Here is a 230,686-nt window from a genome sequence, read left to right as displayed (position 1 = left end):
GACCGCCTTTGATCACTACGATCCTGGGCCCCAGATCATGAATACGCCTCGCCGCTTCGTTGCGATCGTTCATCGTGCGGATACGCATCCCCGCCAATACTTCGGCCTCCGGTATATTGGGGGTGACGATCAACGCCAGCGGCAGCAAATCTTCTCTTAAAGCCTGCACCGCTTCGCTTTGCAGCAGTTCCGCTCCGCCCTTGGCGATCATTACGGGATCGACAACGACCTTCCCCCAGCCGAATGCCCGAATCCGGTCAGCAACCAGCCGAATGATCTCGGCGTTGAACAGCATGCCCGTCTTCAATGCATCTACTCCGAGATCCGAGCCAACCGCTTCAATCTGCTCCGCAGTTGCTTCTGGCGGCAGCGGATATACGCCGTGAACCCCCAAGGTATTCTGCACCGTGATCGCGGTAATCGCCGACATGCCGTACACGCCGAGCTCCTGGAAGGTTTTCAGATCGGCCTGAATGCCGGCGCCGCCGCCGCTGTCAGACCCGGCAATCGTCAGGGCACGGGGCATGCGAACCTCGCTCATCGTGTGCCTCCGGCAGCCGCCGCTCCCGCTTCCAGTACAGCGGCATACCCTTCCAGCGATTCTGGATGAAGCTTCGCCAGCTCGTCCAGGAAAGCGATCTGGAAGCTTCCCGGTCCCAGATCTGCCGTTCGCTCAGCAGCTTTCGCCGCCGCGGCCCCATAGAAGGCCAGACCCGCCGTACCTGCAAGCAGCAGGTTCGCTTCTACCGCGGCAAAGGCACCCAGCACCGAGGTCAGCAGGCAGCCTGCGCCGGTCACCTTCGTAAGCAGCGCATCCCCTCCGGCAATGATGCGCACTTCCGTTCCATCGGTAATCACGTCCTCTTCACCGGTAATGGCCACGATCGTGCCTAACTCGCGCGCAGCCCGCACGGCCAGCTCGGCATGATTGCTGCCTGCGCTATTGCCTGCGTCTACGCCCTTGATCTCGCGGACCTCCCCGATAAGGTGAGCGACTTCAGCCGCATTTCCGCGCACGAGCGAAACCTTCACCTCGCTTAGGATCCGCAGCGCCGACTCCGTCCGAAAACGGGTCGCTCCCGCGCCGACCGGGTCCAGCAGCACCGGCACGCCATGGGCATTCGCCGATTGTCCCGCGATCATCATCGCATCCACCAGCTCGCGGTTCAGCGTGCCGATGTTCAATACGAGCGCGCCCGCGATGGCGGCCATATCCGCCACTTCCTCCGGCGCGTAAGCCATCACCGGCAACGCGCCCAGCGCGTACAAGCCGTTAGCCGTAAAATTCGTAACCACCACGTTCGTCATATTGTGAACGAGGGGGCTCGTCTGCTGTACCTTCATTAAAAGCGCCGAAACCTCTTTTTCCCATGAACGCATTTTATATCAGCCTCTCTTCGCTATAATGGAATTCCATGTGCTTGTGAACATCGCTCTTTACAGCACGGCAGCCTCCAGCTGCACCGGCCACTCCTCCTGCTTATAAGCCATGTCCCAGAACAGATACTCCAGCTGGCAGCTCAGCATGAAATGCTCCCTCATCCGTTCCCGCTCGGCTGCCGTCGCACGCTCCGCCCATGCATCGACACGGTCGCGGAATTTGGCTGTCGCGTCTTCCCCCCGGTTTCCGTAGAAAGAAATCCAGTCGTAAAACGGATGGGCGGCATCCGGCTTCACCTCATTCAGCAGCTTGCGGCCAATCTCCAGGTACGTCCATGGGCACGGCAGCAGCACGGCCATAATCTCGCCCAAACTACCCTCATGCGCCACCGTCAGCATATGACGGATGTAATGATGCGCGGACGGAGCCAGCGGATATCCTTGAAGCTCCTCATAGGTCACACCGGCAGCTGCGCAAAAATTCTGATGCGGGTGCACCTCGCTGTGCAGGATGAATGAAATCTGTTCGTTAAAGGCCGCGATCTCTTCCCGGCTGGTCGATTTGGATATGGCTATTCCGTAAATCCGCATGTAGGCATTCAAATACTCAAAATCCTGCTTCACATAGTGAATCAGCTGTTCCCGCTCCAGATTCCCCTCGGCAATGCCTTTTACGAAGGGATGATCGAAGATTGCTTGAAAAATGCCTCCCGCCTGCTGACGGAGCGCTTGCGTGAAACTCATGTTTGTCCCCACCTCCAACATATTGAAGAGCAGGAAGTCCGCAAGACACGACTTTTCAGACAACGCTAAAAAGCCGCCCCCGAAAACTGGAGCGGCTTCGTCAACAAGCCCGGGTACGCCAAAAAGTGCACCGAGACCTCATATTCGAAGGCTCCACTTTCCTACGCTAGTACGAACTAGATCAGGTTCAAAGGGTCCAAGATACGCTCTTGTCTCAGCCGCCAACGGCTCCCCTAGTGGACTTCCTATTCTTTTGTTTAATACTGTACATAGGTTTGCGGGTGGTGTCAAACGTTAACAGTTTGTGGACGGAACCTCAAGCTCGAAACCTTCCTCCGACCGCGTGATTGTGACGATGTACGGTGGCGGCTGTCTTTTCGCAAGATAAAAACGCAGGCTACCCAAACCCATTCCGGAAACACTGACGCTCGGCTGTCATATATGCCCCCGCATAATGAGTGCATAAACACAATTCAAATAAATGAAATTTAAAGGGGCGAGCGTATTTATGACAAACCAACCGAAAGCGGTTAAACCCATTCCGGATGGCTACACCTCCGTGACGCCGTGGATCATCTCAAGAAACTCCGCAGCGCTGATCGAATTCCTCAAGCAGGCTTTTCGGGCCGAAGAGTTAGCCCGCGTCTATGTTGGCGATGATGTCATCGGCCATGCCGAGGTGCGAATCGGAGATGCCGTCGTCATGATGTTTGACGCGAAACCGGAATGGCCGGATAGTCCGGCATACCTCCGTTTGTATGTTGAGGATTGCGATGATGTGTATCGGCAAGCGCTGGCCGCAGGAGCGGTCTCTGTGACGGAGCCAACGAGCTTGTTCTTCGGCGACCGGGTGGGACGGGTACGGGACCCGTTCGGCAACTTATGGTGGGTACAGACACGAATGGAGGACCTCACTCCGGTCGAAATGGAACAGCGTGCCCAAGACCCGAAATACATCAAAGCGATGACCTATGTTGCAGGGGCGGAGATCGTGGTGAAGATGCCGTAAAAAAGTTGCCGTGAAGCGAGCGTTATTACTGGGAGGACATGGGTGGATTCGGTGTCCCAGGGGTATGCATGGATGGCTGCCGACCAAAACGAATGTAAAACCGCATAACTTAGAGTAGCTTTGGGTTAGAGGTGAAACCTGGGGGACTCAGAGTAGATAGCTGAGAGTAGTGGTGGTCTTGGTGCTACTCCTGGTTTGGTGCTACCGCTCGAGGGCAAGAGGACTGAGGATACGTTATTTAGCTGAATAGGCGTAATTGTTGAGAGCTAACGGACACCAGATACGTTATTCATTGAATATGACGGCAAATAGGCCGATTATTGCGGTAATAGGGGATCCTGTGTCCGGTAGATCTGAGAACCGGGGGTTAATCAGGGTAATAAGGGATCTGGTGTCCGTTAACGAGTATCTTGGTGACTGCTGGTATTAAAATGCTACTACTGATCTTGGTGCTACTACTGGTCTTGGTGCTACTGATCGAGGACAAGCGGACTGAGGATACGTTATTTAGCTGAATAGGCGTAATTTTTGATGGCTAACGGACTCCAGGTACGTTATTTGTAGAATATGATCGCAAATATGCTCCTTATTGAGGTAATAGGCGATCCTGTGTCCGGTAGGTCTGAGAATCGGGGGTTAATCAGGATAATAAGGGATCTGGTGTCCGTTAACGAGTATCTTGGTGACTGCTGGTATAAATGCTACTACTGATCTTTTGATGCGACTACTGGTCTTGGTGCAACCGCTCGAGGGCAAGCGGACTGAGGATACGTTATTTAGCTGAATAGGCGTAATTTTTGATGGCTAACGGACACTAGATACGTTATTCATAGAATCTGATCGCAAATAGGCACCTTTTTGAGGTAATAGGGGATCCTGTGTCCGTTAGATCTGAGAATCGGGGTTAATCAGGATAATAAGGGAACTGGTGTCCGTTAACGAGTATCTTGGTGACTGCTGGTATAAATGCTACTACTGATCTTTTGATGCGACTACTGGTCTTGGTGCTACCTCTGGTCTTGATGCTACTACTGGTCTTGGTGCTACTGATCGAGGACAAGCGGACTGAGGATACGTTATTTAGCTGAAAAGGCGTAATTTTTGATGGATAACGGACTCCAGAGACGTTATTCGTAGAATATGATCGCAAATAGGCTCCTTATTAAGGTAATAGGCGATCCTGTGTCCGGTAGATCTGAGAATCGGGGTTTTCAGGATAATAAGGGAACTGGTGTCCGTTAACGAGTATCTTGGTGACTGCTGGTATTAAAATGCTACTACTGATCTTGATGCTACTACTGATCTTGATGCTACTACTGGTCTTGGTGCTACTTCTGGTCTTGGTGCTACTGCTCCAGGACTAACGGACAGAGGATACGTTATTTAGCCGAATGGGGGCCATTATCGATATTTAACGGACACCAGAGACGTTATTCATTGAATATGACGGCAAATAGGCCGATTATTGCGGTAATAAAGGATCCTGTGTCCGGTAGACTTAAGAATCGGGGGCGATTTAGCAAAATAACGGAACTGGAGTCCGTTAACATGTTGGGGAAGCCGGAATATCCCGCAGAACTAATCTAGCGATTGGGCTGCCTGTATGGCGATGCTTCTGATGCGGCAGAGCTACAGAATTGACCAGAGATGCTGGCGCCGCAATCTAGACGTGAGAGTGTCGGTCGCCTTGTTGCCCTAGTACCTTCATGGACATAAGCTTCCACAAAATATGGAACCAGCAAAGTAAGCAACAGCACCCAAGTATCATTGCAGCAAAAAAAGGAGGCCCCCTCGCAAGATCTCAGATCTTTTTGGGGTGCCTCCTTATCCGCTTGTTCCTAGCATCTTCCGCTATACGATGATACTAGCCTTCAGCATCCGTCTTCATTCCTTACTGAATGCCGTAAAACTCCTGCAGCTGGTCGATCAACAGGTTGGCCGCCAGGATGCCGCCCGCCGTATTCCAGATCGCGTCATCCACTTTGTGGGCTTGACCGTTCTTCACAACGTTCAGGTTCTTCCACAGCGGATCGTTGATCCATTCCTGCTCGGTTTGGTTGGCGCCGCCATCCCCTGTTTCATAAGTGAAGTAGAACAGTCTGTCGGCTTCCACCTCAGGCAGACGTTCCTTCGTGATCTCGTCCACGAAATCGTCCTTTGCGTTCTTAGTCATGTCGTTGCGGGCGATGCCGATTTTATCGAAAATAACGCCCGAGAACGTATTGGTGTGGTACACCCGCGTCTTGCCTGCCATGAAACGAACAACGGAGACAGTTTCGTCAAGCTTGCTGCCAGCCTTCTCTTTAAACTCCTGGATCCGCTTGTCGTAGGCAGCCAAAAGTTCTTCGCCTTCCGACACTTTGTTCAGCGCTTTGGCATACAGCTCAAAATTGTTCTGCCACTCGCCGCGAAGATCCTCGGCAAAAACGGTCGGCGCGATCGCCTTCAATTGCTCGTATACTTTCTCCTGACGCATCTTGTTGCCGATGATCAGGTCAGGCTGCAGACCAGCGATCAGCTCGATGTTCGGCTGGCTCTCTTCCCCGACAACGGTAACGCCTTCCATCTGGTCTTTAATATGCGGATACCAAGGATCGCCCGTCCAGGATCTAACGGCACCTACCGGCTTCACGCCCAAGGCCAGAAGCGCCTCGGTTCCTTCGTTCGTGAGGACGACGACCTTTTGAGGCGTTCCTTTGATCGTTTCCGTCCCCATGGCATGCGTAACTTCATACGATTCGCTGCCAGCAGCTGCGCCGCTGTTGCCCTCTGCGGTATTCGTCGTGTCGCCGCCCGCGTTGCTTGTACCTTCTTGCGCCGGGCTTGCTCCGCACCCCGCAAGAATCACGATCATGATCAGAGCCAGCAAGCTAAACTTGAGGCCTCTTGCCCGTTTCTTTGCCATTCCTGTTCCCATTCCTATCTTAATCCCCCTTGTGTCATATCCCGCTATTTGAAAATCATTATCAATCACTGATTCAAAACTATAAAGGGTTTCGTGAAAAATATCAATATATTTGTGAGAATGATTATCAAGCTCATTGACAGATAACGTCCCTTCACCTAAAATTCATATGAACTTAATTATTCATGGACTTAAGAAAGTGAGTATATATGCGCGTATTCGGACTATTGATATCGCTATTGGCGCTGGCCGCTGCAGTCATGTGCAGCATCGCATTCGGAGTAACGAACATACCTCTTCATCAGGTATGGGAATCGTTCACTCACTTTAACGGAAGCAACGAACATCTGATTATTCTCACGGCAAGGCTTCCACGAGCGCTCATTGCCGTCGCCGTGGGGGCATGCCTTGCCGTTGCGGGTGCGCTTATGCAGGTTATCACGCGCAATCCGATTGCGTCGCCGAGCACGCTTGGCGTGAACTCCGGCGCGGCTTTCTTCATTATTCTGGCATCGGGCTGGCTGGGCATTGGCGGACTCCAGTCCCTTACCTGGGTCGCGTTGATCGGAGCTGCCGTCAGCGGCGGTATCGTATTCTTCCTCGGCAGCATCGGCAGGGACGGCATGACGCCGGTCAAAATCACCTTGGCGGGGGCTTCCATGGCCGCTTTCTTCCACTCCCTGACCCAAGGACTAATGCTCTCCGACGGCAAAATGTTTGATCAGGTGCTGGTATGGCTGGTCGGTTCGGTAGCCGGACGTGATATGAACCAGCTAACCGCCGTATGGCCGTACATGGCTGTTGGCATGCTGGCTGCGCTGCTGCTGGGACGGCATCTGAACGCCCTCTCCATGGGAGACGACATCGCCCAGAGCCTCGGGCAAAAAACCGCACTCATCAAGCTGTTAGCTGCTGCAGCCGTCATCCTGCTGGCCGGCGGCTCCGTAGCGGCGGCGGGACCCATCGCATTCGTAGGGATCATCATCCCTCATATCGTTCGGTATTTAATAGGAAATGATTATCGGTGGATACTACCTTACAGTGCGGTGTTTGGCGCACTCCTGCTGGTGACGGCCGATCTCGGCTCCAGATACATTGCCATGCCGAAGGAAGTCCCTGTCGGCGTGATGACTGCAATCATCGGGGTGCCGTTCTTCGTGTACATAGCCAGGAAAGGAAGGCGAGCACAATGAGTAAACACCGCATATTCCGTTCCCGGAACGCCAAAGTCTCGTTTATGCTGGAGCGAAGAACCCTATGGGTGTGCCTGATCCTATTCGTGCTTTGCATTGCCACCATGATTATCAGCACGGGAACCGGCAGCCAGTTTGTTTCGCCGCTGCATGTCGTCAAAGCGTTACTCGGTGACGCTCCCCCGATGGAGCAGGTCATCGTCATGCAGCTAAGGCTGCCCCGTATTATCATTGCTGTGCTGATCGGCGCGGCTCTCGCGGTGGCGGGGGCGATTCTGCAAGGCGTCATCCGCAACCCGCTTGCTTCTCCGGATGTCATCGGCATTACGGAGGGAGCATCGCTGGGGGCGGTTCTCTTCATTTTCATATTTACGGGAGCCGTATCCATCCATTGGATGCCGCTCTTCGCCATTCTCGGCGCTTTTTTCATTACCGGACTGCTGTATGTGCTTGCCTGGAAAAATGGCGTATCGCCGCTGCGACTCGTCTTGATCGGAATCGGGGTATCGGCCGCGATCAAATCGATCTCCTATATGCTGATCATCTCCGGACCGCTGCAGTTGGCGGACCGTTCGCTTACCTTCATGGCGGGCAGCATTTACGGCATGTCCTGGGATAAGGACGTAATGACCTTGCTTCCTTGGGTCGCCGTTCTTCTTCCGCTAACCTGGCTGCAAGCCAGAAATGTGAATATCCAGGCCCTGGGAGACGACGTGGCCAGCAGCACGGGCGCGCAGGTTCAGAAGCAGAGGCTGATTCTGATCGGACTCAGCGTTGCTCTGGCCGGAGCGGCCATCTCGATCGGCGGCGCCATTGCTTTTATCGGATTAATGGCACCGCATATGGCCCGCAGGCTCGTGGGGCCCAACTTCGGAAGCGTGCTTCCGGTCAGCGCGCTGATCGGTGCGATTCTGCTGCTTGTCGCGGACCTGGTGGCACGGACGGCCTTTCTGCCGCGCGACGTACCGGCAGGCGTATTCACCGCCGCGATCGGCGCGCCGTTCTTCCTCTACTTGCTTTATCGTAACCGCAATCGATTCTAGAACCGAAAGGAGCTAAAGCGTCATGAATACGCTGGAAGCAAAGGGATTGGGTCTGTCCTACGGGGGAGACTTTATATTCGAAAATCTGGATTTAACCGTGCCTATAGGTAAAATCACCGTGTTTATCGGCAGCAACGGCTGCGGCAAATCCACTTTGCTGCGCTCCATGGCCAGGCTGCTGAAGCCGCAGCGCGGCTCGGTTGTACTAAACGGGGCCGACATCGCAAGCTTGTCCACCAAGGACGTGGCCCGGAAGCTGGCCATTTTGCCTCAAGGGCCAACGGCTCCGGAAGGGCTGACGGTCATGCAGCTGGTGAAGCAAGGGCGTTATCCTTACCAGAGCTGGCTGCGCCAATGGTCGCGGGAAGATGAAGAAGCGGTCACAGCGGCTCTTGAATCCACGGGACTGACCGAGCTGGCCGATCGTACAGTTGACTCGCTGTCAGGCGGTCAGCGGCAGCGGGCCTGGATTGCGATGACGCTGGCGCAGGAAACGCCGCTCATTCTGCTGGACGAACCGACAACCTATCTGGATTTGACGCACCAGATCGAAGTGTTGGATTTGCTGTACGACTTAAACGCCAAAGAACAGCGGACCATCGTCATGGTGCTGCATGATATCAATCTGGCCTGCCGTTATGCCGACCATATCGTGGCCATCCGCGACGGGAGCATTAAGGCTGAAGGCAAACCGGGAGATATCATCAATTCCGACTTGATGCAGACCGTGTTCCAGCTCCCATGCGAAATTATTCCGGACCCGCTGTACGGGACTCCGATGTGCGTTCCGCGCGGGAAGGGCAAACGCCGACCTTCGGCTGTCCAGCCGAATGCGGCAGAACCGAATCAACCAACAACAACTCCGGTGCCCGCCCCTGAACTGGCAACGGTCTAGCATATACGAACATAACAGCCGGCTTCGTTTTCGCTTTATGCGGGAAAGCCGGCTTTTTTAATTATTTGGACCTTTGAATCTGTTGTATCTGTTGGGTCTATGTCGAGAAACAAAAGAGACACATCAAGACCTACAGAGACACATCAAGACCTACAGAGACACATCAGGCCCGCAGAGACTCATCAAGGCATGTAGAGACACATCAGGCCCGCAGAGACATATCAAGGCCTACAGAGACATATCAAGGCATGTAGAGGCACAAAGAAGGCCGCCCCAAAACGTCGGGGCAGCCTTTTATATTTGTAATAAACGCTAAATACATAGGTTTCGTCTTCCATTGCACCACTTGTACACATGCTGTTCCGCTAACCATTCGGTTACCGACCGCTTATGACCATTTGCCTGCACGCGGGGCTTTATGCTTCTGTCGAAGCGGAAGTCCTCCGAACAGCTTGGACTTTTCACGCTTCCGTTGTTCCAGCAGTTTCTTTACCCCTCGCATCAACATGCGATACCTCATCTCATCCTCGTGACCGAACTTGCGCATTTCGTCAAAGTACTCGTCTGTCATCCTATCCCCCTGCTGTATAAGTCTATAGAACTAGGATATAAGACCGAACTATACAATTTCTCAACAAGAATTGGTTACACCCTAAGCCTGATAGCTCCTGCATAGCTGAGGCCCGGCAACTCAACGACTTGCTGCCTTCGCCGAAGAAGAGCCTGATTCTCCTCACCTCCGAGGGCTTAGAAAAAACCTGGCAATCAAGATTCACTTTTATCCGCCTGTCATCGTACTCGCTTCATTCGTTCCAATGTTGTACAGCGAGAATGTTCGTTTCGCATCGGAACGACAGGTATTATACAATAAACGAAAAAAGGGGGCGTCGCTCATGCGGAGTACATGGAAGCTGAACGGGCCGGTCTGGGCAGGCATCGCGGCGGGCATTCTTCTCGGGCTGTTCCTCAAGATCATCGAGCACGTCACCTCGCTGGAGGTCTACACGCTGCTCCTGAACGTCGATTACGTGCCTCTCTTGAAGGAACTCAAGCTCTCCGAACTTGTCGAGTTTGCGCTGCATCTCGTCATCTCTGTCCTGCTGAGCATCGCTCTAGCCATCTTTTTGAAGCAGAAGAATTGGTCCCGCGGGCGAAGCTTGTCCTGGGTTTCATTGGCCTGTTTGGCCGTAGGACTTCTCCTATATCCGACCACCGTCTTGTCTGACCGTACCCCGGAATTATCCGACCCTGCTGCCCTTCTATTCTGGCTGGCCGGTCATCTGCTGTACGGCATCGCTTTGGGCTGGCTGCTGACGAAGTCACGCGGAGCCTCTGCCTAGTACGGAAAGCAGTCTTTCGAAAACGCCGGTTTATAGATTAATGCAATTATCCGCTCCTCTTGAATGGAGCGGCTTGAGTGCAAAGTTTTATTTAGTACAATTTTTTAGAATTAATTTTCCAAGGCTTTCAGCTGATTAACGATAGGTAAAACCCAATACGGCAAATTAAATTCCCTATGCTTAATCCCCGAATTCTGCCTCCAGCACAATTTCTCCACTCAGTGCGCTATTATCTATCACAAGTAGATGACCAGGCTCATGTATTGGAGAAGATTTTGCATAGAAGAATGATGCCGGTGCATGATATCTTCGGCAGGGATGTGGTGACCCCCATTACGTACTCTGCCGGCTACTCGTTCGACATTTAGATTTGGATCACCAAGGCCTTCATAAAACATGGTGACCTGGAACCATATAGGCTTAACTTGTATAAACAACTTTGGATTTGATTGGGTCCTTCAACGCAAAATGACCGCCCCCCTTGGGGGAGCGGTCACAGCTATGAAACCGAATGCGCTAATGCTTGTACTATTGCTATGGAGCTTTCACTTTTGGCTCTTTGGCAATTAACGTCCCAAGGACAAGTCCTTATCCTCTTCGCCAGCGGGTTCCTCATCCTCGGCGAACGAGTCGTCTGCGGATGCCGCTACGCCATCCATGAAATCTTGAATTTGGCCGCTGTTGCGAGTCAGCGTGGCTACCGAAACCTCGTGTTTCTTCGCGATATCGGACTTCGTTGTTGGAATGTTAAGCGATGAAGTTACTATATATTCGATCGCACTTGCATATCCACCCTGTTTGCGGTACTTCGGATTGGCTTCTCTGGAGAAGCTGTTCCAGACCATCAGGAGGCTGAACACTTGAAACAGCTGCTGCTCATCCTGCAGTTCGTAATCCCGGCAGATCTGAGGAAACACAGACTCTGCAAGCTCGCGATGCTCATCGGCGATCCAATCCATCCACCCCAGCTTGTCGTTGATCATCTGTCGCAACTGATCGACCTGTAGCTTAGGCTCTGCTGCTTTCGCACCAGGGAACTGGATGACTTTACCGTATACCGTGCGTTCATCTCTTTCAAGACAACATCTTTTGTACTTTTTCCCGCTTCCGCAGTGACATAGATCGTTTCTTCCTAGCTTTTTCATTTCCTAGCTCCTATTTGAATGATTTCTTCTATTATACATGGAAAATATGAAAATGCGCACCTCAAGCCTACAGATCCTTAAGGTATGCCAGCCTTTCGGGTCATATACACTCTCTTACGGGGGGGCTTCCGATAAGAAGGTGCCGAGGCAAGCCAGATAGCAAAAAAGCGCGGGTTCCCTCTATGAAAGCCGCGCCCTTTCATATTATTCTATAATATCGTCATAACGCAAGTAGGATGTAACAAATTTGTTAGAACCTATAATAGACTTGTGCCATTTTTGGTAAAGATTCCATAGATAGAATCTGATCTACAGTAACCTGTTTCCGATAGATGCCCCCTGTTGGCGGTAATGAAATAACCGCCTCCCTATACGTTATAGAGAGGCGGCTGCTTGCCCATACTCGGTGAAATCCGTTTAATTTCCTTGCTCTAATATCGCTTCCAGGCGAGTGAGCAGGACCACTGTCTCGGCCCGAGTTGCCGGATTCCCTGGCCTCAGATTAGACTGGCTGTCGCCTTGGATCAATCCACGGGCAGACAGCTCCATCATGGCTTCCCTTGACCAGGCTTGCACCAGGGCATGGTCGTTGTAAGCAGACAGGCTGCTGTTTCCTTCCACAGGGAGCGGGGCTCCTGCAAGCTTCATGGCACGCTGCAGCATCACGGCAAGCTCTCCTCTGGTAACCGATTGAATCGGACGAATAGTGCCATCCTTATAGCCCTTCAAGATGCCTGCTTGCATAGCATCCGAAATGGCATCCTTAGACCAATCAGGCCAATATTCACTTGTGTCGGATCTGTCGGCCTCGACAGAAGCGAACGGCCCAAACCAACGATTCAGCAGAACGACAAACTCGGCACGCGTAATATAGGCATTGGGCCGGAAGGTTTTATCTGGGTACCCGCTAATCTTAGCTGATTTAACTGCCTTCATGATAGCATCCTCAGCCCAATGTCCTTTCACGTCAGAGAACTCTAAAGTCTCTATTCTTTCTCCGTCATCCCCTCTCCCAGGCACCGGATCCTGATCTTCGATTGCCGGAGGCACCGCTGGTTTGTCCCCTTTCCCTGACTCAGAGTCCGGTTTCTTATCGGTTCCAGGAGTCGGAATGGGATTGGAACCAGAGCCCGAATTTGACCCGGGTTCAGTGACCGTACCCGGATTCGGCTGTGGATTTGGATTTGGATTAGGTTCGGGATTCGGATCAGGACCCGGGTCAACATCCTTATCCGTAACCTTGATTACGGCACTAGTGGAATGCGTGCCATAAACGGCGTTTAGAACGGTCTGTCCTTTCCCTTTTCCTGTAATCAGCCCCTCAGTACTGATTGTCGCAATCGTCTCGTCCTCTATCGTTAACTTGCTATTCGATGTAATGTTTCTCGAATTGCCATGTTCATCCGCTGCGATAAGACTGGCTTGCAGCGAGCTGCCTATCTCCAGTTCGTATTGCTGTTTGTTGAAGGATATGCCTTGGATGAATAGCTCGAACTCAACCGTAATGGGATCCGCGAGCAGCAGACCTTCAAGTGACGATGCACTGATTGTGGCGATCCCCGGCTGATTAGATACCAAGGTGCTCTCATAGACGCCATAGGCCGACTCTGTCACCGTGGTCATCTGCCCCAAAGAAGAAGTTAACTCAATAGGGCCAAGATAATCGTCCAGATCGTTGCCATGGACATCCTTGATGTGAAGCTTGATCTCTGTGGATTGCTTACCATCTGCCACCACAATTTTCGGGTTCGCCGTTAATGTGGAATAAGCTCTGTTGGGAGTCCCGGCTCTAAACGATACTTTGGCCGACACTTCAAAAGGCTTGCCATCCAAAGTCACACCAATATTAGCTATACCTGCTGTATCGGATCGAAGCTCGGCTTCATAAACGCCATAAGAGGTTTCTACCGGTTCACTGACCGTTCCAAGCGAGCTGGTGAATGCCGCCTTACCGCCGCTTCGGTTCAGCTCATTTCCGTCAGAATCCCTTAACTGCAATCTCAATACGATCGGATCAGCACTGCCAACGGCTGACATGGAAGGCGTTGCTGTCAACTCTGAATGGGCAGGGTGAGGCTCTCCGGACAGTACGACAATTTGCGCTGCCGGAACCTCCAGGCCATTGATCCTGGCTGTTACCTGAACAGGCCCTGGAGAATCTGCCAGCATATCAGCCGCATAACGCCCTTCTCCTATGTAACTTACAGGCCCTACTATCATCGCCCCTACAGCTTGCATATCCACGATGTCCGTACCGAAGCTGACCGGCTGTCCTTCATGGCCGGCCAGCTGAAGAGTCAACCGGTATGGCTGCCCCATAACCGGTCCGATGCCTTGTTTAGGCCAGTAAGCTTTGTCATAATGGCTGAGTGACAGTTGGGTAGGCTCTATGGCGCTGTCCATTTTATAGCCGCCTCCGAGCTGTTTTTCTCTATTACTCCCCATGCTCCAGAGTGTGCCGTTATCCAGCATGATTACCGTATGATGACCGCCGGTCTCGGCTTGCAATACTTTAGCATTACCCGGCAGCCTGGTGACTCGCCCTGGCCGCTCCTCCAACCGATCATCTCCACGGCCAAGCTGTCCTGTAATGTCCGCTGAACCCCAAATGGTATTGCCGCCCCAGGTCCACACACTGCCGTCTTCGCGAATCGCTGCGACGTGTGCAATCCCTGCCGATATATCAACAACATGGCCGAAAGCATCTCCAGATGCCTTGTCCAATACAGGCTTGGGATAATTTGAATAAGTCCCCTGGAGTGTGTCAGAGCCTAGCTGCCCATAACCGTTGACCCCCCAGCTTAATAAGGTTCCGTCCTCTTTTAAGGCCAAGGTATAATCATTACCGGTAGATACCTTCTTGATTCCATTCAGAGGATTCTTGTTCTTATCCAGCGCATGGACGGGATACGAGTGACTAACTAATGTGAGGTCCCCCAGCTGATAGGCCCCGTTATACCCCCAGCCCAGCAGCTCCCCGTTCTCCGTTACCGCCATGGTAAACCAATTTCCTGCATGAATTTGCTTAATTCCTGTCAGGAATTCGGAAGCGTTCTTCTTCACCTGGACCGGTCTCTCGACATACTCCATTTGGCGACCGTTCCCTACTGCACCTGATTGATTATCTCCCCAAGCCCACACGGTTCCGTCTTTCGCCAATGCGGCGGCATGCGTAACTCCGGCAGAAATCTGTTCAATCGGAGGCAGGCCTGCAATCGGGATTGCCGTTGGATAATAATAGGTTCCCTCGAACGGCCGCCCCAATTCATTACTTGCATTTAAGCCCCAGCCGTATACAGTTCCGTCAGCGGATAAAGCAAGCGAGTATTGTTGTGATGCCTCGACTGCTACAATGTTCGCGAGAACTTTAAGTTCACCGTTCACATTCTCATAAACTGGCTGCGCAAAGCTGGTGCTGAAATTCGAACCTTGTTTCCCATTCCCCAGCTGTCCCACCATATTCGATCCCCAGGACAAAACCGTTCCATTATCCAGCAAGGCTAACGTATGGTACCCTTTTGAGGATATCGAAACGATGTTAGTCTCTCCGGGTAAGCCTGCCTTTCCCGTATCCGCATGCCCTGTGGTACCCATCTGGCTCGCCAGCAAGAGTACGATGAGACATATGTGCCATATTTTACGTTGCAATGCGTCGACTCCCTTCTATGGATTTCATATGAATGCGACAAAAGTATACAAAACCCCGGGACCATTGCCTATTATCCAAAGTTAACAAAGGGGACAAACGAGAAAAAACCGCGGCTCACCCCCCTGCTCCACGGCTATGGTGCATAAACATAATGAAGTAATACATATGATCGACAGCCATCCACCCATGCCCCGACCCACATATCGTGTACCCAAGGAGAAGTACGTACGATGTACAATAAATGCTCCTCTATTTCGAACGTTCCATTTCAGATCCCGAGAAGGTTTTCAGTACCGCCTGTACTCTTGAGCTGACACCTAACTTACTGTAAATCCGGTTCAAGTACACCTTCACGGTCCCCACCGTGAGTCCTAGTTCATCGGCAATGGACTGGTTGGTATCCCCCCGGCGAAGCAGGGCCAGCACTTGTGTTTCTTGGGGAGTTAGCCCATATGTACCGAAATGGTCCAGAAGATCTAGGCTTGCCAGTTTCTCCTGTCTCATCTCTTCCATCAGTTCAGCCATATAATCTTTCAATGGAGCTGTCTTCATAGCATCACCGTTAGTATTCAGCTCCTGCAGTAGTTGATACACCCAATTCCCTTCATCCATAAATGTGCGTTTATATCGATACGGCATGACAAGCGAGAGCGCCTCTTGAAGAAACAACGTAGCTGCCTTTACGTTTCCGCGAGTGTATTCCGCGTAGGCCTGCAGGACGATGACAGATGCGGTAATATTAATGCTTCCAGCTTCTTCGGCTTGAATCCGGAGGGCCGCAAGCATAGTTTGCGCTTGACTGGCTCTCTGCTGATGAATGAGCAGTCGCGCCCAGGTCATGATTTCCAATGAATACTCAAGGCTTATCCGCTGCATCGACGAAAGGTTTAGCTCCTGAAAGCCAGCCTCTGCCAGGGACAACTCTCCGTCTCTAAGATCGATCTCCACCAAAAAAGCCCGCAAGGCACTGCACCATAATATATCTTCTCTTGCTTCCATGATATTCAACGCATCCTGCACGATCGCCCTTGCCGAATGGTGGTTTCCTTCCTTCCGTTTGAGCCTAGCCATAGTCAGTCGGATCGGAATGAACAAGCCTGGAACGTCTTTGTATCGTCTGCCTTCTAAAAGCCGATCCAGCCAGAATACGCATGCATCCAGCTCATTCTTCTCATAAAAGCCTTCTGCCATGGCTTGCATGACATATTGACACATCAAGGAATCCTCCCAGCCATGGCGTTCCAGAATCGAGACAATTTGTGTGCCTACCTGTGCCGTGGTATTCGTAAGAACGCCTTGAAGCCCGAACGGTGTATTGCGCACAAAAGGTTCCCGGTTATTGTAATTGAAATTAAAGAATATGGGATCCTCCGGCAGTCGATGTTCAATCGTCTGAGCAAACTGGAACCATTCATCAAATTGTCTGGAATTAAAAGCAAGATTGGCTTTTACAAAAAAAAGCCCGCTCAGCCATTCTAGCTGCCGCTCCATGATTGGCAGTCCATACAAACCTGCTTCCAATCGTTCAAGCAAATCCCGTGCTTGGTCACGCTTCCCTAGAAGAGAATATACAAAGATCTTCACAAACAGCAATCTGTCCGGCAAACGGATTCCTTCGGGAAACCTGTTAAGCCACAGCTGAAGAAGGTCGAATTCTCCCTTCTTGATCAGCTCCATCATATGCTGATCCACCAGAGCGGCTGCCATCTCGTATTCCTCCGCCAACAAGGCGTAATCGATCGCTTCCTCATGCCATCCTTCGCGCGCATATACCTGGCTTGCTCTCCGGTTAAGCTCAATCCATCGCTCGGGGTTCTGCTGCTTTAATAAGCTGCTCAGGAAATCGCCAAACACATGATGATAACGATGCCACCGTTCTTGGTGATCCAAGGGAATCAGAAATAGCCCTTTGGCTTTTAGCACCTCCAGCATGCCATCACATTGGGGCAGCTCGGTGACGGCAGCGCATATGTCCGCGTGAAATCGCCTCATAACCGAGGTTTCCAGCAAAAACTGCCGTAAAGGCTTGTCCAGCCCGCGCATGACTTCATGACTCAAGTAATCACTCAACTGCCTGTTACTTTGGATAAAAGCATCAGAGCCCGGTATGCCAGCAGCTTCGTTCTGCCGCTGCGCAATAAGTGCTAATTGGAGTCCGGCTGCCCATCCTTCTGTACGTCGAACCAAGCTATTCAGCTTCTCAGGGGCGAGGGAACGCCCCAGTGTCTGTTGGCACAGAGAGCCCGCATCCTCCTCGTTGAATGCTAGCTCCTGCGCTCCTATCCGCTGCAATCTTCCGCTTAACAGCCATCTCCCCATCCCCTTGAGGGGCAGCTCCGCGCGCGAAGCGATGAACACCCTGACAGAATCGGGCAAATGCTCGATCCAATAATTCAGACTTTCATGAATTTCCTGATGGGTAATCGAATGATAATCGTCCAATACCACGTTTATAGACAGAGAGATGCCATGCATCTCCATAATAAATTGATCCAAGAAAGAATAAATCACTAGACCTGAATAAGGAACCAGCAGGGGCAGCAGGCGATTTTCGATCCCGGAAGGTAAGTAGGGCAAGAGCGAATGGATCATATAGCGCCAAAATCTCCGCAAATCGTTATCCTGCTCATCCAAAGTTAACCAAGATGCCGGTCCGTGCTGCCCTTCATGGTGCATATACTGGACCAATGCGGTGGTCTTTCCGCTGCCGGCAGGGGCTACAATCGTGATGATCCGATACCCGCTGCCCTGATTCTCCCTCTCATCCCATACAGAACGGCTGATCCATGAATCCCGTAATGCTGGCGGCTGCAATTTAGTTCTTAGAATAACAGTCCCTTCTCCCATGTGAGTCACCTCCAAGTCTTACTGTTACTATAAAATACTCTTAAGTATCTTTCCAGGTTAATCCTCAAAGTCCGGCGTTTCCCCGGAAATTAATAGGATTACCCTCTCAAAGGATCTAAACAATGCCTGCTGGCATACATACTGGTGAAGCTGTTGTACAACCGATCAGCATACGCAAAAAGCGGCCTTACTCTGGATCATCCAGAGTAAGGCCGCTTGGAGCTGCATCTCGACATTAACCCGTTGATTCTCGAATTAATAGCCCAGTGCGGTTTTGGCTTCCTTCCACTTCGCGTTCAGCTTGTCGAACGCAGCCTGCAGATCGTCGGCCACGATATATTCCTGGACGTAATCGCCGGTACCGATGCCAATCTGCGCCTTATTCGCGATCTCGTTAAACTTCGGATCGGTCGCTTCGCTCTCGATCAGCGTCGGATTGAACGATTGGAATTCGGCGAGCTGCGAGATGGAGGACTCCGCCGATTTGATGATCGGCATGAAGCCGGAATCTTCCACGTATCCGGATTCCTTCACGAAGAAATCAACCCACGCGGTAGCAAGCTCTTTGTTCTTGCTGTCTTTGCTGACGGCGATGAAGTAATCCGAACCGAGCGGCGCGTTGTACTTGCCGCTATTATCGTACGGGAGCGGGAAGAAGCCGATGTCCTCCGAAGCCGCGCCGGCGCCGATCACCTGCGGAATCACCCAGTTGCCCAGGAAGTACATCGCGGCTTTGCCGGAAGCCATTTCGCCTTTCGAAATCTCCCAGTTGTTTGTGTACAAGTCTTTCTCTACCCATTCCTTTTGCACGAAGGTGCGTCCGATATTCGCAAGGATGCCCCATGCATTATCCACCTGGAACGGCGCTTCCTCGGCGACCTGCTTCGAGGCGAACTGCGGATCCCCGTTCACGTACCATGCGGAGTTATCCGCCCAGTTGCCCATCGTCCATTGGGCTCCGAAGTTCATGTACAGCGGAATGATGTCCGCCGCTTTCAGCTTCTCTGCGGCTGCGTACAGCTCATCCAGCGTGGTCGGCACTTTGTCGACGCCTGCAGCCTGGAACGCCTTCTTGTTGTATACAATGCCTTGCGTATTGACGCCGGTGGAGATTCCATAGCGTTTCCCTTCGAAGAGGGTATTGTCCGCAAAATAAACGTCCTCGAACATCGTATCCGGCAATGGCTCAAAGTACTTGCCGTACTCCGAGGTGGCAAGGCCAGTCGGAATCATCAGCACGTCGCCGGCCTCGCCCGTGGTCAGACGGACCTGAATGTCCGTCGCATAGTTGGTCAAGCCTTCAAATTCAATCTCCGCCTTCGGATATTTTGCTTTGAAGGCTTCCACGTATTTGTCCAGCGTGCCGTCGTTTACCAGGTCGGTGCGGTGCGTCAGCACCTTCAGCTTGCCGCCCAGCTCCGCTTCGCCGGATGCCTCGGTCGGCTCGCTGCCGGCGTTGCCGCTCGGCGGTGCCTCGGTGCCTGCGTTATTCGTTTTATTTCCTCCGCAGGCGGCCAAAATGGATGATACGGTTAAGAGCAGAAGCAATGCCATCGTAAATCTTTTTTTCATTTCGTCTTCCCCCTGTACGTTGAATGTACTTGCGTTTCTTCGCATCTTCATGAAGCGCTTACTGATATCGCTTACATTTCAAATGATAATCGCTAACACGTTCAAAACAAATGAATTGTTTTTGTTTTTATTGTCATAAATTATGCTAACATATCATTTTCTTGTTAGTCTCGATATCACCTGCTTCTCGGCGGCCGACAGCAAAAATCGCACCGTACGTCCTAACGAACGTGCGGTGCGATGTTAACCCTATGTTTATGTTCAGCTACCTTGCGCACCGAGCCGGTACGCCCGTCCGATCCAGCATTAAACCCGGATGCCGGCCGCATAAAATGTCTTCACCGTCTCCTCGGCCAACTTGCCGTACATGCAATAATCATCGTTCAGGGACGCTTCCTCCACGCCATACAGCCGCGCCGGCCAATCCCACAGCATGTACCCCTGCATCCACTCCCGCTTGGCGCAAGCAGCGAACATCGCTTCATAATACTGCCGCTGCTCCTCCTCCGACGGGCCGCCGGGCAGCGACCAATCGTTCGGGCGGACCGCGGAGCCCTCGCGGCTCGGACAGCCGGCTTCCATGAAGAAGAACGGCTTGTTCCATCGGCGGACCGTGCCTTCGATCCGATCCAATTGCTCCTCCCACTGGTCGATCGGATAATAGCCGCTGGAGGAGATGATATCTACCTCATCCCACCAGCCCACGCGCTCCTCCTGATATTTATCGCAATTATACGTCACCAGCCCGCCGTAGACGTTTCGTACATCCGCAATCAGGGCCCGCCACTCCGCGTCCCGCTTATCGGCCTGCACCATCTCGCAGCCCACGCACAGCATCTCGCATCGCTCTTCCTCCGCGATTTCGGCATAATGGCGAATGAACTCCCCATAGGAGCGGAACCATTCCGCCCAGCTCGGCTCACCTGGAACCTCTTCGTCGAAGAAGTTAATATGGGCCCGCCACGTTCCGTTCGCGACGTTCACGACCGGCTTCAAGCACACCTTGAGGCCCAGGCTCTTCGCCTTGCGGATAGCCCATCGCACCTCATCGTCCGTCACCGTCGGTTCTTCCCGGAACGGGATTTCCGTCGACTGCGGCGTTGCCTGCACGGCCGACAGCGCGATGGCCACCCAATTCACGTCCATGTCCGCCATGCGTTCCATGGAGAATTCCGCCTCGGGTCCCGTCCAGGAGCCCCGTACGCCGGTCCACCCCCAGGTCATGCCGCATACTTTTTCCGTCCACTTGTTTGTCGAGTTCATATATCGAGTCTCCTCTTCTTCATCGTCTAGTGTTCGTTATTTAACCGCTCCGTTCGTAACCCCCGCAAAAATGTACCGCTGCATGAACAAGAACAACACGACCGTCGGAATGAAAATAATGAGAATGCCTGCCGAAATCACGTTCAGCTGCGCCGCATTCGGACCGATGAAGGAATAAATCGCGGTGGATACCACCTTCAGGTCTTGGCTCGGCATATACAGGTACGGCGTGTAAAAATCGTTGTAAATCGAAATGCTTTTCAGAATGACCAGGGTCGCCGTAGCCGGCGCAAGCAGCGGGAAGATGATGGAACGGTAGATTTTGAACAGGGACGCCCCTTCCAGCATGGCGCTCTCATCCAGATCCCGCGGGATGCTGTTCACGAATTGCAGATAGATGACGATCTGGAGCACGTCGGCTCCCAAGTACAGCAGAATCGGCGCAAGCATCGTGTTGTAGGCCCCCAGGCTCTGGATGACGCTGAAGGTAGCCACCTGCGTCGTGACCATCGGAATGACCTGAGCGACCAGGTACATGCCCATGATCGCTTTTTTCATCTTGAATTCGAACCTTCCGACGGCATAAGCGACCATGGTACCGAACAGGATGTTGCCGACTACCGAAATGACCAATATGATCAGGATATTGCGAAATCCGAGCCCCAAATCCCCGATGTCGATCACCCGCTTGAAGTTCTCGAAGTTAAAGAAATTGTCAGGCAAGCTGAGGCCGGATTGATAATACTCCACCTGGGTCTTGAACGCCCCCACGAAGATCGAGTAAATCGGGAAGAACACCACGAACAAAGCGACAACCAACGTGAAATAATTGAAAATCCTAAAGCCGATCGAGCCTTCCCTTTTCATGATTGCTTCTCCTCCCTGAACAGCAGCTTCCGTTGGATGACGATGAACAGCAGCACGATGATCAGCAGCACGACCGCCATCGCCGAGGCCAGCCCGAAGTTCTGATACTTGAATGCCGTATCCACCGTTTTGATGACGAAGGTCGACGTATCGTTCGCCCCGAGCAGCATCACAAACGGAATATCGAACGCTTCGAGCGCGCCCGTCAAGGTGAGGATCAGCATCAGCTCCAGCACGCCCCGGATGCTAGGCAAGGTGATGTAACGGAACTTCTGCCAGCCCGATGCCCCGTCGATGGATGCCGCTTCGTACAGGTCGCCCGGTATCGACTGCAGGGCCCCGATAAAGATGACCATGTTCAGCCCCATGTACTTCCACATCGAGATGAAGGCCAGCGCAAAATTCACGATCCCTTTGTCGCCCAGCCAGCTCTGCTGCCAGGATTCGAGTCCAAGCGCGCCGAGCAGCGTATTCAGCGAGCCGTATTCCATGTGGTACACGTTCTTGAACATGATGACCGTAGCCACGCTGTGCAGCACGTACGGCAGGAACAAAGCGACCCGGAAGCCGTTTCTCCCCTTTAGCTTGCCCGTCAGAATAACGGCAAAATAGAGGGCAAAGACGACCTGGATGAGACCCCCGATCAGATAATACAGATTGTTCTTGAGTGAGCTGAACACTTCGGGCTTCGTAAAAATCTCGACGTAATTGTCAAAGCCGATAAAGTTCATATCCCAGCCGAGACCCGACCAGTCCGTCAAGCTGTAATACAACAGCGAGAGCGCCGGATAATAAGAGAAGGTCAGTGACAGGAGCACGGGAATGGCAAGGAAACCGAACAGAATAAGATAGCGCTGCGTTTTATAACTGAAATTGAACACGTTCCCTTCCTCGCTTTCTGGATGAAATGGTACCGTTTTCAATCATTATAAAAGACAGCGCCCCGAAAAATAATAGACTTTGTTTGCTTTTATTGTCCTCAGTTTAGATAACAGTCACCTAACAAAATCGCGGTACTCCTTTGGCGTTTTTCCGGTCATTTTTTTGAATACTTTATTAAAATAAGCCGGGTCCGGGTAGCCCACGCGTTCGCCGACCATATACGTCTTGAGCCCGTGATCCTCCTTCAGCAGCCGCTTGGCATGCTCGATTCGCACGGCGATGCAATAGTCCGTAATCGTCTCGCCCGTTTCGGTCTTGAACAGCTTGCTCAAGTAGCTCGGAGTCAAATAGACCAGGTCGGCGAGGTGCTGAAGCTCCAGCTCCTCGGTGTAATGCTGCTGAATATAGGCTTTGATCGTCTCGACAGCCCTATGCTCGTTCTTCCCTTGATCCAGGAGACCGGCGGCAGCCTCCACAGCGCGCCTCAGCCGGGCCGCGAACGAACGCCAATTCTCGCTGTCCCCCGGCTCCAGGTTCCAATCTGCATCCCCTGCGTCAATGCCGCGCTGCTTCATCTCTTCCGCCATATGCGACTCCAGGGTCAGGCAAGCCTCCCTTAATTCGGCCCAGCCGGGCCGCAGGGAAGCCGTCTCTTCCAGCCAAGTGCCCATCGCCGCCGGCAAACGTGCATACTCGCCTGCACGCAGCGCCGGAAGCAGCTGTTTATCCAAGGAACGGACAAGCCGGTAGCGTTCTTCCCGGTGAACCGCCGGTATGCCTTCGCCTCCGCAGTTGCGCCGTTCATCGCTGTACCAAGCCTGCTCCAGGACGCTCGCGGCTTCCCTATAGGCTTGCGGGAGCCAGCGGCTCCCGCTGAATACGCCGCTGATGCCCAGCTTCGCCGAAGTGCCCGCGGGAAGCTGCTGCAGCAGCATGGCCGCCCATTCTCTCGCCATATCCGCATGGCCCGACTCCGCGATGGACGCCAAGATCGCCTGCCTTCCTCCTTCGCAGCCGATGATTCTCCGCTCCGTCCCCCAGACCAACGTCCACGCCAGCAGCTTCTCTTCCGCGATCTCCGGGAACGTGCGAAGCAGGAGCACCGCGTAATGTCCGTGGAACAGCGCCTGCTGATCCAGCCGGTCGCAGACTTCTTCGAACAGATGCTCTGGCATGGTTCGCTGATCCGTGCCTAACAGGAAGCTGACCAGATCGTCCGACTCCAGCTTGCGCTCGTTCTGCTCGCCCTTCACCAGCTCGTCGACGTTCTCCAGCATGCGAAGCAGCTCTTTCATGTTGACCGGCTTAAGCAAATATTCCAGCGCTCCCTGACGCATGGCGGTGCGGGCGTACTCGAAATCGTTGTAACCGCTGAGCACGGCGAATTTGGTACGGGAGGCCATCTGCTTGATATTCGCCATCAGCTGGAGCCCGTTCATTTGCGGCATTTTGATATCGGTAATGACCAGGTCGGGCTGGAGCTCATGCCATTGATCCAGCAGCTCCTGGCCGCTTGCAAACGTCCCCACGACCCGATATTGCTCGCCTGCGTCCCGTATCAGCTTGCCAAGCCCCAGCCTGATCCGTTCCTCATCGTCCACCACGGCGATGTTAAGCATTTGCAAGTCCTCCTGTTCTCGGTTCTTCTATATGTTCCGCGGGAAAGGTAATCCGAACGGCAGTTCCTCGCCCTTCCTCGCTTTCTACGGCAAGGCCGTAGGGTCTTCCATATCGGAGCTGCAGCCGCTCGTGCACGTTTCGCAGCCCGACTCCCCGGCCGTCCGGTCCTTGGGGCTGCGCCTGATCCAGCATGCTGCGCAGCCTCGCAAGCGCTTCTGCCGACATGCCCAGCCCGTCATCCGTAACGGTAAACACATGATTCATGCCATCCATGGCATAGGTAATGGTCAGATGCAGCAAGGATTTGTTCTCGTCGAAGCCGTGATTGACGGCGTTCTCGATGATCGGCTGAAACAGCAGCTTCATTACCCGAATGGAATCAGCCCCCGGATCATCCGGCAGCGTCAGCACGAACCGCTCGCCGTACCGGTAATTCAGCAGCTCGATGTAGGCTTTGACATGCTCCCACTCGTGCTTCACCTCCACGACCTCGCTGCCGGCATGAATGCTGTAGCGCAGCTGCTGTCCCAGCAGCTGCACCATATCTCCCACCTCTTGGTCGTTATGAAGAACGGCCGTCATCCGGATCGTTTCCAGCGTATTGTAAATAAAATGCGGATTGATCTGGTGTTGAAGCCGCTCCAGCTCCGCCTCCTTTTTCCGCTTCTCGGCGGTGTAGATATCGTCGATGAGCTGTTTGATGCGTGCCATCATCCGGTTGAACGAGACCCCGATCAGCGAGGCTTCGTCCCGCCTTCGGACCGGGAACACCACATCCAGCTTGCCGGTCTGCACCTGCTTCATCAAATGAACGATGGACCGCAGCGGCCTTGTCAGCGCATAGATCAGAATCAATGAAATGATGAGGGCAAAGCTGGTAACGCCGACAGCCGCCGCGATCGTAATCTTCCGGGTCTTCAGCGCATCCTGCATCAGCTGCCGCTCCGGCACCGTAATCAGGATCAGCCAGCCGGTCTGCTCGGATTTCCGGTAAACGACAAGTTGCTCCTCCCCGTCGACCTTATGGCGAAAGCTTCCTTCGTTGCCGGTGGCCTGGGCAAGCGCCGCATTGTCGGTCATGCTGCGGGACAAATATTTCTTCTCGCTGTCATAGATCACGGTCCCGTTGTCATCCAGGATGAAGGTGGTGCCGTGCGTCGTCTCCTCCAGGTCGGTGACGATGTTCTCGATCACGCCGATGTTGGCATCCACCACAATGGTGCCGATGGAATGGTACGATTTATCGATGATGTCGCGAACGACCGTGAACATGTACTGCTTGCTGCCGGCGGACACGGCGATCTCCTGCGTGCTGACCAGTACGGGCCGGCCGCCGGCCTCCGTGGCCAGCTTGCGCCAGTTGTCATAGTACTGCTGCAGATTCGAGCGGTTGCCGCCGCTTTTGACCACGTAATAGGGGTTGCCGAAAAGGTCGAACAGGTACACGTTGCTTGTGCCTTCTTTGATGTTGTTCATGAAATAGATGCTCCGCTCGACCTTGCGCGTAATCTGGAGCTTCAGCTCACTCTCGTTCTGGCTTGCCGATTCCTTCGGCTGCCCTTCCGCCTGGTAATGCCGATTGGACATCTCGAGTCCTGACTGAATTTCATTAAGGTACGAAGGAATGATCGATATTTTCATCATATCGGTCACGTAATCATCCAGCTTGCCCATCATTTTGCTCGACAGCTGGGACACGTAGGCGACCGTATTGTTCTCGATGGTGGCCGTATAACGCTCTGCCGCAAAATACGTGATGAGTCCGATCGGCAGGATGATCAGAAACAGAAAGACCACAAACAGCTTGCGGTCCAAGCGTCCGGCCGGCCGCTCCTTCCATAGACGGGTAATGTAGCCGCGCAGGTTCACGTCAGTCGACCTTCTTGGCATAAGCGGTGGATTCGCGGAGGATGAAGTCGCCGGCCAGCAGTATTTTTTCCAGCGGGCTGTCCGGCTGCTCCACCCGTCTCGCCAGCATCTCCACCGCCCTGCGTCCGAACGCCTCCTTGTTGACGTGGATGGTGCTCAGTGACGGAGCCGCATAAGCGGCATCCTCAATATTGTCAAAGCCGGTAACCGAGCAGTCTGCCGGCACCTTGGCGCCCAGCTTGCCGAGCACCGTCATGATACAGATGGCAATGGAGTCGTTCGCGCACACAAAGGCGGTTGGCAGTTCCTCCATCCGGCTTAGTATCGTCTCGAGCGACTCCGTCATCTCGGAGCGGTTATCTCCTTCGAAGCTGAGGAGCTCCTCGTTCTGATCCAGCAGGATCCCCTGCTCGCCGAGGACGGAACGATAGCCTTGATAACGATCGGCGAAGCTGCGCGAGAACCGGACGTTCCCCACGAACTGAAGCCTTCGATGCCCGCACCCGATCAAATAATTGGTCACCCGTCTCATGCACTCCACATTGTTCATGAACAGGGCATCCGACGGTATCAGCGGATCCTCATGATCGATCAAGACGAAGGGAATATCCAGGCTGCGGATTTCGAGCAGCAGCTGCGAGGAGATAAATCCGACGCCGATGATGCCTCTCACCCCGCTCGGGTTAATCAAATTCGCGAAGCTGTCCTTGAACTGATCGGTCACGATGACCATCCCCGTGTCCCTTGCCTCAAGCTCATTCGTGATGCCGTCGATAATCCGTCCCCAATACAGGGAATCCCGCGTTTGGTAGCGGACATTCGGCACGAGCACGATGACAGTCTCCTTGGCGGCTTGGCTGCCGTCGGCGTTGGCTTCGTTCTTCTTGCCTCCGGCCTTCGGCGACTTGTTGGCAAAATAACCGAGCTGGGTCGCGACGTTCACAATTTTCTCCCGGGTCTCGAGACTGACGCCGGATTTACCTGAAAGCGCTTTAGAAACAGCGAACTTCGAAAGGCCGAGATGATCGGCAATTTGCTGCATCGTGACTTTCCCTGCCATAACCTGTACACATCCTTTAAGGTAATCGATAAGTTATTAGTTAATTGTTATCATAACATTTCATTTATTAGGTAAACAATTAAAACTTTTGAATGCAGCGACGGCGCAGACAAAAGCCCGTTCCAACCAGGAACGGGCCACTTTACGATTTAAGCATATGAACGTTTCATTAAGCCTTTCGTTACTCCATTAGCACGCTAACCGTTCAGCCCCGTTAACGGTCCTATCCCCTTGCTGCTGCAGCGGTTTCGCCAATCACTTGCCTTAGTACAGGCTCAAGCCGGTCCGCCATCAGCTTGAAGCCGAGGTCCGTCGGATGAACCCCGTCAACGGTCGTTTCCCCGGGATCGTCGCCTAACCAATCCGATCCGTCCACAAACGTTAGGTTATGGTCTCCAGCCTCAGTCAGTTCCCGAACGAGCTCCATCTGAAACTTTTTCCGTTCAAGCCGTCCTTCGCGAAACTCCGGCATGAACGACTCGGCTCCATGAGGGATGCGGGATACCAGGATGATGGGAACCTCGGGATGGAACCTCCGGTAGGTCTCGATATACCGCGGCAAGGTCTGACGATAAGCTTCGGTCCCTCCGCAATTCGCCTCATAATCAATCACGAGACAGGCCGGCTCCGAGATTTGGGCGGCCAGTTCGGCAAGCTCCGGCTCTCCCTTGCCGTTCCCCGAGAAGCCCAGGTTGACAAACTCCAGATGGAGCCTGCGGCTTAAGATATTCGTGTACGACATGCCGGGCCGCGACGCGCATCCGCCTTGCGTGATGGAGGTTCCGTATATCACCACTCTCGCGCTGGAATCATAGGGCTCCGGCGCAAGGACCTCGGCTCCCGGCTCCATTCCGATCCATATCTCCTCAACGCCCTGGTATAAAGGCATGTTGAGCAGGAACGAGCGTGCTTTGCGGTCCTCGACAGTGAAAAGGCTGCTCTCATACTCTGCCTGACCTGGCTGGAAACGGGCGGTTCCTGCATGTTTCCACTCGCCCGGGCCGCCGATATACGCATCCACTCCGCACTCCCCGGTGGGGGGCATATGGTACATGCCGGAGCCTGCCGTCAACCGCACGCGGACGGATACGTTCCGCGAATCCGTTCGGAAGCGGATTTGACCGCCCGATGTGCAGTTCGCAAGCGTATCCACCTCCGGTCGGACGGGGACCTCAGGTACGGCTGGCAGCCTGCGATAGATACGTTCGGTGTCGAACCAGGCAAAGCCGGATACTCGGAATGGCTCTTCCAATGGGGAATACCATAACAATTCGTCCGCTTCGGCGTGATCGATCTTCATGTTCTGATCCAATAGAAATGGAGACACCTTCTCAGGTTCAGGGCTATTGTTCTGCACAATGTATCGCCTCCCTATGTAAGCTCGAATTGAAGTACATTGCCTTAGAACGGCTTATCTGTCCCATGCGGTGGCAACCTCTTCCTTCAGTTCCTTCAGCAGCTCTTCCTTGTCATCCCGGTAAAACATGTTATAGGTGTCGAACGGGATCATCCGCCCGTCGGGATGCACGATATGCACGCAGGATTTCTTGACGGACCGGACATCGAAGTTATGGGCATCCAGGAACTGCATGATAATGACCCGGAAGACGTTGTCGTACGTAATCTGCTCCGGCACGGCGGCCAGCGGCAGGCAGCAGAGCAGGCTCTTCAGGGAAATCGCCGAGGATTGCGGCGAGTGGCCCGTCGACAGCAGCTCAAACATTTTTCCCCGGATGACCGGGTCCTGTTCGAATACAATCGTGTTGCTGTCGCCTTCAAGCAGGATTTCCGGGTCGATCATCCGCGTCAGCGGGAGCACTTCCCCGCCCAGCTTCAACGCATAACCCATGGCGAGGCAATCCGGGTGGCAGGGCACCGGCAGAATGTCCGCGTCCGTAAACACTTCGGACTGGTCGATGATCATCCGCCGGACTTCGCTTACGGTCAGCCGATCGGTTGCCGGATCATACCCCTCCAGCCGTCCCGCCGCCTGAATCGGCTGAATGGTGACGCCGCGGACCGCCTTTTGCTGAAGCCCATACTGAATGATGTCGCCGATTTCGCCGTCATTGAGCCCTTTCTTCAGCGTGACGACCAGCGTCGTGGAGATGTTGAATTCATTCAGGTGCTCGATGGCCTGCCGGCGGATGCGCCGCAGGTCCGCCCCTCTCAGCTCCTTCAGCACATGTTCCTCAAAGCTGTCGAACTGCAGGTAAATCTCGAAGCCGGGCATATACTCGGCCAGCCTCCGCGCAAAATCGCGGTCCTGGGCGATGCGGATGCCGTTCGTGTTCACCATGATATGCTTGATGGGACGGCTTTTGCACATATCCAGGATGTCGAAGAAATCCGGGTGCGTCGTCGGCTCGCCGCCGCTGATCTGCACGATGTCGGGCTCCCCCTCGTTCTCCACGATCCGGTCGAGCATGAATTCGATCTGTGCCAGCGACCGGTAGGAGGTGCGGTGCGGCGACGATTCGGCGAAGCAGATCGGGCACTGCAGATTGCAGTGATCCGTAATCTCCAGCAGCGTGAGGCAGCTGTGCTGCTCATGGTCCGGACACAGTCCGCAGTCGTAAGGGCAGCCGTAACGGATCGGCGTATTCCAGACGAGCGGCATTTCGGACGGCTTGATGAACTTTCGCGTCTGATGATAATACTCGGCCTCGGTTGCGATCAGCACTTTTTCCGGACCGTGCACGAGGCATCTTTTGAGCATATACACCATGCCGTTCTCCTCGATGATCTTGGCTTCCACTTTGCGATAACAGGTGGTGCATATGCTGTTCGTCAGTTCATGATACAGATAAGGCCGGTTTTTTGGCATAATCAAAACTCCTTTGGTCAGCTTGGAAGACGGGAACCCGGCGTGAAGCGGCGAATCCGGTTTCTGCCGCCGATCAGCCATGCGTAATAGATGAGGCCCGCGATGCAGGCCAGCTGGATATTGTTCAATCCCAGGTAAGGATGCGGCGTCGGCTTGATCCATTCGATCGCCAGGCGGAACAGCAGATACCCGGCCATGAACCATTGGAACATCCGCCCGGACACATAGCCCTCGCGAGTCGATCTGCCGCGGCTTTGGCGGTATAGCGGCATCAGCAGCAGGGCCAGCACGATCAGGAAGAGGATCTCATACAGCTGAGTCGGGTGGCGATAGATCCCGTCGCCGAAATCCACGCCCGTGAACCAGGTTGTCGGCGTGCCGTAGGTGTGGTCGTCGAGGCCGGTCAGAAAACAGCCGATTCGCCCAAGGCCCAGGCCCAGCATCAGCGGGTACACAAAATCATCGCCCGTGGAATGCTTCCAGCCCACCCAGCGTTTTGTCAGCTCGACGCCGATCAATCCGCCGAGAAGACCGCCGACAATCGTCTTGCCACCCCAGAGGAGATGGAATTGGCGCAGCTGTTCCCAAGTGGCCGCCGGATCTTCAAACCAGTACAGCAGCTTGGCCCCAATGGCAGCCCCGGCGATGATGCCGGCCAGCAGCTGCAGGCTCATCAGCTTTGTCATGCCGCTCGGCCGGCGGGTCCATAAATACACCCGAAAGCCGATAAAGTAGGCCAGCGATTCAAATAACACATGCGGATGAATCCGCCAGGAGCCCAGGTACAAATAAACAGGAAATTCCATCCGCCCACTCCTTGAATGAAAACTTGAGTTGAAAATAAGACCTTGCTCGAGTTCGAAACGCGTTCTTTAATAGGAAAACAGGATCGTTCCGCAAATCGCGAGCAGCAGCAGCGTAAGCCCGCCCAAAATGGCTAGTATGGAGACGATCACGGTCACCCATATGTTCCTGGACCGTCCGGGCATGCCGGGAGCAGGGGGCATTTCGCCGCAGCGGTAGCGGCAGCGGCCCGTCTCCGGATTATGGCATTCGTCGCACACCGGCTTCCCGCAGCGCGTGCACTGCGCGGCGGCTGCCCTTTCGGGATGGTTCATGCAGCGGTAAAATTCCATCGAATCACCTCATTTGGCATTTAACCCTTATATTGCCTATTGTAAACGCTAACGGAGAATTAGACCACCACCTGCAAAACGACAGATTGTCCTGGAGTAAATATTCATTAGACGTCATAAGATGCCGCCGTTTCCAATCGGAATCGCGGAAATAAAAAAAGGCAAGCCCTCTGACTCATTAAAAGCCAGCGCTTGCCTTTCCATTCTTGTGGTTCGATGGGTCAGCTCGTGGGTGCATCCTGCCAAACATTAAACTTGTTGCCGTCGGGATCCTTGAATTTGAACTGCAATCCGCAGGAGCCGTGATCTACCAGCGGCTCGACCTGTGCTCCATTTTCCCGCAGCCGCTTATGCAGCTCCGTGATATTCTCGACTTCAAAGGTTAACGAGAACATTTCATAATTCTCCCCTTCCCATTGGTTGGTTATGAAGTTGGCTGTTCGGTTATCCAGTGTTTCCAGCAGGAATAACCACTGTCCGTCCCCTAAGATCAAGATGGCGCCTGTATCGTCGCATTTTCTCACAGTAAGGCCAAATAGCTCCGAGTACCATTTTACCGACAGCGGAAGATTCCTTACCGGGAGATAATTGCAATGAACCTTCTTTAGCAACGGCTTGTTCAAGGATTGGAGCTTGGGTGCTTCGTTTAATGGGTTGTCTATCGTCATTCGATTCACCTCTTGTTCAATGTGGTTTCAATATATAGACGATGGAACCGGACCGATTCCGTCACGGAGAGCCATTTTATTATCAATTCGGTCCAATTGCATGATACTTATTGCCGTCGGGATCATAGAATACCAGCAATTTGCCGAATAAAGCATCTTCCCGGATCGGCTCCATTCCAATCCCCTGTTGATGCAGCCGCTGCACTAACTCCCCAACGCTCGCTACTTCGAACGTGAGTACAGGCATGCTCGCCGGGGCGTGGCGCTGACACTCGAGCAAATACAATTCCTGTCCGGATTCCAGCACCGGATTGCCGTGCCTGCTGGTTCCCAGATGAAAATGCAGGATAAACCAGGCGGTGGCCTGCCCCTTATCCGTGACTGGAATATAGAAATGACCGGCTCGCTTAAGGACATGTTCCGAGACCTGCTGCTCGAAATCCCTCCCCAAACGGTGAGTAAGGAAATAATGCTCGAAGTCACGGGCAAGATGCTGTTTCAAAACTTCTCTGGCACGTCGTATTCGGCTTTCAACCGCAGATACCGACATGTTAAGGAACTGTCCAATCTCTTTCATGGACCACTCGCTTAAGTAGTGCAGCACGACAACGGATTTACTCTTCTCCTCCAATCCCTGCAAGGCTCCCCAGACGGAATCATGGATCACATATTGTTCCAGCCATGGCGTGATATTGTCCGCTGCTGGAGTCGTTTCGTGCAGGGGGAGAGCCTGCTTGCTTCGTTTGGCAAAATCGAGGCTGGTCCGGCGCGTTATCGCATACAGCCAGCTGCCCAGCTTCGCTGGGTCGTTCAGCGTATGCAGGTTGCGATAGCACTTCAGAAATGCTTCCTGCACCGCATCCTGTGCCTCGTGGAAATCCCCCAGCACGCTGTACGCAACGGATAACAGGGCATTGGAATACTCGTTGACGATCATCCGGTAGGCATCAAAATCCCCCGCTTTGGCATCCTCGATCCGTTGATGGGATAGCGGCAAATGTTCTTTCATTAGGACAGATCCTCCCACTGTGCCCACATCTTCTGCGGATTGAGCTCATACACCCCATTGTCCCGGAACATGAAGTGATGCATGATAAACTCCCTCCGGATCGTCGCAAAGTCTTCATGATATTCCTTGATAAACTCGTTCATTTCCTTCTCGCTGTACTTCCGTCCCTTCTCCAACCGGGATACCATATGCGTAAGCACGATGAGTTTCTTCTTCAGCTGGGCAGGGATGCTCTTCAGCTTCCCGTCGGAGGTGAAGAAGTTCTTGATTACGGAATCCCTCATCCGCTGCTCCTCTTCCTGCAAGCTTTCCGTTACGCCCCCGGGCCGGACTCTTTGGTAAATCAGATTCTCCGTCGCTGTCGCACTGTTCTTAATAAAGTAATCGTTCAGCGAAAAAAAGATCGTGTTCTTGTCCCTGCGTTCGTTGATGAGACTCGCTTCCCGCAGCTTCGCCGCGTGGTGCGTAATCGTAGCCGGCGTGACGCCAATCTTCTCGGCCAGAAGCTGGCCGTTCATTTCGCCTTCCGCAAGCAGGATGAGCATCTTGATTCGGGTCGGGTCTGCGAGCGCCTTGTGATAACTGACCACCTTATCCAATTGCACGGGTTTAGCTCAACTCCTTATATAAATTTAACATCCATCTAATTTATAGTTTGTTAAATCAGATGTTAAACCATCCGGATTACAAAGTAAACCTCCTCATGGAGAATGAAGGCCATGGCACCATAAAAAACCCGCCCTTCTTCATGAAGGAACGGGTTTTCCGGATGTTGCGGCTACACGTACGAAACACGATTGCTCTGTTGCTGTTGACCTAGATATCAGCTAAGCCGCTTCTTACACTACCGCTGCGTCCACTCTGGACTGATCGGCATTCTGGCATCGTTTGCATACCTTCAGTGCCGTGCCGTCCGATTTGTTGGCGACGTAGAGAAGTTTGATGCGCGACGTGCTGCATACCGGGCATGTGCCGCGGCCGCGCGATGGCATGTTCCATAGTGCGCGGCCCCGTTTTGTTTTGGCCATGGTTCATATCCCCTTTATTTCATAATCTCCAATGGTATTTCGAACCCATGCACACCGCTTGCCTCCGCCGCGATTATTCTTTGTTATGCGAAGCTCAATCCTTAGGATGGACAAGCCGAATATCCGTGCAACTCCATTATAGGGGACGGGCCATCGCCAAATATAGGGAATAAATGCTTATGAAGTCTTTTTTACATACGCCTTCTTTCGTGGCTACGAATTCCATATCCGCTGAATCTCCGGTACATCTGAACGGAAGCTGAGCTTATACACGTCGGGATTGGAGAAAGCCTCCCACTCGTTGAAGCCGATCTGATTATCGTAATGCTTCAGCAGAAGCGAGATCAGATTGCCATGGGATACGATAACGGCATTCCGGCTTGAACTCTGCAGGACATCATGAACTACGCTTACCGCACGATGCATGGCTGTACGGCTTGATTCTCCGCCTTCAAAGCACAAGTCCAGATAGGTTCTGCGCAGCATCTCCCGCCATTCAGGAGCATTTTGGCCCGACAGTATTCGCTCGGTCAACCTCTCATCCAGCACAACGGCCACGCCTATGCGATCAGCCAAAGGTGTAATGGTGTCGTGAGCTCTGCGATAAGAACTTGAAACAATACGGTCAATCCCTTTGTCGTGCAGAAATTCAGCAAGTTCAAGCGATTGCTGAACCCCCTGCTCGGTTAACGGAGCATCCGCCGCTTGTCCCTCCGCTTGGCAATGGCGTACGATGTATATTTTTTTCATAGGATCGGCACCTCCCTATAATCCAATATTGCGCTTGAGCCCTTGATAGCTTCCTGACTCCGGAAATCCGCGCTGAGCGATCGTCATAAACTTCTCGGAAAACCCGTGGTTTGCTAAATCTGCGATCGGGACCATGACCACATCGCCGATAGGATTGAGATCGAACTCATTCGTCGGGAGGCGGATTTCCCCCTCCAAGCGTTCCAGCAAAAACGTAATATGCAAGAGGGATGGCGATGAATCCGGCTTATCGCATAAATACAGAAGCTTCGTCACTTTTGTAACAAGCCCGGTCTCCTCTTCCATTTCCCGAATCATGGCTTCCTCCAGCGTTTCCCCTTGCTCTACCCTTCCTCCCGGAAGAGACCAGCCGCGTTCTGACGAAACGCTCTGTTTGACCAGCAGAATCCGTTCGTCTTCGATCAAAATTCCGGTAACTCGAACCTGCAATAGGCTGCTCATACCCTTCCCCCGTTTCTTAGGATTTTTCTTTTCGAAAACCATGCTTATTTGAGCTTCCTTCGCGCCTCCTCCGCCCGCTGCACGCTCTCCATCGTCCACGGCGGTGTCTGGGGATGATCCCTAATTTCCGACAGCGTCATCCACTGCACCGAATCGACCTCGTCCGGGCTTTTGCAATACGGCGTTCCTTGATCATACTCGCACAAGAACACTATATTGATGACGGGACGTCCATCGCCCGTGACAAATGAAGAGCTGTAGACATACGTAACGCTTTCCTTCACCTCGACCCCGACTTCTTCGTAAAGCTCCCGCTTTACCGTGCGCTCCAGAATATCCAGCGTGCTGCCTTCCTTGTCGACCTTGCCTCCCACGAACGAAAGCGTTCCGCCGGCGTTCTCTTCCTTCAAGCTGCGCGTTATCATCAGCCACTGCCCGTCCTTATGCACGGCTCCTTCCACGTTGACGATAAACATGTCCTCCCTCCTCCAACAGCCTATTTTCCGCTTGATACGAGCCTATTGTCGGATGCCAGAATAAATCCTTTATTTCATTTTTGCATCACAGAAACTTCCTGCGGCTATTCGATTATGAATCGTCCCCCAGTTGCACATCGATTCCAGCACGGGCAGCAGCGTGATTCCATATTCGCTCAGAGCATATTCGACTTTTGGCGGAACCGAGGGATGTATGGTCCGAACGACGAGCCCGTCACTCTCCAATTCGCGCAGATGCTGGGCCAGCATCTTCTGCGTTACCTCGGGTATGTCCTTTTCCAAATCGCTGAAGCGTTTGGCGGATTCCATCAGATGCCATAGGATCAGAGGCTTCCACTTCCCGCCTAGTACATGCATGACCGTTTCAATGGGACACTCGCTAACGACAGACCTGGCAGATGTTTTCATATCAGCCCTCCTCTATGGCTTACTTTAAAGTAAGCTCCTTACTCGAAAGTGCGTTCTTATCAAGATTCTATGTCGCATGTTAGTCTAAAGTCAATGCAAACCGGAGCATGACAGAATACGTTATACCGCAGCTTGGAAGCTATCGAAAAAAATAGGAGGGCTATGTTATGAATTCATATGGTTCCAGCAATTCTTGGACATCGCGGAATTGGGGTCCGCATTCTTATTCCTACTGGTTGGTCGCTTCACTGTCGCTGTTTGTGCTGTTTCTAGGAACCAATGCGTTTATTCAGCCGGAGGCTGCCATTCAAGGCTTTGGTTTGACTCTTTTCCACCCATCGGATACAGCCATCATCTACATCAAGGCCAATCGCGATTTATATATCGGCCTGATCATTGGGGCACTATTGTTACTGCGCATGCGTAGAGTGCTCATCGTCCTGTCCATCCTCAGCATCGAGATGCCTATTGTAGATGCCATGTTAGTTCTGCGTAGTGACGGGGCAGCTCCGGCCAGCGCGTGGATTCATATCGGCACTGTAGGTTATATTCTCGTGGTGACATGGATCCTGTTCCGTGAGGAACGATCCGCTCAACGAACGCAAAAGAACTCGGCAAATATCAATACCTTGATGAAATAATATTTTTTTCCGGCTTATTCGTTCATATGGCGTCTGCGATGTGGTACAGTACATCAAGATGAATTAGGCTGTTATCCGAAGGAGGCGTCTATGAGCTATCACGGATCCGATTTTTACGACAACGACAAGAATTTCGAGAAATACATGGAACGGCGGCAGTGGCAGGAGAATGCCAACGATACGTTGGAGAAGCCCGTCATCCAGCAGCTGGTGGGGGATATCGCGGGCCTTCATGTATTGGACCTGGGATGCGGGGATGCCGGCTTCGGCGTGGAACTGCTTCAACAAGGGTGTGCCTCCTATACCGGAATCGAGGGCTCCCGCAACATGGCGGAAGCCGCTTCGAGCAGCCTGGCCGATTACAAGAGCGGAACCGTTCTGCACATGCAGATGGAGGACTATGCTTATCCGAGCGATACCTATGATGCGGTAATCTCCAGGCTCGCTCTTCATTATCTGCAGGATATCGGGGATATCTTTCGAAGCGTTCACCAGAGCTTGAAGCCAGGCGGAAGGTTCGTCTTCTCCGTCGAGCATCCCGTCATTACCTCCACGCTGCAGCCGTCCGGCACCAGAACGAATTGGGTGGTGGACAACTACTTCATCCAAGGCTACCGGGAGCAGCAATGGCTCGGCGGCACCGTTCATAAGTACCATCGAACCGTCGAGGATTACTTCCGGGCGATGCAGGAAGCCGGCTTTATCGTGGAGCACTTAAGGGAGTCCCATCCTGTGCGAGCGTATTTTGCAAACGAGGAAACCTATGAGCGCCGGCGCAGAATTCCGTTGTTTCTGTTTCTTGCGGGGAGAAAGAGCGAATAGCTCACATGCGGCATCAAAAAAAGCACCCTTCCACTTCACAAGGTGGAAAAGGGTGCTTTTTATCATGGAATTTCCCCCATTCGCCGCTATCGCTTATGAGGGTCTGCCGGCTCTGCTTCCCTTGTTGAATCCGCCGGACTTGCGTTTCCGAGCCTGGCCGTTGTTAGGATTCGAAGCTGCTTCCGAACTCAGCTTGCGTGCCATTTCTGAATATGGATTCGTGATGGCTTCCGTCATGGGCTTACGCGCCGAGTTCGTCTTGGATTGGCGGGGTGCACCCGTCTTCGGGTTGCGTGCCGCGTCGGCCTTTGGTTTGCGGGCCGCATCCGCCTTCGGTTTAGCAGGTCTCGATGCAGCTGACTTGCCTTTGCCGGGCTTGGACGAGCCGGATTTTGGCGTCGGGTCCACCTTGGCGGCTCTTAACGCCCCGGACATCGGGAAGTCATGGTCCTTCACTTCCGGAATGGACTTTCCGATTAGCTTCTCGATATCCCGAAGAAAAGGAACCTCGTCCACTTCGCAGAACGATATCGCCGTCCCGCTCAGTCCCGCGCGCCCCGTGCGCCCAATCCGGTGCACATACGTTTCCGGAATGTTCGGGAGGTTGAAGTTAATGACATGCGACAGCTCGTCGATGTCAATCCCGCGCGCGGCGATATCCGTTGCCACCAGGACGCGGGTCGCCCCGCTTTTGAAATTGTTGAGCGCCGTCTGGCGGCTGGTTTGCGATTTGTCGCCGTGAATGGCCTGAGCCGTAATATTCACCTTGTTCAGTCCGCGCGCAACCCGGTCAGCTCCCCGCTTCGTACGGGTAAAGACCAATGCCGACACGATGGACGGGTCCTTCATCAGCTCATTCAATTGCTGCTGCTTATTCCCGGTTTCCAGCAGGTACACCGATTGCTCGATCCGTTCGGCCGTAGAGGAGACCGGCGTGATCTCGACTTTTACGGGATTGTGCAGCAAGGTTTGGACAAGCTGGGTGATTTCCGCAGGCATCGTGGCCGAGAAGAACAGCGTTTGTTTTTTGCTCGGCATTTTGGCGATGATTCGCTTCACGTCATGGATGAAGCCCATATCCAGCATCCGGTCGGCCTCATCCAGCACCAAAATCTCCACATGCTGTAAATCGACGTGCTTCTGATTCATGAGATCCAGCAGCCTGCCTGGGGTCGCAATCAGAATGTCCGCCCCTTGCTGAAGCGCACGTTCCTGCGTCTTCTGCGAAACGCCGCCAACAATGGCCGTCGAACGCAGTTTGGTGAACTGGCTGTAGGCTTTGACGTTATCCGAAATTTGCAGGGCAAGCTCCCGGGTCGGCGACAACACCAATGCGCGAATGCGGCGTCCCATGCCCGGTTTAGGGGGTTGCTGATTCAACAGCTGGATCATCGGCACCGAAAAAGCGGCGGTCTTCCCCGTTCCGGTCTGGGCGCAGCCCAGCAAATCTCTGCCGGCCAGCACAGCCGGGATCGCCTGAGCCTGAATAGGCGTCGGCGCTTTGTAATTCTCCTTGGCCAAAGCCTTGAGAATGACAGGGGATATATTTAAATCTTCAAATGTCATGGGATCTCCTTTATGGTAAATATCTATATTTTTCGCATCACGTAAGATGGGGCATCTCATCATCGAGTTTCCACAAGCCGTTCCTTTACGTCATAACATATAACGATACCATAGATCGGCATAAAAAAAGAAGCGGAATTTTCCTCCGCCTCCGTTTCAAGCCCCAAACCGCTGTCGATATCCGCATTTTCTGCATAATTCCTCAACCGCTTCCCGGCGCGAAAATCCGTCCACGAGGTTGTTCGCCCGCTCCCCATCCACGATGTCCGAGAAGGACTTCTGATGAAGGTTGCCCAAGTTAATGACCCCTTCCCCGTCCAGACAGCAAGGCACGACCGTCCCGTCTACAAGAATCGCCGCCTGACTGCGCAGCGCATGGCAGAAGCCCTTGCCGTCATCCTCCGGGGCCGACAAGCTCGGCCACTGGAACTCATAATCCTGGTTCAGGTAGACGTGTTCGGCTACCCTTACGCCACCGCCGGGTTCAACCTTTTCCTCGATGCGGTAGTCCAAATTGAATTCCTGCTCCAAAATTTCAAGCGTCTGGCGGTTTCGGCTCTTCTCCAGGTTCGTTTGGTTGTCCTGCGTCAAATTCCACAAACGGAAGGAGAAGATGACCTTATGCTCCTCCGCATCCCGCACAAAAGAGAGGATGTCCCGCAAATATCCCTCACGGTCCGTGGAGCCGACATGTCCGTCAAAGCTGTGGAGCGAGAAGTTCATCTGTCTCAACGCCGGCTTGCCCAGCAGCTTATGCCGGTTCTTCGCGATCAACGTGCCGTTGGTCGTGATGTTGACCTTGAACCCCTTCTCATGGCTGATATCCAGCAGCTCGTCGATCTTCGGATGAAGCAGCGGCTCTCCCTTCACATGCAGATAAATGTAACTCGTATGCGGCTTGATCTCATCCAATCTTCTCGCAAAGTCCTCCACTTTAATGAAGTTGGCCTTGCGCTCCGTCGGCGGGCAGAACGTGCAGGCCAAATTACAAATGCTCGTAATTTCTATGTAAACTTTCTTAAACGTCCTCAAGATGTTATCCCCAATCCCATGTCTATGATCGTATGACGATTTGCCAGCTTGCTCGCTTGCCAATCCTTCACATCGTACCATAGGCTGGCATTTACAGCTACAGCTATCAATGCGATCTGATGCCATTCTATATAAAGTGAAAGAAGAGGGAGAACCCTCTTCTTTCGTTTTTGCTCTAATTAACGTTCATCGTTTATGTTTGAATGCGTCACTTATCAGCATCAATCACACTCAGCAAGTTCTTCAAGCGTCGTGGATCTTATCGTAATGGAAGTATTCGTGGGGTCTCGTTTGGATGAGACTTATAACCCTGGTCTACAGGACGAGTTTCTTGCGGATAATCTACAACATCGTCTCCTTCATTCTCAACAACTGCTGCAGGACGAGCTTCTGTTGGATAATCCACAACATTGCTTCCCTCGCTCTCAACTACAGCTGCAGGGCGAGCCTCTGTTGGATAATCCACAACATCGCTTCCTTCTTGCTCAACTACAGCTGAAGGACGAGTTTCATTGGGATAATCCACGACATGGCTTCCTTCAGCGACAGCCACAAGACGAGCCTCTTCCGGATAAGCCACAACATCCTCTCCTCCATTCTCAGCAGCAGCTTCAGGACGAGCTTCTTTGGGATAATCCATGACATGGCTTCCTTTATTCTCAACTACGACTTCAGAAGGTACCGCTCTAGGGGCCGCTTCTGTTGGTTGAGCTTCTGCATGACCAGCCTCATTTTCAATGACTTTAGGCGTATTGCTAGAAGCCCATGCCGCTGCTGATGTGCTAATTACAGCAACCAAAAACACCCCTGTTAACGTGAGATACATTGTTTTCTTTTTTTGTTTCTTTACATTCAGCATCATCATTAATCTCCTTTTCAATTGTTTGCCGTCACCGGATAAGGAGACAATAAATTGCACGGGTAAATTCCTTGACCCTGCCATGACGCTTAAAATCGTCTCCCCATAGCGTTTCCGCTCGGCATAGGACATCTCTTTCACGACTTCTTCATCGCAAGACAGCTCGCTCCATATATGAAGGTCCTTGCGAAGAATGTGCACCAAAGGGTTAAACCAATGTAGGGCGCTTGCTCCGAGCGTGAACGCTTTGACCCATAAATCTTTCCGTTTCAGATGGATCAATTCATGACGGATTACCATGTCCATGTTAACGGTATTCTCTATAGGGAGATAAATGGTAGGTTTCCACAGGCCGACAAGAACAGGGCTCCGAATGATGGAGCTGTAGGCAAGTCCGACGCTGCTTTTCACACCAATGGCTTCCTTGATGAAGGAAAGCAGTTTCGCTGCTTCGCTGCTTATCGGAACGGTGACACGCGAATGTTCAAGTTTCTTTAAAAATCTGCGATAACAATACATCTGCCATGCAGCAAAAGCTATAGCGCCGAGTGCCCATAAGACAATAAGGGGCAGGGCTACGTTTACTGAGATGGTCTTTGCCGGAATAAGCGGCTCCAAACCAGTCCCTGAATATGGACCGGGCAGCGCATGTTGCACAGTTGAAGGCAACTCGTTCACAACGGGAACTGCACTAAATGTAAAAAGCGGTGAGATCCACTGAATACCAAGGACGACAGGTAAAAGATAAAAGACCACTGCCATTTTGCCAATTCCATAGCGCCACTTTGTAGGAAAGGTATTGATGAATACGATACGCAGTACAAGAATGCAGGCTACAACGGCACTTCCGGCAACGGTAAGGGTAAACAGCAATTCAAGAATAGTATTCATAAGCACCCCCTACTTTTGCGAGAACCATTGCTTCAGCTCTGCAATATCTTCATCTGAAAGCTTTTCGCCGTCATACAAAGCCGAAATTAGGTTTTTAACCGAGCCTTGATATAATCCGTCCAGGACGTGCTGCGCTTCCATCAGCTTATAATCTTCAGGCGAAATTCGCGGCGTATATTTATTGGTCCGTCCATCCCTCGTAGCCGTAAGTGCCCCTTTGTCCACCAAACGCGACAGGAAGGTGGACATGGTCTGTGCCTTCCATTCTCTTCCTCTCTGGGCAAACAGTGCGAGCAATTCGGTGGATGTGACAGGCGGAGTGCTCTCCCAAATCACCTCCATTAGTTCCATTTCAGTATCCGATAATTTTTGAACCTGGTTCACGGTGAACACCTCTTTACGTCGTTATGCGTCCATAACGAACTTATTACTACATCGTGTAGTGATTATAACCTACTACATCACGTAGTCGTATGTCAAGCGAAGGGAATTGAAGTTTACCGCTACATAGAACTTATATGTAAAATGAAAGAACCGCGCAGGAGCGCGGTTCTTTGTCAAACCATACAGCTACAAATAATTTAGGGCACACTTGGATTTCCCCAGGCCCCCTTATTTTACTCGTGCAGATGGTAGTGTTAACGCCGTTTATTTTGAATCGTTGTCGTCATTTTCTGCAGCCTCGCCAGCTTTGTTACCCAATGCTGCGCCTGCGATACCACCGGCAATCGTGCCGATCGGACCCAGTATGGAACCTACAGCAGCACCCACGACGCCGCCGCCCGCTGTTCCGATTGCTTCTCCAGCGTCAACGCCCATGTTGGTCGTGTCGCGGTCAGAATCAGCCTTATGATTACGATCGTTTTTATTAGCCATCCATCTCACTCCTTTGAAATTTGTGACAGGAACAGCTCCATCTTGCCGGACGTTGCTCCAAACCATATCTTGCCCTAACAGATCTAAAAGAATTCTTTAAAATATGCCGGTTCGGATTTCATTCTAATCGAAAATAGGTTGCGAATTTTAGACGATGTTTGCGGATTATGGGATTATGTAAACGGTACCAAGCTTGCTACAATGAACATGCAATTACGAAATGAACTTTGTTCAAGGGGGATTTCACATGAAAAAGCTGTCGATTTTACTGTTAACCTGCGTGCTCATTATAGGGGCGCTGAGCGGTTGCGCAAGCAGCGAGTCCGATTCGGGTTCGTCGAATAAACTCGTGATCTACAGTCCAAACAGCGAGGAGATCATCAAGACCATCATTCCGATGTTCGAGAAGCAGACCGGGATAACGGTTGAGCTGGTAACGGCTGGCACCGGCGAAATTATTAAGCGCTTACAGTCTGAGAAGCAGAACCCATACGCTGACGTGATGTTCGGCGGTTCGATGGCCGGTTTCCGCGAAAACGAAGCTTTATACGAGCCTTACGTATCGCCTGAAGACAAGAATTTAATGGAAGGACACCGCAATACATCGGGCTTCGCTACCCCTTATATCTCGGATGGCAGCGTGCTGCTCGTGAACAAAAACCTGATCGGCGATATCAAAATCGAAGGTTATGCGGATTTGCTGAACCCGCAGCTTAAAGGGAAGATTGCTTCCGCCGACCCGGCTAGCTCCAGCTCCGCTTTCGCACAGTTAACGAACATGCTGAAAGCCATGGGCGGCGATTATGAGAGTGAGCAGGGCTGGAATTATGTCGGTCAACTGATCGAGAACCTGGACGGCAAAATCGCCAGCGGTTCCGGCGCCGTCCACAAAAGCGTGGCGGACGGCGAATACGTAGTCGGCCTTACTTACGAAGACCCTTCCAGCACCTATGTAAAGAACGGCGCACCGGTCGAAATCGTGTATCCGAAAGAAGGCGCCGTATTCCTGGATGCGGGATCCGCCATCATCAAAGATGCGCCGCACATGGACAACGCCAAGAAATTCATCGACTTCATCCTGTCCCAGGAAGCCCAGGATGCGTTCGGCACGCAATTAACGAACCGCCCGCTTCGCCAGGGTACCAAGCTTGGCGACCACATGAAGCCTTATGAAGAGATCCACATGATCGATGAAGACACGGACTATGTCAGCGCGCATAAATCCGAGATCGTTGAGCGTTATGTCGATTTGTTCACTAGCGTTAAATAAACTATAGAATCAGGTGACAACCATGAGCGTAACCATAACCATTCAAGACTTAATCAAAAAATACGGCGACACAACCGTCATTCCCGAGCTGTCCCTGGAGATCAAGAAGGGTGAATTCTTCACCCTTCTCGGGCCTTCCGGGTGCGGCAAGACGACACTGCTGCGCATGATTGCCGGCTTCAACAGCATTGAAGGCGGAACCATACATTTTAACGAGCGCGTCATTAACCAGGTGGAACCGGGCAAACGGAATATCGGGATGGTTTTTCAGAGCTATGCGATCTTCCCTCACCTAACCGTCAAAGGAAACATCGCGTTCGGGCTGGAGAATCGGAAATTATCCAAGGCCGAGATTAACGCCAAGGTTGATGACATCCTAAAGGTCGTTCAGATCGAGCCCTATAAAGACCGCATGCCGAAGAACCTGTCCGGCGGCCAGCAGCAGCGCGTTGCGCTAGCCAGAGCCATCGTCATCCGGCCGGACGTCCTGCTGATGGATGAGCCTCTATCCAACCTGGATGCCAAGCTTCGGGTCGACATGCGTAACGCGATTAAAGACATTCAGCGGGAAGTCGGAATTACCACCGTCTACGTCACGCATGATCAGGAGGAGGCCATGGCGGTTTCCGACCGCATCGCGGTCATGAAATCCGGCGTGATTCAGCATCTGGGAACGCCGCAGGAAATTTACCAGCGTCCTGCAAACGTATTCGTTGCAACCTTTATCGGTCGGACCAACATTCTTGAGGGCAATATAACGAAATCCGCAGGCAGCTATGCCCTGCAATTCGGCTCCGGCTATATGGAGGAGCTGTCTAACATCGAGGTTCCGAAATCCGATGCCAAGGCAGATACGCTAAACGTTCAAATCTCGGTTCGGCCGGAAGAGTTCATACTGACCGAGGACCAGACCGGCATGAAAGCAACAATCGTACACAGCGTATTTTTGGGGCAGAACACCCATTATTTTGTAGACTTGGCTTCCGGTCAACGCGTGGAGATCACGCAGGAATCGAAAACGTCCCATATCCTCGAGCCTGGCCAAGTCATCTATCTCAAGGTGAAACAAGATAAAATTAATGTCTATGATGCGACCGGCGAACTGAACTATACAAGGGGCGCCCGGCTATGAGAGAGACGCGCAAACGATTCGATGTCTGGACCAACATTTCGTTACTGATCTTTGTGTTCTATATTCTGTTTCTGGCCCTGCCATTGTTTACGATGCTGTTCAAAAGTGTGTACAATGGCACGACAGGCGATTTTTCCCTTGCCTATTTCACGAAATTTTTCAGTAAGCCCTACTATTTGAATGCCCTGTTCAACAGCGTTAAGGTGACCGTCAGCGTAACCTTGCTTGCCGCGATTATCGCAACGCCGCTGGCTTATATCATGGCTACGGTGAAGATCAAAGGCAGCTCGGCCATTCGCGTACTGATTCTGATCTCGTCGATGTCGGCTCCGTTCATTGGCGCTTACTCCTGGATCCTGCTGCTCGGAAGAAGCGGCGTCATTACGAAATTCGTCAGCAGCACATTCGGCATTACGATGCCGGATATCTACGGATTTACGGGGATCTTAGTGGTCTTAACCTTGCAGATGGTCCCTCTGATCTTCATGTATGTATCAGGCGCACTCAAGAATATGGACCAATCGCTGATGGAAGCTGCCGAGAGCATGGGCTATACAGGCTTAGCCAAAATGCGCAAAGTGCTCCTCCCGCTCATTACGCCAACCTTGCTGGCAGGCGGCCTGCTCGTCTTCATGCGCGCGCTCGCCGATTTTGGTACGCCGATGCTGATCGGCGAGGGATACAAGACCGTGCCCGTGCTGATCTTTAACGAGTTCATCAGTGAGGTCGGCGGCGATGACGGCTTTGCGGCGGCGATCAGCGTCATTGTCGTTCTGTTCGCCACCACGATATTCCTGCTGCAAAAATTCGTAGCCAATCGCAAATCCTTTACGATGAGCGCACTGCATCCGATCGAAGCCAAGAAGAAGAAGGGCATCGGCAATATCGCGGCTCATGCGGTTATCTATCTGTATACGTTAATCGCGCTGCTGCCGCAGCTTTATGTCATCTATACTTCGTTCCTGAAATCCAACGGCAGAATTTTCGTTGAAGGGTTCTCGCTCCAAAGCTACCGGGATGCCTTCAGTAATATTGGCGGCGTCATTCTGAACACGTTCTTCCTGGCTATCGTTTCCCTGGTCGTCATTATCCTGTTGGCGATACTGATTGCTTACGTAACCGTTCGAAGAAAGAATGCATTGACGAATACGCTGGATATCTTCACGATGTTCCCGTATATCGTTCCCGGCTCCATACTGGGGATCGCCCTATTGATCACGTTCAACAATAAACCGCTGGCGTTAAGCGGAACGGCCGTCATCATGATCATCTCGTTTGTCATCCGGCGTCTGCCCTATACGATACGCTCCAGCGCAGCCATTCTGCACCAGATTAACGACGGGATCGAAGAAGCGGCGATCAGCCTGGGCGCTTCCCAGATGAAGACGTTCTTCAGGATTACGCTTCCGATGATGCTGGCAGGCGTCGTCTCCGGCGCGATCCTGAGCTGGATTACCATCATTACCGAATTAAGCACTTCGATCATTCTGTATACAGGCAAAACCAAGACCGTCACGGTTGCTATATACACGGAGGTCATTCGAGGAAACTACGGCGTGGCTGCGGCACTGTCCACGATTCTTACCGTCATTACGGTCGTGTCGCTGCTCGTTTTCCTGAAGCTCTCCGGACAAAAGGAAGTTTCCATGTAGATGTGAAATGTAATCATATCGTAGACCTACATCCAAGCCGGCGCCTGCAGCATGAAGGGCCGCTTGGATGTATTTGGATTATCTGCGGTTAACCGCGAGTCAGTATAATAGGATCGAGGTCCTATCGCAGATGGAGGGCAGCATGAAACCAACACCTTATCGTAATTTCAAGGAATCCACCCGTCATTTGTTTCGCGTCTATACGATGATCCCCTTCTCCATCTTAATCGTATTGTTCTTGGCGTTCACGATTATGAACGGCCGTTTGAACTTAACCCAAAAAACGACCGAAGCCGCCCAGTCCATCAGCCAGTCCATATCCGGCGTATATCGGCAGTATGACGAGGAGATTCATCGGATGGCCGAATCTCCCACCGTGATCAACTATGTAAGCTCCCATCTGGGCAGCGAACAAGTATATTCCGAGTTCTATGATTTCAACAATCGGCAGAAGATCAAGAGTATTTTTCATATAGTCAATACGGATGGCGTCTTCCTGGCCAGTTCAGCCCCGGCGGATGCGCTGTACTCCAATTTTGCCTTCGGCAACCTCATTCACCGGATTGAACAGCGGCCCGGCGACACGCTAACCGAAATGAACAGCTTCCGCTATTCGCATGACCGCGATACGAGCTACACGTTCGGCAAAGCCATCGTGAAGGACCAGCAGACGATAGGCTATATCATCTATCAGCTGTACGAATCGGACATCCAGAAGGTGATTTTCGAGCAAAACAATGAAATCGCCCTGATCACCGATGAACACAACACCATTATTGCCACGACAAGCAATGTGACCAAAGGCGTGCTCAACAAATTCAACCCCAAGGTCGATAACAAGGGACATGTTCTGCTGAACGGGGGCAAGTACTACAAATATTCCAAACGAATTCCTGGCACGCCGATTCAAGTCATTACGCTGAATTCCTACAAATCGGAGCAGTACACCTATTATACGGTTTCTTTCTTTGTCCTTGCGGCCAGCCTGCTGCTGTGGGTCTTGATCCAGTTCCTGGCGAACAAAATGTCGGCGCGCAATTCCGAATCGATCGATAAACTCATACACGCTTTGGCCCAGCTGCGCGAAGGGAACTTCAACGGCTATGTCGACATTCAGACGAATGACGAGTTTCAAATACTCGGCAATGAGTACAACGTGATGCTGGATCGGCTGAAGGAATTGATCGAGAAAAATAAAGAGCTGTCGGAGCTCCGCACGATTATTGAGGTGAAGCAGCTGCAATCGCAGTTTCATCCGCATTTTATTTTTAATGTGCTCGAAACACTGCGCTATGCCATAAAGATTGACGCGAATCAAGCCCAGGAGATCGTGCTGATTCTATCCCGTTTGCTTCGTTACAGCATCGGACATGATCGCAGCGTCCAGCTGAAGAATGACATGAATTATGTCCGGGATTACCTGAAGCTGCAGCAAATCCGGTTCAATGACCGGCTGGACTATCGGATTACCGTAGCGGAGGAAACGCTGGATGTATACGTTCCCAAGCTTCTGCTGCAGCCGATTATCGAAAACGCTATCAAATATGGGTATGAGAATCAAAGTAATGTGCTGATCGAGATTAACATCTACACCTCCGCCGGCAAGCTCATTCTCGAGGTTCGCGATAACGGGCAAGGTATGAGTAAAGAGAGACTGCAGGAAGTGAACCAGATTCTGCAAAGCCAGACAAACACGACGCAGCATATCGGGCTGTACAACGTTCATCGCCGTTTGGTGCTTCTATATGGCGAAGCGTCCGGCATCCATATTGACAGCACGCAAGGAACAGGCACCTGTGTCGTCCTTACGATTCCTTACGAATGGAGTGAATATCATGTTTAAAGTACTGCTGGTCGAAGATGAGGATATGATTCGCCGGGGCATCCGGTTCAGCATCGATTGGGTTCAATACGATTGCATCGTTATTGAAGAAGGACTGAACGGACAGGACGGCTACGAGAAGATCTGCGAGCTGAAGCCGGATATCGTCATAACCGACATCACCATGCCGATCATGGACGGCATCTCGATGATTCGGGAAGGACTCCGGCAGCATACCTTCAGCAGCATCATTATCTCCGGCTATAATGAATTCCACCTGGCGCAGCAGGCACTCCAGTTAGGCGTCACCGAATTTCTGGTGAAGCCCTTAGAGGATGAACAGCTGGTAACGGCACTCGAATCAGCCAAAGCCAAAGTGGATTTAATCCGCAAATATGAAGTGATTTCGAATCATCCGCAGGAAAAAGAAGAGATTTTGAACAGCAAATTTCTGGAGAAGGAAACCAAAACCTCGAAATACGTGTCCAAAATGATCGCCTATGTACAGGAGAACTATGCCAAGAAGATCAGCATTCATGACCTCGTGGAAGAGCTCGGCTTAAGCGCCTATTACCTGAACCAGAAATTCAAGGCAGAGACAAGCTATACCTTCAATGAATTTCTTAACCGTTACCGCATCCAGAAATCGATCGAGTTACTGAAGTCAGGCGACAACAAGGTCTATACCATCGCGCAGGATATCGGATTCAGTGATTACAAGTATTTTATCAGCATCTTCAAGAAGTATGCCCACGTCACGCCGAGCCAGTATCAGGAATATTTCGAGGAGAAGAATGGATAGAACGGGGAACCTAGATACTAGAGGTACTCTATCGTACTTATATTTGCACACACACCACACCCCTGCCAGCTTCAGCAGGGGTGTAGAATCTTTATCTATGATTCCTGTCGTTCATACAGCCGGTACATGGATAGCTCGCCACTCATCGCCACCGCTTGCGCAAAGGCTTCCTTCACGTCCCGTCCCTGCTGAACGATCTCATAGATCAGCCGGAGAACGAACATCAGCGCATCGTTGCCGTCCGGATAGTCATCCGGCCCGATATACATCCGGCAGCCCCGCTCCAGGAAAGCGTCGGCCAGTGCTGGATCCCCCAGCGAGCAGCCGTTCGCGATGACTGCCTTCCCGTCCAGCTTCGCATATCGCATAATCTCGCCTGGCCCGAAGCCGCCCCTCGGCTCATCCTCCTCGTATACCTCTTCGCCGAGCTCCGGCATGATCAAGCTGCCCTCGTCCCCGTGAAAGTTCAACAACATCATATCGGTGCCTTCATACAGATCATCGCCTGGCAATACGGAGATCAGATCATTCGGCCTCCCGATCCAGTATGTAAAGACGCGCACCCCGAAATACTCCAGAGCCGCCCTTACGGCTTGGCTCTCCATATCGCAATCCGGCCCGACGACCAGAGCGACCTGCATAGCCGGCTTACTCACTACTAAATCCCCCCTGACAATGACTTCGATAAGGAGCTCATACTTTTCTCCATATCATCCACCATTGTTTATCATACGAACCGACTTCGATCTCTTCCAGACCTAGATTCGCTTCGCTGATCCAGCTTCTAGCCAGTTGTATATAGTCGTTGTGAAATTCGGAGGAATAACCCATTTCATCATATCCGGCATAAGTAATGTTATCGAATATCATATATCCTCCGCTTTTTAACTGCTTACAGCTTGTGTCTATGATTTGGATAAACGCCTGATACGCTGCATCTTTTAGCGTACCCTTGCGGTGATAATCCATCACCGCTTGCAGCATTAGAGGTTCGATCGTCCACCAATCTTGATTTACTGTATCCATGCCCTCACGATCAGCAATAATGGTCTGGATGATATCGTTAATAGCGTGATGATAAGCGACAACGTCAAAAGAGGACTCCGGATAATATAAACCGATATTGGCGGCATCGTCCTCTACAACCCGTATGCTCACGTCCATTCCGTTCGTTTTCTCCTGGAAATTTCGTGTCAGGTCCCTGTTGAGGTTGGCCGTCACATAGGACCCCGCTTCATGGGAATAGGCGTCTACAGCCTTGGGAATGTAAATGACATCGCCTGCACCAACTTCCAAAAGACTTAAAGCACGGGGCACATTCAGCTCCGTGAAGAGATTCTGCCAGGATGCTGAATAATACAGTTGAAGATATTCGAATACTCTCTCCTTGGATATATCTATTGGTACTGCTAATATGTCTTTCAATTTGTTTTCCAATTGGACTGCGTTCATCTGTTCCAATTCCGAAATCATGTCCTGCGAAAAGTCACGTTGTAGGATATCGTTAAACAAGCCAGCACTCGTTTTCTCGGCTAGCGTCTGCATATTCATCAGCGTATCCCTCTCTTCTTATGGTTTCTAGAGTATATTCGAATATATGGTGTTTTTTCCTCTTTTTATGATTTGGAAGAGTAATCTTTTAATATATACGCAAAGAACCCGAAAGAGGCACTTTTTTTCAAAGTTTCCCTCTCTCGGGTCTTCGTTCTAAAAACGTGGCTATGGCGGTTCATAGCCAACGGCTTGCACCATTAACTCACAATATGTGTGCCGGCCTGTTTCCTGATGGCATCGCTTAAGCTTTCCGGGTTCGTAATGATAACTCTGCGCCCCGGCTTCTTAAGAAAATTGAGGCTCGCCTCAATTTTGGGGAGCATGCTGCCTTTCGGAAAATGCCCCTCCTTCACATACTGTTTAATCTCGTCAACGGTGACCTCTTCCAGCGCCTTCTGATCCGGCGTACCGAAATTCACGAATACTTGGGGCACGCCCGTTGTGATAATCAGCGTTTCCGCATCCACCTGTTCCGCCAATAAACTTGTGGCAAAATCCTTATCGATCACCGCATCGATGCCTTCGTAGGTATTGTCCTTCGTCTTGATGACGGGAATGCCTCCTCCGCCGACGGCAATCACGATACAGCCGGACTCGATCAGTGACCGGATGGCATCCTTCTCCACGATATCAATGGGCGCAGGCGAAGGAACAACCCTGCGGTATCCGCGCCCCGAATCCTCGATCATCACCCATTCGGGATGCTCGCGCTTCAATTCCTCGGCTTGCTCCAGGGTGAAGAAGGAACCCACTGGTTTCGAAGGCTCGCGGAAGTTATGGTCGGCCTCGCTGACCTCAACCTGCGTGATGATGGTGGCTACCTTTTTCGTGATGCGGCGGTGGATGAATTCATTCGTTAACGCTCAAAAATTTATTCACATACTTGAATAATCTCTTTAGGAATGGAGTCAAAGACTAATACTTCCGGCTTGGAATATGGTTTTGTCTCATTGTATTCTTCAAGTGTCATCAGACTCCCCCAATACAAATTTATCCAATGTTCAATACTTTCACCTGTATCAAAATTCAGTGCTTCTTCATCGGTATCCTTCAAATCCTCATAAAATGCTTGATCGTATATAGAAAGAGAAATATCTCCATCAAAGACTAGGATCCTATCCGTAAACACCGGGAAACAAAAAGATTTAGTAAAACGATTAACCAGATCTACTCCGACTGCTTCTCTGAAGTTAACCCAATCTGGTGTATTGAAAGGTCTGAACCGTTCTGTAATCTCAAGTTTCACCCTACCACCGTTGCTATATCGGTTGTTTGATTTTGTCATAAAGTTTATGCCGCCTGATATAATCTCTTCAATAGAAGCATGGTGTTCATGACCTTCAGATAAGTAAGCATGATACAACAAGTCGTTCATATTTTATTTTTACACCACCCAAATTTATTTTCTTGGAAAGTAAGGAAAATGGGAACTTCTCGTAGGGTCATCCAAGTTTTCAAATACTCTATGGCTTCCTGTTACCGTGTCAGGTGTACTAATGTTACCGTCAAACTCTTTATAATACTTAGTTATTCTTTGAGTGTTTGGGTTATTAGGATTCGGCCAGTTTGAATATGCTTTATCAGGACTAGTCATGGTTTCTTGCCTTAATCCCTCTACATCAACATTTTGACCATATTGTGTACGATTAGGGGTTGAGGGCTTGCTTGGATCAAACATGTGCTTTTCAGAGTGCGGGTTAACAAAATCATTGGGATTACTTCCTCCACCCGGCTTTGTTGGGACTGGAGATTGTTCCGTTCCCTCCTGCCCGGTCCCTGTCCGTGTCCCTGTCCCCCCATCCCCACCCGAATCATGCTTCAGGTGCGGGTGAGTCTTCACGCCGATCCGGCGTGTGGCCAAACCGGCCAGGATCATGGCAGCCTGCCCCATATAATTAGACGCACCGCCCGACGCCTCAACGTCTGCGGCGAATTTCTCCTGGGTATCGGCATCAAAAATCATTTTGCCTCCCCAAACCGCCGTGTCGATGATCTCTTCCGCCGTCCCGATAGTTGCATTATAGGCCATGTCCTTGGCAGTGCCAAGCGGGTCTTCCACCAAGGACGTAGCCGTATCCTTCACCGAATTTGCCACGGATTTCGCCCCGGTCTGCAGCCCCTGCCAGAAGTCCCCAGCATGGTCCCAGAACGTTTTGGGTTCATTAGCAGCGCCCGCTGCCGATGCCGCAATCATGATATATTCACGCATATCAGCTGAGATGAACCGGAAAGCAATGGTCTTCAATTCCTGGCCGATGATCCGAAGATGTTCGATCGTTTTATTCATTTCGCCATGGGCACGCTGAAAATCTTCGAAAAACCGCGAACGTGTCGTTCCTTCCCACGAAGACATCATATACGTAATCTGCTGGTCCAGCCGATTCTTGGTCGTTTCCAGTTCTTCAACTGCCCTGGCGGCTTCCTCCGATACCCGAATCAATACCTCGGGCGGGACAAGTATTCTAGGCATTCGCATCCTCTCCAACGTTTCATTGGACCTTATTGTATCTATCTTCTAGGATATGGAAGAGGTTCCAGAGTCCTTCATATTGAAGGCATGGGAGTATGCAAGCTGAATGAAGCAACGCTTTTATGTTCCAATATGGTTCAGAAGCCCCAGTATATGCGTGCTCAGAATCCGGACCTCATCAAATCGCTTAGCACAAAAGCCAGATGTTTTTCGGCCAAACGCATATGACGGTAAAAGGTGGCTCTGCTCATATGGAAGGAGGCTGCGAGCTGGCTTTTGTTCCGGTCCTTGCGCAGATAACTGGCGATGAGAATTTCCTTCTCCAACAGCGTCAAAGGTTCCATCGGACGTTCGTCGGCCAGAATCCCTTGAATGATATCCCTCACCTGCATCCCATCCCAACCCAATCGCCGAACGACAGGGAGTTCCTCCAGCTTATCCGGATCGAACAGCCGTTCCAGCATTTGCTTCATTACGCTTCTATCAATGGCCGAGGGATACCCATCCTCCCGTTGATGTGCCTGTTGTCCTGCTGCTGTCTCCGTTTGCCGGATGATCCGCTGAATCCACTGATCAAAGCTCGTTTGCCTAAAATCCAGCTCCCATGTCGTCAATTCGATGCCCGCATATCCCGTAACTTTCCCGCATGTTTTGAATCCCAGGATCGACAATAAGGAATTCAACTGTGGATCTCCCGCCGCCAAAATCCCCCGCAGACCACCAGTCATGCGAACCAGCCATTGCTGCATCAGCAAAGCTCCCAGCTCTTCGGGACGATACAGGGACTGTTCGGCATTTACCGCGGATAACAGCACAAATATCGTATCGGCCGCCTCCGGAGGAAGCTGATGCAGCGAAGAAGCCTCTTCGCCCAGCATCCCCCTGCACCCAGGCGCATATCGTTCCAACAAGGGCATACTTAAGGCATGCAGCCATACGCCTGCGCAAAACGCCAGGGGCGTCCCTTTTTCATCCCGCACGATAAAGATTCCTTCTGGAAAATGAGCTGCAATCTCCTCCAGCAAAACCGGGTAATCGGCTGAGTCGACCAGCTCGGACTGCCAGTCCGAACCCCGAATAGACGCCTTCAAAAAACGCTGCAAATACGGCATATCCTCCTGCCGGAACGGCTTCTGTTCGCCTGGTTTCAGGCTTGACGAGAAATTGGCATATGCATGGGCCGAGGGCAAAAATTCGCGGTACAGCTCCAAGATGTGGGTGCTCAGGCGCATCTGCATCCGTTGATCGACCGAATGAAATCGTTCCGCCAGCAGAACGAACGCCTGATGGCGAACCGCTTCGAATTGTGCGGAGTTTCTGCGCGCGAAGTCATTCCGTAACATTCGAGCAACGACCTGGTGCAGCGTTATCCCATCCGCCGTATCCCGTACGAACGAAAGTGCCCTCAGATGGTAATAGTCCGCCCCTTCCAAGGGCGTATCCAACAACCGGTTCAGCATGTTCTCGTCGGCTGCAGGCAGAAGCGACAAAACCGTCAGCGCGCGGTACACGCCAGGAGAAGCCGCTTCCCGTAAAAATTCGGCGCTCAATACAGCCGGAACCTCTCGCCATACATCCCACTGCGCCACAGACTCGGAAAGCAGCATATCCACGGTCAAGGCAAGCGACAACGGATGGCCTTCCGTCTTCTCAGCAATAGCTCTTTGCCATTCCGCAGAGAAGCCGCTGCCGTCTAAATAATCGTAGACCTCTTCTCGCGTAAACAGCCGCAAAGGGAACCTTTGGATTTGGGACTTCCATTCCGGATTCGTCTGCCACTTGAGCGGCAGTCCATTGCGCGAGGCACATACGATCAACACGCGGGCGGATTTCAACTCAGGAAGAAAGCTGGAGAACAGCCACCCTTCCAGCTTGTCGATTTCCTCGCCATTGTCTATGAACAACACGGTACGCTGCAGCTGAAGCTCGTTAATGATGTATGGCAGCAGCGCGGATTCCGGAGCCCTGGTTCTGCCGTATTCAGTTGCAAGACTCATCTCCAGACTCGCCAAAAAAGCGCCCGACGTCGTTAAGCCTCCTTGCCCGTCCAGCCAAAGGGAACGCACCGTGGACTGCCTTGCCGTCCGGACCATTTGCAGCAGCAGCGTTGTTTTGCCAATGCCGCCAATTCCTGATATTGAAAAAATGGATGTCTGCGCCCGGGGATCCGCCAGCCAATCCGTGAAACTCATCATTTCCCGACCCAAACCGATGATGCGATGTTTTGCAATCTTCTCCATTCGTTACATCTCACTCCATCCGCTTTTCGCCCGTTGAATCTGACAACTAGTAAACCTGCTATTTTTTTATACTATACTATGTTTCGAGTCGACGAATAGGCTCCATTACGGAATAAACGTAAAAAACGCGCACATTCTCGGTTGGAATGTGCGCGCCAGCTATTCAGCTGCAATCAGTTCATGAAATTCAAGTAGAGCAGCATTCGGTTTAAGAGAACCGTGCTTTGAGCACGCGTAGCATACGCCTGCGGAGCGAACGCCGCGTTCCCAACGCCTTCGATCATGCCCGCAGCCAGCAGCTCGGAAGCCGATCCCTTGGCCCAATCGGATACCTGGGCATGGTCCGAGAAGCGTTCCAACGCAGATGTGTCCTGCCGCGGAAGCTCGCCGGCATATCGGACGGCTCTGGCCAGCATCACCGCCACCTGCTCTCTCGTGACCACAGCGTCCGGTCGGAACGAACCGTCGGCATAGCCTTCAATCAAGCCAGCCGCGGATGCGGCCCCTATCGCACCGGCATACCAGACTTCGTTCGGCCCCACGTCCGAATAGGAAGAAAGCTGAGGCTTCTCGGCTAGTCCGAGCGCACGCACGACCATCGCGACGAACTCGGCGCGGGTCACCGTACGGTTAGGATCAAACGTGCCGTCAGCCGATCCGTTCACGATCAGCTTGTTCGCCATCCGCTCGATGTCGCTTTGCGCCCAATGTCCCTGGATATCCCCGAAGGTTCGGTTGGAGCGAACCGCGGTGAACACGCCGTTATATGCGCCATAAAAAGTCGCTGTCTCCCCTTCAAAAACGGAAGGGACAAAGCGCGGCTTCCCTGCGTCATCCACCCACACGACGGTGGAATGGTCGGGTTCTGCCGCACCGTTCAACGAGAATGTGCGCTCCAAATACGTGCCTTCCGCTTCGATTTTTACATTGCCGTCGCTGTATAGCTCAAAGCTCGTCGGCCTAGCCAGCATGTCATAGCCTTGACGGGTCAATTCCTCATCCAGCTCACGGCTTGCAGAATCCGTCATTCTCGCGATGACAACCGTTACGGTCGTTCGGTTCGGGAGGTCGCTCAGCACGTGCAGCTGAACGCTGTAGCTTGCCCCGTTCACTCCAATCCGAATGGCTGCATTCGGATTCGCCGCAAGGAGAACCTGCAGCGCTTCAGCCGGAAAATCGACCTTCACCACCGGATCCTCGTTATCGATGTCGATGACGATATCCTCCCCGCCAACGGCCCATGACCGAACCAGATCGGAGTCCGGTATCAGTCTCAGAACGGTGCGCCCATCATGCTCCTGCTCTTTTTTGGCGGCGACCCGAACTTGTTTGCCGTTGATCGTTACGATCATTCTTGGGTCCGGCGCAGGGGAAGGGGCAGGAACCGGAACCCAGCTATAGGACGGGGATTCCGGTTCTGGGGTATAGGCGGCTCTCATATCGATGCGCCCTACATCGACCGTCTCCCCAGCTAGGACATTTACGGTTGTCGCATAATCGTTATACGTCGCTGCCGTCACCGTGAGTTCATGACGGCCCGCTGCTACGTTATTCAGCGCAAATCTCCCCTCAGCGTCGGTCATATCCTTCATTCCGCCCACCGATACCGCTGCACCGGCCAGCGGTGTATTCCCTGTACCGTAGACTGCGCCGGTCACCGTCCCCGTATCCGCTGGAGCCGAATGTACCGTCACTGCTGCGGTGGCCGTGAACCCGCCGTCGACGGTCGTCACCATAACGACCGCCGTACCTTCAGCGACCGGCGTCACCACGCCGCTCTGATCCACCTCGGCGACGGCCGAATCGCTGGACTTCCAGGATACCGCCTGGTTCGTCGCATTCACGGGCATAAGTACGGATATCAGCTTCTGTGAAGCACCTCCTGCCGTAAGGGTCAAAGTCGTCTGATCCAAACTCACCCCCGTAACGGGGATGGTGTTACGAATATGGCTCGCTTCCACTTGGATAACGCTCCACGCTTGGATGCGCTGCTGTGCATCCAACTCAAATACCTCGAGATATTGACCCGGGATCGGATCCAGAATGTCTGCTCCTAACGAGTAGGAGACCGCTTCGCCAGGCAACGCATCCCCCACTAGAGGACGCTCACCGGCATCTGGTCCGAGCAAATAAGCAAACGTATGCCCAGAATCGCCCGGAACTGCCGTCGCGCTCGTCGCACCGTTCGCTCTGCCTGGGCTGATAGCAAGCCCGTCGATGTCCGGTGCCGTTTCATCCACGTACAGAGTCAATACCGCGCTGACGGTGTTCTGGCCCGCATCGGTCGCCGAGACCGTTACCGGGAACGCGCCGCTCACCGTGGGTCTGCCTTTGAGCATGCCATGATCCGTCAACGCCAGGCCGTCAGGAAGTCCGGAGGCGTTCCAGGACAAGCCCCCCCTTGCGCCGTCGAAAGCTTCAAGGACCAAGGAATAAGGAGCGTCCTTGTCCGCCCGCAGCAGATCCGTTGTCAAAATGTCCGGACGAAAATAAGGATATCCTCCATTAATACCGGCATCGACGGCCCAGATATCGGTGAAATCCCAGCCTTGGTAATTGGATGCTTCCCTCATTTCGTTGGTCGTAAGGCCCGTAATGTGAATCGAGCCAGTACCACTACCATCTCCTACGCCGCTGGTTTGCATGGTAGCAACGGAATCGAAATACGAGGCATGGATCGAGGGATTCGTCGCGTCGAAAATGGAACCGACAAAGCCGCCCATCCCGCCATAGCTGAATCTTCCGGATTGGGTGACAGCTGTCGACGAATAACTATTAGTAATATCCCCATATACTAGCTGTCCCGCCAATCCGCCCCCAAAGAAAAAGTGATCGCCACCCGAATTGGTCACCGTCCCTGTGGCATAAGAGTCGCTAATGGAGCCTGCGCCTTGGGATCCGATAAGCCCTCCTGCAAATTGGTTGGAGGCATCACCGCTCTTTACGGCAGCGAATGAAGAAGAACGAATAATGCTCGAATGATCGTATGCCGTGCCGACCAACCCGCCTGCTACGCTCACGCCTGTATAACCGGTATTGCCGCTCGTAACGGTGCCCTGCGAATGCGAGCCGATGATGCTGCCGCCTATCAGGTGTCCCACCAATACTCCGGCATAACTGCCGCCGCTGACTTGTGCGGAAATGCTTAGATTACGAACGGTCCCCGATACGCGGCCGAAGAAGCCGACATATTGCAGAGCTCCTCCATCGATGGTAAGACCTTCGATCCGGTGTCCCCTTCCGTCGAAAACACCGCTGAAGACGGTCGCTTCATCACCTATGGGCACCCAATCGTATCCGGTCATATCGATGTCGCCGGTCAATCGGATATTCCGATCCAGGTAGGACGCTTGATTCCGATTGATATAGGCCAGTTCTTCAGTGGTCCCGACCCACACCCAACCGTCCGCTTCAACCGGAACCGAGTTGTTACCAGCCCGGACCACGGGCTGAGCGGAAGCCAAGGGAGCAAGCACCATCGAAAAAATGAGCGTTACTGCCAGCATGATGGACATTTTTTTCATAAACAGGTTTCTCCTTTGCATCAGTTACAATCATCGATGAGTATAAAAACACGACGTGATCTGATAAATTTCAACATCTTTAATTAAGTGTAATATAACAATGGAACAAAGACTGTCTCATTTTTGTTTCAAGTTCGTAGGAAGGGGCTGTCATAACGAAAAACCGAGCGAATACAGGGAACGGCCCTGAGTTTTCGCTCGGTTATTTTTGCTTGCTTACGGAATTCATCAAATAATATACCCTGTTTAAATCGGAAATCATCCTAGAGGCTGCTTAACTTCTCTGGATTCCCGACGGTATAGATCTCCTGTATGGTGTGAGCCGGTTTTCACTCCATCCTTGCACAGGTCGAATTACCCTAAAACAAAAGCTTTTGTCGGACTCCAGCATGAAAAAAACGAGCCCCTAAAAGGCTCGTTAAATCATCCATTATCAGATTTATCTTTGTATTCTTTTAGATGATATCTTATTATGAATATTCCAAGAACTAATGCTAATATAGGGACTAATGTAAGCCAGTAATGTCTAGTATTCGCAACAAGAATTATCCCTAAAATACAAAGCACCAAATAAACAACGTCCGATATAAGCCGTCTTCTCAAATATGTAGTTCTGGATGAGTTTTTCATGACGAAGACCCTCTCTTTTAACCTAGAATAATTACATTATAAATGGCATCATCTATCATTTGATCATACGTACGACCATCTCCACCATCATGCACTTGTTTTGGCACTCCGTTTACTTTCGCCTCTAAAATATATTGTTCACTTCTTAATCCGAGTTTGCCTTGTGAAAACACTTCGATTTGCGTCAAGTACTTAGTAGCATCAAGAATTCCATACCATGCTGTATCAATAACAGATCCTGTTATTGTAATTGCAAATGCTTTTAATAGGGTGGTCAGTCCACCTTTTGTCCAAATAATATCGATAACTGACAAAATAGTTTGCAACTGCCGTACCCGCAGAAAATTGTACATCAATGTAGTAGTTTTTTTATACAATGAACCGTATTGGTTCCATGTAGAATTATATTTTGTCTTCACAAAATTATAACCTGGTGAAGGAGAGTCCATCGGAGTCATCTCAAACTGGACGCTCTAACTCTGTAACTAATTCATCAACATTTTGGGCAATTTCCTCTCCAGTTTGAATGTTTTTTGTTACAACATCGCCTGTGCTTGTATTAAAAGTAGCTTCCGCTACCAAGTTATCGTTAATGTAATGCTTTACTGTCCTCATACCATCTGACTCACTGAGCTCAAGACGTGATGTCTCATCAGTCAACTCATCTTGATAGACTCCCTGAATATTTTTTTCACCATGATTCTCTGTAAAAGAATACGAGAGTTCTTTTAATGTATCGTCGACTTGAGAAGATGCGTAAGAACTGCCAGCAAATCCAGAAAACACAAACGTCACAAAAACCGTCAAAGTCAATAACAAAGAAACTCTTTTCATATAGTACATCCGAATCTTTTTTTAGAGTTTACATCCGTCCTCCTTTCCTTTACTTGGTAAACACCCTAACATTATATAAAGTTGCTGTAAACCATTTAATTCAATTTTTGTAAATTAAGCAAAAATAATTAAATGTCTACTTCCTTGTTCTGAGGTGATTATTTGGTCTTCTCTTTTTCTTTCATAAATTGTGCAAAAAGGCTTATTCCTAGGTTGGAATAAGCCTTCTATGTATATCAAAGGTTAGTCAAAATAATGAATAAAGGATATTGTAGAAACGTTAAACTAATACCCCACATCAGATGCATGATTAGATCATTTTATCTCATGTACCAACATTCAAGTTATAAACCCAATTAAGATGAATCAATTGGTTACAACTATTCTTCAGAAATAAACCTCGCAGGAACACTGTCAGCTAACCATACAGCATCATTGCCTTGATAAAAGTTACATCCTTCATTTGAAGCCTGCTCAGCTCGAATTACTAGCAGGACGGGACTAGGATCTTTACGCTTTCCGACCAAATATGCTGTTTCTCTATCAACGGATAGATGAACATACTGTCTACCCATTGGTCGAAGTCCCTCGTGCAAAATCTGTTCAACTAAGTGCCTAGCTGTCCCATGATAAAGTAATGTTGGCGGAGTTCCAATCACTTTCAATATTTTTTTGGGTGCAGAGTGACCATACAAGGCTCGGATTTTTCCATTCAAAATTTCATGCCGTGCTTTATCTGATTTATCAATCATTTCAATTAAATCCTGTTCGGTTATAGATTCCCATTGTTTGTCACGGCGCAATGCAATTAGAATCTGTTCAATGCTTACCCATCCTTCATCATCTAATTCTAATTCATACTCCCATGGTGTATGTCTTAAGGCATATGAAACTTCTTTACTTAATTTTGTAATATCCACTACTCACACTCCATACTTATTAAACTTTAATTTTGCCTTTTAGACCAGTAACCTTCGATTTCATTGATCGCATTTATTGCATCCGCTCTGATGCTGCTGTTTTTGTGTGCTAAATACTTGGTTAGATAGGGTAAATACTCCTTTTTAAAAGTAAAGCTTAGTATCGTCAATGCGGAATGGAGACACTCCTCAGGCAGAAGTTCAAGATTGTCAGCTAAAATATCGAAGTTTATCCCCTCAATGTTTTTATAAGTTGCTGCGGATAGTACAGTAGTAAATATTTCTTCCTTCATATCTAAACTCTCTTCTTTAATACCGAAATGGAGTAGTACTGTAACAATATCATTGAAATTATCAATCGAATTGTTATAGGATTCGAAAATATCACAAAGGTGGCTTAACATCTCTGTTTTTTCCTCAGTATTCGATCCAGAGAGTGTTGCCTTTAGTTCTTCTATATTCAATTATTTCACCTCATTCCATATTATGGTGTGAAAGGAATATGCGTATCATTAGCAATTGACTCATCATAATGAGGACTGTTTTCTCTTAGGACATTCTCTTTATGAAAGTTCCCTTCAGAATCCATTGTCCATTTCCATTTTGGGTTAACTTGCTTAACTTCTACTCTATAAATCCAACCATTCGCAGCATTGCTACCCGATGGAGCATTAGGATCGACACTGTGTGCCCGTACATCCCATGTTTTTCCTGATTCATCAACCCATCTGAATTTCACTCCTTCTGTAGCCCCTCCAGGTACTTCCCTCCAGGGAATTTGCTTAGCATCCGTAGGTATTCTAGATATAAGATCATTTATGTCTTTGATGTTCTGTAAATCACCAACCGCTCCAGTACCCATTTTATTTAGGTCTATATCCGGAGCCTTAGGCGTCCCCTCAACAACCTTCCCCCCATCCCCACCCGAATCATGCTTCAGGTGCGGGTGGGTCTTCACGCCGATCCGGCGTGTGGCTAAACCGGCCATGATCATGGCAGCCTGCTGTCCCATATAATGGGACGCGCCGCCTGACGCCTCGACGTCTGCCGCGAATTTCTCCTGGGTATCGGCATCAAAAATCATTTTGCCTCCCCAAACCGCCGTGTCGATGATCTCTTCCGCCGTCCCGATAGTTGCATTATAGGCCATGTCCTTGGCAGTGCCAAGCGGGTCTTCCACCAAGGACGTAGCCGTATCCTTCACCGAATTTGCCACGGATTTCGCCCCGGTCTGCAGCCCCTGCCAGAAGTCCCCAGCATGGTCCCAGAACGTTTTGGGTTCATTAGCAGCGCCCGCTGCCGATGCCGCAATCATGATATATTCACGCATATCAGCTGAGATGAACCGGAAAGCAATGGTCTTCAATTCCTGGCCGATGATCCGTAGATGCTCAATCGTTTTATTCATTTCGCCATGAGCACGCTGAAAATCTTCGAAAAACCGCGAACGTGTCGTTCCTTCCCACGAAGACATCATATATGTAATCTGCTGGTCCAGCCGATTCTTGGTCGTTTCCAGTTCTTCCGCAGCCCTGGCGGCTTCCTCCGACACCCGAATCAATACCTCGGGCGGGACAAGTATTCTAGGCATTTGCATCCTCTCCAACGTTTCATTGGACCTTATTGTATCCATCTTCTAGGATATGGAAAAGGTTCCAGAGTCCTTCATATTGAAGACATTGAAATATGCCAGTTGGATGAAGCGAAGCCTTCATGCTTCCATATGGTACAGAAGCCCCAATATGCCTCTATTGTATCTAGTATGGTGACAGGTTTTGTTGGCATCATGGTGTATCCCTAATAAAACAGCCATAAAAGGGTTACCTTCCATGACTGTTTGCACTTGCTCTTATTCAGTTTCCTTTAGCGCTCGACTACTTCTTAATAAACACAATTTTCACGCCAACCACCTGATCCTGCTCATTCACGGCCTTATACACGCCGTATGCACCATCACCTATGCCGGTACGAGATACGACGCCCCCATCCAGGACACCCGCTTCTTCCCCGCTCTCGGTGATGTCGCAGCAGGCATAATACCATTCCGTATCCGTGGTGTCGGAGCTATCCGATGCTGAATTCGCATCCGGAATTCGGTACTTTTGAATATCAAAAATTCCCGCCTGTCCGCTATCCACTCCAGCCACAAAAGGACACTTGATCCACTCCAGGAATGCCCCCTGTTCTGCTACCGAGTGATGGTAAGCCGTCAGCTTGGCGTTGGCTTCGCCCCAGTCCGGGATCTCCACCTTCTCCACTTCCCCTACCCACGTTCCATTCAATACGGCTTCCAACACGCCCATGATAATAATGTTCGTATCCAATTCATAACAAGGATCGGCCACAACCAATTGTCCGGAATTCACTTCAAAATGGCCCAGTTGAATGTTCAATGAATATACCTCCAATAACAACGTATGATGGTTCTATTTTAACACGTACAAATAATCAGACTCCATTTTCAACCTAGCCCCTCATGATTCCACAACGACATCTCCTCAATCCTAGCAGTCACCTGATTTGTTCCACGCTCCATCTATTCGCCTTTAAACTATGGACATCTCTTTTTTAACGGACTATAATGACAAAAGCGCTCCAAAAAACGAACATTAAGGCGGTAAATATGAGTAAATATATGTTATTATTTCAAGGGACTTCTTTTTCAAGCAAATCTCCCAAAGAAATTCAAGTATTGAGAGACTATCTTTACTGCGTCAACACGGACGGCATGATTGAGCGAGTCGTGGCACCGGAAGATGCCGACTATCAATCCTTGCTGGATACGTATCAAGGCACGGACAGCTTTCACCGACTAGAGGAAGGACAGTATTTCCTGCCTGGCTTTGTCGATTTGCATGTTCACGCCCCGCAATGGGCTCAGTCCGGAACCGCATTGGACATTCCGCTCTACGATTGGCTGAATACCCATACGTTCCCGCTGGAATCCAAATTCTCCGATCTGGAGTTTGCGCAAAAGGTTTACGACGATGTGGTAAGCACCCTGCTGGCCAACGGAACAACGACAGCCCTTTATTTTGCCACGGTGCATAAAGAAGCCAGCTTGTTGTTAGCCCAAATCTGTGCGAGCAAAGGCCAGCGCGGACTTGTCGGAAAGGTTGTCATGGACGACCCCGAGCAGAATCCGGATTACTACCGCGATGCGGATACATCCACGGCACTGGCGGATACGGAGGAATTTATTATCGCTGTACAGGAACTCGCCAAAACCACAAAACAAGGCGTGTATCCCGTCGTCACCCCACGCTTCATCCCAAGCTGTACGGATGAGGGCCTGAAGGGGCTAGGCGAGCTGGCAGCCAAATACGATACGTATGTGCAGTCCCATTGCAGCGAAAGCGATTGGGCGCACGGGTATGTGAAAGAGCGATTCCAGAAAAACGATGCGTTTGCCCTGCATGATTTTGGCCTGCTGCGCGATAAATCGGTCATGGCTCATTGTAATTTCCTTGATGACCAGGATGCCGAATTGTTCGCTGACACCGGCACCGCGATCGCGCACTGCCCGATATCCAACGCGTATTTCGCTAACAGCGTCATCCCGGTTGCCCGCTTCCATGCCAAAAATGTCGAGATCGGTTTAGGCTCGGATCTATCCGGCGGCTTCTCACCGAGTCTCTTCGATAATATAAGACAAGCCGTAATGTCCTCGAGAATGCTGGAAGATGGCGTGAACACCTCCCTTCCTGCGGAAGCTCGCGGCGTACCCGAGTCGAGGATTACGGTCCATGAGGCATTCTATCTGGCTACGGCCGGGGGCGGTGAAAGTCTGAGCCTGCCGATCGGTCGCATTCAAGAAAACTACGCATGGGATGTGCAGGTGATCGATACGAGACTTCCATCCGCGAAGCTGCCGATTTTTGACGAGTTTGAAGACATACAAGATATTTTTCAGAAAATCATGTATCTGGCACGGCCTGAGCATATCCGCGAGGTGTGGGTGCAAGGGGAAAAGGTTCATACGCGTTAAGAATAATAGAGGTTGTTCAACAAGCAATTCATCCTAACATTCGAGGTGTCCAGCGGAGTGAAAACACAAGCAGAAGAGCTAAATGGCACGCAAACAAAATCACAGCATTTAACGGTTCCGCCCGACGGCAAAATATCATTCGGGAAATCCGCCATTCTCGGTTTACAGCATGTCGTCGCGATGGACGTCTATGTCGTCCCTTTCCTGATTGCCATGTTAATCGGCTTAGCGCCGAATCAGTCCAGCGCATTGATTCAATCCACGTTTATTGCGGCCGGGCTTGCCACGATCGTGCAAACGTATTTCTGTATGAAGCTGCCGATGGCGCAGGGGCCTTCCTATGTTCCACTCGGCGCGATTGTCGCGATCTATGCCGCGAGCGGCGGAGGGGAGATGGGTTGGAGTTCCGTGCTGGGCGCGAGCTTGATTGGCGCGATCCTCGTGATTATTTTGGGATATACGGGAGTTTTCAATAAAATCGTTAAATCCTTCATCCCGCCCATTGTCGGGGGCACGATCATCTTCATTGTCGGTCTGTCGTTATTGCCTGTTGCGATTCGAGACAATATCTACGGCGCCACGGACGCCACCATCAATCAGAACGTACTGCTGGCCCTGATCTCAGCGGCTGCACTCATCCTGTTCGTCATCCTGGGTTCTGTGTTCCGAACAAGAGGCGCGATATTCCGCGTTACGTCCGTGATGGTCGCATTAATTATCGGATGTATCTCCGCCAACTTTATGGGTGTGCTGGATTTCAGCGCTGTCGCAAACGCCAAGTGGTTCAGCATGCCGCAGATTCCGTTTAAGGATTTTGGGTTCTCCTTCGACTTCTCGGCGATTATCACCATGGTCATCATTTACCTCGTACTGCTGGCAGAAACAACGGGTACGTGGTTTGCCATCAGCAACGTCATCGATAAACCGTTAACAGATAAGAACATTAATCGTGGGGTGATTGGCGAAGGGATCAGCTGCCTGATTGCTTCGGGACTCGGCTCGACGCCGGTTACCGGCTATTCCACCAATGCAGGCATCATCTCCATCACGGGTGTGGCCAGTCGTCGGGTCTTCCTGGCGGTAGGCGGATGGTTTGTCCTCTTCGGCTGCTCCGGCAAATTGGCTGCGCTGATCTCCTCGATCCCAACCGCCGTCATCGGCGGCGTATTCGCCATCGTCTGCGGCATCATCTCGATTAACGGGATCCAGGTGATGAAGAACGTAAAAATCGGGGAGAAAGAAATGTACATTATCGCCATCCCGATGATTTTGACGTTAGCGTTAGTGCTCATTCCTAAAGATTTCTTGTACACGCTGCCTACGTTCGTGCAGTATTTGCTGGGCTCACCGATTCTGGCTGCTTCGCTTGCAGCGATCTTGTTGAATAAATTGCTGCCTAGTACGAAGTAAGTTGTAGAGCGAGGCAATTGGAATTGTAAGTAAGGTTAAATGGGGCTGCCCTCAAAGAGACTACGTTTGTCGTAGGCTTTGGGGGTGGTTTTTTTGTATATGGGGGACACTGATCAAATCAAACATGTGTTTACTGAACCTGTGGTTGCACTCACCTCCTCTTGTTTCTCATCGCGGCTAGCAGCTTCACATTCCCATAGGCTCCTTCCACGAAGCGGCGATAATCAGGGGATTCCACCGGAACGATCGCGATTTGCCCCTTTGCATTGAAATGAATACCCCACCCGTACTTCTTCGGGAGCATCGATGCTCTCAAGCATGGTTGCGGCTTCATATAAAACTCGTCTCGAATCTGGTCCCCTCTCTCGGCTAACTCTGCCTCCGGAATGTTTTTGTGCCGGATATGCACTTCGTACAAAAGCTCCTCCTGGGTATAGCCATACGGATGATTCGTGATTAACTCAAACTCGATGCCCGGCTTGGTTTTTCCGTCTTTCTTGTCCGGCGGCTGCGTTCCAGTCTCAACAGGGCAATCTGCGGCAACGGTAATAAACGTATCATAGTAATTCCAATCCATCTTCGTTCCTCCTAATCAATATATAGCACCGCTCATAACACATCGACTTATTTATAACCAATTATAACCCTCTATCCCTGACAGAATCGGTCAGTCATTTTGAAGAAAAGCAGGTAATTCTATACAAATAATGAAAAGCGTCTGTTTAACAATTCGCGGATTGCGAATTGCCTTCTAAGCGGTATAACGCGTGTGGTATACTTAGCACAAAAAATTAGAGCGCGTGACGAAGGGAGTTAGTATGAACCATCATAGGATAATAGAACAAGCATTGATTCATATTGAGGAGAATTTAGAACAGCCTTTATCCGTGTCATCCGTTGCTCTTACTTTCAATATGTCTAAATATTATTTTCATAGGCTTTTCTCTGCCATGATGGGCTGTTCTTTAAATCAGTACATCCTATCTAGAAGATTGAATGCTGCTTTATCACTCATTCATAACAACAACTTGTCGCTTACCGATATTGCTTATCAGTTAGCCTTTGGTACGCAAGCCTCATTCACCCGGGCATTCAAACAACATTACGGCGTAGCTCCAAGCTCGCTAAGAGCAGGGTTCAAACAAATCTCTCCAACTCCAATACCTACTGTGGTTAAAAGACCATTTAAAAATATGAATGGTGATGTCGTCACGGATTTCACGCTGACAGAGTTCAAAGAGACCCGAATAAGCGGGATTGCCTTTGAAGTAGACCTAGCCACTGATGATTACAAGAAGAAGATTCACTCCCATTCCAAAATGCTGTTGAATCATATTGATGACAACATAAATGGTTCTTGTTTTGTCATTTATTCAAACTGTCAACCCAATTCAACCCGGTTCAAAGTTATGTTCGGAATCCCAAGTGACATTCAAATTCATGAACCCTTTTATTTCACGGTTGATGTACCGACTATTTTTTGTGCGAGGTTCAACTATTTTGGCGACCTGCTTGATATTGGAGAAGTGCTCAAAACAGACTATGCAAGATTCTTAAAGATTTCCAGGCAAGAGTCTGATCAATCGGATATTGAGCTTATCCAGGTTTTTAATGACGTCCACAATCTGGATTCAACCTACCATATCTATGCACCAATCAAGAAAGTCCCTGACGATCTGGAAATTTAATGTTGAACCGAGGAGCCAAACCGTCAGAGGAACTATTTATTTCATTCAATTAGGGAAGATCGAAGACATCTCTAATTCGATGCTTACTTACGTTCCGACCAAATAATATATCCGATCCATATAAGAGCAACTCCCATCGGTATCGCCAATGCCCGATCAAACGGATGGGGGAGGATTGCAGCAGCAATGGTCACTACAGAAGCGAAGGCCAGCAGAATTGCTGCTAGGCGAGGGAAGACTCTGGCACGTAATGTGGCGATGCCTAGCAACAGACCTCCTAGCATATACAATACTCCCGCGAGCGGTGCTAATATTGGGAAGATCCCCAGATTAGCCTCGCTAACCGTTCCTCCAAAGAGTCCAGCCATACCTTCCACAAACTTCTCAGCATCACTTGTCAACAACGGCAAAACGAATGCTTCGATGAAACTAAAAATGATTGAGATTAACCAGAACAGATTGAACAAAAGGAAACCGACCAAGCCAAGCCACCCCGCTTCTTTCGCTTGGCTTATATAGAATCCCGTAATTCCGATCAGGTTAAAGAGCGACATAGCCATAGTCAAGCATGCAACCACTACCCAAGAGTTTGTGTGCACAGAAGAGATATCATCTGTCGGGTGGATAAACTGAATGACGATATATAGAATCCCTGCTATTACTGCCATAAATCCTGACCACCGTTTGAGAACATGTGGTGTTATTATTGTTTTACTTCCCTCTTTATTGTGCTCTATATTCACGATGATTCCTCCACTTCTAGATATTAATAACATGATCGCCAAGTCTTTTCTCGACATGACAGGTTTTCGACTCCAACCATCCATTGAGGTTATTTTGAATTTTTTTGCTACGGCCCCTTCCTTATTATGTTTGTCGAATATAACTTAACAAATATAGCCTGCCCTTACTTTTCAAATCTTGCTGTAATTGGTGAAGGGATCGTAAGGAATCTTAAAACAAAAAAAAGCACCTCTCTCGAGATGCAAACGAATCTACAATATATTTCCCCCAAAGGACGGGGAAGCGCTTATGATAGGCATTCTTCAAGAAGAGCCATTAGTCGCCTCAAAATCTTTTTCAGAAGTCAGCGTTCAAGGATGTGCATGCGAGAATCTTACTTCAATAATATGCAAATGGTTTACGCCATCCATCCCATCTGCCACTTCCTACTCGCTCCCTCAACCTATCACTGTGCTGACAGATTCGTTCGAAATGAAGGCAAGTCAGTTGCCTTACCCATCTCGCTCAGCAAATTCTCCATGCTCGCTCTCTGAAAGGACGCCAGGTATACAGCCAACAGTTCATCCGTCTCCTCTTCGGATACGTCAAGTTCAAACACGATCAGCACATCGTCCTTCAGATAGATTTTCCATGCATTCAGCTCCGATCCTTCCTCCATCTCATGCTCCGCTTCCTCCAGACGCATACATCCGCGATAGTCGGGCAAGCTCCACATGCTCTCATCGAATATAGCCCAATACGGCAGCCGATCCTCAACGCCCAACTGAACGAATCCCTTGCCAGCGAGAAAACGTTGAAGCGATCGATTTTCCAGCTGCCAGTCTGGAGAGTTCCACGCGCACAAATAGACCGGCGGATCTTCCTGCTCCAAATCCTGAAGTCTGATCCCGCAATATATCACGGACTCCTCTACTTGATAGAAGACCAGAAACGCCTTATCTGTCGTAAAAAAAGTATCATCCGGAATGAACACATCCTGCAGAGGGAGCGGTTCATATTGGTTGTTGCACCCTTGGGTGATGTATGGGGAATGCCCCAAAATCTTATAATATTCCCGCAGCACCGTCGGCAATGAAAAACCCAGGCTCTGTTCCTTTGCTTGTATGTCCGCCTCCGGAATGCCGTGGGACCCCTTATGATGCTCTCCTAATACATGGAGAAGTCCTTCGATTGTCGCTTTCATAAAGTTGGGTCAACCTCCTCGATGTATATCGTTCAACAAGCTTCTGCGAGTTCTTATAGAGAATATTGATACGCTTCGCAACGAATACAATCTAATTTATTCAATCTAACAATCATGAATTGAATAAGTCTGAAACTGAAACCTTTTTCCAGCCTTCAAGTCCGATTAAATGCAGTATCCGTTCTTTTTCTGAAGCATCAAATTTGTCCGTATCTTTTTTAAGACTCCCTTCAAATTCCTTCATGTACTGCTCATTACTCGTGTCGGTAACATACATATAATAGACATCTTGGATCGTATCTCCGTTGCGAAATTGAAATTGAAAGACATACATTTGTTTAATTTCTTGAATTTTAGGCAGTTGTTCGGGTTCCCCACTCTGTGCCCATTGTGCGGCATTCCTCAGCAAATCAGGGTCACTTTGAACATTGATCAGTTCGGGTTGAACGCGACTGGAATCATTACGGTACATATAAATATTTATCATATCCAATTTTACGGATTCTTCTATTTGATCCTGATTTCTTGGCGAACAGGAAGTTAGGAGGGAAGCAACAAGAACAACTCAGCACGCTTGCCATGCAGAGCCGCAACGCCTCGCCCTAATCGCTCCGCAGTATCCTCCGCTTCGTTTCCATGCAAGAACGACATCACATTATAACCGGTCGTCCTTGACTAAAAAGGACTCATAATGATATTTCTTAACTGAACCAATAGAAAATCAATGATTTTGGCCGGAGAGGTCATTGTCGGGAAAATAATGTACATGGATGCGATCACCCACCCCATGCCCGTCAGGGTTGCAAAGGCGGCTTTTTCTTTCCTCTCGGCTGATTTTATTCTAGGCAATTGATAGGAGAGCATCAACAGGACGAGGACTGTTATACCGACGATATAAACCACTTTCATGCTTTCACCTCTTTGCTTGAGAAGGCTCAAGACGTCCCGCCTTTTCCTGTTCTTAAAACATGTGCCTTAATATCAAAAATCACATCAACTGTAGGATATCTATCATCCCATTCACCTTTTAGCTCCCGCCACTCGTCCGGGTATTTGCGCCTGAATTCATCTGCAAAACCGATCACGTCCGCTTTCATCTCTTTTTGCACGATTTCAAGCGTGGCCGACAGACGCCCTTCAATCTTTTGAGCCAATGCATCTTCCAGCTTTCTAATGCTTTCCACTTCGTTTAGGTCCAAGTCCGTTTGATTCTGAATGATATCGTCCACGGTCTCGATCCTTATTGTCATTGTTAATTGTTGTCCATCGATTTCCGGAATTAAATCGGCGTTTCCCTTAATTAAATTCATCGATACATACCCATCTGCTCCCTCAGGCTTCACTGTGACAATCGTCTCTTTAATCTGATTTCTATACCACATTACTCCTCTGGTCAGCTTGTCATCGATGGATCCGATCATTTTCCCTTGCCTTAAAATAGCGGAGCGATTGATATACGCGATCGTTTCCCTCGGTGACTGCCCTTCTTCCGGAGGCAAGATATCAATCATAGGAAGAATGGCATCCCCGGACTCACCCTTTAACATCTCCATTAAGTCTAACAGTGTCGCTCTCATTAGCACGTCGGATTCAGCCAGTTTGATCAGTGCCTCAGATGAGCTTCTTTCCAACGGAGGGCTTAAAGCAACGATCTCTTTGGCACTTCCTTTACTAATGAACACATAGCTTCTCAAGCGCGGCTCAGGATGGCGGACAAAGAAATCCAATTCGCTAACAATTCCTGTCTCGGCAAACGCCTTGCTGATCACGATCGCCTCCGCATGGCTCCAAAGAATTTCACGGGACATCTTCTCATCAAGATCCTCGATCGCATCAGGTATTGATACACCTGATCCCGTCCGAAGAATGGTGCTGCTGCCTCCTCCCTGACTCCCGTCCTGTCCGCCGCTTTTATTGCCGCCAGGGGAATGTACTTCAACGGTGATTTCGATATTTCCCTCTTCCGTTTTATCCAGAGCCACTCCGGTAACAATCGCAAGATCATTGGTTTCCCGTCGATCCCAACAGCCCGTAAGCAACAACAAAATTACACAAACGAAACAAAGGGTGATGACCCGTCTCATTTCTTTGACGCTCCTTTACGCTTGAAAAACGTAGTACGTAGGTATGCTGCACACAAAAGAAATACGGGAATCGCTACCCCATATACTAAAGTATCCATCACCCCGCGTGAGACGACTTCAAAATGCTCCGCCGCCTCCGCTGAATTAAGAAATGCCTGCATGGCAAATACCCCAACCAAAAACCCCATTGGCAATATAAGCAATCGATAGCTGGAAAGGTTAAGCCACTGGGCAGTTCCCAGTACCACGATATAATAAAAAGCACAGAGCTTGATGAAGGTTCCCGCAATCCAAAGCGCCATAACGAGTGATTCGAGATGAGACAAAAATTCAGCAATGCTAATATACCTGGAAGCGCTCATGAGTGGAGCATTAAAATTCGCTGTCACATCCCCGAAAACCCAAATCACGATCAGATTGGTCACCACCAGCGTTAGCGTAACAACGAATACGGAGAGCATCCCAAATTTCATCCCTTTTTGACGATCGGTTAGGAAGGGGAGAAAAAAATAAACGATGCCGAATTGGGCGAACCATGTGTATAACACCCATGACCCCTTTAATGCGGGCATCCATCCATTTTCCATCACGGGGAGCATCCGTTTCATATCGACATCCGGCAGCAACAGAATAATAATCACTAGAAAAAGAAAGAAAAAAACCGGAAAAACCATTCCGGAAAGCCTGCTAATAACTTCAAGTCCCCCATGTAATGCAAATGCGCATAACAGTAGCATCATGCCGATGATGACCACTTTCGGGGTATGCGGCAGAAATTCACTAACCACGAATTCTCCGTACTGCCAGAACATCACACTTAACGAAGTCACCAGCAATATTAGCAGAACCAGCCCCAGTACTTTGCCGAGAAAGGTTCCAAGAATATGTTCGCTGTATTGCATAATGGTCGCTTCCGGATAAAGCTTGTTCAACCTGTATGCGATATATATACTTAAAACCCCCAGCGGGGAAGCCAAAATCGGCGAGATCCATAAATCCTGCTTAGCCGCTTCAAAGACGGAAGCCGGAATAAAAAGAATTCCCGTTGCCAAAATAGCGTGGTACATCAATATTCCCATTTGCAAGGCAGATATTTTTCCCTTTTCTATCATCGAACTCACCTCACCCTTGCTCTCCATCGCCTCCCCGATCGGAAGTCGGTTTCTGATTAGAACTTTGCCGATATTTATTATATTCCCCTGTAAGATGGGGACGCGTATTTAATTTCCATAAAGGGGCGCGCATGAGCGCATCTTTCATATCCCTTCCTTTCATGGGAGCGGCCGGAGAAAGATAAGGAACGCCGAAGGAACGCAGCATGCTCAGATGTGTCATGATGGCCAGGATACCTGTCACGATCCCTACAAGCCCAAACGTCCCAGCCAGCAGCATGACCGGAAAACGCAGCAGCCTGATAGGTATTGCAAGATTGTAACGCGGAATGGTGAAGGAAGCGATACCGGTAATCGCAACGACCATAACCATATGATCTGATACTAAACCGGCGTCCACAGCTGCTTGGCCGATCACCAATGCTCCCACAATGCTGACGGCAGCCCCTACCTGTTTTGGAAGTCTAAGTCCTGCTTCCCGCAACCCTTCAAACGTGATCTCCATAAGCAGAGCCTCCACCAGCGCCGGGAAAGGAACGACTTCTCGGGAATCAACCATCGTAAGCAGCAATGTCGTAGGCACCATCTCTTGATGGTATGTAATAATGGCAACATATAGCGACGGGAACAAAAGAGAAATAAAAAGAAATAGATAGCGCAGCCAACGGGTTGCCGTAGCTATCATAAAATGATGGTAATAATCCTCTGCCGATTGAAACAAAGAAAAGAATGTTGTCGGAGCAACCAACACAAAAGGCGTACCATCTACAAGGATAACCACTCGTCCCTCAAGCAGACTGGAAACCGCCGTATCAGGCCGTTCCGTAATAAGCACTTCCGGAAAAGGGGAGTAAGAGTAGTCTTGAATCAGTTCTTCTATATAACCGGATTCCAGAATCCCGTCGACATCTATTCGTTTAAGGCGGTTAGTCACTTCTTCAACCAACGTTCCATCGGACAGATCTTCAATATAAGCGAGGGTAATCGCGGTTTGCGTATAACGGCCCAACTTCAACGATTTCATCTTTAATTGAGGGCTTCTAATCTTTCTTCGCAGCATAGAGGTATTGACCTCCATGGCTTCCGTAAACCCTTCACGCGGCCCTCTGACAACCAGTTCACCTGTAGGCTCTTCGATGGATCGCTTCTCCCATTTAGCCAATCCCAGGGCAAACCCCTGCCCATGACCCTCCAATAACAAAATTGGATTCCCGACCGATAACTGTTCGATACAGGCATTAAAAGTCGCAATCTTTGTAACCTCCGCCACGGACAGCCTCTGCTCAATCAACGTTTGTGGATGAACCGATTTCCGTTCCGCTTTTTTCATAAGCGGTGTTAACACGTGGCTATCCATCTCTTCAACATTGGATAGACCTTTTATGTAAATTAATTGGGCCTGTATATGACCAGCAATTGAGAAAGAGCGAAAAACCACATCAGAGCAGTCTTTATACAGCAATTGCAGCACGTCCAGGTTTTGGTTCAAATCAGGGTGAAGCGGTTGTGGGTCCTGTGCATCCGTCTGTTGTGCTTTATGCGTTTTGGACGCTTTATTGTTGTTTTTTCTGGACTTGAACTTTCTGCGAAACAACACCTCTATTCCACTTCCTCCATGGTGTAAGGATATGAAAAAGTTCTTTTTCAAGTTACACTTAGTATCCCGTTTCCTTATCAAAATATACCATTACAGGAAGTTCAAGTTCATTTCCCTGATCTGGTCCAAACCGTAACTTCAATGATCCTTCAACAGTCCTTGAACTTTTAACGATTCAGCCTCCAGATTACACCTTACATAAAAACTCCACCAGAAAACTCCACCAGTTCCTTCTATCATCTTCCGGTGTGCAACCATCAAAAAAACGCACCTCCTTGTGGAGATGCGTTTTTCACTGGAATTTCATATGCAGCAACCGCATGTGCTGCAACTTTTCAGATTATTCCGGGATATTCCCGCCAGCCACACGGTCCCCGGAATTGCCCGCCGGGTCGGTGACATTGTCATCCTCGCCGGCATGTATGATCAGCGAACGTCCCAGCACCGAGTTCGGCTGGTTCTTTTCCAGCGTGCCATGCTGAATGATTGTCTCCGCTTCCACGGTGCCGTCTGCGCCCACGACCAGGTTCGGCATGTCGCCGACATGGCTTCCTTGCGGATTCTCCAGGCCATGATGCTTGTGGGTCGGATTAAAATGCCCCCCGGCAGATTTAAAATCCGTTCCCTTTATCGCATTCTCATGCACATGGAACCCATGCTTGCCTGGAGTGAGGCCGGATGCGGTAATCTTAACCTTAACCCCGTCATGGATCTGCTCCAAGGTAGCGGAACCAACCGGCTCGCCCGCCGCATTGTACAGCTTGACTACAGGCTGCCCCAGGGATTCCTTCCTGGAAGCCTCGCCCCAGTACACGGGTTGGTTAACCGGATCTGAAACCATGCGAGCTGGCGCATCGCTGCCGGTAGGAATGTTAGGATCCGAGGTCGCCGTCTCTTGTTCCGCAAAAGGGCCATCGGCGGTGGCGTTGTCCTTGCCATTAACGAAGTGGCTTATTTTAGACATCGTGTGTTGAATCGTACCTAAGGTTCCTTCTGGATTCGCAGCAGCGAACATAATCCCTATAATTAGCAGGGCTCCGGCCAGAAACGCCCCAGCCATATATTTTAACTTGTTGGTCAACTTTTTCACTTCATCGCCTCCTGAATGATGATATTCATTCATCTCCCAATCGACTGATTTTATACATCCAAGTCGTTATTTTATGGGATAAGAGGCATTTGGGTTGGTCAGAGAGGGGCTCGATAACGGTTTTAACGCCCCTCTGGCAAAATGAGTTCTCTCATCCGATCCGTATGTTTGGCGGAAACCACATATACATCTTCTCCCCATTCTTTGAACCCATAGCTGAACACACTTTCCTGACCCTCTTCCCCCAACCACAGCTTGATGGCATGAATCGGAGATTGCTGGGCATAGACGACCATCACATCGTAATCCGGGTCCGTACGTTTGGCATCATCCGGCTGCTTGCGAGCGGTACGGATCGCTTCCTCAAACGCTCTTACATCTTTCGCATCCTTAAAGGACAACAGTGTATCCCCATTCATCTCGTCCCATGTCTCGAAATCCGAAATCCGGATTTCGGCAACCTGTTCGTCCAGAAGCTGCATCGTCTCCCAACCGGGTTCCTTCTCGCAGCCTACCAATAGAGCCGTCATGTAAAGCATCATGATCATGAATAATCGCTTCATATATAAAACCGTCCTTCCTTATCTATGAAAATATTATGGGATGATCCCATGCAACTTCAGCTTGTCTATTAGCATGGCTCTATAGTTCTCTTGGTCGTAAAGGGAGTTATTGATTAACTCCTTGTTCAGTCCGAGCTTGTCCAAGATCCTGTGCTCCAACTCGCGCCGGGCTTCCAATACTTGCAGAGTCCCTTCGACGCCTTCCAGACCGTGATGTTTGCCATAGCCCTGTCCAGTGTAGTAATGAACGAACCCTGTGGACCAATCCTCCGGGCGTTCCCGAATGGCCTTGCGGAATGCGTATTCCAGGTCGTTCTGCTCAATGTAGAACAGGAGGGGATTTAGCGGAAGAACCGCTTTTTCCAGCCCCAGCACGTAGTCCGTCACTTGATCTTCCGGCGCATCATGCTTCACCATGCCGACGGTCACCGGATTCTGAATGAAACAGCACTCAAAAATCGTGACGGTAGGCTCATGCAGCGCCTGCTCCGCAAATGCCTCCCACCGATCGGTGATGAGCCACCGGTTGAGGTCCAGCGGGAGCTCGTAAATATCCTTCTTAGCCAACGAATGATATAGATCATCCGGAAAAGAAGCGCCATATTCGTTCTTCAGCTTCTGGTAGGGCAAGAGGTTCCAGCTGCCTTTTTTGACAGCCCGTTCGAGCATTATTTCTTTAAAAGGGCCTGCGACTTCCAGCAACTGCCCGAATTCCTCTTCCGTCAGACATGCGATTCCCTCATAATCCGCCGGGTGGTTGGTATCCCCCTCCATCACCAGCCGGGACTCGATGTTGTGCTCGGAAAGAATGGCATGAATCATACGGGACGTCGTTGACTTGCCGAACCCCGGCAGGCCCTCAACCATGATTAATTTCGTCTTCATTTCAAATCCCCTTCAATTCTCAAGAAATGCTTGCAGCTTCATGTATTCAGTGGGAGCCTGTGAATATCCTTTTCTCTATCTATTGATTAGACCCAAATTAAGGTATGATAATGTTACTACTTATAGAGAGGTGTTCATACATAAATGAAGAAGACTTTAGCCCTTTTGTTGATGTTCGCTATCTTAATTCTCCCGTCACAGGCTTATGCTGCCCCACCCTCCATCAAAATGTCGATCTCCGAGGTTAATAAGATCTACTTTGAGGATTACAACAAGAGGTTAAAGGAGGTTAAGTCTGCTATTCGGACATATAAAGCTCCTGTGTGCTCCAATGTAACCACCCTCACGAATCAATCCAAGCAGCTGACATCCAAGTACAACAACCTTAAGAAGTCCAAAGCCAGCAAGACGGAACTGAGTCAAATGAAGGCAACACTTGATAAGGCTAAGAAAAGTCTTAGTGAAGCAAAGAAAGTCTGCAATAAGGAAACAGCTGAAACGAAAAAAGAACTCAATGGACAAGTTAAAGAAATTTCTTTAGCCAAAACTTCCGGAGTCAAGCTGAACGTCGACTCTTATAATAAAGGAACAATCACCAGCTCAACGTTCGATAAGGAAATACGCAGTATCGTGAAGCTTGTGGACGATGTTTTCACATACATTCTAGAGGATCTGGAGTAGAGCAAGCGGCAGGGTATAACCTGCCGTTTTTTTATTGAACATCGTTGAGCAAAATATAAGACCGTAGACATTACCATCTACGGCCTTTCCCACATTCAACCTAACACCCTACTCCAAACTACTAAACTCATTCATACGCGCAAGTTTTACAAGATCAGACTTAGACCATCCGAATTCTCTAGATTTCACCCTGCAATATTTGCAAGAGCAATGAATCTTCCCCTTAGCAAACTCACCTGTAAACTTGGCATGCCAACCAAGCTGTTTAGCAAGCCTGCTCTTACGCTGGATCACTCTCCGCCGATGATGACGGTAATACGAACGAGTACGATTGTTGCCTTTGCTTTTCATTCCATCACGCCCCTTGGGATAAGGCCCAGCCTGCAAAGGCGCCAAGAGGGTTACGTCATCCTTTACAGGCCGAGCGTGATGAAACTGCTACATTGCACAAACACCATGGATCACCTCAACTGGATGTGATTTAAACCTGTATACTTACTTACCAACTCCGCCACTCTCTCTACATGCACCGTATGCGGAAACCTCGTCTTGAACCTGCTCCAAGGTACCGAAACCCACAAACTCGCCATATCCTTCCCTTAAATCCCATTTATCTAATTTAACATCAATTCCATCTACAGCTCTAAGCCTCTCCGCTAAACTATATACCCATTCTCATGCTGGGGCGTTGTCCAATATATGATATAAAAACAGCGGGTGGTCTCTCATTAATTTTTGTATTCATTTGATCCCCCTCTATCTAGTTTTAAGTTTAGGGATAATTATACCATAAGGAATTCATAGAATTCATAGACTACTACTCAAAGAGAATTCAATTATCCGTTCACAACAACACTAAAAATGTTTGTATCTCACCCCTCTCTATTAGCCATAAACAAGAAGATCTTGCTAGTAACCAAAGTTCATATATGTTACTTTATACTTAACTACAATCCACTAATTCCGGAGGTAAATATGAAGAAAGCACTAATTTTTCCTATTATTCTATTAGCATCATTTTTTTCAATTTTAATTCCCAAAACAGAAGCTAATGCCGCTTCAAACGTTGTGCCAAACAATGCTTATATATCTGATGAAATTGCAGTTTTTTTAGATGGTGAAATTCTTGTAACACGCGAAAAATCCTATACTATCGATGGAATTAAAAATCATGGAACGTATGTTCCTGTAAAGATAATTTCTAAGTTTAAAGACATAACGATAAACTACGCCAAGCCAATAACAGTTAAATCAAAAAAAGGAACATATAAAATAAATAATAGTAACTCAGTTTTATTAGATGGGGTCACTTATATAAAACTAGATTACCTTTATAAGATAACAGGGTACTCTGGTAAACATGAATATGAGCCTAATACAATTTTCCTATGGAGCAATAATGAGGGTAAAGCTAAATCAGATAAATTAATCTCTCAGATAAAACAAGTAAAGAATGACAATCTAAAAACTTTCATGGGCAAAAAAGTGTACATATATGAGGGGGAACAAGTTGGGCGTGTAATCGAGATTCTTCCGTACAGTGGAAATAGTGTAGCGTTTAAGATATTGTTGAATAATGGAAAAGTGATTGAAGAAATAGTAATTGGCTCAGAGCCTGATTCCTTCTGTAGTTATTTCTTGTATGAAACAATCAACTACATCTACTCAGGAAAATATTATTGGGCAGATAAAAACTATCTACCCTCGTCTAATCCATTATTAAATATAGAGAAGGTTTATTTCAAATCTGTAAAGATGAAAGGAAAAACCCTTCTCGTTGAAGCGAAAAGATCAAGTGGAGCAGCTGTCACTTTTAAGCTACCCTTTTATGATGATCCTGGTATAGTGATTAGAAATGGGTTTTATACTGTTAACCCAAAAAGCATTTATCCTAAATGGAGCGATGCCACTTGGAATAGAATAGTACAGCAAAAAATTGCTATTGGTATGAATCAAGATCAGGTATTGTTATCATGGGGAAGACCAAATGATACATCTTCTTATTCAAGTAATACATTAACAATGGATCAATGGATATATGGTGATACTTATCTCCACTTCTATAACGGAATACTCGAATCATGGTCAGATTACTAATAGACAACAGGGCAGTTTATACACTGCTCTTTTTATATTTATCTCCTTATATTACCTCATATTTTTTCGATGATTCGCTTAAAGGTTGCAACTTTTTTTCGTGTTTATTGCGCTAATAATAAGATCTTTATAAAAAATCTTGGTGTGGAGATGGAAATGCTGTGGAATTTTTTTATACCATCCCCCGTACGCTGGATGCAGACGTTTGTCAAACTTTAGCGATTGTTCGTATACCACATTCTACATTTTAATCAATACACTGGTATATGTATATGAGACATAAAAAAGACAATGTAGCTTCAAGCCACACCGCCAATTTACTCACTTTACTGTTTTTACATCCCTCTTCTCAATGACATGTCGTATACGTAACATGTCTAAGCCGTCTTGAAGATAATCCAATAACGGCATCTTAGCAAGCATACTGTATAGTCGATTAAATCCACTTTCAGGCCGATGACGGCCATTTTTTTGTTTCATCATTTGTTCTCCTATTCCATTCGCGATTGAATTTTGCCATGCATGCACGTCCCTTATTATAGATCAAGGTGCTGCAGCCCGTACACTTGGATTACCGGAAAAAGACAGCAAAAAGGCTGCCGAATGGGCAGCCTTTGAACTTGTCATCCAACGCGGGTTGATCCCCACTCCTGTCCCAACTCGAACAGCAGGTTAGCGATCATCTCTTGATGTCCTGCATGTTCACCAGATTTCTCCCTGAGTGGCACCGTCAGCATCCGCATCGCGAGCAGATACTCCTTCATATCGGTACTCTGTACTGCTTGCGGGCATCCAAATCACTCCACACCCTTCAACGACTCAATCATGTGAATCCGCGTCACTTTTTTCCGAAGCATGAGGTTGGAGAGGAGGGTCAGGAAGAATGCCAGCACAACCGATGCCAGCATAATCACAAGGTTTAATTGATCCGGAATTTGCTGATGCGTACTCGAGAGCGCCTGGATGATAATCGAATAAACATAACCGCTGATCGGCAGAGCAACAATGACCGCAAAAGCGGTTAACAGCATGTTCTCAGAGAAGATCAGCCGGTTGATTTTACGTTTGGGATAGCCTAAGACCTTCAGGGTGGCAAGCTCACGGTTCCTTTCATAAATGTTGATGGAAGAGATCGTGTAGATGGCGCCGAAGGACAGAATGACGGCACAGATGATAAACATGATGAAAATAAAGCTGTTTTGCTTTAGCATATACTGCGCTGATTTCTTCAGATCATCCTTGTCCGCAATGGCCTCCACCTGCGGGTCTTGTTCGAAGAAGCTGCGAACGCCTGCCAGATCGGCAGCGCTATGGACGCTCACTAACAGCGAGGCGGGATCGTAGTCGATACCCAAACTCTTCATATAATTCGGTGTGCTGTAGAACGACGGATTCGAGTATTGTGTGGAAATATCCAGAACCTTCATATCAACGATGGTTTGGTTAAGCTCCGGTGCGGTGAATTGAAGCTGGATCGTATCCCCTTCGGCTATATGATACTGATCCGCGTAAGATTTCGGTACCAGCACGCCATGGTCTTCTAACGATAGCCGATTGCCTTGTTCATCATAAAAGCGAATCAGCTCATTATCCTGCTCCGTAACCACAAGCGTAGCATTTTCTTTGTTTTCCCCTTGGATGAGTTCCACAGGGTAGGTGGACAACCTATAATGGTCTGCAATGCCGGAGGGCAGTGCTGCCGGATCCGGAAACGATCCCATTGCATAATCGACTCGTAAATCATACGTATTTACCTCTTCAATCTGGCCGGCTACCTTGAGCAGGGCCGTCTGCGTGCCGAAAGCCGTGATCAACAAAACCGTACTGACCACAACGCCAACGGAGCTTGCGAGTGCTTTTTGTTTATTTAAGAAGATATTTCTTAGAATGATCTTGTAACTGTAAGGGAGCCGACTCCACATCCCTGGAATGTTCTCGATGAACAGCCTCTTCATCTTCTTGGGTGGCTTCGGACGCATTGCCTGCGCAGCACGTTCTTGCAAAATCGCTCTGCCGCTGAAATAGCAGGACAGCATGCCAAACGCACTGGAGCAGATCATCGGAGGTAGGAGCGTAAAGAACGAAAGGGAGAACGTCAGGTCAGGTAGGGAGTAAGATCTTCCAATCGACGTTGTTATGAGTGGAATGAACAGGGCGGCAGCGATGGCATAGCCCAGGATGGAGCCGATGACACCTGCCAGCACGGGGTAGCCCATGTAATGCAGCATGATGCTTCTTTTTTTCACCCCTAATGCCTTCATAATGCCCACTTGATTTCGCTGGGAATCGATAATCCTCGACATGATCAGAAACAGAATCACCGCTTCAATCAAAAAGAGAACGATCGGGATCACTCTGCTCATCAGCTTATTATTATGAATCGTTTGCTGGGTCTGGGAATAGTTGAAGGTCCGTTCTTTGCTAACCTGGCTTACATAAGGGAGTGACTGGGAATGTGCTTCAATGGCCTGGCCTAACTGGTCCATGTCGTAACCGTCCTTGGCATCAATCAGGATCTCATTGTAGTACATGCCGCCTGCGATTTCAGGAATGGTCTCTTCGGGGATATAAGCGATTCCATAAGCTTGGTGGTCCTGGGTTTCGTTCTTCTTGGCATGCTCCACATTCTCATTCAAGCCGCTGATCGTGAACGTCATGTCCTTGTCATTCACACGGAGACTGATGGAATCACCGACACGGTAATGATGCGCCTCGGCATAGTGGGAGTCCAACAGGATCTCATTCGGCCCTTCTGGCATCCTGCCCTCCATCATCCTGGACGTGTTGATTGCATTCGGTACGGGGATCGAATGCACCGTTAAAGTAGCTTTATGATTTTCAAAAGCCTGTTCGGCCTGGACGGTATAACGCCCTTCGATATGTTGAATGCCATCAATACTCCCTAAATCCTCGACATCTCCTGCGGAAATTTGACTGTAATAGACGTTGAAGTCGCTTAGATTATGTTCTTGAAAATACCCCTTCGTATAGCCGCTAAGATTGTCGCTCAAGGTGACCAGCCCCGTGTAGAAAAAAGCTCCCACCGCGATGACCAAAACAATGGCTATGAATTGTCCTACCGACTGTTTCATGTCCCTTAACAATTTCAACGCTAAAATCTTCATCACCACTCGATCCCTTCAACGCTTTGTTTGTGCTCATTGATCGTGATGCTCTCGATCTTCCCGCTCTTGACGCGGATCACTTTATCCGCCATCGGCGCGATGGCCGAGTTATGGGTGACCAGCACGACGCATGTCTTCGTTTCCTGGTTCAAATCTTGAAGAAGCTTTAAGACGGACTTTCCTGTTACATAATCCAGAGCACCGGTGGGTTCGTCGCAGAGGAGAAGCGCGGGATTCTTGGCAACCGCTCTTGCGATCGCAACTCTTTGCTGTTCGCCGCCAGAGAGCTGGGAAGGGAAGTTCTTCAAACGATCCGTTAGTCCAACCTTATGTAAAATATCTCGTGCATCCAGATGGTCCTTACATACCTCTGTCGCAAATTCCACGTTCTCCAGCGCATTCAAATTCGGAATCAGGTTATAGAATTGAAATACGAAGCCAACCTGCTCGCCGCGGTATTCGGTTAATCTCTTCTCGCTCCATCCCGTAATCTCTTGATCTCCAACAAACACTTGTCCCGAAGTAGCCGTATCCATCCCGCCGAGGATGTTCAAAATCGTGCTTTTCCCTGCCCCGCTGGCCCCTAGAATCACGACGAATTCCCCCTCTAATATGGAGAAGTCAACACCCGCCAGGGCTTGAATCGTCACTTCGCCGATTGGATAGGCCTTGGTTACCTTTTTGAATTCGATTAACGTTGTCACTTCGTACATCTCCCCGTCTTGGATTTTCAGTTGGCCTTGATGCGTTTAATCTCATCATTACACCTTACGGTACAAGAGACACCCGACACGCGACGTATTCCATCATCAGCCTCAGGAAGGATTTCGCTTTAGCGACGGGCTAAGGGAATGCGATTACTGACTCCGGACGCAATTTTCTAAAAGGAAGAAAAACAAAAAGACCGCCATCCAACTGTGGGATAGCGGTCTGTTCCTGCGTACGATACCTGATCTTGTCTGAAATGGAACTGATTTAACTTAAAAGCGTCTCTGAAGCCAGCGTAAACCCTTCAATCGCGACATCTTCGTCGACTTCAATCATGATGTTGCGTTTACCTTGGAAATTCACCTGTTTGACATACCTTAAATCCTGCGGGCTCACCGAAATCGTAGCTACCTTGGTTTCAATCTTAATGGATTTGGTAGTATACTTCGGCATGACGCTGGTTGCTTTCATCTCATAGTTCTTGTTGTCCACGATGGTTTCGAATGCCCGCTCCACCTTCTCGGTTGTCACGTCCTCTACGCCGCTTGCGTTCAGCACGCGCTCCAGATCTTTATAATCCAGCTTCGGAGGTTCTTCCTCCTTCGTCTCTTCGTTCATTTCGATCACCCGGTTGATTTCCTCGTACACCTGGGCAATGGTGGCTGAATCGAGCTGTTCGCCGGCCACTTCCTTGACGATATCCTCGAAGATCGCTCGCTCTTCAAGTGCCGTCACGGATCTTTCTCCGTTCAAGACCTGCTCGACAAAATGCGGATCCGGAAAATTCGATTTTCCCGTACAATACAAAATACGATTCACATCGGAATAATTGTCCGTCACGCTAGGATACAGGAATCCTTGCTCTGGCGCACTTAACTTGATAATCGGATCTACAATGACATTATACTTGAACTCCCGCTCCACATAATCGAACAAGAGCGTCTTCCGTTGTTTCTCCGTAGAATTCACGCTGCATAAAATGAACGGATGGGCGAACACCTCGTTCTTCTCGCTCTCTTCCGCTTCATCGTTTCTCGCCTTGGTCGGCAAATAATACTGTCCCCGAACGAACGTGACCACCATGTCCCGCTCATATTGGGCATCCTTCAGCATTCGATCCACCAGCATCAGCATCAAGTCCTGCCATTCTTCCGGATCACCCGACACGAGCGCTTGGTGAAGCATGACCTGCGCCGGTTCCTCCGCTGCTTCCTGGAACCTCAATTCGAACAATTTTTGATCCAGCTCGCCGGTCAGCAGTTTTTTGAAATTCCCCATGTATAACTCTTGCTTCTCCCGATCCACCAGCTCGAACGGCAGGCGCTCCCAATGATAGATTTCATTCGTTTCCTTTGTAATATAGACATTGAGAATATCGTAAATATTCATTAAATCGTGATCCAGCTTAAATTGCTTGCGTATATTGGCGACTTCTTTTTTGTTCATATCCGATTCGGCAGCTCCTTCAATATAATCTGGCTTAATTAGTATAAATTATTGGAACGCAAATTGGTAAGTGATCTTGGCTTGCATTGTCGTGCCTAGGGTCCATATCCCTATGGCCCTGATCTTTTATTGTGGCATATTTAAATACCTGAGTCGAGGATATTCCTTGAAAAAACATCTGACTTCACCGTGTGTATTTTCCTTATCTCGGACCGGCATCATCATGGAAAATATCAAAAAGAAGTCGGTTGATTCATCAGGGGAGTCAGGCTCGTAATAAAAAAATGGTGATACGGGTTCGTTCCGTATCACCATTTCATGTTACTCTGTTCGCACGCCATTCGCCGCCGAGCATCCATACGAATGCTGCCTGGCTATGCGCCACTTCTCATGTGGCCGCAAAGCTCCCGAGCGAGGCACATGCCTTGCGCGTTACAGCTTGCCCGCAGCTTTCACTTTCACGAGCAGCGCATTGCCCGGCAAATACGCAATCGGAATGTCCTCGACGGACACGATCTGTACGGTCTCCGGATTCGCGCCAGCTGCCGTTGCCTCGTTCATGGCGCTTTCCTTCGCATCGCGGATGACGTCGTCATAGCTCCAGTCGTCCAGCGAATAGATCCGCTCCGACTCGCCGCTAACCTCTCCCAGCGCCGCGCCGATTGCGTTCGCCGCATCATAATTGTCCGGCCGGATGATTCGGCTTGCCCCTGCCAGCGTATCCGGTACCAACAGACTGCCGCCGCCAACCAGAATGACATCGACCGGGTCGGCACTCGTTTTCATCCGGTCAATGGCATCCTCCAGAATCTGCTGCATGACGGCATCCACCTTACCGCATACAGCTTCGTCCACTGCATCCGCGTTTGTGCCCGGCCATGCGGCCCGGCCCATCTTCACGGCTACGTCCGTTGTCGTCAGCGTATCTCCGCCAAAGATGAGGGCCCGTGTCGTCAGCTTGTAGCCCACGCTGTCCGGGCCAACCGTTACGCCGCCTGCGTCGTCCAGCCGGACGATCGTGCCGCCGCCGAGGCCAATGGACAAAATGTCCGGCATCCGGAAATTCGTGCGAATGCCGCCGATATCCACCGCTGCCGACGACTGGCGCGGAAAGCCTTGCACGAGCACGCCGATATCCGTCGTCGTGCCGCCGATGTCAACGACCAGCGCGTCGCTCAGCCCGGACAAGTGTGCAGCGCCCCGAATCGAATTCGTCGGTCCGCACGCAATCGTCAGAATCGGGTAACGGAGCGCATATTCGCTCTTCATCAACGTGCCGTCATTCTGGCAAATGTACAGCTGGGCATGGATGCCGAAGCCGTTCAGCGCTTCCTCAAATCCGCGCACTACGCCTGCAATAACTTGCAGCAGCGCCGCGTTCAGCACGGAGGCATTCTCCCGCTCCAGCAATCCGATGCTGCCGATCTCGCTGGAGTAGGTAACCGGCATGTCCGAACCCAACACCTCGCGCACGATCTCTCCAACGCGCTTCTCCTGCTCACGATTCACAGGAGCAAATACGCCGCATACCGCCACCGCATCGACTTCGCCGCTCATCCGGCGGCACAGTTCGGCGATCTCCTCTTCATCCAGATTGGCGATCTTGCGGCCGTCATACTCATAGCCGCCTGAGGCGACATAGCTATGCGGCCCAACTGCCGCGCGCAGCGATTCGTCCCAGCCGGCCAGCGGCGGAACCGCCGTCGTGGCCGGTGCGCCGATGCGAATCAGGCCGATCCGGCCGAGATGCTTGCGCTCCACGATGGCATTGGTGCAATGCGTGGTGCCGAGCATCGCATAGCGAATGTCTGCTCCATTCACGCCGCTTTCGTGCAGCAGCCGGCGAACGGCTTCCACAATGCCTTCGTTCACGTCGGCAGTCGTATGGACCTTCACCTTGTGCACGCAGCGCAAGTCGGAATCCAGCAGGGCGGCGTCCGTATTCGTCCCTCCCACATCAATGCCAATGCGGTAATTCCGGTTTGCATTAGAAGTTGTAGTCTTGGTCATTTCGCCGCACCTCCTTTCGAAGCCAACGTCTCGATCGGCACATAATCAAAGTCATAACCGAAATATCTCGGCCCGGCCGTCTCAATGCCTTTTGGCGTGCGCCATTTGTCGTCGCATGGCAACCCTGCTGCCGTCACCCGGGCACCATACTTCAAGTTCTCCGTCGTCACCGGCATGCCCGTATCCTGATCCAACAGCGTAATCAGATCAGGCGTAATCGCGAGCGGTTGATCGTCAACGGTGGCGAGCAGGAACTCATTCTGGAAAAACAGCCGCATCGTTGTTCCCTTGTTCTCGCCGGTACCTTCGAATACGGCTTCGCCGCGCGTAAAACCGCCATCCATGCGGCGTCGGATATCCACGGCCTTGCCATGGAACAAGGCATGGCCGTTCAGCTTCGCGAGCAATTCGCGCACAGGGTTCAGCTTCTGCTGCTTTGCTTCGAACAGCGTCCGCCCGATCTCATAGGCGAGCGTCAGCGTGCCGCCGATCGCGCTCTGCTTCACCTGCGCGCCGGATACCGGATAATCGCAGATGGAGGCAGAACCACCCATCTCCACCGTCAGCGCACGTGCCATCCGTTCTTCCCACACGCCGTCAATCGTATGCATCAGCGCGCTGTTTCCGCGCTCGTCCGCCATCGCCACCGGGCTGCACGGGATGCCTTCCAGATGGAACGTCACCATCTGCGATTCGGGAAACGCACGCCCCATCGCATCGGCATCGACGAGCGGAATTCCCCGCTGTGCCGCCGCAATGACGGGAACGAGCGAGTTGCCGCCGCCGACCTCGATCGGCATAACGGCATCCACCTTGCGGCCGAGCTCTTTTTCCATCAGGTCAAGCGGTTTGGTCAGCTGTTCAGCCGAAGGGATTTTCTCCAGCATCACCGTCGGTGCTCCGATCATCGATACCGGCACGATAAGCCCTTCATCGTCCAGCTCTTCGAGCTGGGCAATTCGGACCGGGCCAAACTTGCGGATCGCCTCCATGGCCATCAATTTTCCGACATGCGGATCTCCACCGCCGCCCGTGCCAAGCACCGCAGCTCCGATCGCGATATATTCAATGGCTTGTTCATCCAATGTAGTTAATCTGGTTGCTTTGTTCATGCTTTCATCCCTTCTTTACTACCCATTTGCCTATGATTGCTTGCACGATAAATGCCATCAAGAAGCTGTCCAGCGCCGGAACCTGGGTTACCTGGAACCATCCGAGCCCATCCGGGGCCATCGTTGTCATGAACCCGAAGAACGTGGCGATGACCCAGACGACGATGGAGCGGGGAATCCAGCTCCGATTGCTGTCCAGTCCGTCAAACGAGAATCTATTTTTGTTCACCAACAAATACTCAGCCGTATAAATGCCGCCCAGCGGTGCGACAAGCATCGTAATGTACGTCAGGAACGTCATGAACCGGTCATAAATGCCAAAGCAAGCAAGTGCCGTGGCAATGAGACCTGCGATAATCGTGATCACGGATTTAGGTACCCGCTTGAAGACAACCGAGAAGCCCAGTCCCGCGGAATATAAATTGTTCGTATTGGTCGTCCATTGTGCCAGCGTCAGCACGATGATTGCCGGAATACCGAGTCCGAGCGTCAGCAGAATGCCCGTCAGATCGTCGGAATCCATCGTACGCGACAGGAAAATCGCAATGATGGTCATGAAGCTGTTACCGACAAAGAAACCGATAAACGCTGCGGTAACGGCATGCTTTGGCGTTTTGGCCCAGCGCGCGATGTCAGGGGACAGCGCCGTTCCAAGGATAAAGATACCGATGACCAGCGAAATCGCCGTCCCCATCGGCAGAGCCTCCCCCTCGAACGGTGCCCAGACGGTGCTTCCGCCTTCCCCGTTAAGCGCCATCACCAGCGCGATAATGATAAACACGACGAGCAGCGGTACCGACCAGACGCTTAATTTTTCAATCGCCCTGTAGCCCCAGATCGCCGTGGACATCATCAGAAGTCCGCCAATGATCGACAGTACCCAGAGCGACCAATGCCAGCCCCATAGCTCGCTTAACGCCGTCTGGAAGTTGGAAGCGAAGAAGCCGACCTGAACGCCGAACCAGCCCAGCGATGAAATGCCGAGAATGACCGAGACGATGAGCGCCCCTTGGTTCCCAAACAGAAACCGGCTGATCATGGCCGTCGACAGTCCTGTTTTGGCTCCCACATATGCGCAGACAGCCCCGATCATGCCCAATATGGCTGAACCGACGATGACCGCCGTCAGCGAGTCGCCGATGCTCATACCCGCGCCGAGCTGCGCACCCAGGAACATCGCGGACAGGTCAATGCCGATTGCAATCCAGACGAATGCCATCGAGAGCCATGATTTCCGCAAATGCTGGGGTACGGGCTCCCGTTCGTAATCTTCTATTTTCGTATCGTTGCTCATGTTCCACCCTCTGCTTTCTGTACCATCTTGTTGATTGCCTAAGCTTCGACGGATCTCCAGAACATCTCAAAGGCATGTTTCAGTTTCCGTTCGAACAGCTCCGGCGATTTATAGTAGTAATATTGCATGCCCAGTCCGTCCATCAAGGTGAGGTACGAATCCACCAGCGTCTCCATCGGGACGATGGCCAGTTCGCCGCTTTCCAGACCTTCCTGCATGATCTCACTGATAATGCTGCTCAAAAGCGTATCGAAACGCCCAAACGCCTCCTGCATCCGATCCATTAGGAAATCCGGCGGGAAAACCAAGTACCGGAAGGCAAATACGGCAAGCTCCTGCTTGTCCCGGTGGAAATCGTATTGGCGAAGCAGCAGCGCATGCAATTTTTTCTTCGTGCTCATTCCTTTGCTGGTTTCTGCCATCGCTTGGATATATTCGTTATAGGCGCTCATCGATTCTTCGAAGACCGTCATGAACAGATCTTCCTTGCTTTCGAAAAAGGCGTAGATTGCCGGAGTTTTGACGCCAACCTCCTTCGCGATTTCCGATAATGCCGTTCCATCGTAGCCCTTCTGTCCGAATAACCTCAGCGCAGCCTCTTTCAGCTTCGATCTGGTCATGTTCATCCCCTTTTCGCCATTTAATTAACGTTAATTAAGTAGATTATACAACTTTTTGCATAAAAATCAATGTATTTGATGGCTCTGCCAAATTATCTTTCAATCCTTATACGTTCAACATTCAAGCAGGACCATGTACTAAGTGGATAAAATCCCCATACCAAAAAGAGATATCCTTACTCGAAGGATACCTCTTCTGATACTTGAACCTATTCATTCAAACAATCTTTGATGTTTATGAAAAAACCGGTAAAAGAATTGGACATTGTCCAGCTCAAACCATTCTGCCGTTTGCAACATCTTGGCATCGAGGTTGTAGATTTTCGCATGAAGCGTACCCAGAACAAAGGGAGAATGCGTAGCAATAATAAACTGACTGTCGAAATAACGCGCCAAATCGTTCATTTGCTCGGCCAGCTTGATTTGATTCGCCGGAGAAAGCGACGTTTCCGGTTCATCCAGTAAATACAGTTGACCGGGAAGCAAATATTCCTCAAAAAACTGCATCGAGCTTTCCCCGTTCGAATACTTCTCTTGAGCGAATTGAATGATGTCCATCTTCTTCTTGAATTCATACGACTGCTCCAGCTCTTCTACCTCGGCCTTACTCTTTCCTTGAACGAGCTGCTCATGCAGCAGCCCTTCGCGAAGCACGCTTTCCTGCTGTATTTTCTTGATTTCATACAACAGATCCTCCGACTTGATGTAACGGCTCCCGTCGGGAAGCTTATATAGGGGACGCTCCTGATCATCATGCCCGAGTTGATAGCTGCTTTCCTCGATAAACCGCTGCGCGTACGCGTTGTGACCATAGCTTGTCATTCGCTCAGCGCCCGCGATTCCCAATTTATTGGCGATCAGATTCAGCAAGGTGGACTTGCCGGAGCCGTTACTGCCGTATAATACCGTGATTCGATCAAACAGCAGAACCTCCCCTGCCATGTGCCTGAACACATGATCGGGATAGATATTCGGGTTGCTCGAAATGGTAGAAGAGAGTTTGAAGTTACTTAAATATAGCATCGCCCTTGCTCCCCTCTCGGAAAATGAAATGATTCAAGTTTGATATTCATACCTGGCCATTCTATGGATGCAACCATCCGACCCACACAGTCTTTCTATTCAAGAACGGTCCAAATATCCAGTGCCGTCAGACGAATCGCCTCAAACTCATGATTCTCGTACGCTCTTAAACGGTCGGTACAAGCCTCGCAAATTGTCCGCATTGCATCTTGTTTCTTCCTCAGGATAGAGCAATAGCGACAGGACCTATCCCAGCAATTCTTTAGCTCCGTTCATCACTAAGGGCATAGTCTGTTTAACGAATGATTCCGCACTTATTAGACGCCCCTCATTATTCCAAGCGTAAGCCGCCCCATACATCCCCCAACTTAACATGTTAGTAGCTGTATTCATTAAGAATTGCGCGTTTGAACTTGACAGCATCTTGTCTTTGTCTATAAAGGAAAGAAGTATCGTCTGAATTTTTTCCTTTATTTGAATTTCGAATACAGCTCCAAGCGATGTATACCTTCTTTTGCACATAGTGCTTAGACTCTTGTGAAAATCGCATACCCCCAGAAAAATACTCTGAATGGTTTCTTCATTTAATACTTCGTGACCGCTTATTCTACGATTTATGATTGTCATAAAGGAATCCATTAGTCTGGCCTCTAGAATTTCGAATTTATCTACAAAGTGCGCATAAAAAGTCGCTCTGTTAACAGTAGCCCGCTCTGCAATATCCCTAACGGTTATCGATTCAAAGTCTTTTTCTTGAATTAACGAAGCAAAAGCGTCTTGAAGGAGTCGCCGTGTACGTATCACACGAGGATCAGCTTCATTCTTTTTAATTGCCATGGTTTTGATCTCCCCAATAAAACGACATTATAGAATTGGTGTTGTCTATACAACGGTTTATGGTTTTTGATGATTGCGCACCATTCTGTTGTTATCATAACATATAAATACAACAGGTGTTGTTCAAACAACTAATGTTGTATTGAACAAAATGCAGAATACCGCTTTTCCAAAAGGAGGAGAGAACCATGTCGGTTTCACAACCGTCACTTACGATGGAGCACCAACTTTTTTTGATGTTATTCGAGAACGTCGGTCGGTTCGTAGCTATGATCCCGAGATCAAGATTTCGCGGGAGGAATTGACCGAAATATTGCGGCAAGCCACGCTGGCCCCTTCAGCCGCTAACCTGCAGCCGTGGCGGTTTCACGTTATCGACTCGCCGGAGCTGAAGCAGACGCTGCTTCTGATCGCATCCAATCAACAGCAAGTGGTCGAGGCTTCGGCTGTCATTGCGGTACTCGGAGATTTGGAGTGATATAAATTGGCGGCCTTCTTTGATTAGATGATCACAATTAACCTATATATGAGTATATGCTGATATATGCATTAATTGCGATTTTTATTTATTTCGATATTTTTAAAAACATCGTTATTTAAACACATCGGGAGAGTGAATTATGAAGAGCACATGGAAAGTTTACGTTCTAGCCTTGGTCAGCTTTTTAGTTGGAACATCCAATTACATCATTTCCGGGATATTGGACCGGATCGCAGAGACGATGGGAACAAGCGTTGCGGCAGCAGGCCAGCTCATTACGGTTTATTCCCTGGCCTATGCGGTCGGCACGCCTATTTTAATGGCGCTGACGGCCAAAATGGACCGGCGTAAGCTCCTACTTTATTCGCTGGGCCTCTTTATTATCGCAAATCTGCTGACATTTATATTGTCCGGCTTCGGTCTCTTCATTGCCGCTAGAATCATTACGGCGTTAGGCGCCGGGGTAGTCACCGTTAACGCGCTCAGTATCGCCGCCAAAATCGCTCCGCCAGGCAAGCAAGCCAGCGCCATCGCCAACGTCACCATGGGCATTACCGCATCGCTCATCATCGGCGTCCCACTCGGCAGAATGGTAGCCTCGGCTTTTGGCTGGAAAGCGGTATTTCTGGCCATCGCAATTGTCGGGGGCATCGCCATGCTTGTCATTGCTGCGGTTTTTCCACGTATGCGGGGCGACAAGCCTGTCCCTTTGATCAAACAATTTGCTTTGTTAAAAAAACCTCAGGTCTTTGTTGCTTTAGCGATTACTTTTTTCTGGTTGGGCGGATATTCCCTTGCCTATACTTACATCTCCCCTTTTCTGCTAGAGGTGACTCATTTAAATGAATCATTGATTAGCGCAGCTCTGTTCGTGTTCGGCATTGCCAGTTTGATTGGCTCGAAAGTCGGCGGCTACAGCGCGGATAAACGGGGCATTATATTCACGCTCGTTTCAGGGATGGCGCTTCACGTCATTTCGTTGATTTTGCTATCCTTAGTCGGACAGTCGGTCATTGCCGTATTCGCCATTTTGATCCTCTGGTCTTTTGCCGCCTGGTCATCCGCTCCAGCGCAGCAATTTAACCTGGTCAAGCTTGTTCCTGAATCCTCGGGCGTCATGCTGAGCTTGAACAGTTCCATGATGCAGTTTGCCATGGCTGTCGGCGCAGGAATCGGCGGGCTGATCGTTAACCGTGTTTCTTTGGCATCCATTACCTGGTTCGGGGTATTCGGCGTTCTCATCGCCATCATTGCCGTGTTTGTATTGTCCAGCATGGCATCACGGCATTCGGCGGTGCAGACAGCGGATTAACGGTATGCTAAACAAGGATATTTGATAAAGGACTCTGCTCACTAAGTTGATCTTTCGGATCTTATCCATTCTTAACAATAAACAGTCCGCAAATGAACTGCCCCCCATTGTGGGACGCAACAATCATCCTGCTCAGAATATAATTGGAGGTATGACTCATGCAAAGACCAGAAATGAAGGTTTGATCACATTGAACAACTAGGGACCATCCAAAAAAACACGGCGACCTCTCTCCTGATTGAATTCCGGAAAAGGTCGCCGTTTATATTAATATCTCGTTTTATTGTCTAGCTACCCCAGTATTGCTTGGCAATCTGTTGACCCTGATCGATTTTCGCCCATTGCTCGGCCTCGCTTAGCTCGTTACCGCCATCGCAGGATGCAAAGCCGCATTGATGCGAGAGCAGCAGACGATCCTTATCAATGATTTTGGATGCTTCGTCAAGCAGACGGACGACGCGTGCTTCATCATCCAGCGTATTGGTTTTGGAAGACAGCAAGCCCAGAACAATCTCCGTTTCCGGTCTGTCCTTGAATACCTCCAGTGCTTCAATCGAACCCGCACGATCGTCATCCCATTCCAGGAAGAAACGATCATATTTCAACTGCTTCAGGAACAGGTTGGCGATTTTCGCATAAGATCCACCGCCCATATTGCGGGAATCATAGTTGCCGCGGCAGTTATGCGTCCACATTTTCAAGCCGAGGCTATGGCCGAAGTCAATCACCGTATTGTTAATCTCAATAAATTCGGTGGCGAGACCCTGTACTTCCGCTTGATTAATATGCTCCCCTGTAAACGGAGAGTTCGGGTTGTCGTCTGCAAACAACTCCCACAGGCAGTCGTCAAATTGTAGAATCTTACCGCCAGCCGCAGCGAATTCCGCCACGAATTCCTTATACGCGCTCACAAGGCCCGCTTTGAGCTCCTGTTTGTTCTGATAAACCGCATCCGTGCCGCCAATGTTATCCGACCAGGAGAGTTCACCGTAGATATGAGAAGGAGATGGTACGCAAAGCTTCGTTTGCTGATCGCCAGCCGTTTCTTGCAGCTGTTTGAACAACTTAATGAAGTGATGATTCTTTCCGCTCAGTTTGCCTGTAATGCGCAGGCCAATATCTTTGCGTGTTTCATATTTCGAGGTTCCGTCCACATCCCGGAAAAAGTAGCCATGGTCCGCGATATAACGCTGGGCTCCGTCAAAGCCCCATACAAAATCCAGATGCCACATCGATTTGGAGAATTCGCCGTCCGTAACAACCGACAGGTTATGCTCGATTTCCTTTTTCACGACCTGTTTGATCGCCTCGGTCTCGCACTCGGCATACCCTTCGAAATTTTCATAGAACGGATACCGGATATCATCACGATGTTCAATTTGCGTTTTATATTTCAGCAGCTCTTCGGGCCGCAACAAACTTCCTACGATCTGGAACTTATCAGTCATGTACATAACCCCCTCGTTGTATAGCGATATCATATCACGACGAGCAGAGTTATAAGGCATACCAAAATCTCATAACTAGTTATAGCTAAAAGCTATAGCAAGAATGACGGACTGAGATTGCCCAAAAGAAAAAACACAGCCAAAACGGCCATGTTTTCCAAAAATAATATTTGTTCTCCTGAAGCGCGCGCTGGTGTTCTCCAGCCTGTCCATTTAATTTCCTCGTTCATCTGCCTCATCAGAATGCTTGCTTCCAAACTCATCGAGGAGCGCACGTACTTCACTTGTTGACTTTGCGTTCATTAATTGATTTCGGAGTTCACTTGCCCCTCGGAATCCACGGACATAGATTTTGAAGAAGCGGACAAGTGCGCTGAAGGAGCGCCGCATCTGTGCCGAATATTGATCATGTAGATCCAGATGCAGCCGCAGCAGATCAAGCAATTCCTCACTGCTATGATCCTTCGGCTCCTTCTCGAAAGCAAATGGATTATGAAAAATCCCGCGCCCAATCATAATGCCATCCACACCGTATTGTTCAGCGAGCTTCAGGCCGGTCTGACGGTCAGGAATATCCCCGTTAATGGTCAGCAGTGTATCGGGTGCCACCTCATCGCGAAGCTTCTTAATCTCCGGAATCAGTTCCCAATGCGCGTCGACTTTGCTCATTTCCTCTCTTGTCCGCAGATGAATGGACAGATTGACAATGTCTTGCTTCAAAATATGGGTTAGCCAGTCGCGCCATTCGTCTACGGCACTAAAACCGAGCCTTGTTTTTACACTGACGGGCAATCCCCCGGCTTTGGCTGCCTGGATAATGTCCGCTGCAATGTCGGGACGGCAGATCAGTCCGCTTCCCTTCCCATTCTCGGCTACATTCGCTACAGGACAACCCATATTAATATCGATGCCTTTAAACCCTTCTTTCGCCATGCCGATACTCATCTGACGAAAGAATTCCGGCTTATCTCCCCAGATATGGGCTACCATCGGCTGTTCATCCTCCGTAAAAGTCAAACGTCCGCGCACACTGTGGTTCCCATCCGGGTGACAGTAGCTCTCGGTATTCGCAAACTCCGTAAAAAACACATCCGGTCTGGCTGCTTCGCTTACGACATGGCGAAACACAACATCCGTCACATCTTCCATGGGCGCCAGTATAAAGAAAGGCCGTGGTAAATCACGCCAAAAATTGTCTTTCATATTAAAAACTCCTCTATACATACCAGGACAAATCTTTATCCCGAAATAGTAAATACAACCTGTTCATGTCCTTGCTTTTCCTTCACTTATAGCATGTTTAAGCAGCTTAATCAAACGGCAGTTTATGTTATATCGCAGACACTTCAATGACTATATCATAATCCAGAGAGGAGCATACTCCCCATAAATTCGAAAAAAGGAGAGGCGATCGCTAGAACAAGAGCTTTAATTTCGTGCGGTTCCGTTGGCAACGAACTAAAAAGCCGTCCCGCACTGATTATTAGGGTTCGATTGCCATGACCGCTCCCCCTCCATGATGCTTTAGAACAGCCAGTTGCAACTTTGGTAGAATGATGATCGTCTATTCTATGTGCTTCCCCTAAGGGGCATGAACTTGAATCGGTTTTTGGATTCGATAACCACTTAAAAATAAATATATTCATAAAATTCCCATACGTTTCAACTGATGGATACTGTAATATGGATAAGTGCTTTAAGAAATAAGTATTTTTGGCAACTCGGATGGTGGATACGGAAAATTATGATGTATACGGATTGGTTTTATTGGCTGTTCGTGTTCGTGGCTGTCGTCACGTATCACCTTATGCCGCATCGTCTCAGACCCTGGGTGCTCTTTGCCTCAGGCGTCGCATTTTACTACAATTATGCAGGTGATTACCTGTTCCTGTTGCTTGCGGAAGTTGTCATTGCCATTGTTGTCGCGAAAGCCGCGGCGAAATGGAGAAAGCGATGGATTTACCCCGCTGGTATCCTTACCGCCATTCTCGTGCTTGGTTATTTCAAGTATACCAACATGATGCTGGATACGTTAAATGAGTTATTTGCTTTTGTTATCAGCCCTTCTTGCCTAAGGCAGAGCAGATTGTGCTCCCGCTCGGCATTTCCTACTTTACGTTCGAGCTGATTCATTACTTGGTTGAACGCAAACGCGGAACGCTGCCGGAGCATCGGCCGGAAGGTCTGTTGTCGTTCATTTTCTTCTTCCCGTCGATGGTGGCGGGCCCAATTAAGCAATTTCAGATGTTTAATCCGCAGCTAACATCGAGATTTCACTTGGAACACATGCTGATCGGAGTCGCCCGAATCGGGTGCGGCCTTTTCAAAAAGCTCGTCCTCGCCGGATCCATTGATATGCTGGCGCAGCCCGTCTACTCAGCATCCGGCATAGCTGAGGCAGATACCGCCAGACTCTGGATTTCGCTTGTCGCCTATACGTTCGTCATCTATTTTGATTTTTCTGGCTATTCAGACATTGCCATCGGGACAGCTCGCTTGTTCGGCATTGTCATCCCGGAGAACTTCCGCTTCCCTTATTTGGCCCGCAGCATAGCCGAGTTCTGGAACCGTTGGCACATTTCGCTCGGTTCATGGCTGACCCGCTATGTGTATTTTCCCCTCGGGGGAAGCCGTGTTCCTGCTCCCCGGGTCTATTTCAATCTGATGGCGACGATGACTGTCTCCGGCCTCTGGCACGGAGCCGCCTGGAATTTCGTCATTTGGGGCATGTTCCATGGCGTGATGCTGTGCATTCATCGCTATTATGTGAAGCAGCTAAAGCCTGCATTAAAGCCTGTTCCGAAATGGCTGAAGCCGGTAACGGTCACTGTCGCGATGTTGATCACATTCTTCGGTGTAACGATCAGCCGCGTATTTTTCATATTGCCGATCGCAGACGGATGGGATTTAATGCTCCGGCTGCTTGGTATGCGATAAGTTACCGATTCTCGAATATGGATGGAAATGGAAGTGTAAGATGTCTTGCGTAAATTAGTTTTGAATAAAACCGTGTTCGTCATGCTGATCTCCTTTGCCTTGATCGGATTGCTTGGATTGAGCATTGAAGCCGATCAAGTGGTCGATCAAATGAGACAAGAAGTCGTGACGCATGCGGAAAAAGAGCTTCGCGTTCCGACATACGATGCCATTGTCTTTACGCCGTTATGGGTCGAATACTTGAAGGGGCATCCGGATGACGGCACAAAGGCGATCGGCATGTTTGGGCCCTCCACGGTCTTCGGCACGACCGTACAAAAGGGGGAGAATACCTCGGCCGGCGTCCTTCAAGCTCATTTGAAAGACAGCCGCGTGATCAACCTGGGGATTTCCGGCGGAAGATTTACGGAGACTTACGCCCTGCTCGCCTCGATGATTGACGAGATTGATTTTGTCGTCTATGAGATCAATTATGGGATCGTCGTCGTCTCGGATAATGAGCCGAACGTTGTCGTCTATCCGTCGCTGGTGGAGAAGCTGGGTCAACCTATCCCGCGCAGCTGGCTGGTTGATTTCCCAGACAAAAACCGCGAATCGCTCCCAAGCAACGCCCACAATTGGGTGACGTCCCATTTCCTGAATAAGTGGACCCTCTATCATGATCGCGACGCGATCAGTTACCGTCTGTTCATGACTCGTACGCCGATGGAGAAAATCCGCCAGGAAGTCCACAAGAACGAAAATGAAAGAAAAGGGATAGAAGAAAGCTATACGCCGATGTATACCGCTTATGACAAAATGAATGACGCTCAACAGGAAGGCATCGACAAGCACTATGCAGAGCTTTATCGGTGGAGTAAGCCTTTTGATCAAGATCGCAGCTTCGGGTTGTTCATGATTGAAAAAACGCTTGAACTGCTGCAGGAGCATCATAAGAAAGCCGTGTTCTATTCGGCTCCGCTGGATAAAGAGCATATTGCCAACAAGAAGCTTTTCCATTGGAGCGAATATACCGAAGCGATGGGCGCTTATCAGAAGTTGGTAGAGTCGAGAGGATACCCCTATATCGAATTTAATCAAGAGGAGAACAATACAATCCCGCATGAATATTATCGCGACTCGGCCCATCTTATCGACAAAGGGAATAACATGTTTGGCGAAATCTTGTATATGAGGATGAAAGATTATGGAATTACAGCCCCATAGCACCACATCGGCCGAAACGAAAGCCCGCGGCCTCACTCATCATGTCGTAAGGGCACTGATCATGGTGGGAGTGGCACTTGGCGGAGCCATCGTCCTGATCGCCATCGTACTTGGTATTTTATTCTTTTCCGGAGAAACGCAGGAATTTATTTATATGAACTTCTAATGTACATGAAAGCGGCGTGCAATGACTGACTTCCTGTCCTGCATGCCGTTTAGCAATTCATCGTAACGATTGGAACGAAGACGCGATTGCCGCGCATCCCCATCTCGTCCCCAACTATTTTTAGCATCCTACATATTTGCGTTTGGACCCAAGCTGATCTTTATCTACCGCCTTTTGATATCATCGTAAGCGAGTAACGACAATTATTTATGCTCATCACGCACTGCGCCGCAGTTCATAAAAATATTGCACAATCGGATGCTTTAGCTTCATCCTATCTGCCATGTTTACAATCCGCTTTTTGCCGACTCGTCTGTCTACCAAAGCTAGAATATTCAATAAGATATCATCGCTCTCTATGCTTTCTTCTATAGAAGTAGATAAGAACTTATTCGCTGTAGCGACAAAATTGGATTTACTTAATGCAGCCTGTGCTGACAAAAGCTCCTTTGCGAGTACGGATACTTTTCTATTTCTTGCAATGACGTTGAGACGATCCTCTGGAACGGTCCCTTTGGTTTCCTTTCTGACGGCCTCCAATTCATCGTCGCTGATCGGAATTTGGATATGGGGATCATTCTTAATTTCCAGCTCCGTCTGATACCACCTTATGGAGCTGGTTTTATCACTCATAAGGAGTACGTTCTTTTTATCTACCGATATATAACAAAGCCCTGCTTTATCAGGTAAATAACGATAACCGGTTGCGCGATATTCAACTCTTCCAGCTAATGCAGGACTGAGAAAGCTCTCCAGCTGTTGTTTCAATTTGCTCCAGGACATGGTTCCTCCTATGTTTTCAAACCCTGAGGGGTGCGGTATCCATCTGTACATCGTATTCAGTATGAATAAACCCCTGCCAAAAAACAACCCATAACATTAAATAACAAGAACAGACTGCCGTGGCAGTCTGTTCTAGGTTTTACTAATTTCATTCTACGCGATATGCAGCCAAATTGCGGATCAAAGGCTGCTCCACGCTGGAAAGAATACGAACCCGCAATTGATCGGCTTCGACGGTGTCGAATCGGTCGATTTTTTTATGCCCGATCGCACTTCCGCGTACAAGCTCCTTCCATTCGCCATGGCTGAATGCTTCGAGCACATATTCACGCACACGCTCCCCATGAGCAATGTCTTCCATGATGATGACGTGATTGACTGGCTGAATATGCTCCAGCTTCAGAAGCAGCTCGGTTCCTTCTCCACTCGTTTGGCCAACCGGCTGCCCGAATCTGCGGCGGATTTCATCTCCGAATTCGATGACACGCTCCACATCCGCTTCAGGCAGCAGCCCGCGGTTGTCCGGGGATATATTCAAGAGCAGCGTAGCGCCATGGCCGACCGAGCGGTAATAAATATCCAATACTTCCTCCAGGCTTCTTAAGCTTGCTTCATCGTCAGGATGCCAGAACCAGTGAAGCTTGCGGATCGGAACATCGCATTCGGCCGGTACCCAAGACGGAGTCCCTTCCATCCAGGTCATCATATCGCTGGTGAACATGCTCTCCTTCGCCGTGGTGGCCGTATTCCAGCACGGATAAGGCGCAACGCCGTCTTCATTCCCTACCCAGCGAATCGTCGGGCGCCCCATATTAAAGACCATTGCATCCGGCTGGTATTTATCAATCAGACCGATGATTCTGTTCCAATCGTATTCCCTGCCTTGGGAACCGGCTCCGTCGAACCACACTTCGACCAGCGGTCCATACCCGGTCAGAAGCTCCGTTAATTGCTCCGCATAAAAATCGTCATAAGCCTCTTTATCGGGATAACAAGGTTCATGCCGATCCCAGGGGGACAGATATAATCCGAACTGGAGCCCTTCCTCTCTGCAAGCATTGGCAACTTCCCGGACGACATCCCCTTTGCCGCCTTTCCATGGGCTGGACTTCACGGAGTAATCGGTCGTTTTTGTCGGCCACAGACAGAATCCGTCATGATGCTTTGCGGTCAATACCAGATATTTGAAGCCAGCGCGTTTTGCGGTCCTGGCCCACTGCCGGGCATCCAACTGCTCCGGATTGAAGATCTCCGCTGAATCCGTTCCGTCTCCCCACTCCTGATCGCAAAACGTATTCATTCCGAAATGGCAGAACATACCCAGCTCCATATCCTGCCATGCCAGCTGCTGCGGAGATGGCTTTGCAAGTTCATTCATTGAATCATACACCTGCTTTCTATGAGGTTAAATAATCATTCCCTGCACAAGGAATCTCCGTGCGCAGGGAACCGATTTCGCATTATTTTCCGGCATCCAATGCCTTTTGATAGATTTCCAGGTACTGGTTCAGCTGCATGCCATCCAGCCCTTTCACATATGCATCCCATTCTTTGTTAATATCTTTGGAGCCTGTAATAAACTGGGCCATATTGGATTTCACGTAGTCGACAAGCGTTGTCTTGATCTGAGCTACGAGCTCGGCATCTTCAAGCGCTATGAACAATCCCGATGGATATTGCTCCTTGGATTGATACGGTTCATATTCCTCGGAGACTTGATTCAGACGGGTACCGTATCCATCGGGAGCGAGCGGATCCTGAGGAGCTGTCCAGGACGCGCGATAAGCGTAGGTTCTCAGTGATGGACCGATCTGCTCCCAACCGTCATTATGCGTCGGCTTTTTGTCGGGGATAGGAATAGCCGTATATTTAGCCTGCTTTCCATCCATACCCTTTTCTCCGGATTCAGCTTTCCGCCACCCTTTGCCTTCAGGGCCATGTTCCTGCAACACGATCGCTTCTTCCGTATACAGATAATCCGCTAACCGGATGGCGGCAATCTGCTGCTCTTTCGTCGCTTTATTCGTAATCGCAAATTGCGAGACAGCGATTCCCGCAAAATTCAGCGTCTGCTGCACACCATTCGGGCCTTTTAGCGGAGGCAGGGCAACATAATCTTTATGACGCGGCGCCTTATCATCCATGCTGTAAGCATAACTGATTAATGCAGTTGAAAGCGCACCCATAATATTGTCCGGTTCCCGGTTGGCCATTTGCTGAACAGCATCGGCATTCTGGGTAAAGGCTGCGGGATCAATTAATCCCTCTTTGTACAATTGATTCAGATAAAGGAGGCCCTGCTTCCACTCTTCTTTGTTTGCCGTAAAATCAACTTTGCCATCCATGACGCGGAGGAACGTACCCGAACCCTTGTCGACGTAATCATCAAGGATAAACGAGTTCATCAGGAAGGCGGAGACGTTGCCTGCCCACATTTCATCCGAGCCTGTCAGCGGGAGTTCATCTTGTTTGCCGTTGCCGTTCGGATCCTTCTCTTTGAATGCCTTCAGCACCGTATAAAATTCGTCAGTTGTCGTTGGAACAGGCAGTCCCACTTGATCGAGCCATTTTTTATTGATCCACATTTTGAGCGCATTGTCACAATGGTAGCATTCATTGACCTGCGGCAATGCATAGATGTTGCCATCCGGAGTCGTGATGGAGGCTTTCATGTAAGGGATATCCTCCATCGCTTTCTTGATATTGGGTGCATATTGGTCTATCAAATCATTCAGAGGGATAAACACGCCCTGCGACCCATACTTCATTTGCTCTTCCTTGGTCAAATTCCCTTGGAGAATGACTTCAGGATAATCGCCGCCGGCGAGCATGAGCTGCTTGCGGTCGTTCAAAGCATTTTCCGGTACAAGGTCCCAAGCGATATTGATGTTTGTCTTCTCTTCAAGATGTTTGGTAAATAGGTTGGTATCCATGTTTTCGATTGACGCAAACTGAGGCGCGAACATTTTAATGGTCATCGGCTCCTTCACGATCGGATAGGAACCAACAGCATTAAATAAATCTTCATTGGCAGCACCGTTGTCGTCCGTCTTGCCAGTTGACTGATTGCCGGAATTGGTTCCTCCGCAGGCACTAAGCAGCAGCATGCAAGCCATTAGGCAGCTAATGATACCTAGCCAGTTTTTCTTCTTCATGCTCTTTTCCATCGAATATACCCCCCGTTTATCATCCGTATTTCGGGCGTTTGGCCCTTTCCAATGCTTTTGCCTCCACCAGCTTTTGCCGTATCTGAATAATGTACAGCCTCACCTCCTTGAAACCATGATCGCTCTGTCATGATCAGCCCTTTAGCGAGCCGATCATGACGCCTTTGACAAAATGTTTCTGGACGAAAGGATATATGATAAGCACAGGCAAGCTGGCAACAACGATCAAGGAATATTTCAGCAAATCCTTGAGCCCCTGCTGCGCCTGCATCTGGCTCACATCCGCCATCATGGAAGCATCGACTGAATTCAGAATTAGAATGTTTCTGAGAATGATTTGAAGCGGGAACAAGTCAGGATTCCTTAAGAAGATCAGTGCATCAAAATAAGCATTCCAATGCCCGACTGCATACATCAATGTCATGACCGCAATAATGGGTTTGGACAGCGGCAGGACAATGCTGAATATGAACCGGATGTCACTGCATCCGTCCAGCTCCGCGGCTTCCGCCAATTCATCGGGAATCGTGGTTTGGAAAAACGTCCTTGCGACGATAACCTGGAATACCCCCAGTGCCCCCGGTAAAATCATGGCCCAGCGCGTATCCAGCAGATGGAGATTCTTAACGACGAGGTAATAAGGAATCAGTCCTCCTTCGAACATCATCGTGATCACCAGCAGAACCATGAAGAAATTGCGGCCGTAAAGCGACTTCTTCGCCAGCGGATAAGCCAGCATAATCGTGAGCGTTACATTGATGAGGGTGCCGACAACGGTATAAAAGAGGGAATTCAGATAGCCGACGCCGATCTGCGGATTATTGAATACCGCCTTGTAGCCGTCCAGCGTAAAATCTACGGGAAACAGCCAAACCTTGCCCGATGTAACCGCCTGAGGCGAGCTGAAGGACGAGCTTACGATGTAGATTAATGGTACGGCTACGGCAATAAGAACCAGGGTCAAGAACAGATAGATCAAGAACATGAAGAGGCGGTCGCCTTTCGATTCACGTATAGCGGCTTTTTTGAACATGGGGTCTCCTCTCTTTCCAAAGTTGCTATTGTTTACTGGCTGCGTAGAACAGGCCTACCACAAGCTGCTGTTCGACAGCTTTCTGGCGATGTAATTGACGGACACCAGCAGAATAAGATTGATGACCGAGTTGAAGAGACCGATCGCCGTCGAGAAGCTGAAGCTGGAGCCCAGCAAGCCAACCTTGTACACATAAGTGGATATGACTTCCGACGTGCTTAAATTAAGCGGATTTTGCATCAGGTATATTTTTTCAAATCCTAGTTTCATGATGTTGCCCAGATTGAGAATGAGCAGAATGACCGATACGGGAATAAGGCTTGGTATATCGATGTTCAGAATCTTCTGGATGCGGGACGCGCCATCTACTTTGGCTGATTCGTAAAGCTCCGGGTTAACGCCGGACAATGCCGCGATGTATATAATCGCTCCGTAACCTGTAAATTGCCAAACATCGGACCAGACGTAAATGGACTTAAACAGGCCCGGTATACCCATAAAATTCGTATTACTCATACCTAACATCTCGAAAAATTTACTGATCATCCCCACATTTGGCGTCAAGTTGACGATAATGATCGAAACCATAATCACCGTAGATATGAAATAAGGGGCATATGAAACCATCTGTACCGTCTTCTTGAATAGGCCGTTGCGGATTTCATTCAGCGCGAGTGCCAGCAGGATCGGTGCGGGAAAGCCTACAATCAATCCGTAGAAGCTAATGCCAAGCGTATTCTTAATGTAGAGCCAGAAGTTCGGCGAATCGAAGAACTGGCGAAAATATTTCAGCCCGACCCAGTCGCTGCCCCAGATTCCCTGGATGACGTTATAATTCTTGAATGCGATTACAATACCGGCCATCGGTATGTATTTGAAAATAATCAAATAAAGAACGGGTAACAAGAGAACGAGATACAGCTGCCAATGACGCTTAATTTGTTTTCTTCTTGACCTTCCTCTTCTCCCTTCTGGTAGCGTTTTCAATTGTAGGGGATGTTTCCGGTCCAGGCTTGGTTCGGTTTGAAGCCTAGAGGTTAGTCTCGGCATGCGGGTTAACTCCTTTCGTCCATTCCTACTTTCAGGTCCTTGCGATGTAAACCGAGTGTATACAACAACGACGCCCGGCAACAAGAAACAAAAATAAAAACGACTAACCATTTTCGCCTGGGCCTCCTCATAGAAAGCGAATCGGGGCTCATTCAGGGCGGACGGAACGCCTTAACAACGGGTTCGTTCTCAATCAAAAAAGGCAGCGATCCATGATCGCCGCCTTAACCGTTTTCTACTGCTGAATCATTTTCTCCCCGTTCCTTGGCCTTCCGGCCATTCCGGTATTCGCCCGGGGTAACTCCAGCCGTCCTCTTGAAAACGCGGGTAAACGAAATAGCATGGGCATATCCGACCCGCTCTGCGATCTCCTGCACGGAATAGTCCGTTTCCGTCAGCAGCCGCTTCGCTTCCTTCATACGGATATCAATAAGGAAATCAACGAACCTTTGTCCGGTATTTTCCTTAAACAATTTGCTCACATATTTGGCGTTCAACTGATACCGATCGCCCAGCATTTCAAGGGACAGCTCCGGATTCGCATAGTCACGCTCAATTAAATCGCATATGTTTCTAATGATGCTGGAGTATTGGTTGTCATGATGAATCTGCTTCATCTGTTCATAATGCTCCGTCAGCACTTGTTTAATTTCCTGTCTCAGCTGTTCCAGGGAATAGGAATTGTCTACCTTAACCGTCAGCTTCGGCAATCCCTCCTGTATCCACTTGTTGTAAATTTCCTTGCCGAGTCCCGACATTTCGCGGCCGATGTAATAAACCAGATAATTCATCAGGCTGAATATTTCATCATTGGTCAAGAAGCTGTTCTTCAGCTGTTCAAACCATTGATCGTAATCCTCGCTCCACTGCTCCTTCTGCATTCTGAAGGACTGGATAATTGCACGAATCTCACCTAAATGCGTATAAACCTCGACAATGCCATGGCTCGAAATATCCTCGCTGCGGATCAAACGATTCTCACCGAGCACGATTTTATACTTTAAGGCTTGCATCGCATCTTTATAGGATTGCGGAATATCGCCAATCTGATCTGTCGACCGACCCATTCCCATCGTAATTGTAAATTTCAAGTTTTGGTGCGTCCATGCAAGGATTTGTTCCGCAATTGGAACCAGTACGGCCTCCTCAAACTTGTCCTGATCCCGTTCTTCAAACAGAATAATGGACAGGTTGGAAGGTGATGTCCATTCCGACCACAGCCGGCAGTCCCATTTCGAAGCGATCTCATCCACGACCGTCCGCAGAGTGAATTTAAGCAGATCTTGATCGGTCTTGGAATAATCCCGACAGAAATCCCCGTACTTATCAATCTCCAGGATGAGCATACGATATCGGTCCAGTGGCAGCGGCAAATTCAGTCGAGCCGCTTCAGACCTCCATTCGGATACAGATAGAGGCGAGTCCCCTTCGATCAGCTGGCGGAACATAAACCGGGTCCTGACATGGAGATCCTCCCGGTATTTCTCCTGATATTCCTTGGATTGTTCCAGTATGTTGTCAAAGGCGGATTCGATAAATGCGAATTCATCCAGCTTCCCCTTACGTCGGCCACTGCTCACCACCGGTAGCGAATAGCTGCTGAAACGGGCAGCGATCTCCTCAATGGGCTTGGAATTTCGCCTGGAAACATAAATCATCCATAGGAAGCCGATGGCAATCATGCCAAGACCTATGATAAACCAAAGATTATAGAGATAAGAGACAGCGCTTACAAAACCGTTGTTCAACAAACCGCTTCCATAGTTCCAATTCGTATAGCTTGATACATACTGGGAATTGACTTGGGATGGCGGACGATCCGCTTTGGTGCCGAACAAATGGTTTCCGGAGGTATCCTGAACCTGAATGAAGCTCATGTTGGAATCCAGCATCTCTTCGGTAAGCTTGTTCAAGGATTCCGTGCTCACATTGACAACGATCATGCCTAAGTCGTTTTTCATGTAAGGCGATCCTCTGACCAGGCTGACCACCTGCTTGCCGCCCTTCATTTTAAATTGTTCGAAATTTCTCGCGCCTGTCCATTTCGGCGTTTTCGATACTTGATATTGTTCAATAAATTCATGGTCCGGATATGTACTTATGTATCCATTCGTGGCATTGCTGAGAACATAGCCGTCCGAATGCCTCACCAGATAAATCGAATCGATCAAGGGATAATAATTAATAATCTCCTTGAGCTTCTGAACAGCTTGAATATTAATATAAGGATCGCCAACGGCAGATGATTTGAAGAAATCATTCAAAGCCTTGCTGTTGATGCTTTCGAGGACGATCATATTGTCGATCACCTTCAGGGACGTGTCCACCATGCGCATCGCTTGCAAGGAAAGCGATTTATTGGCGTTAAGCGCCTCCCGCCGGCTCTGTTCGCTGAACAGCTGAAAGAAAACAAAAAATATAAAGGTAATCACAATAACAAAAATGGGCATATAGGAGAGCAATAGACGCTTGTACCAGGATCTCTGCATGATCAACCCTCCCACCGTTTTTTCGCAAATTTTTAATTATTATAACTTAAAAAGCGCCTTTTGGGTTATAGTTCTCCATAGTCACAACGATACGCCCATACCTAAACACAAAAAGAAGCGGGACAATGCCCGCTCCGTTGTTGTATTCCTGGTATGCTGAATTGAATATTTTATAGCAGCGGGTTCTCGTGTTTCGCTTTCAGAATCGACCAGCGCCGCTCCACTTCTTTTTCAAATTCGCCGAGCATTTCTTTGTTTTCTTCCTTGAGCAGATGTCTTGATTTGCCCATATATTTCAGCCAGTCGCTGAGCGGCACCCGTTTCTTCTTCGCTTCAGGATCGTACGTAATATTCGTTTCTCCCTGCTCTACTTCATACAGTGGGAAGAAGTTTGAATTCACGGCCGCGCGGACGATGTTCTCCCCATCCTTGTCGCTCGATTTCCAGTTCAGCGGGCATGTGATCAGCAGCTTGCCGTAGACGGTACCTACATTCTGGGCGTACCACTGCGCTTTTGCCGCCTTTTTCACAAGGTCCTGCGGAAATGCTTCCGTCCCCGTGAATACATACGGAATATGCGCCGCCGCCATCATTTGCACCGTATCTTTATGATGGAACGCTTTGCCCTGCTGCTGTTTGCCGACGCCGGACGTACTGGTCATATGCCCTAATGGCGTAGAGTACGAAAGCTGTGCACCGGTGTTCATATAGCCTTCATTATCATATTCCAGAATGATCAGGTTATGGCCCCGCAGCGCCGTCCCGATGGCCGAGCCCATCCCGATGTCCATGCCGCCGTCGCCGGTCACCATCACAAAAGTGAAATCCTCAGGAACTTCGATTTCCCCGCGGCGTTTCTTCTCAAGGAACGCCTCTACCGTGCCGGATAAAGTAGCCGGGCCGTTCTGGAACAAATTATGAATAAAGCTCTGCTTATGCGAGTTATACGGATACCCCGTTGTTGTGATATAAGCGCAGCCGGTATGGAATAAAGTAACGACATGGCCTTCAATCCCTTTGAAAAAGAGCTCCAGCGCCGGGAAAATACCGCAGCCCGGGCAAGCTCCGTGACCGGAAGCAAACCGTTTCGGTTTCGCGGCAAGCGCCCGCATCGGCGGCACTTTAACGGATAGTTTACTTGTCTCTTCATCCACCTTTACGGTAATCAGGCCAGATTTAAAGCTGTCTCCATTCATCGGTGCAATGACCGGCTGCAGCCTCTGCTCCTCAGCTCCCGGTGTTTGGCCGTAATAATCAAACGGCACTTTGGCATAACCGAGCTCCATGGCCTCGATCGTCAAGGCAAAAAAAGCTTCCGCGTCATCCGCGTAATAGTCTTTCCCGCCAAGTCCAAATATGCGGGACAGCACAATCGGCTGCGGACCACGGATTTCCTGCAGGGCCGCTTTGACCTCATGGGTAAGATTGGCCCCATGCGCACCGTAAGAATCGGCACGTTCGCCAACCAGCAGCGCTTTGACACCTGTCAACGCCTCGCGGATTTCTCTTGCCGGGAACGGCCGGAGAATATTCGGGCTGATTATGCCCGCTTTAATTCCTTTCGCCCGCAGTCGGTCCACGACGTCTTTGGAGGATTCGGCCGCCGAATTGAGCAGGAATAAAGCCACCTCTGCGTCTTCCATGCGGTACAGATCAAGCGGCGAATAGGATCTTCCGGATAAAGCCGCGTATTCCTCTGCCACTTCCTTGAACACCTCGCCCGCACGGTACATGGCGTTTGACTGTTGAAAGTGGTTGTTCATCAAATCGTCGCCGTTCATATAAGCCCCAACAACGATCGGGTTGTTCTCGTCCAACACATGTGGATATTCAGGCGCCTGTTCCCCTACAAACTCTTGAACGGTTTCCCGGTTCGTAAATATATGTACCCGGCGTTTCTGGTGCGATGTAAAAAATCCGTCATAAGCTACAATGACCGGCAGGCGTACGTCTTCATGTTCCGCGATTCGCAGCGCCATGATATTCATGTCATACACGGCCTGCGGTGAACGGGCGGTCAAAATCACCCAGCCGGTGTTCAGGCCGTAGTAAAGGTCCGAATGGTCACCGCGAATATCGAGCGGTCCGCTGACCGCACGCGTCACCAGGTTCATAACCATCGGGAAACGTGTGCCCGCCTGCACAGGAAGCTGTTCGATCATATACAGGAAACCATTCGCGCTGGTAGCATTGAATACCCGTGCTCCGGCTGCGGCCGCACCGTAGCAAATCCCCGCCGATCCATGTTCGCCGTCAGCGGGAATCAGCTTGATGTCATGTTCGCCGCGTGTACGCATCATATCAAGATATTGGGCAATTTCCGTAGAAGGCGTAATCGGAAAATAACCCATAATGTGATAGTTAATCTGGGCAGCCGCCATGGCAGCCATTTCGTTGCCCGATTCGAAGACTTCCGTTTGAGTGGCCGCCAGCTTGTTCTCCGTTGTTTCTTGAATTTGCATATTCATGATCGGACTCCCTCCGCTTTTAAATAGGGAAATGATTGCGGCACACGGTGCTGCTCCGCATAATGCGGCTCTTCTAACATGGCAGCCAAAGCGGTGGTCGGACAAGCTTCGATACACTTCAAGCAGCCTTTGCAATATTGATAATCAATACCTTTCATAAACATCTGCATATTCCCGCGTTTATCCGGCTTCGTCTCCCACACGATGCAGAAATCCGGACATACCGTATCGCAGGCGGCACAGTGAATGCAGTCCTCGATCTTGTACTCTGGCAAATATCCCTGCCGGGAGGCGCTAAGATCCTTCAGAACACTGTTCGCGGTAACGTTCAGAATTCCGCCCAGCTCCTGCGTTTCATATCCAAGAATCGGCTCCGGTCTTGCGAAAGCGATTGGGTCTATAAGCGCTGAGCCATTTCCCAAGGAAAGGAACTGGACTTCGTTATATCCTCTGTCAAAGGTCCGCACATTCGCTTCCACGAGGTGGGGCAGCTTTTTCTCAAATGTCGTGCGGATCACCTGCCGCATATCGTCCGGATTCAGGAAGCTGCAAATCCGGAACAAAGCCCCCAGCATGGCCGTATTTACTTTGGTTTTTTCCTCAACGGAAATTTTCAGCGCATCCACTACGGCCAGCGTTCCCTGCTTCATGTTCAGATCCACGGCCACTTCGGAAAGGGCTCGCGCCGTATTTACAAGCACCGTTCCATCAGGCTGTAATCCGCTTATGACATCGATCGTCTTATACAATGCTTCATGAAATACGCCGACGACATGCGGCTGCTCAATGGGACTGTGATCGCGGATTTCCACCTCGGAATCGCAGAACCTGACGAAACTCTTCACGGGCGACCCTTTTTTCTCCGAACCATAGCTGGAAAAATTCGAACCGTTAAGTCCGGAGCCGGTGACCCCGGCTTCGGCCAGCATTTTTCCGGCCAGATTGGCGCCAAGCCCGCCGATGGATTCGAGACGGATCTCGAAAAATCCCAGTTCATTCTTTTGAGGCAAAATCGACATGTTCTCTCCTCATTTCTTCTTAGGTCATTAATTCCAGTTTAAAAGAAGAAACGGACTGGGTTTGTGATTAAACTCACTACTTAAGAAATTGTGATTCCAATCACTATGTCGGTTGTGGGAGCGAAGTATACTGTCTTCAACAGTCCAATTGCGAGGCAATTTTATACTGACCTTACGACAAAAAATAACGAAATTGGAGGAGTAATAATGAATAACAACGCCCAAGAGACCTTACAGCATCAGCCGTCCATGTTCTGCTTTCAATGTCAGGAAGCATCCAAAGGAACAGGCTGCACCATTGTCGGCGTATGCGGCAAACCGCATGATGTGGCAAACCTGCAGGATTTGCTGATTTATCTGCTGAAAGGCATCTCTTTTCTCAGTCTGGATGTCCGGCTGCCGGAGGTGCTTGAACAGCGCGTATCGCTGTTTATGATGGACTCCTTGTTTGCAACGATAACGAACGCCAACTTTGACCGCGAGGTTTTTGTGGAAAGAATCCGGGAAGCGATCGAGCTCCGCGGCGAGGTGCGCACCTATTATAACGAACAATATCCGGAAGGAACCGCCAATCTCCCTGATGCTGCCGTCTGGCAAGCGGATAACGAAGTTGCTTTTGATGAAAAAGCACGTACGGTGGGTGTCCTCTCGACCCGCAATGAAGACATCCGCTCGCTGCGCGAATTGATTACGTACGGCTTGAAGGGGATGGCAGCTTATACGTACCACGCGCTTCATCTTGAGAAGGATGATCACGAATTAAACCGTTTTATGCGCCGTGCACTTGCCGCTACGCTTGACGACAGCCTTGAAGTACAGGATCTGGTAGCTTTGACGATGGAAACCGGTAAATACGGCGTAAACGCCATGGCGATGCTGGATGAAGCGAACACCTCGGTTTACGGAAATCCGGAAATCACGAAGGTCAATATCGGGGTAAGCAACCGGCCCGGCATTCTCATCAGCGGCCATGATCTGAAGGATTTGGAGGAGCTGCTGAAGCAGACGGAAGGAACCGGCGTGGACGTGTACACGCACAGTGAAATGCTGCCTGCCCACTATTATCCGGCATTCAAGAAATATGAGCATTTTGTAGGCAATTACGGGAATGCCTGGTGGAAGCAGAATAGCGAATTCGCAGCCTTTAACGGACCGATATTAATGACGACCAACTGTATCGTTCCGCCGAAAGACAGTTATAAGGACCGTATCTATACAACAGGCAACACCGGGTTTCCGGGTGTCCGCCATATTCCAGAAGGAACAGACGGTGCTCCCAAAGACTTCTCCACGCTAATCGAGCAAGCGAAAGGATGCCCCGCTCCAACGGAGCTTGAAACGGGTGAGATCATCGGCGGTTTCGCTCATGCCGCTGTGATGAACGTGGCCGATCAAGTCGTCGATGCCGTGAAATCCGGCGCGATTCGCCGCTTCTTCGTCATGGCCGGCTGCGATGGACGGATGAAATCCCGTAACTATTACACCGATTTTGCGGCTGAACTTCCAACAGACACGGTCATTCTAACGGCAGGCTGTGCCAAATACAAATACAATAAACTGGATCTAGGCGAAATCGGCGGTATTCCGCGGGTACTGGACGCTGGTCAATGCAATGATTCTTACTCCCTCGTCGTGATTGCATTGAAGCTGAAGGAAGTATTCGGCCTTGAGGATATTAATGATTTGCCGATTTCCTACAACATTGCCTGGTATGAGCAAAAAGCGGTGATCGTGCTGCTGGCCCTGCTATATCTTGGCGTTAAAAATATTCATCTGGGCCCTACGCTCCCTGCATTCCTGTCGCCTAACGTCGCCAAAGTCCTCGTGGAAAACTTCGGTATCGGCGGCATTACCAATGTGGAAGATGACATGAACATGTTCCTTGGTGCCTAATTAGTAGTCGAAGAAAACCTGATAAAGAAAAAAGGGCATGGGTTATGCAAGCAATGATCTGCTTGGTAACTCATGCCCTTTCAAATTAAATAAGCTGCTTCCACTCAACAAGCAAATCCTTTCACGTCGCTACTTTTCAATTTACCTATCAATGTAACCCCTTAATTCTTACCACCATAGCCCTTGTATGTAGCGTAAACTGCATCTGCATATTGATCTGCCAGAATCGGACGGCCATAAGAATCCGTAGCTCCCGGATACCAGTTATCTCCACCGTTGTAGTGTAATAATCCGTTGTAGATATTTCCAAACTTCGTAATCTTCTCATTTAAAATTAATGCCCCCAGATATACCTGATCTTGTTCACTACTATGATTATACGCACGGCCAAATTTTGAGCTGAATTGAGATAAGTACGCATTGCGTGTGTTTGGTTCTACCTGCATCAATCCGTCGCCGGCCGATGGACTACCTGGTAAACCCGCTCCAAAGTTGCTTTCCTTTTTGATAACGGCACTTAGCAATAAAGCAAAATCTCCGCCTTTCCCATAGGCATTGTCCGCATTCATGACATATGTCCATATATGGCTTGGAACCTCGGCAGGCTTTGTTACTGTAGGAGGTGGTGAACCCGTATAAATCTTGACCGATGACATTTTGTCATTGATCGTGTTGCCAACCCAGGAAGTATCTGAAGTAAAGGTCCACTTGGTTCCTCCAAAATTATCATTCTCATATACTTCAACCGTCCAACCGCTTGGAACCTTAAGAGACGACATCCAGTCATTCGGAATTCCGTTTGCGTTCAACTGAGACAGTGTATAATTCCCTATCCCAAGTGTCACTGCTTTTCCTCCATAGTTTATATCTGCATAGAATGTTACTCCGTTCGTTGTCGGTGGTGTCGTTGGTGGCGTAGTTCCGCCGCTACCGTCTTTCTGCCATAAAGCAGGGACATTGGACGGTTCCCAACCTACTTGAGAAGTATGTGCCTGAAGGCAGGTATAAGTGCTTCCACTATAGGTTACTGTGTCATTTACTGCATATGCGGTATTTGGAGCCCATGCTCCTCTAGCGGCTGCGTTTACTGACGGTAAGGCTGCGCAAAATGTGGATAGAAATATTGCTAGAACCACCAAAAGTGATAAGGGCTTAAAAGAAAACCTTTTATTAGTCATTTTTCAAACCTCCTTGTTTTTTATTTATCTGTAGCGCTCCCATGGGACATGCCACAGGTTTTTTCTGTACTATTATCTTACTTTATTTCCATTTTCTAAATTAATTCCACAAAAACAGAAGAAAGACTATGGAAAAATGAAGGGGGAAGGATTCAATAAAAAACCGAGGAAAAACAGGAGTGGATACCTGAATTTCGCCCGGCTTGTAACACAACTTTAGGCTTTAACACGACTTATAGGCTTTGAGATGACTTTAATTACGTTCTACTCCTAATGCACTACAGTTCGCAACACTCCACATGTGACGAGTTGACAGTGATAATAAATTTCAGGAATAGCATTTGCTCAATGATGGAGCGGTTAACTACACCCGCCTTTTGTTATACCCACCCAATGCCTGATGAATTAGTCATTCCATCTGATGTATCTCCTTAGAGTTAACTCTGTCGCACGTATTTTCCTGAACCTTTGTACTTATTGGTCTTTGTATTCCAGGTGAATATTCCCTCTGCCAGATCCCAGCCGCCTTCGATTCTATGGTTCTTCCAGTACTGATGCACTTTACCCTTGGAATCAATGTAAACTCCCTGATCCCCCATTAATTGAAGAGCTTTACTCAAGGTCCCATACTGAAGTCGATATACATATAACTGGGTATTCGATGGGAAATAAGAGAATGTAACAGCCACATGTTTCTCATTCTTCGATACGGTAAACACTTGGAACGTCGGTGGTTCAAAGCTTTCATCACTTACAATCCCTGTGTTAATTAAAACAACATGTCCCTTTGCGTTAATCAGATAAAAATTACCTGATTCAGTGAGAATAAACGATTCTTTTTTCTTGTCATTGTTAATGTCGTCGGTTTTGACGATCTTAACCACTTCATTAGGGTACTTTTCAGCAAGGATATCCTTAGGTTTCTTTGCTGCAGCAGAGACACTACCCGTAAACGAAAAGAAAATTGCAAAGCTAAGCAATAATGCCATTGTTGAGAATTTGCCTTTCATAAATATGCCCTCATTTCCGGTGTTATCATATCTTCGTTAATATTAACGTAATTTTGCCTTATCCACATGCTCAGCCCGTATCCTCGGATCAGTGATGTTCGCCTCAATTAATGATTGATAGATCTTCTGAATATCAGATTCCGATAAAACGGTGTCTATCTTCTCCGCTTGAATCCGATTTATTTTGCGCTGAATATATTCGGAAAGCTCAACATCGTACACAATCAGTTCGTCCGATTGGATTTTTCTCAGTTCCGGATCCACGCTGAATCTACAACGCATTGTAAAAGAAACCAATGAGATGAACCGGCTCTTTTGGTAGTCAGGGAGCAAGCTTTTAATCGCTTGAATATGGCCGTAATTTTGCATAAAGGGATTATACATTTTAAACCGGTTACTTACCGTCCATGACTTATTCTCTCTTGTTCCCTTAATCTCTCCTGTGTAGTTCTTCGTCTCGATGACAAACAATCCTTGTGGCGTGATCACTACATGGTCAATCTGCGAGTAGCCCGTACGGGACTTCGAATTCGTCACCATTAAATCATTTACATACTTACATCCCTTGGGGAGTTGATCAAGTTGAATATTAATCTTATGCTCACCCAGTTCACCAATACGGGTAGATTGAACCTTGGGTTTGGCGTTGTTTCCTGATGTTTTGGCTTTATTCGTATGTTGAGCCGGCTTTTCTTTTGGCTTATCAGAGGATTTGAACAAGGATTTTAATTTTTCAAACATAAGAAAGCTCCATTCTATATGTAATGGTGATTCATCCGATCCGTTTCTTAAGAGGCGATGTACTCCTCTGCATACTCCATTCAGTAGAGTTAATTACTAGCTGCGTTCTCCCCTTTATTTTAGAATGCCTCTAATCATACTACAAAGTTATTGACCCATCGTATATTTATACATTAACTTACTTATATAAGTCATTTCCCTAAATATGGAATGTGGATCTGGAGGCGAGTATCTTTGGTACCTACAGACAGAACAATCAGTACGGAGCTATTACGTTACTTGGAGAAGGAAAAACTCAGCATTTCCTCTTTTGCAATTAAATCGGGAATCAATTCTGGTACCCTCAGCCGCTTTATCAATGGGAACCAGCCGCTCTCCGTTTCAAGTCTTGATTTAATTACGAAAGCCATGAATCTGGAAGAAGGCTATTTTTACTCTCTATATGTAAATGAGTCAACTCCGAACTGGAGGCGACTTGGCCCTTTTATCATGCGATGTGCCGAGCTAGGGAAACTCTACTGCATCGATCAGGCTGTTGATTTGATCATCGATAACCCAGCTTATTCATCCCTACTCTTTGATAGCGCTGAAGCACTATTTCACAAGGGTAATCGGGAGGCTACTCTGATCATATACAAAAAAGTTGCCGAAAATGAAAAACACCAGCATAACGAGAGATTAGGTTTGTGTCAATACAGGATATTTACTTGCTCCCTAAACTCGGATCAGGAACAAAATCTGAACTGTACCATACAATTTGAAGCTTATGTCAAGCGACTTCCTGAAGGAGTACAATTAGATGCTTTAAAAGATTTAACTAACACGTTGTTGTCCTTAAATAAAAGGAATAAAGCAAAGTACTATGCTCAGGAAATGGGACGCATCTCCAGAATGCTGTACGCACAAAAAAATAATAAAAACAGACCTCATAGGAAACCTATAGAGCCAGCCAAACCGTTGTTTGGATATATTTTATACTCCGATCTGCTGTTAGGCTCCATAGCCGCAGATAACGATGATTATGATCAAGCACTTTATTATTTATCCTGTTATGAGGATCAATGCTGGATTAAAGAATCAGATGAAGCTGCCGAACGTACCAAAGAGCAGTTCCAGGAATGGGCTAGAGGCAACCGTTATCTATATGATCTAATGAAAGGCAACATAGAAGTACTAGAATCATACATCGAGTATATCTCTTCCAGGGAGAACGAAATACTAAGAGCTTTATTTAAAATCATCCAAGCAGCTAACATGTATCATTTTGAAATGGACGAATATCTCGATAAATTTGAGAAACTAATCAGGGATCATCTCAAGCGACGAGAATCAGTTGGCAGTTATACCGAACATATAATGGATGACCGCTTTGCCAATTTCCTTACCGATGTTGGTATGTATTATATACGGAAGGATAACATTCAAAAAGGCTCAAGATATATACTGGATAGTTTGGAGTTCTCTTACATCAACAATAATGCAATCAACATCGTAAGATGCTGCACAACCATTGAGCATATACAATCTAAGCTGGATCATGACGGTCTACAAAGGTATGCTAAAATACGAGATAGGTTAAAAGTTAGCGGTTCTCTTATCCATCCTTAGATTCGCAGGAGTTCTTGTGTTATGGTAGCTAAACTGCAGCCGCATGCTCCCACGATGAATTTAACATCTATTCGCGAGGTGACTGATCTGATATAAGTGAATTAGAGAACGAAGAAAGAAGCCAAGGCTGATCGCTGCACTAGCCTTGGCTCTTCATTGTACTCGTTATTAGGGATTCCTTCCTCACATATGAAAACCCAGTGATTATTAGAGTTTTCAACAGCATCAAACATAGAAAAGGAAATAAGATAATTGGAATCTATGAGCTCATCTGTCTCTCGAATGTATTTTATCTGGGAGATCCGGAAGAATCACATGACTTTTACATATTGCCAACAAGGTTTCCTCCCTAATCCCGCCCATAGGTTCACAATCAAGTAAAAAAAACCATTAGAGAATTCACTTAGAAAAGTACAAAACGATAACGATAGTTTCCCCCTAATCTATCTTCAAATTCTCTAATTTCTTGATGATCAAGCTCAAATCTATTTATATCAGGATACCTTTCTTGAAAACAATTCATGAACTCTCTAATATCCATTGTAATGACCCTTCTTATGTTCAATTACTCGTAACCAATTGTACGGAATTCACTTCAAATTGCCCAGTTGAATGATCATGAAGACACCTCCAGTATCTGCGTATAATGATATCTTGTTTCAACATGCTTTCAGTATTTAAATGCATTCTTTAAAAAATCGAGCGATACAACTCGGAAGGATTGGATGCCACTCTACCCGATAGGTGAATCAGCACATCGTCCACGCGGTTCAGAAGCTTCTGAAGCTGTGAGGCGTCCATGTGTTGAAAAATTGAAGCATCATTACATCCGACCACAAAATTAAGAGTATGAATAAACATCACCTTATCCAAATCCGGGATGGAATTCTGTCCCGTAAGCTGGATGACATCCTGAAGCGAAAAGTAAGATGGAGCAAACATGCAATTATTCTCCTTCATATACAATGCCTTGAGCATGCATCCTAAAGCGCGATCACTAAACAAGATACATACATGAGCAGAGGTCGGATGCATCAACTGGGCTGCTGAGTTCATATAGATCTGTACGTAATGCTGCATCTTAATCATTAATTTGGAATGAATAGAGGATTCCTGAATTTTTAACAGCCTATCTTTGCTATCTCTGCATTCATCGATGGAGGTTGAATGATTCACATACGTCAGCTCCTAATCCGTTATTGGCGATACCCCCGCTGCGACTGAATTCCTTTAATGGTCTTTCCAAAATTGCAGGTGCATAAAAAGTATTTCTAGCTCAGTTGATCAAAAAGAGTAAACATATAGATATAAATACTCACTTAGGATGCATAAATAAAATACAAACTACATACAATATTACCGTATAGTAGTAAATTATTCAAATAACTTATTATCTATGTATTATTGCGAATCAAAACATTCCCTACACTTCTATTAAAGAGAGGTGTAAAAATGCCTGATGTCCTAAAATTAGTCGGAGCACGTATAAAGGATCTTCGTAAATTAAGAGGATTATCTCAAGAAGCATTGGCAGAAAAGGCTGGCTTCAATATAAGTTATATAGGATTTATTGAACGAGCCGAACGTAATGTTTCCATGAAGAATCTGGCGAAGATTGCCAGTGCATTAGATGTTGGAGTGTATGAACTTTTTACATATTTGAAAGAACAAGAAGAACTGCCAGAGGAATCGGGTATGAAAGATATTATTTCTTTACTAAGAGAACGAGACCCGAAAGATATTGAGATGGTCCGTAATATACTAATTGAAATTTTTCGGCGGATTGATGAGAAATAGTTAAAAAAGCTGATCGGATTCCGATCAGCTTTTTTAGAGTTATCATCAAATATTATAAATCGATTAAAAAACTAACTATTATAGTAAAAACAAGTTACCCTCTCTCCTGCCTTATAAAAAGCGTTTAGCCTTGATACCAGTGCCCTGTTGCATAGTAATAAACTGACGGTGAAGCAGGTTTTTGTCCAAGAAATGAGATAAACTCATATATTCTTGACATCAAATGATATAAAAAGCTCACCCGAAATGAGCCGAGCCTCTAATTCCCGTGTCGACCGGTCTTATATAACTGAGCTAGAGAACGGAGAAAATGGCCCTACTCTTCTCACGCCCTGCCTTATACACATGCTCAGTCCGAATATTCGGATCAGTAATATGCCTTCGACCAATGATTGATAGATCTTCAGAATATCAGATTCCGTTAGTACAATGTCCAACTCCTATGTAATCCTGGGTTCATAATCATAGAATGATAACGGATGTTATCATACATGCATGTTTGGTTATAATAATCTGATATAATGAATTAATTAGAACTGAATATCTAAATCTTAGAGAACTGTACGTCATGAACTGATGTAAATTCCACCTTAATCATATCGCCTGGTTGCAGATTAACATCCGATACCAGCGTCGAAACAATTTAAGATGTAGTGATACCTGTGCTATTATTACGCTTTTTGGCTGATACAGAAGCCCTAACATATGCATTGAAGAAAACATCTATTGTACTACCGTTAAGTATAGTATCTGGAATGATATTACAAGCCTCTGCATCTGATATTGGAATCTGAACATAGACTTCAAGAGGACTTCGATGATTTACATGTCTTGATGCTCCCAAAGTTCTCCATCTTAGATGTGTTTGTTTGAGTTTTGCTTGGAGGGGATTATGACTGATAACCTTACGCCTTCAGATAGGAAGAAAAACATGCAAGCGATACGTTCAACTGGCACTAAATTAGAGGACAGAGTCTGCAATGAACTGTGGAGAAGAGGTTATCGATTTCGCAGGAATGTCAGCGGACTCTTTGGTAAGCCTGACATAGCGATTAAAAAGTATAAATTAGTCATATTTATTGATTCATGCTTTTGGCATAGTTGCGACATTCACGGTAATATGCCGAAAAATAACCAGGAATACTGGCTTAAAAAGCTTAATCGTAACAAAGAAAGAGATTATGAAGTAACCAAATACTATCAAAGTATGGGATGGTCGATACTGAGAATCTGGGAACATCAGCTAAAGAAGGATTCATTTGATCGGACAATCAGCGAGCTCAGCTCCTTTATTGATAAAGTGAAAGGGCAGGGTTAGCCCCCTGCCCAATGTTCACCTTACAATATATTCGTCTCTTACTTTATTCTTAACAAAAGTTACTTCTTCTTCTGAATTATCGAATGTCCAATGAGCTTCAATTGAATTGTACGGCACTCCCGCAAACGTCTTAAGAATAGCTTCCACTATTACTTTTGCACCCATAGGCGGAACAGCCATCCCAATCTGTTTCCTTACCGCTTCTTTTCCACCTAAGAACTCATAGTTATCAGGGAAAGTCTGAAGTCTAGCTCGTTCACGATTTGTCAGTGCTCTAGGAATTGCATAATGATACATATGTGTCCCACCGCCCCCGCTACCTGTTACTGTGTATGCAGGCTTATCAGGATGAAGTCGTTTGTATATTTGGCTGATTTTGGTCTTTTTAACGTTCAATCTCAGATGTTCTGGCAAGCCTTCATACCAAGCATTTTCACCTGGTGGAATATGCGACAGCATCTCAATCACTTTACCTTGATGATTCGTGTATTCATGATTTGTTGCGTTTCCAGGGATTGGGGGTTCTTCAAGTGCTTGTTTAGCAGTTCTAAAATTATTAGACCTATGAGTTGGTTCTGGTACTCTAAATCTCAACCCTAAATCTTTTCTAATTCCAACAATGATAATTCTCTGCCTTGCTTGTGGAACGCCATATTCATGAAACTTATACAGATGAGGTGTTAAGTTGTAACCCGCCTGCTCTAAGTCAGATAGTATTTTAACAAATGCCTCACCCTCATTAGCGCTTTCAAGGCCTCCGACATTCTCGGCAATAAACCAGAGAGGTCTATGAATATTCAACACCTTAACTCCATAAGAGTACAACGGTCCGAAATCGCCATTAAACCCTTTCTTCTCGCCAACATTACTATAATCATTACAAGGAAATCCAAACGAAAATGCATTGATTCTTGGAAGGGCTTCGATATCTAATGTCCTTACGTCACCTTCGATAACAGATTCAGGGTTGTCAGGACAAATATTGTGTCTGAACGTCTCGCATGCTGCAGGGTCGTAATCATTCGCCCACGTGTGCTGTACTTTAAATACTTCACCTGTTGGACTGACTACTTCAGCTAGTTGTGCTCCTAGGGACAGGCCACCTGGACCGCTAAACAATTCTCCTTTATTAAATATCATTATCAAACAACTCCATATTTCATATTGTTTGTGTTTTTCATAATCACACGAACTGTAGTTCTATTATACATTAACCATACAAATAAAGCAGCCCCATATACAAGAAGAAGGCTGGGAAGCCCCAGCCTTTGTGAGTTACTTTTTCGATTTCTTCCTGGGTGTGCGAGGATTTTTAGGTTTGGGTGGCGGATTGCTTTTGCCAGTATCCTGCGTACTCTTTCTAGCACTGATGCTTATTAGCAACTCCGATAGACTATTTGCCTCAGCAACAGCACTAGTAATTTTGCTGTCACCAGTAAAACATGGTACAAATACTCTAGATATGAAATGACTAAATGTCATATTGGAATAGCTGGCTAAGATGTCCGTCTTTATTTTCTCAGCACCACTCACTTCTATTGCGGGAATAATATCAAATCCGTGAATAGAGGATACCATTATGTAAGAACTTTGGGAAAAGGTAAGCATGTCAGTTACTTGCTTCTTTAAAAGAGTTGTATCAACTCTAACATCACTTTTGTTGTTTGACCGCATACTTGAATCAAGTTTGTGCTGCAATAGTATACCCTTCTCCACTTTAAGACCTTGCAATTCCATCTTTAGAGTTATTATTAGATCCGCACCTATTGTAGATTCTTCTGTTCGCGGGCTTAACAGTCTATGATTAAATTCAAAATCAATCCTAGTATCTTCTTCTTCAATTGGACCAATTATATATAGATCATTGAACAACCCAAACCAATCAGCAACCGCGCCTGAACCGTGTTCTTCTTTAGTTGCGAATGACTTGAAGTTTTTCTTGTATCTCCGTATTGCTTGATCGATGTGTTTTTCAATTTTGGCAATCAACGGGTTTTCAGGATTTAAGTTCATTAACTACACCTCAGTTAGCGGTCCCAGTCTCTAGCCACACCCACTAGAGTACAGTGAACATAAAAAATTTCTTGCCATCAGGAAATCTTAAGTTAGGAACCCAGAACGGTTGTCCATCCCAGCCTTCCTCAACTCCACCATTAAATCTGTACATGGTTAATGTTGGACCAGACGGGTCAAAACGGTCCGAGCCGCCAGAGAGCAATGCCCGATAACCTTTGCTTATGTTAGTACTCCTTACCTCAATAAAGCCTCGGTTATGGAACATTCCCTTCATATTTCTCATGCACGTCCTTATTGCTTCATCATCCCAAGAACCTCCCCCGGTTTCATCAGAAACTGTTAGGTTTAAGACATCAACAAGCATATCAATTGGAACTTGCATTACTTGTCCCGTGCCCATAAAGGGTAATAGCATTTGATCCAAAACTTCTACATTTTTAACCAGTGGCGAGTACGGGAAATATCTCTTTCCAGGCATGTAGAAAGCCAGGGCATCAACATATACCACGCTCGTACGAGTCGCTCGTAATAACGAATGTGTTGTTCTAGACAATACAATGGCTTGCATTTCAGTTGGATTTATTTGTCGTGCCATTGTCCAAAGTTGCTTATGTGAATCATGTACACCCCTGAAGATCTCCAATAATGAACTTGAAATGTAAAACCTCATAACATCCATATCTTTCTTGCGGTACCCATACATTCTTGAGTGTTGCAAGATAGTATCAACCTGTGGTGATTTACTTGTTCTTCCGTAGTATGTTACTAACAGTCTTTTAATAGTTACACCACGGCCCAGTCGATTACCGCCAATCAGTATATTAAACGGTGAACTATATGTTGCTGATCTTGAACCTGAAATAAGCAACTGAATGCTTGTACTATTTATGCACTCTGCAATCTCTTGAATGATGTCCTGGTAAGACTGTGGATTGGGGTTGGTCAACCTCATATCATCATACGCTTCTCGTAAATACTCGATCACAAGAGCACTATCTTGGGATGTAGGATTCGACATAGCACGAGTAAGCCTAGTCACAAAGCTGTTTACAATACGTTCTATCCTCCTGTGAGGATCTTGTCGTTGACTGACATGACAGACACATGAGAATGCGGTGCCTTCTCCATTTATCAATTTAGATGCGGCGGCAACGAAGAATGAACATAACGCCTTTCTTAACCCTGTTGGGACCGCTTCCCAAGTCTCCTCTACATCTAATATGTCAGATGAGAGAATGTTATCGACCTCATTATCTGGAAAGAGTCTCATTGGTGATAGATGTTGCTCAGTTTCAAAGAAGGCCTCGCCGCCTACGTATCCCTCTCCAGGCTCGAAAGTCACTGTAAATTGGGGGGCAAAATCGCTCTCCGAATGTTGCAGAAATAGAGATTGTGGAGTCGCAGTTACTTGAACATAAACATGCTTCTCGAAATAGCCCCTAATATTTACAATAGCCTCATTAACACCACTTAAGTCATCTGTGTCGTTATTTAGTAAAGTGTTAAGACTAGCTTGATCTGCTTCATCATCAAAGATAATGGGGCGAATTTCATCAGAACAGTGCGTCTCAAGAAATTCAATGAGTGATTGGAGTATATGAGTATTCTTGGTGGCCATCAATACTAAACCGCCCGTTTGCAGTGCTGTTTGTATTCTTTCTGGATGTGCCATCATCCATTGGTCCTTACCTAAGGTCTGCATCCCAGGCAAAGATTGATTAATCCTGTCAAGTGTTTGATCATATAACCACACGTTATCAGAAGTAAGTATTATAAACAGTCGGAAACCATTATCTGACGCTAATGCAGCGGACATAAGCATATTGTTTGTTTTTCCGCTTTGAATCTGCCCAAATAGTAACCCGTGACGGGTTGGATCATTAAGAGCTCCGACCTTCTCAATGAGCCTTACAGCATTACTTTTAATTTTATCGACTTCTATTTGATTCAATCCGTCGTGTCGTAAAATTCTCAATAATCTAGTAACTTTCGAACCGTCTAGGATCATTTCTATCTCCTTCTCTGACTAAAGTCCATATAGTATGTGTCATCGTTCATCTTATATATAGTTATCGAATCTCTTCCATATTGATCGAGGTGCGCTTTTTCCACTTTCTCACCAAGCGGTACCCCAAGGCGTCTTCTAAAATACTTACCAAGTATGCTATTATCATGATTTGTGTGGATTGCCTTTCTTCCTTGCTGGGCAACAGTACATACAAAACTTTCACCGTCATCAGTAATAATTGTAAACTCGACAGCTAAATCAGGAAAAAAATCAGGATTGTCCCTATGTATATCACTTGAGATAGGAATGTACGCTTGATTAGGTTCCCTCCCCTCTCGTTGCCCCCAATTCAGCGCACTTCTTCCATGCACCTGACCATCCTTTTTTTGCGTTAGTCTAAGCACAACACTTGGACATCCGCTAACCGCAACGCCTATCGCCGAAATATCAATGTCAGAAACTTCAGGCTCCCTTTGATACAGCATCTGGAAGTGCTCAAATATATCGGCGTCAGTACAATCTTTCAGTAAGTGTTCATCAGGAAACACCTGCAATATTTCTACTGGATTTGCCGATACCATAAGTTCCTGATAATCTCTGAATCCATGCCACGTTAAATTGGAAGAACCTGCATATGCTATATCAAAGTCGCCATTCTCACCTCTCCACAATACAGCTTTTGTATGTATTGGCGGGGTACCATTATAATAGCGTACTCGTAATCTTCCAGTACTATGAACTAGATTTACATATTCGTTGTGATCCCAAATAGTAATTGGTTGTTGTTTTACCATACCCAAGATCAAGTCGATAGACATTCTTTCATATGTATATAAAAGATGATGAACAAAGGCAGAGGATCCATATCCTGTTAGAGCACGAAAGTTCATTCTGCCTTCATCATAAGGGGTCTTAATGACTTGAGAATAAATATGTGGCCATTGTGGCATCGTTTTTTCCTCCCTTTTGGTTATAAATCTCCCTATGGTCAATATCGCTCACAAGGGTATATGGGTTGCCAAAATCAAATGACTGTGAGAAATACTCGAAATCGGGCACATAAATATCACATACACGATTATAAATGAGCTTATCTGTCTTAGCAGGAAGCTTTTCATCATCGATAACAAACCATCACCGATAACAAACATGTTCTTAACATCTTTGTACCTGAGCATATATTCGTTTATCCCCTAAAAGTCACAGGTCTTAATGACTATTAAAGATCAAACAAAGCTGAGTATTTCTTAATTTCAATAAAGCCCTAGTCCTAAATTCGACATTAATATAGGTATTCCTGCATTCTAGAAAAAGAAAAGCGCCCCGTGGGCGCAAATATTGCTTGCCATGGTTGCTATTTGGAATTCGAGCTCATATATTGTCGTCTCTTAAATCGGACTTCGATAGACCCAGCTTCAAGCTGCCGATCATTGTCATTAACTGATTATCGCTGGATTTAGCGTAATTGAGTAGTTGCAGATCGCCTCGATCACACGAATGCATCCATGACACTAAATGTTTAAAACCATGCTACCAGGGATATGCAACAAGATGCAGTTGATTATTTTGACCGTATTATGTAGCAGTCAAAACCGCCAAAGGGGTTATGTGGATGTTGTAACTTCATAATGAGTTGATAACCCTTGTTCCAAGGACTTTCGTGGCTTCTATTGGACTTACTCACGTTCCCAGAAGACCCACACTCTCAATTACTGAGGCTTTTGTTCTGTAGTCTAAAGCACTTAAATCTTCTCTAATATCTGCCTGAAATATTACCAAATTTGTAATCCTATATGGTATGATTGGCGCAGGGAAAAGTTTCTAATGGGCGGTGTTTAAAGTGGCCGGTGATAATAACTCTCACTTATGGATTGATGGATTATTTCCAAAAAGCAAAAAAGGTAGACGCTGATAAAAACAGATCATCCACCACCGCCCACATCTTGTCATCATTACGATGGAGGAGTAACAAGCGGTACAAGAAAGAATGAAGGCAAAAGGTAAGCACAAAAGTAATGGTCAGGAAAGCCTCAAATAAAATTCATTACAACATTACCCGTCCCGCTTTGATCGGGGCGTAAGAATCGATGCGCTTATTCACTAGCCCCTTTCCATTTTAGTAACACTGAGCTCTCAACATGTGTCGACTATTCATTGATAATAAATTGTTCCCAGCGGAAGCGGGAGTATTCGCTAATATCATCGTAAACGCTAGTGAAACTACTAGGGTTTTTATTTTAGGTAATCCGGACTAATCATCTATCGAACGTAACCGGCAATGAGGAACAGATTTTCGCGCTCAACGTCAAGGACTCAGCACCCGAGAATTTCAAAATCATCCACATCAACTCTAAGGTGTCGACGTCTCGCCAACGCTAGAACGTGACGAACAAGATTGTTCCGCTCATCAGGGAGTGTCGCCAGCTGCAAGCTGTCTGACCCGTTGTCTTCCTGGATGCCGTTCATTTCTAAGTGAAACAGGACGGCTCGATCGTGAACAATGCGGCCTACATGGTAATCGGTATTGATCTGACCGCAATGAGGACATTCTGGGTATGTGGATCGGTGAGAACAAGTCTGCAAAGTTCTAACTGAGTGTGCTGAACGACCTCAAAGACATTTATTTTATGAAGGATCCGGTTTATTCCCTCTCCAAATTTTTGATAATATCCCTCATTTCAACACACAACTGTCTAACCTTGGTTTCAATAATTTTAGGGTTATTGCTTTCCCTCCCGTTCAATCCTTCCTTTATTGCAAGATAGAGCCACCCTCTGTTCTGAGCAATGGAAATTTTGTCACTGTCATCATCATGGTAAATCTCGCCATTGTATTCTACGGCAAATTTAAAAAAACGGTCCAGTAATCTATTGTGTATAATCACTGGAATATCAATTTCTTTACTTGATAGTAGCCCTACATTATTTACTCCAACTACAATGTCATATATATTACTATCAAAGTACTCATAAACTAATTTATCAATTAGTTCTCTTGCATAGTTTTCATTTTTACTACCGTCTGATAAATTATTCATTCGATCTTTTAGTCTCGTAATTTTACCAGCTCTAAATGTTCTTTCATAATTTTGTCTGCTTTTTTCTTTTTTCTTTTTCATAGCTTCATCTAGTGTAAGATTAAATCCTAGGTTTCTTAAGCGTAACTGTACAGTAGGATAGGGTAAGTTGAATAAGATAACTAGTTGGACAGTTGTTAGACGAGATATATAAACTAAATAATATACTGTTCTAACATACTCAACAGCTGATGCAAATCCTAAATTTATATATACTTCTTTTCTCATATTGCTCTTATGATTAATTGCGTATTTTAATTTTTCATGCTCGTTTAAACTTATATTTGACGAATTTATCTTTGCTTCTATGTACTCATCATTCAATTTTTTTCTTTCTATTTCAAATTGCTTCGAGTTTTCTTCGAAATCGTTAGAATACTGCCACCCTAAATTATATAGATGAATGTACAACGGCTGTACCTGCATCTCTAATTTGTGTGCTATTTCACTTATCTGCAACTTTTCAATAAATCGAAAATAATAGATTATTGCAACGAAGTCATACACGCTTTTAAATTGTTTTTCTATTTGCCGTTTTCTTTTTTCGGAAAAGGTGTTAGATAAATCCTCAATGATTAATGGAATAGTATCTTTTTGAATATTAAAATAACCTATATTAATAATGCTCATTTGCTACCATCCTTTAATTCTTTCCTACATCTCTCTATATAAGAATATATTATTTCCCAGTAATATATCATTAAAAGATGATTGAGAGCTATTAACGTCAGCTTCGTAAGGAAAGGGCAGTAGCTTCTTCCCGACTGACGAAGTACTACTAAAAATGCTGTGGGTGTCACCCGCAAATGGACGGGCAGGGTCAAAACTGGGGTCAAGGCTACTCCAGCTCTCTTTCTTCTTTCCGGATCGGATCAGTCAGCATTTTACCGTGAGGGCCGTCCTCCCCTCGAGAGAGATTCTCTATAAATGAGTTTACGCATAATTCTTGATAGCCCCGTCATGATCGGACGTTTTCGTCCACCAAAGTATATTTAAATGAATTACAGAAAGTTAAAGATTGAAAAGGCTTATTTCTCTCTAGAAGAATGAAATTATACACTTTAACCTTTCGAGAGTCGATTCCGATTACAGGATTCATAGATCCCTCCCAAAGTGCGTTTATCGGAACCCACTAACCATTGCACGGCCATAGGCTTCGCGTGTTATTCGAGATCAGGAATGTCACAACCAGCTTAATCATGGTTTAAGCAATAGCGGGAAGCTGTACCACCCTATTCCAACCGAGATGATTGTCCCTAATTTCAATTTCTTTTCCATTTTCCTTCACTTTTTTCTCATCCTTATCTATAGTAATTACGCCATATGTCTTCTTTGTATGGCAGTTAGGACAAAGTACCCAGAGATTATCAATCGTCTCCCCACCGCCTTTAGCTTTATCTAGAATATGGTCAACATGAATGATCCAAGACATCATACCATTTTTATTCAAATATTCTTGCTTAAATCCGCATACCTGGCATGTGTGTTGCTCTAATTTTGCAATTCTTTCTTTTTGTGCTTTACTTTCTTTTCTTATTTTACTTTGTTTCTCACTACTAATGTACTGTTGGGCATAGTCGGTAAATTTAATTGCTTCTTCTCTAATTTGATCTATTGATTTAGAATTTATATCGTTTAAAATTAGTTCTTCGTCAAAAATCAAATATTGATTTACATTGAATCTTTCTATCGAATTGTAAAGTTCTATATCTTCGTCGTATTTAATTCTCAGATGATAATGTTTTATACCATCCTTACCGTTCTTGGAAACATCAGCATTCTCGATATACTTGAGGATCAATTCAAATGGTAATTTTAATACACCTTCATAGCCCAATATTAAGCACAAATAAGATATGCCCTCTATTTGATACTTTTTTAATGCACTTGGAGTAATACCATACCAATATCCAACTCCGTCTGAATAAAGATGTGAAAACTTCATCGTAATTAATTCTTTGTTATTAACTATATAGTAAGTGATAGACTTATTTTTATAATTACTTTCAAAATTCAATAGTTTTGCAGCATTCTGATCACTTATTCCTCTTCTCTCCATAGATCCGACCCTCCTACAATGTACTGACTAGCCAGTAAAAAATTTCGTTTCCAGAGGAAGTGGGAGTATTCGTAAAGTAATTTAGCTTTAGTCAAACAGACTAATGGTTGTTTTATATACCCCTTCATCTTCTTGATATTTGTTCTACATGTTCAATTTATCTCAATACAATATCTCTAATACGTTCATCTAAAAAAACATCTACAGAATCAAGGCTTCCTTCCTTGATACCATTCAATAAAAAAATTAAATCATTATCTACAATTGGTATAATGACCCCACGTCCATCATTATACGTATCTCTACACCGATTTATAAATAAATTCATGTTGTTAATCGAGCGACAAAGCAGAAAACCTAACTTACCCCTTTGCCAAGAGAAGCGTCCAGACAGTTGATCAAGTTCAGGATTTTCAGGGTCAGAGGAATAATTTTTACACTCTACATAAATGAATTGAGCAGGTAATTCAAATCTAGTAGGGAATCGGTAAAAAAAACCTTTGTCAGCAGAATTGTCGAAGACTATATCTATTCGTTTCCTACCCTCATGTATTTCTCTTTCGAGTTGTGGTGATGAAAGATTAGGATAAAATATATAAGCTAATATCCCGACTATATGTTTATGATATTCATTGGCATTAGCTCTACCTGGTGGTATTTGTTCTAATTTATTTATTAAATATTCAACGAATGTGTTTACATCGTAACCGGCATTAAGTTCCTCGTGCATTAGCGGTCCATGAATTTTTTTAACGTAATTAGTAAAGTCTTCATAAACGGACGGGTGTCTTTGGGTAAACCCCCTGATAAACTCCTTAGTACATGGTGCTTCATGTTCCTTTATATCTTTCTTTGAAACCCATACTTTTTCCGTACCGTTCTTTAATACTTTTCTCTTAACTAATACTGAGTTGAGAGTAAGGTGCTCTCTTTGTAGAAAATTCAGCACAAAATGTTGATGATACTTTTCGTAAGAGTAATTTTTGCTATATGAAACAATAGCCTTAGGTACCAGCAGAATGACCTTGCCATCGACGACTAACATCTCAGTTAGACCAAATTCCCATCTAACATTCTCTCTACTCCAATAATATCCGGAAGGTACATTATCCGTTAATGGTATCCCCCACAATTTACACTGATCATGCGTATACTCTATCAAATGTCTTCTAATAATGTTAGTTGTCATATCTGACAATTTGTCTTTTCCAAAGTTATCTACAAAAATTACACAATCCTCCAAATCCTCGACAAGACCAGACTCTACAGCCCGACTCTCTAGTAAACTTTCAAATATTTCAGTTGCATCCTCTTCACCAACTCCCCTCCCACGAGGGAGCCCTTGGGATATCCCAAGGCAGGTTTCGTTTGGCTCACCTAGATAATTAAATAAATCCCTCGCTTCCTCAATACGATTAACATTGAGAAGTTCAATTAAGTATTGAAAGAACCCTCTAATAGTACGTGAAGCGTTTAATGACCATTGATCATGTCTTATTGACAGAAAAAAGGGATCTAGAAAGAGAGGTATATCTTCTGTAGTATCTATATCTATAAAATCTAACTCCTGTTGAGTTGCTCCTAAATTAAATCGTGTACTAATCTTCACAGAAATCCCCCTCTTTTATCGCTAGGTAAAATTATACATATTATTGTCTAATTTTGCTATCGATACAATAGTGATGAATTTAATGAAATTAGGAAAACAATATCTCTCATATGATCGGACGTTTTAATTTGAAAGCAGTTCTAGCAAATGAATGCGCTAAATTTTCTGAACGTATTAAACTAGGTAGACAGGCAAGTGCCAGACAAGGCAAGTATCAGCCTTCTCTCCCCGCGCTTGGTTACAAGCGTATTACGAGCGGTGAACTTGTACTTAATGAGAAGCATACTGAAACTGTCGCAAAAAATCTTTAATTTGTATCTTCATGAAGGGTGGGGCTGGTGTAAAATCAGCAATTATCTTAGTGAAAACTGTGTTCCTACTCCACGATCAGTTTCTGGTGCAAGGAAGAATGAGGGCGAAAGACAAGAATAAAAGCAATGGTCAAGAAAGCCTGTTTGCTCACATTGCTGTTTGTGCAGACTGTGGAAAGGGCATGACATTCCGTAAAGATCGAGGAAAAGAAGGGGCTTATGTGTGCGGGGGATACATCAAGCATACAAAATCTTTTTGTTCCACTTACCTCGTTAAAGAGCCGACGACACTGTTACAAATGGTCAAAGACGATATAAGGGAACTAATCGATAGTAGTGTCAAGCTAGACAGGCTTTATAGCGTGATAAATGGAGAAGCAAGCCTTTATCAAAGCAACAGCAAGAAAGAGCTGCAGAAGGTCACCAACCGCCTTAATCAACTAACTGATGAGTTTCAGGGGTTGCTTCAACTTTACGCCCAAAAAGATGTCAGTATCGAACAGTTTGCCGTTCAGAATGAGCGCATTCAAGCAGAGCAAGGGAGACTTGCCAAGCAGAAAGCAGAAATAGAGTCTCAGCAAGAAGCAAAGAAAAATACAGACGATCATCTTCGTGCCTTTAAACGTCAAATTGATAAGTTTGCAAGGTTATACAAAGAAGATGATCGAGTAATGAAACAACTGCTTCAAACGCTTATTCAAAAGATTGAAGTCCATGAAGATGGATCAATCAAAATTCACTACAACATTACCCGCCCTATCTTAATCGGGGCGTAAGAATCAAAGGGAATATTTACTAGCCCCTCTCCATTTTAGTAACACTGAGCATTCCACATGCACCGTATGCGGAAACATATCCACCGGCGTAACCTCCACCGTCCGATACCCGCCATCCTCCAACACTCGCAAATCCCGAGCCAGCGTGGATGGATTACAGCTCACGTAAACTACGCGCTCCGGCTTCATCTCAAGAATCGTCTCCAGCAAGCGTGGATCGCACCCTTTACGCGGTGGATCGACCACGATCACATCCGCCTCGATGCCCTGCTCTTTCCAGCGTGGAATCACATCCTCTGACGCGCCGACTTCAAACTCTACATGCTTCATACCATTGAGCTCGGCATTCGCACGCGCATCCTCGATCGCTTCCTTCACGATCTCGACCCCATATACCTTCTTGGCATGCTGTGCCAAGAACAGGGATATCGTCCCGATGCCGCAATACGCATCGATCACGATCTCTTCCCCGGTTAATCCGGCATACTCCACTGTCTTCCCGTACAGCACTTCGGTCTGAGCCGGGTTCACCTGATAGAAGGAACGCGCAGAAATCGCGAACTTCACATCGCCTATATAGTCATGGATGACCTCACGCCCCCACAGGACGCGGGTTACATCCCCAAAAATCACGTTTGTTTTACGTGTGTTCACATTTTGGCAAACACTCACAACCGCCGGGAGCTCCTCACGAATAGCAGAGATCCACTCGTTGACACGTGGAATCCGCTCGCCGTTCGTGACGAGCACAATCATCATCTCTCGGGTAGCAAAACCGATCTTCACCACGACATGGCGAAGCAGGCCTTGGCCTGTCTCTTCATTGTAGGCGGTGATGCCTAGCTTCCGCCCGATGGCTTTGACGCGGCTGACAACCTCGTCGTTCTGCTCATGCTGGATGAGGCACGTCTCCATGTCCACGATCCGGTGGCTGCCCCGGGCGTAGAAGCCGCCGACCAGGCCGCCTTCCGTTACGCCGATCGGCACCTGGGACTTGTTGCGGTAGCGCCAAGGCTCGCTCATACCGAGTGTCGGCCGCACGAGGATCCCCTCTTGATCTGAATCAACGCCGGAAACGGCAGGATTGGTCCCATTGGTTTCAGAATTCTCAATGTCCCCTCCACCATCTGTGCCATTCCGCTCCTTGCCCACACGCGTCGCTCCAGCATCTTTCGCCTCATGCACCACCCGCAGCTTTCCGATCCGCTCCAGGTTGTCCACCACCAGCTGGCGCTTCCACTCCAGCTGCCCGGTGTAACTCATATGCTGCAGCTGGCAGCCGCCGCATTGGTCGTAGATCGGGCATGGGGCTGCAATGCGATTGGGGCTCTGCTCGACCAGCTCCAGCAGCTTGGCGTAGCCATACTGCTTCTTGGTCTTGAGCACCTTCACCCGGGCCTTCTCGCCCGGCAGGGCGCCCTGAACGAACAGGGTGTAGCCGTCGGCACGGCCGACCCCTTCTCCGTCATGGTTCATTCCTATAATATCGATCACGACCTCGTCGTTCTTCGCCACCGGCAGGTCCAGGAGGGCCGCCGAAGCCGCCGGCTTGCCGCTGCGGCGCGTGTCGCTTCCCTTGCGGTTCTTCTTCATGATGTGCTGTTCACTTCTTTCCGTTCAACTTGTCCCTTACCACTCTATATTCCCAATCGGAACACCATCCATAATAGAAGTTGTTCAAAAAGCTCGCTTTTGATAAGAAAACCCCTATCGTGGCCACTTCAAGGATGAGCGACCGCGATGCATAGGTAGGTTTTCTTGCGATATCGAATTTCATCAGTTCCACTGATAGCTCATAAATTCTATATCTAACACGAAGTGAATCAGGAAGCCACTCGGCATCGAATCTTGAATTCAGCCGGGCCTTCCGGTGCTCACGTACTCAAGCGTACGCTCCACTCCTCAGTCCCTAGCTTCATCCAACTGAAGCGTTTTGAAAAAACGCACATCGGGAGCATAAGCTTCGGTGCTGAAAACCGACCTTTTTGAACACGCACTTAATAAAAACGGATGATCTTCCGTTAACCTTCACTCGCTTAAACAACAAAAAGCTCCCCCAAGGGAGCTTAGCGCACAAGCTCACGTCCATCATTATACGGGAGCCTCGTATGTTATTCAATCCATATAGCCTGCAAATCCAATCATTTACTTACAAGAGCCTGGAGCCTAAGCGGCGATCCTCGGCCTGTTCCATCTCGTTCCATGGCCCATCGCCCCAATCGCCTATCCATCTCTAATGTGATCAGTCCCCGCTGAGACTTCGGCAACAACCATCACGCCTTAAGCGCCCGTTGCCTTCCGCCTCTCTACCAGCTAAACATCTCAGCCAAAAATCCGCAAATGCTGCGGCAGGACACGGAACGTGCCCGGCAGGACGCCGCCGAACTCGCCGTCCAGGTTCAGCTGAACCGGTCCCGGAGAGACAACCTCCATATAGTCGGTGCGGAAATGCACGACTCTCTTGTCGTTGATATGCTCGCCGCGCAGAGCGAGCGTAGCCACGCGCACGAACTCCGCCAGATTGCACTTGCGCAGGGCAATGACGTCGAACAAGCCGTCGTCGATGCTCGCGCCCGGCGCGATTTTGTCGAAGCCGCCGACCGAGTTGCTGTTCGCAATGAGGAACACCATGAATTCGTCATGGATCGCCGGATGACCGCTGGCGTTGATGATGAGCTCCTGCGGCGCGAGGCTGACCATTTTCTCGATCCCCTTCAAATAATACGCCAGCTGCCCGATCATCGTTTTCAGCTTGCTGGGCACCTCGTAGGTGAGCTCGGTCAGCGTACCGCCGCCAGCGATGTTGATGAAGTAGCGATCATTCGCTTTGCCCACGTCAATCGGACGCGTCTCGCCCCGAATCACCAGATCGCAATACTCCTCCCAGTTCTTCGAGATGCCGAGCGCCCGCGCAAAATCGTTCGTGGTCCCCAGCGGGAAAATGCCCAGCGGCGGGAGGTTATCCCTGCCGGCCATCCCGTTGATGACCTCATTGAGCGTGCCGTCTCCGCCGGCCGCGATCACAAGATCGTACCCGCGTTCCACGGCATCCGCCGCTTCGCGAGTCGCATCCCCCTCTCCGGTCGTTGCATGACAGGAGGTTTCGATGCCAGCACTGTCCAGACGGTGCAATATATCAGCAAGCCGACGCTTCATTTCCTCCCGGCCGGAGGTTGGGTTATAGATTAACCTTGCATTTCTCATTAACGATACGCCACCTACTTATGATTTCAAGGATTGAAGAAGACGTTTGGCCTGCGACTCCATCCACTGCGGCAGCAGCGGATGCGGAAGCAAGGTTCTGCCGGAATACCGGCATTCCAGCCCCTGGAGCCGATCGGGTATTACCTTCTCCGTAAAATACCCCTCACTCAAAAAAAGCGGAGCTACGATCACATCGCAGCCGCGCTCCATCCATGCTGTCACCTTGTCCCGCACATCGCCAGGACTGAGTAAGGCATAATCCGCGCCGGTTCCGCTTACCTCGCTAACTCGCTGTGCCAAAGAGTTAATACCCTTTTCCCAGCGGCTGCGAAACAGATCATGCCTGCTGCCGTGCCCGACGAGGAGAATGACCTCCTTCGCCGGGTTCACGGACAGCTCTTTCACCTTATCCCATACCATGGCCGCAATCTCGGGATCGTCGTCCATCGGCGTACCGAAATGAACCCGGGAACGAACCCGAAACGGCGCCAGGTCCGTCTCCATGTCCGGAACGGCCTTCGCTCCTATAGCATAAGCTATTTCGTCGACATGTGTGCTGCCGGACGAGACAAATAGAGGAATGACCACAATGTCGGTGACACCCTGGTCTTCCAAGGCCGTGATGCCGTCCTGAATCAGACGGCCCTCTACCAATTCCAGGTACGAAGATACGACCGGTATATCCATGCGGGATGCCAGTTCGTGGACGGCCTCGTCCACAAGCGACACCCATTTCCGTTCACGTGAGCCATGACTGATGACCAGCACACCCGGCTTCGTCATGAATTAACGTCCCAGACGCTCCAGCGTCATTTTGTAACCGTCATTGCCGTAGTTCAGGCAACGCTTCACGCGCGAGATCGTGGCGGTACTGGCTCCCGTTTCTGCTTCAATCTGGTTGTATGTGCATCCCTTGCCCAGCATGCGCGCCACTTCCAGCCGCTGCGACAAGGATTGGATTTCGTTCACGGTACAGAGATCGTCGAAGAATACATAACATTCCTCCACGCTGTCCAGGGTTAATATCGCTTCGAATAATTGATCGATGCTTTTATCATTTAGCTTCTTTAATTGCACTGGATGATCATCCCCTATTGTTACTGTGTGTATAACACTCGCACTCCCATTGTACCCGAGCGGATATAGTATTTTCAAGCATTAACGATTTCACGCACTACAGGACGACCACCCCTTAGGGGGACTCATCCCGCATAAACGCTCTCATTCACGTCCGAAAGAGGCGCGCCAAAATCTTCCTGGGCCATCGCCCGATTCCGCTCCTATCCCGAAAATCGGGACATCCGCCTAAACCCATCGCCCGCCCGTATCATACAGTATAGTATCTTAACTCAAAAAGGAAAGTGATATCATGACGCGTCATTCTCACTATTATCATCGCCGACCCACGAATAACCATCGCTCACTCAATTCATATGAATCACTGCCGCAGGATCCAACACCGTACCCTGGCATCACGCCATACGGCGATTATCCGGAAGTCGGTGAAACGGCGTTATATCCATATACCGACGGCGTAACGGATTTGGAGGCTTCGGCTTCGGCTCTCGCTCCCTCCACGAATTCCGGCGGCGGCGGGCTGGCAGGTCTCCTCGGCGGAGGAGGCGGCAGCGGCGGGGGATTAAGCAAGCTCCTCGGCGGGCTCGGGGTCAACAATATGAGCGACATCAAGGGACTCATCGACCGGATGGGCGGCATCGACGGCATCGTCAACAACATCGGCAAGGTACAAAAGGTCATGCAGGGCTTCCAGCAGCTTGCGCCTATGTTCTCCGTGCTGGCAGGCGCGCTTAAGAAGAAGGGCAGCGGATCGTCTTCGACTGCCTATACGGATCAGAATGAAGACGGCTACGAATACAGACCGAGAAGACGGCGGTCCTCGGGAAGCAGACGCCGCTCCGGCTCGCGCAAATCGTCTTCCGGCAAAAGACGGCGCCGTTAACCTATGTAATCGGTGCACCCACGACACTTTATATGCCGTGCAATTCTAATCAAACCATGCAGGCTCTGATCAGCGAATAAGATCAGATCTGTCAGGATGGTCCATCAGATACTTTAGGGCCGACCATGGCGGGATGCACGGAACCCTCATACATCACGCAGGCTCCAGTCTGTACCCCCAGACTGGAGCCTTATCTTTTTTACGGCCTGTATATCCTCATCAGCGCGTCCAGTCCCCTTCGGGGCCGGCTTCTTTATTCTCGACGCTTTCCAGCGATTTTAACCGGAACCAATACGATCCGCGCAAACCGGAACGCAGCAGCATCGTAATACTGCCGAGCAGGTACAGCACCGTCGGGATTCGCTTCATCTGGGGATAGAACATCATGATGCTGCCTGCGATGAACAGCAGGCCCGTGGCGATCTCGCTGATGACCATGCCCACCTCGTAACGGTTCGTGACGGCGAGCTTCCGTTTTCGTCTCCTAGCCAAGCGAAGCATCCGGCGCAGCAGCCGGGAACGCAAAGGCTCGTCTGGTTGACGCGATGAACGCTTCTTGGGATGTCGTTTGAGCCCGAGTTTCATATGCAGTCCCTCCTCAGCAAGCCTTTACCCCTTACGGAAGAACAAGAAACGACAGCTATTTAGCATTCGCTCTTCTTGAATGAGACAAACTTCCCCGCTCATCTCTCTTCAAATCACTTACTGACCCAGGACTTCGGCCGATGCAGATGGTCCCGGCTGGAATCCCTGCTTCGATTGGCTTAACAGTATTTACCGCCATAGAACCTCCTTATTTAAACCAGCCTCTGCGCATAAACCACAACACCATGCCGCCGCCCAGCACAAACATGAGAAGGAGCACGAAGAAGTAACCGTAATGCCACCCCAGCTCCGGCATGTTCTCGAAATTCATCCCGTAAATCCCGGCGATCAGGGTGAGCGGCATGAAGATCGTCGTAATAACGGTCAACGTCTTCATGATTGTGTTCATCCGGTTCGAATTCACCGATATGTAGCTGTCCCGTAGATCCGCCGTCATCTCGCGATCGGCCTCGATCATGTCCGCGAGCTTCAGCAGGTGGTCATAAATGTCGGAAAAATAAGCATGGTGCGCATGATGCTCCATATGCTGCGAGTTAACGATCCGGTACAGCAGATCCCTCATCGGCACCACCGTGCGCCGCAGGCGGAGCAGCCTTGAACGCAGCGCGAACACCTGATTCATCAGGTCTTCGACCGAATCCTTCTCCCCTTGGCTTTCCAGCTCGGCCAGTTCATCCTCGATGGCGAACAGGCTGGGAAAATACTGGTCCACCAGCTTATCCATAATCGTATACGCCGTGAAGCTCGGACCGTCCTGCCCCAGCGGCCCCTTGCCGGCAACCGCGAGCACGCGTTCCCAAGCCTCGTCCATTTCCGGCAGCGCCTGCTGGTGGAAGGAGACCACGAACGAAGGGGCCAGGAATACATCCACCTCGACCGCCTGCAGCGTATCCGGCTGAAGCGCATGCAGGACAAAGAACTGCATGTTGTCGTAATAATCCAGCTTCGGCCGCTGTAGGACATGCAGGCAATCCTCCACTGCCAGTGGGTGGAAGTGAAAATAGCTCTCCAGCTTCCGCGCCTCCTCCGGCGTCGGATTGCTGAAATCGGCCCAGATCCAGGCATAGTCCTCCATCCGGATCTCTTCCAGCGTAAGCCCGGTCACCGGTTCATAGCTTGGCGTAATCGCCAGAACGCGTATCATGATTGGATGTCCCCTTCCCCTGTACCATCGATTCTTTAAACAAAAAAAGCCAATCGATTCCTGATTGGCCCCACAACTATCCGTTTCTCTATGTGTAATGATTCATGTCTAGAAAAGAATTTTAAAGATGACTCCTGCCAGTACGGCCGTAATCGGAATCGTAATAAACCAGGTTACCACGATGCGTCCTGCCAAGGACCATTTTACGGCGGAGAAGCGTTTCGCCGAGCCTACGCCGAGAATTGCCGACGTAATCGCATGCGTTGTACTGATCGGCAAGTGAAGCAATGTCGCCGAGAAGATAACGGAAGCGGCCGAGAAGTCAGCGGCGAACCCGTTGATCGGCTCGATTTTGAATATTTTCGTACCCATGGTCTTGATGATCTTCCAGCCGCCCACCGACGTACCGAGCGCCATGGCTGTTGCCGCAGAGACTTTAACCCAGAAGGGCACTTCCATCTCCTGCAATTGACCGGACGTCACGAGAGCAAAGGTAATGATACCCATTGCCTTCTGCGCGTCGTTGGTACCGTGCGTGAAGGATTGCAGCGCTGCCGTGAAGATCTGCATCGTACGAAAGCCCTTGTTCACCGTATGCGGACTGCGCTTGGCGAAGATGACCTTGAGCAGCTGCATGACCAGATAACCGATCACGAACGCGATAATCGGCGACAGGATCAACGCAAGCACGATGTCCTTAAACCCGCCGTAATTCAGCATGTCGCTTCCCGCGCCGACGAATACCGCACCCGCCAGTGCCCCGATCAGGGCATGGGAAGAGGACGAAGGCAATCCGAACCACCAGGTAACCAGGTTCCAGATGATGGCTGCAAGCAATGTTGCAATAACAACCTCGATCCCGTTATCCAGCTTGGTCGGATCCGCGACGCTGCCGCCGATGGTTTTGGCAACGCCCGTGAACATCATCGCGCCGACGAAGTTCATGCTCGCTGCGAGCAGTATGGCTACCCGCGGCTTCAGGGCCCGGGTCGATACCGACGTTGCGATGGCATTCGCCGTATCATGGAACCCGTTGATGAAGTCAAATGCAAGCGCCAAAAAAACAACTATTACTAATACTAACATCGTTGTATCCATTGTTCAGGACTCCCTTACGAGTTGCGCATAATGATGGATTCCAGCATATTTGCCACGTCTTCGCAGGTGTCCGTGGTCGTCTCAAGACGTTCGTAAATCTCTTTCTTCTTGATCAGCAGAATCGGGTCAGAGACGGTGGCAAACAGATCCTTGATGCAGATCCGCAGCAGCTCGTCGCCTTGGTTCTCCAGATCGTTCAAGCGGATCGTGTATTCACGGATCGCCAGAAGTTTCTTCTGGGAGAGCAAATGAATGGCTTTCTGGATTTCATAAGCCGATTGACGCAGAATCTCTGCAAACTGCACCATGTACTCGTCAGGTTTCCCCAGATTATACATATAGAAACGGGATGCGGTTGCTTCCAATCCGTCCATCACATCGTCCATGCTGGTTGTCAGGTCCATGATGTCGTCGCGTTCGATTGGCGTAATAAATGTTTTGTTGAGTTCAGTAATGATGGTATGCGTGTAGGTATCACACTGCGACTCGTATTTCTTCATTTCGTTGGCAAATTCAAGCACATCTTCAAGATTGGAAACGTGCTGCGAAAAATAGTCTGCGGCTTGTACCACCGTATCGGCCATATTCTCCAGCGTTTGGAAGAATATATCCTTTTTCTTCATTTTCATACTCTTAACCCCTTTTTTCGATAAATTGCCGCGAACGCCCTGAAAAGATAGACAACCTTGACTATCTTATCACATCCATGGCAGGGTGTGTATAGAAAAGTAACACTCAAAAATGTAAGGAACTAACAAAACAGAAGATGCATGGATATCCCTTCAATTCCCTTGCCTATTAACATCTCCGTATGCGTGCAAATTATCCCGAAACGGCAGGCCTGATTCGCTGCCTCGAATTCTAGGGATTCGAGATCGTGACGTGGCTTTCAAAAGAAGGCGTGTTGGGCACAATGTTGAAATATGTCGTTCCCGGAACCAGCGGCACTTCCTTGCCGTCCTTGACGAAACGGATCGCATCACCCGCAGCGCGTACCCACTGCCCCTTGATGACTTCCCCGCGCTGGAACAGCATCGCTTCCCCGCCCGCTTCCACGTTCACGGCTAGCCGGCCCACGTCATCCAGCACCTTATGGTCCGCCCCCAGCACGATCACATTCGCGGCCTCCAGCTGAACGTTATCGTTGAGATCCACATGCGGCGATCCGTTGATCGACCGTTTGTACGTGTTGGAGGAACCGTCATACTGATAATCCACGACATAGCTGTCCAATAAAAATTTGATTTCCACCTTCTCTGCAGCCTCCCCGGAAACAACCTCAACCGGTTCAGTGCCCTCTTCGCCATCGGCGCTTGCAGCGATCGCCTCCGGATAGAACGAATACTCTGGCACCTTCACGTCGTTGCCGTAATCCAGCTTGGCCGCTCCTTCACGGAGCTTCTCGTCGCTGGAATACAGATTATGCGGCGCTTTGCGGTCCTTGGCCCTCCAGAAGTAGGCGCCTGCATTCCCGATCTCGTCCATGTCCTGCTTGCCTTGCTTTTGAATGATGCTGTAGGCTTCCGGGCTTCCTCCCGCATGCACCAGAACGCCGCCGTAGCTCTCGCCAAGATTGATCAGATACGGTCGAATGCTCCGAATCGGCCCGATTTTCTTAATGTCGCTCTGGCTTTGGAAGATGCCGATCAGCCGCGTGATACCTCCCTCCGCCAGCACTTCGTACACCATGTCCGCTTGACTCAGACCCGACTGCGGCCTAGCAGCCGGTGCGTTATTGATCATAACGGCCAGCGGACGCTGCGTCAGTGACGCTTCTAACGGCAATCCCGTCAGAGGTGCCTTATACGGAGAAGAGGTTTCCTCCTGGGGCACTTCGACCGGCTGCTCGACCGGAGCCTCCACCACTGGTGCCGGCGTTGGCTCAGCCTGCTGCTTACCGCCGCTGCAACCGGACAGCAGCAATACTGCCGCCATGGACAATAAGCTTGTCCTCCACGCATATTTTCGGAAAGACAAAGACCCTTTGCTAAACATATCGTTTCCCCCTATGAACGCTCCCATTACTTATTACCCTAAATTTCCAGACCATTTACCCGTAATTTCCAACCGGCGTTTCAACTTTAATTTACATTTAATCACAAAATCCGCGCTTTGTCTGTATATAGAAGAGATACTATCCTTTAATGAATCACCTTGACAGCATGGCCTTGGCAGCAGTTCCAACTCAAACCATGGTGAGGTTCTTAATGGCCCGGTTTGTGACATAAAAAAGTCTCTTAGAAGGCATACGTATAGTGCGTATGCCTTTAAGAGACTTCCTGCTTCCATCCATTTATTTAGCTTTAAAAGTATCAGAAGAGAAACGAGATGCGTGTCATCCGATCCGCAAACCAATATTGCCAAACTGCTCGCCCGCCGTCATCCGCCGGAACGCATCCAGAATCTCATCCAGCGGGTACATCCGGTCGATCAGGGGCGCAATGGTGTGCTCCTCCATGAACCGAAGCATCTCTCCGAACTCCTCGCGGCTCCCCATCGACGTACCGATCCAGGACAGCTGCGGAAAAAATAAAGCCCTCAGCGGAACCTCGACCGCGTCGCCGGAGCTGGCCCCAAAGCTGACGATCCGCCCATTCGGCTTGATCACTTCCAGGTATTGGGGAAAGGTTGCCGGACCGATACTATCCAGAATCACGTCCACCTTCTCCCCTTGCAGCTCTTCGTTCCAATCCCCGCCGCTCGAAAAAGCCCTATGCACAGAATAGCGCCGCGCTTCTTCGAGCTTGGCTTGGCTTCGGGAAGTGACGCTGACGACAGCCCCCGCATTCTGGGCCATGAGCATGGCGTAGGTTGCAACCCCGCCTCCTATACCTGGTATAAGCACATGCTCGCCAGGCTTGATATGCGCCCTTGTAAACAGCGCACGGTAGGCCGTTAGCGCGGATAAAGGCAGTACTCCCGCTTCCTCCCATGTCAGGTATGTCGGCTTTCTGAAGGCATTGTCCGCTGGGATGACGACCGTTTCAGCAAACGTACCGTCCGTGGGTCCGCCCAGGATCTGCGGCACCACCGGGACCTCTTCAGTGTTATCCCAACCGATCGTCGGATGGATGATGACTTCCGTGCCGACCGTCAGACCCCCCACTCCTTCACCTACGTCATCAATGATGCCTGCGCCGTCTGAGCCCAGAATGAGCGGTGCATCCGCCGCATGACGTCCCTTCATCAGAAACAGATCGCGGTGATTGAGTCCGGCCGTCTTTAGACGGACCCGGATCTCACCAGGACCCGGTTGTTTCGATTCCATATTGCCGACCCGAAGTCCGTCCAGTCCGCTCCGGCCGCGATGAATGGCTGCTTTCACATGAATCTCTCCCCTTCTTCCGGCTTGTGTAGGCCATGTTAGGTTCAATTGTATAGATCGCCTCGGAGCATGTAAAATGAGTAGTATTGAATATGGCATTCAGTCAGAATGAAGTCAGGATGGTGAGACTAATGGAAAGCGGAGATTTACGGATATTCCGCGCAGTAGCGGAGGAAGGCAGCATTACGCGGGCGGCCCAACGCCTGCAGTATGTTCCCTCCAACGTCACGGGCCGGATCCGCCAGCTGGAGGACAGGCTCCAGACGGCCCTGTTTATCCGAAGCAATCGAGGGATGGATCTGACCCCTGCCGGCGAGCGCCTGCTTGGATACACGCGTCAAATTTTAAATTTGCTGGATGAAGCGGAGAAATCCGTACAGGCTGAGGATACGCCGCGGGGACCGCTACGAATCGGTGCGATTGAATCCACCGCCGCTGCATATCTGCCAGGACGCCTGGCCGACTATTATGCCCGTCACCCCGAGGTCAGCCTGTCCCTCACCACGGGCAACTCCAGCGTGCTGATGCAGCAAGTGCTGGACCGCGAACTGGACGGCGCTTTCGTGTACGGACCTTTGACGCACCCTATGCTGAAACAGATTCCTTCGTATAATGAGGAACTGGTACTCATCTCCGAAGCCGGAGCGGCAAGCCAGCAGGAGCAGTTGCAGAAGCCGATGCTTATTTTGTCGACAGGCTGCACTCACCGATCCAGAGTGGAGCGCCTGCTGGCCGAAGCTGGCGTTCAACATCCGCAAATCATAGAGTTCGGTTCGCTCGAAGCCGTGTTAGGCGGGGTTGCTTCGGGTCTCGGCGTAGCGCTTCTCCCAAGGTCCAATGCCGTTTCGCTTTCCAACGAGAAAAACATTGCAGCCATGACACTGCCGGAGTCCTACCGCGAGGTCGTGGTGTATTTTATCTATCACCGCGACGTGCCACTGAGCAGCGCCCTTCGAGCTTTTCTTGAGCCGGAGAATCAAAAATGATTGAAGTTTGACCCTCAAAGCGGGCACATCGGATCGAATGACCACAGCGAGAGAATCCCTGCACTCCCGAAAACGAAAACGATTGACTAATCTAGTCAATGGGAGGATTAGATTGAATGTTCACAACTTTGTGATATTTATCACGTGTATTGTGAATATTTTCACTTATAATAAAGACATAGAGAAGGTGATCACTTCCCAAGGCAACAAGAACACACATCATCGACATCAAAAACAACATGTTAATCCAAAAAATTAAAACTCATTTAAGGAGTGGTTTATATGTTTAACAATTGGCTGAGAACAAACAAAGTGGCAATGTGGTTACTGACATTCATCCGGGTCTACATCGGGTATGAATGGATGACGGCAGGTTGGGGCAAATTGACGGGCGGATTCGAAGCAGGCGGATTCCTGCAAGGCGCGATTGCCAAAGCAGCCGGCGATCACCCCGCCGTCCAAGGCTGGTGGGCAGCGTTCCTGGAGCACGCAGCACTGCCGGGCGTGAAGCTCTTCAACTTCATCATCCCGCTTGGTGAGTTCCTCGTCGGTGTCGGACTGATCCTCGGTACTTTCACCACCTTCGCTGCTCTGATGGGACTTGTGATGAACGCCGCGTTCCTCTTCTCGGGCACCGTGAGCACCAACGCCCAAATGCTGCTGCTTGAAGTGCTGATCATCGTCGCTGCTGCCAACGCCGGTAAAATCGGTCTCGACCATTGGGTTCTCCCTTACCTCCGCGGCCTGTGGAACAAAATGACGCACCGCGATCATGAGCCTAAAGCGCCGACGACTCATCTGAAAAAACGAACAGCTTAACTTCGTAACGATCCATGCAAGACGGTGGAGAACTCCGGTTCTCCATCGTCTTTTTTCCATGCCAAGAACCTATGCCAAATCACAGTCTATGCGAATACTGTATTTAAATACAGATTTTTGCAAATATGAATAATTTGTGATGATGCGACATTATATAGATCGTTGCTGTTTTTTCGGCTTCCGTCGTGCTTATGAATTTCAAATTTGCAAAAATCTGAAAACAAAAAAGAGAATGATTATTCATTGGAGGAGTGGTGTTGATGTTTATTCAATGGTTGCAATCCAGCAAAATCGCGATGTGGCTGCTGACGGTCATTCGGGTGTACGTCGGGTATAAGTGGTTATCGGCTGGCTGGGGCAAGTTAACGGGAGGCTTCGATGCGAGCGGATTTATGCAGGGAGCCATCGCCAAGTCCACCGGCGAGAATCCCGCGGTTCAAGATTGGTGGGCCGTATTCCTCAAGCATGCCGCGCTCCCCGGGGTCAAATGGTTCAACGTCATCATTCCGCTGGGCGAATTCCTCGTCGGGCTCGGCCTGATCCTCGGCTCGTTCACCGTGTTCGCTGCGCTAATGGGGCTGGTGATGAACTCGGCGTTCCTCTTTTCCGGTTCGATCAGCATCAATGGTCAGCTCCTGCTGCTCGAATTCCTGATCATCCTCTCAGCGGCCAACAGCGGTAAGATCGGCATCGACCGTTGGCTCATGCCTTATCTTCAGAATAAATTCACGCGCAAGGCGAAAGTCAGCAACGACTCCTCCCCTCTGCAGAATCAGGCAGTCTGATTTATAAGGAATACGGGAGTAAAATAGAATTAAAAAGTAATTTAAAGTATTCTCAAGCTGTATCGTATTTGGTCGTATCCGGTCTTACGCTTCTCGTCAGTTAAATTCGTGCCTGGTTCCCCCGTCCCATAGCTAAATCCATCTCGTTTCTTCTTCCTAACAGTACGATTTGAATGGTTCTCCTCTATTCGCACTCTTTCTGCTTGCCTTATCAATAAACCATCGGGTGACCGCGGCCATCGGTACCGGTCATCCGTGTTTTATAAACAGTTATGCTTAGTAATAAATTCACGACGAGCCTCAGGGTCCAGGGAAATGGCATCTCCCAATGCGTTCGCATTATCTAATCGCTCCAGGTACTAGGTACTTTTTTACGCTTACTGCTAACAGCTAGCTGAGTTTTCGCTGAGATTTACTACTCCGCTTGCTGGTTTTGCATTTACCACTTCCTATTTTGCATATCATTTACTGGATATATGCCTACTCCATGCAGCTTTTTCTTATCACTTACCGGTTTATGTCTACTGCATATTGCTTCACTTATTACTTGCTGGCTTTATGCGTAAAACTTACTTATGCTCTGCTAATTGATATTGGATGTGCGTATACTTCTTGCTGTTTGAGCTCTTTTGCTTATTCTATTGCGGCAGCCATTTGCGTACTGCTTCCCACGTTCTCCCCACCCCTTTTCACCTATCACTTCCCCCTGCCAACTCACGAATGTAAAGTTTTTTTATGATTTTTATCACGAATGTGATTTAAATCACATATATTGTGATTTTTTTCACTTATAATAAAGACATAGAGAAGGTGATCACTTCCCAAGGCAACATGAACAAACAACATCGACATTAGAAACAAAGCAATTATGTGAATCCAAAAAATTAAAAACTCATTTAAGGAGTGGTTTATATGTTTAACAATTGGCTGAGAACAAACAAAGTGGCAATGTGGTTACTAACATTCATCCGGGTCTACATCGGGTATGAATGGATGACGGCTGGCTGGGGCAAATTGACGGGCGGATTCGAAGCAGGCGGCTTCCTGCAAGGCGCGATTGCCAAAGCAGCCGGCGATCACCCCGCCGTCCAAGGCTGGTGGGCAGCGTTCCTGGAGCACGCCGCACTGCCGGGCGTGAAGCTCTTCAACTTCATCATCCCGCTCGGTGAGTTCCTCGTCGGTGTCGGACTGATCCTCGGTACCTTCACCACCTTCGCTGCTCTGATGGGTCTTGTGATGAACGCCGCGTTCCTCTTCTCGGGCACCGTGAGCACCAACGCCCAAATGTTACTGCTTGAAGTGCTGATCATCGTCGCTGCTGCTAACGCCGGTAAAATCGGTCTCGACCATTGGGTTCTCCCTTACCTCCGCGGCCTGTGGAACAAAATGACGCACAGAACCACCAAAGGCGACGGCACCACCCACACACCTTTCAAAAAACAAACCGCATAACATAGTAATCAACTGAAACTAAACAATCTAACCTATTGATTAAACCGCCCGACTTGAGCTATCAAGCCGGGCGGTTTTTGTTGTTGCACGTTGGGTTTCGGTATACCACCTCGTGTTTTAGCATACGTTTAGGTTTTGACATACTGCTTGTGTTTTGACATACTGCTTGTGTTTTGACATACTGCTTGTGTTTTGACATACTGCTTGTGTTTTGACATACTGCTTGTGTTTTGACATCTGCTTGTGTTTTGGCATGCTGCTCATGCTTGGCATACGTCTGAGCTTTGGCATACGGCTGGAGCTTTCGCTTACTTTTAAGCTTTGGCGTACGTTCGAGCCTTAGCATAAGTTTGAGCTTTAGCATAAGTTTGAGCTTTAACATACGTTCGGGCGTTGGGCTTACACTTTGGCATACGTTCGAGCCTTGGCATACGTTCGAGCCTTGGCTTACTTTCAAGCTTTGGCTTACGTTCGAGCTTTAACATACGTTCGGGCGTTGTGCTTACGTTCGAACGTTAATTTATACGGCACTAACTAGCTACTTACCATTTTAGCGGACTCAGCGGACCTTATTTTGACCAAAACCACCGTTTCTTTAACACTAACGGACCAGAGATCCGTTATTCTCCGAATTTGGCCTTCATTTTACGCTATATCCGCAATTTAACGGATCGTGTGTCCGATAGATCCCTCAATTGCGAGCAAAAAGCAAAAATAGCGGATTTGAGGTCCGGTACGGCCAGGCCGTAACTCGTGTGACATACAACTTGGGAGCCTACGAGCTCTCTTTAGAGCGCTGCCTGGAAAGCCAAGCTTTTTCATGTAATCGCATTTTTGGCATTCGAATCATGGGGATCAGGTCTTCATTCGTCAACGGATGTCCCGGATCGGTTGTGATGCTAAATGACTTGCCGTTTTCAATCCAGAAAAGCAAGTTGATCATATATTCCTTCCCAGTTTGGATTCTCTTCTTTCGGACTCCAGAAAAATCATGATCAACAAAAGAACCCATGCAATCCTTTTTACAGGACTGCATGGGCCTATCGCGAATAATAGCTTGCTCAAAATGTTATTTTTGCACCGCTGCTTTCAGAATTTCGACCTTCTGTTCCTTGGACATATCCCATGTGGTTGAAATGCTGTATTCGAAGCCCCCTTCATGCCAAAAAACATATTTTGGATAGATATCCGCCGGTAAGTCATCCTCAAAGAAACCTTTTTTCTTAATTCCTTCTGAGTCCAACATATATTTAGAAATAGCCAACGTGTCTTTTCCGTTCGTATATTCAAGACGGATGGTTGCCGCCTCTTTCCAGTCTATCTTTTTCGCGTAGACGGGTTTTCCGCTCTTCTTGCCTTCGGCCCTTACATCATCAAGGAACTTTCCTTCGGTTGGACCTTCAATTCTCGCTTTGGCAAACTTATATCCTTCCGGCAGGTTGGCAGGCTGCTCCAGGATGGAACCTTCCAGCGTGGAAGCTCTTTTCAGGTAGTCCTCGTAAGCAGAGAATTTTTCTATCCCTCCCCAATAACTCAGGTCGAATCCGCTGTTAAGATCCTTATATTTATGATACAGAACGTACATATCACCTGTCTCTTTACTTAGTTTCTTCACTCGATTGGTCTCATCTTCGATATACTTCTTTTCCTCTGGAGTTAGAGCCTTGGCTGCGGCTGCTGCTTTTTTCTGGGCCTGTTCCAGTTCTTTCTTGTAAAGCTCGCGGTCTATATCCCCATCGGGATAAATCATATCCTGATCATGATTCACTGCAGCTTTCGAATCCTGTTCCGATTGAACTGGAGCTTTTTGCGGTACGTTCCCCGCATTGCTTTCCTTTGCATTAACCAACGTCACGCTGCCAAGCGCGAGAATCATTCCCAGTCCCAAAATGGACAGGCGGTAGGATTTTTTGTTGAAATGTTTAATCATTTTCAGTCTCCTTTTCATTTGTTTATGCGTGGCGGACAGGCCGGCAAGCCCCGGCTGGCGTTGGTATCCTGAAAAATGCTCCAACACATGGAGGATCGTTTGTCCGTATGCATTGCTTTGCTGCGGGCTCATCCGATCCAAGACGCATGCATCGCAAGCCATCTCCTGGTCTTGCCTAGCTTTATGTACGGCTAGCCATAATAACGGATTAAACCAGTGGATGATCAGGATGATATGCACCAACCAGTTCACTGCCACATCCCGCCGCTGAATATGCGCGAACTCATGCGCAAGAATATATTGAAGCTGCTCCTGTTTCAATGTGATGAGCAGGCTTGGCGAAATGACGATCGCCGGCTTACTATAACCGACGACGGCAGGTCCTGGAATTCGCTCGCTGGCGACAAACTGCACGTTTCGCTTCACGCCTAATTGCTGTTTCGTCTCGTGAAACACTGCCGATAAAAAAGGCGTATCCATTTTTCGGCCCGCGCGCAGGGCTTGTTTCAATCGAAGCTGGTCGTAGACCGTTTTCGCGGCAAGAATCAGCACGCCCGCAAGCCAAACCGACATCAATATATTGGTGAAACCTATTTGCTTGAACCCATTCCACCAAAAACGGCTCTCCTTCACGGGTCCTGAATCAAGGGATGGAGCAGGTACTTCCGAAGTTCCGCCTGCTTCCAGATTTAAAGAACCCTCAGCGCGAACCACCGCTTCGCTTATTCTCCCCGTTTCATTCCAAAGCGGTGGAGCTTGAGTTTGTTGATGAATGCCGGGCACTAGAGCCTCCAGAGACAAAACATTGTATAGGCTAAGCGAAGATTCCGGGGCCCAAGGGAGCAGCAAGCGAATGGCCACAGGAAACCAAAGCCAGTATCTCCATCTGGCTTCAATCTTGTTTTTTAGTAGAAATTGCAGGATCAGGACGAGGACGATCATGATGCCGGCCATGAACGATCCGCGAATGACCCAGCCGAAAAACAACAATAAATTTTCATGCAATGTATGACTCATCAGGGCTCTCTCTTTTCTGCTTCCCCGTCGCTGCTGTTCTCGTCAAACAAAGCTTTCAGATCCTCGATTTCTTGCGCATTCAGTTTTTTATCCTGCAAAAAGTTGGCCAGCATTGGCTTTAAGGCCCCCCCATAAAGTTTTTTCATGAAGGATTTGGTTTCAGACTGCAGATACTCCTGCTCGCTGATGATCGGATAAAATAGTTGGTTGCGCTTTGAACCCTTTTCCAGTTTCGCACCCGCTGCTTCCTTCTGCACCAGACGACTGAGGAGCGTCCGGGTTGTATTGGGGTTCCACCCCATCAGATCCGTCATTTTCTTTACGACCTCGCTGGAAGGGCAGTCCGGATTTGCCCACAATACGCGCATAATTTCCAGTTCTGCATCCGTAATCGGTGGTATTTGATGATTCATGCATGAAACCTCCAATGTTAATTCAGTCAAACTACATGTGTAGTTATGTTAATGCTACGATTGTAGTTTAATAATGTCAACATGTTGGGTCAAGAAAATTCTTGGTTTCGCTACATGCCGTATACTTGTATCGCTTGTGGTAATGTTGATCTGCAAAAGAACTCATGCCATCCGATTTCTAGAGCTGTATGGGCTTGTCCGCAAGACCTATAGCTGACGCAGAAGTTATTTTTGCACCGCTGCTTTCAGAATCTCGATCTTCTGTTTCCTGGACATATCCAATGAGGTTAGTGAAATACTGTATTCAAATTTGCCGCCATCATTCCAAAAAACGTATTTTGGAAAAACATGAGCCGGCAGCTTATCGTTAAAGAAACCTTTTTTCTTGCTTCCCGCCGAATCTGCCGTATACTTGGAAAAGCCCAGCGTGTCTTCTCCGTTCGTATATTTAAGACGGATGGTTGCCGCTTCTTTCCAATCTATCTTTTTCATGTAGATGGGCTTTCCGCTCTTCTTGCCTTCAGCTCTTACTTCATCAACGAACTTTCCTTCGATCGGAGCTTCAATGACCGCTGTTAAGAACTTATATCCCTTTGGCAGGTTCGCAGGCTGCTGCAGAATGGATCCTTTCAGGGTTGAAGCTTTTTTCAAGTAGTCCTCGTATGTAGTGAATTCATGCACCCCTCCCCAATAGCTAATATCAAATCCGCTATTTAACTTTGGGTATTTATGATACACAACATACATATCCCCCGACTCTTGGGTTAACTCCTTTACTCTCTGGATCTCTTTTTCGATAAACTTTTTTTCCTCTGCAGATATAGACTTGTCTGCTTTGGCTGTTTTTTTAACAGCGGATTCTTGGGCTTTCTTGACGGATTGTGCCTCCGCCGCATGGCTTGCGGAAGAACCCAGTAATAGAATGCTGCTTAGGGTAGCGATTGCTACTTTCGTTGCTGCTTTCATTTGGTAATGCTCCTCTCCTATAATCTTTACTCATAAACTACATCTGTAGTTACAAATCAATACTACAACTGTAGTTCAATAATGTCAACTCGAGTTTGTGCAGAAAAAAACCATGCAATCTTATTTCAGACTGCATGGGCTTGTATATAAGACCTATGGCGCTGCGTTCTTGTTCTCCGGCACCCGCATAGCGGGTGTTTTTTTGTTTCGCGCGTTTCACGCGCTCAAACCACCCAAACACAACAAAAGCCGAGCTTGTGATCCAAGCTCGGCTTCTCATTATTCGAATGACCAGCAGTTCAGGCTCAAACTGCCATATTGGTAAGATTGAAACAATCGCTTCGCCTTGCGGCCGTTGTCCGCAGCTCCCATCGCATAGAACAAGGGAACAAAATGCTCCCGTCCGTAGGAAGGTACGGCGTCGCTGGCATGAGGCGCTTTTTTGTCATACGCAAACAGATTGTGCAGGTCCCAATTCGACAGCTGCTCCGCGACCCATTCGTCGAATTCAGCCGCCCAAGCATCGGGCTCATTACTCTGATGCACCATCCGCAGATTGTGCACCAAGCCGCCGCTGCCGATAATCAGAATGCCTTCATCACGCAAATCGGACAGCATCGCACCGATGGAATATTGTTCGCTTGGCGAGCGCTTGGAGTCCACGGACAAGGCCACCACGGGGATATTCGCATCGGGGTACATTTTGCGCAGAATGACCCATACCCCATGGTCCAGTCCGCGGCCGGTTATGGCTTTGGCGTGCAGATTTTTTGCCTCAAAACGCTGACGGATCTGAGCTGCCAGCTCCGCACTGCCTCGGGCAGGGTACGTAATCTTGTACATCTCTTCCGGAAATCCGTAAAAATCATGCATGGTTCCATGCTCGGCGTCCTCGGTCAACCGTTGATCCGGATCGTCCCAATGGGCTGAAAATACCGCAATGCCTCTAGGTGCAGGCAGCTCCCGCCCCAACTGCTCAAGGAAGCGGGTGTACTCGTTGTCCTCCAGGGCCATCATCGGCGAACCATGGGCAATAAATAAAGCAGGTAACGTCATCGATGCCACCTCCAGCTTCAAAATCAAGGGACAACTCTATTGTACCGTTAAATCGCCCATTATGCCAAATAACTCCCTTAAATCATCCAGTGCTGCCATTCCTGCTGAATGTTCTCCTGCCCGTTCAACCAATCCCGCGTCCGCTCAAGGAGCAGCTGGCGCTGGGGTCCGGCTGAGTACGTGTGATCGGCCTGGAAGATAATCTCCTTATCGCAGCGGCCTTCCTGACGCATCCAGAACACCTTTTGAAACAGGAAAGCGTAGTCCACCGGAATCACCTCATCCGAGGTACCATGGACGACCAGCACATTGCCCGTAAACTTGATGGCTTCCTGGAATGGCTGCCCCTGAGCCAGCGAATCGAAAAAGACCGGGGTAAACGAGTATCCCAAATAATCGGCGGATCCCGACTTAACCGAGGTGTCGTACACGTCGCGACCGGTGATTTTGACGATATCGTTGAACGGGTATCCTACCGCGGACCACAGAATCAAATTCTTTACCCGGCGATCTCGAACGGCCGTCTGCAGGGCGACGGCGCCGCCCAAGCTATGTCCGAGGAGCGTGATCCGCGTTGGATCGACATCCGCGCAGCTGAGTCCGTAATCAAGAACGGAACGCGTCTGGGCAATCATCGAGTCGAGACCTTCGCTGCCGTAATTGCCCGAGCTTTCCCCGCATCCGATATAGTCGAACCGGATCACCATGTACCCGTCCTCGGCAAACTCGCGCGCCGTTTTGACAAACAACCGATCCACCCCGATCCGGCTTCCCACAAAGCCATGGCAGATGATGACCAGCGGGACCCGATTGCATCGGCTTCCGTGAGCCGATTCCTTCAATGGGTAATGGATGGTTGCCGTAAGTTCCTCTTGATTATGCCGGATTGTAATTTGCCGCTCCATGCCGATTCCTCCTTGCGATAACGCGCCGTAATCATAATATTAATAATTCCGATAAGATTAATATGAATTAATTAAACTTATCTTAGCATCGTGATTATGGATTGTCAACGCAATTGAGCACCGGCAAACGCAAACTGAACAAGGGTGTGACGGTGTGATGAACGCTGAAATGGCGGTATGCAGCGAGATTAAGCCAACAATGAAGGCTGGGTTAAGAATCGGTCCGATCAGCCCTCTAGCTGTATTACGGACTAACGCGATATCTGTTTGACAAGTCGTTCATCCCGCTGACGCCCGCACCTCCAGCCTTACTCGTAGCTCTGGCGAAACATCGCATGGGTTTCTTCGCGCCCGCTCCAATCGTTCATCCAGGTCTTCCCGACGGGATCGTTCTCCCATAAGGATGCGGCGGAGCGATCATGGTCCTCACGCTCGGAGACGAATCCTCCTTCAGGCTGGGCCGGTGAACCATCCGGAGCACCGCTGCTTGCGATTACCTCCTGCCCTTGTGCCGGCACAGCGTCTCCTCCGTGCAATTCATCGTCAAAAAAGCTAGCGCTCATCTGAGAACTCCTCCTTCTTGTCCCTGAATGATCAGGGCGTCGTGTATAGATTCAGAATGCTTATTATTGTGAAATAGGAGCCGGAGAATTATACCTTGTTCACGAAGGTGACAAGATTCAGCAGCACTACCTTGCATTGCAAGCATGTTGTCTGCTATCATATATTGCATAACAAGGTAGTCTGCTACCGTGCCTACTCGCAGTCATGCCCCCATGCGCCTCACTACCTTGCATAGCAATATACCTGAAGGAGGAATTCCCACATTCATGACCACCCAAAGTCAAATGCTAAAAGGCATTCTCGAAGGCTGCATCCTCTCGCTCATGGAGCATCGGGAGGTTTACGGTTATGAGCTCAGCACGCTGCTGGAAGACAGCGGGCTGACGTTTGTGAGCGAAGGCAGCATCTATCCCCTGCTGCTGCGCATGCAGAAAGAGCAGCTCATCGAAGGCACCCTAAGGCCCGCCCCCGGTGCCGGGGGACCGCCACGCAAATATTACAATTTGACCGATAAAGGCCGGCAGGTTCTTCAACAATTCAAGGAACATTGGGGAACGCTTAAAGATAGTGTGGACCACATTTTAACCCGCGGAGGACAGTAAAGATGAATACCAAACAGATGATCAAAGAGAACAACCGACTCCAGGATGCCATGAATTCGAACAACCTAAGCTATTACCAAGACATGGTGGTCTATATCCGCAGCAGCTCCGTGCAGGAGCAAAAAGGCGAGGAGCTGCTGCTCGAAATCGCCCAGCACCTGCTGGACGCGCAAGCCAAAGGCAAAAGCGCCGAGGAGGTATTCGGCAGCGATCCCGAATCCTATTGCAAGGAGCTGGTCGAGCAGCTGCCAAAAATGAAAGGCCTCAGCAGCCTCCAATTCCATCTCATGATCCCGTGGGTGGCCTTAACCTGGTTTTTCTTCGTTCAGGCTCTGGTCGGGTTCATCACGATGTGGGCCGGGGGTCCGGTCGAGCGCATGACGCAGGTACGTTTATCGACCCTGATTCTGATCGCAGGCGGTTCCTATGTGCTGATCCACGCATTGCTGAGATGGATGAAGAACGACACCTTCAAGCCGGACGCAGACAAACGCAAGGTGAATGCTCGCAATATCGGGATTTATGTCGCCATCACGGTATTGATATTGGTAGCGGGGGTGTGGCTGGGAAGGCTGCTGCCGGTACTGACGGTTGCGCCATGGATCAGCCTCGTCATATTCCTGATCGGAATCGCAGGGACCAAGCTTCTTTTTTCGAGCAAATAATACAAACTCGTCATGAATTCGCGTGCGTCGCATAACAAAATCTTTAATATTTTTTCGTTCTTTGTAAAGTAATGTTCTATAGAAGATGATAGGATAAGGGTAATGTGTGGTAAGGGAGGAAAAACCATGTTAAAGTCGAAAAAATCCGCGATTGCTGCCATCCTTGCACTTATTCTATCGATCCAGACCGGCGTTATCGCTAGCGCAGCACCCGCATCCCAAACTGGCTCAAATGCAGTTTCAAGCAAAGCTGCCGCCTTCGGCAATGCCGTGTACAACAAAGCCAATAAACTGCTGAAGGAATCCGACGTGGCTTATGCCAAGTCTTACATCACCAAGCATATCCGCAGCGTGACCGCGTATCAGGCGACCATGCTGGTGCTTAAGCTGGAGAATGCGATGAATGATGCGCTCCCGGCAAAAACCGACAAGGTGTACGAAATCGGCATTCAGGATAAACTGATGAACTTGTACAAATACGGGGAGCCGATTAACATCACCATTAACAAAACCAAGGATGAAACGCTCCGAAAGGTGCTCATCAACCTGCGCGACAGCGGCTACAGGCTGTATACGACCGAGGGCGTGATCTTCCCGATTATCGACTATACCACGCTGAAGCCTTACAAGCCTTATATCAACAAGGATATTCAAGCCTATATCGACATCATGGTCGTTGAATCCGAGAAGCCTGCCGTCAGTGATGCCGCTTTGGTGATCCCATGGAGCGAGGCCATTGATCGGGGACTAACGCAAGAGGCCTTTATCAGCGCGTATCCCAAATCCAATCGGACTGCGGACGTGAAGCTGAAGCTTCGATTCACCGAGCTTAGTTTATACTACGGATACAACAACACGCCGCTGTTCAAATACGAGGACAATCTGCTGGACCCGGAAGTACGGCAAGCATTCGATAAAGTACTGAAAGACAGTGACGCTGTCTCCAAAAGCGCCCTTCTCAAAAAGCTCAAGTCCTGGTCCGACGTGCTGGAGAGCAACAAAGACAAGCTGAACCAGGAAGTGGAGCGGTACCGTGCCAAGGCGGTTCCGATTGACTGAGCCATCCCGACGTTAATGGCGGGTGACGCCATGGACCACAAGAGGGTCATACATGAAATAACTAGAAAAGCCGGAGTTCCCGTTAGGGGAACCCGGCTTTTTATGGTGCTTTCGTGTACCTCTTAAATCAGCAGATTGAACAGGTTCATGTTCTTATTCAGCTCCGTGTAATCCAGTCCCTTGCGCTGCATCCGCTCCACCAGCGGGCCGTAATCCTCCGGCCTCAAGAGCTCGATGCCTACCAGGGCAGGTCCGTCTTCCTTGTTATGCTTCTTCGTATACTCGAAGCGCGCGATGTCGTCGTCGGGACCGAGCACTTCTTCCAGAAATTCGCGGAGCGCCCCCGCGCGCTGCGGGAAGTTGATCATGAAGTAATGCTTCAACCCTTCGTAAATCAAGGAGCGCTCCTTGATTTCCTGCATCCGGTCGATATCGTTATTGCCGCCGCTGATGATGCAGACGACCGTTTTCCCGCGAATCCGGTCCCGGTTCATATCCAGCGCCGCGACGGCCAGCGACCCCGCCGGCTCCACAACGATCGCATTCTCGTTATACAGCTCCAGGATGGTGGTGCACGCCTTACCTTCCGGTACCGTCACGATGTCGTCCACCAACTCGCAGCAGATATCATACGTCAGCTGCCCGACGCGTTTCACGGCGGCGCCATCCACGAATTTGTCGATCTCATGCATGGTGACGACTTCGCCCTGCTTCTTGGACTCGATCATGGACGCTGCCCCAAGCGGTTCGACGCCAATGACTTGCGTCGTTGGGCTGACGGTTTTGACGTAGGTTGCCACACCGGCCGCAAGACCGCCGCCGCCGATGGTGACAAACATATAGTCGGCAGGCGCGTCCAGCTCCTCCATAACCTCCATCCCGATCGTGCCGTTGCCCGCGATGATCTTCGCTTCATCGAACGGGTGGATAAAGGTCATGCCGTACTCGTCGCATGCCTTAATCGCTTCGGCATATGCATCATCGAAGGTATCCCCTGTCAGAATGACCTCGACGCTGCCCCCGCCAAAACGCTTCACCTGCTTCACCTTCTGGTTCGGGGTCGTGCTCGGCATGTAAATCTTGCCTTTGATATTCAACGCGTTGCAGGAGAAAGCCACCCCTTGCGCGTGGTTGCCCGCGCTTGCGCACACAATGCCGTTGCTGCGTTCTTCCTCCGACAAGCTGCGAATCATATTGTAAGCGCCGCGGATCTTGAAGGAGCGAACCACCTGCAGGTCCTCGCGCTTCAGATACACTTCGCAGTCATACTTGGCTGACAGTACTGCATCCCGCTGCAGCGGCGTGCGTACGATCACTTCGCGAAGCACGTGGTGTGCGCGCACGATGTCCTCCATGCTGACTGCCCGTTTTGCCGTATACGTCTCTTCCATTCTCTCGATCACACTCCCACTTCGCTGCCAGGTAAACGTTGATCCATCCGCTACCCTTATTTACGTATTTCTATCATTGTATCACTTTTCATGAAAATATCCCGCCCTTTTCTGGCAAGCTTTCGTAAAAGAGTCATTATCGCAACAAGTATAAGCCGGATGTACAGCCGATACTCGGTAACCCGGATATGGATAGAAGGATCGGACCTTTCCTTTAAAGAGGGTTGACTTCCTTCTGACACTTTAATACTATAAAGCATGAAAATTAACCTAAATTTTGGGAGTGACTTTAATGAAGAAGAAAGTATTGTATGGGTTATTGGCGGGTACACTCACGCTGGGGATCGGTACAGGCGCTATGGCGTCGGCAGCTTTGGAACCAATCAAAGCCTATTTGAACAGCAAGATTTCCCTGAAGTTAAACGGTACCGTGGTAACGCCGAAAGACGCAAACGGCAAAACCGTGCTGCCGATCACTTACAACGGCACGACGTACTTGCCTGTGCGAGCTGTAGGCGAGCTGATGGATATCGACATTCGTTATGACAGCGCAACTTCTTCAGTACTGATTGGCGGCAATCAGGGCTCCCCATCCGAAACCTCCAGTCCGTTATCATTAAGCTCGCTCGGAGCCTCCGTATTGGGGACATCGGCCTGGCACACCAAAGATTCCAGCGATACGGTTTACAAAGGCAAGGATTACAAAGACGTTTATTTACATACCGATTCGGCTAAACAAGGCAACAGCTTCCAGATCATGACGGGTAAAAAATATGCCAAACTGCATCTTGAGCTAGCCGTGACAGGCGGTGCGCAAGAAATCGTAATTATGGACCACAACAACTCAACGCTCAAAAAGGTGTCCCTGGCTACAGAAGATGGCCTGGTCGGCGTAGACGTCGATGTATCGGCTGCCGATTTTATTTTTGTGGAGATCGTTGATGAAGGTCCGGGCACTTCCCTGTTTGTTCCTCTGACCAGTTCCTATTTGACAAAATAAGTCCTTGCGATGATTCGCGCGGGCGGAAGGCCATGATATTGAAAGCCGGGGGTCAATGACCCCCGGCTTTCGCCTGTCTATCTGTATGATTTATATTAGCTCTGGACAAACCACTGCTTCATCAATGTTAGGGTGAGACCACCCGCTTGTTAGTCCATCGGAATCACGATGACTTTCCCCGTCTGCGTGGTGATTGTAATTTGATACTGCAAAATCTCGACGCCCAGCCTTTCTTTCACGTCTTCCATGGAAGGCTCCTCAATGGCGGGAGTGTCGGGAGCGCTGGGGGTGCCATGCACGGCCGCTATGAGCCAATGGGTTCCGGGTTCGAGTGCAGTCCTCAGCGTAGGAATCACCGTGCGGGGACGCAGCAGATTGGTATTGGCATGGGGATAGATGAGCTCTGCCGTATCGTAACCGAGCATGCCGTGGATGGCACTCGTGCCGAAGGTGCCGGAAGCTGATGCTGCCCCATCTCCCGCACGGGAGCTGTCCAGAGATCCCAAGCCTAAAGCAAACCCGCCTTCGGCAGCATCGAGGTTTCGTTCCGTGCTGATCCGATGGATGCGAATATGCCATGGCAGCCCTGCCGCTATCCAGGTCCTTACCTCGACGTCTCTCCACGGCTTCCATTTCGCATACAGCACATGCTCCTGAATCCGCGTCTCCTCGCATAAGCGCTTGACACGGAACAGCCGATCTCCCTCGCTAAGGGCAAGCATGGAATCGAAAGCCCCCTGGGCCAGTCCCCATTCCGCCCTCGGCACGCTGAACGCAAAGGCGGTAGAGTAAACAAACTTCTCGTACTTGGCGGAAGTATGCGTATGCTCGTTGGTAGACGGGTGGCCCGTATTGAACGCAGCCACATGGCCGGTCTGCGGGTCCCTGCAAAGCACCAGATGTGCAGGCTCCTGCACCGAGATACGTTCTAGCTCCGCCTGCTCCTGCTCCTCTACCGCCCAGAACGGATGGCTATCCGGCAAAGCCAGGATCAGGAACGTCTTCAGCGACCAGTACACCGAACCGGCCGCGTTATAGTTCTCCGACATGATTCGGTTCGGGTAAGCGTAACCCACCGTCAACACGCCGTCCCGGTCGAATATAGGCTGCTGAAACCACCATCTGAGATTTCTAAGGACCAGTCCCTTCAGCTGGCCCGGACTAAACCCGTCCAGCCCGGCATAAGCCGCAGCCGACCAGAAGGCCGGCTGCGCAAAGCGGTACGTCAAGCTGCGTCCGTAAGGAACGGCCGCCCCGTCGGGAGCAAACCAGTGGATGAAATCGCGTGCAAACGACGCGGCCCGCTCCCTGTAGCGCCCGGCGCGGTCCGGATCTTCGTCTCCCATCAGCTGCGCATAGAGCAAGCCATAGAAATGAAAAGCATACGGCACGTAATAATCGCAGTGCCCCCCGATCCCGTCGCTATACCAGCCTGCATCCAGATAGAATTCCTCAATGCGCTGGAGATTGCTCTCCAGCTGCCCGGCATCGTATGGTAGGCCTGCTTTGCGGAAACCAACGTTGACAAAAACATGGAAGAACAGCCAATTGCAATCATAGCAAGGATGATGGTTGATTTGATCGAGCCACTGATAGAGGTTGGCCTTCTCCTTCTCGCTCAGCGGCTGCCAGATGCGGTCCGGAATCAGGGCAAAGGCCAATCCGAATACCGCCATCTCTACGAGACGCTGATCATAGTCGTTCACCTTACCCCAGTACTCCGCATGCGCCGGATCCGTACCTGCGCGTATCCCTTGCAGGCACAGCTCCCACAGCTCGTCATGGGAGCCGCGGGCAACGGCGGGAACGAGCCCCCACAAGACGCGAGAGAAACCCTCCATCTCCGCAATATCGGCATAGGCATCGGCGCCCGAACGCTCAAGGATTAAGCGTGCGCGCCCCTCGCTGTAGCATTTGCTTAAAGGCTCCAGCAGCTGCGAGAGCGCCTCCTGCACGTCCCGTCTTGTTCTCAGCGGATTCCGGGCAACCGGATGGATCAAGCCTACCTCGGGATTCCCAGTAACTTGTATGCTCATCTAACATTCTCACTCCATTCCCGGAATGCTTCTTCTAATTCCCTTATCCTCTTCCTTGCCTTACTTCCACTATTTCCTTCCCGAGCGCCGCTCCAATCTCCGTTATTCCCAGTAAAACGGCCCCTTCCCTCTCAGCCGCGCGAGTCCCTCCACAAAGAAAAAGTCGCCGTAAATCAGGGGCACATCGATATTCTTGCCCTCCGGATAATGGCTGGTCCCATGGAGAATCAAGCCTTCCTCGCCATCGTTGTCCCATGTGCCGTAATTCCGGTACAGCGATTCCAAAATCCGGACCGCGGATGTCCGGTATACGGCCGCCTGTCCAGGCCCCACCTGGTCAGCCAGAAGCAGCAGCCCGCTGGCGGCGCAGGCACCGGCGGACGAATCCCGGTAGATGCGGGCCTCGTCCGGGGCGCGGAAGTCCCAGAACGGCACATGGTCTTCCGGCAGGTTCGCCAGGAAGAAATGCGCCACCGTTTTGGCCGTATCGAGGTAGATCGACTTGCCCGTATGATGGTAGGCAAGCGTCAAGCCGTAAATCGCCCACGCCGTTCCCCTGGACCAGGCGGATTCCGGCGCAAAGCCCTGCCCGCCGATCCCTTCCAGACGTTCGCCGGTAACCGGATCGTATCGTACGATGTGATAGACGGAACCGTCCGGCCGGACGAAGTCGCGGACCACCGTATCCATATGCGCTTCGGCCATATGCCGGTAGCGGGGATCGCCGCTAATCTGCGACGCCAGGAACAACAGGGGCGTATTCATGGCGCAATCGATAATGGCGAGACCCGCGTTATCCTCCCCTTCCGACCACGGATTCCAGGCTCGAATATATTGGCCCTTCAGGTTGAAGCGTGCAGCCAGGTAGTTGGCAGCCTTGAGCGCGCGCACCTTGGACTCTTCGCTGCCGGTCAGCTTATAGGACGCCATGCTGGTCAGCGTCCACATGAAGCCGAGATCATGGTCCAGACGCACATATTGGTTCAGCACGTCATCCAGAATGAGCTCGCACTGCTCGGCGGTGGTTCTAAGCTCCGCCACCCCGCTGTCGTTGTATAGAAGCCATAGCATGCCCGGCCAGAAGCCGGCCGTCCACCAATGCGGCGGTTCCAGCTGGTAGACGCCATTCTGGCTGGCATGCGGAAACCTCGCCCCGATCCGTACTACGTTCCGCTGCGTCTTCGCAAGCGATTTCTCCCAGGCTTCCGTCAGCCAATCCAAAGCAATCTCCGTGTTCATTCCTCTTCACTCCTCTGTTCATATGAATTGAAATTTGAAATCGATATTCGCATGCAAGCCGGGGGCCTTCACGTTAAAATCCACGGCATACCAAGCCGCTTCGTTGCCGAAGTGGTCACGGAAGACATGACTTGTCAGCTCAGGCTCCACCAGCTTGCTGTCATAGTGGATCAGCAGGCCGGGCCTGTCGTATATGGAAAAAGCAGGACCCGAGATAGTGTCCTGTACCTTAGACTTCTCCCGATTACCTCCTCGGTGTTGAGCCGGTCCCTCCCGGTTTCCACCTTGGCCCTGAGCCGGCTGCTCCCCGGTTCTTTCTTCAGCCGCAATCGGCTCCCCCTTCTTCTCTAAGGCTTGAACGACTTCTGGACCTTCTGCCTCTGCTTGCTCGTAAAAACCCGGTGCCCGCAACCTAACGACCTCCCGCCCATCCATCAGCACAAGCTCGGGCTGTATCCTGGTGACGATCCGCTCCACCAGACTCTCTGGGGGCGAAACGAACGTAAACCGGTCGCTCAGCGTCAGTTCCGGCCGATTCCCCTGCTTGTTCCACTCCAGCGTTCTCGTGAATGACTGAAGCGCAGGAACGCGGTAGGCCGAGGTCAGCTCAAGCGCAAGCCGATCCACGGCTTCACCCGTCACCGCTTCCAATACAACCGCGGCGCTATCCGGGCCCTCTTGCTGGTAATGGCCGTCGATGATCGGCACGGAGTGGCCTTGGGAGCCGTTGCAATCATAACCATACCGGCCTTCGCCGAAATACTCCGCCGTGTACTCGCCGCAGCCGAGGTCCGAGCACCAAACTTCCCCGGCGCCGTACAGGATAAAATGCCCAAGATCATTATGGTTGTGCGGCTCGCCGTTGCTGCCGCCCTTGGCGGCAAACGCGTACACTTCGCCTCCATGGAAGCTGCGGGAGATCAGCCACTGGGCATCGGGCAAATAATAACTTGCCTCCCCCCAATCGCTTCCCGCTATCAAAGGATCCCGCCAGATCAGGTTGCGCAAAGCCGGAGCCCAGCGGCTGCAATGGTCGTCGCGGTAACCCGATCGGAGAGACTGCGGCGGAGACTCGAAGTCCCCGTACAATCCGGCCAGATAATGAGACAAGCCGATATGTACCGTGCTTTCCGGCTGCGAATCGGAGAAGTTGACGACGGCCTTTCCTCCCAAAAAGCCCTTTTGCTGAAACAAGGCGATGCGGCCGACCTTCTCCGCACGGAACCAGTCCATCTCGCCTCGGGTGCGCTTGCGCAGCAAATCGGCATAGTATACGAAATACCCGAACCCGTAATTCCAATATCCCAGCCCTTCCAGACAGGCTCCATCGGGGCCAAAGCCCTGCAGATAATAGTCCATGCACCGCTCCGTCTTCAGCAGAACCTTCGCAAGCGATTCCCCGCTTTCTTTAAGCAGCAGCGCGGCGGAGCCGATGGAACCGGCACAGACCGCAGACCAATTATGCGTGGCGGTCTCCCAGCCGTGCTCGTGACTTAGGAAAGGAATGAACAACCGCGCTTCAACCTCCTCCCCGATTCTCGAGATTAGCAGCGAAGGCAGATGGTCCCGCAGCAGCACGCGGATTTCGCTGAGGGTAAATCCGGTCTCGGCGCTGAACAGATCAATCGTCCCTTTGATGCCGCCCGGCGATTCGACGTTCACATGCGCCGGCAAACACCAGGTATACTCATCGCAGATGGACCAGATCATCTCCTGGAGAGCCGTCCGGTAAGCTTCTTTATCCGGCTCAAGAAGGGTCAGCAGGGCAAAGGTATTCAGCCGGCGCCTTCGCTCGAAATACGCCTTCTCATAATCCAGCCTCGTTCCCTGCCGGGCAAACCGGGTGAATAAGTCATACGTCAGCGGCGGGTTCGGGGCAGACAGCAGCCTCTCCCCTTCCTCGCGAATCTCGGATATGTCCTGCTTGTAATCCCCGCTTCGCTGAATGCCTTCCCAGAAGGAACTCTGGTCCCCGCCTTGGTAATACATCCGCAGATCGGCGGGAGCCATCCCGTTCACGATCGTTGTCAGCTCCTGTATCCTGTTCATCGGACTAAGCCCCCCCTCCTTTCCGTTTCAACGTCTGTTAGTGACGCCCTTTAGGCGCCCTTTCAACCATTCCGGAACTCTACGGGGGTTACCCCCGCATACGCCTTGAATGTCTTGCTGAAATAACTCACATTGTCGTAAGCCAGACTTTCGCAGATTTCCCCGACCGTGCGGTCCGTCTGCCGCAGCAGCTCCTTGGCGCGCTCCATCTTCATGCGGGTGACGTATTCGATGAAGGTCACGCCGGTTTCTTTCTTGAACATGCGGCTGAAATAGCTCGGATTCAGGTGCAGGCAGCCCGCAACGTCATCCAGCGTGATCCTCTGGTCAAGCCGAAGGGACACGTATTTGCAGGCCTCCGCCACTTCCGATCGTCTGCTGCCCCCGAATCCCCGGTCCATAGCCTGCATGGTGGATTCCAAATAATCGTGAAGCCAAGATTTCAGCTCGTTCAGGGAATCCATGTCCATGATCTCTTTGTGCAGCGCATCGGCCGTATACGCGGGTGACAGCGAGTGCAGGAGGTGAAGCCTCAGCTTCAGATCCAGCAGGAGCTTCAATACCCAGTCCTTGACCGATTCCGGTGCGTACCGCTTCTCCTGTATCCATGAGATCCACCGATCGACCGTGTCGCGCACCCCGCATAAGCCGTCTTTTCCAAGCAGCGATTCCCGCAGCTCCGAGCTGGCCCGTTCATAATAAGCGAAGAGATCGGAATCCCCATGCTGGCTTCTTTTCTCCAGAGCTCCGTTCAGTTTGGATATCTCTTGCGGCTCCAGATAAAATCGTTGGTGCTGGCACGCCAGCAGTTCATTAAGCGCTGCCTTTAGGCCTTCGGGATCCGCGCACCCCCGGCCGATCAGGAACGACATGCGGATTCGCAGCACGCGCTGAAGCGTCCGCTGCACCTCCTTCAGGCAGGCTGCGGCCTCATCGTATATGTTGCTGCCCAAGCCGGGTCGATACGAGAACAGGAGCAGCGAAGACTTTGCATCGTATAGGACATGCACCGCATCCGGATTCAGTTGGTCCAGCACCTCCCGCAGCACGTTGCCCAGGGCAAAATGCAGCGTCTGGTTGGAGGCGAAGCGGTGCCTGATCACCCGGACATCCTCCAGATGTCCGACCGCGGGAAGGCAGTGATAACCAGGCTTCAGCACTCCGTACTCCGACAGCTCCTGCCGCCATGTTTCGGGGGACAGCAGGGGCTGATGGATGAAATTTTTGAGGCTCTGCTCCTTCCGCAGCTCCTTGGATTCGTCCACCAGATGGATCATCCGCGACCGCTCCCAGCCCTTCTGGGCTTCCTCGTCCATCGCCTGCTTAAACCGCCTCAGCAGCTGCGCCAGCTCCTCGGGGTCGAGCGTATCCTTCAACAAATAATCCTGCACGTTCAGGCGCATGGCCTGCTGGGCATATTGGAATTCGTTGTGGCAGGACAGAATGGCGATCCGCACATCGGCCTTCACTTCTTTGATGCGTGCGGACAGCTCAAGCCCGTTCATTTTGGGCATGCCGATATCCGTAATCAGAATGTCCGGGGGCGAAGATCTCGCATCCTCCCAAGCACTCATCCCGTTCTCATAACTTCCCATCAGATTCAAGCCCAGCTCATTCCACGAGATGGCCTCCGACAACAGCTCAATGACCGGATAATCATCGTCCACCAGCATCACGTTATACATCCGTTTTCCCTCTTTCCGGTATAAACATCTCGATCACCGTTCCTTGGCCAGGCTCGCTGTAGACGCGACATTGAAAAGCCTCGCCGAACACCATGCTCATCCGTTCCATCACATTTTGCAGACCGATATGGGAGAAGCTGCCCCCGCTTGCCTCCTCCTGCGTCGAGGACCCGGCGGAGCCGCCCTGGATTCTCCGGGCAATCGACTCCCGGATGGCGGCATCCATGCCGATGCCGTCGTCCTTCACCGCCAGCACGAGATGCCTGCCCTTCATGGCGGCTGCAATCCGAATCGTCCCTGCCTGCTGGTTGAGCCCATGGATCAACGCATTCTCCACGATCGGCTGCAGAAAAAAGCGCGGCACCTTGAAGAGGAAAGCCTCCGGCGCGATATCCAGCTCCAGCCTGACCTCCTCCTTCTGCCGAAGGTTCATCAGGGCGACGTAATGCGAGATCAGGTCGATTTCTTCATGTAGCGCAATCTCGTCCTCTTCGCGGCTGATCGTCATGCGGAGCAGCACGGACAGGGAGCCGATCATCTTGGCGCTTTCGGGATCGCCCCGTTTCATGACCTTCATCCGGATCGAATTCAGGACATTGAACAGAAAATGGGGATGGATCTGGGCTTGAAGCATTCGGAGCTCCGCTTTGCGTTTTCTCGCCTGATTCTCGGATATTTCCGAGATCATGGCTTTGAACCGGTCCAGCATGTCGTCGAATAAATGCCCCAGCCGTCCAACCTCATCATTGCCATGAACATTCGACCTCACTTCCAGGTTTCCGCGCTGCACGGAGGTCGCCACTTTGCCGAGCTTGACTAACGGCTTGGTAAACGCGCGGACAAGCGCAATGAGCAGCAGCAGAAAGATCAGGAAGAAGCACATCTGAAACCAGAACACCCGGTTGAAAATCGAGTTGATATTGACGATCGCATCCTTGTACGGCTGCATCAGCACCAGACGCCACCCGGCATACGGGATGTCCTGGTGTACCATCAGCTGCTTCTCCCCCTTCATCGGCACGATTGAATACGGCTTCTCTTGATCCAAATTTTCGAGATAAGCAAAGGTCGTTCCGATCTGGCTCTGATGGCTGCCGGAAACGATGGTTCCCTCAGCATCCAGCAGCACCAGCTCGTTGCCTTCCGAAAGGGAGTTGAAGATCCCGCTGATCTGATCCTCCATGAACGTCACGATCACGTAACCGTAAATTTCGGAATCCGGCAGCCGGAGCGTGCGCACCACCGATAATTGCGTCGGATGATCAATCTGGTCGGAGCGGAACATCGTGGCCTCCGGCTCCGTCCATAGGGACTCCAAGCCTTGCAGCTCCGAAATTTGGCCAAACCAGGGGCGCAGCCTGTAATCGGGCGGATTGTAATCGCTTACGGAATAATTCATGTAATAGGAGCCGTTCTCCAGAATGACGGTGACATAGCTTTTCTCGCCGACAACCGTCAAGCTGTCCAGATGCTCCAGCACCCGGTTGGATTCCATGAACCTGCGATAAGGATCCGGGTCCTCGTTGCCGGAGACCACCTGCTTGAAATAGGAATTCAAACCGGAATTCATCTGGATATAGTTGGCGATATTGATTTTGCTTAAGAGCAGATTCGTCACCGATCCGCGGACCAGCTGAAGGGCATCGCTTGCATTGGATACCGCCTGCTGCCTCAAGGCTTCTTTCGTTAACGAATTATACAGAATCAGGCTGACGATAGCGGGAACCACGATGCAGGTAACGGCAGCCAAAATCAGCTTATGCCTGATGGAGCTGGGGATCAGGCTCTTCAATCGTGCGGGCATAGGATCCACCTCGGGTATGGCGTGACGGGAATAATGTACGCGAATTCAAAAAAAGGGACGAAGAGTTTCGTCCCGATTTTTTGTCTATTATACCAGATCATTTTTTGTTGGATTCTATAATTTTGTTCACTCGCTCCTGCGAATTCGCGATGGTCTGGTCAATATCCTGATTGCCCAGTATCAGCTTCTCGTATTCCTCGTTCACCGCCTCGTACACTTCCGCCTGATAAGGCGCCGGAGGGACGATGGCCGAGGCCTTCGAGGCAACCAAGGTGTCCACGAGCGATTTTTTGTCTACCTTATCCGGACTCTTCGTGCCCGACAGGATGGTGTCGATGATCTCCTCCACCTGCTCGGTCTTCACCTGCTGCCAGGCCGGAATGTTCTTGCCCTGCACGATTTGCCCTTCCGTTGTATACCAGCGGACGAATTTATAGGCCTCTTCCTTATGCTTGGACTTGGCCGCCACCGCCACGTAATCCGTGGTGACCGGCGTAAGTCCCGTCGGATCGCCTTCCTCGTTTTTCGGGAATGGAGCTACGGCGACATTGAAGTCCAGCGGTACTTTATCCGTTCCGCCGATCTCCGTGTTCATCCAGCTGCCGATCGTGATCATGCTTGCGGATTGATTGAAGAATTGCGTCCGGTAATTCAGCTTCTGGGAGATCATGTCCGTATAAGGCACCGAGGATTGGTCCTCCTTCTCCATCCGCACGCGCAGCTCCAGCGTCTGCCTGAAGGTCGGGTTATCCAGATTGGAAGAGCCGTCGGCCTTCAAATAGTCGGTATCTTGAGGCTGATTGGCCATCATCAGCTTCAGAAATTCCAGCCATCCGCCCCCTTGCGGGCCATGGAAGTACGTCCCGTAGCGCTTCGACGCTCCTTCGCCCTGGGTCAATTTTTTGGCATAATCCGCATATTCGTCCCAGGTCCAGTCCGTCGGTACAGGAAGTCCCGCTTCCTCCAGGTGATCCTTGTTCAGCAGCACATACCAAGGGTTGAACTTGCCTGGCAGCGCGTAGACCTTGCCGTCGAGGCGGGTATCCACTTTATAATCGGTTTCCACGCTGTAGCCGTCCTTCGCGATATAGTCGTCCAGCTGCTCGGCCATGCCGAGCGCCACCCGCTGCGCATAACCCGCCGGATCGCTGAACATCAGAATGTCCATCTGGGCCGAGGATGCCGCCTCCAGGTCAAGCTTCTTGAACGCCTCCTGCGTATCCCCCTTCTCGCTGAGCTGGACCAGCTCAATGGTCACGCCCGGGGTTGCCTCTTCATAGGCTTGGATCGTTTTCTTCCAATTGTAGGCTTCCTCCGTGCCATACGTGTACAGCCTCAGATTGGTCTTGCCTCCGCCTTGCGCGGAATCACCTTGCGCCCCATCCTCTTTCGCTCCCCCGCAGCCGGACAGCAAGCCGATCACCATCGCGGCCGTGAGAACGCCTGACCACCATTTCTTGTTCATCATTGTCTATAACCCTCCCCATTGATATCGGTATGTAAGGTCGTGACGATTCTAGCTGTAACTATCCACATTATATAGAGCGCTTACATCTTAACCATAAAACAATCTTTACTGATGTTGGAACTATTTTTACCCCATTCATTCCCGAGAGACTTAGCCCTTGACCCCACCCAGCGCAATACCTTCGATGACGCTCTTCTGGCCGATGATAAAAACGATCAGCAGCGGGAATATCGCCGACACGGCAGCCGCCATGATCAGGGAGTAGAATTCTCCGCTCAAGGACGTGAATTTCTGCATCGCCAGCGGAATCGTGAACAGCCGGTCCGTCCGCAGGAAGATGAGCGGATTCTGATAATCGTTCCACGTCCAGATGAACCGCAGGATCGCATACGTGGCAACAGCGGGTTTTACCAGCGGCAGGGCAATGGACCAGAAGATTCGCGGATGGTTCGCGCCGTCGATTTTGGCGGATTCGATGAATTCCTGATGCACCCCCATGAAGAATTGCCTGAGCATGAACGTTCCGAGCACACTGAAGCTTCCCAGCATAATGAGCCCGAAATGGTTATCGAACAGCCCGATATTGCGGTATAGAATAAACTGCGGGATCAGGATGGCCTGGCCCGGAATCATGTAGGTCACCAGCACGATGATGAACAGCCAATTGCCGGCGGCAAACCGGATTTTGGAGAAGCCGTAGGCTGCCAGGGCGGATACCATGGCCGAGATGATTGTGGTCAGTATGCTGACCTTGATCGAGTTCCAATAATAGAGATAGAAGGGATAATCGCCGAACCATACCTCCTTGTAATTCTGAATCGCGTTCCACTCCCGCGGAATCCATTGAATCGGATATACGAATACGTCTCGCTCCATCTTAAAGGATGTCACCAGCATCCAGATAAAAGGAAGGAGAAACAGAATGCTCACCGCGAACATCGCGATCGTGACGATAAGCTTGCGCCAGTCGACGCCGACTCTTGTCCCCATATAACGCCCTCCCTCTTAGTAGTTGACCCACTTCTTCTGAGCGGCCCACTGCCCCAGCGTAATCAGCATGACAAAGCCGAACAGAACCGCGGCAATGGACGATGCGTAACCGACCTTCAGGTTGACGAATGCCGTATCGTACAAGTACCACACCATCATGGTCGTTGAGCCGATCGGTCCCCCTTGCGTCATGACGGCAATGATATCAAAGACCTTGAACGTGGAGATGATCCCCGTTACCAGCAGGAAAAAGGACGTCGGCGACAGCAGGGGCAGCGTAATGCGCCTGAACTTGGTCCAGCCGTTCGCTCCATCGATATCGGCCGCTTCGTACAGATCCTTCGGGATGGATTGCAGGCCGGCGATATAGATAATCAGATTGAAGCCGATCGAAATCCAGATCGATATCAGCATAATGGAAATCAGCGCGAAATTCGGATCCGCGATCCACTTGGGCGGATTGGACATCCCGAGCGTCCGGAGGATTTCGTTGATCGGCCCGTAGGACGGCTGGAACAGCACCTGCCATACGACGGCCACCGCCACGATGTTGGATATGTAGGGCATGAAGTAAGCCACTTTAAAATAGCCCTTCATATAGACAAACCGGTCGATCAAGATGGCCAGCGTCATCGAAATCATCATATAGACCGGAACCGTCAGAAGAAACAAGATGTTGTTGCGTACCGACTTGATAAACATGTCATCCTCCAGCAGCTGGCGGAAATTCTGAAACCCGACCCACTGGATGCCGTCCCAGCCCTGCACGAAATTCCAATCGGCAAACCCCAGCACGAGTGTAGCCAATATCGGAAACAGCACCAAAATGATAACGCCGATCAGCATCGGGCTTACGAATGCGATCCCCCATAGGTTCTCTCCCCGCTGCAAGGATCCCCTGGACTTGTCCCCCCGCGTCGGCTGGGCGCCAGGCTTTTTCATCGTCTCCATTGTTTGTGCCATGTCGGACCCCCTCGATTCTTATTCGATGGGTAAAGTATAAAAAAAATACCGCCAACGCATTGACGGTATTTTGATCATATTCGCTTTCATTTTTACTTGATTAGACAGGGAACGCATCATGGATCTTGGCATGCCCGGTATTACAGGAATTTCTCCTTAAACCAGGCAGCGGCCATCCCGACCTCTGCACGGCTGAGCTGATGCCCCCCGTTCTCCCAATGCAGCTTCACGTCCGCGCCTGCCCCGCTCAATAGCTCGTTCAGATCCTCGCTCTCCTGCGGCGTGCACATCGGATCGCGTCGGCCTGCAGCGATAAAGACCGGAACGCCGGTCAAATCCGGCAAGGTTTTATCCCGCAGCGGAACCATCGGATGGTGGAGAATGGCCCCCTGCAGCGCGTCCCCTTCGTGGAACAGCAGGCTTGCGGCAATGTTGGCGCCATTTGAATACCCGACGGCCACGATGCGGCTGCGGTCAAAATCGTACTCGGCGGCTGCCCAGTTCAGGAATTCATCCAGCTCGTGCGTGCGTTTCACGAGATCCTCTAGATCAAACACGCCTTCGGCCAGGCGCCGGAAAAATCTCGGCATGCCGTTCTCCAGCACGTTCCCGCGGACGCCGAGCACATTCGACGTTGGCGAGATCATCTCGGCCAGCGGCAGCAAATCCTCCTCGTTCCCTCCGGTACCGTGCAGCAATAGTAAGGTTGGTGCCTCCGGGGAAGTCCCCTGGCGGTAAATATGCGTATGTTCCATATGTTTGTAGTCTCCCTTCGACTGGTGATATGGTTAAATTTCGAATCCGTTTGACACCATTAATGTTAGAATGACCTGCAATAGCTCAATAGGACCAAAGGCTGCCCTAAAAACCACTTCATAAATTAGGTCGCAATCCCCATCAAAGGTTGCCCTAATATCCTGTTATAATATCTTTAATTTAAGATTCTTTAAATACATCATACCATGGATTTTGAAAAATGCAACAGCTGCCCTTCCGCCTCGCCTCCCCGCTAGAGCTGCAATCGGAAACGCTATGTCGCCCGTAGCCTGTGTATCACAACCGGTGACGAACAAAACGAAAAGAGAGGAAGCCTCCACTATGGAAGACTTCCTCTCCTGTTTGTATTCTCTATATATGATTCCGTACGTGTTCCCCCGTAACATCACTCATTATATCAAAAGATAGGTATAATGTCAGTGGATGTTTTGGTATTTCTCACAATTTTTTTGTGAGAATGTTAGCGATTATTCCAGTTGATTGGATAAAAAACCATATATTTAGAAAAATTGTAACCGTTTGGTCAACGCACCTCTCGGTACAGCGAAGGCCTGCGCGCGCTTGAAGTTCATCGGCGCTCCCCGCACGATCGTCAGTGCCTTGTAGTATTCGATGAACGGGAAGCCGTAGGTTTCCCCGCGCGCATAAGCGTATACGTTCATGGCTCTCACCCAGGTTTCATAGGCTTCGTCCGGAATGTCGATGAAGACCTCGGGATGGAAATCGTACGGGTCCTCCCAATTGTCCGCATAGTATAAATGCTGGGCATAGTGGGACGGAAGCTCGCGTTCAATCGTCTTCAGGCCCGCATAGAAGCGGGCGTCCTCCACGATATAATGCGTATTGGAATGATCCTTATGAATGCTCTCCTTCCAATGCGTGATGATGATATCCGGTTTCACTTCCCGTATGACGTCGGCGACCTGATACTTTACTTCCTCGTCCAGCGGAAGCTCGGCATCCTTGTAGGCAAGGAACCGCACATCCGCGCCGACGATATCGGCAAATTGGTGAGCTTCGTCAATCTTTTGCTTTGCGTACTCCTCCGGCGTCAGACGGGGGTGTCCCTTCTCTCCCGGCGTTAGATGAAGAAACGTCGCTTTGTGGCCAGCCTGCGTATATTTAGCGATCACTGCACCTGCGGTAAGATCCATATCGCCCGCATGCCCGCCAATCGCCAAAATGTGATGCTGCTTTGCTTCCGTCAATGTAATCTCTCCTTTATATATCCATGTAGTCGAAGCTATCTATTGCAGCGGCTTGCTCATAATATCGAACCGGCGTGTCACGTCGAAGCCGGCTTTGCGGTACAGATGGCCTGCGGGACTCTGCTCGCCCGTCCAGAGGAACCAGGCACCGTGCAGTCCTTGAGCACGCATAAGGGCAAGGCAGTCATACAAGAGGATTTTTCCGAGTCCCTTCCCTTGCATCGACGGATCCACGCCAAAGGGACCGAATCGTTCCGCCACGCCCTCATATCCGCCATGCAGGCAGAAGCCCACCAGCTTCCCTTGATCGCGTGCGATCAGAATCTGATCCGTTGTTAATCGCTGGAGCAGCCCCTCACGAATCGCCCGGCCCCAATCCGGGTTAAACACGTCCGTCGCAAACTCAATCAGCTCCACCAGATCGCTGTCCTTAGCCGGCTTGAAAGTAAAGCCTTCATGCTCCCGCTGCCGCTTCAGCTCCGCAACCTCCGGCGGCATATGGAAGCCAACCAGGGAGCGATCCATCGCAACCGCCGTGTAATTGCGGGTAAAACCACTGGCCGCAAGCCATGCCAAGCCCTCCGGATAGCGCTCCCCATCAATGCCCGGAACGATATAATTCGGGGCATACGAGGAGAAAAAGACTTTGCTGCGCCCATGATGACGAAGATAATCTTCTCCTTCCTGCAGCAGCCGCGACGCCACCCCCAATCTTCGAACCGATGGATCGGTATAGAAGAAGGTGATCCAGCCGTGATCCGGGTCCAGCTCGGTGCCGATCATCGGCAATCTCCGGCGCACAGCATACAGGACGCCCACTATGCGGCCCTCCTGCTCCGCGATCCGCAGTCCCTGCGGATCAAAGTTCGGGTCGAGCAGCACCAGATTTCGAAAACGAAGCCGGGTGATGGGATCTCCCGGCAGGCAGGCATTCCACAGAGTCGTAATCCGTTCCTCGTCCCCAGACCGGTAAGACCTGTAGGTTAAACTCGTCATTGCGTCATCCCTCCTTATAGTCGTAAGTCATTTATAGTAGTAAGTCATTGGATCTAGTAGTAAGTCATTGGATCGTCGGCGTTTGCCCGTAACGGCATGCCACCGGTTCATGTCCATTCACAAATCCCTCATGTACGGACGGAATATCTATGTGGCAGCTCCCATAAATGTTCCGACATCAGGGGGCATTGCTTACGTCCATCCCGTCGTTAGATCGGTTTTCGGATTGCTGCCGCTGCCGAATCGAGAACGACGGCTATTGTGTGCTTTTGTGAGCGCTGAACCCTGTACAAACGGTGCGTGGTCTGGAGCATGCTTAGATGGCCGTCAACCATATGCCGCATTCCATTCTTACCATGCCACGGCTCCCTTCAAAGCGTTGTGGACCTGTGCTCGCAGCTGAGCCACGCTGCTGCTCCGCCCCCCATATACGCGGTTGGTCAGCAATACGACCGCAAGATCAGACTGGGGATCGATCCACAGGCTGGTTCCGGTAAAGCCGGTATGTCCGTAACAGCCCGGGCTCATCCAATCTCCGGAGGCGTCCATCTTATCCCCTTTCAGCACCCACCCCAGACCACGGCTCGAGCCCTGAATATGGCTCGTATGGGAACGAGTGGCCGTAGCCGCCGCAGCCCGAGATAGGAGCCTCGATTCGTCAGTTCCGGTCTCCGCAGCCGTAACCGTCGGAATTGCGCCCAGTGAAAGCCAAACTCGGGCATACTGCAGCAGATCTCCTGCTGTGGCAAACAAGCCTGCATGGCCGCATACACCACCTAAGGCCCTTGCCTTCTCATCATGGACGATCCCGCACAGATGATCCTGGATGGTATCCTCATACTCCGTTGCGGCATAGCGGCTGGGCTGTTCCGGCGAAGGAGTTAACGTGGCATGTCGCATGCCCAGCGGATCCGACACCCATCGCTTAAACGCTTGGTCCAAAGGCAGTTTGAGCGACCGTTCTATGATGCGACCAAGCGTCAGATACCCCAAGTCGCTGTAAATCACTTCGGTATTCGGCTTCGCTGCAAGCGGCGCTGAAAAAACGGCATCCCACATCTGCTCCCTGTCCCAGCCATGGGAATGCAGGTTCATATCCGCCTGGAGCCCGGAAGTATGCGTCAGCAGCTGGCCTACCGTGATCTCTTCTTTGCCTGCCGTTCCGAATGAAGGCAGCATATCGCTCGCTTTTGTGCTCAAGGTCAGAACCCCATCATCGATCAATTGCAGAATCAACGGGAGCGTGACCGCCACCTTGGTCAAGGATGCACAGTCGTATAATGTGTCCTCGCTAACAGGCACAGGCTGACCCTGCGCCGACTGGGGATTGGCATAACCGGTTGTGTAGAACCATGTCCTGCCTTCATGCAGAACGCCCAGTACGGCACCCGGCGTCGTACCCGCGGCTATTTCGCGTTCAATGGCGGCGCACGCCGCCTTCACTCCCTTGACTCCCAAGCCCAGCTGCTCTGCACCGGCCTTCACATGAGTCTCCACTGAACTCCCCCCCTTTCTTCAAGGCCTTGAATTGGATTAACTGAACAACAAACACGCCATTTTCGCATGAACTGATCTTCAAATTGTAAACGCTTGCTAAATCTATTATATGACCTGTAAAATTTTGTTTCAATAATAAATAAGAATTATAAAATTTAATTTCATGTCATAAAATATTAATTTCCTTTTATTTGGATATTACATATTGACACCTGAATACGCTTTCATTTACAATATTGTTGAAATCAAACACTCGCATAATTTAAGGGCCATGCATTCCGTCACCGCACACCCGGTATGGAACAACCCCGGTTTCTCTTCAGGAGATGCCGGGGTTTTTTGTTGCCCTATCTTTCGTACAGGAGGTGATTCCCCGCAGCTTCGGTTTGCTCATTGAACCAACCCCCATTCAATAACTGCTACATAGGAGGAATACGATGAAAAAATTCTACAAACTGACAACCGCCCTTGCCCTTAGCTTGTCCCTGGCGCTGAGCTTGCTCGGACCAGCCCATGCAGCCCCGGATACCTCGGTATCCAACAAGCAAAATTTCAGCACGGATGTCATTTATCAAATCTTTACGGACCGTTTCTCCGACGGCAATCCTGCCAACAACCCGACCGGCCCGGCCTTTGATGGGACCTGCACCAACCTGAGGCTTTACTGCGGCGGCGACTGGCAAGGGATCATCAACAAAATCAACGACGGCTACCTGACCGGCATGGGCGTTACCGCCATCTGGATCTCCCAGCCGGTCGAGAACATCTACAGCGTCATCAACTATTCCGGCGTGAACAACACCGCATACCACGGCTATTGGGCTAGAGACTTCAAGAAAACGAACCCGGCTTACGGCACGATCGCCGATTTCCAGAATCTCATCGCTGCCGCCCATGCCAAGAACATCAAAGTCATCATCGACTTCGCACCGAACCACACGTCCCCCGCTTCCTCGGACCAGCCTTCGTTCGCGGAGAACGGTAAGCTGTACAACAACGGCACCCTGCTCGGCGGATATACAAACGATACGCAGAATTTGTTCCACCATAACGGAGGCACCGATTTCTCGACGACCGAGAACGGGATTTACAAAAACCTGTACGACCTTGCTGACCTGAACCATAACAACAGCACCGTGGATACCTACCTGAAGGATGCCATTAAAATGTGGCTCGATCTGGGCATTGACGGCATTCGAATGGACGCGGTAAAACATATGCCGTTTGGCTGGCAGAAGAGCTTCATGGCCACCGTCAACAATTACAAGCCGGTCTTCACCTTCGGCGAATGGTTCCTCGGGGTAAACGAAGTGAGTGCCGAGAATCATAAGTTCGCCAACGAATCCGGCATGAGCCTGCTGGACTTCCGCTTCGCGCAGAAGGTTCGCCAGGTATTCAGGGACAACACCGACAATATGTACGGACTGAAATCCATGCTGGAGGGCTCTGCAGCCGATTACGCGCAGGTGGAGGATCAGGTCACGTTCATCGATAACCACGACATGGAACGTTTCCATAATAACAGCGCCAACCGCCGGAAGCTGGAGCAAGCGCTCGCCTTCACGTTAACTTCCCGCGGCGTGCCAGCCATCTATTATGGAACCGAGCAATACATGTCCGGCGGGAACGATCCCGACAACCGGGCTCGAATTCCTTCTTTCTCTACCACGACTACGGCTTATCAGGTCATTAAAAAGCTGGCGCCTCTGCGCAAATCCAACCCGGCCATCGCTTATGGGACGACGCAGGAGCGCTGGATCAACAACGATGTGCTGATCTATGAGCGCAAGTTCGGCAACAACGTGGCCGTCATCGCCGTCAACCGCAACGTGAACACGCCGGCCTCCATTACGGGATTGGTAACCTCACTGCCGGCCGGCAGCTACACCGACGTGCTGGGCGGCCTCCTGAACGGTAACAGCCTGACCGTCGGCTCCGGCGGATCCGCTTCCAACTTCACGCTGGCAGCGGGCGGTACGGCCGTGTGGCAGTACACCACGGCCGTGACTGCGCCAACCATCGGGCACGTAGGACCGATGATGGCCAAACCGGGCGCAACCGTCACCATTGACGGCCGCGGTTTCGGTGCAACCAAAGGCACGGTATACTTCGGCACGACGGCAGTTACCGGCGCTAACATTACGGCTTGGGAAGACACGCAGATCAAGGTGAAAATCCCTGCCGTTGCCGGAGGCGTATACAATATCAAAATCGCCAACAGTGCCGGAACCTCAAGCAATGTGCATGACAACTTCGAAGTGCTGAGCGGGGATCAGGTCAGCGTGCGCTTTGTGGTGAACAACGCCACCACCGCGCTCGGCCAGAACGTGTATCTGGCAGGCAGCGTAAGCGAGCTTGGCAACTGGGACCCGGCCAAAGCCATCGGTCCGTTGTACAACCAGGTCATCTACCAATACCCAACCTGGTACTATGACGTCAGCGTGCCCGCCGGCAAAACGATCGAATTCAAATTCCTGAAAAAACAGGGCTCGACGGTAACATGGGAAGGCGGCTCGAACCATACCTTCACCGCACCAACGAGCGGCACGGCCACCATTAACGTGAACTGGCAGCCGTAAGTTCAAGAACGACTAGCTTTTGCCGAAGAACGGCACCTAAATAAAACCAGCTCCGGATATGATCCCGGAGCTGGTTTTGTTCATGCAGTCATAATTCCAGTAGCAATAGCCCGTTACGCGAAGCACCTCAACATTCCCTCAGCCCTGCATGAGCGATTCCCAAAGAGAGAGCGTGCTCAGCAGGCAGTAACTCACCAAGCGCACGAGGAAACCCAACGGACCCGCGCTAATTTCCAGCCATCCGAGCACCACGCACACCAGCAAAAAAGCCGATGAAGATGTTCCCCTTCATCGGCCTTTTTCTCCCCCCCACACCTTAGCGTAAATGGTTGTATGCAAAGCACGACGCAGCGGAGAGGACGAATCGATTCCCCGCAAGCTTCAACGGAGCAGGCGGAATCATGGTGGAGAAACGAAGTGGTCCGCTTTATCCCCGGATTTCAGCCATAAATATCATTCCAATAGAAATCCGGGGGTAACAGGGATCGGAAGCATGATCCGCATGCGGAGTGCTGTATATAGCCATCACATCATTACCAAAACCATTTACGTCCTAAACATCACCAAAGATTTGCGCAAGCCCTCCGACAGCTCCTCCAATCGCGACGACAAGCCGACCAGCTTCTCGCTCACCTTGAACTGCTCGGACGACATCGAAGCGACCTCCTCCGTGGCGGCGCTGGTTTCCTGGACAATCGAGCTCGCCTCCGAGATGGAGTCGGTCAGCGCCAGCTGGGAATCGATCAGAACCTCCACCGCATGCGTAGACTCGCTGATCTCGGTTAAGAGCGCATCCATCTCGTGACGCACGTTATCAAAGACACCCTGTGCTTCCTGCACCGAATGCAGCTGCTCGTCAAAGAGCGGCGATGCCGACGTCAAAGCATCCACGGAGCCCTGCACCTCGCGCCGAATGTCCAGAATCATGGCGCCTACGGTCTGGATCGACTCCTTGGAACGATCCGCGAGGCTCCGCACTTCATTGGCAACCACCATGAAGCCGCTGCCTGCCGCCCCGGCGCGGGCCGCTTCAATCGTCGCGTTAATGGACAGCACGTTGGTCTGATGCGTAATCTCCGACATCAGCTCCAATATTTTGTGAATCGATGCGGTATTATCCTTCAGCTTCTCCGCGTTCTGGACGATCGCCCGGTTTACCTGATTAATCCGCGTCGATTTCTCCACCAGGCTGTCCATATGCTGTGCGCCTTCTCCCGTTACCCGGAGCACGCGATCCGCCGCGGCCGCGATCACCTGATTCGTATCGGACACCTTGCTCATCCGCACGCCGATGTTCTCGGCCAGCTGGTTCTCGCGTTCGGCCTCCATGGCCAGGCTTCCGCTTCCCTGTGCAATCTGTTCCATGGCGGCCGCGATTTCGCCGGCCGTAAGCGAGGTTCCTCTTGAGGCTTCGGCCAATTCCTCGGCCGTAACCAGCACTTCCTTCGCCGACGCATTCGTCTGATCGACCAAAGCCGAGATTTGCCCCATCATCCGGTTGAAGCTCTGACCCAGACGGCCAATCTCATCGGCACGGCGGAATTCCGTCCGCACCCTTAAGTTCCCCTGCTCTCCCTCTTCCATCAGGCTGCACATCTGGTTCAGCGGTCGGCCGACGGTACGCATCATATAGTAGCCGATCAGAACAGCAACCAGAACCGCTGCCACAATGACCGCAAGCGTCACGGCAAGCAATTTGTCAGTGGCCTGCACGAAATCGCTAACGGGAGCAAAGCCGACCATATGCCATGGCGCGGTCTTTAGAGGCGTATATACCACCATCTGCTCGTCGGCGGTATAGTAGATCCCCCCTTCCTCGGCATCTGAAGGAACCGTAATGGCGGAAGGCTGCATCAGCTGGGCCGGGTCCATGTCGTGCACGATCCGGTTATCTTCGGCCACGATCCGCATCTGTCCGTTATTCCCTATTTTTAGATTCGCCAGAACCTCCCCGACCGCCTCATCCTTGACATCCATCAGCAGGACGTACTGCGCATTCGGATTTTTCAGGTTTTTCAGCAATCTCCCCATCGTCATGGTGGCGGTACTCTCATTCTCCATAAAACCCTTGATCTCTGTCGGGAACCATACCGGTTCGCCATCGGCCTGAATAATCCGGTCGATCTTCGCCTTCACCCCGTCCGAAGAAGACATTCCCGAATAGCCCGTGGAGTTATAGGAGCTTTGAGCCTGAAGATTGGGCGCGACCAGACGCATGCCCTGCAGACGTTTATCCGAAGATGCCATCCCGTTCAGCTTCTCACGGATCCGGTTCTCGGCCTGCGTTTTGTCCCGAATGCCGATATCCGCCGTGCTGACCGTCACCAGATCTTCGCGAAGCACCGTGTCCAGCGCCCACTGGCGAGAGGCGGCTTCATACTGGCCTAACAGAAAATCCAGCTTGTCCGCCGCCTGCATCATCTGCCCCGAGGTCGCTTCGGATACCTGATCCATTACCGTGTCCTTGGAGATGGAATACGACAATAACCCCAGCGCCGAAGATAACAGCACGATCGTTGTAAAAAAGATAACAAACAGCTTCATGCCGACCGCCTTGAATTGAAAACGCTTTGTCATGTTCATGTTATGTACCCCCTGATTGCATGAATACATGCAAAAAGACACAGCAAGGCAATTACCGGCTGTGTCTCTTCGCTGTTCTCTCTATCTATGTGTCTTATGATATCGTAAGTTGGGCTATCCGTTTTTGGGCTTACCCTTTGCTTGCGCCAGCCGTCATGCCATCGACCAGCAAACGCTGCAGGAACACAAACAGCAGGGTGATCGGCAGTGCGATCAGCACCGATGCCGCCGCGAACAAAGTAAAGTTGCTATCCTGGGTAGAGTTGACGAGATCCCACAGGCCGACGGCAAGCGTCCAGTTTTCCTTGGTCCGGAGCACGAGCCGGGCAAAGATAAAGTCTACCCATGGGCCGACGAACAGCGTCAAGCCCATATACGTAATCATCGGCTTCGACAACGGCAGAATGATTTTGCGGAAGATCTGGAAGTTGGTGGCTCCGTCAATCTTCGCCGCTTCATCCAAGCTTCGCGGTATCGTATCCAGGAAGCCCTTCATGATGAGGGTTCCGCCAAGCGGTGCCCCGGCCGCATACACGATGATCATCGCGGCATGCGTATTCAGCAGGTCCAGGGAGTTCAACAGGATATACAGGGCGATCATGCTCATGAAGCCCGGGAACATCCCCAGCACGAGAATGACCGATAGCGCATTCTGACGGCCCTTGAACCGGAAGCGGGATACCGCATAACTAGTAAGCAGGACAAGAATGGTCCCGATAATCATGGAGAACACCGCGATTTTCAACGTGTTCATGTACCATGTGCCAAACAGGAAGCTTTGGGACGTAAACAGCTCTTTATAATGACTGAGCGTGAAGGATTCTGGAATCAAGGATTTGCTGTACAACGACTTTCCGGGACGGAAAGAGGCCAGAACAATCCAGAGCGCCGGGTAAATACAGCCGATCGCGATGATGACAAGCGTGATGTAGCTTGCCGTCAGGCGGATCGCGTTTCTCATTTTAATTCCCATTATTGGATCATATCCTCCTCTTTGAATGATCTGGTACGACGATAATTGTAAATCGAGAAGGTCGCAATAATCATGAAGATGATAATACCGATGGCCGATGCCATGCTGTAACGCTGCTGATCCAGCGTCAGTTTATAGAGCCAGGTGACGAGCAGGTCCGTCGCTCCCGCGTATTGATAGTCGCCCACCACCGGGTTACCGTTCGTCAGGAGGAAAATCAAGTTAAAGTTGTTGATGTTACCGGCAAATTGCGTAATCAGCACCGGTGCCGTCGAGAACAAAATCATCGGCAGGGTAATGATCTTGAACTTCTGGAAGCCGGTCGCTCCATCCACGTCCGCAGCTTCATAGAGATCCTTCGGAATCGTGGTCAGAACGCTCATCACGAGGAGCATGGATACAGGGATACCGACCCACATATTAACAACGATAACGGTCACTTTAGCCCAGACCGGATCGGTCAGCCAAGGCAGTCCTTCCAAACCGAAGTACCTTAAATACTGGTTGATCGGGCCGAATTGCCCGTTAAACATATTACGCATGACAAGCAGCGAGATCAGCTGCGGGATCGCATATGGAATGATCAGGATGACGCGCCATACGCCTTTGAATCGAATTCCTTTTTGTTGAATAAGCAGTGCCACGAGCACGCCGCCGAAATACGTGGTAACCGTTGCGAGCACCGCCCAGATGATCGTCCAGGTCAGAACCCCGAAAAAGGTGTGGCTCCACGATTTCAGTGCAACGAGATTGGTAAAGGTTTTGAAGCCAACCCAATCCACCAGGCTAGCAGGCGGCAGATTGTTTGGAGCGGAATAGTTCGTAAACGCCAGCAGGACCATGAAGATGATCGGCATGACCGTGAAAAACAAAATACCGATTGCCGGCAGTGTCAGGAAAGATTGCGCAAATTTCCATTCGAAAATATAGTAAAGGGTCTGTCTGAAATTGTTGGGCGTTAAACCCTTTTCCCTTAGTTTTCCAGCGTTATATGCGTTTTTGATATTGGCATAGTAGCCAATAAGAAAGAGCGCAAACATAATTAAGGTGATAAGTCCTTCAATCAGGAGATTGATGGAATGGTCACCCGCTACCATTTGGGTCAAGCCGTTGACTTTTTCTAAATGGCTCCCCTGTTCTCCCAATGTTACCATTCCCCAGATGGCATCACCCAGGTTGTTAATGAAGTAATACAGACTGAATACGCCTACGATAAGTAAAATAACGCCTTTGATCCATTGCCGATTGTAAAGCTGACCCAGACCCATGCAGATGGCTGATAATACGGCCGCTGTGATACGATGTTGACGCATGCTCCCTCCATTCTCCTCTCCGTATAATCGAGGAATCACCCGCCGGTTGTTCGGCGGGTGAACTTCTTCATCTGTCTCGTATTATATAAGAACGCTATTACTCGCCAGCTCCACCACTGTTGAGGTCTTTCACTTGAGTTACGGCTTTATCCAGCGTTTCTTTCACGTCTTTGTTGTTGTCCCAGATCTCAGCCAGCGCAGCGCCTACTGGAGACCATACGTTAGCCATTTCCGGTACGGACGGCATCGGCTGGGAAGATTTGAACTGCTCCGTGAATGCCGATACATACTCGTCGTTCTTGATTTGATCGTCTTCTTGAGCTTCGTTGTTGGTCGGAACCGAACCAACCAATGCGCTCAATTGCAATTGTGCTTCTTTGGACGTTGCGAAGTCTGCGAACAGACGAGCTGCTTGCGGATACTTCGTGAACGAGCTTACGTACCAAGCTTTGATACCGGAGAACGATACTGCAGGCTGACCGCCGATCGTCGGGATTGGAGCAACGCCGAGCTTGTCGCCAAGCGCTTCTTTGTATCCGCCAAGCTCCCATGGTCCGTTAATGTCCATCGCCAGATCGCCGGCCGTGAACAAGCCACGCTTGATATCCGGCGTAATATCGCCGGATTTAACCGGAAGGATTTCCTTAAGGCTTGCATATACTTCCATGCTCTTCACTGCGCCTTCGTTGTTCAGGCCGATATCGTTGACGTCGGCACCGCCGTTACCGAAGATGTATCCGCCGTTGGAAGCAAGGAACGGATATGCGAAGTACAGGTTGCCTGTTTCGAACATGAATCCATACTTGTTCTTGGATTTGTCGGTGAAGGTTTTGCTGAATTCGATAACCTCTTCCATCGTTGTCGGAACTTCTTTAACCAAGTCCTTGTTGTAGTACATCAGGTAAGTTTCCGCAGCGCGAGGGTATCCGTACAGAACGCCGTCATAGCTTACGCCTTGGATGGCTGCTTCCGTGTTGTTGCTTTTCGTTTTTTCTTCATAAAAATCGTTTGGCAGAACCAGGTTTGTCGCTACGGCTTTGCCCAGGTTATCGTGAGGGAACAGTACGACGTCGGCTGCCAAGCCGGATGGTCCGTCTTGCGCAAGCTTGGTTACTTGATCAGTTGGGGACAATTCTTCAATGGTCACTTCAACGCCGTATTTCTCGGTAAATTCTTTGGCGACCGCATCGGTGTAAGCTCTTTCGTCCCGGCTTTCCCATACGACCAATTTCGCGCCTTCTTCTGGCTTAAGTTCCTGTGTCTCTGTATTTTCGGCCGGCGTTTCCTGTGCTGGCGGAGTCTCAGCAGGTGCCTCCGTAGCTGGTGCGGCCGTATTTCCTCCGCACGCTGTAATGGAGAACGCCAACGTGAAGGTTGCAGCTAGCGTAAGTAACTTCTTCATCTTCATTCCATGATTACCCCTCTCAATAAATGATCAGAAAATGTTGGAAATCTGCGCAAACGATTTCAGAAAATTTTCAGCGTCTCTTTTTCTATGTAGCATCTGGCGAGATACTCAGGAAAAATCCCGTTGAGAAAGCGCTTCATTCACTGAAAACATCATACAACATTTAATATCGAATGTAAAAACGTTTGCACAGATCATTTTTCCCCGTTTTAGGCATATAATCTTCTATTACCTTCGATATTCACTGTATTTCGTAAGTTATCATAAAAATAGTTGTGCAGATCCTGTGCAATCCTGTCATTTTGCACGTTATTTGAGACAAGAAGCCATCATAAATGCCTGCTCGTTGAACAAACGTTTGCACAATAGTGGGAAATAGAAACAGATGTACCCGGGTCTGCCATGAGCGGATCTTGCATCTAAGCTTGGCTTCCCCATGTATTTCCGATAACAGCAAGAAAGGACTACCGCTTGTGATCTTTGAATAACCGATCTGCGGCAGTCCTCCTATTTTTACGAATCGTTGTTAGTGAAAGAGCTTGCTTATTGCAGTGCTTTCAGCGCAATGTCCGTCCGGTTAAACTTGCCTTCAAACGCAATCGCTTCTGCCCGTTCATAGGCTTTCGCGCGTGCCGCAGCGATATCCGTGCCTAAACCGACAACGCCCAGGACACGTCCCCCGTTCGTTCTCCAGGTGCCATCGGCATCGCGAGAAGTGCCCGCATGAAATACGATCGTCCCGTCCTTCTCGTTGTCCAGACCAGTAATCGCAATTCCTTTTGGATACGATGCAGGATAACCGCCGGAAGCCAGGATGACGCATACGGCTGCCTCGTCACTCCACTCCAGCTCAAGATCGGCCAGGGTCCCGTTCACGGCAGCAAGGAAAACGTCAAGCAGATCGGTCTTCAGGCGCGGCAATACGACCTGCGCTTCCGGATCGCCGAATCTGGCATTGAATTCAATGGTCTTCGGTCTGCCGTCCGGCGTGATCATCAATCCGGCAAACAGAACGCCACGGAACGGACGTCCTTCGTCAACCATCGCTTTTGCCGTAGGCTTGATGATCGTCTCAATGGCCTCTTCGATGATGGACGGCTGAATATGAGGCAATGGCGAATACGTTCCCATTCCTCCGGTATTCGGCCCCTGGTCCCCGTCATACGCCGGCTTGTGATCCTGCGCGGCTGACATCGGCTTCACGGTTTCTCCGTCCACAAAGGCGAGGATCGACATTTCCTGGCCTTCCAGGAACTCCTCGATAACTACGCGGCTTCCGGCATCGCCAAACACCTTCGATTGCATGATGTCGCTGAGTGCCTGCTCGGCCTCCTCGATGGTCCGCGCAACGGTAACGCCCTTGCCTGCTGCGAGCCCGTCCGCTTTCACGACGATCGGCGCGCCTTGCTGGCGCAAGTAAGCAAGCGCCTCCTCGTAATTGTCGAACTTCGCGTAAGCCGCTGTCGGTATGCTGTATTTATGAAGCAGATCCTTCATGAAGGTTTTGCTGCCCTCGATTTCGGCCGCGTTTTTGCGCGGACCGAATACCGGGATGCCCGTAGCGTCAAACGCATCCACGATGCCTTCCGCCAGCGGATCATCCGGACCGACAACTATGAGTCCCACCTGCTTCTCTACGGCGAAAGCCGCCAGCTTATCAAATTCCGATACCGCAATCGGCACGCATTTTGCCAGCTGCCCGATTCCGGCATTGCCCGGCGCACAGTAAATGGTGCCTGCTTTCGGGCTCTTTGCCAGTGCCCATACGATGGCATGCTCTCTTCCGCCGCCTCCGATAACCAAAATATCCATGGTTTATCCCTCCCGAATCATTTCATATTGCCCGCGATATCGTTTCACCGCATGAATCATTTACGGGGCAAAGCGATAAGTCGGCCTTTCGCCCCTTAAACGTAAAGGCGGCGCGCGCTAAGCGCGGCGTCGCCTCTGCCAATGTTGATTGAAAGGGGTATACTTCGAATGCAGTCTGATGTCTGCAACCAAGCCCCCGTCATTTTTTAGCGAATGAATTAGTGCTTGAAATGCCTCACGCCGGTAAAGACCATGGCGATCCCGTATTCATTGGCAGCCTTGATCGATTCCTCATCCTTGATGGAGCCGCCCGGCTGAATGATGGCGGTAATGCCGGCTTTCGCCGCAAGCTCCACCGTATCGCCCATTGGGAAGAACGCATCGGAAGCGAGAACCGCGCCTTTGGCTTTCTCTCCCGCCTGCTCCACCGCAATACGCGCGGAACCGACTCGGTTCATTTGACCTGCGCCTACGCCGACGGTCATGTCGTCAGCCGCCAATACGATTGCGTTCGACTTGACGTGCTTGACCACCTTCCAGCCGAAGAGCAGCTGCTTCAGCTCGGCTTCGGTCGGCTCACGGTCCGTCACGACCTTCAGGTCAGCCGCATCGAGGGAATGCACATCGCTTTCCTGCACGATCATGCCGCCTTCGATGGTTGTTACGGCAAGCGTGCTTTGGCGCTCCTTGGCCGAGCCGAACTCGCCCATCTTCAGCAGACGGATGTTTTTCTTTTTCGTCAGAATCTCCAGCGCCTCCGGCGTGAAGTCCGGTGCCAGGATAATTTCAAGGAAAATATCCTTCAGCAGATCGGCCGTCGGAGCGTCAATCGTCCGGTTTGCGGCCACGATGCCGCCGAAGATGGACGTCGGATCCGCATTGTAAGCCTTTTGATAAGCTTCCAATACATTCGTCCCGATACCGACGCCGCAAGGATTCATATGCTTCACGGCCACCACGGTCGGCTCGTCGAATTCCTTCACGATCTGCAGGGCCGCGTTTGCGTCATTGATATTGTTGTAGGAGAGCTCTTTGCCGTGCAGCTGCTCGGCGGTCGTCAACGTTCCGGCGGGAGCCAGCGGCTTCCGGTAAAATGCCGCCTTTTGATGTGGATTTTCGCCGTAGCGAAGGTCCTGGATCTTCTCGTAGGTGACGCTGAAGCGCTCAGGAAGCGGATCCCCTGTCACATTCGACAAATAGTCGGAAATGAGCGTATCGTAGGCAGCCGTATGACGGAATACCTTGGCTGCAAGGCGTTTACGGGTTTCCAGCGTCGTATCGCCGCCGCCGCGGATTTCCTCGATCACGCTGCCGTAATCCGCCGCATCGACAACCACGCTCACAAAAGCATGGTTTTTCGCAGCCGAACGCAGCATCGTCGGACCGCCGATGTCGATATTTTCGATCGCATCTTCATACTCGACATCCGGCTTCGCGATCGTTTCCTGGAACGGGTACAGGTTCACCACGACCAGATCGATGTAATCGAGGCCCAGCTCCTGCATTTGACGCTGATGCTCCTCGCTGTCGCGAATGGCAAGCAAGCCGCTGTGCACCGCTGGATGAAGGGTTTTGACGCGTCCGTCCAGAATTTCCGGGAATCCGGTCACATCGGAAATGCCGATGACAGGAACGCCTTCTTTTGCTAGGAGGTTCTTCGTCCCTCCTGTCGAAATGATCTCTACACCCAATGAAGACAACTCGCGGCAAAATTCCACGACGCCGGTTTTGTCCGACACGCTGACCAAAGCTCTTTTGATACCCACGTTCATACCCCCTATTTTGAATGAAAATCTACTAAGTTAGGCCTGTCTTGATACCGTAGATGCTGTCGAAGATCCATAATTGCAAATTATTTCCCGAGAAATATCGAACATGTCGATTCACTGTAAGACCTTGTCCGCTTTTATTACAAAAGCCTATTAGGCAATCGTCACATTCCGCCCGTTCAGCGAAATCCGCCCCTCGGCAAACCAGGAAACGACTTCAGAGTATAACTTCTGCTCCACGGCGTGAATGCGTTCTGCCAGCGTTTCCGCCGTATCGCCGTCCTTGATTTCAACGGCCTTCTGAGCGATAACCGGCCCGGTATCCATGCCGCCATCCACGAAATGCACCGTGACGCCGGTCATCTTGACGCCATACGCAAGCGCTTGGCCGATCGCGTCTTTGCCTGGAAAAGCAGGCAGGAGCGAAGGATGAATATTGATAATCCGCCCGTTATAGAACTCGACAAAGGAAGGGCTCAATAGCCGCATATATCCTGCAAGGACAATCAATTCGACACCGCGCTGCTGAAGCTCTGCCGCAATTTCCCGTTCGTAATCTTCCTTAGAGGCATATTCCTTCGGCTGAAAGGCGAATACATCCACATTCGCCGCTTTAGCCAGCTCCACGACGGGAGCCTGAGGCTTGTCGCATACCAGAATGCTGATCTCGCCGCCCAGGGCTCCGCTTTGCTGCGCATCGACCAAAGCCTGAAAGTTGCTGCCTCTTCCGGAAGCGAACACCGCCATCCGAAACGCTCTCATTACACCTCAGCTCCCGTGAAGGTTACGATGCGCTCGCCTTCGGTCACGCGGCCGATCACATAAGCCTCTTCGCCTGCGGAGCGGAGATATTGAAGTGCCCCGTCAGCATCCTGCTCCTTGACGACAAGCACCATGCCGATTCCCATATTGAATGTCGTAAACATGTCCTTGTTCGAAATGCTGCCTTTATCCTGCATCAGCTTAAAAATCGGCAGAATCGGCCAAGCGCCGTATTCGATGTCGACGTTGACGCCCTCCGGCAGCATGCGCGGAATATTTTCGATGAATCCGCCGCCCGTGATATGCGCCATGCCCTTCACTTCGATCTCTTTCAACAGCCCGAGCAGCGGCTTCACATAAATCTTGGTTGGTGCGAGCAGTACGTCGCCAAGACGTCCGCCCAGTTCCGGAAGCTCCTGCTGCAGCGAGTAGCCGGCATCCTCTAGCAGCAGCTTGCGGACGAGCGAGAAGCCGTTGCTGTGCACGCCGCTGGAGGCCAGTCCGATTACCGTGTCGCCTGCCGCGATATTCGACCCGTTGATCATTTTGCTTTTGTCGACAATCCCCACGGTGAAGCCCGCGATGTCATACTCGCCTTCGCTGTACATGCCCGGCATCTCCGCCGTTTCCCCGCCGATCAGCGAGCAGCCCGCCTGGTTGCATCCGTCGGCGATCCCTTTGACAATGGACTCGATTTTGGACGGAATGACCTTGTCACACGCTAAATAGTCGAGAAAAAAGAGCGGTTCTGCACCCTGCACCACAATATCGTTCACGCACATCGCTACCGCATCGATGCCGATGGTATCATGTTGGTCCATCGCGAATGCAAGCTTCAGCTTTGTGCCGACGCCATCCGTGCCTGAGACGAGTACCGGCTCTTCATATTGGTCTTTATTCAGCTTGAACAGTGCGCCAAAACCACCGAGGTCCGTCATGACTTCCGGCCTGAAAGTCGTTTTGACATGCTTTTTCATCCGCTCTACCGCTTCGTTGCCTGCAGCGATATCCACGCCTGCTTGTTTGTAAGTATCAGACACGCGCTCAACACTCCTTTTTCGTTATGACGAAAGTATCAGTTCACACATCATTTATGGGCTTAATCAATAATCAGCTTAAAGAGGTTGTTCAAACCAACCCTCTCGGTGCTGAAAACCGACCTTTTTGAACACGCACTTAATGGGTGTATCCGAGAAAAAATGGCTGTCCGCTGCAGAATCAGCAGCTGCAGCCCATCTTCTCTTCCCCGTTGAAATCAATCTGCGTCGGGTACTCATTATCAAAGCATGCCATGCACAAGCCGCCTTTAGGGCTGTGCTCATCATAACCGCCAATGGCGGATATCAGTCCCTCCGGACTCAGGAACGACAGGGAATCCGCATTGATCTCCCGGCAGATTTCCTCGACGCTTTTCTCGGAGGCGATTAATTCCCTGCGGTCCGGCGTATCGATGCCGTAGAAGCATGGATTCTTGAACGGCGGCGACGTAATCCGCACATGCACTTCGGTCGCGCCCGCTTCGCGAAGCAGGTTGACGATCCGGCGGGACGTGGTTCCCCGTACGATGGAATCATCGATCATGACCACCCGTTTGCCTTCGACCACGCGCCGTACCGCGCTCAGCTTCATCTTCACGCCCTGCTCGCGCAGCTCCTGGCTCGGCTGAATGAACGTCCGGCCCGTGTATTTATTCTTGATCAATCCCAGCTCGTAAGGAATGCCCGTCTGTTCGGCATAACCGATGGCGGCCGAGATGCTGGAGTCCGGTACGCCCGTAACTACATCCGCATCCACGAACGATTCCAGGGCCATTTTGCTGCCCATCCGTTTGCGGGCCGAATGCAGGTTGGAGCCGTTCAGATCGCTGTCCGGACGGGAAAAATAAATATATTCCATCGCGCACAACGCTTTGCGTCCCGCTTCCGTGTAACGCTCTTCCCGAAGTCCGTTCCGATCGAGGATCAGCAGCTCCCCGGGAGCGACGTCGCGAATCGCCTCAGCTCCGATAACTTCAAGCGCACAGGTCTCGGAGGTGAAGATGTATGCATCGCCCAGACGACCCATCGTGAGCGGACGGAGTCCGTTCGGGTCCGAGGCGACGAGCAGCTTGTCATTGGTCATGAGCAGAAACGCAAAACCACCCACCAGGCGCTGCAAGGCATCCTTGGCAGCCTCGACAAAATCCTTCGGCGAACGCGCGATCAGATGCGCAATGACCTCCGTATCGCTTGTCGTCTGGAAAATGGAGCCTTCCATCTCCAGCTCGCGCCGAAGCTTCGGCTCGTTCACGATGTTGCCGTTCGTAGCAATCGCCAGATTGCCCTCACGATATTTAAAGACGAGCGGCTGCGCATTCGTCAGCCTGCTGTCCCCGCTGGTCGAATACCGGACATGCCCGATCGACATGCTGCCCTGCAGCGATTCCAGCTTGTCTTTATCGAACACTTCTTTGACCAGCCCCATACCGCGGTGATAATTGAAATTCTCGCCGTCGGCCACGCAGATTCCCGCGCTCTCCTCGCCGCGGTGCTGGAGGGCGTGAAGCCCGTAATAGGAAAGGGAGGCGGCATCGGGATGCCCAAACACCCCGAATACGCCGCACTCTTCTTTTAAGGTATCGAAAATATCGCTCTGACCTGTTCCCTCATTGTAGTAATCCCCTGTCCACAGTCCTTCGGGTATCAGTTCATGAGACATGGAATGGCATCCTCCCAGACGGATTTCAAAGCCTCCACGGATTCTTCCAGCGCAGAAGCACCGTTAATGTTAATGCTAAGCTTGTTTCCGCCGACTACGCCAAGCGCGGTAAATGGAACGCCCGCTTCTTGCAGGAGCTTCTCCAGCGCATTCTTGTGATCAGGAGACGCGGACAGCACGATCCGGGATTGGCTCTCGCTGAACAGCGCCACGTCGTTGCGCAGATCGGTTGCCCATTTCACGCTCGCGCCGATGCCGCCGCTGATGCAGCTTTCCGCAAGCGCTGCTGCAAGTCCGCCCTCCGACACGTCATGCGCCGATTGGACCAGACCCGATTGGATGGCCTTCAGTACGCCGCCGAGCAATTTCTTCTCGGTATCCAGGTTCAGCTCCGGCGGTCTGCCTTCCGACACCCCGTGCAGGATCGCTTGGAACTCGCTGCCTCCCAGTTCGGCACGGGTATCGCCCAGAACGTAGATGGCATCGCCCTCCGCCTTGAAGGCTTGCGTCGTAATATGATCCGTATCATGGATCAGGCCGACCATGCCGACAACCGGCGTCGGATAAATCGCGCCCTTGGCATTCTCGTTATAGAGGCTGACGTTCCCGCCGATGACCGGCGTTTCAAGCTCGCGGCAAGCTTCCGCCATGCCGTCCACGGCTTTTTCCATCTGCCAGAAAATTTCCGGCTTCTCCGGGCTTCCGAAGTTCAGGTTATCCGTAATCGCCAGCGGCTCGGCACCGGAGCACACGATATTACGAGCTGCTTCGCTAACGGCGATTCTGCCGCCGAGCTCAGGATCGAGGTAGACGTAACGTCCGTTGCAGTCCGTTGTCATCGCCAGGGCTTTGCGCGTTCCGTGCACCGTTACGACGGCTGCATCCGAGCCCGGACGAACGGCCGTGCTGGTGCGAACCATATAATCATATTGGTTGTATACCCATGCTTTGCTTGCAAGGCTTGGCGAACCGAGCACCTTCTTGAGGGCGCCGCCCAAGTCCTTCACTTCTTCATAACGGAGCGTATCCACCGCAGCCTGCTCTTGATAATAAGCCGGTTCTTGGGATGGTTTGTTATAGATCGGGCACTCGTCGACGAGCGCTTTAACCGGCATGTCGCCAACCACCTCGCCGTGGTGGATCAGCTTCAGGCGACCATCGTCCGTTACCTTGCCGACTTTGGCGCAGATAACGCCCCAACGCTCGAAGATTTCGCGCGCTTGTGCTTCATGCTTCGGCTCAACGACGAACAGCATGCGCTCCTGGGATTCCGACAGCATCATTTCATAAGGCGTCATGCCCTCTTCGCGCTGAGGCACCTGATCCAGGTACAGCTCCAGACCATTGCCTGCTTTACTTGCCATTTCTGCACTGGAGCAAGTCAATCCAGCCGCGCCCATATCCTGAATGCCCAGCACGATGCCGGAATCGATCAGCTCAAGGCAAGATTCCATCACGAGTTTCTCCATGAACGGATCGCCGACCTGAACGGCCGTACGGTTCGCTTCGGATTCCTCCGTCAGTTCTACGGAAGCGAAGGTCGCGCCATGGATGCCGTCGCGGCCAGTTGGTGGCCCGACATAGAAGACCGGATTGCCTACCCCTTTTGCAACGCCGCGCTGAATCTTGTCATGGTCGATAACGCCTACGCACATCGCATTGACCAGCGGATTGCCTTCGTAGCTCTCGTCGAATACCACCTCGCCGCCTACCGTCGGGATTCCGATGCAGTTTCCGTAGCCGGCTATGCCGGATACCACGTGTTCGAACAAATATTTAACGCGATCGCTCTCCAGCTTGCCGAAACGAAGCGAGTTCAGAATCGCTACCGGTCTAGCCCCCATGGAGAAAATATCGCGGATTATGCCGCCTACGCCCGTAGCTGCGCCTTGGTAAGGCTCTACAGCGGAAGGGTGGTTATGGCTTTCGATTTTGAATACGACCGCTTGGTTGTCGCCGATATCGACGATCCCTGCGCCTTCGCCCGGTCCCATCAGGACGCGCGGGCCGCTTGTCGGGAAGCGGCGAAGCAGCGGCTTGGAGTTTTTGTAGGCGCAGTGCTCGGACCACATGACGCTGAATACGCCGATTTCCGTGTAATTCGGCTTGCGTCCCATGAAGGAACAGATCAGCTCATACTCGCTGTCCGAAACTCCCATCTGCTTGTAAATCTGATGCTCTGCGATCTGTTCTGCCGTCGGTTCCTTAACGGACGTTTGCTGCGCCATGAGTATCCCTCCATGCCTGTAATATGGATGTAAACATTGCTTTACCGTCATCCGAGCCGAGCAGGCTGCTGACCGCGCGCTCCGGATGCGGCATCATGCCGATTACGTTGCCGCGCTCGTTGCAGATGCCCGCGATATCCTCGATCGAGCCGTTCGGATTGTCTTGATACGTAAATACGATTTGCCGGTTGTCCCGGAGCTTTTGAAGCGTTTCTTCATCACAGTAATAGTTGCCTTCGCCATGCGCGATCGGAATGACAATCTCTTGTCCCTCCGCGTAATCGCGGGTAAACGGCGTTGTATTATTGTTCACTTTAAGCACCGTGTCATGGCAGCGGAATTTCATCGAATCGTTGCGCCGCAGGGCTCCCGGAAGGAGTCCGGCCTCCGTCAAAATCTGAAATCCGTTACAGATGCCCAGAATATACTTGCCCTCTTCCGCCGCTTTCGCCACTTCGTTCATGACCGGGGCGAACCGGGAAATCGCACCACACCGCAGATAATCTCCATAGGAGAATCCGCCCGGCACCAAAATACAATCGTATGGGGAAAGGTCCGTTGCCGTATGCCAAACATAATCCACCGGCTGACCGATCGTCTCTTCTACCGCCTTATAGCAGTCAATGTCACAGTTGGAGCCAGGAAAGACCAGCACTGCAAATCTCATTGGTTTAGCCCTCCAATTCATAACGGTAGTTCTCTACCACCGTATTGGCCAGAAGCTTCTCGCACATTTCTTTCACTCGTTGCTCGGCTTCCTCACGGTTGTCCGTGCCCAGCTCAAGCTCCATATATTTACCGATCCGCAGGCTTTCCACTTCCTTGTACCCTATCGAATGAAGCGCACCTTGCACCGCTACCCCTTGAGGGTCCAATACGCTCTGCTTAATCGTGACGTAGACCTTTGCTTTCAACATTGTATCCTGTTCCTCCTCGGTATATATGAATGAAATGGTTTATCAAAGCTTACAGGCTAACACCCGTGATTCGGCTGTAAATATCGCTGTAGCGGCGCGTTGTCTCCTCTACCACGGCTTTCGGCAGCGGATCCGGCTCACTGTTCTTATCCCAATCGGACGAAGCAAGATACGTGCGTACCGGCTCCTTATCCATACTGTCGATCTCAATGTCGAGCGCATAATTGTTCTCATCCCAGAAACGGGAGGAATCCGGCGTGAAGATCTCGTCGATCAGGACGATCTCTCCGTCGATCAATCCAAACTCAAACTTGCAATCGGCCAAAATAATGCCGTGCTTGCGGCAGTAATCGCGGGCAAACTTGTACAGCATCAGGCTTTTCTCCTGCAGCTGCAATGCCAGCTCTTCGCCGACAAGCTCCTTCATGCGGGAAAGCGAAATGTCCTCGTCATGGCCGACATCGTTCTTGGCCGCCGGCGTGAAGATCGGCTCCGGAAAAGCCTCGTTCTTGCGCAAGCCCTCCGGCAGCTGAATGCCGTTGACCTCGCCCGAGGACTGATACTGCCTCCAGCCTCCGCCGGTGATGTACCCGCGCACGACGCATTCGATATCGATGCGCTCGGCCCTCCGGCACACCATGATGCGTCCGTCCAGCAGGTCCTTGTCCTTGACGGCATCGCCCAGCAGGTTCACGTCGGTATGCACGACATGATTGCGGATGAGCTGCTCCGTTTGTTCGAACCAGAAGGCGCTCAGCTTGTTCAGCACGGTTCCTTTAGCCGGCACGGGCGGCTCCAGCACATAGTCAAAAGCGGAAATGCGGTCGGTTACTACAATGAGTACGTGCTCGCCCAGGTCGTACAGTTCACGAACCTTGCCCTTGTACAGCAGCGGTACGTTGACCAGATGAGTGGCGGTCGATAATGCCGGTAATGTCATGTGTTCCTCCCCTTAGACTAGAGATTGTCTGCCTGTCATCAATACGAATGCGGATTATTTTTCCGATCTCTGTTGCCCCCAGATTTCTATTACATAAGATTTAATGGTTGAAATCCGGGGGCAGCATATGCTTTCGATGCTAGCTTTCCGATGGAAAGCTTTCAGGAGACCGCTATCGCTTCTCCAAAACAATTCCGCCTTCTCCGTTGTAGAAATTGAATTTCTCTAGATCTTTTATGAATGCGGATTAATTTGGTTTCTTAACTACTCCAGCCCCAGCTTGGCAAAAATCGTATCCACATGCTTCAGGTGCCAGCTTGGATTGAAGGCATCTTCGATCTCCTCGGCGCTCAGCACCTCGGTGATCTCAGGCGTGGATTCCACGATCTCGCGGAATTGACGCTGCTCTTCCCATGCCTGCATGGCGCGTGGCTGAACGGTGTCGTACGCTTGCTCGCGGCTGAAGCCCTTGTCGATCAGCTTCGTCAGGATCCGGCCGGAGAAAGGAACGCCATATGTGCGGGCCATGTTGCGCTTCATGTTCTCCGGGAAGACCGTCAGGTTCTTCACGATGTTGCCGAAGCGGTTCAGCATGTAGTTCAGCAGCATCGTAGCGTCCGGCAGGATGATACGCTCTACCGAGGAGTGGGAAATGTCCCGCTCATGCCAGAGCGATACGTTCTCGTAAGCGGAAACCATGTGGCCGCGAATGACGCGGGCAAGGCCCGAGATGTTCTCCGAACCGATCGGATTCCGTTTATGCGGCATCGCGGAGGAACCCTTTTGTCCTTTGGCGAATGCCTCTTCTACTTCGCGAACCTCACTCTTCTGGAGCGCGCGGACTTCGGTAGCGAATTTCTCGAGCGAAGTCGCGATAAGGGCAAGCGTCGCCATGTATTCCGCGTGACGGTCACGCTGCAGCGTCTGGGTCGAGATCGGCGCCGCTTTCGTGCCGAGCTTGCGGCAAACGAATTCTTCGACCGAAGGATCGATATTGGCATACGTGCCGACGGCACCCGAAATTTTGCCGTACTGCACGCCGTCAGCCGCATGGCGGAAACGCTCCAGGTTGCGGATCATTTCTTCATGCCACAGCGCCATTTTCAAGCCGAAGGTCGTCGGCTCTGCATGAACGCCATGCGTTCTGCCCATCATCGGGGTATGCTTGTAAGCCAGTGCCTTCTCTTTCAAAATACCGATAAAACGCAGGATGTCCTGCTCCAGAATATCGTTGGCTTGCTTGAGCAGATATCCCATCGCGGTATCCACCACATCCGTCGAAGTCAAGCCGTAGTGGACCCATTTGCGCTCCTCGCCAAGGCTTTCCGACACCGCACGGGTAAAAGCGATGACATCATGGCGGGTTTCCTGCTCGATTTCATAAATCCGATCTAAATTGAAGGTCGCATTCTGGCGAAGCTTAACGGTGTCCTCCTTCGGAATGACGCCAAGGTCGGCCCATGCCTCGCATGCGCACAATTCCACTTCCAGCCATGCTCTGAACTTGTTCTCCTCGGTCCAAATCGCCCGCATTTCCGGTCTGCTATAACGTTCAATCATCGTTTAATCCTGCCTCCAAATATTAGTTTTCTCTACCCATTCGAGCGCGTCATCGACGTCCCCGCACAAGAGGTTGATATGTCCCATTTTGCGGTTAGCCTTCGCCTCGCTCTTGCCGTAAAGATGAAGCTTAGGCACAACGCCGAGAGACTCTGCAAGCGCGTCGTGCTCTCCAAAACGCCGTACGGCTTCCTCCAGATGCTGCCCCAGGAGGTTCACCATGACGACCGGGCTCAGCAGCGTCGTGTCCCCGAGCGGCAGATCGCAAATCGCTCTCACATGCTGCTCGAATTGAGAGGTGGAGCATGCCTCCATCGTGTAGTGCCCCGAGTTATGCGGACGAGGCGCAAGCTCATTCACGAACAGCTCCCCCTCCTCGGTCACAAACATCTCGACGGCCAGCAGGCCAACAGCTCCCAAGCCTTCTGCCACGCGTTCCGCGAGCTTGCATGCTTTGCGCTTGACTTCGCTCGGCACGCGCGCGGGCACAATCGACAAATGCAAAATATTGTTGACGTGCACGTTCTCTGCCGGCGGGAAGCTCTTCACGATGCCGCTGGGCGTACGCGCCGCAATGACGGAGATCTCGCATGCGAACTTGACGAACTTCTCCAATACCAGCTCAGTCCCGCTGGCAGCCAGCTCCTTGTAAGCCGATTCGAGTTCATCTTCGCTGCGGAGAACCGCTTGCCCTTTACCATCATAACCTCCCGTGGCGGTCTTTAGCACGCACGGAAGTCCAAGTTCGGAGGCGGCGGACAACAAATCTTCCAAGCTTGTTATTTCACGATACGGTGCAACCGGCACGCCGGCCGCTTCGATCGCGGCCTTCTCGCGCAAGCGGTGCTGCGTAGTGTACAGCAGCTTGCTTCCCTGAGGAACATAAGACTGCTCCTCCAGAAGCCGGGCCACGCCCGCATCGACATTTTCGAATTCGTAGGTAATGACATCGGCTTTCGCCGCGAGCTGCCGGGCAGCCTCGACGTCGTCGTAACGGGCCGTAACCTGCTCGGCCATCTGGCCGAGCGGAGAGTTCGGCGTCGGATCAAGGGTGACGAACGAATATCCCATCCGGATTCCGTCCAGCGCGATCATTCGTCCGAGCTGCCCGCCGCCGAGTACGCCAATGACCGAACCCGGCAAAAGCTTTCTGCCGGTTGCTCGCGTCTGCTGTGCTCCGTTCTCCATCATAGGTTATCGCTGCTTTCCAGCACTTCGTCCCGGATCCGGTCACGGCGCGCCTGCACTCTTTCGCGAATTCCTGCATCCGAGGTGCCGAGAATTTGCGCTGCGAGCAACCCCGCGTTCGTGGCTCCCGCTTTGCCGATCGCTACGGTTGCTACCGGAATGCCGCCTGGCATCTGCACGATCGACAACAATGAATCCAGACCCTTCAGCGCTTTGGATTTAACCGGAACGCCGATGACCGGCAGTACCGTCTTCGAAGCGACCATCCCGGGCAGGTGAGCGGCTCCGCCGGCTCCGGCGATGATGACGCGAAGCCCCCGGCCCTCCGCCTCCTCGGCATAACGGAACATCAGGTCCGGCGTCCGGTGAGCGGATACGACTTTTTTCTCATAAGGAATTTCAAGCTCGTCTAGCACCTGGCATGCATGGGACATCGTATCCCAATCTGATTGGCTTCCCATAATGACTCCTACTTGTGCTGTCATGAGTTACCCCCGCTTTCTGCGAAATTCGACATTCATATGACTGCTGAAAAAAAAGTCCGATCCCGTAAACACAAAGTTCTGTGCAGGTCTCGGACATACAAGGATTACGAACGCTGCCGCCTGCGTCAAGCAGAAGAGCCTTGCGCATCCGCCGCCTAAGAAGCAAACATGAAGCCAAGCCCCGTCGTTGCCGCACCGTTTGTATTCCCTCGTAGTCCGAAAATTTACGGTTTTCGGGTAGAGACTTCCGGGCCATATCCCCGGCTTTATACGAGACATATTAAATTTCATCAATCATGCTTCATAAGTTATTTTGAACCTCAACATCCTCAGTTTATCAATTTCTGACACCTAATGTCAACCTAAACACGAACAATCGGATTTATAGAAAAAATAATGTTCGTATCTAGGGAGTGAGCAATGCTGCAGCAAAAACTTCCAGGAGACTGCGGCATTAAAAAACGTAGACAACTACTGAACATTAAAGGGCATGAGCTGTTCATGTGGAGCATAGTCGGCGCTGCGCTGACGCTTCGTGATTCCGATCGCTGTTAAACACGGGAAACTGGATAGGACTATAATGGATGTTTCCCGTGTTTAAAGGCGAACGCTAGCGCTTCTCCATCCACGATTCGTCTGCTCCGCTGGAGCGAGAACCTTTTTTGCTGCTGCATAGAGGGTAATGGAAAAGTATTATCGCAGAATAAAATAAGACCGTGTTCTGCTCTTTAATTGTAGCTACTTGCACAAGGAAGATGGGGGCGAGTGTCGAAATCTTATCATCCGACGTGAATATGAAATACGACAAAATATCTAATCGGAAATTTATATTTGAATCTCGCAAAAGCGGAATCTATTTCTAAGGAGAAACCAATGGCTATCTATTTCGTAAGGCATGGTCAGGACGAAGAAGGGTATCGCGGAGGATGGAGCCAGCGAGGGCTCATCGATGAAGGGATCAGGCAAGCGGAGAAGCTGGGGCAGTACTTGGATGAACACAAGCATGATTTTAATATTCAGCGCATCATTTGCAGCGATCTGCAAAGGGCTTGTCAGACAGCCGCAATCATTGCTGATAAACTTAGCCTGCCCTTGAGCGGCTCCGAGGATTGGCGGGAGACCAATAACGGTCTGCTCGCCGGAATGCCCCACGCATTAGCGGAAAAGAAATTTCCGGGGCTCTATTTTTCCAGCTTACGGATGGACGAGAGATACCCTGGAGGTGAAAGCCCGCAGGAAAATTTCCAGCGGATCAAAGATACCTTCACCAAACTATGCCAGGATCAGGAATCGGCGAATCATCATGAAAATGTATTGGTGGTTACTCACGGGGGAGTGATCAACATCATTTATCATCTAATCAAGGATATGGCATGGACCAATAAGAATCCGTTCTTCCCGGCGGCGAACACCGGGCTGCACCGAATCGAGTCTCGCGACGGGCGATGGGAGCTTACCATGGAGAATGCAACCCCTCATTTGTAATCGAGCATCGGGCATTTTCCGTCGTGCCTGTTTTACCGCTCCCCATGCTTGATGGCATCTACATATTGTTTGGCTTCAACCAAAGACAATCCCAATTCTTCTCTTACGGCTTTAATCGCTTTAATATCCTGCCCATCCTGCAGCAGCCGTTTGACTTCCGCAGGCACCGGCGGCTCGGGTATTCCTAAATGGCTTGCGATTTGGTTCAATGTGGCCTGCTGCCGTTTCATTCGCTTCTCTATGGCCGTCATTCGGCTGGAAGCCACAAGACCGACCAGAACGACCAAGATGATAAGAAGTATAATTTCCATAGGAGCCTCCTCTGACCAAATAATCACGAACGAAATGTTCCTATCAAAAAGGGACGCCTTCGCGTCCCTTCCACATTATTTTACGACAAGTACCGGAATCGTTGCATGCTGCACCACGTTATGGCTGACACTGCCCAGCACGAACTCGCGGATGCCGCCAAGGCCGCGGATGCCGATGACAATCAGGTCACTGCCGTTCTGATCCGCATACTCCAGGATGACTTCGGCCGGAGGACCCTGGATCATCTCCACTTGACCGTTAACGCCCGAATTCTCGATCCGCTCGCGGATTTCCTCCGTCGTCTGCACGGCCAGATCGTAAACATCTTTATTGAGTGAAGCTGGAATCGGGGCAAGCCCTTCCCCAACGAAGAAACGAGGAAAATCGTAAGCATGAATGACATCCAGCGTTGCTCCCGGCGTTACCTTGGCAAGTTCCACCGCACGTCCGAGCGCTTTATTCGCTGCTTTGGAGCCGTCGTAAGCTAGAAGAATTTTAGTAAAAAGCATACAGGCCACCTCTTTCTGTTGTTAAAAGACCTACTACTTATTATTAAACAGCTTCATACCGGTATGAAACGAGCTTGCCGACTAACTGTCGGCGACATCCCTATGTAAATCATGGCAAACAAGCTAACCCCAGAAATACGTATACAATGCAACGTTTACGACTAGCAGCAGCGGTACTCCGGCTTTAAATGATAAATGCCTCGTCTTATGACGCTTGCGGTACATCGCGATCCATACGCCCAAAGCCCCGCCTATGGCGGCCAACAGAAAAAGCGTCCTCTCCGGAACGCGATCCCGTCCCAGCCGGGCACGCCGCTTATCCTCGGACATGACCAGATAGGCTACCGCATTGATAAAAATAAACCAAACGATCAGTGCAGGTCTCACGTTGGTTCACGCACCCCCATTTCAACTGATCGATCTTGCCAATCAGCCATTAGCTATACGTTCTACCGCTATTATAAAACCGCAGGCTGATGAAGACAATGCCCGGCCATGCCCTAGGGGCATGACGCCAAGCGCTGTCCTTGATGCCATTACGAGGACACCGGCCGGCGTCGTAAGATTCGACCGGCCCGTGCCCCGCATAATGACAACCCAAACATTTCTTAACCGCCACGAGCCATCAAGATTCGTTCTTGGGTATTTCGTTCAGGCTCGGAACATAGTCTGCAGCCTTTTTCGGCTTGAGGGTTTTGCTCTCCTCCAGAATGCTTGATTTGTTCTGCTGGTTTTCGGTCTTTCTCGCTTTATGGTTCGGCATGCAAATCACCCCCTGTCCGTAGAATGGGCCATTGCACCCGAGGTTATGCTCACAACGGCAAGAAAAACGCAATTCACCTTAACCCCATGAGATTAACGCTCGAGAGACTATTCCTTCCCCTTCTGCTCAAACGCTGCCTTCAACAGGTCGCCCAGGTTGGAACCGATCGACTCCTGCTTGCTGTACTGCTGCACGAGCTTCCGCTCCTCACGTTTGTTCACGTGCTTGGCGTCCTTCTTCAGCGTTTCCGTAATGCCGCAGCCAAGGCACTGCACGAACAGCCCTGCCTTGCCTTCCTTCATCTCCATCTTCTTATGGCACTGCGGACAACGGCGGTTGGACAGGCGTTTCTCGCCTGAGCGCTTGTACCCGCAATCGTCACTCGGGCAGACAAGCAGCTTGCCGCGCTTGGTCTTCTTCTCGAGCAGCCTTGTGCCGCAATCCGGACAGTGGCTGTTAGAAACGTTATGAGGCTTGTATTCCGCTTCGCTTCCCTTCACGTCCGTGACCAGCTTCTTGGTCATATCCCGTATGCCGCGCAGGAACGGTTCCGGCTTGCCCTGCCCCTTCGCGATCCGCTCGAGCTCGGCTTCCCACCGCGCCGTAAGCTCCGGCGTCCGCAGCTCCGGAGCGACCAGCTCGATCAGCTGCTTGCCTTTGCCCGTCGGATGGAGGGTTTGCCCCTGCCGTTCGATCGTGTCGGAGCTGACCAGCTTCTCGATGATGTCGGCGCGGGTTGCCGGGGTTCCGAGGCCGTGCTTCTCCATCTGGGAGAGCAGCGCCGCCTCGTTATAACGCTTCGGCGGCTGAGTCCGTCCCGGCTTCAGCACGCAGCGGACCACCTTCACCGCTTCTCCTTCTTTCAGCTCCGGCAGGAGCTTGCCCGAAGAAGATGGGCCCTGATCCTCGTCGCTCTCGTCATCCGTGTCATCCTCATAGTCGCCGCCGTACACCTCGCGCCATCCGCTGTCCTTGATCGTGGTCCCTTTCGCATAGAGCTGCTCGCCTTCAATCTGCACGGTTACCGATACGTTATCGTAACGGGCAGGCGGATAGAATAAGCTGATGAACCGGCGCACGATGAGATCGTACAGCTTGCGTTCATCGACCGACAGCTGATTCAGCAGCACGGTCTGTTCGGTAGGAATGATGGCATGGTGATCCGTAACCTTGCTGTCGTCCACGACCCGTTTGCCTGGCGACAAATTTTTGCGCAGCAGCGGGCGCGCAATGGACGCATACGGTCCGATCGCAATGCTCGACAGCCTTTCCTTCAACGTCCCGACCATATCGGACGTCAGGTAACGGCTGTCCGTGCGCGGATAGGTGACCAGCTTATGCTGCTCATACAGGCGCTGCAGCACATTCGAGGTCTGCTTGGCCGAGAACCCGAATCGGCGGTTGGCTTCCCGCTGCAGCTCGGTCAAATCGTATGCCAGCGGATGCGGTTCGGTTTTCTCGCTCTTTTTCACGCTCACGATTTTTCCGGTGCTGCCCTCCAGCTTCTGCTTCAGCTTGGCGGCCTTGTCCTTCTCGAATAAACGGCCGTCCCCGCCGGCCGGACGCCACGAAACCTCAAAGCTTCCGAGATCGGCCTGCAGCGTCTCGTATTCCTGGGAGCGGAAATTCACGATCTCCTTCTCGCGGTCCATGATCATCCCGAGCGTCGGCGTCTGGACCCGGCCTGCGGACAGCTGCGCATTGAATTTGGTCGTCAGCGCGCGCGTCACGTTCAGTCCAACCATCCAATCCGCTTCCGCCCGGCAGCGCGCGGACTCGTACAGCCGGTCGAACTGCTGCCCCGGCTTGAGGGAAGCGAAACCTTCCTTGATTGCCTTATCCGTCTGGGAAGAAATCCATAACCGTTTGAACGGCTTGTTCCACTTCGCCATTTTCAGGATCCAGCGCGCAAGCAGTTCCCCTTCGCGGGCGGCATCGGTGGCAATGATCATCTCGCCGACATCCGAACGCTTCATCAGATGCTGCACCGTCTTGAACTGGTGGCTTGTTTCCTTCAGCACCTTAAGCCTCGTGTTGTCCGGCAGGATCGGCAGATCCTCCAGCGCCCAGGTCTGGTACTTCTTATCATAGTCCTCGGGTTCGGCAAGCCCCACCAAATGTCCAAGCGCCCAGGTCACAATATATTTCGGTCCTTCAAAATAATTCTTCTGCTTCTCGCGGCTGCCCATCACTCTCGCAATTTCCTTCGCAACGGACGGCTTCTCAGCCAATACTAATACTTTCATAGCCCTCCCCTTCCTCTGTTCCCCTATTATAACCTCCCAGCGATTGTTTCCACAAAAACGAATCAGATCATTTTCTTCGCCAGCCGGGTGAACGCATGATGGGCACATGCCGGACAGCCCTGCTTCTTCAAATCCTCGATCGTGGCAAAATCGCCCTGCACGCCCACCTGCAGCTCGCTCTGGCATTGGGTGCATCGGTAGGTTCGGATCGTCCGCCGAACCTCGCCTGTATAAAGCTCATCCTCAAAAGAGCCCTTAATCGGCGGCTCCGTATATTCCGTCGTTGTCAGCACGATCATTTGGCTGCTATTGCCGATCATCTGCGCTCCGATATATTGATTGAAATGAAGTTGCACCTGTCTGACCGACAACCCCATGCGGACGAATTCGCGCTGCATGGACCATGTGAAGTCGGGTGATTTATGTGCGAAGGATAGGAAGATGGGGCAGCCCTTCTCGGGCTTCAACGCGTTGATGCCACGGGACAAGAACAAGGTCAAGCCTTGAAGCGTGTACGGCGGATCCGTAAAAAAGCAATCGTGTTGCCCTTTCCAGCCCTCTGGCAGAGGCTGCCTGAGGTCAACATGCCTGCAGGTAACCGATACATCTTCCCTTGCAGCCATGTCACCGATAAACTGCAGGAAGCGTTCATCGATATCCATCACGGTAAGGCCCGCTCTCTGCTCCTTCGCGTTCGGGAAGAGCCGTTTCAGCAGCAGGCCAAGCGAAATGCTCACGAGATCGTCGTCGCCCACGCACAGGATGTTTTTCCCGATCAGGCTGTGCTCCCTCAGGCACAGAATCGCCCTCCGGAGACTCGTCTCGACCGTGCATTGGGATTGGTCGATTTGAACATCGACCTGCGGGCGCCGGTCCAGAATCTCCGTGAGCCTCGCCAGCACATCGGAAAGCTCCGTCCGCCAATCGGCTTCGCCGGCCAGCAGCTTTTGATACAAATCGATATCGATGCCTCCGTATCCCAGCTTTTGTTCGACATAAAGCTTTCCGGCAGAGGTGCATCGCACTCCCCGCTCTTGAACGAGTGCTCCGGCTTTGATGAGCTCCTTCTTGATCGCGGCAGCGACCGGAAGCGGCAGACAGGTATGGCGTGCCAGATCTTTGGTGGATATGCCCGGGCGCATATAACTTGCTGCCAGCAGCTGTTCGATCACCTGGGTACCTTCCTGCAGGGAAACCTTCTTTTTTACTTCTTCTATATAATGGATCATGTGAAATCACGCTCTCTTCCTGAGTATGAGTTGCATTTCCCCTGGAAAAGAACACACATGACCCCCTGCGTGCTGAAAAACCGACATGAAAAAGGGACAGATGTCCATGAACCATCGTCCACCTTCTGCCCCTTGAGCGGGAAGCCGTACCCAGGGTACGGCTATGTACAGTCATTATGATAATGGATGGCTGTTGTGTTCTTAACCAGGTGGACTCCAGCCTTCGAGCCATCGCAAATAAACCTCGCATAAGTAAGGTTTTTCGCAAAGCGCTTGCCAGAGTCCTATAAAATTTGGTTAGTTAAGAACACGCACCGACATCAAGACAACTCCCCTATTTCAATCGAAATCAAACCGCTCAAAACCTGTTGGACATAAAAATAATGTCCTGCTTCACTTCAAAACCATGCTTCCGATAAAAATCTTCGGCCGGAAGCCCCTTTCCCGTCAGCAGTACCATGCAATGAATGTTCATTGAATGTAAGTATGCCTTCATTCCATTCATGAGCGCCGAGCCTAGACCGCTGCGCTGCAAACCGGTATCGATGAAATATTCCTGGATATGGTACTCTTTGCCGCTGTACCAGCTCTTTGTATGGCCAAAGGAGGCTCCCAGGATGCTGCCCTCCTGTTCGATAACAAAACCCAGGAACACCGGATTGTCCATAAATTCCTTGAGGTATTGCTGCACATGCGACACGGAGTCCCACTGGTCGAACCAGGGTTCGCCGTTAAATACCTTGAGCATCAGCTCCGAGCATGCTTCAAGATCGGATTCGTCCATCCATCTGACATTCGCATTCGTTCCCATTAAGCCGCAACACCCCATGATCTGTAAATGATATCGTAATCCCCGACAAACCTAGCCGTCCGGATCATTATTATGATAGGAGCAAAGTCATTCCGACTCGACTCCTTACCTACTATCGGGTCATGGCTCACGTTCCTTTCCGTGGAGGGATCCAATCTTTCCGCCAAAATAGCGCGCGCCCGGTACAGCCGGGATTTCACCGTTCCTTCCGGTATCCCTACGATCTTGACGATATGGCTAATCGGCATATCCCGGTAATAGTGAAGCTGAATAACCCTGCGTAAATCCTCTTCCAGATAAGTCACGGCCTCGTTAAGTTCGATCGCTTCATACGGCAGTGCATCGGCACCCCCATCCGTAGGATCAACCTTGCGCAGCCGCTGCTGGGAGCGCAGCAGTTGCAGGCATTCATGAATGAGAATACGGGACAGCCATGTTTTGAAATAAGCAGGCTCTTTCAAGGTAGGGATAGCGATGAAGGATTTATACATCGCTTCCTGTACCGCATCCGCGCAATCCTCTTCCCGCTTCAGATACAAGCGGGCTAGTCCATACAAATTACGCTCGCAAGCGTGGATCAGCCGGCTAAAGGCTTCCCGATCCCCACGCTTGGCAAGCTGAACATCGCGCTCTATATTGGATTTCTTGTTCAAGTTGGGAGACCTCCTTTGCAACACTTCCTTGGCCTTACATAAGTTAGATGCCTGAGAACGTGCTCAGGTTCACGTCAGTTCATTATTTTTTTAAAAGCTGGTGTTACAATTACCTTCATCTTCGCACATTTCCGCTAATCATTTCCATATTGAATATTTATCATATTAAAAAACACCGCAAGGTCATCGCCCTCACGGTGTCTCGTTCAGCCTATAAATCGTTCATATCATGAATTGCATGATTAGATCCGTTCTCATTCAATTCGTACCCTTATCCACATATCGTCCTTGCTCGGGAACGGCCAAACGGTCAAAGTCCCGGGCCAACCGCGCAAGCGAAGCTGTTAGCTCTTCGCCGCGCATGGAGACCCCGTGCCCCGTGACCAGAATTCCAGGATTCAGGCTTGCCAGGCGGCGAACCGATTCACGCGCCAGATCCCAGTCCGGGGTAAAATACATCGGCGGCCCGTGCAGCTCCTTCTCCTGCCCGATGACGGCAAGCGCTGACTCTTGCTTCACCGTAATGACCGCGTCTCCGGCCACGAGGACTCGATCCCGTTCACGAAAAAGGGAGATATGGCCTGGGCTATGACCCGGTGTCGGGATCCATTTGAATTCGGGAAGACCGGGGACGCTTCCGTCCTCCGGCAGCGGTCGTATCCTCGATCCCAGATCGATGGCTTTATTCGGATACATGGGAGCTACGCGGGCCATCAATCCGCCGCCTACGCTTGGATCTCCCGGTGGATAGTCTTCCTTTCCCGTGAGGTACGGCAGCTCATCCCGATGAGCATAGACGGGGACGTTCCAGCGATCGGCCAACTCCTTTACATTGCCCACATGGTCGAAATGGCCGTGCGAAAGCACGATGCAAACCGGCGGCTTTCCGAATCTTTTCTCAGCTTCTTCTACTATGGAGCCTTCGAAATTTCCGAGTCCCGTATCAATCAGTACCCAGTCACCGGTTCCCGGCGTACCGACCATCTGGATGTTCACCATGACGGTACGCAAGGATAGAATATCCGGCGTAATCTCCTCGGGCTCTACTACCCCCGTCTTTAACATGCTGTGGTCATTCATTATCGAATCGCCCCCATTTCTCGTTGTAAGTGCTTCTTGTAATAACATACCCGTTTTGGCACTTTTCAACGAAGAAACGGCGGTTTTTACTGAATCATTTTGTTGAGACGCTCCAGATAACGCCAGCGAGTAATAAAGAAATAAATGATCTGTATGCTCAGGAAGAAGATGAAAATCTTCAAACTGTGCCCTACGATCGAGAAGTCTACCAGCTGCTGCAGGGCTACGAAGGCAACGCCGCTGTGAATAAGTGCAATCAGCATCGGCAGAAAGAACATAATGACAAGCTGCTTGGTAATGATGGTGCCAAGCTCTTTTTTGCTGAGACCGACCTTGGCTATCATGCGATACTGCTGTTCATCCCGGGCAAGATCCGCGTATAGCCGGAAATAAACAAAGCTTGCCGCGAAGGTGAAAAACACGATGCCGACCAAGCCGCTCACCATAAGCAGGATCCCGTTCTGCTGCTGGGCGCTTTTCCAATCCAAATACAATGATTTTAGATAATAGCTGTAGTCTTCATTCTTTTTGAGACGATCCAAAATCGATCTAGACACATCCCCTGTATTCTTCCAATCCTGTACGTAATACGTATGGTATGCCGCATAACCGTACTCCTGATCCTGTTGTGCCTGGAACGCATCCTCGTACAAACGGTCGGATACGACCAGCGTCTCGCCGTAGGTTGCCGGTACAGCAATGAACGTTTCAGCTTTGAGCACTTTTACGGTTTCCGATTTCTTGCCGATTAATACTTCGAACTGATCATTCAAGGGACCATCAATTCGGTAGCTGTTCTTCTCCGTTACCGTTCCCGGAGTCAAGATCCCTTCAAGATCGCTCAATGTTTCTGCCGGGTAACCCAGCGACTGAATGAGACTGTTATATTCGCTCAGCTTAATCAGCTTCACCCCGTTATCCGAGAAAATCGGGGTAACCTCCGCTTCCTTGTAATCGAATCCGCTCTTTCTGAGCTCCTCCCTGATGATATCCAGATGTCGATTCCCTCTGTCCGCATCCTCTTCATACATGGAATACGTAAAGGCATAAGGGTTCTCCATGGCCGACAGTCCCGGATCCCCGATCGCGAGCGTGGTACCGATCCCGGTAAAGGCAGATGCCGAAATGACCGATACGAGGAAGAACATCACCGCATTGTCCTTGATTCTGTACAGCAGCTCCGAGATCGTCAGCAGATTGGTTCGGCGGAAGAAGAACCGCTCTTTCTTCTGCAGATACCGCATGAAAAACACGCTGAACTGGGTGAAGAGAAAATACGTGCCGATAATGACGAAAATAACGCCGCCAAGCAGCAGGAATAAATTGAAGATTTGGAGAATGGCAAAAGCCATGACCATGCCGTATCCGGTTCCGATCAGCAGGACTGCCAGCACGGCCAGCCAAGCCGATGCTTTCGGCTGCGGCTTGGGGCTTTCCTCTGCTTTCACAAGGGCGAGCAGCGTGCCCTTACGCAGCATAAACGAGGAGAACAGCGCAATCAGCAGGAACAATACGGCATAAGCCGCAGCCGTAATGATCAGCGATTGGAGCGGAAAATAAAACGGAAGTCCGGTATCCACGGCCAGCAGCTTGGCGCTGATTAGCAGAATCAGCTTGGAGAACAGCAGGCCCGTGCCGATGCCGACAACGATCGCCGCAGCGCCAATCAGGATATTCTCGATGAACAGCATCCGGTTCAATTGCTTGCGGGACATGCCGAGGATCAGCAGAATGCCGAACTCCTTTTTCCGGACCTTGATGAAGGCCCCCACCGAATACAGCAGGAAGAAAAATGAAAACACGAACACGATATACTGGGATACCGTCATGCCCATCGTGCCCAGCATGGACATGGTACCGCTTGAGGAGACCAGGCCGTCCTTCAGCTGCGGGTGAAACGACAGCAGCCCGTAAGTAAAGAAAATCATGACGGAGAAGGCACTGCTCAGGAAATGGGCAATATACGTGCGCTTGCTGCGCAGGACGTTGTTAATGGCGAACTGGCGAAAATTCATGTCCCGAACCTCCCAGCAGCGATAACACGTTGATGATTTTTTGGTAGAAGGCCGACTGGCTCTCGCCGTACGTGATTTCGTTGTACAACTGTCCGTCCTTGATAAACACCACCCGATTGCAATAGCTTGCTGCCACCGGGTCATGGGTGACCAGCAGCATCGTCACTTGGTCTTCCTTGTTTCTCCGGTCCATCATTTCCATGACGTCGCGGGCCGACTTGGAGTCCAGGTTGCCTGTCGGCTCATCGGCCAGAACCAGCTTCGGTACGTGGATCATGGCCCGTGCTATCGCCGTCCGCTGCGCCTGTCCCCCCGATATTTCATAAGTCCGCTTATCCAGTATCGACGTGATGCCCAGTTTATCGGCCAAAATGCCGACCCGGCGGTTCATCTCATCCAGATCCACGCCGTCCAGCGCCAAGGGGAGCAGGATGTTCTCCTTCACCGTCAATGTATTCAGCAGGTTGAAGGACTGAAAGACAAACCCCAGCTCACGCCGGCGGAACATGGCGAGTTTATCCTGGGATAATCGGAACGGATCCTCCCCGCCGATGGTGATCTCTCCGGACGTAGGTCGGTCGATGGTGGAGATCATGTTGAGCAGCGTCGTTTTTCCGCTGCCGGAGGGGCCCATGATGCCGACGAATTCCCCTTGGTTGATGCTCAGATTGATATTGGAAAGCGCCTCGTGGGACACCGCGGCCTTATAGACTTTGCCCAGATTGCGCACGTTTAGTATTTCCATTTTGTTGTAAACCTCACTTTCGTTATATCGTTCCTGTAAGGTTAGTGTATAGCAACCGGCAGGCCATCTCCTATCGATCACTCTTTCGCCAACCTTACATCGGTGTAAGATTCATCTGAGTGCATCACGTTTGCGATTCTAAGGCCGCTTCGAGTACGTAATGGTTGCGATTCCAGAGGCGTTCCGAGTACGTTATTGTTGCGATATAAAGGTGCTCCGAGTATGTCACTGTACGATCTCGAGGCCGCTCCGAGTGTTAACGTTCCTACGATCGCTGTTGCCCCCAAATTTTCCGAACGATTACGCCGAGGTGAAAATTCGGGTGCAAAGGCGACCGCTTCGCTTCTTCGGAATCGTTTCGTCCTCTTTCGCTGGTGCGTGCCGATACCTGCACATGATTTAAAGCATAAGAAAAACCTTACCTCAGGGCTTCATGATGCTTCAACATCCATCATTTACCCAAGATAAGGTGTTCTCGTAAAGTATTTAGGTGACTCAATCCAAAGTTCAATAAGAGCTCAAACCGAATCTTACCCAGCCCCTGCTTTACTGCCTTATATAATTTCAATGTCGTGAATGTCACCTGCAACAGCCATAATTGAACTCTGCCTCCAAGAGACGTCTGTACAAAGCAGATCTCACCCCGAGAAAATCAGCCTCACCGTCGTTCCTCTTCCCGGCTCGGATTCCAGCTCGATTTGGTGGTTCATTTTATGGACCACTTCTTTGACGAGATACAAGCCCATGCCGGTGGATTCCTTCAGCTTGCGGCCGTTTTCCCCGGTGTAGAACGGGTCGAACACCCGCTTCAAGTCGGATGGCGGTATGCCCATCCCCCGGTCCGTGATCTCCAGCACCACATGGCGGTGGTCCTCCGTCCGGCGGGCCTGCATCGTCACCTTAAGCCCGGTTCCCGCAGAATATTTAATGGCGTTGGACAGCATCTGCAGCATGATGAACCGGAGCCATTTGGCATCCGTCTGAACGGTGAGATCCGAATCGATCCGCACCTCCGGATACACATGACTGTGAATGAAATAACGCTTGTTCTCGTGCACCGCCTCGACTGCCGCCTTATGAAGCTTCACGGGCTCCACGCTGAAATCCTGCTCGAAGGTTTCGAGCCTGGACATGTAGAGCACCATCTCCAGCCCGCGCCGAATCCGGTCGGACTCCTCGGATAAACTCTTGAAGGCGTCGTTGTCATCCTCCTGCGTGATCATCTCAATGACGGACAGCGGCGTTTTCATCTGGTGCACCCACTGATTCATGAAGATCATATGCTCTTTCCGCCGGCGCTCCCACTCTTCCATGACCGTGCGGTATTGACGGTACTGCTCCTCCATAAGCTCGCTAAGGGCCGTAGGCAGCGGGGCAGACTCGTTATGCTTGATCGATTCCTCCAACGACCTGATGGGCTGCGACAGCCGCTCATAGAAATCCCGGTGCGTGAAATACCGGAATGCCAGGTACCCGCCCAGAATGGTCAGACCGAGGAAAACAGCATAAGCCGCTGTCACCGGATGATCATAGCCGTCATACCAGAATACGAGCAGCACAACGAACAAGGCCGCGGTTACAAACAGAATGAGGGGCAGATGCTCACGCCAAAACAGCTTTTTCATTGCCTACCTCTTCCATGACGTATGCAGCCTGTACCCCGAACCGCGAATCGTTTCCAGCGCATTCTCAATCCCTAACTCCCCCAGTCGTTTCCGCACCCGGTTAATATTCACGCTAAGCGTATTATCGTCCACGAACGTATCGTCCCAAAGCTTCTCCAGAATCGTCTCGCGCGTCACAAGCCGGGGGCTCCGGCTCAGCAGCGTTTCCAGAAGGATCGTTTCTTTTTTCGTGAGCACGGATGTCTGATCGTGAAGAGTCAGCTCCATCCGTTCTGGGTAGAGGACAAGCCCGTCCCTCTCCACCGTACGCTCAGCGGATGCTGCCGCATAGTCGCCGTATACGCGACGCAGCTGGCTGTGGATTTTGGCGATGACGATATCGTAAGCAAACGGCTTGGTGATATAATCATCCGCGCCGTTCTCCAAGGCCCGGAGCTGATCCGGCGTCCCGTTACGGGCCGAGATGAAAATAATCGGGCAGGTCGATACCGACCGGATCTGGCGGCACCAATAATATCCGTCAAAGCTTGGCAGGTTCACGTCGAGCAGAACGAGATGCGGTTTCATCTCATGGAACTGTTCCAGCACATGATCGAAATCCTCGACGATGTTCCCTTCATTTCCGTACCGTTCAATATGCGATTGCAGCAGCCCCGCCAGCTTGGGGTCATCCTCAACGATCATGATTTTGTACATCCGTTCACCCTCCATGAAGCGTCAGGCCGCTCTTTCCCCTCCGAAAGAACAACCCGATGGTTTATGATTCCCTAACGATAGCCGCTTCAAAAAAGTTGGTTCCGTCCGGCGATGTGCCCTGCACGTACACCCGATTGTTCTCCTCGGCCGAACGCTTGATCAGCATCGTATCCTTCAGTCTGGCCTCGTTATGGTATGTAATCTTGAAGCCGGTCACTTGCCCTTCCCGAAGTTCCTGCTCATCCAGCACGTCAAAGCACAAATCCGCATACCGGGCGTTATTCAGATGGCCGTTCGTATCGATTCCGCTATACCGGACCGTATACGTATACGCATCATCAAGCTGTACCCCTTCCGGCAATACGGCTTTGCTTGGCAGCTCTCCAACCGTTTCCTGACCGATCGGCACCTCGTACGGAAACATGGACGGACGCAGAATTTTCCGTTTATGAATGTCCACCAGCGCCCATACCGAGCGGCCCTCGCCAAGAAATTCCCCATCGCCGTTCTTGATCCGATAATCCCGATGCCACAGCGCCCCTTTGGACCCGCGGCTCCAGGTGTCCACATATACGGTTTCCATATCCCTTGGCATCCGCCGCATCTCAAGCTCCAGCGTAATCAGCATCCAGCCCATGCCACGCTCGATCATTTCCTCGCGGCTGATCCCCAGCGCCTCAATATGCCGGTCAGCCGCTCTCTGCAAAATACTGAGCAGCGAAGACCATCGGCAGTCTCCCTTAAAGTCTGCGTCAACGGATTGAATTGTATAGTCTTCTGTCCATTTTTCTATCATGAGTCCCATGCCAGCTCCTTTATTTTCTCAACCTAACCACTCTCTTCAAGCATAATCAAAAAAATCGCATTTATCAAAGAACGAAGCGGCATATCACTGCATTGGAAAATAATGATTTTATCCAAGTTGCTGGTCAACCCGGTTTAAAAGTCACGTCTTTGGTTAATAGTAAGGCACAAACAACTATAACTTATACGAGGTGATAAACATGAGTTTTCTTTGGTCATTAATCGTTGGCGGTATCATTGGATGGATTGCTGGTTTGATTATGGGCAGAGACATCCCCGGCGGTATCATCGGTAACATCATTGCTGGTTTCGTCGGTGCTTGGCTGGGCGGACTTCTGCTCGGATCCTGGGGACCTGAAATGGGTGGATTCTACATCCTGCCTGCGTTGATCGGTGCCGTCATTCTGGTCTTTATCGTCAGCCTGATCATGGGTTCGATGAGACGCGGCCGCTCATAACCACTTGAAATTGGACGTTGATGCGTAATTGCTGCGATGTTCCGCTATGACATGGTTTAAACGTACTTACAGCGGTATTCGCAAGTGCAACGGACAATTTCCGTAACAAAACAGGGTGACCTATTCGCTATCATGGCATAGGTCACCCTGTTTTACATGTTTAAGTAATGGGAAGTCCCTGCTTCTTGGCGTAATTGCCCCAATGCGGCTTACGCCCGTCAATGTCGCTAAACCCGTATTCATCCGATAGGTCCCAGCTGGTCAGCGCCTTCCCGCTCTTGTCGGCAACATTCGGATCGGCTGCCAGCGCCGCAACCGCCTGCCCAAGAAAATATGGAGTCTCCGATTCGATGAAATGCGGTTCTTGTGCCGTGGCATCCCGCCAATTTTCTTCCGTAACGCCGAAGTGATCCAGCATTTGCTCCGAGCGCAGAAATCCCGGCGTCACGGATAGTGCGGTTACCTGATAGGGACGCAGCTCTTCCGCCATGGCTGCCGCCAGATGAATCGCCGAAATTTTTGCCAGGCTGTAATACAAATTCCCGCGATACCGGTACGTCGAGCCGTCCGTGACCTCAATGACCAATCCGCTGCCGTTCTCCACCATCAGCGGAACGCCGTAATAACTCGTGATCATATGCGTTGTCACTGCCCGCTCCTGCATCAGCAGTCCATCGGACAGAAATTGCTCCCAGAACGGAATATTCCAGTGCGTCAAGTTCTCGCCGCCCCATATATCATTGACGAGGATGTCCAGCCGGCCTTGCTGCTCCTCGCGAATGCGATCAAACAACGTTTTCACTTGCTCTTCCACGGTATGGTCGCATTGCACGGGAATGCCGTTGCCTCCCCGGTCCGTCACCATCTCCGCCGTGTCGTCAATGGTCTCCGTCCGCTTGATATCCGACGCTTGGCCGCGTACGCTCCGTCCCGTGCAATACACCGTTGCCCCCGCGGCACCCAGCATCACCGCAATGGCGCGGCCTGCTCCCCGGGTCGCTCCGGCCACGACGGCGATTTTTCCTTGCAATGGCTTTGGATCATTCTTACTCATAGCGTTACCTCCAACTATATTCTGAAGTATCTCAACGCCTTCATCGTATCAGACATATATGACATCCGTTGTCTTATATCCATGCTACAATACAATTAACTTCTATAGATACAGAGAGGTGACATGACTTGAGGGCGGATCGTCTATTATCCATTATGCTGATGCTTCAGAACGGGGGGAAGAAGAACACCCGTTATCTGGCGGAGCAGCTTGAGGTATCGGAGCGCACGATTATACGCGATATGGAAAGCTTGAGCTCGGCGGGCATCCCCGTATATGCGGAAAGAGGATCCCAGGGCGGCTGGGTGCTGGAGGAGAGCTATCGAACGAACCTGACCGGCATGACGCCGGACGAGCTCATCTCCCTGCTGGTTTCCAGCCACAGCCCGTTGATCGGGGATTTGGGGATCCGCAAACAGTTTGATGCTGCCTATCAAAAACTGTTGGCTTCTTCCCCACGCTCCATTCGGCAGGATGCCGAAATCATTCGGGAGAAGATCCATATCGATGGCGCAGGCTGGCACTCCTACCGCGAATCGCATCCGTATCTTACGGTTCTGCAGGAGGCGCTGTGGTTGGATCGCACCATCGATATCCAATACATGAAGGGAGAGGAACGAGTCGAAAGAAGGATTCATCCGCTCGGGCTGGTTGCCAAAAGGAGTACCTGGTATGTGGTGGCCGAATCTCAAGGCGAGCTGCGAACCTATCGCGTATCGAGAATCGTGGATGCCGTCATGTCCGAGGAAACGTTCGAGCGCCCGGGCGATTTTAATCTAGCCGAATACTGGGAGGAGTCGCTGGCACGGTTCATGCAAAATCTCCCCCAGTATCCCGCACAGATTCGCATGACCGTCGATCTGATCAAACGCTTTGAGCGGGAGCGGTACGTAAAAATACTCCGATGCGATATGGATAGCCAGCACGACGGGTGGATAACGGCCGATTTGGAGTTCAACACCCTGGAATCGGCTTCGGCATTTCTTCTAAGCTGCGGGGCGGAAATCGAGGTGATGGCCCCCCAAGAGCTTAGGGAGCATGTCAGCATGGCGGCAAATGCCATATCGCGGCTATATGAATAGATCAAATTAAAACACCGGGCAATCGCCCCAAAAACAGAGGCGTACCCGGTGTCGTGTGTATTGCGTGCGCGATGTGCGCCGTCTTCATTGAATCGTATGGAGAGGCTTCAGGCTGGCTTCGATCTGTTCTCGCTTCGGCTCCAGAAACGGCGGCAGCGCAAGGGACTCGCCGAGATGGTCGATATGCTCATCCGTGTCAAAGCCCGGACCGTCGGTAGCTACCTCGAACAAAATACCGTTAGGCTCCCGGAAATACAAGGAACGGAAGTAGAAGCGATCGACAAATCCCGAATTCGAAAAGCCCACATCGCCGATCCGGTCAATCCAGGACCGAAGCTCTTCCTCGTCCTCGACGCGGAATGCAACGTGATGAACGCCGCCGCGGCCAAGACGCTCCTGCGGAAGATCCGTTCGTTCCTCTACATGCACTTCCGCTCCCGTACCGCCTTCTCCCGTCTCAAATACCAGGATATCCGGCTGCCCGTCTACTGGCGAAGCATAGTGCCCTTTGTAGCGGAAGCCCATCAGCTCCGTCAATACCTTCACGGTCAACACTGGATTAGGCACGGTCAGCTGCACCGGGCCTAATCCGATGATGGCGTATTCCGCCGGAACCGGCCCCTTTTCCCATGGAACGCCGCCTGGAACTCCCTCGTTATGTTCATCCGAAACGAGAATGATGCGCTGGCCCTCGAAATCCCTGAAGAGAAGGGTCAATCGGCCCGCACGTTCCTTGATCTCCTCGCGTTCTACGCCGTGCTCGTCCAGCCGCCGGGTCCAATATTCCAAGGCGCGGTCGTTGGGCACGCGCAGGGATGTCGCCGAAATGCTGTTGTTTCCCTCACGGGTCCGGCCGGCCATCGGAATTTCGAAGAAGGTAAGCTCCGTGCCGGGATTTCCTTTTTCATCGCCGTAAAACAGATGGTACACCGACACATCGTCCTGGTTCACCGTTTTCTTGACCAATCGCATGCCCAGAACTTTTGTATAAAATTCGAAGTTCCGCGAAGCCGCAGCCGTTAACGCGGATACGTGATGAATTCCTTTAAACTTCATGACTTCAACCTCCATTTATCGTTTTTTTCGTTATTAATAGCATGTTAACCATCATAAATATTCATATTTGCTGTCTGATTCGGGAGCAGCTTCGTTCTTCGCTGCCTTCTTTACGTTTGCTTAATCTCAGTTTAGTATTTAAACCTTAAATCGTCAAGTCTTAATATTAAGATATTTAAAATAAAAATAACAGAACTCCTTTTCCCCGATCAACCCCGGAAAAATGGATCTGTTATTCATTCCCTCCTATGTTGAACCCTATCCGCAAATTATCCGATTTCGATATCATGGGATCAAGGTTCATTCTATGTCTTGGAGACCGCCTCTTCCCGATACTCGGATGGCGTTTTCCCCGTGATTTTCTTAAATACCTGGGTGAAATATCGCGGATCCTGATACCCTACCAGCGGCGCTACCTGGTACACCTTCACGTCCGTATTCAGCAGAATGCTCTTGGCCTTCTCGATCCGGCACTCCGTCAGGTACTCCAGAAACGTATAACCCGTCGTTCCCTTAAACAGCGTGCAGAAATGGCTAATGCTCAGATCCGCCAGCTCCGAAACCTCCTCGATGGTCAGATCCTTCTGGTAATTCTCCGCGATATACTCCTTGGCTTTGCCCATCACGGCTTGAACATTGTCTTTGGCCTGCCCGGACCGGCTCTCGGCAATCCACTTGCTGAAGTGGCTCTTGATGACGTCCATTAGCTGCTGAAGCGTGCCGGATGCATGAAGCTCCTGCAGCAGTTCCTCCAGCGACCACTCAAACAGCACCTTCATATGCTCAAACTGCCGATACAGCACGACGCTCATCTCCAGCAGCACCCGCTCGGTCATCTCCCTGCTGAACGCATGCTCCTCGATATAAGCCTTGGTTTCGTCAAAAAGCTCCAGGAGCCGCTCCTTATGAAGCGTACGGATGCTTTCCACCATGAGCGACTCGAGATGCTTCGGATACTTCGCTTCGCTGGCCGTTTCCAGCACCGAATCGGGCGTCCCGAGAAACACGCCCTCTTCCCCTGAATAAAACCGCTGGTACAATGCGCGCACGGCCGTCTCGTAAGCCGTTCCCAGACGGTCGATCCCGGCCATGCTGGGACTGAAGCCGACCGAGCAGGACAGCTTCGTGTTCCGCTTGATCAATTGCACCAGATCCCGGCCGATATCCTCCTGCCGCTCCTTCGTCAGGTTCGGAAACAGCAGCACCCATTCCCCGCTGCGGAAAGGAAATACCGTCAGCCCGCCATGCTGCAAGGACCACTCCTCGAGGACATTCCGTACGGCAAACAGCCACAGGCGCTTCTCGTCCATGCTCCACAGCTCGTTAAGCCGCAAGTATTGATCCAATTGAATGACGGCCATCGTGTATCCATGCTCCAGCTCGCTGTCCTCCAGCCACTGCATATGCTGCAGGGGACTACGGTTCCCTTCGATGAATTCGGTCAGCATCCGCTCCCGGGCCAGCAGCGACAGAACCTTGATCGAGTGAAGCATCTGGTCATCCGCAATCTGCTTCTCCAGGGTTCTGGCCGCCCTGGCAATCGTTTCGGTCAGTTCATCGTGGTCGATCGGCTTCAGCAAATAATCGAAAGCCCCTTCGCGCAGCGCTTCCCTCGCGTATTCGAATTCGCCGTACCCGCTGATGAAAATAATGATTCGCCTTGCCTGATCCGCCTTCAGTTCCTTCATGAGCGTAATGCCGTCCATCCCCGGCATCCGAATATCGCTGATAATGATATGCGGCGACACTTCGCGCGCCAGCTTCAATGCGCCGTCTCCGCTCTTGGCCTCCCCAACGACCTCCAGATCGAGCTCATCCCATGGAATAGCCGCCTTCAGGCTGCGCAGAATGATCGGCTCATCATCGACCAGCATGACTCTGAATTTGCCTTCCGATCCGCCCATGACGTTCCCCCCTGTCTCCTGTTTACTCTGCTGCCGTATTCCGCCTAAGCTTCCAATACCGCACCGAGGACTTCTGAATTTGCTCCAATGCGCCAGCAGCATCGATCCGTCCTCCAATCATATCCTCGATCACCTTAAGGAACGAACTGTTCACCTCGGGTGATAACGTGTTGTCGTAAGGCAGAAAGGTGCTCGTGGATTCCTCCATCAATTCCGTGACTTGGGCAAAAACCGGCCCGGTTTTCTTGGAATCATAGTCAATCTTCATCGAAGGGACGCGCAGCCCTTCATACACCAGCCGAGTCTGCACCTCCGGGGTATAGAACATGCCCAGCAGCTCCAGAGCCGATTGCTTTTTCGTTTCATCCAAGTCCGATGACAGCCCGATGCCGATCGTATATCCCCCTGCCAAGGAGCGTTCTTCGCCGGGAAGGAGCGACGGAAAGGGAATGACGCCGATCTCGTTCTGAAAATCCGGGTAATCCTCATTCTGCAGCAGCGTGATATCCCAGCTGCCGTTCATATACATCGCCGCTTTTCCTTCCGTGAACTGGGCAATCGCTTCTTCTGTGGAAAGATCGTTCGCGTTCGGACTGAACGCCCCTTCGTTGATCCACAGCTCCAAGTGCTCAAACGCCTCCAAATACGACTCTTGCACAAAGCTGGCCTGATCATCTCCTTCGACCAGCCGGTCAATCAGTTCCGGCCCGGCGTAGCGATCCATGAAATAGTGGGCAAAAATTCCCGCCGGCCACCTGTCTTCGTTGCCGACCGCAAAGGGAATGATATCGTTCTCCCGAAGAACGCGAATAGCTTCGTCCATCTCCTCCAGCGTCTTCGGAGGCTCCAGCTTCAGCTGCCGGAATAAAGCCCGGTTATAATAGATCGGCTCTGCGTGTCCCTCGAAGGGCAGGCCATAGATCCGGTCCTCGAAGGTCCAATGGTGCAGATCCTTGAACTGCTCCTTCAATCCGGTATCTTGCAAAAAATCCGTTAAATCCATCAACCGGTTGGATCTGGCATAAGGCACGATCTCGGCGCCTCCGAACAAAACAAACATATCCGGCGGCGTGCCGGTCACCATCTCGCTCTTCAGCTTTTGTTCCCGGTGAATCGTCTGATCGATGCTCTCGAAATTCACCTTTACGTTTGGATGCGCTTTCTCGTAAGTGCGGACGATGCTCTCAAATACGGCCAGCACCGGCTTGTCATGCTCTTTGTTCCAGAAATGCCGGAACGTCAGCGTGATTTTCTCCGGCTGTTCCTCCTGGGCTGGTCCCTGATTCTGTACCGTCACCCACACGACAGACAGCGCCAACAGAGCGGCATATCCGACGATCCAGCCCCAATTCCAAAACCATCTCACCCTGCAGCCCCCCTCTCATGTCAGTATTTTCGGTATTCGAATTCGTATCAAGGAGCCGTAACCCGGGGAGGAACAGATCATCAGGCCGTAACGGCTGCCAAACCGGATCCGCAGCCTTTCATGGACATTCTTCAATCCGACCCCGTTCTCGCGGTACTTTTTGAGCTGTCCCGGATCCGAATTCCACAGCTTCATCAGCGTTTCCGGATCGAAGCCCGGACCGTTGTCCTCCACGTCAATCACGATATCCTCGCCGTTCTCGGACACACTGATGGAGATGAATCCGCTCTCCTCCATCGGCTCGATCCCGTGATATAAAGCGTTCTCAACAATCGGCTGAACGATCAGCTTTTGCGTAACGTAGTGCCTCAGTTCATTCGGAAGCTCAATGCCGTAATCGAATTTTTCCTCGAACCTGAATTTCTGTATCCGCATGTAATGCTGGACATGCTCCAGCTCCATGCTGAGGGGGATAAGCTCATGATGCTCGCTGATGCTGATACGCAGCAGCTTTCCAAGCGAAACCACCATCTTGCTGATATCCTTATTGCCCTGAAGCACGGCCATCGAATTGATCGATTCCAGTGAATTATAGATGAAGTGCGGATTGATCTGAGCGACCAGCGCCTGCAGCTCCGCTTCCTTTTTTCGTGCTTGTTCCGTCTCGACCTGCCCAATCAGCTCCTGGATCTGGGTGCTCATCCGGTTAAAGCCGTCGATCAACAAATCCGTCTCGTCCTCCGCCACGTTATGCGACGGGATCGGAACGAAGATGCCCTGCTTGACGCGCTTCATCCCGTTCACCGCGCTAATGATGCTGCGCACCATTCTGCGCACAAAAAAACGGTCGAACAGGAACGCCGACACGAGCGAGATCAATCCCAGGATCAAGGCCAGGTTGCGAATCGGGACCGATTCGGCCGAAATCAGTTTGCTTGGCGTGATGGCGACCAGAAACCAATCTTTATTATGAGAAGGTGAATAGGTGATCAGCGATTTTTCGCCTGCGTATTGATCGACATAATACCCTTTTCCATTCGTCTTATAATTATCCGAGAGAAACGGGAATTCCGTCCGCTCCCCGATATGCCCGCCTGACTTGCTGAACACGATGTGCCCCTGCTGGTTGACCAGCAAAATATCTCCCTGCTTCAGCGTTGCCGCCTCCCAGAACACCTGATCCAGGAGATCCGGCTTCACGTAGATCACCACGGTTCCGATATCCTCCAGCGAGTAATAGTCCTTGATGACCCTGGATTGAATCAAAACGGGAGCGCCGTCAGCCGCAGAGCCGTTCTCGCCGGGTCCGACCCATACGGGACGCCCCTCCGCCTTCTCCACCGCTTCATACCATGCCTGCTGCCTCAGTTCCTGAAGCTCCATTCCGCCATTCGTGTTATACATCAACCTGTCATTCGAATAAAAAGCAAACGACGCAATCATCGGATGATTAATCAGATTGTTGATCTCCTGCCGCCGTTCATAGGTAACCGCGTATTCCGGCTGTTTCAGCATCTGCTGAACCGATTGCTGGGTAATCGCCGAGTTCGAAATCGTCGTGATTTCGTTCAAGGCGAACTTCAGTTTCCGATCCGTTTCCAGGAGCGAAATCCAATAGAAATCATTCGACTTCTTCTCCATCGCTTCCGAAAAGCTGTAATAGGATACCCCGCCCAGCGCGATGACCGGAATGAAGACCAGAAGAATAATAGCCAGCAATATCTTTCGGCGGAGTTTCATGGATCCTTCCTCCCTCCACTCTACTATGTCTATTATTCTTCATAACAGGCCGCATTCCTTGTCGACTTCACCTTGCTTGTTAACTTTTTATGGCGCCTGATGTCAATCCGGCGATGACCCATCGGCTGAACAACAGAAATACGATGAGAAGCGGCAGCGTCGCCGTGAAGGTGGCCGACATGATCATGCCGAAATCAAGACCGTCCTTATTGGTGAACAATTGCTGCAGCGCAATTTGAATGGTGTAATTCTCCCTGTTTTTCAATACGACGAGCGGCCAGAAGAAATCGTTCCACACGTTCATGAAGTTCAGAATCCCGAGCGTGGCCATCGCCGGGGTAACAACGGGAATGGCAATGTTCCAGAAGATCCGGAAATGTCCGCCGCCGTCGATCCGCCCCGCTTCGATCAGCTCGGTATGAACGGCAGAAGCGATATACTGCCGCATCCAGAAGATGCCGAAGGCATTGACCATGGCCGGCACGATGAGCGCTTTGTAGCTGTCGATCCAGTGCAGCTTGGCCATGATGACGTATTGTGGAAGCACGCCCAGCTGGGCAGGCACCAGCATCGTGGCAATGACAAAAACAAACAGCGTCTTTTTCAGTGGAAACTCATACTTGGCAAAAGCATAACCCGCCAGCGTGCAGAGGAATACCACGGACAAGGTCACGGCCGTTGACACCACCACCGAGTTCAATAAGGCCCTGAAAAAATCCGTCCGCTCCAGCACGCGCGCGAAGTTATCGAAAAACTGCGTGCCGGGCGTAAGCAGCGGCGGAATGTGAAATGCCGCATCCTTGTCATTGGTAGCCACGACAAACATCCAGTAGAACGGGAAGACTGAGACCAGCGCGCCAAGGACCATGAAAAGATAGAAAAAGAATTTCGCGACAACACCGGGTTCATCCGGCTTTTTTCGGCTTATGGCGACTGTGCTCATGCTTTTTTACCTCCCGAATCTTTGCCTTCGCGGCCCAATATCATATTTAATACCGAGAACAGAATGGTGGCGATGAACAAGAGAACCGCCGTTGCCGCAGCCGTACCGAAGAATCCGTTCTTAAATGCTTCGTTATACAAATAGGTGACCATCGTGACCCCTTCCTGACGCGTAGAACCCGTGCCGGACTGACCGAGGAATACATAAGGCTCCGTAAACAATTGGAGCGCGCCGATCGTCGATACCAAGGTGACGAACAGAATGAATGGGCGAAGAAGCGGCAGCGTGATATAGAGCAGCTGCTGGCCGCGGGTGGCCCCGTCGATTTTGGCCGCTTCATAAATATCGGTCGGAATGCTCTGCAGCCCCGACAGAAAAATAATGGCGTTATAGCCCATCCACCGCCACATGACCATGGATGATATTGCGATTTTGACTCCCCACCAGCCGGAGTTGAACGGCACGCTTTCCGCACCGAAGGTGTTCAGCAGCCAGTTGACCATCCCGTTGTTTCCGAACATCGTACTGAACACCAGCGTCACCGCAACGATGGAGGTGATGTTCGGCATGAAATACAGGATGCGGAACGTGTTCTTGAATCTGTTCAAGGCCGAGTTGAGCATAACCGCAACAAATAATGCCACAATCAGCTGCGGCACGGTTCCCATCAAAGCCATAATGAGGGTGTTGCTAAACGCGATCCAGAAGGTCGGGTCGCTTGTAATAAGCTCGTAATTCTTGAAGCCGACGTATTTCATCGGTCCGAGCGCATCCCATTTGAAGAAAGACAAATAGATGGTAAACAGGATCGGATACAGACCGAAGATTGCGAACAATATAAAGAATGGCGATATAAACGTATAAGCCGTAAACCGGCTTCGCACGGTCTCCGTCAACAAGCGCCGCCTTTGCGGCACCGGCTGCGGCGATTCTGCCGTTGCTGTGTCAGCCATGATGCACCTCCAGGTAGGTAAGGATAAATCCGAACCCGAGCGAAGGGCGCTTTATCCCTTCTCGGGTTCGGACGGTTATTGGATATGAACGGGCTAGCTGGAATGATCCGTCTGTTTAATCTAGCTGCGATCGACCAGCGTCTTGATTTGCTTCATTGCGCTTTCCCATTCTTTTTGCGGGTCGGCCTTTTTCTCCAGCACGTTTTTGAGCGCGTTTTTGATGATCGTGTCGGTCTGGTCATGAAGCGGTCCGTAGTAAACCGGCTTGATGCGTTCCGCCGATTTGGCATACGCTTCGGAAATGACCTGGCCGCCGAAGAATTCGTCCTTCTCTTCCGTGAACGAAGGCTCGCTGTACACCGCCGGGATGGACGGGAACAAACCGCTGTCCTTAAACGATTTCAGCTGATTCTCCTTGTTCAGCACCCACGAGATGAATTCGTAAGCTTCCTTCGAATACTTGCCTTCCTTCGGCAGGGTCAGGAACGAACCGCCCCAGTTGCCTGCTCCTTCAGGAAGCTGGGCAATCTGCCATTTGCCTGCGGTGTCCTTCGCATTGCGGATGGTACCGGCAATCCAAGCCGGGCCGAGCATGACGCCGAAGTCGCCGTCATTGATCGCTTTTTGCCATTCAGGAGACCATAGAATCCAGTTGCCGATCCAGCCTTCCTGAATTCCTTTTACCGTAAAGTCGTAAGCTTTTCTCACTTGCGGGTTCGTATCTCCGATAAAAGAGCCGTCCTCTTTGTTGAAGTAGATTTGATCCGGGGATTGGTCGCGCACCCCGTTGTAGACCAGGTCTGTCAAATCGGCGAACGGTTTTCCTGTTTTGCTGGTGAAATCCTTGGCCACGCTGGCGAATTTGCCCCATGAATCGATCGCGGCGCTGAAGCCGTCCGGATCGGTTGGCAGTCCTGCTTGCTCAGCCAGATCCGTACGGTAATAGACGACCGTAGGGCCGATGTCTGTTGGCAGACCGAGTTGGAAGGTGCCGTCAACCGATGTGGCCTGCTTCCATTTCCACTCCAGGTAGTTGCCCTCTAAGTCTTTGGCGCCGAGGTCGTACAGGTTATAGAATTTATCCTGGTTATTGATGAAGCGCTCCATGAAGGCAATTTCCAGCTGGAAAATGTCGGGTGCGCCAGAGCCCGCTGACAACGCCGTCGTCAGATTGTTGTGGTGCGCGGTTTGGTCCGACGTATTCTGGAATTTGAACGTGATGTTTGGATGCTCTTTCGTATATTCCTTCGCCAGATCTTCATAGTTGGTCGTTCCGAGCGACCAGAAGGAGAGCTCGATTTTCTCTGTGGACTCGGTTCCTTCTTTCGTATTGTCCGTCCCTTCATTGCTGCTGCCTCCCCCCGGAGATTCAGCCGTACTGCTTCCGTTTCCGCCACCGCCTCCACATGCGGCCAGCGTGAACACCATGATGACACTCAGGAGCAGCAAGCTCCATGATTTAAACCTTTTCATTCTTCTACCCCTCTTCCATGGAACGTATTTTTCTTCTTTAGTCTAATGAAAGCGGCGCCAAATTTTGAGGAGGCAAACTTTCGAATTTGAGTTGAATATATTACGATTCACGTTCGTCCGCTCGAAAAATCGCAGCATAAAAAAACCGCATATCGATTATCGATAGCGGTTTAAATAGCTTAGATTTGTCATATCGTCCATTTGACGATGGAACCCGCGTAGGTCATGCCTCCGCCGAATCCGTAGAGCAGTGCGTGGTCTCCCGCTTTCAGGCGCCCTTCGTCGACGGCCAGCTGAAGCGCAAGCGGAATGGAAGCTGCCGACGTATTCCCCCGGTACTCGACGCTGGTCAAGGTGCGGTCCATGGTAAACGGCCCCCGCTCGTTAATTGCCTCGATCATGCGGAGATTGGCGCTATGCGGAACAAACCAATCGACTTCGTCCGCGGTCATGCCCCCTTTGGACAAAAGTGCCCGGACGCCGTCCGGAATGTTCCGAATGGCCCACTTATAAATCTCGCGGCCATTTTGGACAAGGCATCCACTCTTTAATTCCGTACCGTCCATTTGCTCGGAGAGCGCGGTTTTATACAGATGAATGCCGCCTTCGCCAAAAGTGCCCGAGACGGAAGCGATGATCCCAGCCGAAGACTCGTCTCTCTCCAACAATACGGCACCTGCGCCATCCCCAAACAATACGCATGTCGTTCGGTCGGTGTAATCCGTAATCTTCGATAACGTTTCCGCGCCGATAACCAAAATTTTACGGTAGGCTCCCCCGGATATCAATCCGTCAGCCATCTGCAGCGCATATACGAATCCCGCACAGGCGGCATTCAGATCCAGCGCACCCGTGCTTGCGATGCCCAGCTTCGATTGCACTCGGGAAGCGGTACTGGGAAAAGAGTACTCCGGCGTGCTCGTGGCCACAAGAATCATATCCGCATCCTGCACGGTAACGCCATACCGTTCAACCATATCCTCCACAGCCTTAATGGCAAGATCGGACACGTACTGATCGGGAGCGGCAATCCGGCGTTCCCGCATGCCTGTCCGCTGGACGATCCACTCATCGCTCGTTTCCACCATCTTCTCCAAATCCGCATTCGTTAAAATCCGTTCAGGAACGTACGTCCCGATTGCCGTTATTCTCGACTTCGATTGGCTCATCATTCCCACCTCCAATTTTATAACCATTATAACACCAAGTATTAGGACTTGGTACTAATTTATTTTTATATATGATTATTACAGCCTTCACCATCTTCGCCCCGATCTAAACACGCGTTCCCTCTTACACGAAAAAACCTTTATCGCTTCAGCGATAAAGGTTCTCTAATTAGAATCAGAAACAGACTTCCTCACCAATCGACATGGAATATATCTGGATGTGGAGATCCGGATTCGTTCCCTTCTATTCTGATTGACGATTACGTTTTATGTGTAACAAAAAAGACCGCAATCGATCACTCGATAACGGTCTTTATGGTTGTTCGCTTGGCGACGTCCTACTCTCCCGGGACCCTTCGGTCCAAGTACCATCGGCGCTGGAAGGCTTAACGGTCGTGTTCGGTATGGGAACGCGTGGAACCCTTCCGCCATCGCCACCAAACGGTTCAGATGCTTGATCACCTGAAAACTAGATACGAAACGAATTTGCAGCACATTGAAATATGTTTTGGATAAGCCCTCGACCGATTAGTATTGGTCAGCTCCATGCATTGCTGCACTTCCACCTCCAACCTATCTACCTCGTCGTCTTCAAGGGGTCTTACTAATTGGGAAATCTCATCTTGAGGGGGGCTTCACGCTTAGATGCTTTCAGCGCTTATCCCGTCCGTACGTAGCTACCCAGCCATGCTCCTGGCGGAACAACTGGTGCACCAGCGGTACGTCCATCCCGGTCCTCTCGTACTAAGGACAGCTCCTCTCAAATTTCCTACGCCCACGACAGATAGGGACCGAACTGTCTCACGACGTTCTGAACCCAGCTCGCGTACCGCTTTAATGGGCGAACAGCCCAACCCTTGGGACCTACTTCAGCCCCAGGATGCGATGAGCCGACATCGAGGTGCCAAACCTCCCCGTCGATGTGGACTCTTGGGGGAGATAAGCCTGTTATCCCCAGGGTAGCTTTTATCCGTTGAGCGATGGCCCTTCCATGCGGTACCACCGGATCACTAAGCCCGACTTTCGTCCCTGCTCGACTTGTAGGTCTCGCAGTCAAGCTCCCTTATGCCTTTGCACTCTTCGAATGATTTCCAACCATTCTGAGGGAACCTTGGGGCGCCTCCGTTACTCTTTAGGAGGCGACCGCCCCAGTCAAACTGCCCGCCTGACACTGTCCCCGTACCGGATCACGGTACCAGGTTAGAACCTAGATACGATCAGGGTGGTATCCCAACGTCGCCTCCACACAAGCTGGCGCTCATGCTTCAAAGGCTCCCACCTATCCTGTACAGATCGTACCCAAATCCAATATCAAGCTGCAGTAAAGCTCCATGGGGTCTTTCCGTCTTGTCGCGGGTAACCTGCATCTTCACAGGTATTAAAATTTCACCGGATCTCTCGTTGAGACAGCGCCCAAGTCGTTACGCCATTCGTGCGGGTCAGAATTTACCTGACAAGGAATTTCGCTACCTTAGGACCGTTATAGTTACGGCCGCCGTTTACTGGGGCTTCGGTTCACAGCTTCGGATTGCTCCTAACCGCTCCCCTTAACCTTCCAGCACCGGGCAGGCGTCAGCCCGTATACTTCGCCTTACGGCTTCGCACAGACCTGTGTTTTTGCTAAACAGTCGCTTGGGCCTTTTCACTGCGGCCCCCTCGGGCTATTCACCCTACCGAGGCACCCCTTCTCCCGAAGTTACGGGGTCATTTTGCCGAGTTCCTTAACGAGAGTTCTTCCGCGCGCCTTAGAATTCTCTTCTCGCCTACCTGTGTCGGTTTGC

At 50.4% G+C, this 230,686-nt stretch carries 196 protein-coding genes, 2 rRNA genes, 4 pseudogenes and 2 riboswitches (2 of these 204 running past the window's edge); of the genes and pseudogenes, 44 read left to right on the top strand and 158 right to left on the bottom strand.

Translation table 11 applies throughout. From position 1 onward, the window contains the following. The 3 genes in view from thiD to tenA are tightly spaced (at most 57 nt apart) and all read right to left on the bottom strand, a layout consistent with a single transcriptional unit that may run on beyond the window. Nucleotides 1-541: the 5' portion of a bifunctional hydroxymethylpyrimidine kinase/phosphomethylpyrimidine kinase gene (thiD, locus tag M1D70_RS05555; RefSeq protein WP_456289373.1), read on the bottom strand. It extends 467 nt beyond the left edge of the window; only the first 541 of its 1,008 coding nucleotides appear in the window; it begins with the start codon at nucleotides 539-541; the stop codon falls past the left edge of the window. Further along, complete coding sequence (gene thiM, locus M1D70_RS05550) at nucleotides 538-1,380, bottom strand: hydroxyethylthiazole kinase (RefSeq protein WP_456289372.1); 843 nt, start codon at nucleotides 1,378-1,380, stop codon at nucleotides 538-540. Before thiM ends, thiD begins: the two co-directional genes overlap by 4 nt. A gap of 57 nt (nucleotides 1,381-1,437) precedes the next feature. Next, complete coding sequence (gene tenA / locus M1D70_RS05545) at nucleotides 1,438-2,124, bottom strand: thiaminase II (protein WP_456289371.1); 687 nt, start codon at nucleotides 2,122-2,124, stop codon at nucleotides 1,438-1,440. Between the two features lie 141 nt (nucleotides 2,125-2,265). Further along, nucleotides 2,266-2,369, bottom strand: a riboswitch (TPP riboswitch). Between the two features lie 263 nt (nucleotides 2,370-2,632). Here tenA and M1D70_RS05540 point away from each other — a divergent pair. Further along, nucleotides 2,633-3,133, top strand: coding sequence for a VOC family protein (locus tag M1D70_RS05540; RefSeq protein ID WP_456289370.1), 501 nt, complete (start codon nucleotides 2,633-2,635; stop codon nucleotides 3,131-3,133). 1,891 nt (nucleotides 3,134-5,024) lie between these two features. Here the strand turns inward: M1D70_RS05540 and M1D70_RS05535 are convergent. Then, complete coding sequence (locus tag M1D70_RS05535) at nucleotides 5,025-6,050, bottom strand: ABC transporter substrate-binding protein (RefSeq protein ID WP_009593152.1); 1,026 nt, start codon at nucleotides 6,048-6,050, stop codon at nucleotides 5,025-5,027. Between the two features lie 197 nt (nucleotides 6,051-6,247). On the opposite strand from M1D70_RS05535, the gene M1D70_RS05530 reads away from it, so the two are divergent. Genes M1D70_RS05530 through M1D70_RS05520 form a run of 3 tightly spaced genes read left to right on the top strand, consistent with a single transcriptional unit; the run spans nucleotide 6,248 to nucleotide 9,169 of the window. Then, entirely contained in the window at nucleotides 6,248-7,231 is a 984-nt protein-coding gene (locus tag M1D70_RS05530) for a FecCD family ABC transporter permease (RefSeq protein WP_009593158.1), read from the top strand. Beyond that, nucleotides 7,228-8,274, top strand: a complete 1,047-nt coding sequence (locus tag M1D70_RS05525; RefSeq protein WP_009593151.1) for a FecCD family ABC transporter permease — start codon at nucleotides 7,228-7,230, stop codon at nucleotides 8,272-8,274. The genes M1D70_RS05530 and M1D70_RS05525 overlap by 4 nt, the downstream gene beginning before the upstream one ends. A 22-nt stretch (nucleotides 8,275-8,296) precedes the next feature. Next, complete coding sequence (locus M1D70_RS05520) at nucleotides 8,297-9,169, top strand: ABC transporter ATP-binding protein (protein WP_456289369.1); 873 nt, start codon at nucleotides 8,297-8,299, stop codon at nucleotides 9,167-9,169. A gap of 388 nt (nucleotides 9,170-9,557) precedes the next feature. Here M1D70_RS05520 and M1D70_RS05515 read toward each other — a convergent pair whose 3' ends face one another. After that, nucleotides 9,558-9,740, bottom strand: a complete 183-nt coding sequence (locus M1D70_RS05515) for a hypothetical protein (RefSeq protein WP_456289368.1) — start codon at nucleotides 9,738-9,740, stop codon at nucleotides 9,558-9,560. Between the two features lie 322 nt (nucleotides 9,741-10,062). Here M1D70_RS05515 and M1D70_RS05510 point away from each other — a divergent pair, with 322 nt between their 5' ends. Beyond that, the gene (locus tag M1D70_RS05510; RefSeq protein WP_456289367.1) at nucleotides 10,063-10,509 is read left to right on the top strand and encodes a hypothetical protein; all 447 of its coding nucleotides are present in this window, start codon (nucleotides 10,063-10,065) and stop codon (nucleotides 10,507-10,509) included. 566 nt (nucleotides 10,510-11,075) lie between these two features. Here the strand turns inward: M1D70_RS05510 and M1D70_RS05505 are convergent. The 22 genes from M1D70_RS05505 to M1D70_RS05400 form a co-directional block, all read right to left on the bottom strand. Continuing rightward, nucleotides 11,076-11,654, bottom strand: a complete 579-nt coding sequence (locus tag M1D70_RS05505; protein WP_009593170.1) for a YecA family protein — start codon at nucleotides 11,652-11,654, stop codon at nucleotides 11,076-11,078. 417 nt (nucleotides 11,655-12,071) lie between these two features. Further along, a complete protein-coding gene (locus M1D70_RS05500; RefSeq protein ID WP_456289366.1) occupies nucleotides 12,072-15,302 on the bottom strand; it encodes an RCC1 domain-containing protein in 3,231 nt (1,076 codons plus the stop codon). 250 nt (nucleotides 15,303-15,552) lie between these two features. Continuing rightward, entirely contained in the window at nucleotides 15,553-18,150 is a 2,598-nt protein-coding gene (locus M1D70_RS05495) for a LuxR C-terminal-related transcriptional regulator (protein WP_456289365.1), read from the bottom strand. Between the two features lie 255 nt (nucleotides 18,151-18,405). Further along, nucleotides 18,406-19,722 carry an ABC transporter substrate-binding protein gene (locus tag M1D70_RS05490; protein WP_009593153.1) on the bottom strand — a complete coding sequence of 439 codons (1,317 nt, stop codon included), beginning with the start codon at nucleotides 19,720-19,722 and terminating at the stop codon, nucleotides 18,406-18,408. A 306-nt stretch (nucleotides 19,723-20,028) separates the two neighbouring features. Continuing rightward, the gene (locus M1D70_RS05485) at nucleotides 20,029-20,985 is read right to left on the bottom strand and encodes a glycoside hydrolase family 113 (RefSeq protein WP_456289364.1); all 957 of its coding nucleotides are present in this window, start codon (nucleotides 20,983-20,985) and stop codon (nucleotides 20,029-20,031) included. 36 nt (nucleotides 20,986-21,021) lie between these two features. After that, nucleotides 21,022-21,852: a carbohydrate ABC transporter permease gene (locus M1D70_RS05480; protein WP_456289363.1), complete on the bottom strand. Its 831-nt coding sequence runs from the start codon at nucleotides 21,850-21,852 to the stop codon at nucleotides 21,022-21,024. Next, complete coding sequence (locus tag M1D70_RS05475) at nucleotides 21,849-22,733, bottom strand: carbohydrate ABC transporter permease (RefSeq protein WP_009593160.1); 885 nt, start codon at nucleotides 22,731-22,733, stop codon at nucleotides 21,849-21,851. Before M1D70_RS05475 ends, M1D70_RS05480 begins: the two co-directional genes overlap by 4 nt. A 114-nt stretch (nucleotides 22,734-22,847) precedes the next feature. Further along, entirely contained in the window at nucleotides 22,848-24,353 is a 1,506-nt protein-coding gene (locus M1D70_RS05470; RefSeq protein WP_456289362.1) for a response regulator transcription factor, read from the bottom strand. Next, nucleotides 24,346-26,223: a cache domain-containing sensor histidine kinase gene (locus M1D70_RS05465; RefSeq protein ID WP_456289361.1), complete on the bottom strand. Its 1,878-nt coding sequence runs from the start codon at nucleotides 26,221-26,223 to the stop codon at nucleotides 24,346-24,348. The genes M1D70_RS05470 and M1D70_RS05465 overlap by 8 nt, the downstream gene beginning before the upstream one ends. Before the next feature lies 1 nt (nucleotide 26,224). Beyond that, nucleotides 26,225-27,283: a LacI family DNA-binding transcriptional regulator gene (locus M1D70_RS05460; protein WP_456289360.1), complete on the bottom strand. Its 1,059-nt coding sequence runs from the start codon at nucleotides 27,281-27,283 to the stop codon at nucleotides 26,225-26,227. A 223-nt stretch (nucleotides 27,284-27,506) separates the two neighbouring features. Beyond that, entirely contained in the window at nucleotides 27,507-28,640 is a 1,134-nt protein-coding gene (locus tag M1D70_RS05455) for an SGNH/GDSL hydrolase family protein (protein ID WP_456289359.1), read from the bottom strand. Nucleotides 28,641-28,694: 54 nt separating this feature from the next. Continuing rightward, nucleotides 28,695-30,110, bottom strand: coding sequence for a radical SAM protein (locus M1D70_RS05450; protein WP_456289358.1), 1,416 nt, complete (start codon nucleotides 30,108-30,110; stop codon nucleotides 28,695-28,697). A gap of 17 nt (nucleotides 30,111-30,127) precedes the next feature. Then, on the bottom strand, nucleotides 30,128-30,916 hold the full coding sequence (locus tag M1D70_RS05445; RefSeq protein WP_456289357.1) for a prolipoprotein diacylglyceryl transferase family protein: 789 nt from the start codon (nucleotides 30,914-30,916) through the stop codon (nucleotides 30,128-30,130). 66 nt (nucleotides 30,917-30,982) lie between these two features. After that, nucleotides 30,983-31,246, bottom strand: coding sequence for a hypothetical protein (locus M1D70_RS05440; RefSeq protein WP_009593178.1), 264 nt, complete (start codon nucleotides 31,244-31,246; stop codon nucleotides 30,983-30,985). A 221-nt stretch (nucleotides 31,247-31,467) separates the two neighbouring features. Next, a complete protein-coding gene (locus M1D70_RS05435; protein ID WP_009593156.1) occupies nucleotides 31,468-31,914 on the bottom strand; it encodes a VOC family protein in 447 nt (148 codons plus the stop codon). 82 nt (nucleotides 31,915-31,996) lie between these two features. Next, nucleotides 31,997-32,923, bottom strand: a complete 927-nt coding sequence (locus tag M1D70_RS05430) for a sigma-70 family RNA polymerase sigma factor (protein ID WP_456289356.1) — start codon at nucleotides 32,921-32,923, stop codon at nucleotides 31,997-31,999. Next, nucleotides 32,923-33,528 carry a DUF2087 domain-containing protein gene (locus tag M1D70_RS05425; RefSeq protein ID WP_456289355.1) on the bottom strand — a complete coding sequence of 202 codons (606 nt, stop codon included), beginning with the start codon at nucleotides 33,526-33,528 and terminating at the stop codon, nucleotides 32,923-32,925. The genes M1D70_RS05430 and M1D70_RS05425 overlap by 1 nt, the downstream gene beginning before the upstream one ends. A gap of 234 nt (nucleotides 33,529-33,762) precedes the next feature. Further along, the gene (locus tag M1D70_RS05420) at nucleotides 33,763-33,951 is read right to left on the bottom strand and encodes a hypothetical protein (RefSeq protein WP_009593181.1); all 189 of its coding nucleotides are present in this window, start codon (nucleotides 33,949-33,951) and stop codon (nucleotides 33,763-33,765) included. Between the two features lie 213 nt (nucleotides 33,952-34,164). Then, nucleotides 34,165-34,701, bottom strand: a complete 537-nt coding sequence (locus M1D70_RS05415; protein ID WP_456289354.1) for a histidine phosphatase family protein — start codon at nucleotides 34,699-34,701, stop codon at nucleotides 34,165-34,167. Between the two features lie 15 nt (nucleotides 34,702-34,716). Further along, entirely contained in the window at nucleotides 34,717-35,163 is a 447-nt protein-coding gene (locus M1D70_RS05410) for an NUDIX hydrolase (protein WP_036672687.1), read from the bottom strand. Nucleotides 35,164-35,207: 44 nt separating this feature from the next. Next, nucleotides 35,208-35,639, bottom strand: coding sequence for an NUDIX hydrolase (locus M1D70_RS05405; protein ID WP_456289353.1), 432 nt, complete (start codon nucleotides 35,637-35,639; stop codon nucleotides 35,208-35,210). A gap of 69 nt (nucleotides 35,640-35,708) precedes the next feature. Beyond that, complete coding sequence (locus M1D70_RS05400) at nucleotides 35,709-36,068, bottom strand: winged helix-turn-helix transcriptional regulator (protein ID WP_456289352.1); 360 nt, start codon at nucleotides 36,066-36,068, stop codon at nucleotides 35,709-35,711. A 167-nt stretch (nucleotides 36,069-36,235) separates the two neighbouring features. Between M1D70_RS05400 and M1D70_RS05395 the strand changes: the two genes are divergently transcribed. Beyond that, nucleotides 36,236-36,709 carry a DUF4267 domain-containing protein gene (locus M1D70_RS05395; protein WP_456289351.1) on the top strand — a complete coding sequence of 158 codons (474 nt, stop codon included), beginning with the start codon at nucleotides 36,236-36,238 and terminating at the stop codon, nucleotides 36,707-36,709. A gap of 90 nt (nucleotides 36,710-36,799) precedes the next feature. Continuing rightward, nucleotides 36,800-37,531, top strand: a complete 732-nt coding sequence (locus M1D70_RS05390; RefSeq protein WP_456289350.1) for a class I SAM-dependent methyltransferase — start codon at nucleotides 36,800-36,802, stop codon at nucleotides 37,529-37,531. Nucleotides 37,532-37,624: 93 nt separating this feature from the next. Here M1D70_RS05390 and M1D70_RS05385 read toward each other — a convergent pair whose 3' ends face one another. The 5 genes from M1D70_RS05385 to M1D70_RS05365 all read right to left on the bottom strand — a co-directional run bounded on the left by M1D70_RS05385 (nucleotide 37,625) and on the right by M1D70_RS05365 (nucleotide 42,755). Next, on the bottom strand, nucleotides 37,625-39,097 hold the full coding sequence (locus tag M1D70_RS05385) for a DEAD/DEAH box helicase (protein WP_456289349.1): 1,473 nt from the start codon (nucleotides 39,095-39,097) through the stop codon (nucleotides 37,625-37,627). Between the two features lie 156 nt (nucleotides 39,098-39,253). After that, nucleotides 39,254-40,129, bottom strand: coding sequence for a radical SAM/SPASM domain-containing protein (locus tag M1D70_RS05380; RefSeq protein WP_456289348.1), 876 nt, complete (start codon nucleotides 40,127-40,129; stop codon nucleotides 39,254-39,256). A 259-nt stretch (nucleotides 40,130-40,388) separates the two neighbouring features. Then, on the bottom strand, nucleotides 40,389-41,879 hold the full coding sequence (locus M1D70_RS05375; protein ID WP_456289347.1) for a M56 family metallopeptidase: 1,491 nt from the start codon (nucleotides 41,877-41,879) through the stop codon (nucleotides 40,389-40,391). Between the two features lie 9 nt (nucleotides 41,880-41,888). Beyond that, on the bottom strand, nucleotides 41,889-42,263 hold the full coding sequence (locus tag M1D70_RS05370; protein ID WP_009592247.1) for a BlaI/MecI/CopY family transcriptional regulator: 375 nt from the start codon (nucleotides 42,261-42,263) through the stop codon (nucleotides 41,889-41,891). Between the two features lie 264 nt (nucleotides 42,264-42,527). Next, nucleotides 42,528-42,755: a glycine zipper domain-containing protein gene (locus tag M1D70_RS05365; RefSeq protein ID WP_009592272.1), complete on the bottom strand. Its 228-nt coding sequence runs from the start codon at nucleotides 42,753-42,755 to the stop codon at nucleotides 42,528-42,530. Nucleotides 42,756-43,002: 247 nt separating this feature from the next. Here M1D70_RS05365 and M1D70_RS05360 point away from each other — a divergent pair, with 247 nt between their 5' ends. The 5 genes from M1D70_RS05360 (at nucleotide 43,003) to M1D70_RS05340 (ending at nucleotide 49,433) form a co-directional block, all read left to right on the top strand. Next, complete coding sequence (locus M1D70_RS05360; protein WP_009592256.1) at nucleotides 43,003-44,025, top strand: ABC transporter substrate-binding protein; 1,023 nt, start codon at nucleotides 43,003-43,005, stop codon at nucleotides 44,023-44,025. 22 nt (nucleotides 44,026-44,047) lie between these two features. Then, nucleotides 44,048-45,157 (top strand): ABC transporter ATP-binding protein, encoded by a 1,110-nt coding sequence (locus M1D70_RS05355; RefSeq protein ID WP_456289346.1) that lies wholly within the window; start codon nucleotides 44,048-44,050, stop codon nucleotides 45,155-45,157. Then, the gene (locus tag M1D70_RS05350) at nucleotides 45,154-46,809 is read left to right on the top strand and encodes an ABC transporter permease (protein WP_009592251.1); all 1,656 of its coding nucleotides are present in this window, start codon (nucleotides 45,154-45,156) and stop codon (nucleotides 46,807-46,809) included. The genes M1D70_RS05355 and M1D70_RS05350 overlap by 4 nt, the downstream gene beginning before the upstream one ends. 142 nt (nucleotides 46,810-46,951) lie before the next feature. Continuing rightward, on the top strand, nucleotides 46,952-48,652 hold the full coding sequence (locus tag M1D70_RS05345; RefSeq protein WP_456289345.1) for a sensor histidine kinase: 1,701 nt from the start codon (nucleotides 46,952-46,954) through the stop codon (nucleotides 48,650-48,652). Further along, complete coding sequence (locus M1D70_RS05340) at nucleotides 48,645-49,433, top strand: response regulator transcription factor (protein WP_145038971.1); 789 nt, start codon at nucleotides 48,645-48,647, stop codon at nucleotides 49,431-49,433. The genes M1D70_RS05345 and M1D70_RS05340 overlap by 8 nt, the downstream gene beginning before the upstream one ends. Before the next feature lie 95 nt (nucleotides 49,434-49,528). Here M1D70_RS05340 and M1D70_RS05335 read toward each other — a convergent pair whose 3' ends face one another. The 13 genes and pseudogenes from M1D70_RS05335 to M1D70_RS05275 all read right to left on the bottom strand — a co-directional run bounded on the left by M1D70_RS05335 (nucleotide 49,529) and on the right by M1D70_RS05275 (nucleotide 63,998). After that, the gene (locus M1D70_RS05335; protein WP_456289344.1) at nucleotides 49,529-50,089 is read right to left on the bottom strand and encodes a delta-aminolevulinic acid dehydratase; all 561 of its coding nucleotides are present in this window, start codon (nucleotides 50,087-50,089) and stop codon (nucleotides 49,529-49,531) included. Between the two features lie 37 nt (nucleotides 50,090-50,126). After that, nucleotides 50,127-50,984 carry a hypothetical protein gene (locus M1D70_RS05330; protein ID WP_456289343.1) on the bottom strand — a complete coding sequence of 286 codons (858 nt, stop codon included), beginning with the start codon at nucleotides 50,982-50,984 and terminating at the stop codon, nucleotides 50,127-50,129. A gap of 200 nt (nucleotides 50,985-51,184) precedes the next feature. Then, a pseudogene (locus M1D70_RS05325) lies at nucleotides 51,185-51,850 on the bottom strand (carbamate kinase); the annotation flags it as partial. A gap of 8 nt (nucleotides 51,851-51,858) precedes the next feature. Further along, nucleotides 51,859-52,362: a DNA polymerase III gene (locus M1D70_RS05320; protein ID WP_456289342.1), complete on the bottom strand. Its 504-nt coding sequence runs from the start codon at nucleotides 52,360-52,362 to the stop codon at nucleotides 51,859-51,861. Between the two features lie 24 nt (nucleotides 52,363-52,386). Beyond that, entirely contained in the window at nucleotides 52,387-53,463 is a 1,077-nt protein-coding gene (locus tag M1D70_RS05315) for a WXG100 family type VII secretion target (RefSeq protein ID WP_456289341.1), read from the bottom strand. Between the two features lie 155 nt (nucleotides 53,464-53,618). Then, the gene (locus M1D70_RS05310; protein WP_456289340.1) at nucleotides 53,619-55,697 is read right to left on the bottom strand and encodes a bacterio-opsin activator; all 2,079 of its coding nucleotides are present in this window, start codon (nucleotides 55,695-55,697) and stop codon (nucleotides 53,619-53,621) included. 173 nt (nucleotides 55,698-55,870) lie between these two features. Beyond that, entirely contained in the window at nucleotides 55,871-59,221 is a 3,351-nt protein-coding gene (locus M1D70_RS05305; RefSeq protein WP_456289339.1) for an S-layer homology domain-containing protein, read from the bottom strand. A gap of 647 nt (nucleotides 59,222-59,868) precedes the next feature. Further along, a complete protein-coding gene (locus tag M1D70_RS05300) occupies nucleotides 59,869-60,270 on the bottom strand; it encodes a hypothetical protein (protein ID WP_456289338.1) in 402 nt (133 codons plus the stop codon). 40 nt (nucleotides 60,271-60,310) lie between these two features. Next, nucleotides 60,311-60,694 (bottom strand): hypothetical protein, encoded by a 384-nt coding sequence (locus M1D70_RS05295; RefSeq protein ID WP_456289337.1) that lies wholly within the window; start codon nucleotides 60,692-60,694, stop codon nucleotides 60,311-60,313. Between the two features lie 371 nt (nucleotides 60,695-61,065). Further along, the gene (locus M1D70_RS05290) at nucleotides 61,066-61,605 is read right to left on the bottom strand and encodes an RNA 2'-phosphotransferase (RefSeq protein ID WP_456289336.1); all 540 of its coding nucleotides are present in this window, start codon (nucleotides 61,603-61,605) and stop codon (nucleotides 61,066-61,068) included. Between the two features lie 26 nt (nucleotides 61,606-61,631). Further along, a complete protein-coding gene (locus tag M1D70_RS05285; protein ID WP_036671569.1) occupies nucleotides 61,632-62,069 on the bottom strand; it encodes a hypothetical protein in 438 nt (145 codons plus the stop codon). A gap of 20 nt (nucleotides 62,070-62,089) precedes the next feature. Beyond that, complete coding sequence (locus M1D70_RS05280; protein ID WP_456289335.1) at nucleotides 62,090-63,157, bottom strand: WXG100 family type VII secretion target; 1,068 nt, start codon at nucleotides 63,155-63,157, stop codon at nucleotides 62,090-62,092. A 322-nt stretch (nucleotides 63,158-63,479) separates the two neighbouring features. After that, nucleotides 63,480-63,998, bottom strand: coding sequence for a DUF4241 domain-containing protein (locus tag M1D70_RS05275; protein ID WP_036661763.1), 519 nt, complete (start codon nucleotides 63,996-63,998; stop codon nucleotides 63,480-63,482). Between the two features lie 230 nt (nucleotides 63,999-64,228). On the opposite strand from M1D70_RS05275, the gene guaD reads away from it, so the two are divergent. Together guaD and M1D70_RS05265 are read left to right on the top strand one after the other, a co-directional pair. Continuing rightward, nucleotides 64,229-65,593 carry a guanine deaminase gene (guaD, locus tag M1D70_RS05270; RefSeq protein ID WP_456289334.1) on the top strand — a complete coding sequence of 455 codons (1,365 nt, stop codon included), beginning with the start codon at nucleotides 64,229-64,231 and terminating at the stop codon, nucleotides 65,591-65,593. Between the two features lie 57 nt (nucleotides 65,594-65,650). Further along, a complete protein-coding gene (locus M1D70_RS05265; RefSeq protein ID WP_456289333.1) occupies nucleotides 65,651-67,003 on the top strand; it encodes a uracil-xanthine permease family protein in 1,353 nt (450 codons plus the stop codon). Between the two features lie 151 nt (nucleotides 67,004-67,154). Here M1D70_RS05265 and M1D70_RS05260 read toward each other — a convergent pair whose 3' ends face one another. Continuing rightward, nucleotides 67,155-67,580: a DUF6157 family protein gene (locus M1D70_RS05260; RefSeq protein ID WP_456289332.1), complete on the bottom strand. Its 426-nt coding sequence runs from the start codon at nucleotides 67,578-67,580 to the stop codon at nucleotides 67,155-67,157. Nucleotides 67,581-67,821: 241 nt separating this feature from the next. Between M1D70_RS05260 and M1D70_RS05255 the strand changes: the two genes are divergently transcribed. After that, entirely contained in the window at nucleotides 67,822-68,691 is an 870-nt protein-coding gene (locus tag M1D70_RS05255; RefSeq protein ID WP_456289331.1) for a helix-turn-helix transcriptional regulator, read from the top strand. An 83-nt stretch (nucleotides 68,692-68,774) separates the two neighbouring features. Here the strand turns inward: M1D70_RS05255 and M1D70_RS05250 are convergent, their stop codons facing one another. The 10 genes from M1D70_RS05250 to M1D70_RS05205 form a co-directional block, all read right to left on the bottom strand. Further along, complete coding sequence (locus M1D70_RS05250; RefSeq protein ID WP_456289330.1) at nucleotides 68,775-69,434, bottom strand: hypothetical protein; 660 nt, start codon at nucleotides 69,432-69,434, stop codon at nucleotides 68,775-68,777. 446 nt (nucleotides 69,435-69,880) lie between these two features. After that, a complete protein-coding gene (locus M1D70_RS05245; protein WP_456289329.1) occupies nucleotides 69,881-70,618 on the bottom strand; it encodes an SMI1/KNR4 family protein in 738 nt (245 codons plus the stop codon). 112 nt (nucleotides 70,619-70,730) lie between these two features. Next, nucleotides 70,731-71,105, bottom strand: coding sequence for a hypothetical protein (locus M1D70_RS05240; protein WP_456289328.1), 375 nt, complete (start codon nucleotides 71,103-71,105; stop codon nucleotides 70,731-70,733). A gap of 188 nt (nucleotides 71,106-71,293) precedes the next feature. Next, nucleotides 71,294-71,527 carry a hypothetical protein gene (locus M1D70_RS05235; RefSeq protein WP_456289327.1) on the bottom strand — a complete coding sequence of 78 codons (234 nt, stop codon included), beginning with the start codon at nucleotides 71,525-71,527 and terminating at the stop codon, nucleotides 71,294-71,296. A gap of 26 nt (nucleotides 71,528-71,553) precedes the next feature. Beyond that, nucleotides 71,554-72,702 carry a Ger(x)C family spore germination protein gene (locus tag M1D70_RS05230; RefSeq protein ID WP_456289326.1) on the bottom strand — a complete coding sequence of 383 codons (1,149 nt, stop codon included), beginning with the start codon at nucleotides 72,700-72,702 and terminating at the stop codon, nucleotides 71,554-71,556. Beyond that, nucleotides 72,699-73,814 carry a GerAB/ArcD/ProY family transporter gene (locus M1D70_RS05225; protein WP_456290390.1) on the bottom strand — a complete coding sequence of 372 codons (1,116 nt, stop codon included), beginning with the start codon at nucleotides 73,812-73,814 and terminating at the stop codon, nucleotides 72,699-72,701. Before M1D70_RS05225 ends, M1D70_RS05230 begins: the two co-directional genes overlap by 4 nt. Before the next feature lie 10 nt (nucleotides 73,815-73,824). After that, on the bottom strand, nucleotides 73,825-75,411 hold the full coding sequence (locus tag M1D70_RS05220) for a spore germination protein (protein ID WP_394056466.1): 1,587 nt from the start codon (nucleotides 75,409-75,411) through the stop codon (nucleotides 73,825-73,827). A 340-nt stretch (nucleotides 75,412-75,751) separates the two neighbouring features. Beyond that, entirely contained in the window at nucleotides 75,752-76,501 is a 750-nt protein-coding gene (locus M1D70_RS05215) for a superoxide dismutase family protein (RefSeq protein ID WP_456289325.1), read from the bottom strand. Nucleotides 76,502-76,623: 122 nt separating this feature from the next. Then, nucleotides 76,624-77,064 carry a hypothetical protein gene (locus tag M1D70_RS05210; RefSeq protein WP_456289324.1) on the bottom strand — a complete coding sequence of 147 codons (441 nt, stop codon included), beginning with the start codon at nucleotides 77,062-77,064 and terminating at the stop codon, nucleotides 76,624-76,626. A gap of 33 nt (nucleotides 77,065-77,097) precedes the next feature. Continuing rightward, nucleotides 77,098-77,949, bottom strand: coding sequence for a PRK06761 family protein (locus tag M1D70_RS05205; RefSeq protein ID WP_456289323.1), 852 nt, complete (start codon nucleotides 77,947-77,949; stop codon nucleotides 77,098-77,100). 144 nt (nucleotides 77,950-78,093) lie between these two features. Between M1D70_RS05205 and M1D70_RS05200 the strand changes: the two genes are divergently transcribed. Further along, on the top strand, nucleotides 78,094-78,630 hold the full coding sequence (locus M1D70_RS05200; protein ID WP_456289322.1) for a hypothetical protein: 537 nt from the start codon (nucleotides 78,094-78,096) through the stop codon (nucleotides 78,628-78,630). Nucleotides 78,631-79,605: 975 nt separating this feature from the next. Beyond that, entirely contained in the window at nucleotides 79,606-80,727 is a 1,122-nt protein-coding gene (locus tag M1D70_RS05195; RefSeq protein WP_009593410.1) for a hypothetical protein, read from the top strand. 623 nt (nucleotides 80,728-81,350) lie between these two features. Here M1D70_RS05195 and M1D70_RS05190 read toward each other — a convergent pair. The 10 genes from M1D70_RS05190 to M1D70_RS05145 all read right to left on the bottom strand — a co-directional run bounded on the left by M1D70_RS05190 (nucleotide 81,351) and on the right by M1D70_RS05145 (nucleotide 92,902). Next, on the bottom strand, nucleotides 81,351-81,491 hold the full coding sequence (locus M1D70_RS05190) for a hypothetical protein (RefSeq protein ID WP_456289321.1): 141 nt from the start codon (nucleotides 81,489-81,491) through the stop codon (nucleotides 81,351-81,353). Nucleotides 81,492-81,524: 33 nt separating this feature from the next. Continuing rightward, nucleotides 81,525-83,852, bottom strand: a complete 2,328-nt coding sequence (locus tag M1D70_RS05185; RefSeq protein ID WP_456290389.1) for an ABC transporter permease — start codon at nucleotides 83,850-83,852, stop codon at nucleotides 81,525-81,527. After that, nucleotides 83,852-84,556: an ABC transporter ATP-binding protein gene (locus M1D70_RS05180; RefSeq protein WP_096775026.1), complete on the bottom strand. Its 705-nt coding sequence runs from the start codon at nucleotides 84,554-84,556 to the stop codon at nucleotides 83,852-83,854. Before M1D70_RS05180 ends, M1D70_RS05185 begins: the two co-directional genes overlap by 1 nt. Before the next feature lie 271 nt (nucleotides 84,557-84,827). After that, nucleotides 84,828-86,006: a DUF4317 domain-containing protein gene (locus M1D70_RS05175; protein WP_192569651.1), complete on the bottom strand. Its 1,179-nt coding sequence runs from the start codon at nucleotides 86,004-86,006 to the stop codon at nucleotides 84,828-84,830. A gap of 432 nt (nucleotides 86,007-86,438) precedes the next feature. Further along, complete coding sequence (locus M1D70_RS05170) at nucleotides 86,439-88,016, bottom strand: hydantoinase/oxoprolinase N-terminal domain-containing protein (RefSeq protein WP_456289320.1); 1,578 nt, start codon at nucleotides 88,014-88,016, stop codon at nucleotides 86,439-86,441. After that, on the bottom strand, nucleotides 88,013-89,128 hold the full coding sequence (locus M1D70_RS05165) for a DUF917 domain-containing protein (protein WP_456289319.1): 1,116 nt from the start codon (nucleotides 89,126-89,128) through the stop codon (nucleotides 88,013-88,015). The genes M1D70_RS05170 and M1D70_RS05165 overlap by 4 nt, the downstream gene beginning before the upstream one ends. A gap of 4 nt (nucleotides 89,129-89,132) precedes the next feature. Beyond that, nucleotides 89,133-90,422: a cytosine permease gene (locus tag M1D70_RS05160; RefSeq protein ID WP_456289318.1), complete on the bottom strand. Its 1,290-nt coding sequence runs from the start codon at nucleotides 90,420-90,422 to the stop codon at nucleotides 89,133-89,135. A gap of 38 nt (nucleotides 90,423-90,460) precedes the next feature. Next, the gene (locus M1D70_RS05155; protein ID WP_009593429.1) at nucleotides 90,461-91,042 is read right to left on the bottom strand and encodes a TetR/AcrR family transcriptional regulator; all 582 of its coding nucleotides are present in this window, start codon (nucleotides 91,040-91,042) and stop codon (nucleotides 90,461-90,463) included. A gap of 213 nt (nucleotides 91,043-91,255) precedes the next feature. Beyond that, on the bottom strand, nucleotides 91,256-92,065 hold the full coding sequence (locus M1D70_RS05150; protein ID WP_456289317.1) for an AAA family ATPase: 810 nt from the start codon (nucleotides 92,063-92,065) through the stop codon (nucleotides 91,256-91,258). 246 nt (nucleotides 92,066-92,311) lie between these two features. Beyond that, on the bottom strand, nucleotides 92,312-92,902 hold the full coding sequence (locus tag M1D70_RS05145; protein WP_456289316.1) for a TetR/AcrR family transcriptional regulator: 591 nt from the start codon (nucleotides 92,900-92,902) through the stop codon (nucleotides 92,312-92,314). Nucleotides 92,903-93,090: 188 nt separating this feature from the next. On the opposite strand from M1D70_RS05145, the pseudogene M1D70_RS05140 reads away from it, so the two are divergent. Together M1D70_RS05140 and M1D70_RS05135 are read left to right on the top strand one after the other, a co-directional pair. Further along, nucleotides 93,091-93,377 (top strand): annotated as a pseudogene (locus M1D70_RS05140) (nitroreductase family protein); the annotation flags it as partial. Between the two features lie 145 nt (nucleotides 93,378-93,522). Continuing rightward, nucleotides 93,523-94,695, top strand: coding sequence for an MFS transporter (locus M1D70_RS05135; protein WP_456289315.1), 1,173 nt, complete (start codon nucleotides 93,523-93,525; stop codon nucleotides 94,693-94,695). 287 nt (nucleotides 94,696-94,982) lie between these two features. Here the strand turns inward: M1D70_RS05135 and M1D70_RS05130 are convergent, their stop codons facing one another. Together M1D70_RS05130 and M1D70_RS05125 are read right to left on the bottom strand one after the other, a co-directional pair. Continuing rightward, nucleotides 94,983-96,143 carry a cobalamin-independent methionine synthase II family protein gene (locus M1D70_RS05130; RefSeq protein WP_456289314.1) on the bottom strand — a complete coding sequence of 387 codons (1,161 nt, stop codon included), beginning with the start codon at nucleotides 96,141-96,143 and terminating at the stop codon, nucleotides 94,983-94,985. Nucleotides 96,144-96,356: 213 nt separating this feature from the next. Beyond that, complete coding sequence (locus tag M1D70_RS05125) at nucleotides 96,357-97,346, bottom strand: tRNA dihydrouridine synthase (protein ID WP_456289313.1); 990 nt, start codon at nucleotides 97,344-97,346, stop codon at nucleotides 96,357-96,359. A gap of 541 nt (nucleotides 97,347-97,887) precedes the next feature. On the opposite strand from M1D70_RS05125, the gene M1D70_RS05120 reads away from it, so the two are divergent. The 4 genes from M1D70_RS05120 to M1D70_RS05105 are packed head-to-tail and all read left to right on the top strand — an operon-like array spanning nucleotide 97,888 to nucleotide 100,452. Beyond that, on the top strand, nucleotides 97,888-98,271 hold the full coding sequence (locus tag M1D70_RS05120) for a hypothetical protein (protein WP_456289312.1): 384 nt from the start codon (nucleotides 97,888-97,890) through the stop codon (nucleotides 98,269-98,271). Further along, nucleotides 98,211-99,080 carry an MBOAT family O-acyltransferase gene (locus tag M1D70_RS05115; RefSeq protein ID WP_456289311.1) on the top strand — a complete coding sequence of 290 codons (870 nt, stop codon included), beginning with the start codon at nucleotides 98,211-98,213 and terminating at the stop codon, nucleotides 99,078-99,080. Before M1D70_RS05120 ends, M1D70_RS05115 begins: the two co-directional genes overlap by 61 nt. A gap of 45 nt (nucleotides 99,081-99,125) precedes the next feature. Beyond that, nucleotides 99,126-100,286, top strand: coding sequence for a hypothetical protein (locus tag M1D70_RS05110; protein ID WP_456289310.1), 1,161 nt, complete (start codon nucleotides 99,126-99,128; stop codon nucleotides 100,284-100,286). Continuing rightward, entirely contained in the window at nucleotides 100,267-100,452 is a 186-nt protein-coding gene (locus M1D70_RS05105; RefSeq protein ID WP_456289309.1) for a hypothetical protein, read from the top strand. The genes M1D70_RS05110 and M1D70_RS05105 overlap by 20 nt, the downstream gene beginning before the upstream one ends. Nucleotides 100,453-100,668: 216 nt before the next feature. Here the strand turns inward: M1D70_RS05105 and M1D70_RS05100 are convergent, their stop codons facing one another. The 8 genes from M1D70_RS05100 to M1D70_RS05065 all read right to left on the bottom strand — a co-directional run bounded on the left by M1D70_RS05100 (nucleotide 100,669) and on the right by M1D70_RS05065 (nucleotide 112,461). After that, nucleotides 100,669-101,235, bottom strand: coding sequence for an SF0329 family protein (locus tag M1D70_RS05100; protein ID WP_456289308.1), 567 nt, complete (start codon nucleotides 101,233-101,235; stop codon nucleotides 100,669-100,671). 148 nt (nucleotides 101,236-101,383) lie between these two features. Continuing rightward, entirely contained in the window at nucleotides 101,384-102,613 is a 1,230-nt protein-coding gene (locus M1D70_RS05095; protein ID WP_456289307.1) for an alpha-L-fucosidase, read from the bottom strand. An 82-nt stretch (nucleotides 102,614-102,695) separates the two neighbouring features. Then, a complete protein-coding gene (locus M1D70_RS05090) occupies nucleotides 102,696-104,402 on the bottom strand; it encodes an ABC transporter substrate-binding protein (protein WP_456289306.1) in 1,707 nt (568 codons plus the stop codon). Nucleotides 104,403-104,535: 133 nt separating this feature from the next. Continuing rightward, on the bottom strand, nucleotides 104,536-105,435 hold the full coding sequence (locus M1D70_RS05085) for a carbohydrate ABC transporter permease (RefSeq protein ID WP_009593409.1): 900 nt from the start codon (nucleotides 105,433-105,435) through the stop codon (nucleotides 104,536-104,538). A 54-nt stretch (nucleotides 105,436-105,489) separates the two neighbouring features. Next, nucleotides 105,490-106,485, bottom strand: coding sequence for an ABC transporter permease (locus M1D70_RS05080; protein WP_326116037.1), 996 nt, complete (start codon nucleotides 106,483-106,485; stop codon nucleotides 105,490-105,492). A 224-nt stretch (nucleotides 106,486-106,709) separates the two neighbouring features. Further along, a complete protein-coding gene (locus M1D70_RS05075) occupies nucleotides 106,710-108,974 on the bottom strand; it encodes a helix-turn-helix domain-containing protein (protein ID WP_456289305.1) in 2,265 nt (754 codons plus the stop codon). Nucleotides 108,975-109,144: 170 nt separating this feature from the next. Next, nucleotides 109,145-111,442 carry a thiamine pyrophosphate-dependent enzyme gene (locus tag M1D70_RS05070; protein ID WP_456289304.1) on the bottom strand — a complete coding sequence of 766 codons (2,298 nt, stop codon included), beginning with the start codon at nucleotides 111,440-111,442 and terminating at the stop codon, nucleotides 109,145-109,147. After that, complete coding sequence (locus M1D70_RS05065) at nucleotides 111,439-112,461, bottom strand: 2-oxoacid:acceptor oxidoreductase family protein (RefSeq protein ID WP_456289303.1); 1,023 nt, start codon at nucleotides 112,459-112,461, stop codon at nucleotides 111,439-111,441. Before M1D70_RS05065 ends, M1D70_RS05070 begins: the two co-directional genes overlap by 4 nt. A 207-nt stretch (nucleotides 112,462-112,668) precedes the next feature. Between M1D70_RS05065 and hcp the strand changes: the two genes are divergently transcribed. Continuing rightward, nucleotides 112,669-114,354, top strand: coding sequence for a hydroxylamine reductase (hcp, locus tag M1D70_RS05060; protein ID WP_456289302.1), 1,686 nt, complete (start codon nucleotides 112,669-112,671; stop codon nucleotides 114,352-114,354). Nucleotides 114,355-114,515: 161 nt separating this feature from the next. Here hcp and M1D70_RS05055 read toward each other — a convergent pair whose 3' ends face one another. From M1D70_RS05055 to M1D70_RS05045, 3 genes are all read right to left on the bottom strand, one after another. Then, nucleotides 114,516-115,532, bottom strand: a complete 1,017-nt coding sequence (locus M1D70_RS05055) for a carbohydrate-binding protein (protein WP_456289301.1) — start codon at nucleotides 115,530-115,532, stop codon at nucleotides 114,516-114,518. A 437-nt stretch (nucleotides 115,533-115,969) separates the two neighbouring features. After that, complete coding sequence (locus tag M1D70_RS05050; RefSeq protein ID WP_456289300.1) at nucleotides 115,970-116,542, bottom strand: hypothetical protein; 573 nt, start codon at nucleotides 116,540-116,542, stop codon at nucleotides 115,970-115,972. Nucleotides 116,543-116,584: 42 nt separating this feature from the next. Further along, on the bottom strand, nucleotides 116,585-117,283 hold the full coding sequence (locus M1D70_RS05045) for a nuclease-related domain-containing protein (RefSeq protein WP_456289299.1): 699 nt from the start codon (nucleotides 117,281-117,283) through the stop codon (nucleotides 116,585-116,587). A gap of 279 nt (nucleotides 117,284-117,562) precedes the next feature. Here M1D70_RS05045 and M1D70_RS05040 point away from each other — a divergent pair, with 279 nt between their 5' ends. Further along, a complete protein-coding gene (locus M1D70_RS05040; RefSeq protein WP_456289298.1) occupies nucleotides 117,563-118,891 on the top strand; it encodes a helix-turn-helix domain-containing protein in 1,329 nt (442 codons plus the stop codon). 690 nt (nucleotides 118,892-119,581) lie between these two features. Here M1D70_RS05040 and M1D70_RS05035 read toward each other — a convergent pair. Beyond that, nucleotides 119,582-120,067 carry a hypothetical protein gene (locus tag M1D70_RS05035; RefSeq protein WP_456289297.1) on the bottom strand — a complete coding sequence of 162 codons (486 nt, stop codon included), beginning with the start codon at nucleotides 120,065-120,067 and terminating at the stop codon, nucleotides 119,582-119,584. 276 nt (nucleotides 120,068-120,343) lie between these two features. Between M1D70_RS05035 and M1D70_RS05030 the strand changes: the two genes are divergently transcribed. Further along, entirely contained in the window at nucleotides 120,344-120,688 is a 345-nt protein-coding gene (locus M1D70_RS05030; RefSeq protein ID WP_456290388.1) for a helix-turn-helix domain-containing protein, read from the top strand. An 892-nt stretch (nucleotides 120,689-121,580) separates the two neighbouring features. Further along, a complete protein-coding gene (locus tag M1D70_RS05025; RefSeq protein ID WP_456289296.1) occupies nucleotides 121,581-122,006 on the top strand; it encodes a very short patch repair endonuclease in 426 nt (141 codons plus the stop codon). Nucleotides 122,007-122,021: 15 nt separating this feature from the next. On the opposite strand, the gene M1D70_RS05020 is transcribed toward M1D70_RS05025, so the two are convergent. The 4 genes from M1D70_RS05020 to M1D70_RS05005 all read right to left on the bottom strand — a co-directional run bounded on the left by M1D70_RS05020 (nucleotide 122,022) and on the right by M1D70_RS05005 (nucleotide 126,980). Beyond that, nucleotides 122,022-123,146 (bottom strand): DNA cytosine methyltransferase, encoded by a 1,125-nt coding sequence (locus M1D70_RS05020; protein ID WP_456289295.1) that lies wholly within the window; start codon nucleotides 123,144-123,146, stop codon nucleotides 122,022-122,024. 135 nt (nucleotides 123,147-123,281) lie between these two features. Continuing rightward, the gene (locus tag M1D70_RS05015; RefSeq protein WP_456289294.1) at nucleotides 123,282-124,019 is read right to left on the bottom strand and encodes a hypothetical protein; all 738 of its coding nucleotides are present in this window, start codon (nucleotides 124,017-124,019) and stop codon (nucleotides 123,282-123,284) included. 43 nt (nucleotides 124,020-124,062) lie between these two features. Next, nucleotides 124,063-125,997 carry a Z1 domain-containing protein gene (locus M1D70_RS05010; RefSeq protein WP_456289293.1) on the bottom strand — a complete coding sequence of 645 codons (1,935 nt, stop codon included), beginning with the start codon at nucleotides 125,995-125,997 and terminating at the stop codon, nucleotides 124,063-124,065. 35 nt (nucleotides 125,998-126,032) lie between these two features. Then, nucleotides 126,033-126,980 (bottom strand): restriction endonuclease PLD domain-containing protein, encoded by a 948-nt coding sequence (locus M1D70_RS05005; RefSeq protein ID WP_456289292.1) that lies wholly within the window; start codon nucleotides 126,978-126,980, stop codon nucleotides 126,033-126,035. A 1,306-nt stretch (nucleotides 126,981-128,286) separates the two neighbouring features. Between M1D70_RS05005 and M1D70_RS05000 the strand changes: the two are divergent. Further along, nucleotides 128,287-128,618, top strand: a pseudogene (locus M1D70_RS05000) (transposase); the annotation flags it as partial. Nucleotides 128,619-128,671: 53 nt separating this feature from the next. Here the strand turns inward: M1D70_RS05000 and M1D70_RS04995 are convergent. Beyond that, nucleotides 128,672-129,736 carry a hypothetical protein gene (locus M1D70_RS04995; RefSeq protein ID WP_456289291.1) on the bottom strand — a complete coding sequence of 355 codons (1,065 nt, stop codon included), beginning with the start codon at nucleotides 129,734-129,736 and terminating at the stop codon, nucleotides 128,672-128,674. A 112-nt stretch (nucleotides 129,737-129,848) separates the two neighbouring features. On the opposite strand from M1D70_RS04995, the pseudogene M1D70_RS04990 reads away from it, so the two are divergent. Then, nucleotides 129,849-130,037 (top strand): annotated as a pseudogene (locus M1D70_RS04990) (hypothetical protein); the annotation flags it as partial. A 273-nt stretch (nucleotides 130,038-130,310) separates the two neighbouring features. Here the strand turns inward: M1D70_RS04990 and M1D70_RS04985 are convergent. Together M1D70_RS04985 and M1D70_RS04980 are read right to left on the bottom strand one after the other, a co-directional pair. Next, entirely contained in the window at nucleotides 130,311-131,165 is an 855-nt protein-coding gene (locus tag M1D70_RS04985; RefSeq protein ID WP_456289290.1) for an HNH endonuclease, read from the bottom strand. A gap of 157 nt (nucleotides 131,166-131,322) precedes the next feature. Further along, nucleotides 131,323-132,774: a hypothetical protein gene (locus tag M1D70_RS04980; RefSeq protein ID WP_456289289.1), complete on the bottom strand. Its 1,452-nt coding sequence runs from the start codon at nucleotides 132,772-132,774 to the stop codon at nucleotides 131,323-131,325. A gap of 110 nt (nucleotides 132,775-132,884) precedes the next feature. On the opposite strand from M1D70_RS04980, the gene M1D70_RS04975 reads away from it, so the two are divergent. Together M1D70_RS04975 and M1D70_RS04970 are read left to right on the top strand one after the other, a co-directional pair. Continuing rightward, a complete protein-coding gene (locus M1D70_RS04975) occupies nucleotides 132,885-133,085 on the top strand; it encodes a hypothetical protein (RefSeq protein WP_456289288.1) in 201 nt (66 codons plus the stop codon). A gap of 11 nt (nucleotides 133,086-133,096) precedes the next feature. Further along, nucleotides 133,097-133,861, top strand: coding sequence for a recombinase zinc beta ribbon domain-containing protein (locus M1D70_RS04970; RefSeq protein WP_456289287.1), 765 nt, complete (start codon nucleotides 133,097-133,099; stop codon nucleotides 133,859-133,861). A 3-nt stretch (nucleotides 133,862-133,864) separates the two neighbouring features. Here M1D70_RS04970 and rlmD read toward each other — a convergent pair whose 3' ends face one another. The 4 genes from rlmD to M1D70_RS04950 all read right to left on the bottom strand — a co-directional run bounded on the left by rlmD (nucleotide 133,865) and on the right by M1D70_RS04950 (nucleotide 138,142). Next, nucleotides 133,865-135,454 carry a 23S rRNA (uracil(1939)-C(5))-methyltransferase RlmD gene (rlmD, locus tag M1D70_RS04965; protein WP_456289286.1) on the bottom strand — a complete coding sequence of 530 codons (1,590 nt, stop codon included), beginning with the start codon at nucleotides 135,452-135,454 and terminating at the stop codon, nucleotides 133,865-133,867. A 729-nt stretch (nucleotides 135,455-136,183) separates the two neighbouring features. After that, entirely contained in the window at nucleotides 136,184-137,065 is an 882-nt protein-coding gene (locus tag M1D70_RS04960) for a diacylglycerol kinase (protein ID WP_009592325.1), read from the bottom strand. Nucleotides 137,066-137,083: 18 nt separating this feature from the next. Continuing rightward, nucleotides 137,084-137,848 carry a sirohydrochlorin chelatase gene (locus M1D70_RS04955; RefSeq protein ID WP_456289285.1) on the bottom strand — a complete coding sequence of 255 codons (765 nt, stop codon included), beginning with the start codon at nucleotides 137,846-137,848 and terminating at the stop codon, nucleotides 137,084-137,086. A 3-nt stretch (nucleotides 137,849-137,851) separates the two neighbouring features. Further along, nucleotides 137,852-138,142 carry a YerC/YecD family TrpR-related protein gene (locus M1D70_RS04950; protein WP_009592310.1) on the bottom strand — a complete coding sequence of 97 codons (291 nt, stop codon included), beginning with the start codon at nucleotides 138,140-138,142 and terminating at the stop codon, nucleotides 137,852-137,854. Nucleotides 138,143-138,434: 292 nt separating this feature from the next. Here M1D70_RS04950 and M1D70_RS04945 point away from each other — a divergent pair, with 292 nt between their 5' ends. Continuing rightward, complete coding sequence (locus M1D70_RS04945; RefSeq protein ID WP_009592309.1) at nucleotides 138,435-139,025, top strand: hypothetical protein; 591 nt, start codon at nucleotides 138,435-138,437, stop codon at nucleotides 139,023-139,025. 219 nt (nucleotides 139,026-139,244) lie between these two features. Here the strand turns inward: M1D70_RS04945 and M1D70_RS04940 are convergent, their stop codons facing one another. The 6 genes from M1D70_RS04940 to M1D70_RS04915 all read right to left on the bottom strand — a co-directional run bounded on the left by M1D70_RS04940 (nucleotide 139,245) and on the right by M1D70_RS04915 (nucleotide 145,198). Then, nucleotides 139,245-139,610, bottom strand: coding sequence for a YrhK family protein (locus M1D70_RS04940; protein WP_192569671.1), 366 nt, complete (start codon nucleotides 139,608-139,610; stop codon nucleotides 139,245-139,247). Nucleotides 139,611-139,818: 208 nt separating this feature from the next. Continuing rightward, entirely contained in the window at nucleotides 139,819-140,775 is a 957-nt protein-coding gene (gene corA / locus M1D70_RS04935) for a magnesium/cobalt transporter CorA (RefSeq protein WP_456289284.1), read from the bottom strand. Between the two features lie 108 nt (nucleotides 140,776-140,883). Continuing rightward, entirely contained in the window at nucleotides 140,884-141,873 is a 990-nt protein-coding gene (locus M1D70_RS04930) for an inorganic phosphate transporter (protein ID WP_009592277.1), read from the bottom strand. A 14-nt stretch (nucleotides 141,874-141,887) separates the two neighbouring features. Next, nucleotides 141,888-142,502, bottom strand: coding sequence for a DUF47 domain-containing protein (locus tag M1D70_RS04925; RefSeq protein ID WP_009592343.1), 615 nt, complete (start codon nucleotides 142,500-142,502; stop codon nucleotides 141,888-141,890). 232 nt (nucleotides 142,503-142,734) lie between these two features. After that, nucleotides 142,735-143,868: a DUF3048 domain-containing protein gene (locus tag M1D70_RS04920; protein ID WP_456289283.1), complete on the bottom strand. Its 1,134-nt coding sequence runs from the start codon at nucleotides 143,866-143,868 to the stop codon at nucleotides 142,735-142,737. Between the two features lie 340 nt (nucleotides 143,869-144,208). Then, nucleotides 144,209-145,198 (bottom strand): zinc-binding dehydrogenase, encoded by a 990-nt coding sequence (locus M1D70_RS04915; protein WP_456289282.1) that lies wholly within the window; start codon nucleotides 145,196-145,198, stop codon nucleotides 144,209-144,211. Between the two features lie 131 nt (nucleotides 145,199-145,329). Between M1D70_RS04915 and M1D70_RS04910 the strand changes: the two genes are divergently transcribed. The 4 genes from M1D70_RS04910 to M1D70_RS04895 all read left to right on the top strand — a co-directional run bounded on the left by M1D70_RS04910 (nucleotide 145,330) and on the right by M1D70_RS04895 (nucleotide 149,240). Beyond that, nucleotides 145,330-146,184, top strand: coding sequence for a LysR family transcriptional regulator (locus M1D70_RS04910; RefSeq protein WP_145039091.1), 855 nt, complete (start codon nucleotides 145,330-145,332; stop codon nucleotides 146,182-146,184). 282 nt (nucleotides 146,185-146,466) lie between these two features. After that, nucleotides 146,467-147,003 (top strand): DoxX family protein, encoded by a 537-nt coding sequence (locus M1D70_RS04905; RefSeq protein ID WP_009592293.1) that lies wholly within the window; start codon nucleotides 146,467-146,469, stop codon nucleotides 147,001-147,003. 260 nt (nucleotides 147,004-147,263) lie between these two features. After that, a complete protein-coding gene (locus tag M1D70_RS04900) occupies nucleotides 147,264-147,788 on the top strand; it encodes a DoxX family protein (protein ID WP_009592287.1) in 525 nt (174 codons plus the stop codon). 912 nt (nucleotides 147,789-148,700) lie between these two features. After that, on the top strand, nucleotides 148,701-149,240 hold the full coding sequence (locus M1D70_RS04895) for a DoxX family protein (RefSeq protein WP_009592282.1): 540 nt from the start codon (nucleotides 148,701-148,703) through the stop codon (nucleotides 149,238-149,240). 1,069 nt (nucleotides 149,241-150,309) lie between these two features. On the opposite strand, the gene M1D70_RS04890 is transcribed toward M1D70_RS04895, so the two are convergent. From M1D70_RS04890 to M1D70_RS04865, 6 genes are all read right to left on the bottom strand, one after another. Beyond that, the gene (locus M1D70_RS04890; protein ID WP_456289281.1) at nucleotides 150,310-152,187 is read right to left on the bottom strand and encodes a M56 family metallopeptidase; all 1,878 of its coding nucleotides are present in this window, start codon (nucleotides 152,185-152,187) and stop codon (nucleotides 150,310-150,312) included. Beyond that, complete coding sequence (locus M1D70_RS04885) at nucleotides 152,187-152,600, bottom strand: BlaI/MecI/CopY family transcriptional regulator (RefSeq protein ID WP_009592353.1); 414 nt, start codon at nucleotides 152,598-152,600, stop codon at nucleotides 152,187-152,189. Before M1D70_RS04885 ends, M1D70_RS04890 begins: the two co-directional genes overlap by 1 nt. A 225-nt stretch (nucleotides 152,601-152,825) precedes the next feature. Beyond that, nucleotides 152,826-153,566 carry a hypothetical protein gene (locus M1D70_RS04880; RefSeq protein WP_456289280.1) on the bottom strand — a complete coding sequence of 247 codons (741 nt, stop codon included), beginning with the start codon at nucleotides 153,564-153,566 and terminating at the stop codon, nucleotides 152,826-152,828. Between the two features lie 279 nt (nucleotides 153,567-153,845). Further along, the gene (locus M1D70_RS04875; protein WP_456289279.1) at nucleotides 153,846-154,622 is read right to left on the bottom strand and encodes a DODA-type extradiol aromatic ring-opening family dioxygenase; all 777 of its coding nucleotides are present in this window, start codon (nucleotides 154,620-154,622) and stop codon (nucleotides 153,846-153,848) included. Nucleotides 154,623-154,699: 77 nt separating this feature from the next. After that, the gene (locus M1D70_RS04870; RefSeq protein ID WP_009592308.1) at nucleotides 154,700-155,527 is read right to left on the bottom strand and encodes an alpha/beta hydrolase; all 828 of its coding nucleotides are present in this window, start codon (nucleotides 155,525-155,527) and stop codon (nucleotides 154,700-154,702) included. A gap of 308 nt (nucleotides 155,528-155,835) precedes the next feature. Next, nucleotides 155,836-156,090, bottom strand: a complete 255-nt coding sequence (locus M1D70_RS04865) for a hypothetical protein (RefSeq protein ID WP_456289278.1) — start codon at nucleotides 156,088-156,090, stop codon at nucleotides 155,836-155,838. 267 nt (nucleotides 156,091-156,357) lie between these two features. Here M1D70_RS04865 and M1D70_RS04860 point away from each other — a divergent pair, with 267 nt between their 5' ends. The 3 genes from M1D70_RS04860 (at nucleotide 156,358) to M1D70_RS04850 (ending at nucleotide 158,417) form a co-directional block, all read left to right on the top strand. Continuing rightward, the gene (locus M1D70_RS04860; protein WP_009592352.1) at nucleotides 156,358-156,693 is read left to right on the top strand and encodes a PadR family transcriptional regulator; all 336 of its coding nucleotides are present in this window, start codon (nucleotides 156,358-156,360) and stop codon (nucleotides 156,691-156,693) included. 2 nt (nucleotides 156,694-156,695) lie between these two features. Further along, nucleotides 156,696-157,358 carry a DUF1129 family protein gene (locus tag M1D70_RS04855; RefSeq protein WP_456289277.1) on the top strand — a complete coding sequence of 221 codons (663 nt, stop codon included), beginning with the start codon at nucleotides 156,696-156,698 and terminating at the stop codon, nucleotides 157,356-157,358. A gap of 126 nt (nucleotides 157,359-157,484) precedes the next feature. Beyond that, nucleotides 157,485-158,417: a hypothetical protein gene (locus M1D70_RS04850; protein WP_456289276.1), complete on the top strand. Its 933-nt coding sequence runs from the start codon at nucleotides 157,485-157,487 to the stop codon at nucleotides 158,415-158,417. A 122-nt stretch (nucleotides 158,418-158,539) separates the two neighbouring features. Here M1D70_RS04850 and ilvA read toward each other — a convergent pair whose 3' ends face one another. Continuing rightward, entirely contained in the window at nucleotides 158,540-159,808 is a 1,269-nt protein-coding gene (gene ilvA, locus M1D70_RS04845; protein ID WP_009592278.1) for a threonine ammonia-lyase IlvA, read from the bottom strand. A 292-nt stretch (nucleotides 159,809-160,100) separates the two neighbouring features. Here ilvA and M1D70_RS04840 point away from each other — a divergent pair, with 292 nt between their 5' ends. Beyond that, nucleotides 160,101-160,808, top strand: coding sequence for a stalk domain-containing protein (locus M1D70_RS04840; RefSeq protein ID WP_456289275.1), 708 nt, complete (start codon nucleotides 160,101-160,103; stop codon nucleotides 160,806-160,808). A gap of 149 nt (nucleotides 160,809-160,957) precedes the next feature. Here M1D70_RS04840 and M1D70_RS04835 read toward each other — a convergent pair whose 3' ends face one another. The 13 genes from M1D70_RS04835 to M1D70_RS04775 all read right to left on the bottom strand — a co-directional run bounded on the left by M1D70_RS04835 (nucleotide 160,958) and on the right by M1D70_RS04775 (nucleotide 177,520). After that, nucleotides 160,958-162,844, bottom strand: coding sequence for a DUF2264 domain-containing protein (locus M1D70_RS04835; RefSeq protein WP_456289274.1), 1,887 nt, complete (start codon nucleotides 162,842-162,844; stop codon nucleotides 160,958-160,960). 102 nt (nucleotides 162,845-162,946) lie between these two features. Next, nucleotides 162,947-164,083, bottom strand: coding sequence for a glycoside hydrolase family 88 protein (locus tag M1D70_RS04830; RefSeq protein ID WP_456289273.1), 1,137 nt, complete (start codon nucleotides 164,081-164,083; stop codon nucleotides 162,947-162,949). 18 nt (nucleotides 164,084-164,101) lie between these two features. After that, nucleotides 164,102-166,132, bottom strand: coding sequence for a hypothetical protein (locus M1D70_RS04825; protein ID WP_456289272.1), 2,031 nt, complete (start codon nucleotides 166,130-166,132; stop codon nucleotides 164,102-164,104). 62 nt (nucleotides 166,133-166,194) lie between these two features. Beyond that, a complete protein-coding gene (locus tag M1D70_RS04820; RefSeq protein WP_456289271.1) occupies nucleotides 166,195-167,817 on the bottom strand; it encodes a response regulator transcription factor in 1,623 nt (540 codons plus the stop codon). Next, nucleotides 167,810-169,621, bottom strand: a complete 1,812-nt coding sequence (locus tag M1D70_RS04815; RefSeq protein ID WP_456289270.1) for a cache domain-containing sensor histidine kinase — start codon at nucleotides 169,619-169,621, stop codon at nucleotides 167,810-167,812. Before M1D70_RS04815 ends, M1D70_RS04820 begins: the two co-directional genes overlap by 8 nt. 97 nt (nucleotides 169,622-169,718) lie before the next feature. Next, a complete protein-coding gene (locus M1D70_RS04810) occupies nucleotides 169,719-171,089 on the bottom strand; it encodes an ABC transporter substrate-binding protein (RefSeq protein ID WP_456289269.1) in 1,371 nt (456 codons plus the stop codon). 150 nt (nucleotides 171,090-171,239) lie between these two features. Further along, entirely contained in the window at nucleotides 171,240-172,079 is an 840-nt protein-coding gene (locus M1D70_RS04805; RefSeq protein ID WP_009592302.1) for a carbohydrate ABC transporter permease, read from the bottom strand. Between the two features lie 15 nt (nucleotides 172,080-172,094). Further along, nucleotides 172,095-173,042 (bottom strand): ABC transporter permease subunit, encoded by a 948-nt coding sequence (locus M1D70_RS04800; protein WP_433938475.1) that lies wholly within the window; start codon nucleotides 173,040-173,042, stop codon nucleotides 172,095-172,097. A gap of 140 nt (nucleotides 173,043-173,182) precedes the next feature. Next, on the bottom strand, nucleotides 173,183-173,797 hold the full coding sequence (locus M1D70_RS04795) for an alpha/beta hydrolase (protein ID WP_456289268.1): 615 nt from the start codon (nucleotides 173,795-173,797) through the stop codon (nucleotides 173,183-173,185). Nucleotides 173,798-174,319: 522 nt separating this feature from the next. Further along, nucleotides 174,320-175,027 carry a PIG-L deacetylase family protein gene (locus M1D70_RS04790; protein ID WP_009592358.1) on the bottom strand — a complete coding sequence of 236 codons (708 nt, stop codon included), beginning with the start codon at nucleotides 175,025-175,027 and terminating at the stop codon, nucleotides 174,320-174,322. Nucleotides 175,028-175,066: 39 nt separating this feature from the next. After that, entirely contained in the window at nucleotides 175,067-176,023 is a 957-nt protein-coding gene (locus M1D70_RS04785; protein WP_456289267.1) for a GNAT family N-acetyltransferase, read from the bottom strand. Between the two features lie 209 nt (nucleotides 176,024-176,232). Continuing rightward, the gene (locus M1D70_RS04780) at nucleotides 176,233-176,367 is read right to left on the bottom strand and encodes a hypothetical protein (protein ID WP_456289266.1); all 135 of its coding nucleotides are present in this window, start codon (nucleotides 176,365-176,367) and stop codon (nucleotides 176,233-176,235) included. Between the two features lie 7 nt (nucleotides 176,368-176,374). After that, complete coding sequence (locus tag M1D70_RS04775) at nucleotides 176,375-177,520, bottom strand: serine hydrolase domain-containing protein (protein WP_456289265.1); 1,146 nt, start codon at nucleotides 177,518-177,520, stop codon at nucleotides 176,375-176,377. A gap of 437 nt (nucleotides 177,521-177,957) precedes the next feature. Here M1D70_RS04775 and M1D70_RS04770 point away from each other — a divergent pair, with 437 nt between their 5' ends. Then, on the top strand, nucleotides 177,958-180,099 hold the full coding sequence (locus M1D70_RS04770) for an alpha-amylase family glycosyl hydrolase (RefSeq protein WP_009592348.1): 2,142 nt from the start codon (nucleotides 177,958-177,960) through the stop codon (nucleotides 180,097-180,099). Nucleotides 180,100-180,645: 546 nt separating this feature from the next. Here the strand turns inward: M1D70_RS04770 and M1D70_RS04765 are convergent. The 16 genes from M1D70_RS04765 to purE form a co-directional block, all read right to left on the bottom strand. Continuing rightward, on the bottom strand, nucleotides 180,646-182,682 hold the full coding sequence (locus tag M1D70_RS04765) for a methyl-accepting chemotaxis protein (RefSeq protein ID WP_456289264.1): 2,037 nt from the start codon (nucleotides 182,680-182,682) through the stop codon (nucleotides 180,646-180,648). A gap of 130 nt (nucleotides 182,683-182,812) precedes the next feature. Further along, complete coding sequence (locus M1D70_RS04760; RefSeq protein ID WP_009592355.1) at nucleotides 182,813-183,655, bottom strand: sugar ABC transporter permease; 843 nt, start codon at nucleotides 183,653-183,655, stop codon at nucleotides 182,813-182,815. Next, nucleotides 183,655-184,968, bottom strand: a complete 1,314-nt coding sequence (locus M1D70_RS04755; protein ID WP_456289263.1) for an ABC transporter permease subunit — start codon at nucleotides 184,966-184,968, stop codon at nucleotides 183,655-183,657. The genes M1D70_RS04760 and M1D70_RS04755 overlap by 1 nt, the downstream gene beginning before the upstream one ends. A gap of 97 nt (nucleotides 184,969-185,065) precedes the next feature. Beyond that, nucleotides 185,066-186,376 carry a sugar ABC transporter substrate-binding protein gene (locus tag M1D70_RS04750; RefSeq protein ID WP_009592303.1) on the bottom strand — a complete coding sequence of 437 codons (1,311 nt, stop codon included), beginning with the start codon at nucleotides 186,374-186,376 and terminating at the stop codon, nucleotides 185,066-185,068. Nucleotides 186,377-186,919: 543 nt separating this feature from the next. Continuing rightward, on the bottom strand, nucleotides 186,920-188,188 hold the full coding sequence (purD, locus tag M1D70_RS04745) for a phosphoribosylamine--glycine ligase (protein ID WP_456289262.1): 1,269 nt from the start codon (nucleotides 188,186-188,188) through the stop codon (nucleotides 186,920-186,922). A 218-nt stretch (nucleotides 188,189-188,406) separates the two neighbouring features. Continuing rightward, complete coding sequence (gene purH / locus M1D70_RS04740; RefSeq protein ID WP_036661938.1) at nucleotides 188,407-189,954, bottom strand: bifunctional phosphoribosylaminoimidazolecarboxamide formyltransferase/IMP cyclohydrolase; 1,548 nt, start codon at nucleotides 189,952-189,954, stop codon at nucleotides 188,407-188,409. Nucleotides 189,955-190,110: 156 nt separating this feature from the next. Then, nucleotides 190,111-190,719 carry a phosphoribosylglycinamide formyltransferase gene (purN, locus tag M1D70_RS04735; protein WP_009592350.1) on the bottom strand — a complete coding sequence of 203 codons (609 nt, stop codon included), beginning with the start codon at nucleotides 190,717-190,719 and terminating at the stop codon, nucleotides 190,111-190,113. Then, nucleotides 190,719-191,759: a phosphoribosylformylglycinamidine cyclo-ligase gene (gene purM / locus M1D70_RS04730; protein WP_009592292.1), complete on the bottom strand. Its 1,041-nt coding sequence runs from the start codon at nucleotides 191,757-191,759 to the stop codon at nucleotides 190,719-190,721. The genes purN and purM overlap by 1 nt, the downstream gene beginning before the upstream one ends. Nucleotides 191,760-191,937: 178 nt before the next feature. Next, nucleotides 191,938-193,416 (bottom strand): amidophosphoribosyltransferase, encoded by a 1,479-nt coding sequence (gene purF, locus M1D70_RS04725; protein WP_009592356.1) that lies wholly within the window; start codon nucleotides 193,414-193,416, stop codon nucleotides 191,938-191,940. Further along, complete coding sequence (gene purL, locus M1D70_RS04720; RefSeq protein WP_375120895.1) at nucleotides 193,401-195,644, bottom strand: phosphoribosylformylglycinamidine synthase subunit PurL; 2,244 nt, start codon at nucleotides 195,642-195,644, stop codon at nucleotides 193,401-193,403. The genes purF and purL overlap by 16 nt, the downstream gene beginning before the upstream one ends. Beyond that, on the bottom strand, nucleotides 195,622-196,311 hold the full coding sequence (gene purQ / locus M1D70_RS04715) for a phosphoribosylformylglycinamidine synthase subunit PurQ (protein ID WP_012819095.1): 690 nt from the start codon (nucleotides 196,309-196,311) through the stop codon (nucleotides 195,622-195,624). The genes purL and purQ overlap by 23 nt, the downstream gene beginning before the upstream one ends. Before the next feature lie 4 nt (nucleotides 196,312-196,315). Beyond that, nucleotides 196,316-196,561, bottom strand: coding sequence for a phosphoribosylformylglycinamidine synthase subunit PurS (gene purS, locus M1D70_RS04710; RefSeq protein ID WP_006208285.1), 246 nt, complete (start codon nucleotides 196,559-196,561; stop codon nucleotides 196,316-196,318). Between the two features lie 49 nt (nucleotides 196,562-196,610). Further along, on the bottom strand, nucleotides 196,611-197,501 hold the full coding sequence (locus M1D70_RS04705) for a phosphoribosylaminoimidazolesuccinocarboxamide synthase (protein ID WP_456289261.1): 891 nt from the start codon (nucleotides 197,499-197,501) through the stop codon (nucleotides 196,611-196,613). Nucleotides 197,502-197,765: 264 nt separating this feature from the next. Beyond that, a complete protein-coding gene (gene purB, locus M1D70_RS04700) occupies nucleotides 197,766-199,061 on the bottom strand; it encodes an adenylosuccinate lyase (RefSeq protein ID WP_456289260.1) in 1,296 nt (431 codons plus the stop codon). Nucleotides 199,062-199,064: 3 nt separating this feature from the next. Next, on the bottom strand, nucleotides 199,065-200,252 hold the full coding sequence (purK, locus tag M1D70_RS04695) for a 5-(carboxyamino)imidazole ribonucleotide synthase (RefSeq protein ID WP_456289259.1): 1,188 nt from the start codon (nucleotides 200,250-200,252) through the stop codon (nucleotides 199,065-199,067). Beyond that, on the bottom strand, nucleotides 200,249-200,734 hold the full coding sequence (gene purE, locus M1D70_RS04690; RefSeq protein ID WP_009592351.1) for a 5-(carboxyamino)imidazole ribonucleotide mutase: 486 nt from the start codon (nucleotides 200,732-200,734) through the stop codon (nucleotides 200,249-200,251). Before purE ends, purK begins: the two co-directional genes overlap by 4 nt. 192 nt (nucleotides 200,735-200,926) lie before the next feature. Continuing rightward, nucleotides 200,927-201,028: riboswitch (purine riboswitch) on the bottom strand. Nucleotides 201,029-201,607: 579 nt separating this feature from the next. On the opposite strand from purE, the gene M1D70_RS04685 reads away from it, so the two are divergent. After that, the gene (locus tag M1D70_RS04685) at nucleotides 201,608-202,219 is read left to right on the top strand and encodes a histidine phosphatase family protein (RefSeq protein WP_456289258.1); all 612 of its coding nucleotides are present in this window, start codon (nucleotides 201,608-201,610) and stop codon (nucleotides 202,217-202,219) included. A gap of 32 nt (nucleotides 202,220-202,251) precedes the next feature. Here M1D70_RS04685 and M1D70_RS04680 read toward each other — a convergent pair whose 3' ends face one another. The 14 genes from M1D70_RS04680 to M1D70_RS04615 form a co-directional block, all read right to left on the bottom strand. After that, nucleotides 202,252-202,530, bottom strand: a complete 279-nt coding sequence (locus M1D70_RS04680) for a hypothetical protein (protein ID WP_456289257.1) — start codon at nucleotides 202,528-202,530, stop codon at nucleotides 202,252-202,254. 75 nt (nucleotides 202,531-202,605) lie between these two features. After that, a complete protein-coding gene (locus M1D70_RS04675) occupies nucleotides 202,606-203,040 on the bottom strand; it encodes a universal stress protein (RefSeq protein ID WP_456289256.1) in 435 nt (144 codons plus the stop codon). Between the two features lie 123 nt (nucleotides 203,041-203,163). Beyond that, on the bottom strand, nucleotides 203,164-203,427 hold the full coding sequence (locus M1D70_RS04670) for a DUF1294 domain-containing protein (RefSeq protein WP_009592299.1): 264 nt from the start codon (nucleotides 203,425-203,427) through the stop codon (nucleotides 203,164-203,166). 238 nt (nucleotides 203,428-203,665) lie between these two features. Beyond that, nucleotides 203,666-203,803 (bottom strand): hypothetical protein, encoded by a 138-nt coding sequence (locus M1D70_RS04665; protein WP_006208278.1) that lies wholly within the window; start codon nucleotides 203,801-203,803, stop codon nucleotides 203,666-203,668. Between the two features lie 107 nt (nucleotides 203,804-203,910). Beyond that, complete coding sequence (locus tag M1D70_RS04660) at nucleotides 203,911-206,049, bottom strand: DNA topoisomerase III (protein ID WP_456289255.1); 2,139 nt, start codon at nucleotides 206,047-206,049, stop codon at nucleotides 203,911-203,913. Between the two features lie 62 nt (nucleotides 206,050-206,111). After that, entirely contained in the window at nucleotides 206,112-207,278 is a 1,167-nt protein-coding gene (locus tag M1D70_RS04655; RefSeq protein WP_456289254.1) for a bis-aminopropyl spermidine synthase family protein, read from the bottom strand. A 358-nt stretch (nucleotides 207,279-207,636) separates the two neighbouring features. Beyond that, on the bottom strand, nucleotides 207,637-208,062 hold the full coding sequence (locus M1D70_RS04650) for a GNAT family N-acetyltransferase (protein WP_456289253.1): 426 nt from the start codon (nucleotides 208,060-208,062) through the stop codon (nucleotides 207,637-207,639). A gap of 26 nt (nucleotides 208,063-208,088) precedes the next feature. Further along, complete coding sequence (locus M1D70_RS04645) at nucleotides 208,089-208,742, bottom strand: sigma-70 family RNA polymerase sigma factor (RefSeq protein WP_456289252.1); 654 nt, start codon at nucleotides 208,740-208,742, stop codon at nucleotides 208,089-208,091. 258 nt (nucleotides 208,743-209,000) lie between these two features. Then, complete coding sequence (locus tag M1D70_RS04640) at nucleotides 209,001-209,822, bottom strand: MBL fold metallo-hydrolase (RefSeq protein ID WP_456289251.1); 822 nt, start codon at nucleotides 209,820-209,822, stop codon at nucleotides 209,001-209,003. An 86-nt stretch (nucleotides 209,823-209,908) separates the two neighbouring features. Continuing rightward, nucleotides 209,909-211,837 (bottom strand): FtsX-like permease family protein, encoded by a 1,929-nt coding sequence (locus M1D70_RS04635; protein ID WP_456289250.1) that lies wholly within the window; start codon nucleotides 211,835-211,837, stop codon nucleotides 209,909-209,911. Then, on the bottom strand, nucleotides 211,812-212,582 hold the full coding sequence (locus M1D70_RS04630) for an ABC transporter ATP-binding protein (protein WP_119849954.1): 771 nt from the start codon (nucleotides 212,580-212,582) through the stop codon (nucleotides 211,812-211,814). The genes M1D70_RS04635 and M1D70_RS04630 overlap by 26 nt, the downstream gene beginning before the upstream one ends. Before the next feature lie 638 nt (nucleotides 212,583-213,220). Continuing rightward, nucleotides 213,221-214,207, bottom strand: a complete 987-nt coding sequence (locus M1D70_RS04625) for a sensor histidine kinase (protein ID WP_456289249.1) — start codon at nucleotides 214,205-214,207, stop codon at nucleotides 213,221-213,223. A gap of 3 nt (nucleotides 214,208-214,210) precedes the next feature. After that, nucleotides 214,211-214,903, bottom strand: coding sequence for a response regulator transcription factor (locus M1D70_RS04620; RefSeq protein ID WP_456289248.1), 693 nt, complete (start codon nucleotides 214,901-214,903; stop codon nucleotides 214,211-214,213). A gap of 61 nt (nucleotides 214,904-214,964) precedes the next feature. Next, nucleotides 214,965-215,699 carry an acyl-[acyl-carrier-protein] thioesterase gene (locus M1D70_RS04615; RefSeq protein ID WP_456289247.1) on the bottom strand — a complete coding sequence of 245 codons (735 nt, stop codon included), beginning with the start codon at nucleotides 215,697-215,699 and terminating at the stop codon, nucleotides 214,965-214,967. Nucleotides 215,700-215,907: 208 nt separating this feature from the next. On the opposite strand from M1D70_RS04615, the gene M1D70_RS04610 reads away from it, so the two are divergent. Beyond that, nucleotides 215,908-216,165, top strand: coding sequence for a GlsB/YeaQ/YmgE family stress response membrane protein (locus tag M1D70_RS04610; RefSeq protein WP_009592319.1), 258 nt, complete (start codon nucleotides 215,908-215,910; stop codon nucleotides 216,163-216,165). Nucleotides 216,166-216,325: 160 nt separating this feature from the next. Here the strand turns inward: M1D70_RS04610 and M1D70_RS04605 are convergent, their stop codons facing one another. After that, a complete protein-coding gene (locus M1D70_RS04605) occupies nucleotides 216,326-217,219 on the bottom strand; it encodes an SDR family oxidoreductase (protein ID WP_009592312.1) in 894 nt (297 codons plus the stop codon). 128 nt (nucleotides 217,220-217,347) lie between these two features. On the opposite strand from M1D70_RS04605, the gene M1D70_RS04600 reads away from it, so the two are divergent. Then, the gene (locus M1D70_RS04600; protein WP_456289246.1) at nucleotides 217,348-218,301 is read left to right on the top strand and encodes a helix-turn-helix transcriptional regulator; all 954 of its coding nucleotides are present in this window, start codon (nucleotides 217,348-217,350) and stop codon (nucleotides 218,299-218,301) included. Nucleotides 218,302-218,385: 84 nt separating this feature from the next. Here the strand turns inward: M1D70_RS04600 and M1D70_RS04595 are convergent, their stop codons facing one another. From M1D70_RS04595 to M1D70_RS04550, 10 genes are all read right to left on the bottom strand, one after another. Beyond that, a complete protein-coding gene (locus M1D70_RS04595) occupies nucleotides 218,386-219,357 on the bottom strand; it encodes a ring-cleaving dioxygenase (protein ID WP_456289245.1) in 972 nt (323 codons plus the stop codon). A gap of 305 nt (nucleotides 219,358-219,662) precedes the next feature. After that, complete coding sequence (locus M1D70_RS04590; protein WP_036661985.1) at nucleotides 219,663-221,261, bottom strand: response regulator transcription factor; 1,599 nt, start codon at nucleotides 221,259-221,261, stop codon at nucleotides 219,663-219,665. A gap of 22 nt (nucleotides 221,262-221,283) precedes the next feature. Further along, nucleotides 221,284-222,627 (bottom strand): ABC transporter substrate-binding protein, encoded by a 1,344-nt coding sequence (locus tag M1D70_RS04585; RefSeq protein WP_456289244.1) that lies wholly within the window; start codon nucleotides 222,625-222,627, stop codon nucleotides 221,284-221,286. A 15-nt stretch (nucleotides 222,628-222,642) separates the two neighbouring features. Continuing rightward, nucleotides 222,643-224,367: a sensor histidine kinase gene (locus M1D70_RS04580; protein ID WP_456289243.1), complete on the bottom strand. Its 1,725-nt coding sequence runs from the start codon at nucleotides 224,365-224,367 to the stop codon at nucleotides 222,643-222,645. 79 nt (nucleotides 224,368-224,446) lie between these two features. After that, on the bottom strand, nucleotides 224,447-225,310 hold the full coding sequence (locus M1D70_RS04575; protein ID WP_036661989.1) for a carbohydrate ABC transporter permease: 864 nt from the start codon (nucleotides 225,308-225,310) through the stop codon (nucleotides 224,447-224,449). Then, nucleotides 225,307-226,263, bottom strand: coding sequence for a carbohydrate ABC transporter permease (locus M1D70_RS04570; RefSeq protein WP_009592284.1), 957 nt, complete (start codon nucleotides 226,261-226,263; stop codon nucleotides 225,307-225,309). Before M1D70_RS04570 ends, M1D70_RS04575 begins: the two co-directional genes overlap by 4 nt. A 120-nt stretch (nucleotides 226,264-226,383) precedes the next feature. Beyond that, nucleotides 226,384-227,736, bottom strand: coding sequence for an ABC transporter substrate-binding protein (locus M1D70_RS04565; protein ID WP_456289241.1), 1,353 nt, complete (start codon nucleotides 227,734-227,736; stop codon nucleotides 226,384-226,386). Between the two features lie 188 nt (nucleotides 227,737-227,924). Continuing rightward, nucleotides 227,925-228,905 carry a ketoacyl-ACP synthase III gene (locus tag M1D70_RS04560; protein ID WP_176502472.1) on the bottom strand — a complete coding sequence of 327 codons (981 nt, stop codon included), beginning with the start codon at nucleotides 228,903-228,905 and terminating at the stop codon, nucleotides 227,925-227,927. 325 nt (nucleotides 228,906-229,230) lie between these two features. Continuing rightward, nucleotides 229,231-229,347, bottom strand: a 5S ribosomal RNA gene (gene rrf / locus M1D70_RS04555). A gap of 66 nt (nucleotides 229,348-229,413) precedes the next feature. Next, a 23S ribosomal RNA gene (locus M1D70_RS04550) occupies nucleotides 229,414-230,686 on the bottom strand; it runs 1,656 nt beyond the window's last position.

Source organism: Paenibacillus sp. AK002, from assembly GCF_053903045.1.
Note: the sequence above shows the minus strand (reverse complement) of the source record. Positions and strands in the feature narration are given on the sequence as shown.

Coding starts and splice junctions, on each gene's coding strand:
- tenA (WP_456289371.1), bottom strand. CDS start 2,124: ATGAGTTTCACGCAAGCGCTCCGTCAGCAGGCGGGAGGCATTTTTCAA.
- M1D70_RS05440 (WP_009593178.1), bottom strand. CDS start 31,246: ATGGAATTTTACCGCTGCATGAACCATCCCGAAAGGGCAGCCGCCGCG.
- M1D70_RS04880 (WP_456289280.1), bottom strand. CDS start 153,566: ATGAAAGCAGCAACGAAAGTAGCAATCGCTACCCTAAGCAGCATTCTA.
- purF (WP_009592356.1), bottom strand. CDS start 193,416: ATGTCTCATGAACTGATACCCGAAGGACTGTGGACAGGGGATTACTAC.
- M1D70_RS04940 (WP_192569671.1), bottom strand. CDS start 139,610: ATGAAACTCGGGCTCAAACGACATCCCAAGAAGCGTTCATCGCGTCAA.
- M1D70_RS04770 (WP_009592348.1), top strand. CDS start 177,958: ATGAAAAAATTCTACAAACTGACAACCGCCCTTGCCCTTAGCTTGTCC.
- M1D70_RS05390 (WP_456289350.1), top strand. CDS start 36,800: ATGAGCTATCACGGATCCGATTTTTACGACAACGACAAGAATTTCGAG.
- M1D70_RS04685 (WP_456289258.1), top strand. CDS start 201,608: ATGGCTATCTATTTCGTAAGGCATGGTCAGGACGAAGAAGGGTATCGC.
- M1D70_RS04635 (WP_456289250.1), bottom strand. CDS start 211,837: ATGAATTTTCGCCAGTTCGCCATTAACAACGTCCTGCGCAGCAAGCGC.
- M1D70_RS04705 (WP_456289261.1), bottom strand. CDS start 197,501: ATGACATTACCGGCATTATCGACCGCCACTCATCTGGTCAACGTACCG.
- M1D70_RS05305 (WP_456289339.1), bottom strand. CDS start 59,221: ATGAAAAAAATGTCCATCATGCTGGCAGTAACGCTCATTTTTTCGATG.
- purD (WP_456289262.1), bottom strand. CDS start 188,188: ATGGATATTTTGGTTATCGGAGGCGGCGGAAGAGAGCATGCCATCGTA.
- M1D70_RS04665 (WP_006208278.1), bottom strand. CDS start 203,803: ATGCCGAACCATAAAGCGAGAAAGACCGAAAACCAGCAGAACAAATCA.
- M1D70_RS04615 (WP_456289247.1), bottom strand. CDS start 215,699: ATGATAGAAAAATGGACAGAAGACTATACAATTCAATCCGTTGACGCA.
- M1D70_RS05295 (WP_456289337.1), bottom strand. CDS start 60,694: ATGTACTATATGAAAAGAGTTTCTTTGTTATTGACTTTGACGGTTTTT.
- M1D70_RS04805 (WP_009592302.1), bottom strand. CDS start 172,079: ATGGGGACAAGAGTCGGCGTCGACTGGCGCAAGCTTATCGTCACGATC.
- M1D70_RS05330 (WP_456289343.1), bottom strand. CDS start 50,984: ATGAATATGCAGACGCTAGCCGAGAAAACGAGTGCTGGCTTGTTTAAC.
- M1D70_RS05130 (WP_456289314.1), bottom strand. CDS start 96,143: ATGACTGATAAGTTCCAGATCGTAGGAAGTTTGTTGCGGCCCGAAGAG.
- M1D70_RS04570 (WP_009592284.1), bottom strand. CDS start 226,263: ATGGCTGACACAGCAACGGCAGAATCGCCGCAGCCGGTGCCGCAAAGG.
- M1D70_RS05540 (WP_456289370.1), top strand. CDS start 2,633: ATGACAAACCAACCGAAAGCGGTTAAACCCATTCCGGATGGCTACACC.
- M1D70_RS05090 (WP_456289306.1), bottom strand. CDS start 104,402: ATGGAAAAGAGCATGAAGAAGAAAAACTGGCTAGGTATCATTAGCTGC.
- M1D70_RS05255 (WP_456289331.1), top strand. CDS start 67,822: ATGAACCATCATAGGATAATAGAACAAGCATTGATTCATATTGAGGAG.
- M1D70_RS05490 (WP_009593153.1), bottom strand. CDS start 19,722: ATGAAAAAAAGATTTACGATGGCATTGCTTCTGCTCTTAACCGTATCA.
- M1D70_RS05415 (WP_456289354.1), bottom strand. CDS start 34,701: ATGAAAAAAATATACATCGTACGCCATTGCCAAGCGGAGGGACAAGCG.
- M1D70_RS05150 (WP_456289317.1), bottom strand. CDS start 92,065: ATGCTATATTTAAGTAACTTCAAACTCTCTTCTACCATTTCGAGCAAC.
- M1D70_RS04860 (WP_009592352.1), top strand. CDS start 156,358: ATGACCACCCAAAGTCAAATGCTAAAAGGCATTCTCGAAGGCTGCATC.
- M1D70_RS05050 (WP_456289300.1), bottom strand. CDS start 116,542: ATGAAAGGCAAATTCTCAACAATGGCATTATTGCTTAGCTTTGCAATT.
- M1D70_RS05065 (WP_456289303.1), bottom strand. CDS start 112,461: ATGTCGATTTTGCCTCAAAAGAATGAACTGGGATTTTTCGAGATCCGT.
- M1D70_RS05525 (WP_009593151.1), top strand. CDS start 7,228: ATGAGTAAACACCGCATATTCCGTTCCCGGAACGCCAAAGTCTCGTTT.
- M1D70_RS04865 (WP_456289278.1), bottom strand. CDS start 156,090: ATGAGCGCTAGCTTTTTTGACGATGAATTGCACGGAGGAGACGCTGTG.
- M1D70_RS04955 (WP_456289285.1), bottom strand. CDS start 137,848: ATGACGAAGCCGGGTGTGCTGGTCATCAGTCATGGCTCACGTGAACGG.
- M1D70_RS05320 (WP_456289342.1), bottom strand. CDS start 52,362: ATGAACGACTTGTTGTATCATGCTTACTTATCTGAAGGTCATGAACAC.
- M1D70_RS04960 (WP_009592325.1), bottom strand. CDS start 137,065: ATGAGAAATGCAAGGTTAATCTATAACCCAACCTCCGGCCGGGAGGAA.
- M1D70_RS04800 (WP_433938475.1), bottom strand. CDS start 173,042: ATGGCACAAACAATGGAGACGATGAAAAAGCCTGGCGCCCAGCCGACG.
- M1D70_RS04625 (WP_456289249.1), bottom strand. CDS start 214,207: ATGAAAAAGCTGTTTTGGCGTGAGCATCTGCCCCTCATTCTGTTTGTA.
- guaD (WP_456289334.1), top strand. CDS start 64,229: ATGAGTAAATATATGTTATTATTTCAAGGGACTTCTTTTTCAAGCAAA.
- M1D70_RS05155 (WP_009593429.1), bottom strand. CDS start 91,042: ATGACCAGATCGAAGCTGAAAGAGGCTGCGCTGAGGTTATTCGGACAG.
- M1D70_RS04930 (WP_009592277.1), bottom strand. CDS start 141,873: ATGGATACAACGATGTTAGTATTAGTAATAGTTGTTTTTTTGGCGCTT.
- M1D70_RS05235 (WP_456289327.1), bottom strand. CDS start 71,527: ATGAAAGTGGTTTATATCGTCGGTATAACAGTCCTCGTCCTGTTGATG.
- M1D70_RS04870 (WP_009592308.1), bottom strand. CDS start 155,527: ATGGAGCGGCAAATTACAATCCGGCATAATCAAGAGGAACTTACGGCA.
- M1D70_RS04655 (WP_456289254.1), bottom strand. CDS start 207,278: ATGATCCATTATATAGAAGAAGTAAAAAAGAAGGTTTCCCTGCAGGAA.
- M1D70_RS04900 (WP_009592287.1), top strand. CDS start 147,264: ATGTTTATTCAATGGTTGCAATCCAGCAAAATCGCGATGTGGCTGCTG.
- M1D70_RS05505 (WP_009593170.1), bottom strand. CDS start 11,654: ATGAAAAAGCTAGGAAGAAACGATCTATGTCACTGCGGAAGCGGGAAA.
- M1D70_RS05025 (WP_456289296.1), top strand. CDS start 121,581: ATGACTGATAACCTTACGCCTTCAGATAGGAAGAAAAACATGCAAGCG.
- M1D70_RS04680 (WP_456289257.1), bottom strand. CDS start 202,530: ATGGAAATTATACTTCTTATCATCTTGGTCGTTCTGGTCGGTCTTGTG.
- M1D70_RS04945 (WP_009592309.1), top strand. CDS start 138,435: ATGACGCGTCATTCTCACTATTATCATCGCCGACCCACGAATAACCAT.
- M1D70_RS04565 (WP_456289241.1), bottom strand. CDS start 227,736: ATGAAAAGGTTTAAATCATGGAGCTTGCTGCTCCTGAGTGTCATCATG.
- M1D70_RS05355 (WP_456289346.1), top strand. CDS start 44,048: ATGAGCGTAACCATAACCATTCAAGACTTAATCAAAAAATACGGCGAC.
- M1D70_RS05360 (WP_009592256.1), top strand. CDS start 43,003: ATGAAAAAGCTGTCGATTTTACTGTTAACCTGCGTGCTCATTATAGGG.
- M1D70_RS05085 (WP_009593409.1), bottom strand. CDS start 105,435: ATGTTCAAAAAAGCCGCTATACGTGAATCGAAAGGCGACCGCCTCTTC.
- M1D70_RS05070 (WP_456289304.1), bottom strand. CDS start 111,442: ATGAATATGCAAATTCAAGAAACAACGGAGAACAAGCTGGCGGCCACT.
- M1D70_RS05225 (WP_456290390.1), bottom strand. CDS start 73,814: ATGATAGAAAAGGGAAAAATATCTGCCTTGCAAATGGGAATATTGATG.
- M1D70_RS04985 (WP_456289290.1), bottom strand. CDS start 131,165: ATGGAGAGAAGAGGAATAAGTGATCAGAATGCTGCAAAACTATTGAAT.
- M1D70_RS04875 (WP_456289279.1), bottom strand. CDS start 154,622: ATGACGTTACCTGCTTTATTTATTGCCCATGGTTCGCCGATGATGGCC.
- M1D70_RS04855 (WP_456289277.1), top strand. CDS start 156,696: ATGAATACCAAACAGATGATCAAAGAGAACAACCGACTCCAGGATGCC.
- M1D70_RS04895 (WP_009592282.1), top strand. CDS start 148,701: ATGTTTAACAATTGGCTGAGAACAAACAAAGTGGCAATGTGGTTACTA.
- M1D70_RS05480 (WP_456289363.1), bottom strand. CDS start 21,852: ATGAAAAGGGAAGGCTCGATCGGCTTTAGGATTTTCAATTATTTCACG.
- M1D70_RS05485 (WP_456289364.1), bottom strand. CDS start 20,985: ATGAACTCGACAAACAAGTGGACGGAAAAAGTATGCGGCATGACCTGG.
- corA (WP_456289284.1), bottom strand. CDS start 140,775: ATGATACGCGTTCTGGCGATTACGCCAAGCTATGAACCGGTGACCGGG.
- M1D70_RS04610 (WP_009592319.1), top strand. CDS start 215,908: ATGAGTTTTCTTTGGTCATTAATCGTTGGCGGTATCATTGGATGGATT.
- M1D70_RS05080 (WP_326116037.1), bottom strand. CDS start 106,485: ATGCCGAGACTAACCTCTAGGCTTCAAACCGAACCAAGCCTGGACCGG.
- M1D70_RS04590 (WP_036661985.1), bottom strand. CDS start 221,261: ATGGGCGGATCGGAAGGCAAATTCAGAGTCATGCTGGTCGATGATGAG.
- M1D70_RS05100 (WP_456289308.1), bottom strand. CDS start 101,235: ATGTCCTGGAGCAAATTGAAACAACAGCTGGAGAGCTTTCTCAGTCCT.
- M1D70_RS05535 (WP_009593152.1), bottom strand. CDS start 6,050: ATGGGAACAGGAATGGCAAAGAAACGGGCAAGAGGCCTCAAGTTTAGC.
- M1D70_RS04910 (WP_145039091.1), top strand. CDS start 145,330: ATGGAAAGCGGAGATTTACGGATATTCCGCGCAGTAGCGGAGGAAGGC.
- M1D70_RS04620 (WP_456289248.1), bottom strand. CDS start 214,903: ATGTACAAAATCATGATCGTTGAGGATGACCCCAAGCTGGCGGGGCTG.
- M1D70_RS05530 (WP_009593158.1), top strand. CDS start 6,248: ATGCGCGTATTCGGACTATTGATATCGCTATTGGCGCTGGCCGCTGCA.
- M1D70_RS05075 (WP_456289305.1), bottom strand. CDS start 108,974: ATGCAGAGATCCTGGTACAAGCGTCTATTGCTCTCCTATATGCCCATT.
- M1D70_RS05510 (WP_456289367.1), top strand. CDS start 10,063: ATGCGGAGTACATGGAAGCTGAACGGGCCGGTCTGGGCAGGCATCGCG.
- M1D70_RS05260 (WP_456289332.1), bottom strand. CDS start 67,580: ATGGATTGGAATTACTATGATACGTTTATTACCGTTGCCGCAGATTGC.
- M1D70_RS05315 (WP_456289341.1), bottom strand. CDS start 53,463: ATGCGAATGCCTAGAATACTTGTCCCGCCCGAGGTATTGATTCGGGTA.
- M1D70_RS05365 (WP_009592272.1), bottom strand. CDS start 42,755: ATGGCTAATAAAAACGATCGTAATCATAAGGCTGATTCTGACCGCGAC.
- hcp (WP_456289302.1), top strand. CDS start 112,669: ATGAATAACAACGCCCAAGAGACCTTACAGCATCAGCCGTCCATGTTC.
- M1D70_RS05520 (WP_456289369.1), top strand. CDS start 8,297: ATGAATACGCTGGAAGCAAAGGGATTGGGTCTGTCCTACGGGGGAGAC.
- M1D70_RS05195 (WP_009593410.1), top strand. CDS start 79,606: ATGAAGAAAGCACTAATTTTTCCTATTATTCTATTAGCATCATTTTTT.
- M1D70_RS04595 (WP_456289245.1), bottom strand. CDS start 219,357: ATGAAGTTTAAAGGAATTCATCACGTATCCGCGTTAACGGCTGCGGCT.
- M1D70_RS04675 (WP_456289256.1), bottom strand. CDS start 203,040: ATGCTTTTTACTAAAATTCTTCTAGCTTACGACGGCTCCAAAGCAGCG.
- M1D70_RS04850 (WP_456289276.1), top strand. CDS start 157,485: ATGTTAAAGTCGAAAAAATCCGCGATTGCTGCCATCCTTGCACTTATT.
- M1D70_RS04750 (WP_009592303.1), bottom strand. CDS start 186,376: ATGAAGATGAAGAAGTTACTTACGCTAGCTGCAACCTTCACGTTGGCG.
- M1D70_RS05445 (WP_456289357.1), bottom strand. CDS start 30,916: ATGGAATTTCCTGTTTATTTGTACCTGGGCTCCTGGCGGATTCATCCG.
- purN (WP_009592350.1), bottom strand. CDS start 190,719: ATGAGAGCGTTTCGGATGGCGGTGTTCGCTTCCGGAAGAGGCAGCAAC.
- M1D70_RS04905 (WP_009592293.1), top strand. CDS start 146,467: ATGTTTAACAATTGGCTGAGAACAAACAAAGTGGCAATGTGGTTACTG.
- M1D70_RS05410 (WP_036672687.1), bottom strand. CDS start 35,163: ATGAGCAGCCTATTGCAGGTTCGAGTTACCGGAATTTTGATCGAAGAC.
- M1D70_RS05435 (WP_009593156.1), bottom strand. CDS start 31,914: ATGACGATAGACAACCCATTAAACGAAGCACCCAAGCTCCAATCCTTG.
- M1D70_RS04970 (WP_456289287.1), top strand. CDS start 133,097: ATGAAGGGTGGGGCTGGTGTAAAATCAGCAATTATCTTAGTGAAAACT.
- M1D70_RS05395 (WP_456289351.1), top strand. CDS start 36,236: ATGAATTCATATGGTTCCAGCAATTCTTGGACATCGCGGAATTGGGGT.
- M1D70_RS05420 (WP_009593181.1), bottom strand. CDS start 33,951: ATGGCCAAAACAAAACGGGGCCGCGCACTATGGAACATGCCATCGCGC.
- M1D70_RS04755 (WP_456289263.1), bottom strand. CDS start 184,968: ATGCGTCAACATCGTATCACAGCGGCCGTATTATCAGCCATCTGCATG.
- M1D70_RS05165 (WP_456289319.1), bottom strand. CDS start 89,128: ATGAACAAAGCAACCAGATTAACTACATTGGATGAACAAGCCATTGAA.
- M1D70_RS05160 (WP_456289318.1), bottom strand. CDS start 90,422: ATGAGCAACGATACGAAAATAGAAGATTACGAACGGGAGCCCGTACCC.
- M1D70_RS04925 (WP_009592343.1), bottom strand. CDS start 142,502: ATGAAAATGAAGAAAAAGGATATATTCTTCCAAACGCTGGAGAATATG.
- M1D70_RS04975 (WP_456289288.1), top strand. CDS start 132,885: ATGATCGGACGTTTTAATTTGAAAGCAGTTCTAGCAAATGAATGCGCT.
- M1D70_RS05375 (WP_456289347.1), bottom strand. CDS start 41,879: ATGAATACTATTCTTGAATTGCTGTTTACCCTTACCGTTGCCGGAAGT.
- M1D70_RS04660 (WP_456289255.1), bottom strand. CDS start 206,049: ATGAAAGTATTAGTATTGGCTGAGAAGCCGTCCGTTGCGAAGGAAATT.
- M1D70_RS04640 (WP_456289251.1), bottom strand. CDS start 209,822: ATGAATGACCACAGCATGTTAAAGACGGGGGTAGTAGAGCCCGAGGAG.
- M1D70_RS05450 (WP_456289358.1), bottom strand. CDS start 30,110: ATGCCAAAAAACCGGCCTTATCTGTATCATGAACTGACGAACAGCATA.
- M1D70_RS04765 (WP_456289264.1), bottom strand. CDS start 182,682: ATGAACATGACAAAGCGTTTTCAATTCAAGGCGGTCGGCATGAAGCTG.
- M1D70_RS04920 (WP_456289283.1), bottom strand. CDS start 143,868: ATGTTTAGCAAAGGGTCTTTGTCTTTCCGAAAATATGCGTGGAGGACA.
- M1D70_RS05240 (WP_456289328.1), bottom strand. CDS start 71,105: ATGATAAATATTTATATGTACCGTAATGATTCCAGTCGCGTTCAACCC.
- M1D70_RS05495 (WP_456289365.1), bottom strand. CDS start 18,150: ATGGGAGAAGGGACTGTTATTCTAAGAACTAAATTGCAGCCGCCAGCA.
- M1D70_RS04815 (WP_456289270.1), bottom strand. CDS start 169,621: ATGCCCGCACGATTGAAGAGCCTGATCCCCAGCTCCATCAGGCATAAG.
- M1D70_RS05095 (WP_456289307.1), bottom strand. CDS start 102,613: ATGAATGAACTTGCAAAGCCATCTCCGCAGCAGCTGGCATGGCAGGAT.
- M1D70_RS05460 (WP_456289360.1), bottom strand. CDS start 27,283: ATGGCAGGGAAAGTCACGATGCAGCAAATTGCCGATCATCTCGGCCTT.
- purK (WP_456289259.1), bottom strand. CDS start 200,252: ATGATGGAGAACGGAGCACAGCAGACGCGAGCAACCGGCAGAAAGCTT.
- M1D70_RS05515 (WP_456289368.1), bottom strand. CDS start 9,740: ATGACAGACGAGTACTTTGACGAAATGCGCAAGTTCGGTCACGAGGAT.
- M1D70_RS05430 (WP_456289356.1), bottom strand. CDS start 32,923: ATGAAAGAACATTTGCCGCTATCCCATCAACGGATCGAGGATGCCAAA.
- M1D70_RS05185 (WP_456290389.1), bottom strand. CDS start 83,852: ATGAAGATTTTAGCGTTGAAATTGTTAAGGGACATGAAACAGTCGGTA.
- M1D70_RS05245 (WP_456289329.1), bottom strand. CDS start 70,618: ATGAAAGCGACAATCGAAGGACTTCTCCATGTATTAGGAGAGCATCAT.
- M1D70_RS05015 (WP_456289294.1), bottom strand. CDS start 124,019: ATGAACTTAAATCCTGAAAACCCGTTGATTGCCAAAATTGAAAAACAC.
- M1D70_RS05405 (WP_456289353.1), bottom strand. CDS start 35,639: ATGTTTATCGTCAACGTGGAAGGAGCCGTGCATAAGGACGGGCAGTGG.
- M1D70_RS05310 (WP_456289340.1), bottom strand. CDS start 55,697: ATGGAGAAGATTGCAAAACATCGCATCATCGGTTTGGGTCGGGAAATG.
- M1D70_RS04630 (WP_119849954.1), bottom strand. CDS start 212,582: ATGGAAATACTAAACGTGCGCAATCTGGGCAAAGTCTATAAGGCCGCG.
- M1D70_RS04795 (WP_456289268.1), bottom strand. CDS start 173,797: ATGGAACATACGCATATTTACCGCCAGGGGACTTCCCCGGAGGCACCA.
- M1D70_RS04820 (WP_456289271.1), bottom strand. CDS start 167,817: ATGTATAACGTGATGCTGGTGGACGATGATTATCCGGTCATTGAGCTG.
- purB (WP_456289260.1), bottom strand. CDS start 199,061: ATGATTGAACGTTATAGCAGACCGGAAATGCGGGCGATTTGGACCGAG.
- M1D70_RS05045 (WP_456289299.1), bottom strand. CDS start 117,283: ATGTTTGAAAAATTAAAATCCTTGTTCAAATCCTCTGATAAGCCAAAA.
- M1D70_RS05210 (WP_456289324.1), bottom strand. CDS start 77,064: ATGAAGCGATTATTCATGATCATGATGCTTTACATGACGGCTCTATTG.
- M1D70_RS05135 (WP_456289315.1), top strand. CDS start 93,523: ATGAAGAGCACATGGAAAGTTTACGTTCTAGCCTTGGTCAGCTTTTTA.
- M1D70_RS05340 (WP_145038971.1), top strand. CDS start 48,645: ATGTTTAAAGTACTGCTGGTCGAAGATGAGGATATGATTCGCCGGGGC.
- M1D70_RS05385 (WP_456289349.1), bottom strand. CDS start 39,097: ATGACATTTGAAGATTTAAATATATCCCCTGTCATTCTCAAGGCTTTG.
- M1D70_RS05190 (WP_456289321.1), bottom strand. CDS start 81,491: ATGAAGGAGTATCTGCTCGCGATGCGGATGCTGACGGTGCCACTCAGG.
- M1D70_RS05170 (WP_456289320.1), bottom strand. CDS start 88,016: ATGACCAAGACTACAACTTCTAATGCAAACCGGAATTACCGCATTGGC.
- M1D70_RS04560 (WP_176502472.1), bottom strand. CDS start 228,905: ATGAGCCAATCGAAGTCGAGAATAACGGCAATCGGGACGTACGTTCCT.
- M1D70_RS04825 (WP_456289272.1), bottom strand. CDS start 166,132: ATGAACAGGATACAGGAGCTGACAACGATCGTGAACGGGATGGCTCCC.
- M1D70_RS05005 (WP_456289292.1), bottom strand. CDS start 126,980: ATGCCACAATGGCCACATATTTATTCTCAAGTCATTAAGACCCCTTAT.
- M1D70_RS04575 (WP_036661989.1), bottom strand. CDS start 225,310: ATGAGCACAGTCGCCATAAGCCGAAAAAAGCCGGATGAACCCGGTGTT.
- M1D70_RS04605 (WP_009592312.1), bottom strand. CDS start 217,219: ATGAGTAAGAATGATCCAAAGCCATTGCAAGGAAAAATCGCCGTCGTG.
- M1D70_RS04760 (WP_009592355.1), bottom strand. CDS start 183,655: ATGGGAATTAAAATGAGAAACGCGATCCGCCTGACGGCAAGCTACATC.
- M1D70_RS04830 (WP_456289273.1), bottom strand. CDS start 164,083: ATGAACACGGAGATTGCTTTGGATTGGCTGACGGAAGCCTGGGAGAAA.
- M1D70_RS05175 (WP_192569651.1), bottom strand. CDS start 86,006: ATGAACAAAAAAGAAGTCGCCAATATACGCAAGCAATTTAAGCTGGAT.
- rlmD (WP_456289286.1), bottom strand. CDS start 135,454: ATGAAGAAGAACCGCAAGGGAAGCGACACGCGCCGCAGCGGCAAGCCG.
- M1D70_RS05345 (WP_456289345.1), top strand. CDS start 46,952: ATGAAACCAACACCTTATCGTAATTTCAAGGAATCCACCCGTCATTTG.
- thiM (WP_456289372.1), bottom strand. CDS start 1,380: ATGCGTTCATGGGAAAAAGAGGTTTCGGCGCTTTTAATGAAGGTACAG.
- M1D70_RS05350 (WP_009592251.1), top strand. CDS start 45,154: ATGAGAGAGACGCGCAAACGATTCGATGTCTGGACCAACATTTCGTTA.
- M1D70_RS04650 (WP_456289253.1), bottom strand. CDS start 208,062: ATGGACGAATCCGATCTTGAAGCATGCTCGGAGCTGATGCTCAAGGTA.
- M1D70_RS05105 (WP_456289309.1), top strand. CDS start 100,267: ATGGAATTACAGCCCCATAGCACCACATCGGCCGAAACGAAAGCCCGC.
- M1D70_RS05200 (WP_456289322.1), top strand. CDS start 78,094: ATGAAGAAGACTTTAGCCCTTTTGTTGATGTTCGCTATCTTAATTCTC.
- M1D70_RS04785 (WP_456289267.1), bottom strand. CDS start 176,023: ATGACGAGTTTAACCTACAGGTCTTACCGGTCTGGGGACGAGGAACGG.
- ilvA (WP_009592278.1), bottom strand. CDS start 159,808: ATGGAAGAGACGTATACGGCAAAACGGGCAGTCAGCATGGAGGACATC.
- M1D70_RS05205 (WP_456289323.1), bottom strand. CDS start 77,949: ATGAAGACGAAATTAATCATGGTTGAGGGCCTGCCGGGGTTCGGCAAG.
- M1D70_RS04810 (WP_456289269.1), bottom strand. CDS start 171,089: ATGATGAACAAGAAATGGTGGTCAGGCGTTCTCACGGCCGCGATGGTG.
- purQ (WP_012819095.1), bottom strand. CDS start 196,311: ATGAGATTTGCAGTGCTGGTCTTTCCTGGCTCCAACTGTGACATTGAC.
- M1D70_RS05125 (WP_456289313.1), bottom strand. CDS start 97,346: ATGAAAGACAATTTTTGGCGTGATTTACCACGGCCTTTCTTTATACTG.
- M1D70_RS05145 (WP_456289316.1), bottom strand. CDS start 92,902: ATGGCAATTAAAAAGAATGAAGCTGATCCTCGTGTGATACGTACACGG.
- M1D70_RS04780 (WP_456289266.1), bottom strand. CDS start 176,367: ATGCGGCATATGGTTGACGGCCATCTAAGCATGCTCCAGACCACGCAC.
- M1D70_RS04840 (WP_456289275.1), top strand. CDS start 160,101: ATGAAGAAGAAAGTATTGTATGGGTTATTGGCGGGTACACTCACGCTG.
- M1D70_RS05400 (WP_456289352.1), bottom strand. CDS start 36,068: ATGAAAACATCTGCCAGGTCTGTCGTTAGCGAGTGTCCCATTGAAACG.
- M1D70_RS05230 (WP_456289326.1), bottom strand. CDS start 72,702: ATGAGACGGGTCATCACCCTTTGTTTCGTTTGTGTAATTTTGTTGTTG.
- purS (WP_006208285.1), bottom strand. CDS start 196,561: ATGTTGAAAGCAAAGGTCTACGTCACGATTAAGCAGAGCGTATTGGAC.
- M1D70_RS05055 (WP_456289301.1), bottom strand. CDS start 115,532: ATGACTAATAAAAGGTTTTCTTTTAAGCCCTTATCACTTTTGGTGGTT.
- purL (WP_375120895.1), bottom strand. CDS start 195,644: ATGGCGCAGCAAACGTCCGTTAAGGAACCGACGGCAGAACAGATCGCA.
- M1D70_RS04995 (WP_456289291.1), bottom strand. CDS start 129,736: ATGAGCATTATTAATATAGGTTATTTTAATATTCAAAAAGATACTATT.
- M1D70_RS04835 (WP_456289274.1), bottom strand. CDS start 162,844: ATGAGCATACAAGTTACTGGGAATCCCGAGGTAGGCTTGATCCATCCG.
- M1D70_RS05020 (WP_456289295.1), bottom strand. CDS start 123,146: ATGATATTTAATAAAGGAGAATTGTTTAGCGGTCCAGGTGGCCTGTCC.
- M1D70_RS05120 (WP_456289312.1), top strand. CDS start 97,888: ATGATGTATACGGATTGGTTTTATTGGCTGTTCGTGTTCGTGGCTGTC.
- M1D70_RS04580 (WP_456289243.1), bottom strand. CDS start 224,367: ATGAAACTCCGCCGAAAGATATTGCTGGCTATTATTCTTCTGGTCTTC.
- purE (WP_009592351.1), bottom strand. CDS start 200,734: ATGACAGCACAAGTAGGAGTCATTATGGGAAGCCAATCAGATTGGGAT.
- M1D70_RS05030 (WP_456290388.1), top strand. CDS start 120,344: ATGCCTGATGTCCTAAAATTAGTCGGAGCACGTATAAAGGATCTTCGT.
- M1D70_RS05470 (WP_456289362.1), bottom strand. CDS start 24,353: ATGCTTAACATCGCCGTGGTGGACGATGAGGAACGGATCAGGCTGGGG.
- M1D70_RS04890 (WP_456289281.1), bottom strand. CDS start 152,187: ATGAGTCATACATTGCATGAAAATTTATTGTTGTTTTTCGGCTGGGTC.
- M1D70_RS04885 (WP_009592353.1), bottom strand. CDS start 152,600: ATGAATCATCAAATACCACCGATTACGGATGCAGAACTGGAAATTATG.